Annotated in this window: 221 protein-coding genes and 1 tRNA gene (2 of these 222 only partly in view); 94 read left to right on the top strand and 128 right to left on the bottom strand. The window is 62.7% G+C overall.

Annotation, left to right across the window (positions count from 1 at the left end; genetic code table 11):
- A protein-coding gene (locus tag ACRTG1_RS09115) for a glutamate synthase subunit beta (RefSeq protein ID WP_206553722.1) crosses the window boundary here: on the top strand, positions 1–275 show its end. It extends 1180 nt beyond the left edge of the window; 275 of the gene's 1455 nt are visible here — the last part of the coding sequence; its start codon lies beyond the left edge, outside the window; the stop codon is at positions 273–275.
- Between the two features lie 343 nt (positions 276–618).
- On the opposite strand, the gene ACRTG1_RS09110 is transcribed toward ACRTG1_RS09115, so the two are convergent.
- Together ACRTG1_RS09110 and ACRTG1_RS09105 are read right to left on the bottom strand one after the other, a co-directional pair.
- Complete coding sequence (locus tag ACRTG1_RS09110) at positions 619–1863, bottom strand: SGNH/GDSL hydrolase family protein (protein ID WP_432516121.1); 1245 nt, start codon at positions 1861–1863, stop codon at positions 619–621.
- A gap of 36 nt (positions 1864–1899) precedes the next feature.
- Positions 1900–3126: a lytic murein transglycosylase gene (locus ACRTG1_RS09105; RefSeq protein ID WP_113152931.1), complete on the bottom strand. Its 1227-nt coding sequence runs from the start codon at positions 3124–3126 to the stop codon at positions 1900–1902.
- A gap of 198 nt (positions 3127–3324) precedes the next feature.
- Here ACRTG1_RS09105 and galU point away from each other — a divergent pair, with 198 nt between their 5' ends.
- Entirely contained in the window at positions 3325–4197 is an 873-nt protein-coding gene (galU, locus tag ACRTG1_RS09100; protein WP_432516120.1) for a UTP--glucose-1-phosphate uridylyltransferase GalU, read from the top strand.
- A gap of 110 nt (positions 4198–4307) precedes the next feature.
- Here galU and ACRTG1_RS09095 read toward each other — a convergent pair whose 3' ends face one another.
- On the bottom strand, positions 4308–5915 hold the full coding sequence (locus tag ACRTG1_RS09095) for an outer membrane beta-barrel protein (RefSeq protein WP_432516119.1): 1608 nt from the start codon (positions 5913–5915) through the stop codon (positions 4308–4310).
- A 194-nt stretch (positions 5916–6109) separates the two neighbouring features.
- On the opposite strand from ACRTG1_RS09095, the gene ACRTG1_RS09090 reads away from it, so the two are divergent.
- Both ACRTG1_RS09090 and ACRTG1_RS09085 read left to right on the top strand, forming a co-directional pair.
- Entirely contained in the window at positions 6110–7087 is a 978-nt protein-coding gene (locus ACRTG1_RS09090) for a KpsF/GutQ family sugar-phosphate isomerase (protein WP_222474019.1), read from the top strand.
- A 278-nt stretch (positions 7088–7365) separates the two neighbouring features.
- A complete protein-coding gene (locus ACRTG1_RS09085; RefSeq protein WP_206544183.1) occupies positions 7366–7995 on the top strand; it encodes a LysE family translocator in 630 nt (209 codons plus the stop codon).
- Positions 7996–8097: 102 nt separating this feature from the next.
- On the opposite strand, the gene ACRTG1_RS09080 is transcribed toward ACRTG1_RS09085, so the two are convergent.
- The 4 genes from ACRTG1_RS09080 to ACRTG1_RS09065 all read right to left on the bottom strand — a co-directional run bounded on the left by ACRTG1_RS09080 (position 8098) and on the right by ACRTG1_RS09065 (position 13177).
- Entirely contained in the window at positions 8098–8559 is a 462-nt protein-coding gene (locus tag ACRTG1_RS09080) for an NfeD family protein (protein WP_206544182.1), read from the bottom strand.
- A gap of 4 nt (positions 8560–8563) precedes the next feature.
- Positions 8564–9523 carry an SPFH domain-containing protein gene (locus ACRTG1_RS09075; RefSeq protein WP_113152925.1) on the bottom strand — a complete coding sequence of 320 codons (960 nt, stop codon included), beginning with the start codon at positions 9521–9523 and terminating at the stop codon, positions 8564–8566.
- A 201-nt stretch (positions 9524–9724) separates the two neighbouring features.
- Entirely contained in the window at positions 9725–10789 is a 1065-nt protein-coding gene (gene hemH / locus ACRTG1_RS09070) for a ferrochelatase (RefSeq protein WP_113152924.1), read from the bottom strand.
- Positions 10790–10915: 126 nt separating this feature from the next.
- Entirely contained in the window at positions 10916–13177 is a 2262-nt protein-coding gene (locus tag ACRTG1_RS09065; RefSeq protein WP_432516118.1) for a 5'-nucleotidase C-terminal domain-containing protein, read from the bottom strand.
- A gap of 205 nt (positions 13178–13382) precedes the next feature.
- Here ACRTG1_RS09065 and ACRTG1_RS09060 point away from each other — a divergent pair, with 205 nt between their 5' ends.
- Positions 13383–13892 (top strand): OsmC family protein, encoded by a 510-nt coding sequence (locus ACRTG1_RS09060; protein WP_113156002.1) that lies wholly within the window; start codon positions 13383–13385, stop codon positions 13890–13892.
- Here ACRTG1_RS09060 and modC read toward each other — a convergent pair.
- From modC to ACRTG1_RS09035, 5 genes are all read right to left on the bottom strand, one after another.
- On the bottom strand, positions 13867–14988 hold the full coding sequence (gene modC / locus ACRTG1_RS09055) for a molybdenum ABC transporter ATP-binding protein (RefSeq protein ID WP_432516117.1): 1122 nt from the start codon (positions 14986–14988) through the stop codon (positions 13867–13869). The genes ACRTG1_RS09060 and modC overlap by 26 nt on opposite strands.
- Positions 14985–15668: a molybdate ABC transporter permease subunit gene (gene modB, locus ACRTG1_RS09050; RefSeq protein ID WP_432516116.1), complete on the bottom strand. Its 684-nt coding sequence runs from the start codon at positions 15666–15668 to the stop codon at positions 14985–14987. Before modB ends, modC begins: the two co-directional genes overlap by 4 nt.
- A 9-nt stretch (positions 15669–15677) precedes the next feature.
- A complete protein-coding gene (modA, locus tag ACRTG1_RS09045; protein ID WP_432516115.1) occupies positions 15678–16415 on the bottom strand; it encodes a molybdate ABC transporter substrate-binding protein in 738 nt (245 codons plus the stop codon).
- Between the two features lie 1042 nt (positions 16416–17457).
- Entirely contained in the window at positions 17458–18153 is a 696-nt protein-coding gene (locus tag ACRTG1_RS09040; RefSeq protein WP_432516114.1) for a tellurite resistance TerB family protein, read from the bottom strand.
- A 119-nt stretch (positions 18154–18272) separates the two neighbouring features.
- Positions 18273–19010, bottom strand: coding sequence for an HD domain-containing protein (locus ACRTG1_RS09035; RefSeq protein WP_432516113.1), 738 nt, complete (start codon positions 19008–19010; stop codon positions 18273–18275).
- A gap of 107 nt (positions 19011–19117) precedes the next feature.
- On the opposite strand from ACRTG1_RS09035, the gene ACRTG1_RS09030 reads away from it, so the two are divergent.
- Together ACRTG1_RS09030 and ACRTG1_RS09025 are read left to right on the top strand one after the other, a co-directional pair.
- On the top strand, positions 19118–19699 hold the full coding sequence (locus ACRTG1_RS09030; RefSeq protein WP_432516112.1) for a TetR/AcrR family transcriptional regulator: 582 nt from the start codon (positions 19118–19120) through the stop codon (positions 19697–19699).
- 72 nt (positions 19700–19771) lie between these two features.
- The gene (locus tag ACRTG1_RS09025) at positions 19772–20629 is read left to right on the top strand and encodes an alpha/beta fold hydrolase (protein ID WP_432516111.1); all 858 of its coding nucleotides are present in this window, start codon (positions 19772–19774) and stop codon (positions 20627–20629) included.
- A gap of 97 nt (positions 20630–20726) precedes the next feature.
- On the opposite strand, the gene ACRTG1_RS09020 is transcribed toward ACRTG1_RS09025, so the two are convergent.
- Positions 20727–21677 (bottom strand): rhodanese-related sulfurtransferase, encoded by a 951-nt coding sequence (locus ACRTG1_RS09020; protein WP_420505836.1) that lies wholly within the window; start codon positions 21675–21677, stop codon positions 20727–20729.
- Positions 21678–21840: 163 nt separating this feature from the next.
- Between ACRTG1_RS09020 and ACRTG1_RS09015 the strand changes: the two genes are divergently transcribed.
- Complete coding sequence (locus ACRTG1_RS09015; RefSeq protein WP_432516110.1) at positions 21841–22728, top strand: N-acetylmuramidase domain-containing protein; 888 nt, start codon at positions 21841–21843, stop codon at positions 22726–22728.
- A gap of 131 nt (positions 22729–22859) precedes the next feature.
- On the top strand, positions 22860–23498 hold the full coding sequence (locus ACRTG1_RS09010; protein ID WP_206544334.1) for a 2-dehydro-3-deoxy-phosphogluconate aldolase: 639 nt from the start codon (positions 22860–22862) through the stop codon (positions 23496–23498).
- Positions 23499–23574: 76 nt separating this feature from the next.
- On the opposite strand, the gene ACRTG1_RS09005 is transcribed toward ACRTG1_RS09010, so the two are convergent.
- Both ACRTG1_RS09005 and ACRTG1_RS09000 read right to left on the bottom strand, forming a co-directional pair.
- Positions 23575–25296 (bottom strand): DUF882 domain-containing protein, encoded by a 1722-nt coding sequence (locus ACRTG1_RS09005; RefSeq protein WP_206544172.1) that lies wholly within the window; start codon positions 25294–25296, stop codon positions 23575–23577.
- A gap of 280 nt (positions 25297–25576) precedes the next feature.
- Positions 25577–27091 carry a sigma-54-dependent transcriptional regulator gene (locus tag ACRTG1_RS09000; protein WP_432516109.1) on the bottom strand — a complete coding sequence of 505 codons (1515 nt, stop codon included), beginning with the start codon at positions 27089–27091 and terminating at the stop codon, positions 25577–25579.
- Positions 27092–27249: 158 nt separating this feature from the next.
- Between ACRTG1_RS09000 and ACRTG1_RS08995 the strand changes: the two genes are divergently transcribed.
- From ACRTG1_RS08995 to ACRTG1_RS08940, 12 genes are all read left to right on the top strand, one after another.
- Positions 27250–29109 (top strand): M3 family oligoendopeptidase, encoded by a 1860-nt coding sequence (locus ACRTG1_RS08995; RefSeq protein ID WP_113152914.1) that lies wholly within the window; start codon positions 27250–27252, stop codon positions 29107–29109.
- A gap of 19 nt (positions 29110–29128) precedes the next feature.
- Complete coding sequence (locus tag ACRTG1_RS08990; protein WP_432516108.1) at positions 29129–30283, top strand: aminodeoxychorismate synthase component I; 1155 nt, start codon at positions 29129–29131, stop codon at positions 30281–30283.
- 43 nt (positions 30284–30326) lie between these two features.
- A complete protein-coding gene (locus tag ACRTG1_RS08985; RefSeq protein WP_206544169.1) occupies positions 30327–30611 on the top strand; it encodes a YciI family protein in 285 nt (94 codons plus the stop codon).
- 94 nt (positions 30612–30705) lie between these two features.
- The gene (locus tag ACRTG1_RS08980) at positions 30706–32151 is read left to right on the top strand and encodes a homospermidine synthase (RefSeq protein ID WP_206544168.1); all 1446 of its coding nucleotides are present in this window, start codon (positions 30706–30708) and stop codon (positions 32149–32151) included.
- A 143-nt stretch (positions 32152–32294) separates the two neighbouring features.
- Positions 32295–32678, top strand: coding sequence for a hypothetical protein (locus tag ACRTG1_RS08975; RefSeq protein WP_113152910.1), 384 nt, complete (start codon positions 32295–32297; stop codon positions 32676–32678).
- 31 nt (positions 32679–32709) lie between these two features.
- Positions 32710–33390: a zinc metallopeptidase gene (locus ACRTG1_RS08970; RefSeq protein WP_432516107.1), complete on the top strand. Its 681-nt coding sequence runs from the start codon at positions 32710–32712 to the stop codon at positions 33388–33390.
- A gap of 28 nt (positions 33391–33418) precedes the next feature.
- A complete protein-coding gene (locus tag ACRTG1_RS08965) occupies positions 33419–34672 on the top strand; it encodes a phenylacetate--CoA ligase family protein (RefSeq protein ID WP_432516106.1) in 1254 nt (417 codons plus the stop codon).
- 226 nt (positions 34673–34898) lie between these two features.
- Positions 34899–35894 carry a DctP family TRAP transporter solute-binding subunit gene (locus ACRTG1_RS08960; protein WP_206547800.1) on the top strand — a complete coding sequence of 332 codons (996 nt, stop codon included), beginning with the start codon at positions 34899–34901 and terminating at the stop codon, positions 35892–35894.
- Positions 35895–35995: 101 nt separating this feature from the next.
- Positions 35996–36691, top strand: a complete 696-nt coding sequence (locus ACRTG1_RS08955) for a TRAP transporter small permease (protein ID WP_206544165.1) — start codon at positions 35996–35998, stop codon at positions 36689–36691.
- A gap of 5 nt (positions 36692–36696) precedes the next feature.
- Positions 36697–38316, top strand: coding sequence for a TRAP transporter large permease (locus tag ACRTG1_RS08950; protein WP_206544164.1), 1620 nt, complete (start codon positions 36697–36699; stop codon positions 38314–38316).
- A 261-nt stretch (positions 38317–38577) separates the two neighbouring features.
- Positions 38578–39252, top strand: a complete 675-nt coding sequence (locus ACRTG1_RS08945; RefSeq protein ID WP_432516105.1) for a GNAT family N-acetyltransferase — start codon at positions 38578–38580, stop codon at positions 39250–39252.
- A gap of 140 nt (positions 39253–39392) precedes the next feature.
- Positions 39393–39596 carry a hypothetical protein gene (locus ACRTG1_RS08940; RefSeq protein WP_432516208.1) on the top strand — a complete coding sequence of 68 codons (204 nt, stop codon included), beginning with the start codon at positions 39393–39395 and terminating at the stop codon, positions 39594–39596.
- A gap of 30 nt (positions 39597–39626) precedes the next feature.
- Here ACRTG1_RS08940 and ACRTG1_RS08935 read toward each other — a convergent pair whose 3' ends face one another.
- From ACRTG1_RS08935 to ACRTG1_RS08920, 4 genes are all read right to left on the bottom strand, one after another.
- A complete protein-coding gene (locus ACRTG1_RS08935; protein ID WP_432516104.1) occupies positions 39627–40706 on the bottom strand; it encodes a nickel/cobalt transporter in 1080 nt (359 codons plus the stop codon).
- A 3-nt stretch (positions 40707–40709) separates the two neighbouring features.
- Complete coding sequence (locus ACRTG1_RS08930; RefSeq protein ID WP_432516103.1) at positions 40710–41354, bottom strand: DUF1007 family protein; 645 nt, start codon at positions 41352–41354, stop codon at positions 40710–40712.
- A gap of 89 nt (positions 41355–41443) precedes the next feature.
- The gene (locus ACRTG1_RS08925) at positions 41444–42346 is read right to left on the bottom strand and encodes a LysR family transcriptional regulator (protein ID WP_113152903.1); all 903 of its coding nucleotides are present in this window, start codon (positions 42344–42346) and stop codon (positions 41444–41446) included.
- 11 nt (positions 42347–42357) lie between these two features.
- Entirely contained in the window at positions 42358–43545 is a 1188-nt protein-coding gene (locus ACRTG1_RS08920; RefSeq protein WP_113152902.1) for an amidase, read from the bottom strand.
- Positions 43546–44088: 543 nt separating this feature from the next.
- Between ACRTG1_RS08920 and odc2 the strand changes: the two genes are divergently transcribed.
- Positions 44089–45222 carry an ornithine/lysine decarboxylase gene (gene odc2, locus ACRTG1_RS08915; RefSeq protein ID WP_432516102.1) on the top strand — a complete coding sequence of 378 codons (1134 nt, stop codon included), beginning with the start codon at positions 44089–44091 and terminating at the stop codon, positions 45220–45222.
- A gap of 128 nt (positions 45223–45350) precedes the next feature.
- Positions 45351–45926, top strand: a complete 576-nt coding sequence (locus tag ACRTG1_RS08910) for a GNAT family N-acetyltransferase (protein WP_432516101.1) — start codon at positions 45351–45353, stop codon at positions 45924–45926.
- Between the two features lie 136 nt (positions 45927–46062).
- Here ACRTG1_RS08910 and ACRTG1_RS08905 read toward each other — a convergent pair whose 3' ends face one another.
- From ACRTG1_RS08905 to ACRTG1_RS08720, 38 genes are all read right to left on the bottom strand, one after another.
- Entirely contained in the window at positions 46063–46344 is a 282-nt protein-coding gene (locus ACRTG1_RS08905; protein ID WP_113152899.1) for an SCP2 sterol-binding domain-containing protein, read from the bottom strand.
- Positions 46345–46469: 125 nt separating this feature from the next.
- A complete protein-coding gene (locus ACRTG1_RS08900) occupies positions 46470–47003 on the bottom strand; it encodes a MarR family winged helix-turn-helix transcriptional regulator (RefSeq protein WP_113152898.1) in 534 nt (177 codons plus the stop codon).
- Positions 47004–47459: 456 nt separating this feature from the next.
- Complete coding sequence (locus tag ACRTG1_RS08895; protein ID WP_206553701.1) at positions 47460–47978, bottom strand: hypothetical protein; 519 nt, start codon at positions 47976–47978, stop codon at positions 47460–47462.
- Positions 47975–48388, bottom strand: coding sequence for a hypothetical protein (locus tag ACRTG1_RS08890; RefSeq protein WP_432516100.1), 414 nt, complete (start codon positions 48386–48388; stop codon positions 47975–47977). The genes ACRTG1_RS08895 and ACRTG1_RS08890 overlap by 4 nt, the downstream gene beginning before the upstream one ends.
- A gap of 22 nt (positions 48389–48410) precedes the next feature.
- A complete protein-coding gene (locus ACRTG1_RS08885) occupies positions 48411–48956 on the bottom strand; it encodes a rod-binding protein (protein ID WP_222473995.1) in 546 nt (181 codons plus the stop codon).
- Positions 48957–49016: 60 nt separating this feature from the next.
- Positions 49017–49406, bottom strand: coding sequence for a hypothetical protein (locus ACRTG1_RS08880; RefSeq protein WP_206553699.1), 390 nt, complete (start codon positions 49404–49406; stop codon positions 49017–49019).
- A gap of 2 nt (positions 49407–49408) precedes the next feature.
- Positions 49409–50155: a flagellar biosynthetic protein FliR gene (fliR, locus tag ACRTG1_RS08875; protein WP_113152894.1), complete on the bottom strand. Its 747-nt coding sequence runs from the start codon at positions 50153–50155 to the stop codon at positions 49409–49411.
- Between the two features lie 72 nt (positions 50156–50227).
- Entirely contained in the window at positions 50228–52315 is a 2088-nt protein-coding gene (gene flhA / locus ACRTG1_RS08870) for a flagellar biosynthesis protein FlhA (RefSeq protein ID WP_113152893.1), read from the bottom strand.
- 114 nt (positions 52316–52429) lie between these two features.
- Positions 52430–52696 (bottom strand): flagellar biosynthesis protein FliQ, encoded by a 267-nt coding sequence (fliQ, locus tag ACRTG1_RS08865; RefSeq protein ID WP_007008607.1) that lies wholly within the window; start codon positions 52694–52696, stop codon positions 52430–52432.
- Positions 52697–52699: 3 nt separating this feature from the next.
- A complete protein-coding gene (gene flgD / locus ACRTG1_RS08860; RefSeq protein WP_206544156.1) occupies positions 52700–53104 on the bottom strand; it encodes a flagellar hook assembly protein FlgD in 405 nt (134 codons plus the stop codon).
- A gap of 3 nt (positions 53105–53107) precedes the next feature.
- Positions 53108–53545 carry a flagellar biosynthesis repressor FlbT gene (gene flbT, locus ACRTG1_RS08855; RefSeq protein WP_113152891.1) on the bottom strand — a complete coding sequence of 146 codons (438 nt, stop codon included), beginning with the start codon at positions 53543–53545 and terminating at the stop codon, positions 53108–53110.
- Positions 53542–53892, bottom strand: a complete 351-nt coding sequence (flaF, locus tag ACRTG1_RS08850; RefSeq protein ID WP_113152890.1) for a flagellar biosynthesis regulator FlaF — start codon at positions 53890–53892, stop codon at positions 53542–53544. Before flaF ends, flbT begins: the two co-directional genes overlap by 4 nt.
- 32 nt (positions 53893–53924) lie before the next feature.
- The gene (locus ACRTG1_RS08845; RefSeq protein ID WP_206544154.1) at positions 53925–54974 is read right to left on the bottom strand and encodes a flagellar hook-associated family protein; all 1050 of its coding nucleotides are present in this window, start codon (positions 54972–54974) and stop codon (positions 53925–53927) included.
- Between the two features lie 11 nt (positions 54975–54985).
- The gene (gene flgK / locus ACRTG1_RS08840) at positions 54986–56446 is read right to left on the bottom strand and encodes a flagellar hook-associated protein FlgK (protein ID WP_432516099.1); all 1461 of its coding nucleotides are present in this window, start codon (positions 56444–56446) and stop codon (positions 54986–54988) included.
- A gap of 37 nt (positions 56447–56483) precedes the next feature.
- Positions 56484–57740 (bottom strand): flagellar hook protein FlgE, encoded by a 1257-nt coding sequence (locus tag ACRTG1_RS08835; RefSeq protein ID WP_206544152.1) that lies wholly within the window; start codon positions 57738–57740, stop codon positions 56484–56486.
- A 99-nt stretch (positions 57741–57839) separates the two neighbouring features.
- Positions 57840–58514: a response regulator transcription factor gene (locus ACRTG1_RS08830; protein WP_113152886.1), complete on the bottom strand. Its 675-nt coding sequence runs from the start codon at positions 58512–58514 to the stop codon at positions 57840–57842.
- Between the two features lie 139 nt (positions 58515–58653).
- Positions 58654–59208 (bottom strand): transglycosylase SLT domain-containing protein, encoded by a 555-nt coding sequence (locus ACRTG1_RS08825; protein ID WP_432516098.1) that lies wholly within the window; start codon positions 59206–59208, stop codon positions 58654–58656.
- Positions 59180–60469, bottom strand: a complete 1290-nt coding sequence (locus ACRTG1_RS08820) for a flagellar hook-length control protein FliK (RefSeq protein WP_297564928.1) — start codon at positions 60467–60469, stop codon at positions 59180–59182. The genes ACRTG1_RS08825 and ACRTG1_RS08820 overlap by 29 nt, the downstream gene beginning before the upstream one ends.
- Positions 60466–61809, bottom strand: coding sequence for a chemotaxis protein (locus ACRTG1_RS08815; RefSeq protein WP_206547789.1), 1344 nt, complete (start codon positions 61807–61809; stop codon positions 60466–60468). Before ACRTG1_RS08815 ends, ACRTG1_RS08820 begins: the two co-directional genes overlap by 4 nt.
- Positions 61806–63140, bottom strand: coding sequence for a MotB family protein (locus ACRTG1_RS08810; RefSeq protein ID WP_206547788.1), 1335 nt, complete (start codon positions 63138–63140; stop codon positions 61806–61808). Before ACRTG1_RS08810 ends, ACRTG1_RS08815 begins: the two co-directional genes overlap by 4 nt.
- On the bottom strand, positions 63137–63793 hold the full coding sequence (locus ACRTG1_RS08805) for a hypothetical protein (protein ID WP_432516097.1): 657 nt from the start codon (positions 63791–63793) through the stop codon (positions 63137–63139). The genes ACRTG1_RS08810 and ACRTG1_RS08805 overlap by 4 nt, the downstream gene beginning before the upstream one ends.
- Complete coding sequence (gene fliF, locus ACRTG1_RS08800; protein WP_113152880.1) at positions 63793–65433, bottom strand: flagellar basal-body MS-ring/collar protein FliF; 1641 nt, start codon at positions 65431–65433, stop codon at positions 63793–63795. Before fliF ends, ACRTG1_RS08805 begins: the two co-directional genes overlap by 1 nt.
- 119 nt (positions 65434–65552) lie before the next feature.
- Complete coding sequence (locus ACRTG1_RS08795; protein ID WP_206544147.1) at positions 65553–66422, bottom strand: flagellin; 870 nt, start codon at positions 66420–66422, stop codon at positions 65553–65555.
- 204 nt (positions 66423–66626) lie between these two features.
- A complete protein-coding gene (locus ACRTG1_RS08790; RefSeq protein ID WP_206544146.1) occupies positions 66627–67496 on the bottom strand; it encodes a flagellin in 870 nt (289 codons plus the stop codon).
- 238 nt (positions 67497–67734) lie between these two features.
- A complete protein-coding gene (fliP, locus tag ACRTG1_RS08785; protein ID WP_206553691.1) occupies positions 67735–68472 on the bottom strand; it encodes a flagellar type III secretion system pore protein FliP in 738 nt (245 codons plus the stop codon).
- On the bottom strand, positions 68469–68969 hold the full coding sequence (locus ACRTG1_RS08780; RefSeq protein WP_113152876.1) for a flagellar basal body-associated FliL family protein: 501 nt from the start codon (positions 68967–68969) through the stop codon (positions 68469–68471). The genes fliP and ACRTG1_RS08780 overlap by 4 nt, the downstream gene beginning before the upstream one ends.
- A 24-nt stretch (positions 68970–68993) precedes the next feature.
- Positions 68994–69698 carry a flagellar basal body L-ring protein FlgH gene (gene flgH / locus ACRTG1_RS08775; RefSeq protein ID WP_113152875.1) on the bottom strand — a complete coding sequence of 235 codons (705 nt, stop codon included), beginning with the start codon at positions 69696–69698 and terminating at the stop codon, positions 68994–68996.
- Entirely contained in the window at positions 69695–70189 is a 495-nt protein-coding gene (locus ACRTG1_RS08770; RefSeq protein WP_246747192.1) for a MotE family protein, read from the bottom strand. The genes flgH and ACRTG1_RS08770 overlap by 4 nt, the downstream gene beginning before the upstream one ends.
- Positions 70190–70216: 27 nt before the next feature.
- The gene (locus ACRTG1_RS08765) at positions 70217–71293 is read right to left on the bottom strand and encodes a flagellar basal body P-ring protein FlgI (RefSeq protein ID WP_244974854.1); all 1077 of its coding nucleotides are present in this window, start codon (positions 71291–71293) and stop codon (positions 70217–70219) included.
- 23 nt (positions 71294–71316) lie between these two features.
- On the bottom strand, positions 71317–71784 hold the full coding sequence (gene flgA, locus ACRTG1_RS08760; protein ID WP_113152872.1) for a flagellar basal body P-ring formation chaperone FlgA: 468 nt from the start codon (positions 71782–71784) through the stop codon (positions 71317–71319).
- A 6-nt stretch (positions 71785–71790) separates the two neighbouring features.
- Positions 71791–72579, bottom strand: a complete 789-nt coding sequence (flgG, locus tag ACRTG1_RS08755; protein ID WP_113152871.1) for a flagellar basal-body rod protein FlgG — start codon at positions 72577–72579, stop codon at positions 71791–71793.
- Positions 72580–72591: 12 nt separating this feature from the next.
- On the bottom strand, positions 72592–72900 hold the full coding sequence (locus ACRTG1_RS08750; RefSeq protein ID WP_206544144.1) for a flagellar hook-basal body complex protein FliE: 309 nt from the start codon (positions 72898–72900) through the stop codon (positions 72592–72594).
- A complete protein-coding gene (gene flgC / locus ACRTG1_RS08745) occupies positions 72897–73316 on the bottom strand; it encodes a flagellar basal body rod protein FlgC (protein ID WP_113152869.1) in 420 nt (139 codons plus the stop codon). Before flgC ends, ACRTG1_RS08750 begins: the two co-directional genes overlap by 4 nt.
- 3 nt (positions 73317–73319) lie before the next feature.
- The gene (flgB, locus tag ACRTG1_RS08740) at positions 73320–73697 is read right to left on the bottom strand and encodes a flagellar basal body rod protein FlgB (protein WP_113152868.1); all 378 of its coding nucleotides are present in this window, start codon (positions 73695–73697) and stop codon (positions 73320–73322) included.
- A gap of 67 nt (positions 73698–73764) precedes the next feature.
- Complete coding sequence (locus ACRTG1_RS08735) at positions 73765–74430, bottom strand: hypothetical protein (RefSeq protein ID WP_206994820.1); 666 nt, start codon at positions 74428–74430, stop codon at positions 73765–73767.
- Complete coding sequence (fliI, locus tag ACRTG1_RS08730) at positions 74427–75812, bottom strand: flagellar protein export ATPase FliI (protein ID WP_245447652.1); 1386 nt, start codon at positions 75810–75812, stop codon at positions 74427–74429. Before fliI ends, ACRTG1_RS08735 begins: the two co-directional genes overlap by 4 nt.
- A gap of 8 nt (positions 75813–75820) precedes the next feature.
- Entirely contained in the window at positions 75821–76537 is a 717-nt protein-coding gene (gene flgF, locus ACRTG1_RS08725) for a flagellar basal-body rod protein FlgF (RefSeq protein WP_432516096.1), read from the bottom strand.
- An 8-nt stretch (positions 76538–76545) separates the two neighbouring features.
- Entirely contained in the window at positions 76546–77670 is a 1125-nt protein-coding gene (locus ACRTG1_RS08720; protein ID WP_206553686.1) for a DUF1217 domain-containing protein, read from the bottom strand.
- 144 nt (positions 77671–77814) lie between these two features.
- On the opposite strand from ACRTG1_RS08720, the gene motA reads away from it, so the two are divergent.
- The 6 genes from motA (at position 77815) to ACRTG1_RS08690 (ending at position 82733) form a co-directional block, all read left to right on the top strand.
- Positions 77815–78693, top strand: a complete 879-nt coding sequence (gene motA / locus ACRTG1_RS08715) for a flagellar motor stator protein MotA (RefSeq protein ID WP_113152863.1) — start codon at positions 77815–77817, stop codon at positions 78691–78693.
- A gap of 31 nt (positions 78694–78724) precedes the next feature.
- A complete protein-coding gene (locus ACRTG1_RS08710) occupies positions 78725–79663 on the top strand; it encodes a FliM/FliN family flagellar motor switch protein (protein ID WP_206553685.1) in 939 nt (312 codons plus the stop codon).
- Positions 79664–79688: 25 nt separating this feature from the next.
- A complete protein-coding gene (gene fliN, locus ACRTG1_RS08705) occupies positions 79689–80075 on the top strand; it encodes a flagellar motor switch protein FliN (protein ID WP_222473998.1) in 387 nt (128 codons plus the stop codon).
- Positions 80076–80107: 32 nt separating this feature from the next.
- Complete coding sequence (locus ACRTG1_RS08700) at positions 80108–81118, top strand: FliG C-terminal domain-containing protein (RefSeq protein WP_113152860.1); 1011 nt, start codon at positions 80108–80110, stop codon at positions 81116–81118.
- 87 nt (positions 81119–81205) lie between these two features.
- Positions 81206–82276, top strand: coding sequence for a flagellar biosynthesis protein FlhB (flhB, locus tag ACRTG1_RS08695; RefSeq protein ID WP_206544139.1), 1071 nt, complete (start codon positions 81206–81208; stop codon positions 82274–82276).
- Between the two features lie 16 nt (positions 82277–82292).
- On the top strand, positions 82293–82733 hold the full coding sequence (locus ACRTG1_RS08690) for a hypothetical protein (protein WP_113152858.1): 441 nt from the start codon (positions 82293–82295) through the stop codon (positions 82731–82733).
- Positions 82734–82739: 6 nt separating this feature from the next.
- Here ACRTG1_RS08690 and ACRTG1_RS08685 read toward each other — a convergent pair whose 3' ends face one another.
- From ACRTG1_RS08685 to ACRTG1_RS08650, 8 genes are all read right to left on the bottom strand, one after another.
- Entirely contained in the window at positions 82740–83393 is a 654-nt protein-coding gene (locus ACRTG1_RS08685; RefSeq protein ID WP_297564899.1) for a response regulator transcription factor, read from the bottom strand.
- Between the two features lie 12 nt (positions 83394–83405).
- Positions 83406–84098, bottom strand: coding sequence for a helix-turn-helix transcriptional regulator (locus tag ACRTG1_RS08680; protein WP_113152856.1), 693 nt, complete (start codon positions 84096–84098; stop codon positions 83406–83408).
- 260 nt (positions 84099–84358) lie between these two features.
- Entirely contained in the window at positions 84359–85447 is a 1089-nt protein-coding gene (locus ACRTG1_RS08675; protein WP_206553683.1) for an ABC transporter ATP-binding protein, read from the bottom strand.
- Positions 85444–87132, bottom strand: a complete 1689-nt coding sequence (locus ACRTG1_RS08670) for an alpha-amylase family glycosyl hydrolase (protein ID WP_432516095.1) — start codon at positions 87130–87132, stop codon at positions 85444–85446. Before ACRTG1_RS08670 ends, ACRTG1_RS08675 begins: the two co-directional genes overlap by 4 nt.
- 8 nt (positions 87133–87140) lie before the next feature.
- The gene (locus ACRTG1_RS08665) at positions 87141–88277 is read right to left on the bottom strand and encodes a carbohydrate ABC transporter permease (RefSeq protein WP_113152853.1); all 1137 of its coding nucleotides are present in this window, start codon (positions 88275–88277) and stop codon (positions 87141–87143) included.
- Positions 88274–89236 carry a carbohydrate ABC transporter permease gene (locus tag ACRTG1_RS08660; RefSeq protein WP_206544332.1) on the bottom strand — a complete coding sequence of 321 codons (963 nt, stop codon included), beginning with the start codon at positions 89234–89236 and terminating at the stop codon, positions 88274–88276. Before ACRTG1_RS08660 ends, ACRTG1_RS08665 begins: the two co-directional genes overlap by 4 nt.
- A gap of 282 nt (positions 89237–89518) precedes the next feature.
- Positions 89519–90874 carry an ABC transporter substrate-binding protein gene (locus tag ACRTG1_RS08655; RefSeq protein ID WP_432516094.1) on the bottom strand — a complete coding sequence of 452 codons (1356 nt, stop codon included), beginning with the start codon at positions 90872–90874 and terminating at the stop codon, positions 89519–89521.
- A gap of 79 nt (positions 90875–90953) precedes the next feature.
- Positions 90954–91178, bottom strand: a complete 225-nt coding sequence (locus ACRTG1_RS08650) for a hypothetical protein (protein ID WP_432516093.1) — start codon at positions 91176–91178, stop codon at positions 90954–90956.
- Between ACRTG1_RS08650 and ACRTG1_RS08645 the strand changes: the two genes are divergently transcribed.
- The gene (locus tag ACRTG1_RS08645; protein ID WP_224924561.1) at positions 91159–92217 is read left to right on the top strand and encodes a LacI family DNA-binding transcriptional regulator; all 1059 of its coding nucleotides are present in this window, start codon (positions 91159–91161) and stop codon (positions 92215–92217) included. The genes ACRTG1_RS08650 and ACRTG1_RS08645 overlap by 20 nt on opposite strands.
- A gap of 56 nt (positions 92218–92273) precedes the next feature.
- Complete coding sequence (locus ACRTG1_RS08640; RefSeq protein WP_432516092.1) at positions 92274–93629, top strand: GH1 family beta-glucosidase; 1356 nt, start codon at positions 92274–92276, stop codon at positions 93627–93629.
- A 17-nt stretch (positions 93630–93646) separates the two neighbouring features.
- On the opposite strand, the gene ACRTG1_RS08635 is transcribed toward ACRTG1_RS08640, so the two are convergent.
- Complete coding sequence (locus ACRTG1_RS08635) at positions 93647–94429, bottom strand: SDR family oxidoreductase (RefSeq protein WP_206547775.1); 783 nt, start codon at positions 94427–94429, stop codon at positions 93647–93649.
- 365 nt (positions 94430–94794) lie between these two features.
- Here ACRTG1_RS08635 and ACRTG1_RS08630 point away from each other — a divergent pair, with 365 nt between their 5' ends.
- From ACRTG1_RS08630 to ACRTG1_RS08605, 6 genes are all read left to right on the top strand, one after another.
- The gene (locus ACRTG1_RS08630) at positions 94795–96333 is read left to right on the top strand and encodes a glucan biosynthesis protein (RefSeq protein WP_236042149.1); all 1539 of its coding nucleotides are present in this window, start codon (positions 94795–94797) and stop codon (positions 96331–96333) included.
- Complete coding sequence (locus ACRTG1_RS08625) at positions 96317–96472, top strand: hypothetical protein (RefSeq protein ID WP_162742196.1); 156 nt, start codon at positions 96317–96319, stop codon at positions 96470–96472. Before ACRTG1_RS08630 ends, ACRTG1_RS08625 begins: the two co-directional genes overlap by 17 nt.
- 69 nt (positions 96473–96541) lie before the next feature.
- Positions 96542–98338, top strand: a complete 1797-nt coding sequence (gene mdoH / locus ACRTG1_RS08620; protein WP_283799882.1) for a glucans biosynthesis glucosyltransferase MdoH — start codon at positions 96542–96544, stop codon at positions 98336–98338.
- A gap of 9 nt (positions 98339–98347) precedes the next feature.
- Positions 98348–99526, top strand: coding sequence for an OpgC family protein (locus ACRTG1_RS08615; protein ID WP_206547773.1), 1179 nt, complete (start codon positions 98348–98350; stop codon positions 99524–99526).
- 116 nt (positions 99527–99642) lie between these two features.
- On the top strand, positions 99643–100188 hold the full coding sequence (locus ACRTG1_RS08610; RefSeq protein WP_113152844.1) for a hypothetical protein: 546 nt from the start codon (positions 99643–99645) through the stop codon (positions 100186–100188).
- A gap of 91 nt (positions 100189–100279) precedes the next feature.
- On the top strand, positions 100280–100960 hold the full coding sequence (locus tag ACRTG1_RS08605; RefSeq protein ID WP_432516091.1) for an SH3 domain-containing protein: 681 nt from the start codon (positions 100280–100282) through the stop codon (positions 100958–100960).
- A gap of 67 nt (positions 100961–101027) precedes the next feature.
- Here the strand turns inward: ACRTG1_RS08605 and ACRTG1_RS08600 are convergent, their stop codons facing one another.
- From ACRTG1_RS08600 to ACRTG1_RS08550, 11 genes are all read right to left on the bottom strand, one after another.
- Positions 101028–103025, bottom strand: a complete 1998-nt coding sequence (locus tag ACRTG1_RS08600; RefSeq protein WP_432516090.1) for an alpha/beta fold hydrolase — start codon at positions 103023–103025, stop codon at positions 101028–101030.
- Between the two features lie 393 nt (positions 103026–103418).
- Positions 103419–104015 carry a dihydroxyacetone kinase subunit L gene (locus tag ACRTG1_RS08595; protein ID WP_206544127.1) on the bottom strand — a complete coding sequence of 199 codons (597 nt, stop codon included), beginning with the start codon at positions 104013–104015 and terminating at the stop codon, positions 103419–103421.
- 12 nt (positions 104016–104027) lie between these two features.
- Positions 104028–105023 (bottom strand): dihydroxyacetone kinase subunit DhaK, encoded by a 996-nt coding sequence (locus ACRTG1_RS08590; RefSeq protein ID WP_432516089.1) that lies wholly within the window; start codon positions 105021–105023, stop codon positions 104028–104030.
- Between the two features lie 25 nt (positions 105024–105048).
- The gene (locus tag ACRTG1_RS08585; protein ID WP_210344023.1) at positions 105049–106065 is read right to left on the bottom strand and encodes an ABC transporter permease; all 1017 of its coding nucleotides are present in this window, start codon (positions 106063–106065) and stop codon (positions 105049–105051) included.
- Positions 106062–107576, bottom strand: a complete 1515-nt coding sequence (locus tag ACRTG1_RS08580) for a sugar ABC transporter ATP-binding protein (RefSeq protein WP_206547767.1) — start codon at positions 107574–107576, stop codon at positions 106062–106064. Before ACRTG1_RS08580 ends, ACRTG1_RS08585 begins: the two co-directional genes overlap by 4 nt.
- A 152-nt stretch (positions 107577–107728) precedes the next feature.
- Positions 107729–108727, bottom strand: coding sequence for an autoinducer 2 ABC transporter substrate-binding protein (locus tag ACRTG1_RS08575; protein WP_206544124.1), 999 nt, complete (start codon positions 108725–108727; stop codon positions 107729–107731).
- 56 nt (positions 108728–108783) lie between these two features.
- A complete protein-coding gene (locus ACRTG1_RS08570) occupies positions 108784–110298 on the bottom strand; it encodes an FGGY-family carbohydrate kinase (RefSeq protein WP_432516088.1) in 1515 nt (504 codons plus the stop codon).
- Complete coding sequence (locus tag ACRTG1_RS08565; RefSeq protein WP_432516087.1) at positions 110298–111398, bottom strand: M42 family metallopeptidase; 1101 nt, start codon at positions 111396–111398, stop codon at positions 110298–110300. The genes ACRTG1_RS08570 and ACRTG1_RS08565 overlap by 1 nt, the downstream gene beginning before the upstream one ends.
- Complete coding sequence (locus tag ACRTG1_RS08560) at positions 111395–112378, bottom strand: ABC transporter permease (protein ID WP_113152835.1); 984 nt, start codon at positions 112376–112378, stop codon at positions 111395–111397. Before ACRTG1_RS08560 ends, ACRTG1_RS08565 begins: the two co-directional genes overlap by 4 nt.
- A 25-nt stretch (positions 112379–112403) precedes the next feature.
- On the bottom strand, positions 112404–113213 hold the full coding sequence (locus tag ACRTG1_RS08555; RefSeq protein WP_113152834.1) for a BtpA/SgcQ family protein: 810 nt from the start codon (positions 113211–113213) through the stop codon (positions 112404–112406).
- Between the two features lie 35 nt (positions 113214–113248).
- A complete protein-coding gene (locus ACRTG1_RS08550; RefSeq protein ID WP_206544121.1) occupies positions 113249–114022 on the bottom strand; it encodes a DeoR/GlpR family DNA-binding transcription regulator in 774 nt (257 codons plus the stop codon).
- Positions 114023–114271: 249 nt separating this feature from the next.
- Here ACRTG1_RS08550 and ACRTG1_RS08545 point away from each other — a divergent pair, with 249 nt between their 5' ends.
- A complete protein-coding gene (locus ACRTG1_RS08545) occupies positions 114272–114958 on the top strand; it encodes an outer membrane protein (protein WP_432516086.1) in 687 nt (228 codons plus the stop codon).
- Positions 114959–115057: 99 nt separating this feature from the next.
- The gene (locus tag ACRTG1_RS08540; RefSeq protein ID WP_432516085.1) at positions 115058–115840 is read left to right on the top strand and encodes a GGDEF domain-containing protein; all 783 of its coding nucleotides are present in this window, start codon (positions 115058–115060) and stop codon (positions 115838–115840) included.
- A gap of 17 nt (positions 115841–115857) precedes the next feature.
- Here ACRTG1_RS08540 and ACRTG1_RS08535 read toward each other — a convergent pair whose 3' ends face one another.
- A complete protein-coding gene (locus ACRTG1_RS08535) occupies positions 115858–118629 on the bottom strand; it encodes an AAA family ATPase (protein ID WP_432516084.1) in 2772 nt (923 codons plus the stop codon).
- Positions 118630–118853: 224 nt separating this feature from the next.
- Here ACRTG1_RS08535 and ACRTG1_RS08530 point away from each other — a divergent pair, with 224 nt between their 5' ends.
- Entirely contained in the window at positions 118854–120122 is a 1269-nt protein-coding gene (locus ACRTG1_RS08530) for a serine hydrolase domain-containing protein (protein WP_432516083.1), read from the top strand.
- Between the two features lie 93 nt (positions 120123–120215).
- Positions 120216–121817 carry a ShlB/FhaC/HecB family hemolysin secretion/activation protein gene (locus ACRTG1_RS08525; protein ID WP_432516082.1) on the top strand — a complete coding sequence of 534 codons (1602 nt, stop codon included), beginning with the start codon at positions 120216–120218 and terminating at the stop codon, positions 121815–121817.
- Positions 121818–121857: 40 nt separating this feature from the next.
- Here ACRTG1_RS08525 and ACRTG1_RS08520 read toward each other — a convergent pair whose 3' ends face one another.
- Both ACRTG1_RS08520 and ACRTG1_RS08515 read right to left on the bottom strand, forming a co-directional pair.
- Positions 121858–122037 carry a hypothetical protein gene (locus tag ACRTG1_RS08520; protein WP_206544115.1) on the bottom strand — a complete coding sequence of 60 codons (180 nt, stop codon included), beginning with the start codon at positions 122035–122037 and terminating at the stop codon, positions 121858–121860.
- 73 nt (positions 122038–122110) lie between these two features.
- Positions 122111–123034, bottom strand: coding sequence for a carbon-nitrogen hydrolase family protein (locus ACRTG1_RS08515; RefSeq protein ID WP_206994840.1), 924 nt, complete (start codon positions 123032–123034; stop codon positions 122111–122113).
- Positions 123035–123117: 83 nt separating this feature from the next.
- On the opposite strand from ACRTG1_RS08515, the gene ACRTG1_RS08510 reads away from it, so the two are divergent.
- From ACRTG1_RS08510 to ACRTG1_RS08500, 3 genes are all read left to right on the top strand, one after another.
- Entirely contained in the window at positions 123118–124035 is a 918-nt protein-coding gene (locus ACRTG1_RS08510; protein ID WP_432516081.1) for a LysR family transcriptional regulator, read from the top strand.
- A 162-nt stretch (positions 124036–124197) separates the two neighbouring features.
- The gene (locus tag ACRTG1_RS08505; protein WP_206544112.1) at positions 124198–124902 is read left to right on the top strand and encodes a GntR family transcriptional regulator; all 705 of its coding nucleotides are present in this window, start codon (positions 124198–124200) and stop codon (positions 124900–124902) included.
- Positions 124903–125114: 212 nt separating this feature from the next.
- Positions 125115–126077 carry a dihydrodipicolinate synthase family protein gene (locus ACRTG1_RS08500; protein ID WP_113155991.1) on the top strand — a complete coding sequence of 321 codons (963 nt, stop codon included), beginning with the start codon at positions 125115–125117 and terminating at the stop codon, positions 126075–126077.
- An 85-nt stretch (positions 126078–126162) separates the two neighbouring features.
- Here the strand turns inward: ACRTG1_RS08500 and ACRTG1_RS08495 are convergent, their stop codons facing one another.
- Complete coding sequence (locus ACRTG1_RS08495) at positions 126163–127191, bottom strand: Ldh family oxidoreductase (protein WP_432516080.1); 1029 nt, start codon at positions 127189–127191, stop codon at positions 126163–126165.
- A 150-nt stretch (positions 127192–127341) separates the two neighbouring features.
- Here ACRTG1_RS08495 and ACRTG1_RS08490 point away from each other — a divergent pair, with 150 nt between their 5' ends.
- From ACRTG1_RS08490 to ACRTG1_RS08435, 12 genes are all read left to right on the top strand, one after another.
- The gene (locus ACRTG1_RS08490; protein WP_432516079.1) at positions 127342–128859 is read left to right on the top strand and encodes an aldehyde dehydrogenase (NADP(+)); all 1518 of its coding nucleotides are present in this window, start codon (positions 127342–127344) and stop codon (positions 128857–128859) included.
- A gap of 250 nt (positions 128860–129109) precedes the next feature.
- The gene (gene dctP / locus ACRTG1_RS08485; RefSeq protein WP_222474002.1) at positions 129110–130171 is read left to right on the top strand and encodes a TRAP transporter substrate-binding protein DctP; all 1062 of its coding nucleotides are present in this window, start codon (positions 129110–129112) and stop codon (positions 130169–130171) included.
- Positions 130172–130187: 16 nt separating this feature from the next.
- Positions 130188–130709 carry a TRAP transporter small permease subunit gene (locus ACRTG1_RS08480; RefSeq protein ID WP_113152820.1) on the top strand — a complete coding sequence of 174 codons (522 nt, stop codon included), beginning with the start codon at positions 130188–130190 and terminating at the stop codon, positions 130707–130709.
- Position 130710: 1 nt separating this feature from the next.
- Positions 130711–132024: a TRAP transporter large permease gene (locus ACRTG1_RS08475; protein WP_113152819.1), complete on the top strand. Its 1314-nt coding sequence runs from the start codon at positions 130711–130713 to the stop codon at positions 132022–132024.
- 132 nt (positions 132025–132156) lie between these two features.
- Positions 132157–132966, top strand: a complete 810-nt coding sequence (locus tag ACRTG1_RS08470) for a transporter substrate-binding domain-containing protein (protein WP_113152818.1) — start codon at positions 132157–132159, stop codon at positions 132964–132966.
- Positions 132967–133024: 58 nt separating this feature from the next.
- On the top strand, positions 133025–133690 hold the full coding sequence (locus tag ACRTG1_RS08465; protein WP_206544109.1) for an amino acid ABC transporter permease: 666 nt from the start codon (positions 133025–133027) through the stop codon (positions 133688–133690).
- Between the two features lie 12 nt (positions 133691–133702).
- Positions 133703–134356 carry an amino acid ABC transporter permease gene (locus tag ACRTG1_RS08460; protein ID WP_113152816.1) on the top strand — a complete coding sequence of 218 codons (654 nt, stop codon included), beginning with the start codon at positions 133703–133705 and terminating at the stop codon, positions 134354–134356.
- Positions 134349–135071: an amino acid ABC transporter ATP-binding protein gene (locus tag ACRTG1_RS08455; RefSeq protein ID WP_113152815.1), complete on the top strand. Its 723-nt coding sequence runs from the start codon at positions 134349–134351 to the stop codon at positions 135069–135071. Before ACRTG1_RS08460 ends, ACRTG1_RS08455 begins: the two co-directional genes overlap by 8 nt.
- Positions 135072–136301, top strand: a complete 1230-nt coding sequence (locus tag ACRTG1_RS08450; protein WP_432516078.1) for an NAD(P)/FAD-dependent oxidoreductase — start codon at positions 135072–135074, stop codon at positions 136299–136301.
- 2 nt (positions 136302–136303) lie between these two features.
- Positions 136304–137305 (top strand): 4-hydroxyproline epimerase, encoded by a 1002-nt coding sequence (locus tag ACRTG1_RS08445; protein WP_432516077.1) that lies wholly within the window; start codon positions 136304–136306, stop codon positions 137303–137305.
- A 13-nt stretch (positions 137306–137318) separates the two neighbouring features.
- Positions 137319–138995, top strand: a complete 1677-nt coding sequence (locus ACRTG1_RS08440) for an aconitase X (protein ID WP_432516076.1) — start codon at positions 137319–137321, stop codon at positions 138993–138995.
- Positions 138996–139020: 25 nt separating this feature from the next.
- Positions 139021–140049, top strand: a complete 1029-nt coding sequence (locus ACRTG1_RS08435; RefSeq protein ID WP_206544105.1) for a trans-3-hydroxy-L-proline dehydratase — start codon at positions 139021–139023, stop codon at positions 140047–140049.
- Positions 140050–140300: 251 nt separating this feature from the next.
- Here ACRTG1_RS08435 and ACRTG1_RS08430 read toward each other — a convergent pair.
- Positions 140301–140377 (bottom strand) — tRNA-Met (locus ACRTG1_RS08430).
- Between the two features lie 230 nt (positions 140378–140607).
- Between ACRTG1_RS08430 and ACRTG1_RS08425 the strand changes: the two genes are divergently transcribed.
- Entirely contained in the window at positions 140608–141561 is a 954-nt protein-coding gene (locus ACRTG1_RS08425; RefSeq protein ID WP_206544073.1) for a Gfo/Idh/MocA family protein, read from the top strand.
- A gap of 122 nt (positions 141562–141683) precedes the next feature.
- On the opposite strand, the gene mnmA is transcribed toward ACRTG1_RS08425, so the two are convergent.
- Positions 141684–142868, bottom strand: coding sequence for a tRNA 2-thiouridine(34) synthase MnmA (gene mnmA / locus ACRTG1_RS08420; protein ID WP_206548285.1), 1185 nt, complete (start codon positions 142866–142868; stop codon positions 141684–141686).
- A 287-nt stretch (positions 142869–143155) separates the two neighbouring features.
- Between mnmA and ACRTG1_RS08415 the strand changes: the two genes are divergently transcribed.
- Entirely contained in the window at positions 143156–143431 is a 276-nt protein-coding gene (locus ACRTG1_RS08415) for a DUF1153 domain-containing protein (RefSeq protein ID WP_113155879.1), read from the top strand.
- A gap of 199 nt (positions 143432–143630) precedes the next feature.
- Here the strand turns inward: ACRTG1_RS08415 and ACRTG1_RS08410 are convergent, their stop codons facing one another.
- Positions 143631–143996 carry a flagellar export protein FliJ gene (locus tag ACRTG1_RS08410; protein ID WP_206548284.1) on the bottom strand — a complete coding sequence of 122 codons (366 nt, stop codon included), beginning with the start codon at positions 143994–143996 and terminating at the stop codon, positions 143631–143633.
- A gap of 442 nt (positions 143997–144438) precedes the next feature.
- Here ACRTG1_RS08410 and ctrA point away from each other — a divergent pair, with 442 nt between their 5' ends.
- Positions 144439–145134 (top strand): response regulator transcription factor CtrA, encoded by a 696-nt coding sequence (gene ctrA / locus ACRTG1_RS08405; RefSeq protein ID WP_113155877.1) that lies wholly within the window; start codon positions 144439–144441, stop codon positions 145132–145134.
- Between the two features lie 155 nt (positions 145135–145289).
- On the opposite strand, the gene ACRTG1_RS08400 is transcribed toward ctrA, so the two are convergent.
- Together ACRTG1_RS08400 and chpT are read right to left on the bottom strand one after the other, a co-directional pair.
- Positions 145290–145658, bottom strand: coding sequence for a response regulator (locus ACRTG1_RS08400; protein WP_204360832.1), 369 nt, complete (start codon positions 145656–145658; stop codon positions 145290–145292).
- Positions 145659–145761: 103 nt separating this feature from the next.
- Positions 145762–146394 carry a histidine phosphotransferase ChpT gene (gene chpT, locus ACRTG1_RS08395; protein WP_113156398.1) on the bottom strand — a complete coding sequence of 211 codons (633 nt, stop codon included), beginning with the start codon at positions 146392–146394 and terminating at the stop codon, positions 145762–145764.
- A gap of 470 nt (positions 146395–146864) precedes the next feature.
- On the opposite strand from chpT, the gene ACRTG1_RS08390 reads away from it, so the two are divergent.
- Complete coding sequence (locus ACRTG1_RS08390; RefSeq protein WP_113155875.1) at positions 146865–147455, top strand: DUF1134 domain-containing protein; 591 nt, start codon at positions 146865–146867, stop codon at positions 147453–147455.
- A 182-nt stretch (positions 147456–147637) separates the two neighbouring features.
- Positions 147638–148918: a hypothetical protein gene (locus ACRTG1_RS08385; protein WP_206994046.1), complete on the top strand. Its 1281-nt coding sequence runs from the start codon at positions 147638–147640 to the stop codon at positions 148916–148918.
- A gap of 17 nt (positions 148919–148935) precedes the next feature.
- Here ACRTG1_RS08385 and ACRTG1_RS08380 read toward each other — a convergent pair whose 3' ends face one another.
- The 6 genes from ACRTG1_RS08380 to ACRTG1_RS08355 all read right to left on the bottom strand — a co-directional run bounded on the left by ACRTG1_RS08380 (position 148936) and on the right by ACRTG1_RS08355 (position 154717).
- Positions 148936–149736 carry a TrmH family RNA methyltransferase gene (locus ACRTG1_RS08380; RefSeq protein ID WP_432516075.1) on the bottom strand — a complete coding sequence of 267 codons (801 nt, stop codon included), beginning with the start codon at positions 149734–149736 and terminating at the stop codon, positions 148936–148938.
- On the bottom strand, positions 149733–150503 hold the full coding sequence (locus tag ACRTG1_RS08375) for a HugZ family protein (protein WP_432516074.1): 771 nt from the start codon (positions 150501–150503) through the stop codon (positions 149733–149735). The genes ACRTG1_RS08380 and ACRTG1_RS08375 overlap by 4 nt, the downstream gene beginning before the upstream one ends.
- 82 nt (positions 150504–150585) lie before the next feature.
- Complete coding sequence (locus ACRTG1_RS08370; protein ID WP_432516073.1) at positions 150586–151347, bottom strand: SDR family NAD(P)-dependent oxidoreductase; 762 nt, start codon at positions 151345–151347, stop codon at positions 150586–150588.
- 237 nt (positions 151348–151584) lie between these two features.
- Entirely contained in the window at positions 151585–152772 is a 1188-nt protein-coding gene (gene choV / locus ACRTG1_RS08365; protein WP_206544067.1) for a choline ABC transporter ATP-binding protein, read from the bottom strand.
- Complete coding sequence (gene choW / locus ACRTG1_RS08360) at positions 152769–153623, bottom strand: choline ABC transporter permease subunit (protein ID WP_113155869.1); 855 nt, start codon at positions 153621–153623, stop codon at positions 152769–152771. Before choW ends, choV begins: the two co-directional genes overlap by 4 nt.
- 146 nt (positions 153624–153769) lie before the next feature.
- On the bottom strand, positions 153770–154717 hold the full coding sequence (locus tag ACRTG1_RS08355; RefSeq protein ID WP_113155868.1) for a choline ABC transporter substrate-binding protein: 948 nt from the start codon (positions 154715–154717) through the stop codon (positions 153770–153772).
- A gap of 228 nt (positions 154718–154945) precedes the next feature.
- Here ACRTG1_RS08355 and ACRTG1_RS08350 point away from each other — a divergent pair, with 228 nt between their 5' ends.
- On the top strand, positions 154946–155566 hold the full coding sequence (locus tag ACRTG1_RS08350) for a thymidine kinase (protein ID WP_206544066.1): 621 nt from the start codon (positions 154946–154948) through the stop codon (positions 155564–155566).
- Positions 155567–155575: 9 nt separating this feature from the next.
- Here the strand turns inward: ACRTG1_RS08350 and ACRTG1_RS08345 are convergent, their stop codons facing one another.
- Positions 155576–156586 (bottom strand): YeiH family protein, encoded by a 1011-nt coding sequence (locus tag ACRTG1_RS08345; RefSeq protein ID WP_297564065.1) that lies wholly within the window; start codon positions 156584–156586, stop codon positions 155576–155578.
- Positions 156587–156687: 101 nt separating this feature from the next.
- Between ACRTG1_RS08345 and ACRTG1_RS08340 the strand changes: the two genes are divergently transcribed.
- The 8 genes from ACRTG1_RS08340 to soxR all read left to right on the top strand — a co-directional run bounded on the left by ACRTG1_RS08340 (position 156688) and on the right by soxR (position 167168).
- A complete protein-coding gene (locus tag ACRTG1_RS08340) occupies positions 156688–157620 on the top strand; it encodes a LysR substrate-binding domain-containing protein (protein WP_297564064.1) in 933 nt (310 codons plus the stop codon).
- Positions 157621–157640: 20 nt separating this feature from the next.
- Entirely contained in the window at positions 157641–158729 is a 1089-nt protein-coding gene (locus ACRTG1_RS08335; protein ID WP_206548276.1) for a hypothetical protein, read from the top strand.
- A gap of 179 nt (positions 158730–158908) precedes the next feature.
- Positions 158909–160057 carry a hypothetical protein gene (locus tag ACRTG1_RS08330; RefSeq protein ID WP_113155864.1) on the top strand — a complete coding sequence of 383 codons (1149 nt, stop codon included), beginning with the start codon at positions 158909–158911 and terminating at the stop codon, positions 160055–160057.
- 8 nt (positions 160058–160065) lie between these two features.
- Positions 160066–161970 (top strand): AAA family ATPase, encoded by a 1905-nt coding sequence (locus tag ACRTG1_RS08325; RefSeq protein WP_432516072.1) that lies wholly within the window; start codon positions 160066–160068, stop codon positions 161968–161970.
- Positions 161967–163250, top strand: a complete 1284-nt coding sequence (locus ACRTG1_RS08320) for a DUF6638 family protein (RefSeq protein ID WP_206554665.1) — start codon at positions 161967–161969, stop codon at positions 163248–163250. The genes ACRTG1_RS08325 and ACRTG1_RS08320 overlap by 4 nt, the downstream gene beginning before the upstream one ends.
- Before the next feature lie 22 nt (positions 163251–163272).
- Positions 163273–164397, top strand: a complete 1125-nt coding sequence (locus tag ACRTG1_RS08315) for a DUF2333 family protein (protein WP_206544059.1) — start codon at positions 163273–163275, stop codon at positions 164395–164397.
- A gap of 192 nt (positions 164398–164589) precedes the next feature.
- On the top strand, positions 164590–166278 hold the full coding sequence (locus ACRTG1_RS08310; protein WP_317090068.1) for a formate--tetrahydrofolate ligase: 1689 nt from the start codon (positions 164590–164592) through the stop codon (positions 166276–166278).
- 326 nt (positions 166279–166604) lie between these two features.
- Positions 166605–167168: a redox-sensitive transcriptional activator SoxR gene (gene soxR / locus ACRTG1_RS08305; RefSeq protein WP_432516071.1), complete on the top strand. Its 564-nt coding sequence runs from the start codon at positions 166605–166607 to the stop codon at positions 167166–167168.
- A 40-nt stretch (positions 167169–167208) separates the two neighbouring features.
- On the opposite strand, the gene ACRTG1_RS08300 is transcribed toward soxR, so the two are convergent.
- From ACRTG1_RS08300 to ACRTG1_RS08280, 5 genes are all read right to left on the bottom strand, one after another.
- Positions 167209–167487 (bottom strand): TipAS antibiotic-recognition domain-containing protein, encoded by a 279-nt coding sequence (locus ACRTG1_RS08300; protein WP_432516070.1) that lies wholly within the window; start codon positions 167485–167487, stop codon positions 167209–167211.
- Positions 167488–167495: 8 nt separating this feature from the next.
- A complete protein-coding gene (locus ACRTG1_RS08295; RefSeq protein WP_432516069.1) occupies positions 167496–167732 on the bottom strand; it encodes a MerR family transcriptional regulator in 237 nt (78 codons plus the stop codon).
- 99 nt (positions 167733–167831) lie between these two features.
- Positions 167832–168362 carry a nucleoside-diphosphate kinase gene (locus tag ACRTG1_RS08290; protein ID WP_206544056.1) on the bottom strand — a complete coding sequence of 177 codons (531 nt, stop codon included), beginning with the start codon at positions 168360–168362 and terminating at the stop codon, positions 167832–167834.
- Between the two features lie 227 nt (positions 168363–168589).
- Positions 168590–168997 carry a nucleoside diphosphate kinase regulator gene (gene rnk, locus ACRTG1_RS08285; protein WP_113155855.1) on the bottom strand — a complete coding sequence of 136 codons (408 nt, stop codon included), beginning with the start codon at positions 168995–168997 and terminating at the stop codon, positions 168590–168592.
- A 313-nt stretch (positions 168998–169310) separates the two neighbouring features.
- Positions 169311–170447: a site-2 protease family protein gene (locus tag ACRTG1_RS08280; protein ID WP_113155854.1), complete on the bottom strand. Its 1137-nt coding sequence runs from the start codon at positions 170445–170447 to the stop codon at positions 169311–169313.
- A 143-nt stretch (positions 170448–170590) separates the two neighbouring features.
- Between ACRTG1_RS08280 and ACRTG1_RS08275 the strand changes: the two genes are divergently transcribed.
- From ACRTG1_RS08275 to ACRTG1_RS08260, 4 genes are all read left to right on the top strand, one after another.
- Entirely contained in the window at positions 170591–171358 is a 768-nt protein-coding gene (locus ACRTG1_RS08275) for a phosphatase PAP2 family protein (protein ID WP_432516207.1), read from the top strand.
- A 152-nt stretch (positions 171359–171510) separates the two neighbouring features.
- Complete coding sequence (locus tag ACRTG1_RS08270; RefSeq protein ID WP_432516068.1) at positions 171511–173700, top strand: anthranilate synthase; 2190 nt, start codon at positions 171511–171513, stop codon at positions 173698–173700.
- Between the two features lie 70 nt (positions 173701–173770).
- A complete protein-coding gene (locus ACRTG1_RS08265; protein ID WP_113155852.1) occupies positions 173771–174652 on the top strand; it encodes a cation diffusion facilitator family transporter in 882 nt (293 codons plus the stop codon).
- Positions 174653–174761: 109 nt separating this feature from the next.
- Positions 174762–175853 carry an AbrB family transcriptional regulator gene (locus ACRTG1_RS08260; protein WP_432516067.1) on the top strand — a complete coding sequence of 364 codons (1092 nt, stop codon included), beginning with the start codon at positions 174762–174764 and terminating at the stop codon, positions 175851–175853.
- Positions 175854–175865: 12 nt separating this feature from the next.
- Here ACRTG1_RS08260 and ACRTG1_RS08255 read toward each other — a convergent pair whose 3' ends face one another.
- Together ACRTG1_RS08255 and ACRTG1_RS08250 are read right to left on the bottom strand one after the other, a co-directional pair.
- The gene (locus ACRTG1_RS08255; protein ID WP_432516066.1) at positions 175866–177170 is read right to left on the bottom strand and encodes a serine hydrolase domain-containing protein; all 1305 of its coding nucleotides are present in this window, start codon (positions 177168–177170) and stop codon (positions 175866–175868) included.
- Positions 177167–177835, bottom strand: coding sequence for a DUF899 domain-containing protein (locus ACRTG1_RS08250; RefSeq protein ID WP_432516065.1), 669 nt, complete (start codon positions 177833–177835; stop codon positions 177167–177169). The genes ACRTG1_RS08255 and ACRTG1_RS08250 overlap by 4 nt, the downstream gene beginning before the upstream one ends.
- A gap of 228 nt (positions 177836–178063) precedes the next feature.
- Between ACRTG1_RS08250 and ACRTG1_RS08245 the strand changes: the two genes are divergently transcribed.
- From ACRTG1_RS08245 to ACRTG1_RS08230, 4 genes are all read left to right on the top strand, one after another.
- Complete coding sequence (locus ACRTG1_RS08245; protein ID WP_206544050.1) at positions 178064–178618, top strand: winged helix-turn-helix transcriptional regulator; 555 nt, start codon at positions 178064–178066, stop codon at positions 178616–178618.
- Between the two features lie 247 nt (positions 178619–178865).
- A complete protein-coding gene (gene leuA, locus ACRTG1_RS08240; RefSeq protein ID WP_432516064.1) occupies positions 178866–180605 on the top strand; it encodes a 2-isopropylmalate synthase in 1740 nt (579 codons plus the stop codon).
- Positions 180602–181390, top strand: coding sequence for an alpha/beta fold hydrolase (locus ACRTG1_RS08235; RefSeq protein ID WP_432516063.1), 789 nt, complete (start codon positions 180602–180604; stop codon positions 181388–181390). The genes leuA and ACRTG1_RS08235 overlap by 4 nt, the downstream gene beginning before the upstream one ends.
- Before the next feature lie 144 nt (positions 181391–181534).
- Positions 181535–182146, top strand: coding sequence for a hypothetical protein (locus ACRTG1_RS08230; RefSeq protein ID WP_432516062.1), 612 nt, complete (start codon positions 181535–181537; stop codon positions 182144–182146).
- 24 nt (positions 182147–182170) lie between these two features.
- On the opposite strand, the gene ACRTG1_RS08225 is transcribed toward ACRTG1_RS08230, so the two are convergent.
- Complete coding sequence (locus ACRTG1_RS08225; protein ID WP_224873384.1) at positions 182171–182326, bottom strand: hypothetical protein; 156 nt, start codon at positions 182324–182326, stop codon at positions 182171–182173.
- Here ACRTG1_RS08225 and ACRTG1_RS08220 point away from each other — a divergent pair.
- Positions 182255–182434 carry a DUF3955 domain-containing protein gene (locus ACRTG1_RS08220; protein WP_224873383.1) on the top strand — a complete coding sequence of 60 codons (180 nt, stop codon included), beginning with the start codon at positions 182255–182257 and terminating at the stop codon, positions 182432–182434. The genes ACRTG1_RS08225 and ACRTG1_RS08220 overlap by 72 nt on opposite strands.
- Before the next feature lie 3 nt (positions 182435–182437).
- Here the strand turns inward: ACRTG1_RS08220 and ACRTG1_RS08215 are convergent, their stop codons facing one another.
- Complete coding sequence (locus tag ACRTG1_RS08215) at positions 182438–183358, bottom strand: metallophosphoesterase family protein (RefSeq protein ID WP_113155843.1); 921 nt, start codon at positions 183356–183358, stop codon at positions 182438–182440.
- Between the two features lie 119 nt (positions 183359–183477).
- On the opposite strand from ACRTG1_RS08215, the gene ACRTG1_RS08210 reads away from it, so the two are divergent.
- Entirely contained in the window at positions 183478–183963 is a 486-nt protein-coding gene (locus ACRTG1_RS08210; protein ID WP_206544047.1) for an NUDIX domain-containing protein, read from the top strand.
- Positions 183964–184180: 217 nt separating this feature from the next.
- Here ACRTG1_RS08210 and ACRTG1_RS08205 read toward each other — a convergent pair whose 3' ends face one another.
- The gene (locus tag ACRTG1_RS08205; RefSeq protein WP_317090044.1) at positions 184181–185170 is read right to left on the bottom strand and encodes a glutathione S-transferase family protein; all 990 of its coding nucleotides are present in this window, start codon (positions 185168–185170) and stop codon (positions 184181–184183) included.
- Positions 185171–185446: 276 nt separating this feature from the next.
- Here ACRTG1_RS08205 and ACRTG1_RS08200 point away from each other — a divergent pair, with 276 nt between their 5' ends.
- Positions 185447–185956: a GNAT family N-acetyltransferase gene (locus ACRTG1_RS08200; protein ID WP_206994065.1), complete on the top strand. Its 510-nt coding sequence runs from the start codon at positions 185447–185449 to the stop codon at positions 185954–185956.
- A gap of 161 nt (positions 185957–186117) precedes the next feature.
- On the opposite strand, the gene ACRTG1_RS08195 is transcribed toward ACRTG1_RS08200, so the two are convergent.
- The 4 genes from ACRTG1_RS08195 to ACRTG1_RS08180 are packed head-to-tail and all read right to left on the bottom strand — an operon-like array spanning position 186118 to position 192955.
- Entirely contained in the window at positions 186118–188178 is a 2061-nt protein-coding gene (locus ACRTG1_RS08195; RefSeq protein WP_432516061.1) for a hypothetical protein, read from the bottom strand.
- Position 188179: 1 nt separating this feature from the next.
- On the bottom strand, positions 188180–190990 hold the full coding sequence (locus ACRTG1_RS08190) for a DUF4159 domain-containing protein (protein WP_432516060.1): 2811 nt from the start codon (positions 190988–190990) through the stop codon (positions 188180–188182).
- Complete coding sequence (locus tag ACRTG1_RS08185; protein ID WP_297560489.1) at positions 190987–191904, bottom strand: DUF58 domain-containing protein; 918 nt, start codon at positions 191902–191904, stop codon at positions 190987–190989. Before ACRTG1_RS08185 ends, ACRTG1_RS08190 begins: the two co-directional genes overlap by 4 nt.
- Positions 191905–191932: 28 nt before the next feature.
- Positions 191933–192955, bottom strand: coding sequence for an AAA family ATPase (locus ACRTG1_RS08180; RefSeq protein WP_113155836.1), 1023 nt, complete (start codon positions 192953–192955; stop codon positions 191933–191935).
- Positions 192956–193116: 161 nt separating this feature from the next.
- On the opposite strand from ACRTG1_RS08180, the gene ACRTG1_RS08175 reads away from it, so the two are divergent.
- Genes ACRTG1_RS08175 through ACRTG1_RS08165 form a run of 3 tightly spaced genes read left to right on the top strand, consistent with a single transcriptional unit; the run spans position 193117 to position 195649 of the window.
- Complete coding sequence (locus ACRTG1_RS08175) at positions 193117–193746, top strand: DUF1285 domain-containing protein (protein ID WP_432516205.1); 630 nt, start codon at positions 193117–193119, stop codon at positions 193744–193746.
- A complete protein-coding gene (locus ACRTG1_RS08170; RefSeq protein ID WP_113155835.1) occupies positions 193743–194381 on the top strand; it encodes a CoA pyrophosphatase in 639 nt (212 codons plus the stop codon). The genes ACRTG1_RS08175 and ACRTG1_RS08170 overlap by 4 nt, the downstream gene beginning before the upstream one ends.
- Entirely contained in the window at positions 194381–195649 is a 1269-nt protein-coding gene (locus ACRTG1_RS08165; RefSeq protein WP_432516059.1) for a CCA tRNA nucleotidyltransferase, read from the top strand. Before ACRTG1_RS08170 ends, ACRTG1_RS08165 begins: the two co-directional genes overlap by 1 nt.
- Before the next feature lie 40 nt (positions 195650–195689).
- Here the strand turns inward: ACRTG1_RS08165 and ACRTG1_RS08160 are convergent, their stop codons facing one another.
- The 7 genes from ACRTG1_RS08160 to ACRTG1_RS08130 all read right to left on the bottom strand — a co-directional run bounded on the left by ACRTG1_RS08160 (position 195690) and on the right by ACRTG1_RS08130 (position 201977).
- Positions 195690–195875, bottom strand: coding sequence for a DUF1059 domain-containing protein (locus ACRTG1_RS08160; protein WP_113155833.1), 186 nt, complete (start codon positions 195873–195875; stop codon positions 195690–195692).
- 125 nt (positions 195876–196000) lie between these two features.
- Entirely contained in the window at positions 196001–196891 is an 891-nt protein-coding gene (locus ACRTG1_RS08155) for a LysR substrate-binding domain-containing protein (protein ID WP_432516058.1), read from the bottom strand.
- 9 nt (positions 196892–196900) lie between these two features.
- Positions 196901–197170 carry a hypothetical protein gene (locus ACRTG1_RS08150; RefSeq protein WP_297564050.1) on the bottom strand — a complete coding sequence of 90 codons (270 nt, stop codon included), beginning with the start codon at positions 197168–197170 and terminating at the stop codon, positions 196901–196903.
- 58 nt (positions 197171–197228) lie between these two features.
- Positions 197229–199115, bottom strand: coding sequence for an ABC transporter ATP-binding protein (locus ACRTG1_RS08145; protein WP_432516057.1), 1887 nt, complete (start codon positions 199113–199115; stop codon positions 197229–197231).
- Positions 199112–200959, bottom strand: coding sequence for an ABC transporter ATP-binding protein (locus tag ACRTG1_RS08140; protein WP_432516056.1), 1848 nt, complete (start codon positions 200957–200959; stop codon positions 199112–199114). The genes ACRTG1_RS08145 and ACRTG1_RS08140 overlap by 4 nt, the downstream gene beginning before the upstream one ends.
- A gap of 125 nt (positions 200960–201084) precedes the next feature.
- Complete coding sequence (locus tag ACRTG1_RS08135; RefSeq protein WP_432516055.1) at positions 201085–201630, bottom strand: hypothetical protein; 546 nt, start codon at positions 201628–201630, stop codon at positions 201085–201087.
- Between the two features lie 89 nt (positions 201631–201719).
- The gene (locus tag ACRTG1_RS08130) at positions 201720–201977 is read right to left on the bottom strand and encodes a hypothetical protein (protein ID WP_432516054.1); all 258 of its coding nucleotides are present in this window, start codon (positions 201975–201977) and stop codon (positions 201720–201722) included.
- Between the two features lie 297 nt (positions 201978–202274).
- On the opposite strand from ACRTG1_RS08130, the gene ACRTG1_RS08125 reads away from it, so the two are divergent.
- A complete protein-coding gene (locus ACRTG1_RS08125) occupies positions 202275–202721 on the top strand; it encodes a tRNA (cytidine(34)-2'-O)-methyltransferase (protein ID WP_206544035.1) in 447 nt (148 codons plus the stop codon).
- Positions 202722–202901: 180 nt separating this feature from the next.
- Here ACRTG1_RS08125 and ACRTG1_RS08120 read toward each other — a convergent pair whose 3' ends face one another.
- Positions 202902–203159, bottom strand: coding sequence for a hypothetical protein (locus ACRTG1_RS08120; RefSeq protein WP_113155827.1), 258 nt, complete (start codon positions 203157–203159; stop codon positions 202902–202904).
- A gap of 119 nt (positions 203160–203278) precedes the next feature.
- On the opposite strand from ACRTG1_RS08120, the gene hemF reads away from it, so the two are divergent.
- Positions 203279–204193, top strand: a complete 915-nt coding sequence (hemF, locus tag ACRTG1_RS08115) for an oxygen-dependent coproporphyrinogen oxidase (RefSeq protein ID WP_206544320.1) — start codon at positions 203279–203281, stop codon at positions 204191–204193.
- A gap of 104 nt (positions 204194–204297) precedes the next feature.
- Here hemF and ACRTG1_RS08110 read toward each other — a convergent pair whose 3' ends face one another.
- A complete protein-coding gene (locus tag ACRTG1_RS08110) occupies positions 204298–204930 on the bottom strand; it encodes a LysE family translocator (RefSeq protein ID WP_206548253.1) in 633 nt (210 codons plus the stop codon).
- Positions 204931–205025: 95 nt separating this feature from the next.
- Between ACRTG1_RS08110 and ACRTG1_RS08105 the strand changes: the two genes are divergently transcribed.
- The 7 genes from ACRTG1_RS08105 (at position 205026) to ACRTG1_RS08075 (ending at position 212023) form a co-directional block, all read left to right on the top strand.
- Positions 205026–205343, top strand: a complete 318-nt coding sequence (locus ACRTG1_RS08105; RefSeq protein WP_206544033.1) for a DUF6665 family protein — start codon at positions 205026–205028, stop codon at positions 205341–205343.
- A 118-nt stretch (positions 205344–205461) separates the two neighbouring features.
- Positions 205462–206217 carry a class I SAM-dependent methyltransferase gene (locus ACRTG1_RS08100; protein ID WP_432516053.1) on the top strand — a complete coding sequence of 252 codons (756 nt, stop codon included), beginning with the start codon at positions 205462–205464 and terminating at the stop codon, positions 206215–206217.
- Positions 206218–206484: 267 nt separating this feature from the next.
- On the top strand, positions 206485–207048 hold the full coding sequence (petA, locus tag ACRTG1_RS08095; protein ID WP_113155823.1) for a ubiquinol-cytochrome c reductase iron-sulfur subunit: 564 nt from the start codon (positions 206485–206487) through the stop codon (positions 207046–207048).
- A 23-nt stretch (positions 207049–207071) separates the two neighbouring features.
- Positions 207072–208358, top strand: a complete 1287-nt coding sequence (locus tag ACRTG1_RS08090; RefSeq protein ID WP_113155822.1) for a cytochrome b — start codon at positions 207072–207074, stop codon at positions 208356–208358.
- Between the two features lie 29 nt (positions 208359–208387).
- Positions 208388–209212: a cytochrome c1 gene (locus ACRTG1_RS08085; protein ID WP_206544031.1), complete on the top strand. Its 825-nt coding sequence runs from the start codon at positions 208388–208390 to the stop codon at positions 209210–209212.
- A 186-nt stretch (positions 209213–209398) separates the two neighbouring features.
- The gene (locus ACRTG1_RS08080; protein WP_113155821.1) at positions 209399–209950 is read left to right on the top strand and encodes an adenine phosphoribosyltransferase; all 552 of its coding nucleotides are present in this window, start codon (positions 209399–209401) and stop codon (positions 209948–209950) included.
- A gap of 84 nt (positions 209951–210034) precedes the next feature.
- Complete coding sequence (locus ACRTG1_RS08075) at positions 210035–212023, top strand: S8 family peptidase (protein WP_432516052.1); 1989 nt, start codon at positions 210035–210037, stop codon at positions 212021–212023.
- Here ACRTG1_RS08075 and ACRTG1_RS08070 read toward each other — a convergent pair.
- The 7 genes from ACRTG1_RS08070 to ACRTG1_RS08040 all read right to left on the bottom strand — a co-directional run bounded on the left by ACRTG1_RS08070 (position 212013) and on the right by ACRTG1_RS08040 (position 217248).
- Complete coding sequence (locus ACRTG1_RS08070) at positions 212013–212492, bottom strand: MaoC family dehydratase (protein WP_206548249.1); 480 nt, start codon at positions 212490–212492, stop codon at positions 212013–212015. The genes ACRTG1_RS08075 and ACRTG1_RS08070 overlap by 11 nt on opposite strands.
- Positions 212489–212956, bottom strand: a complete 468-nt coding sequence (locus ACRTG1_RS08065) for a MaoC family dehydratase (protein ID WP_113156391.1) — start codon at positions 212954–212956, stop codon at positions 212489–212491. Before ACRTG1_RS08065 ends, ACRTG1_RS08070 begins: the two co-directional genes overlap by 4 nt.
- A 64-nt stretch (positions 212957–213020) precedes the next feature.
- Positions 213021–213992, bottom strand: a complete 972-nt coding sequence (gene corA / locus ACRTG1_RS08060; RefSeq protein WP_113155818.1) for a magnesium/cobalt transporter CorA — start codon at positions 213990–213992, stop codon at positions 213021–213023.
- Positions 213993–214130: 138 nt separating this feature from the next.
- The gene (gene ychF / locus ACRTG1_RS08055; RefSeq protein WP_113155817.1) at positions 214131–215234 is read right to left on the bottom strand and encodes a redox-regulated ATPase YchF; all 1104 of its coding nucleotides are present in this window, start codon (positions 215232–215234) and stop codon (positions 214131–214133) included.
- Positions 215235–215237: 3 nt separating this feature from the next.
- Positions 215238–215957: an aminoacyl-tRNA hydrolase gene (pth, locus tag ACRTG1_RS08050; protein WP_113155816.1), complete on the bottom strand. Its 720-nt coding sequence runs from the start codon at positions 215955–215957 to the stop codon at positions 215238–215240.
- Between the two features lie 24 nt (positions 215958–215981).
- Positions 215982–216620: a 50S ribosomal protein L25/general stress protein Ctc gene (locus ACRTG1_RS08045; RefSeq protein ID WP_206544027.1), complete on the bottom strand. Its 639-nt coding sequence runs from the start codon at positions 216618–216620 to the stop codon at positions 215982–215984.
- 205 nt (positions 216621–216825) lie between these two features.
- Positions 216826–217248 (bottom strand): winged helix-turn-helix transcriptional regulator, encoded by a 423-nt coding sequence (locus ACRTG1_RS08040; protein ID WP_283799509.1) that lies wholly within the window; start codon positions 217246–217248, stop codon positions 216826–216828.
- A gap of 100 nt (positions 217249–217348) precedes the next feature.
- Here ACRTG1_RS08040 and ACRTG1_RS08035 point away from each other — a divergent pair, with 100 nt between their 5' ends.
- The gene (locus ACRTG1_RS08035; protein WP_206548246.1) at positions 217349–217909 is read left to right on the top strand and encodes an NADPH-dependent FMN reductase; all 561 of its coding nucleotides are present in this window, start codon (positions 217349–217351) and stop codon (positions 217907–217909) included.
- A 70-nt stretch (positions 217910–217979) separates the two neighbouring features.
- Here the strand turns inward: ACRTG1_RS08035 and ACRTG1_RS08030 are convergent, their stop codons facing one another.
- The 5 genes from ACRTG1_RS08030 to ACRTG1_RS08010 all read right to left on the bottom strand — a co-directional run.
- Entirely contained in the window at positions 217980–218912 is a 933-nt protein-coding gene (locus ACRTG1_RS08030) for a ribose-phosphate pyrophosphokinase (RefSeq protein ID WP_206544024.1), read from the bottom strand.
- Positions 218913–219130: 218 nt separating this feature from the next.
- Positions 219131–219769, bottom strand: coding sequence for a hypothetical protein (locus ACRTG1_RS08025; protein WP_432516051.1), 639 nt, complete (start codon positions 219767–219769; stop codon positions 219131–219133).
- Positions 219770–219776: 7 nt separating this feature from the next.
- Positions 219777–220928, bottom strand: a complete 1152-nt coding sequence (locus ACRTG1_RS08020) for a M24 family metallopeptidase (protein ID WP_297564041.1) — start codon at positions 220926–220928, stop codon at positions 219777–219779.
- Positions 220928–221722 carry a peptidoglycan editing factor PgeF gene (pgeF, locus tag ACRTG1_RS08015; RefSeq protein ID WP_432516050.1) on the bottom strand — a complete coding sequence of 265 codons (795 nt, stop codon included), beginning with the start codon at positions 221720–221722 and terminating at the stop codon, positions 220928–220930. Before pgeF ends, ACRTG1_RS08020 begins: the two co-directional genes overlap by 1 nt.
- A 58-nt stretch (positions 221723–221780) precedes the next feature.
- Positions 221781–222576: the 3' portion of a class I SAM-dependent methyltransferase gene (locus ACRTG1_RS08010; RefSeq protein WP_206994080.1), read on the bottom strand. It continues 293 nt past the right edge of the window; only the last 796 of its 1089 coding nucleotides appear in the window; its start codon lies off the right edge, out of view; its stop codon occupies positions 221781–221783.

The raw sequence follows: 222576 nt of genomic DNA, 5'->3' as shown, positions 1-222576 counted from the left end.
CAGATCTCGCCTTCATCGCCATCGGCTTTTCCGGCCCGCTGGAAACAGGCGTTCTGTCCGAGTTTGGCGACCGGCTGAAAACCGATATCGACCGCCGCAACTCTGTGAACGTCAATGCTGACGACCGTGAGTATCGCACCACCATCGACCGTCTGTTTGCAGCGGGCGATGCGCGGCGTGGTCAGTCTCTGGTGGTCTGGGCGATCCGCGAGGGGCGTCAGGCCGCCCACGCGATTGACACGTTCCTCATGGGCAGTTCTGTCCTGCCGCGCTAGGGCGCCGTGCGTCCATTTAGACGCACAAAGGACGCTCCAGGTGGATGACGGCTTCCTTCTCCCCGCTAGAGGGGAGCCAGATGGATGACGGCCCCCTTCTCCCCGCTAGCGGGGAGAAGGTCCCGGCAGGGGGATGAGGGGCTGACGCGGCGCAAGAAAATCTCGCCATATTGTGGGGTTGGCAGAACCTGGCGCTCGCCCCTCATCCTCACCTTCTCCCCGCGCACGGGGAGAAGGGGGCCTCGAAGTCGGTGCCCCATCGCGTCATTCCACGCATTATGCGGGCGTCAGGTGATCCCGCCTGCCTGCAGTGATCTGCGAGCCCGAAGAGGTCTGGATGAAATCAGGGCGTCGCCGTGGCTTCTGGCTGCTGCGGCGTTTTCTTTTCTGCCACTGGTGCGACCGGACGTAACGAGAAATTGTCGGCGCGGCCGGGCTGACTTGATGTGGCGCTGTCGATGTCCGCTTCGTCACTGCGCTCCTGTCGCCCGATTGGTTCCACCACCGCGCCCATCAGCTCCAGCCCGCCATCGAGCGCCGGGTCAGACAGCGAGATCGGCACGGTCCGGTCGACAGGCGTGGGCTCTTCGGGGAATAGCACCAGGTTTGGAAGGTTCTCGATCCCGACCTCGCCGATATCGGGCGAAATGGCTTCGCCGAGCAGCTTGTTCAGCGGTTTCTCCACATAGAACGCCACCTTGCGCTTGCCGGAACGCGTGAGATTGATGCCGTCGCTGCCGCGCAGCCGCACCGGCTGCCCGTTCATGTCCGGCCCGGTAAAGATGAAGGCTCCATTCTCATCCACGAAACCGTCCCAGATGTCGACGAATGTGCCGTCAATGCTTTCGACTGTGGTCTTGTAGATGTCGTTGAAGGCCAGCATGTCGGACGACATGGTCGATGATTTGAAGGCCGGTAAGCCGCTCCACACGAGCGGGATCTGCTTTTCTTCGATGGAGGCTGCGAAGGTTTTGACGCGGTCGGTGTATTCGGCGAGCCAGGGCTCCGACCGCGGGGCCTCGCGCTGACCGTCGATGCGCAGTTGCTGCCGGTCGTTGGAGCCGATCATCACGACCACGACGGTCGGGGAAACCTCTTCCAGAATGCCCGAAATCTCGGCATTCCAGTCATAATAGTCGTCGCGCACAAAGCCGGACGAACCGTTGCTGCGATTGATCACGCGCACACCGGGGGATTCTGCATATGCGTCGCTCAGGCCCTCGGCGAGCCCTCCGGCCATGAAGTCGCCAACGACCAGCACCGTGCGTGCATTCTCAAGCTTCTCCACTTCCGGCGGCGGTGGAGGCGTCGTTGGCTGGCGGGGTGCGGCGCGTGTTGTCGAGCGGCTGGGGCTTCGCGTGGCCGGCTGGTTGCGGCGCTGGCTGGGTTGCCGCACCGCAGGGCGCTCGGGCTCGCGTTGGCGCGCCCGCCCGCCGAACAGGAAATCCAGAAGGCCGCGACTTCTCTCCTGGGCCCCGGCAGGCGAGGGCGTGGAGAGGATAACGGGCAGGGCGAGGCTTAACGAGATGATGGCAATGACGAAGCGTTTGTCGCCTTCTCGTCCTGCCTCTGCCCTGTCCGTTTTCATGTCCTGTTTCCCCTGTCTCCGGTCAATTGTCTCCGGTCAGTTCCCGCGCAGGCGGCGGAGCACTTCCTTGCCCGGATGACCGTCTTCCTGCATTCCGTTGCGGGACTGGAAGGCGCGGATCGCGGCGCGCGAGCCGGAGCCGATCTTGCCATCGATGGGGCCGTCATAATAGCCAAGCGCACCAAGGCGGCGCTGCAGCTCTTCCGTCTCGTTGTAGCTGAGACGTTCGAAGGGACGATTCCAGTCACGCACGAGGCCGCCATAGCCGGCGATTTCGTCGGCAAGAAGGCCCACGGCAAGTGCGTATTTGTCCGAATTGTTGTAGCGCTTGATGACCTGGAAATTCTTGGTCACGAGGAAGGCGGGGCCTGCGCGACCGTCCGGGACCTTCAGCTCGGCGCTGTCGTTCGGACGCGGGAAAGGCTTGCCATTGGCGCGCACGACGCCAATGGAAGCCCAGCGGGCAAGCGACATGTTGCCGCCCGGGAACTTGCGTCCGCCTGGCAGCGCAGCCGTTTCATAGCCCCAGGTTTCGCCGGTGCGCCAGCCATTGCGGCGCAGCAGGTTTGCTGCGGTGGCAAGGGCGTCCGGGATCGAGGTCCAGATGTCGCGGCGGCCATTGCCGTCCATGTCGACCGCATAGGCCTGATAGCTGGTGGGGATGAACTGCGTGTGGCCCATCGCGCCGGCCCAGGAGCCGGTCAGGTGGCCAACATCAATGTCGCCGCTCTGCAGGATCTTGAGCGCGGCGATGAGCTGCTGACGGGCAAATTTGGCGCGGCGCTTGTCGGCATAGGCGAGCGTGGCCAGCGAACGCGGCACGCTGCGCATGACGCGTTCGTTCTTCAGCACTTCGCCATAGTTCGATTCGATCGACCAGATGGCGAGCAGCACATAGCGGCTGACGCCGTACTGGCTTTCGATGCGGTCGAGCCAGGGTTTCCACTGGCGGGCGAGCTGCTGACCGCGCTGGATGGCGTCGGCCTGAACGCGGTTGTCGAAATATTCCCACGCCTCGGCGCGGAATTCGGGCTGGTAGCGGGCTTTCTCCAGCACCTCCGGATCGGGGGCGGTGATGCCGCGAAAGGCGCGGTCATAGGTGGCGCCGGAAACGCCGTTCTTGATCGCAACAGCACGAAACTGCTGGACCCAGCGCTGGAAGCCGGCATCGGCGCTGGCCGGCTGGAGGGTTACGGTAAATGCGAGCACGAAAGAAGCGATCAACGTCGCGACGAGGTTTCGTGGGGGCAAGCGGAACAACATCACGATCTCCGTTACAGGTAGTCCAGCCTTTCCATGGCAGGTCCCGGTTAGAAAAACGTTTACCATGCTGTTAATGTCCGTGATCGGGTTCTCCGGAACTTGTCACGATATACGCGCATTCATTCAGGAAACATCAATCCGGCGTTGCTAAGGCAGCGCCAAACGCCTTCATTTCAACCTTTCGGGGATAGATTTCTGATGACGAAACTTCGCAAAGCGGTATTTCCTGTCGCTGGTCTGGGAACGCGTTTTCTTCCGGCCACCAAGGCAATCCCCAAGGAAATGCTGACTGTCGTCGATAAGCCCGTGATCCAGTATGTCGTCGATGAGGCCCGCGAAGCCGGCATTGAGCACTTCATTTTCGTGACCGGGCGCAACAAGGCGGTCATTGAAGATCACTTCGACATTCAGGTCGAATTGTACGACACACTGGAGCGGCGCGGCAAGAACGAGGTTCTCGACCGCCTGCACAGCATGCAGCCGCTGCCCGGCCAGACCAGCTTCACCCGTCAGCAGGAGCCGCTGGGCCTTGGCCACGCCGTCTGGTGTGCGCGCGAACTGGTGGGCAATGAGCCCTTCGCGCTTCTTCTGCCCGACATGATCATGCAGTCGCCCAGGGGCTGCCTGTCGCAGATGGTGGAACTCTTTGAAAAGACGGACGGAAACGTTGTCTCCGTCGAAGAGTGCGAGCCCTCGCAGACCCACAAATACGGCATCGTCGGTCGCGGCGATACGGTTGCCGGCGGGTTCGAAATCAACGCCATGGTGGAGAAGCCGGAGCCCGAGGATGCGCCGTCGAACTTCTACATTAATGGCCGTTACATCCTGCGACCGGAGATCTTTGACCTTCTCGCCGAGCAGGAACGCGGCGCGGGTGGCGAGATCCAGTTGACCGACGCCATGCTGAAACTTCTGAAGAATCAGCCCTTCCACGGTTTCCCCTTCACGGGCCGCACATTTGACTGCGGTTCGCCGGAAGGTTTCGTGGAAGCGAACCTCGCTTTCGCGCTGGAACGCCCCGATCTGCGCGAGCATGTGCTGCGCGTCGTGGAGGCCTCCGGCCGCGTCTGACGCAATTTTGAAAAACGCCGTCATTTTCTCCGAAATGGCGGCGTTTTGTCTTTTTTGCGGAAATTCCGCACCGAATTCCTAAAAACTGATTTTCCAGGCCGCGCAGCGGTCTAGCGCTGCATGCGCACGCCCAGGAACACGCTGCTTGCGTCATACTCCCGGCTGGGGACGCTGCTGGTGCGTTTCTCGTAACGCGCCCGACCGGTGAGACCGAGTGTGCGGTTGAGCCACCAGGTCATGCCGGCTTCGCCGTTCATGGTCAGGTCGTGCCCGCCATTTTCATAGTCGCGCCAGGAAAGTCCGGCGGCGGCTTCGGCCGTCAGATTGGCGCGGATCTGGCGTTCCACCCGAAGAGTTCCCGAGTGAAGAATCGAGCCGCTGTCACCGGGATCGGTGGTGCCTTCAATCGTGGTCGAGGCGTCGAGGCGCACATCGGTGCCGCGCTGCGGCGACCAGTTGAGCGCGGCGGCAAGCGCAAGGCCTGAAACCGTGTTAAGGCGGTCGTCGTCGATGTCTTCTGCGACCCAGCCTATGGAGGCTTCGCCCGACAGTTTTTCCTCAATGTCGACCATGACGCCGGCGCGGGCTGCGAAGCGTGTGGCCGAACGCTCATAGCCGGCGCTGTCTCTCTCTTCATCGTAGAAGCGACGACCGACCTCGCCTTCGATGAAGGGGGCAAGGGCGGGCGAGATGGCATAGCCGGTGCGCAGGCGCAGCGTGGCCAGCGTCGAGTTGCGCTCTTTCTGCGAAAGCGTGCTGCCATCGATGAGCGTGGCGTCGCCATAATGCTCGCGCGTCAGCGAGCCGGTGGCGCTCAGTCGCAGCTTGCCGAGATCCTTGGAGAGCCCGAGGCTGCCGTCGATGATGTGCCGGATTGGCCGGTCTTCGACCCCGACGATGACGACGGGGGAGGAGGCGGATTCCGGGCTGACCGTGTAACCGAGGCTTGCAAGCGCCGTATAGTCGCCCGCCAGATCGAAACGCAGCGCGCCATCGATGCCGCCTTCGATGTCCGAGACCGCTTCGCCCGAAACGGATTTGCGGTAGATGCCGTAAGCGTCGATGGTGGCTGCGTGGCGCGACCAGTCGGACACGGCGTTGAGCCTGAGCGTGGTCTCCGAGATCGCCGCCTCGCCGCTGCCGGGGCTGGAATCGGCATTCGTGGTCCAGGTTACGCCCTGTTCGAGCGTGGGGGTGACGGTGAACGTGCCGACGCGCAGGCCGAGCGGTGCATAGGGATTTTCTTCCGAAGCCTGAAAATTGCTCTCGATGGCGCCGACGCGGGGGTTGAGGGCATCCGTGCTGTCAGCCCGGTCGACGCCGTCAGTCTCGTCCAGATCGCCTTCGGGAATGCCATTGGTGACGACACCGTCAAGCGGCGTCTGGCTGGCCTGCGCGGGAACGTTGCGCGCCTCGCGGGCGCGCTCGCGCGCGATGGCGGTCGATGGTGTGCGGCTGGAACGGCTGTTGCTGGTTTCGGCTGGCGCTTCCGCAGAAGCCGGATCGCCCGAGGGGCTCGGCGTTACGGGTTCATAGCGCGGGGCGGGCAGGCCCGTTTCCGCACCAGCGCCACTCTGTATGGAAGAGGTGATGTCTGTTTCGGAAACGAGCCCGCGCAGACCACTGACTTCCTGCGCCGTAGCGACGCCGTAGACACATGCTGAAAGACTGAGACCCAGCGCAGTGGATCTGCGCCATATGCGCGTATTCCAACCCACTCTGAAACCGGGAGAAGACATTCAGATCCAGACTATAAAGACGCGCCACAATTGTACTTACCCAGCAGTAAATCATCGTGGTTAACAAAACCTTGTGTGCGGACGTCTACGACTGGGGCGGGCACAATGGACAAACTGAATGGACAGCGCGGCATCAAGGCGGTAATGGCAATGCCATGCTGAAAAACTCTTCCATGAACCTGGACCAGCAAAGCGTTATCGCTTCTGCTGTTCGCACGCTTGAAACCGAACGCGCCGGACTTAAAGAACTGGCCGAAGCCCTCGACAACGGGCTTGCCGAACCCTTTGCCGAAGCGGTGCGCACCGTTGCCGGGATCAGGGGCCGCCTGATCGTTACCGGCGTGGGCAAGAGCGGGCATATCGGTTCCAAGATTGCCGCAACCATGGCTTCCACGGGAACGCCGGCATTCTTCGTGCATCCCGCCGAAGCCAATCATGGCGATCTCGGCATGATCGGCAGCGACGATGTCATCCTTGCCATGTCGTGGTCCGGCGAGACGACCGAGCTGCATGGCATCATCGCCTATGCGCGTCGCTTCGCCATTCCGATCATCGCAATCACCGCCGGCAAGGCTTCGGCGCTGGCGAAGGAAGCAACGGTGGTGCTCGGTCTGCCCCGGGCTCCCGAAGCCTGCCCGCATGGGCTCGCTCCCACCACCTCGACCGTGCTGCAGCTGGTGATCGGTGATGCGCTGGCCGTGGCGCTTCTGGAGGCGCGCGGCTTTACGGCTGACCATTTCCGCACTTTCCATCCCGGCGGGCAGCTGGGCGCAAAGCTGACGCAGGTGCGCCAGATCATGCATTCGGGCGCGGAGCTTCCGCTGGCGAAAAGCGGTGCGCTGATGCGCGAGGCCATTCTGGAAATGACCCAGAAGGGCTTTGGCTGCGTCGGCATCACCGACGGCGATGGCGCACTGATCGGCATCATCACCGACGGCGATCTGCGCCGCCACATCGACAGCGAGCTTCTGGCGATGACGGTGGATCAGGTGATGACCCGCGATCCGAAGACGATTGGGCCGGAAACGCTGGCCGAAAGCGCGCTGCAGATCGTCAATTCCTCGTCGATCACCACGCTGATGGTGGTGGAGGGCGGCAAGCCCTGCGGCGTGGTGCATCTGCACGACCTGCTGCGGATTGGCGCTGCCTGAATCTGACAGGCTGTAATTCAGGACCATGTGAAGTTGACAGGCGCCCCGTTTCAAACGGGGCGTTTTTCGTTTGGCTGCAGGGTTTGCAGGACGTATCGGTTCGCTCGCTTAGTGGCTGTGTGCCGCCAGCGGGGATGATGCCAAGGGGTACAATTCTGCAATTGGGGGCGAACCCATCGCGTGTCATATTGGCCGAATGAGACCGGCTTCGCTCAAGCGCCCACTGGTCTGACCACTCTGGCCAGCTCCCTTTGGCCTCACAATGTGAAGGAGTTCCGATGCTTGCAGAACACGTTCAGCATCTTCTGGTCGTCTTCGCCGCTTATCTCGTTGTGATTGCCAGCCCTGGCCCCAGCACCATGGCGATAATGGGCGTTGCCATGAAGCAGGGCCGCGAAAGTGCAGTCCTTCTGGCGCTTGGGGTGGTGACGGGAAGCATGTTCTGGGCCGTTTTGGCCGCGACCGGTGTTGCGACGGTGCTGACCGCCTATGCTGAAGCGGTCTTTTTCATCAAGGTCGCCGGTGGTCTCTATCTTCTTTTTCTGGCCTGGAAGTCCGCGAGGTCGGCACTGACGGCCAAGGCTGGACAGTTGAAGCCAATGGCGCCGGCAAGGAAAGTGGTGTTCTATCGCAGAGGGGTGCTTTTGCACCTGTCCAACCCCAAAGCCGTTCTTGGCTGGGTTGCGATCATGGCGCTTGGGCTAAGGCCGGATGCACCGTCATACACTCTGCTCACGATCATCGTGGGATGCGCCATTCTGGGCCTGACGGTGAATGTTGGCTACGCGTTACTTTTCTCCACCGGCGTTCTGGGGCGGGCCTACCAGAAGTTCAGCAAGTGGATCGAAGGCGTGTTGGCTCTGGTCTTTGGCTATGCCGGTCTCAGGCTGCTCCTCTCCCGATCATGATGGCCGGAGCGCTGCCTGTTCTGAAACAGGCGGTGGCAGAGGCGTTCTTGATGGCAGATAAAAAAAGTCCCGGACGCCATAGGCTCCGGGGCTTTTTGTGGTTCAGACTGCCTCGACGCGCAATGTGGAGCCGTCCACCGCTGCGATCTTCACGCGCGTGCCAGCCGGGAGGTCCGGGCCGGCGACACGCCATACCGTGTCATCGAGCCGGACGCGGCCGAAGCCGTTTTCGATGGCCTGTTCGAGCGTTGCCGTGCGGCCGACAAGCTGCTCGGTGCGGCGGTTGAGGAGCGGCTGGTCCGTCTCCTCGTTTCTGCGCGAATCCATGAAGCGCTTGCCGCCATAGGCCGAGAGCAGGGACAGCGCCAGGAAGACGAGAACCTGCACGTGCCAGGTCCACATCGCCGCATCCCATAACTGGAGCGACAGCGTTCCGGTCAGGATTGCGGCGATGCCGATCCACAGAAGGAAAACGCCGGGCGCCAGGATTTCCGCCGCCAGCAGCACAAAGCCAAGCAGCATCCAGTTCCAGGGGCCGAGTTCAGCGACGACATGCTCGATCATGAGGCTATTCCTGTGCGGGACCCGTACGCGGCGGGCGGGCTGAGGAAGCCCGGTTCTTCGGGGCGGGGGCCGTGTTTCCGTCGCTGAAGACTTCGCGGGCGATGGCGCCGATGCCGCCGAGAGAGCCGATCAGCGAGGAGGCTTCGAGCGGCATCAGAACGACCTTGTTGTTGTTGGACGAACCGATGGTCGCCAGCGCGTCGGTGTATTTCTGGGCCACGAAGTAGTTCACCGCATGCACGTCGCCGGCGGCGATGGCATCGGACACGACCTGCGTTGCCCGGGCCTCGGCCTCGGCGGCGCGCTCGCGGGCCTCGGCATCGCGGAAGGCGGCTTCCTTGCGGCCTTCGGCTTCGAGGATTTCGGCCTGCTTCAGGCCTTCTGCCTCGAGGATCTGCGCGCGCTTGTTGCGCTCGGCCATCATCTGGCGGGCCATCGATTCCACCAGATTGGCCGGCGGGTTGATGTCCTTGATCTCGACGCGGGTCATCTTGATGCCCCACGGGCTTGCGGCGTCATCGACAATGCGCAGAAGTTTTTCGTTGATCGCGTCGCGGTTGGACAGGAGCTCATCGAGATCCATCGAGCCCATGACGGAGCGTATGTTCGTCATGGTCAGGTTGAGGATGGCGTTTTCCAGTCCGGACACCTGATAGGCGGCCTCGGCGGCGGTGAGCACCTGATAGAAGGCGACGCCATCGACGGCGACGATGGCGTTGTCGCGGGTGATGACTTCCTGTGTGGGGACGTCGAGCACCTGCTCCATCATGTTCATCTTCGCGCCAACGCGGTCGATGAACGGGACAATGATGTTGAGGCCGGGGGTGAGGGTTTTCGTGTAGCGACCGAACCGCTCCACCGTGAAGTTGAAGCCCTGCGGCACCGTCTTGATGCCTGCAAAAAGCAGCAGGACAACGAGGACCACCAGGACGGGGATGAGTATGTCAAAACCGGAGAAGGGCATTATCGGCTCCTGAAACCGCCCCGGAGGGGCTTGTATTGAATCGCGTGGCGCACTGTAAGGTTGTAACCCGCTTTGTGAAGACCTTAACCGCAGGCAAAACCATAACCCAACGGCTCAAATTGTCGGGCATGCATGCTCTGCGGGCGGAATACGCCGCGCATATGTTGCGCCAAATGTGACGCGTGGATGGCGAGGCCGGGTTTATACCCAGCCTGCCAGCTCGCGCCGCACCAGCGTTTCAATGACAGCCATGCCTTCTTCGGTGTCGTTGAGGCAGGGGATGTGCGTGAAGTTCGTGCCGCCGGCCTCGTGGAAGATTTCTCCGGCCTCGCCGGCGATTTCTTCCAGCGTCTCCAGACAGTCGGACACGAAGCCGGGATTGAAGACGGCGATGGATTTTACGCCTTCCTTCGCGAGCTTCTCGACCGTCTTGTCGGTGTAGGGCTGGAGCCATTCTTCGGGGCCGAAGCGGGACTGAAAGCAGGTCATCAGCTTCTTCTCGTCCCAGCCGAGGCGCTCGCGCAGAAGGCGCGAGGTTTTCTGGCAATGGCAGTGATAGGGATCGCCGCGCTGGAAATAGCTCTGCGGGATGCCGTGATAGGAGGCGATGACGACTTCCGGTTCGAAGTCGAGGCTTGCCAGATGCGTTTCGATGGAGCGGGCCAGCGCTTCGATATAGACTGGCTCGTCCTGATAGGAGGGCACGGTGCGGATGGCCGGCTGAAAGCGCATCTTCATGAGCGCTTCGAAGAACTTGTCGTTCACCGTCGCCGTGGTGGTGGCGGAGTATTGCGGGTAGAGCGGGAACATGACGATGCGGTCGCAGCCGCGTTCCATCATGCTCTTCGTGACCGTCTCGATTGAGGGCTGGCCGTAGCGCATGGCCCAGTCGACGACGACATGCTCATGCTCCGACAGGGCCCCGGCGAGCTTTTCACCCTGGGCGCGGGTGAAGGTGCGCAGGGGCGATTCGTTACGCTCGTGGTTCCAGATTTCCGCGTAGGCCGCGCCGGACTTCTTGGGCCGCGTGTTGAGCACGATGCCATGAAGGATCGGATACCAGATGGCTCTTGGCCATTCGATGACGCGGCGATCCGACAGGAATTCCTTCAGATAGCGCCGCATGGGGGCGTAATCCGTGCCGTCAGGCGTGCCGAGATTGACGAGGAGGACGCCAACCTTGCCGATGCGCACCGGCGGGTGATCTGCGGGCAGGGGGCCGACCGCCTTTGCGGCGGAACGGTCGATAGTGGTGGGGAGATTCATGCTTTGGCTCCGATCATGCAGGGGAAGCTAGCGAAGCCGGGCGGGTTTTCAATGCAGCGCGTGGCCGCAGGGGCGAAAAAATGAAAAAGCCCCGCCAATTGGCGGGGCTTTCAGGGGTTTTAGGGGTCAGTTGGCCGCAGGCAGGGTGATGACCATGCCCACTTTGAGCCGGCCGGGATCCATCTGCGGGTTTGCATCGGCAATGTCGCGCCATTTGGTGGCGTCGCCATACTGCGCGCGGGCGATCTCCCACAGCGTGTCGCCGCGGGCGATGGTGTAGGTGTTCTTGTCACCATCCATCATCTTTTCCGCGTCTTCCGCAGTCTTGCTGGCCATCTCCCCGGTGGCTTCGGCTGCGTTTTCGGCAACCTCTTCGACCTTGTCGGCTGCGCCTTCGGTTGCAGAGGCCGCATCATCGGCGGTCTTCTCCATGGCTTCGCCGGCGTCGTCCGCCATCTTCTTCGCGCTTTCGGTTGCGCTCTCGGCGGCTTCTGCGGCCTTGTCGGCTGCCGTTTTGGCCATGGAGGCTGCATCATCGGCCGCTTTTTCGACGGCGTTGCCTGCGTCTTCCGTGGCCTTTTCTGTGCCCTCGGTCATCTTCTTCATGGCAGCGTCGGCTTCACCGGCGGCCTTCTCCGCCATCTCCTTTGCGCCTGCGACAGCGCCTTCGACGGCTTCCTTTGCCTTCTCGGCAACGCCCTCAGCCATGGTCTTGGCGTCGTCGGCGGCCTTTTCCATCGTCTCGTCGGCCTTGTCCATCGTCGATGCGGCGACCTTGGTGATGCGGCCATCCAGAGACGGTTTGTAGGGGCTGTTGGCGGCCAGATAATCGGCGAGAACCTGCTCGAGGCCGGGACCGTAGTCATAGGCGTTCTGGGCGTTCAAGGCGAAGAGCTTGTAGCCGTCACCGCCATTGCGCGTGAAGTTGTTGGAGGCGACCGTGTAGGTGGCGTCCGGGTCGATTGCGGTCCAGCCGTCGCCATCCTTCACTTCGACGGACTGGATGCGGCCTTCGCCGGGGGCGACGGACGGGTCGAAGCTGAAGCGAAGGCCGGAGACCTGCGGGAAACGCCCGGCGCCGTCCTCGATCTGGCTCACGCCGCTTTCAAGCGAGGCAACGACATCTTCGCCTTTGATCTGGAAGGTGGCGAGCGTGTTCTGGAACGGCAGCACGCCCAGCACCTCGCCCATGGTGACTTCGCCGCCATCGATGGAGGCGCGCAGCCCGCCGCCATTGGTGATGGCGAACTGGACACCCTGATCGGCGGTGCGCGCGACCATGGCGTCGGTCACGAGATTGCCCATCTCGCACTCACCGGCGCGGCAGGTCTCGCGGCTGCCATCCACCGGGGCTGCCGTTTCGGCGACGATCTTGTTCTTCAGCTCCTCAATGGGGCCGCCCAGCTCCAGCACGCGGGCGACGACCGCCTCGTCCTTGTCTACGGAAGCATCGATCAGCTTGACGTCGCCGGTGGCGGCGGTGACCACGCCGTCATCGTTGAAGGTGAGCTTGAGTTCGCCGAGATATTTGGAATAGGAGCCGGCCTGCACGACGGGCACCTGATGGCCGTCGGGATTGTCGACCATGGTCGGGTAGGGGCCTTCGGCGCCCTCGATGGCGTTGGAGAGCAGCGTGTTGGAATGGCCACCGACAACCACGTCGACGCCGGGGATCTTCGCGATGGCTTCGAGGTCGCGCGGGTAGCCCACATGGGTGAGTGCGATGACCTTGTTTGCGCCCTCGGCGGTGGCGGCTTCAACGGCAGCGGTGATGCCGGCCACATCCTCGATGATGGAGACGTTCTCGCCGGGCGAGGAAAGCTCGGCCGTGTCATTGGCGACCGCGCCGACGATGGCGATTGTCTCGCCGCCCACATCGAGCAGGAGATATTCTTTCACCCGGTCGCCCAGTGCGGAAGCTTCCTTGGCCTTGACGTTGGAGCCGAGCACGGGGAACTCGACCTTGTCGAGGAAGGTCGCCAGACCGTCTTCGCCGTCGTCGAACTCATGGTTGCCGACGACCATGGCGTCGGTCTTCATGAGGTTCAGGAACTCGGCTTCGGCCGCGCCCTTGTAGGTGGTGTAGAAGAGCGATCCCTGGAAATTGTCGCCGGCGTTGAGCAGCAGGACGTTTTCACCGTCCAGCGCCTGACGCGCTTCGGCCACGGCGGTGACGAGGCGGGCAGCGCCGCCGAAGCACTTGCCCTCGGCATCGTCTTCAGCCGAGCAGGTGGAATCGTATTTGTTGATTGGCTCGATGCGGCTGTGCCAGTCGTTCATATGGAGAATGTTGAGCGTGTAATCGGCAAACGCCGCGCCTGCGCTCAGGGCCAGTGCCGATGCGGTCAGCGAGGCAATGGCAAGACGCTTGGATATGGTAGTTCGCATAGTGACTTCTCCCGAATGGCAATTCGCGGTCTCTAGCGCCGCATTGTGACGTCCCGTTGAAGACGGACCCGGCGGCATGTTTCCACCGGCTTGAAGGTGATGCAAGTGAAACTTGGGTGGCAAACCGTAAGTTCGCGGGCTCGTGCTTATGGTGCTATTCTGGGGTTTGATGGCGAGCCCGGTGGGCTCGAAGGAGGTGTATGCCATGGACGCTGCAGAACTGCGCGCCATTCAGGCGCCGATCAAGGACCGCTATCGCGGTGAGCCGGGCGCAGCCCTCATCACGCTTCACGCCAGGGGCGCGCTCGACGATCAGAACATTGCCTGCAAGGTGGAGACCGGCCGCGCGATCGCCATTGCCGGACTGCATCCGGCGACGGGCGGAACGGGGCTGGAACTGTGCTCCGGCGACATGCTTCTGGAGGCGCTGGTCGCCTGCGCGGGCGTGACGCTGAAGGCCGTGGCCACGGCGCTGGAGATACCGCTCCGGGCGGGCGTGGTTTCAGCCGAGGGCGATCTCGACTTTCGCGGCACGCTGGGCGTGGTGAAGGATACGCCGGTGGGTTTTGCGGAAATCCGGCTGTCCTTCGATCTCGACACGGATGCATCGCAGGAGCAGCTCGATCAGCTGTTGAAGCTCACCGAGCGCTACTGCGTGGTCTACCAGACGATTGCGAATGGCCCTTCGCTCAGCGTGGCGATGACGCGGATGTGAGCCCGCCGCGCGGGCTTTCGATGCGCGCCATCTCGACGGAAACGGCCTTGAGCAGGGCGTGGACCCGGCTGCCCGGCTGAAGGCCGAGTGCATCCGCCGACTTCGCCGTGATGCGGGCCAGAAGCTGCTGCCCGCCAAAGCCGAGCGCAACGGTGGCGAACGCGCCGTCACGGCGAATCTCCTCGACAATTGCGGGAAGCTGGTTGCGGATCGACAGCCCGTCATGGGGCGCATTGGCGATGGCGACATCGCCCGCCCGCACGCGCAATCGCACCGTCATGCCGGGTGCAAACCCGTTTCCGGTCAGCTCGATGCGGTCGTCATCAAGCGCGATGACGGCGGTGTGGTAAGCGGGGTCAACATCCGTGATGCGGCCTTCAAGGATGACGCCGGCCTCGTCGGGATCGCCGCCGGCGGCAAGGCCGAGGCGGGCGAGGATGGCGGCGGCGGGGCCGCTGTCGGAAACGCGTCCGTTTTCGATCAGCACCACCGTGTCGGCCAGGCGCGCGACCTCCGAAGTTTCGTGGCTCACATAGAGGATGGGAATGCCGGCCTCGGTGCGGATCGCTTCCAGATAGGGCAGGATCTCGTTGCGCCGCGCCTTGTCGAGTGAGGAGAGCGGCTCGTCCATGAGAAGCAGCGCGGGGTCGGCAAGCAGCGCCCGGCCAATGGCGACGCGCTGGCGCTCGCCGCCTGAAAGCGTGGCGGGTGCAGCGTCGAGCCGGTCTTCAAGGCCAAGCAGGGCCACCACTTCATCGAAGGCGCGGGATGCCGGACGGCGACCTGCCCAGCGGGCATAGGTGAGGTTTCTGCGCACCGAGAGATGCGGGAAGAGGCGCGCATCCTGAAAGACGAAGCCGATGCCGCGTTTTTCCGGCGGGAGGTTCGTGCCGGTGGCCGAATCGAACAGCGTGCGCCCGCCAGCCACGATGCGTCCCGACTGCGGCCGTGCCGTGCCGGCGATCATCTTGAGCAGGGTCGATTTGCCCGCGCCGGATGGCCCGAACAGCGCGGTGACGCCTGCGCCGGCCTGGAAGGCGGTTTTGATCTCGAAGCTGCCGGCGCGGCCCCTGATGTCTACGTGTAGAGTGCTCATGCGCGTCCTCCGGCGGTGAGCCTGCGGGCCAGATATTCGGACGCGACTATGGCGGCGAGCGCCAGGGCGACGGCGATTGCGATCAGGCGAAGGGCGGCGGCATCGCCCGATGGCGATTGCAGCAGCGCATAGATGGCGAGCGACAGGGTCTGTGTTTCGCCGGGAATGTTTGAGACGAAGGTGATCGTCGCCCCGAACTCGCCAAGCGCCTTGGCGAAGCCGAGAACGGCGCCTGCTATGACGCCCGGAAGGGCGAGCGGCAGGGTGACGGTGAAGAATACGGTGAGACGCGATGCGCCGAGCGTGCGCGCGGCCTCGCCAAAGCCCTGATCCATGGCTTCCAGCGACAGGCGGATGGGCCGCACGAGGAGCGGAAACGCCATGACGCCGGCGGCGAGCGCCGCGCCCGTCCAGCGGAAGGCGAAGCTGATGCCGAACAGGTTTTCAAAGAGCTGGCCAAGCGGCCCTTTGGAGCCGAACAGGATCAACAGGCCGTAGCCGGTGACGACCGGCGGCAGCACGAGCGGCAGGGTGACCAGCGCCTGAACGACGCCCTTTCCGGGGAACTGCTTGCGGGCCAGAAGCCAGGCCAGCGCAAAGGCCGGAACGAGCGCGCAGAGGATGGCGGTAAACGCCACCCTCGCGGACAGGAGTATGATCGAAAGTTCGGTCTCGCCCATGTCGGCAGTCTATTCCGTAGCTTCGGAAAAACCGAGATCGGTGAAGATCGCGCGGCCGGCCTCGCTTTTCAGGAAGGCGAGGAAGGCTTCGGCGCTTTCGGCTCCATCCTTCGTGGCGGCGGCGGGGTAGAGGATCGGCGCATGGCTGTCTGCCGGGAAGACATAGGCCCGCACCAGATCGCCGGCGGCTTTCTGGTCCGATCCGTAGACGATGGCCGCTTTGACCTCGCCACGGCTGGCGAGCTCCAGCGCCACGCGGACGTTTTCACCGAACACGGCGTTCTTCTCGACGTCTTTCCAGAGATCGAGGTTTTCGAGCGCCGTGCGGGCATATTTGCCGGCGGGCACATGGCTCGGATCGCCCATGGCGAAGCGCTCGTCAAGCAGGGCGTCGGGGCTGTCGACTGGCTCCGTTCTCTCTGCGGCTGCGATGACGAGATTGTTGCCGGCGATGATGGTCTCGCTATCGGCGCGGACCAGATCGCGCTCGACCAGATACGCCATCCAGTCGGTGTTTGCGGAGATGTAGACATCCGCCGGCGCACCGGCCTCGATCTGGCGGGCGAGAACGGAGCTGGAGGCAAAGGAGACGACCACTTCGTCGCCACCGGCTGCCTGATATTCGCCTGCGGCGCGCTCAATGGCGTCCTTCATGCTGGCAGCGGCGAAGACGGTGAGTTTTTCGGCGGTGGCCGCCGTGGAAAGAGAAGCGAGGAGGGCGAGGCTCACAAGAGCACGTTTGAACATGGAACCACCATAGGTCATTGGCGCGGACGGGTGCCGCGCGCCGGTCAACGGGAATGCATGGTGGTCAGGTCTGGACATTCGCGCCCCGAATGCCGCCCGAACCTTGGGACAGAGGCAGCCATCACGCGCTGCCCGGTTTGGATATTAGGAGGGCGGTGACGGCGGGGTCAAGGGAGGATGGGGCAAAGCTCTGGGGGTGGTGTGGTGGCGCGCCTGGTGACGGGGTGTGTGTTTCGCGAATGCCGGTGCTGGCCCCTCATCCTCACCTTCTCCCCGCATGCGGGGAGAAGGGGGCCTCGACGCCGGGGCCGGGTCGTTTGGCGGCGTGCGGCCTTTGGGCTTTAGGCGGGGCGGTTGCGCAGCTTCCTTCTCCCCGTTTGCGGGGAGAAGGTCCCGGCAGGGGGATGTGGGGCGTGCGGCAATGTTTGTGGTTTTGTGCTGACTGGGCCGTGGGGGCTGCGGCGATGTCGGTGCCCGCCCCTCATCCTCACCTTCTCCCCGCATGCGGGGAGAAGGGGGCCTCGACGCCGGGGCCGGGTCGTTTGGCGGTGTGCGGCCTTTGGGCTTTAGGCGGGGCCGTTGCGCAGCTTCCTTCTCCCCGTTTGCGGGGAGAAGGTCCCGGCAGGGGGATGAGGGGCGTGCGGCAATGTTTGTGGATTGGCGTTGGTTTGGCCGTGGGGGCTGCGGCGATGTCGGTGCCCGCCCCTCATCCTCACCTTCTCCCCGCTTGCGGGGAGAAGGGGGCATTGACGCCGGGGCCGGGTCGTTTGGCGGTGTGTGGCCTTTGGGCTTTAGGCGGGGCGGTTGCGCAGCTTCCTTCTCCCCGCAAGCGGGGAGAAGGTCCCGGCAGGGGGATGAGGGGCGGGCGGCAATGTTTGTGGTTTTGTGCTGACTGGGCCGTGGGGGCTGCGGCGATGCCGGTGCTTGCCCCTCATCCTCACCTTCTCCCCGCAGGCGGGGAGAAGGGGGCATTGACGTTGAGGTCGGCTTTTCGTCCGGGTGGCCATGACTGGAAGATCATGACCGGACAGTCGGGAAACGGTCAGGCCGTTGCTTCGGAGACGGTTGCCTCGATGTGGTCGACAAGCGGGTCGGGCAGGCGCAGGCGGCCGGCAAGCATGTCGAGATAGCCGCGCTCGGCGCGGGTCTTCGGTTCGATGGTGAGGCGCGAAGCCGTGTAAAGCTCGATCTTCTGGGCGTCGGTCTGTGCGGCCTCGACCAGCGCATCGAGATCGACCGGGCGCTCCAGCTCGCGCATGAGGAAGGCTTCCTCCTCGCTGTCGATGCCGGAAAGCTTGAGCTTGTCGGCGATCTTGGCGCGCTCGCCTTCATCGATATGACCGTCGGCGCGGGCGGCGGCGATCATGGCGCGCACCAGCGCCAGCGCGAATTCGCCCTCGCCCTGCGGGGCCTGGGCCGGGTTGAGGCTGGTGTCTTCCGGCGGCGGCAGAAGCTCGCCTTCTTTCGCGGCCTCGGTCGGCTCCTTGCCGGACTGATAGTTCTGATAGGCCTTGTAGGCGATGCCGGCCACGGCGGCGATGCCGCCGAGCTTGAGCGCGCTGCCGGTGACGGAACGCCCCGTGCTGGTGCCCAAAAGGACAGCCGCGATGGCGCCGGTTGCAAGCGGATTGTCCTTGGCGAGCTGAACCGCCTGGCCCGCCTTGTCGCGCACGGTTCCCTGCGTTCCGGGCACCTGTGAGCCCAGAAGGTCGTTCAGCAGCTTCTTTGGATCAAACATCCGCATCTCCTCGTTTCGCGCCTGTCGCGCCGTAGCGTTGGCGGAAAGGTAGGAACGCATTTGCGGCATTGCAATGTTGCAGGGCGCTGCAACCGGCATGGGACGACGAAAGTCCAATGTCATCCGAACGGCTCGGCAGGAGCCTTGCCGCCCGACAGCCCGGTCATGATGGCGGGGCGGGTGCCCTTTCTGTGTTCGGCGGTTTCGAACCGGAGGGCTTCGATCACGCCGTCGCGCGGGAAACGCTCCAGGACCTTTGCGAGCGAGGCAGGTGCGATGCGGTGGCGGCCAGCGCCGAAAAGATCGCAGACCGCGCCGCGCGACACCAGATGCGCCTCCGCGCCATGGGCGCGGGCGGACACCCATCCGTTGAGATGGAGCGCGATGGCGTCGCCGACCTTCTGGCCGATCTCGCCGCCATGTCCTTTCGCGCACAGATGATCACGCGCCCGCTCGCCGCCGCTGAGCGCAAAACAGCGCGTGCAGAGTGACGGCTCGTGGCGCTCGGTCAGGCCGATATCGTGCAGGATTGCGGCGGCGAAGAACAGGGCGGGATCGTGGTCGAGGCGCTCATGGGCCGCGATCAACGCGCCGAACAGATAGGTGCGCCAGCTATGGAAAAGCAGCGCATCGCGATGGGTCTCCGTGGCGAGCTGAAGCGCATCTTCGACCAGCGCGGTCTGCGACGGCATCAGCGCGTCGAGCGAGACCGGAGCCGGGGTGAGAAGGCCGAGGCGGTGGCGCACCGTGTCGAGTGCCTGCTGCACCTGCACAAAGGCGAGATTGCCGATGAGGCGGATTTTTTCGCCGCCGCTCAGTGTTCCATCCGTTCCGTGGCCCCAGGCGAGTGTGCCCATGGCTGCATTTCCGGGATGTTTGGATTGGGTCATTGTGATATGCCTTGATATTTGTACTGTTTCGCATAAAAATGCACGGAGATGAATTTTATGCAAGATGGTACAAAATGATTGCACGCCGAGGACGTCCGCCTGCCTATGACCGCGAAGCGGCGCTGATTGCCATTGCAGAAGCGTTTCGCCTGCGCGGCTATGCCGCTGCCTCGCTGGACGAGATCGCGCGGGCGGCGGGGATGAACCGGCCCAGCCTTTTCGCCGCGTTCGGCAACAAGAAGGCCATGTATCTGGCCGCCCTTGAAGATTACCGGCGGCGGATGGAACGGGCGGTCTCGCCGGCGCTTGGGCGCGAGGGGCCTCTGGGCGATGCGCTGACGGGGTTCTTCGACGCGGCGGTCGGCTTTTATGGCGAGGGTGCTGCGCCGGGCTGTCTGGTTCTGTGCACGGCGACGGCGGAAGCACCGGCCGATGAGGAGATCGCAGCCGTGCTGGCGGACACGATCAGCGGGATCGAGGCGCAGCTTACGGCGCGGATTGCGCGGGAAGAGGCTGACGGTGAAGTGGCGGGGCTTGCGCAGTTGATGGTGTCGGTTCTGATCGGCATTGCCGTTCAGGCCCGTGCGGGTGTTGACGAGACGGCGCTGAAGCGCTTTGCGCGCGCCGGCGTGGCTGCGGCATTGCGTCAGTCCTGATGATCGAACTTTGACATCTCGCGCATCGGGTGGCACTGGCACCAGCCCGATTTTTAAAAGCAAGGCATTCACGTGACCGACGTCGTTTCCCGCACCCTGACCCTTTCCGATGGACGCAGCCTCGGCTGGCATGAATGGGGTGCGCCCGCAGGCCGCGTCGTGATTTTCTGCTCCGGCGCCGGCATGGCAGGAGCGATCCCCTTTGGCGGTGCAGCGGCAGAGCGGCTTGGCTTGCGCATTGTCGCGGTGGACCGGGCAGGGCTCGGCGCGTCTGACGCGGACCCGGAAAAGAGCTTTCAGCGCTGGAGCGCGGATGTGGCGGCGCTGCTGGCGAATCTGGAGGAAGACGGCGGGTTTGCCATTGGCTTTTCACAGGGCGCGCCGTTTGCGCTGGCGCTGGCGGATGCCGGCGTGGTGAAGGCGGTGGCGCTGGTGTCAGGTCAGGATGAACTGTCTGCGTCGGCGGTGCTGGCGCAATTGCCCGAGCCTGTCGCCGACATGGTGCAGCTTGCCAGGGACGATCCGGCGCGTCTGGAGGCGGACATTGCCGCCTTCGCGACGGCCGACTGGCTGTGGCAGATGATCGAGACGATGAGCGGGCCGCAGGACCGCGCCTATTATGCGGGCGAGGCGTTTGCGCCGCTCTATCGCGCAGCGCTGGCGGACGGGTTTCGGCAGGGGGCGGCGGGGTATGCCCGCGACACGCGGCTTGCCATGGAGCCCTGGCCGTTCCGGGTCGAGGAGATTGCCTGCCCGGTGGCGCTGTGGTTCGGCCTTGCCGATACGAGCCCGGTGCATTCGCCGGACTTCGGCGCGACGCTGGATGGCCGTTTCGTCAACAGCACGCTGCACCGGCTTGAAGGCGAGGGCAGCGCCATTCTGTGGAGCCATGCGGACGCGATACTCGAGGATCTGGCCGCAGCGGTCTAGAGCAACCCGCTTTTCCAGGAAGCGCGAAAACGCTCTAAATCATTGGTTTTGCGCAATTCCGGACGGAAAACCGGTTCCCGCTTTTCCTGGAATTGCTCTAGACCTTGTGCTTCTCTGACGGCGCGCCGATGGGGAAGCTCTCGCCGCGCTTTTCGGCCAGTTCCACCTGGCGCTGGCGCTCGGCATAGCGGGCGCGGTCTGCTTCGCTGCGGGTTTCGGCGCAATGCGGGCAGGAAACGCCTTCCTGAAACAGCGGGGATGCGCGCTCCTCCGGCGTCAGCGGATGCCGGCAGGCGCGGCAAAGCGTGGCGTCGCCCTCTTCGAGACCGTGGCGCACTGAGACGCGTTCGTCGAACACGAAGCACTCGCCTTCCCACAGGCTTTCTTCGGCCGGAACCTCTTCCAGATATTTCAGGATGCCGCCCTTGAGGTGATAGACATCATCGACGCCGATCAGCTTCATATAGGCGGTGGCCTTTTCGCAGCGTATGCCGCCGGTGCAGAACATCGCGACCTTGCGGCCCTTGAGGCGATTGAGGTTGCGCTCGGCCCAGGCGGGGAAGTCGCGGAAGGTTTCCGTTTCCGGATCCTCGGCGCGCGAGAACGTGCCGATGGCGGTTTCGTAGGCATTGCGGGTGTCGACGACCAGTGTGTCGGGATCGGCGATCAGCGCGTTCCAGTCGGCAGGCTCCACATAGGCGCCGACCTGATTGACGGGATCGACCTCGGGCACGCCCATGGTGACGATCTCCTTCTTCAGCCGCACCTTCATGCGGTGGAAGGGCATTTCGGAGGCCGTGCTGTATTTGACCTCGATGCCCTTGAGGGCGGGGATCGTTTCCAGATGGGTGATCAGCGCGTCGATGGCTTCGGGCGCGCCGGCAACGGTGCCGTTGATGCCCTCGGCGGCCAGAAGAAGCGTGCCGCGAATGCCGTTCTTCTCGCAGAAGGCGGCAAGCTGCGGACGCAGCGCCTCATAATCCGGCAGGGCGGCGAAACGATAAAGAGCGGCGACGCGGAACGTCTGGTCTGGCGAGGATGAAATCATGCGCGGTCTCCTACGCTTCTCCTTTTCAGCTTGCAAGAAAAAGCCGCGTTTTCCTCGGTTTGAGGGGGCGGATCCGGGTTTGCGCGGGTTTTCCTGAAGCGGGTTTTCTCCCCGGCTGCGGGGGCGGGGCGATAATTCCCGAAAACGGAGAGGGACGAGCGCGATGTTTTCGGACACGGAGATCGGTGAAATCAGGGATGCGGCGCTGGCGGCGGGGCTGGAGCCAGCGCTGCTTCTGGCGGTGGCGCAGGTGGAAAGCGGCGGGCAGGTATCGGCGATGGTGCGCGGCAGGGCGGAGCCGCCGATCCGGTTTGAGGGGCATTATTTCGACCGTCGGCTTTCCGGTGCGAAGCAGGCGGCGGCGCGGGCGGCGGGACTGGCTTCGCCCGAGGCGGGTGCGATTGCCAATCCACGCAGTCAGGCGGCGCGCTGGGCGCTTTTGAAGGAGGCAGCGCGCATCGACCGCAAGGCGGCGTATGAGTCGGTGTCGTGGGGCGTGGGGCAGGTGATGGGCGCGCACTGGAGTTGGCTCGGCTTTGCCGATGTGGAGGCGTTGGTGGCCGAGGCGCGTGACGGCCTTGCCGGGCAGATGCGTCTGATGCTGCGTTACATCGAAAAGGCCGGGCTGAAGGAGCCGCTTGCCGCGCATGACTGGGCGCGGTTCGCGCATGGCTATAACGGGCCGGGCTACCGGCGAAACCGCTATGACCGGAAGCTGGCGCAGGCCTATCGCCTCCATGCCGGGGAGCGTGTCGAAGGAAGGCAGGCTGCTGAAGGTCTGCTGAAAATGGGTGCGCGGGGAGAGGCGGTGGAAAGCGTGCAGACCATGCTTTCGGCGCAGGGCTATCCGGTGGCGGCGGATGGCGTTTTCGGGAAGCGCACCGAGGAGGCGCTGAAGCGGTTTCAGGCGGAGGCGGGTATCAGGGTGGATGGCATCGCGGGGCCGGTGACGCGTGCGGCGCTTCGTCGGAGCCTGCCGCTCACCGGGCTTTTCACGCGCGCAAAAGCGTTTGTTTTGCGCCTCTGGCGCGATTTGCCACGGGCGTTTTGAGCGTTGCGGCTTGCCAGTTTCGGAAGAAAAGTGTTCATGGGCGGCGAAATCGATGTATTGAACCGTTTTAAAAGTGCGGTTTCGCACGAAACGGACAGGCCTTGAGGAGAGGTGTGCACATGAACGCTGCCATGCAGAAGAAGAACGACGTATTGCTGGCGATCCTTGAAGGGCAGCCGGTCATTCCGGTTCTGAAGATCGACCGTCTGGCAGATGCCGTGCCGCTGGCCCGCGCGCTGGTGAAGGGCGGGCTTCCCGCCATCGAGATCACGCTGCGCACGCCGGACGCCATCGATGCGATCCGTCTCGTCTGCGAGGAAGTGCCGGAGGCGATTGTCGGTGCGGGCACGATCCTGACCTCGAAGGACTTCTCCTATGCAGTGGCGGCGGGCGCGCGGTTCATCGTGAGCCCCGGCATCACGCAGGAGCTGCTTGATGCGGCCTCCATGTCCGAGGTGCCTTTCCTGCCGGGCGCGGCGACGCCGAGCGAGGTGATGGCCGCGCGTGAGGAAGGCTACAGCCTGTTGAAGTTCTTCCCGGCCGAACAGGCAGGCGGTGCGCCCTTCCTGAAGGCGCTTTCGTCCCCGCTGGCTTCCATCCGCTTCTGCCCGACGGGCGGCGTGTCGCCGAAGAATGTGGGTGACTATCTTTCGCTGCCCAACGTGATCTGCGTGGGCGGTTCCTGGGTTGCGCCCGACAAGGCGATCGACGCAGGCGACTGGGACGCCATCGAAGCGCTGGCGCGTGAGGCAAGTGGCCTCAAGAACTGAATGCCTTTTCGCGAAAACCAACGCACAAAAAAAGCGGGGCCTGGCCCCGCTTTTTTTTATGTCTGTTTTCGGTTCGTCAGTTGGTGCGGAACCGGGCCATGGAAATGAAGTTCACGGCCTTGCCGGTGAAGCGCGTGGCGTCGGCGACGGTCACGTCCTGCTGGAACCCGGTCGTGTAGACGGTTTCAGGCGACCGGACGAACTCGCTGTCGAATGCCGGCGGCTGTGTCGGCTTTACGGCTTCGTTCAGCATGGAGTTGCGGCTGAGTGCGCGGATCGGCGCTTCGCCGGTTGCCGCAACGACGACGGGCTGTGCGCCCGGTGCGATGTCGTTGGGGCCGGGCTTGGCCGATTTGCGCGTGCTGCGCGAACGGATTTCCGGGCGCGGGGCAGCCTGCTGGTCCGCACGGGCCAGAAGCGCCTGACGCGGCGATGCGGAGACCGGCTGGCCACGTTCAGGCTGTGCCGGAGCCGCGGCAACCGTGACGGCAGCCTGCTCATCTACCTTGAGCGCAAAGTCGCTCTCGGGCGCGGTGACTGCAGCGGGCTGCGGACGTGGCTGAGGCTGTGCGGCGAGGGTAAACTCGTCGGACGGCGCAAGAGCCTGAGCCGGACGGCTGGAGGGCAGCGGCATGTAGGCTGCCGTGGTGATCGGTTCTTCTTCCTGCGCGGCATCGGCCAGCACGCCGGCAATGGCGTCGGAGGCCTGGGGTTCTGCAGCGGCGATCTGTGCAAGCGCTTCCTGCGTCGAGGTTTCAGGCGCGTATTCCGGACGCTGCGTGGGCGTCGGAATGTTCGCTGCGACCAGAACGGCAGTGCCTGCATCCTGCGGCGTTGCCTCCTCAATGGTCGGCGCTTCCTCAACCGGCTTTACCTCGAAGGGCAGGGGTTGCTGGCCAACTTCGGCGGCAGGGCGCGGTGCGGCGCGCGGCGTGGGAACGCTGCGCTGCGGCAGGGCGGCAAGGATCGTGCCCGGCGTTTCGGGCTGCGGCTCAGGTGCGGCTGCCGGGGCAGGCGCGCGGCGGGCTGCCGGCTGACGCGCAGCAACCGTTGTGGTTTCTGCGTTATCCTCTTCCTCGTCGGCGCCGCCGCCGAACAGCGTGGCGAGAAGACCGCGTCCACCGCCGCTATTGCTCTTGCTGCCGGTGTCGCGGGCGACCTGAATGGTGCTGCCCTTGCGCTTGCGCGCTTCATAGGAGGCGAGCGCCTGCTTGTAGCCGGGGAGCGGTTTGCCGTCGGTCGGCACGTGGATCGTGTTGCCGCTCGGGAACACAGCGAGAAGCTCCTTGCGGCTCATGCGCGGCCAGTGGCGCACGCCGCCGACATCGATATGGATGAAGGGCGAGCCGGAACGCGGGTAATAGCCGACGCCGCCGGCCTGAAACTTCAGGGCGGAATTGCGCAGGGTGGAGAGCTTCACGCCGGGAATGTAGAAGTCGATCGCCTTGCCGAGCATGTGCTGGCTCTTTTTCGCGACGCCGCTGGAGCGGCTGCGGAGCATGGCGTTGGTCTGCGGCGAACGATAGGCGGACACGACATGGATGTAATCGCGGGCACCGGCGGCGCGGTAGGTCTCCCAAAGCAGGTCGAGAACCTGCGGATCCATGTTGGTTGGTTCGTTGCGACGCCAGTCGCGCAGGAAACGGTTCACCTGCTTCAGGCCGCTCTGGATGTAGCGTCCGTTGCGCTTGTAGGTGATTTCCGCGCGCTCCTTGGTATGGATGAAGTAGAGCTTCAGCGTGCGCGTTTCAGCGTGCGCGGCAGGCGCTGCTGCCAAAAGCGCGCTGGCTGCGAGCATCAATCCGGCGAGGAACCTCACGCGTGCGAGTGAAGCCAAGCGCCATACAGGTGCGTGAACGTCGTTCTGTCTCAAGGTCCGTGGCCTTACAGGCTGGTGTTTGTCCCCCGAGCCTTTGGCCCGGAACTCTATCTTCCCACCTTACGAGTATTCGATTTAATGGTTAATTCCATCTTATTAAAGTAGGAATGCGCAAAGACGATGGCGATATCGTGGCGAAGCGTGACGACGCGCCGCAGGGTAAACGCCAGGTTAATGCGTGGACTGTGCTCTATTGGCCTCAGTCTTCATTCGGGCGTGTGCGCCCGGTCGGATCGATCCCGAGATCCTTGAGCTTGCGGTATAATGTCGAGCGACCAATGCCGAGACGGCGCGCTACTTCGCTCATCTGGCCGCCATAATGTTCGATGGCGAGCCGGATCATGTCGTTCTCGATCTCTTCCAGCGGACGGATCTCATTGTGACCGTCCAGCGCCTTGATGAAACCCTTCTGAACCCGCTCTGCCGGCGTTGCTGCTGTCCCGCCCGTTGTCTCTTGGCGGTGCTCGGGTGCCAGCGCTTCCTGTGCGGGTGAGGCGGTGACAGCCTCGAACTGCGCCTCATAGGGGTCGATCCCTTCCACCTGCGCACGGATCTGTGGGAAGTCGGCGACATCGAGGACGCCGGTCTCGCAAAGCACCACGGCGCGGAAGACCGCGTTTTCGAGCTGGCGGATATTGCCGGGCCAGTCATAGCGTTCCAGAAGCGCAAGGGCCGGGCGCGCAATGCCGGTGACGCGGCTTGCCGCACTGTCTGCAAAGCGGGCGATGAAGGCCTGCACGAGAAGCGGTATGTCTTCCTTGCGGTCGCGCAGCGGCGGAACCATGATCGGGAAGACGTTGAGGCGGTAGAAGAGGTCTTCGCGGAAGCGGCCCTCCTTCACGCGCTCGATAAGGTTCTGATTGGTGGCCGAGACGAGGCGGATGTCCACCTTGCGCGTGCCGCGTCCGCCGACCGGATCGATCTCGCCTTCCTGCACCGCGCGCAGAAGCTTGACCTGAACGTCGAGCGGCAGATCGCCGATCTCATCGAGAAACAGGGTGCCGGTGTCGGCCTCGGCAAATTTGCCGGCACGCTTTTCGGTTGCGCCGGTGAACGCGCCCTTGTCGTGACCGAACAGGATGCTCTCCACCAGCGTGTCGGGGATCGCGCCACAATTGACGGTGACGAAAGGTTTGCGGCGGCGGGCGCTTGCTGCCTGAATGGCGCGGGCGATCAGCTCCTTGCCTACGCCGGATTCACCTTCGATGAGAACCGGGATGTCGCTCGCGGCGGCCTTCTCTCCCAGCTTCATGACGCGCGCCATGGAGGGGCTGTTGGTGACGAGGGCTTCGAAAGAGGCGGTTTCGGCGGGCTTCTGGCTCCTGCGCTGGCGCGTCTCCATCGCGCGGACCTTGAGCGCATTGCCGATGGCGGCGCCAAGGCGCGCAGGGGCAACGGGCTTGACGATGAAGTCGAACGCGCCGGCGCGCATGGCTTCGACAGCCGTGTCGATGCTGCCGCGCGATGTCTGGACGATGACGGGAATGTCTGTTCCGTCGCCATTGAGGTGTTCGAGCATTTCAAGCCCGCCCATCTCCGGCATCATGAGATCGAGAACGATGGTGCGCGGCGTCTGTTCGGTGCGCTCCAGAACGCCAAGCGCTTCGCGTCCGTTCTCGGCAAGCAGCGCCGTGTGCCCGAGTTTCTCCACCGCAGCCTGAAGGAGGCGGCGCTGGACCGGGTCATCATCGACTATGAGAACGGCTTCCGACATGTCGCATTTATGCAATGGCGTTAGAGTATCGAGCGCGCTCTCCGCGCACGGGCTGGATCAAAATGGCATAGGCTTCTAAACAAGGGTTCAAGAATCCCGGTGAACGAAACCTTTCGTCGTCGCGGAGAAATGACCGAATTCGGCAGAACGAGGATTACATGGCCAAGTACACTGGCAGGGTCGCGCGCCCTGCGGCAACGGATGCGGCAATTGTGGCTGACAGGGCCGCTTCGGAATTCGGCAAGCTGCCAGAATGGGATCTGACGGATCTTTATCCCGCAATCGAGTCGCCTGAGCTGAAGCGCGATCTGGACCGCGCAGCGGCAGAGGCTGCCGGTTTTGAGAGGGCCTGGAAGGGCAAGCTCGCCGACGAGGTGGCCAAGGGCGCGGAGAGCCGGCTGGGCGAGGCCGTGGAGGCCTATGAGGGGCTTGAGGAACTCATGGGGCGCATCGTGTCCTATGCGGGGCTTCTCTATGCCGGCGACACCTCCGACCCGAAGCGCGCAAAGCTTTATGGCGACGTGCAGGAGAAGCTGACCGATGCGAGCGCGCATCTGATCTTCTTCACGCTGGAGCTCAACAAGATTGACGATGCGGCCATTGAGGCAGCGCTTGAGGCGGATGCCCGGCTGGCTCATTACCGGCCCTGGGTGCTCGATATTCGCCGCGACAAGCCCTATGAGCTGGAAGACCGGATCGAGCAGCTTTTCCATGAAAAGTCGGTCACCGGGCGCGGTGCCTGGAACCGTCTCTTTGACGAGACGCTGACGGGGCTTCGCTTCACGGTCGATGGCGAGGAACTGGCGCTGGAGCAGACGCTCAACCTGTTGCAGGACGCCGATGGCGAGAAGCGCCGCAGGGCCGCCGAAGCGCTGGCGGAGACGTTTGGCAAAAACCTGCGCACCTTCACGCTGATCACCAACACGCTCGCCAAGGACAAGGAAATCTCCGACCGCTGGCGCGGTTTCGAGGACATTGCCGACTCCCGCCACCTGGCAAACCGCGTTGAACGCCCGGTTGTCGACGCGCTGGCCGAAGCCGTGCGCACGGCCTATCCGAAACTGTCGCACCGCTATTACGCCATGAAGGCGAAATGGCTGGGCATGGAGGTTCTGAACCACTGGGACCGCAATGCGCCGCTGCCGGAAACCCCGCAGGCGGTGATCGGCTGGGAGGAAGCGCAGAAGACCGTGCTCGACGCCTATGCGGCGTTCGATCCGCGCATGGCGGAGATCGCCGGGCGCTTCTTCGACCGCAACTGGATCGATGCGCCGGTGCGTCCGGGCAAGTCGCCGGGGGCGTTTGCCCATCCGACCGTGCCTTCCGCGCATCCCTATCTGCTCCTGAACTATCTGGGCAAGCCGCGCGATGTGATGACGCTGGCGCATGAGATGGGCCATGGCATCCATCAGGTGCTGGCGGCAAAGCAGGGCGCGCTGATGGCGCCGACGCCGCTGACGCTGGCCGAGACGGCCTCCGTGTTCGGCGAGATGCTGACCTTCCGTTCGCTGCTTGACCGGACCACCGAAAAGCGCGAGCGCAAGGCGATGCTGGCGCAGAAGGTGGAGGACATGCTGAACACGGTTGTCCGCCAGATCGCCTTCTACGAGTTCGAGCGCAAGGTGCACTCCAGGCGGCGCAGCGATGGCGAGCTGACCTCCGAGCAGATCGGCGAGCTGTGGCTTGAGGCGCAGAACGAGTGCCTTGGCTCTTCGGTGAAGCTGCGCGAGGGATACGAGACCTTCTGGGCCTATGTCCCGCACTTCATCCATTCGCCTTTCTACGTCTATGCTTATGCGTTCGGCGATTGCCTGGTGAACTCGCTCTTTGCGGTTTACCAGCAGGCGCCGGAGGGCTTTCAGGAGAAGTATTTCGCCATGCTCGAGGCAGGCGGCACGAAGCATCATTCCGAGCTTCTTGCGCCGTTCGGCCTCGATGCGAGCGATCCGGACTTCTGGAGCAAGGGGCTGTCGGTCATCGAGGGGCTGATCGACGAGCTCGAGACGCTCGACGGCTGATCCGGGCGCGTTCGACCCGATGCTGACGGACCTTCGGGGGCAGGCTCTTTTTCGAGACGACATGGCCGGGCGGGAGCTTTTCTTCTCCCGCCCGCGCGATGTTCTGATCGCGTGGGACGCCCGGTCATTTGACGACATGCTCGCCCGTGCCGAGAAGGCGCGGAGCGACGGGTTCTGGCTTGCCGGATACATGGCCTACGAGGCCGGCTATCTGCTGGAGCCGAAGCTGAAGCCGCTCCTGCCGGAAGGGCTACAGCAAGCAGGGCGGCGGGGGCCGCTTTTGTGTTTCGGCGTGTTTGACGCGCCGGAAGAACGCGCGGTGCGGCCCGTGCTTGATGTGCGCGATGCGGCGCTTGGCGATGCGGAGCCGCTCTGGACCTTCGGGGATTACGCTCCGCGTTTTGAGCGGCTGCATGCGCATCTGCGCGCAGGCGACTGCTATCAGGCGAACCTGACCTTTCCGGTCCATGCGCGCTGGGAGGGGGAACCGGCGGCGCTGTTCGATGCGCTCGGCGCGCGCCAGCCCGTGCGTTATGCGGCGCTTTTGGATCTTGGCTGGCCGGTCATCGTTTCGCGCTCGCCGGAACTGTTTTTTCAGGTTTCGCGCGATGGCTGGATCGAGACCATGCCGATGAAGGGAACCGCGCCGCGTGGCGAGACGCCGGACGAGGATGCGGCGCTGAAGGATTTTCTGCGCAACGATCCGAAGAACCAGGCCGAAAACCGGATGATCGTCGACCTGCTGCGCAACGACATTTCGCGCATCAGCGAGGTGGGTACGCTGGACGTGCCGGAGCTGTTCCATGTGGAGACCTATCAGACGGTGCACCAGATGGTGAGCCGGGTTCGGGCGCGGCTGACGCCGGGGACGGGGCTGCGCGAGATCTTTTCGGCGCTTTTTCCCTGCGGCTCGGTGACGGGCGCGCCCAAGATACGCGCGATGGAAATCCTGCATGCGCTGGAGGCGGGGCCGCGCGAGGCCTATTGCGGCTCGGTCGGCTGGGTCGCGCCCGATGGCACGATGCGGTTCAACGTGGCGATCCGCACGGTTTCGCTCTTTGAAGACGGGTCTGCGATCTACAATGTGGGCGGCGGGGTCGTGTTCGATTCCACTGCCCGGGGTGAATATGAGGAAGCGCTAGTGAAGGCGCGCTTCGCGAAAATCGAGAATTAGAGCGGTTCCCGCTTTTCCTGGAATTGTTATTGGAGATCAGGGCATGTTCATTGTTTCGCTGCGCTATGTGGTTCCGGTCGAAGAGGTCGAGCCGCATATGGCCGGTCATATGGCGTGGCTGGACCGCTGCTATGCCGACGGCATTTTCATTGCCTCCGGGCGCAAGGTGCCGCGCACCGGCGGGGTGATCCTGGCGCGGGGCGAGCGTGCGGCGCTGGAAGCGTGTCTTGCGGAAGATCCCTTCGCGGTGCACGGGGTTGCCGAATTCGAGATCATCGAATGCGCCATCTCGCGCACGGTCGACAGGCTGGATGCTCTTAAGGAATAACAAAGCCTGTCTGAACCAGAACCGTTTTTGCTCTTTATTATGACAGGCTTATATGTTTTGGAAATTCAGACATTCTGTTTCGGAGAGGCGCGCAATGGCTGCTAACGACTGGCCCATCCATGGTGAAATCACCGGACCGATCGTGATGATCGGGTTCGGTTCTATCGGGCGCGGCACGCTGCCGCTGATCGAGCGCCATTTCAAATTCGACAAGACGCGCATGGTGGTGATCGACCCGGTCGATACCGACCGCAAGCTGCTGGACGACCGCGGCATCCGCTACGTGCAGGCGCATGTCACCAAAGACAATTACAAGGAGCTGCTCAAGCCGCTTCTGACCGAGGGCGAAGGGCAGGGCTTTTGCGTCAATCTCTCGGTGGACACGTCCTCGCTCGACCTTATGAAGCTCTGTCGCAAGCTCGGCGTGCTCTATGTCGATACGGTGGTCGAGCCGTGGCTTGGCTTCTATTTCGACGACAAGGCCGACAATGCCTCGCGCACCAATTATGCGCTGCGTGAGACGGTGCGGCGGGAAAAGGCCAAGAACCCGGGCGGAACCACGGCCGTTTCCACCTGCGGGGCCAATCCGGGCATGGTTTCGTGGTTCGTGAAGCAGGGGCTGGTGAACCTTGCCGGCGATCTTGGGCTAAAATTCGAGGAGCCCGCATTCGATGACCGCGAGGGCTGGGCGAAGCTCATGAAGAAATGCGGTGTGAAGGGCATCCACATCGCCGAGCGCGACACCCAGCGCGCGAAGAACCCGAAGCCCATGAACGTGTTCTGGAACACCTGGTCGGTGGAGGGTTTCGTGGCCGAGGGGCTGCAGCCGGCGGAACTGGGTTGGGGCACGCATGAGAAGTGGACGCCGAAAAACGCGCGCAAGCAGAAGAAGGGCAACAAGGCGGCCATCTTTCTGGAGCAGCCGGGCGCGAACACGCGGGTGCGCAGCTGGTGCCCGACGCCCGGCCCGCAATACGGTTTTCTCGTCACGCACAATGAATCCATCTCCATCGCGGATTTCTTCACCGTGCGCGACAAGAAGGGCAAGCTGGTCTACCGCCCGACCTGCAATTACGCCTATCACCCCTGCAACGACGCCGTGCTTTCGTTACACGAGATGTTCGGTGCGGAAGGCAAGGCGCAGCCCGAGCAGCATGTGCTGGATGAGAACGAGCTGGTCGACGGCATGGACGAGCTGGGCGTGCTGCTCTACGGCCATGACAAGAATGCCTACTGGTTCGGCTCGCAGCTGACGCTGGAAGAGGCCCGCAAGCTCGCGCCCTACCAGAACGCGACGGGACTGCAGGTTACCTCCGCCGTGCTCGCAGGCATGGTGTGGGCGCTGGAGAACCCGGAAGCCGGCATCGTCGAGGCGGACGAGGTGGATTACCGCCGCTGCCTCGAAGTGCAGCTGCCTTATCTCGGGCCGGTGAAGGGCTATTACACCGACTGGACGCCGCTTGAGGGAAGGCCGGGCCTCTTCCCTGAAGATCTGGACGAATCCGACCCGTGGCAGTTCCGCAACATTCTCGTGCGCTGAGCGTCAGGCGGCGCGCTGCGCTTGCAATGCCGGCAAAATCGGGCAATTGAAACGGGTATAGTTCGGTCCCTGCCGGGGGCCGGGCCTGATGAAAAGACGGTGCGCGACCGGCAGGAGCCGGTTGGCGACAGGAGGCCAAGGCTATGAGAACACGTAATATTTTGACGCTTGGAGCGGTGGCGGCTGCACTGGCGGTGGCTGGTTGTCAGACCGATATGGGCAGCGGCGGCGGCCCGCGCATGGCGCGGCAGACCGGCGTCGAAGGGCAGTGGATGGGCACGGACGGTGTGGCCGTTTCGACCCTGCAGGGCGGACGCTTCAGCTCCCGCTCGATCCAGACCGGTGAAGTGCTGACCGAGGGGTCGTACTCGCACCGTGGCGGGCAGACCATCGAGCTTTCCTTCTATTCGCTGAAGAGCCAGCAGCAGACGGCAGCCACATGCCTTCTGGCCTCTAGCGACCGGATGAACTGCACGCTGGCCAACGGAACGAACTTCGTTCTCAACCGCGCATCCGGCGTTTCCTGAACCTTGAAGGGGCGGGGACGAGCCGCGACACATGCTGTTTGCCGTCCTCGCCCTTCTTCTGCTTGCCGTGATCGTGTTGCCGCAATTCTGGGTGCGGCACACGCTGGCAAAGCACGGGGATGACCGACCGGACATTCCCGGAAACGGCGGGGAGCTTGCCCGCCATCTGCTCGACCGTTTCTCGCTGCCGGATGTTCCCGTCGAAACCAGTGACCGGGGCGACCATTACGACCCGCAGGCGCGGGCGGTCCGTCTTTCCGAAAATGTATATTCCGGGCGTTCGCTGACGGCGGTGGCCGTTGCCGCGCATGAGGTTTCGCACGCGGTTCAGCACGCAAATGGCGAACGCTCCTTCAGGGCGTGGCAGGGGCTTGCGCGCTTTGCCATGGTGACGGACAAGGCGGCGGGCATCTTCTTCATCGCTGCGCCTTTTCTCGCCATTCTGGCCCGCACGCCCATGGCGCTGGTGGCGCTTCTCGCGGTCGGGGTAGGGCTCCTTTCGGTGCGCGTTCTGGTGACGCTCGCCACGCTGCCGGTAGAGCTGGACGCCAGTTTCGGCAAGGCGCTGCCGGTTCTGGAGAAGGGGGCCTATGTCTCAGAGACGGATATGCCGGCCGTGCGCTCGGTGCTGAAGGCGGCGGCGCTGACCTATCTGGCGGCGGCACTCATTACCTTGGTCGATCTTGCCCGCTGGGTGCGATTGTTGCGATAACATGGCCTGAACCCATGGGGGAGGAGCCATGTCACCGCATTTCGATGCGCTGGAAATCCGCGATCCGGCGGAGCGCGAGCATGATTTGTTTTCACGCCTGCCGCGCTTTCTGAGCGACGCCGTTGGCAAAGCTGAAGGCCTTGCGGACTGGCTCTCCGGCCATGATCTCTCAAAAATCGTGGATCGGCAGGCTCTTGCCAGCCTGCCTGTGCTGCGCAAGCCGGAGCTTCTGGAACGACAGAAGCAGAACCCGCCTTTTGGCGGGTTTGTCGACCCGGATGCGCTGGAGGGTGCGCGGGTGTTCATGTCGCCGGGGCCGATCTGGGAGATTCAGGGAGCCGGGGCCGATCCCTGGCAGGCGGCCCGCGCCTTCTTTGCCGCCGGTGTGCGGCCGGGTGCGCGCGTGCACAACGCCTTTGCCTATCACATGACGCCGGGCGGCTTCGTGCTCGACACGGGCGCGCGGGCGCTGGGCTGTGCGGTGTTTCCCGCCGGCACCGGCAACACCGACATGCAGGTGGAGGCGGCAGAGGCGTTTCGGCCCGACGTCTATGCGGGAACGCCTGACTTTCTGCAGATCATGCTGGAGCGCGCGGACAGGGATGGCAGGAACCTCTCATCCATCCGCATCGGCCTTGTTTCCGGTGGTGCGCTGTTTCCCTCAATGCGGGAAGCCTATCGCGCGCGCGGCATTTCGGTGCTGCAATGCTATGCGACGGCGGAGTTCGGGGTGATCGCATATGAAACCTCCGGGCAGGACGGTGCGCCGCTGCCGGGCATGGTCTTGAACGAGAATCTGATCGTGGAGATCGTGCGGCCGGGCACTGACGATCCGGTGTCGGAAGGCGAGGTCGGGGAGGTGGTGGTCACATCGCTCAATCCTGCCTATCCGCTTGTGCGGCTGGGCACTGGCGATCTCTCGGCAATCATGCCGGGGGAAAGCCCCTGCGGGCGCACAAACATGCGCATCCGGGGCTGGATGGGGCGCGCCGACCAGCGCACCAAGGTCAAGGGCATGTTCATCGACCCGAAGCAGATCGCGGAGCTGATCCGCCGGCATGGCGCGGTTGAACGGGCGCGGCTGGTGGTGACGCGCGATGGCGCAAGCGATGCGATGGCCCTGCATGTGGAGGCGCATGCGGGCGCTGAGCCGGACGCAGCCGCCATTGAGGCGACGCTGCGCGAGGTGACCAAGGTTGGCGGACAGGTGCATCTGGCGGAGCCCGGAAGCCTGCCGCGCGACGGCAAGGTTATCGCCGACGAACGCGACTACTCAGACTAAAGCATAAGAGCGAAACCCATTGAGGGCTCCTCCTCTCGCTTGATTTCAGGGCACCCGTATCACAGGATACAATTATAGCGGTGCTCGGATGGCGTGTGCCTTTCGTGCAATGCCCAAGAACAAGGTAGCACCCAAGAACTAGAATGAGGCGGCCGGAAAAGGCCGCATTGGATGACCCGTCGCGTATGACGCGCATGACGGGGCGTGCACAGTGGAGGAGACACTCATGCGATTTCTGATTGGCGCCGTGTCGGCGCTTGCCCTGACCGCTTTAGCCACGCAGGCCCAGGCCCAGTGTGACGATGGCGAAATGGTCATCAAGTTCAGCCATGTGGTTGCCGACAAGGGCCACCCCAAGGGCGATGCAGCGACGCTTCTTGCCGAGCGCGTGAATGAGGAGATGAACGGAACCGCCTGTATGGAAGTGTTCCCGAACTCGACGCTTTACGACGATGACAAGGTGATGGAAGCCCTGCTTCTGGGCGATGTGCAGCTCGCTGCCCCCTCGCTTGCGAAATTCGAGGCCTACACGCTGAAATACCGCCTGTTTGACCTTCCGTTCCTGTTCCCCACACTGGATGCGGTGAACAGCTTCATCGGCTCCGAGGAAGGGCACGGGCTTTTGAAGGTTATGGAAGACGAGGGCTATGAGGGGCTTGGCTTCTGGTCTTCGGGCCTCAAGCAGTTTTCGGCTGGCAAGCCGCTGATCGAGCCGCAGGACGCGGCGGGGCTGAAGTTCCGTGTGCAGACCTCCGACGTGGCCGTCGCCATGATCGAGGCCATGGGTGCATCGGCGCAGAAGCTCGCCTTCAAGGAAGTCTATGGCGCGTTGCAGACGGGCGTTGTGGACGGCCAGGAAAACAGCTGGTGCAACATCTACACCCAAAAATTCTTCGAGGTGCAGGACGGCATCTCCCAGACCAACCACCAGCTCCTTGCCTATCTTCTCGTAACCTCGACCGAATGGCTTGAGAGTCTCGATCCGGCGGTGCGCGATCAGTTCGTGGCCATCGTGGAAGAGGTGACCACGACGGCGAACAACAATGTTGCCGAGCAGGAAGCGACCTGCCGCCAGAACATTCTGGATGCAGGCGGCACGATCCGCGAGCTCACGCCCGAGCAGCGCGCCGTATGGGTTGAGACCATGAAGCCGGTATGGACGCAGTTCGAAGGCGACATCGGCGCGGAGCTGATCGAGTCTGCTGCTTCCAGCGGCTCCTGATCCCATAACCAATCCCGGCGCGGCGTTTCCCCTCGCCGCGCCTTGCAGGGCCGTCCGCTTTCAGCGGGCGGTCTTGTGGCAGGTGTTTTCGGGAGGAAAACATGGCGCTCTTGTGGCCGGCGCTCGGACTCGTCGCCCTCGTGATTGTGCTGTTCGTGCTGGAACGGCGTTATCCCGATGCGGTGGGGCGGTTTGAGGAAAACATTCTCGCCATTCTTCTGGCAGCCATCACATTCGTTTCGTTCACGCAGGTGATCGCGCGTTACGGCTTCAACAGTGGCTGGGGCGGTGCGCTGGAATTCACGCGCATCCTGTTTGCCTGGATGATCCTTTTCGGCATGAGCTATGGCGTGAAGAACGGCATCCATCTGGGGGTCGATGCCTTTATCCGCATGATGCCGTCGCGGCTCTTCAAGCTGGCGGCGATCTTCGGGGCGGTGTGTGTCTTCCTCTATGCCTTCATCCTGCTCTATGCGGGCTGGATGACGCTGGTCGGCGCGGATGTCTCCACCAACTGGCGGCAGACCGGGGCCATCGGCTACTGGAAATTCATGTTCGACCGGGGCACCGGCCTCGATGATCTGCGCTATCCCCTGTGGATGCAGGAGGCCTTTGGGCTGCAGGACCGTGTGCAGCGCTGGGTGGCCTATCTGATGCTGCCGGTCGGGCTTGCGCTGCTCGCTTTCCGCGCGTTGCAGGGCGTGGTGAGCATTGCCCGTGGCGAGCGCGATCTGATCATTGCCGGCCATGAGGCCGAGGATCTGGTCGCCGAAAACAAAGACGCGTTGAAGGAGTAGCGGCGATGGAACCAGCCATTCTGTTCATCCTCGTCCTGTTCCTTCTGTTCATGGGCGTTCCCGTGGCGGTGGCGCTCGGCCTTTCGTCACTGATCATCATCGCGTTCTTTTCCAGCGATTCCATATCGTCGGTGGCGCTGCAGCTGTTCACCGCGTCGCAGAACTACACGCTGCTTGCCATTCCGTTCTTCATTCTGGCGTCCGCCTTCATGTCGACGGGCGGTGTGGCGCGGCGCATCATCCGCTTCGCCATCGCCTCGGTCGGTCATTTCCGTGGCGGTCTGGCCATGGCGTCGGTTCTGGCCTGCATGATGTTTGCGGCCCTTTCCGGCTCGTCGCCGGCAACGGTGGTGGCCATTGGCACCATCGCCATCGCGGGCATGCGGCAGGTCGGATACACCAAGGAGTTTGCGGCCGGCATCATCGCCAATGCGGGCACGCTCGGCATTCTCATTCCGCCGTCCATCGTGATGGTCGTCTATTCGGCGGCGACGGATGTTTCGGTTGGCCGCATGTTCCTGGCCGGTGTGGTGCCGGGGCTGGTGGCGGGCCTGATGCTGATGATCGCCATCTATGTGATGGCGCGGGTGCGCAACCTGCCGGCGGAAGACTGGAAGGGCTTTGGCGAGATCATTGCGGGCGGCAAGGAAGCCGGCTGGGGCCTGTTCCTGATCATCATCATTCTGGGTGGCATTTATGGCGGCGTCTTCACGCCGACCGAGGCGGCGGCCGTCGCCGCAGTCTATTCCTTCCTGGTGGCGGTCTTTGTCTACCGTGACATGGGGCCGATGAAGGGCGAGCAATGGGTGCGCGATGAGGATGGCGTCAATGCGCGCATCGGGTTCTCCGCGACCGTCTATGCGCTGGCCTTCTTCTTCGTCTGGATGATCCTGACCTTCTTCCTGACGGCGGACTGGGAGGGCGTCACGCTTCAGGGGCGCACGCTGACGGGCATCGTGCTGTCGCTGGTGGCGATGGTCGCCTATGCGCTGTGGCGCGGCAAGCAGGCCGGTTCCCGCGGCCTTGCGGGGCTTCTGGTGGCCAGCCTGCCGATCTGGCGGCGCAATCTGGGGCTGATGGGGCGCAATTTCCTGCGCGCCTTCTTCAACGAGGAAACGCGCAAGGTGACGGTGGACGCCGCGCGCACGACGGTGATGCTGATGTTCATCATCGTCAACGCGCTGCTGTTCGCCCATGTGCTGACCGCCGAGCGCATTCCGCAGGCGATCACCGCCCTGATGGTCGATGCGGGCTTCACCTGGTTCACCTTCCTGATTGCCGTGAACCTGCTCCTGCTTCTGGGTGGCCAGTTCATGGAGCCGTCGGGGCTTCTTCTGATCGTTGCGCCGGTGGTGTTTCCCATTGCCATGGAGCTTGGGGTCGATCCGGTGCATCTCGGCATCATCATGGTGGTGAACATGGAGATCGGCATGATCACGCCGCCGATCGGGCTCAATCTGTTCGTGACGAGTGGTATCACCGGCATGAGTCTGATCCAGGTGGTGCGGGCGGCAGCGCCCTTCGTGCTGGTGCTGTTCGTCTTCCTGATCCTCGTCACCTATGTACCGTTTATGTCAACATGGTTGCCCTATAGCCTTATGGGGCCTGAGATCGTGACGCGATAATCGGGATTTGAGGGATTGCGTTAAGTAAACGTTAACGATTTCGCGCTTAGGATTCTGGATGTCGGATCGGCTTTCCTCCTCCCAAGCACGGTTCGAAGCGGGGCGGCCGACCAGTGGCCGCTCCGCCCGTTTTCCACCCTGATATTTCCTCTTCCAAGGTGCTCTTGGTGTTTCTGGCGCAGCCTACGTCTGGAGCTGGGTCTGTTCTGTGCAGGGCGGGCGTGCTTTTCAGGAGAAAAGGCGCTTTTGGAGGAAACCGACATGCAGACCGATCTCTCCGGCTGGGCAGCAAGGCCGCGTCCCGGGCGCGCCGCTCTGGAGGGGCGCACCGTGCGGCTGGAGGCGCTTGATCCGGCGCGCCATGGCGACGGGCTCTACGCGGTTTCGACCGTACCCGACGCCGGTGAGCGGTTTCGCTGGCTGGGCGATTATCCGCCGCTGAGCCGTGAGGCGTTTCAGGAATGGCTGGAACAGGCGGCTGCCAGCGCCGATCCATTTTTCCATGTGGTGATCGATCAGGAGACGGGCGCGGTTGGCGGGCGACAGGCGCTGATGCGCATCGATCCGGCCAATGGCGTGATCGAGGTGGGCAACATCTATTGGGGGCCGGGGATTTCACGAACGGTGCGGGCGACCGAAGCGCTCTATCTGGTGGCGCGCCATGTGTTTGAGGATCTGGGCTACCGGCGCTTCGAGTGGAAGTGCAACAACGCCAACGAACCCTCGCGGCGGGCGGCTGAGCGCTTTGGCTTCACCCATGAGGGGCTGTTTCGGCAGCATATGGTGGTCAAGGGTGAGAACCGTGACACGGCGTGGTTTTCCATGCTCGACAGCGAGTGGCCGGCCCTAAAAAGTGCATTTGACGGATGGCTTGATCCGGCCAATTTCGATAAGGAAGGCCGACAGAAGAAGCGGCTGGAAGCGTTCCGGGACTGATCCGGGGCGGATTGATTGCAGGCGCTTTTGTTGTGGCAACGTGCAGGCGGGCGGGAATGCCCGGGGCTGCATCAATGATTGCGATGGTCCTTTGTGCGTCGGAATGGACGCGGGACGATCTGGAAGACGGACGGGATCACTTGTCGGAAAATCGCAAGGCGGCGATCGCGGCCGCGCTCATCCTCATCGGTTTTGGCATCGTGGCGTATCTGATGCCACGCATCATGCTGGCCATTGGCGAGTATTCGCCCTGGGCGGCGGGCACTTTCGCGGCGCTGTTCGTACTCGCGTTTTTCGGCGTGTTCTGGCTTCGCGCGCGCGCCCAGAAGAAGAAGCGGGACTGACCCCGCTCCCTTTTCGTCAGACAGGAAATCTCAGGCGGTGAGGCTCGCTGCCAGAAGCGTGAGCCCCAGGAGCATGACCATGGCTGCGCCGCCGATCTCGATCACATTGTGAACGCGATTGCTGGCGCGGTCGCTGCCCGACAGCGCGATTGCCCAGTTCTTGGCCGTGACCGCGAGTGTCGCGAGAATAGAAACGGTGATGGCCGTGCCTATGGACATGGCGATGACCGAGAGCATGCCGCCGAGCCACAGGCTGTTCAGGAATGCGAAGGTGAGCACGATGAGCGCGCCCGAGCAGGGACGAATGCCGACTGCGGCAATGGCCGTGCTTGCGGTTTTCCAGTCGAACCGCTCGCCTGAAAGCAGGGCGGGATCGGGTGCGTGCGAATGGCCGCAGGAGGGGCAGACTTCGCCCGGACCATGAGCGTGCCCGTGGTCATGATCATGTGCGTGATCGTGATGATGCGCGTGGCCGCAGGTGGAATGATCGTGGTGGTCATGCGCGTGGTTGCCGGCATGGGCGGCAGACAGGCTGTGCATGGCCTGCGGCGCGGGCTCTGGCGCCGGGCTTCTGCGCATCATGCCCGAGAGCTTGCGCCACAGGAGCCATGCGCCGAACACGGCGATCAGGCCGAAACTGACGGTTTCCAGAAAGCGGGCGGCGTCTGTCATGGAGATGGAGGTGCCGCGCAGCGCGAGGAAGACGATGCTCATGAGGACAATGGCGGTGAGCCCCTGCAGGAGCGCGGAGGCGAAGGAGAGAACCACGCCGCGCCGAAGCGCCACTTCATTGGCCAGCATGTAGGACGAGATGACGGCTTTGCCGTGGCCGGGGCCGGCGGCGTGAAAGACGCCATAGGCAAATGACAGGCCGATCAGGATCCAGAGATTGCTGCCATCGTCCCGCATCGCTTTCAGCGCGCCGGTGAGCGTGCGGTAGAACGCCTGCTGCTGGGTGTTGATCCATTGCAGCGTGCCGGCGAAGGGGCCTGTCGGCGTGATTGCCGGCTCTGCCGCGCCGATGCCGAGCGAGCTTTGCGCGAGGGCCGCGCCCGTGGCCAGAATGGTCAGCGCGGCGGCTGCGATGACAACACGGCGGGATGGAAGCATGGGTCAGCTGTCCTTGTTGCAGGCGATCTCCAGCCGGGTCGCAAAAATCTTGCTCATGTCGTTGCCCGTCGGATCTTCGAAGAAGGCCTCGGTCAGCGTCTGCTGGTTCTGGGCGAGCGCTTCATCGGGATCGGGGCGGACGACGCTCTGCGTGCAACCGGCCGGCAGATTGTTGACGGTCATGTAGCTGTCTTCGATGAAGTCGATGGCTGTGTAGAAGGTGGGGTCGTAGACACCGAGCGAAATCTTGCCGTCGAGGGCGAGCGGCGCTTCGGGCTTCGATTCAAACAGGATGATGAGCTGGTTGTCGACGAAATCGGCAATGAGCCGGTCCGGCGCTTCCATCGCGACATCCTTGCCGTCCCTGGTGACGAGCTGGAAATAGTTGAAGTCGCCAAGCGAGGCGTGAACGACGCCTGCCACCTCGTCCAGCTCTTCCTGGCTGAGCGCGAGGTCCTGGTTCTTGTCGAACTCGACCAGCACGGTGCTGGAGAACAGATCATCGAAACGCCACACATGGTGCAGCGATGCGATGTTGCCCTGATCGTCGACATTCACGTCGAGACGCGCTTCGGCAAAGACGTGCGGATGCGCGAATACGGGAGCCGCGCAGGCGATGGCCAAAAGCGCGATGCCGGTTCTCAGCATGGTTTTTTTGCAAGTCGGCATTTGAAATGTCTGCTCCCGTCTCGTTTGTGCTGTGTTTTACACGAACCCGGCGGAAATTAGACCAATTGTTAGCGCGTGGGATAATTTTCCTTCAGCCAGCGCGCCAGATAGTCGACGAAAGCGCGCACCTTTGCCGGAAGGTATCGGCGATGCGGGTAGATGGCGTAGATGCCCGCGCCATTGGCGGCATTGTCCTGAAGCAGGGGCACGAGACGGCCGGCCTCGACCTCGGGATCGGCGATGAAGTCCGGCAGGACGGCGAAACCCAGCCCGGAGATCGCGGCAGCGCGCGCGGTCATCGGGCTGTTGACCTCGATGCGCCCGGTGACGGGGATGTTGACGATTTCGCCATCTTCGTCGCGGAAGGGCCAGTTCTGGCGATAGCGGCTGTTGGTGTCGACGATGCAGGGCAGGTGGGTCAGATCCTGCGGGCTCTTGGGCTCGCCATGGGTGGCGATCAACTCCGGGGAAGCGCAGAGCACGACGCGGAAGGGGGCGAGGCGCTTTGCGATGAGCGAGGAATCGGAGAGCTTCGTGATCCGGATCGCAAGGTCGAAACCTTCTTCCACGAGATCGACGAACCGGTCATCCAGATTGATCTCCAGCGTGATGTCGGGATGCGCCTTGGCGAAATCGATCAGCGACTGGCCGACCGGCGCGTCGGCGAAGGTGCGCGGGGCGGAAAGCCGGACGCGGCCACGGACGTCACCGGAGGAATCGCGCACGGATTCAGCCAGGTCTTCCACATCGCGCAGCAGCTCCACGGCGCGCGCGTAATAGGTGTGGCCGGCTTCCGTCAGCGACAATTGCCTTGTGGTGCGGTTCAGAAGCAGCGCGCCCAGTTCGTCTTCGAGCTCACGCACATATTTCGAGAGCAGGGCCTTCGACTTGCCGACCTTGCGGGCGGCTGCGGAGAAGCCTTCCGCTTCGACCACGTCGACAAAGGCGCGCATGCGGCTGAGGGTGTCCAAGGGCGTATCCTTCAGGTTCCGGAGAGAATGTCTGCGGCCATGCGAATGAGCTGCCGGTCGCTGCCGGCTGGCCCGAGAAGCGAGATGCCGAAGGGGGCATCATGCACGTGACCGAGGGGGAGGGTGATCTGGGGCCAGCCAAGCAGGCCGGCAATGGAGGTGAGGCTGAGCGCAAGACCGCGGAAACGGTCCAGCTCCTCCTCGGTCGCACCTTTGAGCGGGGCGACCGTTGGCTGGGTGGGCATGACCAGCACCATGTCGTCTTCGAAGAGCGCTGCGAAATCCTGCTGGAAGCGGTGGCGTTCGGCGCGGGCCCCGGCAACGGTTTCGGCGCTGATCCGGCTGCCGAATTCGAACCGGTCCTTCACGCCGGGCCCAAGCTGGGGTTTTTCCCTGCGGATGAAATCCCCATGGGACTGCCAGGCCTCGTAAGCCTGAATGGTGCGGAAGCAGGAGAAGAGCGCATCGACCGTTCCGGGAAGGGCGAGAAACGCCGCTTCGCGCTCGAAATGACGACCTGTTGCGTGGAGCATGCTTGTGTAGGCGGCGCGCTCCTGCTCGCCGAACAGAAGCGCTTCGAGTTCCGCGATCCGGACCGGCTTGGTCAGGCGTGTCCGGTGCGTGTCCTCACCGAGCAGGACATCGCCCACACGGGCATAGAGCGAGGCGTCGCGCGCAAACCAGCCGAACGTATCGAAGGAGGGGGCAAGCGGCATCGAACCCTCAAGTGAAATGCGCCCATGGGTGGTGCGCAGGCCGATCAGGCCGCAATAGGAAGCGGGCGCGCGGATGGAGCCATTGGTGTCCGAACCGGCGGCGATGTCGGCAAGCCCGCCGGCCACGGCCGCAGCCGAGCCGGAAGAGGAGCCGCCGGTAAAGCGCTGCGGGGCGGCGCGATTGACCGGAGCCGGGAAGTGGGCGTTGAGCCCGATCATGGAGAAGGTGAGCTCGTCGGTCTGGGTCTTGCCGATGAACTGCGCGCCGGCGTCGAGCAGGCGCTGGATGGCGGGCGCGGTGCCCGTCGCTTCGGGAAAGGCTTTGGCGCGATCCGGATTGCCGCCGCCGGTCGGGTAGCCTTCCACGTCGAAGATGTCCTTGACGCCGAGTGTCAGCCCGTTGAGCGGGCCTTCGCCGGAGGCTGGAAGGGGGATGTTCGGGTAGTCGAGGAAAGCATTCAGCGTGTCGCGGGTCGTTGTCATTGTTTTTCCTCGCTGGGTCCTGCGGCAACAGGTTGGCATTCAGGAACTTTTTTTCAAGCACACAAAAATTTTCGTTGATTGTGACAGGCGTTGCCCCTATATCCGCGCTGCCCAAAGTCGCACGTGCCTGTGGGTGTCCGCCGGACCTCGAAAATGGCGAGGAAACCGGTACGGTACCTGGACCTAACCGCTCCAGTCGATCTTACGGCCAACCGATAGATCGAGGACATCTTGAAGCAACGACGGTGCGGGCCTTTCTGGTGTCTGCCGGCTGTCCAAAAGCCGGGGTTACTGAAGAGGCACACCTTCATTGCCGGCAGTGCGGTTGGGGTCTCCCATCCAAAGCTGAGGCAGACAAAGCGCATATTCGCCGCAAGGCGGGAATGCATCGATACGCGTTACGCATGACCTGGTTCCGGTGCTCTCCACCTGCCGGCCCCAGTGTGTGCACGCCGCGTCCTTTGTCCACCGCGGATGCCTGACGGCATTTGCAGTTTCGAAGCTTCGGTAATGCGGCCAGCAGGGCCGCAATTGGAGAGACTGATGGCCACTCAGCGCATTCTTGACTTCCTCGCCACCCGCCGTCCCGATGGTCCCTGCCTGGTCGTCGACCTCGACGTCGTGCATGACAATTACTGCGCCTTTGAAAAGGCGCTGCCCGATTCCAGGATCTATTACGCCGTGAAGGCCAATCCGGCCCCGGAGATCCTGCGCCTGCTCGCCCAGCTGGGCTCGAGCTTCGACACCGCTTCGGTGGCCGAAATCGAGATGGCGCTGAACGCCGGTGCGACGCCCGACCGCATCTCCTACGGCAACACGATCAAGAAGGAGCGCGACATTGCGCGCGCCTATGAGCTTGGCATTCGCCTGTTCGCGGTGGACTGCGAGGAAGAGGTGGACAAGATTGCGCGCGTCGCACCGGGCTCGCGCGTGTTCTGCCGCGTGCTGACGGACGGCGCTGGCGCTGAATGGCCGCTGTCGCGCAAGTTCGGCTGCGTGCCGGCCATGGCCGTGGACGTTCTGCGCCATGCCCGCACGCTTGGCCTCGACCCCTATGGCGTTTCCTTCCATGTCGGCTCGCAGCAGACCGATCTCGATGCATGGGACCGCGCGCTGGAAGACGCCCGTGGCGTGTTCGGCGCGCTGGCTGACGAAGGCATCGTGCTGCGCATGGTCAATATGGGCGGTGGCTTCCCGACCCGTTACCTGCGCGACGTTCCGGCCGCACAGGCCTATGGCCAGGCGATCTTCTCGGCGCTGCGCAGGCATTTCGGCAACCGCATTCCCGAGACCATCATCGAGCCGGGCCGCGGCATGGTCGGCAATGCCGGCGTCATCAAGTCGGAAGTCGTGCTGATCTCCAAGAAGGCCGACAACGACAATGTGCGCTGGGTCTATCTGGACATCGGCAAGTTCGGCGGTCTGGCCGAGACGATGGACGAGGCCATCCGCTACCCGCTGGTGACGCCGCATGACGGCGGTGAGACCGCGCCCTGCGTTCTGGCCGGCCCGACCTGCGATTCCGCTGACGTGATGTATGAGAAGACGCCCTATCCGCTGCCGCTGTCGCTGACCATTGGCGATGAAGTGCTGATCGAAGGCACGGGCGCTTACACCACGACCTATGCTTCGGTGGCCTTCAACGGGTTCGAGCCGCTCCGATCCTACGTCATCTGACGCATCGGACATCCGGCCCGCGCAGGAACGCGCGGGCTTCTCATTCCACACTGCCTCCAGATCGCCCTGCGCCCATTCGGACGCGCAGGGGCGATTTGTGCGATCGACAGAACATCGAGGACAGGGCCATGACACAGGCTGTTGTCGGTGGGGCGCTTGCGCCTGCCTTTTCCATTCTTTGCGAAACAGCGCATGACGAGATCGAGCGCGAGGCGCTGCTCGACCGCGTCATGGGACCGAAACGCAGGCTGAAATCGTCCGAGGCGCTGCGCCGTGACCGGGTGCCGGCCGAGGGGCTGGCATTTGTTGCGCGCGATGCGGATGGTTTCATGATCGGGTCGGTGCGTCTCTGGGACGTGCGTCTCGGCGAGGGCGGTCCTGCCGCGCTGTTGCTCGGGCCGCTTGCTGTCGAAACGGCGCTTGCCGGGCGCGGAGTGGGCGCGGCCCTGATGCGCCATGCGCTGGCCGAGGCCAGGCGGCTGGAGCACGCAGCCGTTCTGCTGGTGGGAGACGCCGCCTATTATGAGCGCTTCGGGTTTTCGGCCAGTTTGACGGGTGCGCTTGCCATGCCCGGACCCTATGAGGCGGAACGCTTTCAGGCGCTCGAGTTCAGGCCCGGCGTGCTTGCCGGTGCTTCCGGGACGCTTGAGGCGAGTGGCCGCCTGATCGCCGCGCGCGCCGGGGCGCATGGGCGGGTTGTCTAGGGTTCTGATCCTGGGGATAAGACCTGCGTGCCATTCCGAAATGAAAAAGGGCGGAGCGCTTTCCTGACAAAAGCGATCCGCCCTGATGCGTTATGGTTCCTGCAATGGTGCAGGAGACCTGCTGTTCAGCTGTCGTTTAGAGCACCTGGCTGAGCTGCATGGCGACGGACATGTCTCCGGCCACCTTGAGTTTTCCCTGCATGAAAGCGGCTGTCGGGTCGAGATCGCCCGCGATCATGGCCTCGAGGTCTTCCTTGGCGAGGCTGATGACACAATCGGCATCACCGTTCTCGGTGGAGACGCTGTTTCCGTCGATGACGATGACACCGTCATCGCCGCAATCGAATTTCACCGAGCTGCCAAAGCCCGAATCTGCGACACGTGCTTTCACCTTCTCGGCAATTGCGTCCATCCCCATGCGTATTCTCCCTGTAACCCGGATGCGCTTTCTTGTTTCGATGGCTTCACCCGCTCTGAGAGCGTGCGGCCTGACATGGCGACACTAGTCATTTGTTGACGTTTACGTCAACGTTTTTCTGGCGTTCACCGGCGCGGTAGCGGGGTTCTTTTCTTGGGAGCCAGCAGGCGGTCGAGCAGGGCTATGAGGGCGTTGCGGTTGTCCTCTCCGCCCAGTTTGTCGATGATCCGCTTCTCATGCTGTGCCCAGAGCTTCGAGATTTCGGTGATGAAATCCGCGCCCTTCTCGGTGAGGTGCAGAGAGTGGGAGCGGCGGTCTATGTCGCCCTTCCGGCGTTCGGCAAGGCCACGGTTTTCCAGACAGTCCATCAATGCGACGAAATTGGCGCGCTTGATGCCGAGCTGTTCTGCAACTTCGGTCTGCTTCTGGCCGGGGTTTGCGGCGATCAGGGAAAGCACCGCAAACTCGGTTGGACGCAACTTCACCGAAGCGAACGACTTCTGAAAATCCTGGAAGACTGCAAGCTGCGCACGACGCAGCTTGTATCCGATGGCCGTTGCCAGGGGCGGTAAACACGTACCGTTGGTGTCGGTGTCAAAAGCTTCGATATATTCCTTATCCGTGGTCGGCGGCGAAATATCGACCGTGGTGTGCGTCATCGTCACTATAAATCTCCAAAATATACTCTTTCGGCCCGCGCGAAGGGCGGCAACGAAACAGCGCTCTGCACCCCGGACGAAAAATGACCGGGATAATCGCAGTAGCAAAAGACTGTTTGCATATGTTCGCTGTATAAGGCAACGCCTTATATCTGCATTAAACAAATCGATTTTGGACAGGAATGAGGCGTTCGGAAACAAAAGTTCACGAATTAGGCTAATTTCGCAAAAAATGGCCGTCCTGCGATAGCTTTTATTCTTTATAATATTTCAAGTTTTAAAATTATAATCTCTATTTTCGGCGCGCTGAGTCTTGAAGATTTTGGCAGCGATCCATCGGCTTTGCCTGATCTCAGACAAGCAAAAAGCCCTGAAAACCATGGCGATTTTCAGGGCCTGGGATCTTTGGCTCGCAGAAGGTGTTTCAGGAGCAGGACGAGAGTGTCAGCTCTGACCCTAGTGGCTGGATTTTGATGCCGGAGCGCTGCTCTCTGAATCCGGACCGAGCCGGCTCCGTGCTCCCTGATTGCGGATTTCCGCTTTCGACAGATAGTCGGCCTGCTCGATAAACACTTCATGGACGAGTTCGTCGCCGACCCGGGCATTGATGCTCTCGATCAGCCCGTCGCGAAAGGCGTTTACGTTAAAACCGTCTTCGCTTGCGTAATCGATGGTGGGGTTGGCGTAGAGATGGGAGTAGATCTCGTCCACCAGCATGGCGTCCATGGGAATGCTGAGCGCCTTGATCTTCTTGGAATCCACCGAATAGGACAGGCGCGCGAGGAAATAGCCATCCACCGCGCCGTTCTTCACGACCGGCACCGAGATCACGTCGGTGCTCACATAGTCGAGGCCGCCGAAGAAGGCGGGCGGCGGCTCGGCGCTGTTCTTGGCCTGTGAGAACTGGAACGAATAAAGCATCGTTCCCACCGTGACGGCGCAGATCCACAGGGCTGCAAGGACGAACTTGATCATGCGGGTGAGGCCTGCCCGAATTCGCGTTCGGAATAGGTGCCGTCGGTCTGGGCGCGTTCGATGGCTTCCTGCAGGAGGTCGGCCACATCGTTGACGGCGCTCATATGGGCGCGAATGGTCTCTTCATTGACGGCGAGCTTGTCGCGCAGGCGCTCCAGCGCATCGCGGTGTGCGTTGACGAGGCCTGCTTCATTTGCGCCTTTCAGGGCGCGGGTGAGTTCGTAGAGATGACGGCTCTTGCGCGCATTGGACGCCTTGATGTCGAAGCCGGGATTGTTGCGGATCGCGTCCGTCTCGGCGTCGATGGTTTCCTCGATGCGGCGCATGATTGCCAAGGCGCTCGCGCCTCCATGCTGGTTCATGGCCAGGGCGGCTTTCTCGGAATTGGCTGCGGAGGTCATATCATACATGGGTTCGTTCCGTTTCTGAGCTTCAGCTCTCTTTTTCGTCACGTGCGGCAGCGGCTGGGTTTACCCCGAGTGTCCTTGCTGCATGCCGTTCGATTTCCTCGACCATGGCGGTGGACATGAGAGCCCGCCTGCCTGCCTCTTCCTGCTCGGGTGTCTGCGAGACAGCGCCCACTGGAACCCGTTCTTCGTTTTCGACCGTGTAGTCGCGCAGCACATTGCGCGCGATGCCCAGCCCGCCCTGCTCGGCGAGGGACTCGCTAAGCTGTTGCGCGAGCATGGAGCGCCACATTTCGCCGGCCAGCCCCTCGCCGTAAACGGAGGAGGTCTCTTCCGGCAGGAGCGACTGCATGAAGTTCTGAAGCACCATGGCCTCGAACTTCTTCTCCACATCGGAAGGTGCGCTGGCGTCGGTTCTGGTTGCGCCGACGGGTCTTGCGTCGAACACTGCCTGGAAGCTGGCCGTCGCGCCCGACTTTGCCTGCAACCGCTCCTTCGCGGCGGCGGCTTTGGCCGGATCTGCGGCGCGCGCCACATTCAAAACAATGTCGCCGGGAGGCGATATCGCCAAGGCGTCCTCCATCGCTCGTGTCTGTAACCGGCATATTCCCAGATCAAGCTTGTGGGAGGCTTAAGCCTCGTTTGACCTGCGGCGCTCGATGAATTCGAGACGTTCCTTGTCGGCGGCGCTGCGCTCTTCGAGGTCGGTGGCTTCGCGATAGGCGCGCGCCAGCGCGTTGCCGCGCGCATCCGCCTGCATGATGTTGCCGACCTCTTGTCGGGCGCGTGCGGCGCTGGCCTGCCTGCGCTCCATCGCACTGGCCACCCGGCGGTGATAGAGTTCCGGAAAGAGGTTGGTCATGTCCGTGCCGGTGTCGAGCGTGTCGGTGATGGCCTTTGCTTCTTCCTCGGCGGCAATCGCTTGCGCCAGATGGGTCGCGTGCTGGGCCTGATGGTAGTCCTTCAGGCGCTGCATCACGTGAACCAGTTTCTGGAGGCGTTTTTGTCGTGGCGTCGCCATGGCTAGCGCCCCTCGAAAATCGGGAAGAAGCCCTCGGCAAACAGGCCGAGCAGCGAGGGAATGGCGAAATAAAGCAGGATCAGGCCGCCCGCGATCACGAAGGGCAGGGAGATGAAGTAGATCGGGATCTGCGGCGTGAGCTTGTTGATGAAGCCGATGCCCAGATTGACCAGAATGGCGTAGGCGAGAAACGGGCTGCCAAGCCGGATCATCACGTAGAAGGCGTCGGAGAGCGTGTCGGTGATGTCGGTCAGGGCCGACTGCGGATCGAACAGGCTTTCGATCGGCGCGAGCTGATAGGACACGACGAGCGCGCGGATGATCTCGTGGTGGAAGTCCAGAACGAAAAGCAGCATCAGCGCCGACAGCGAGATGAGCGCGGTAAGCGGCGGCTGCGGTTCGGCTTCTTCGATTGCGGTGCCGCCGGCAGCCATGCCGAAACCGGCAAACATCGCCATGGATGTGCCGATGAACTGTAGCGACAGGACATAAAGCCGGGCGATGAGCCCGATCAGCGCGCCGATGGCGAGTTCCGAAGCGATGAGCAGGAAAAGTGGTCCGGGCTCACTCGACACATGCGGCGTGATGAGGTCCCACAGATGCGCGAGCATGGCAAGCGTGGCGGCAACGGCCACGAACAGCCGCACCTGCATGGGAACGCGCACGCTGGAAAGGCCCGGCATGAACAGGAAACAGCCGCCGATGCGGCAGAACGCCAGAAAGGCTGCAAGGAGCGGCGTTTCAAGCATCGCGTCAGCCCGTGGCAGGAATGACCCGGCGGTGGATGCCGGGTCTGCATGAAGGAAGGGGCGGACGCCGCATCAGGAGATGGAGCCCAGAACGCTGAGCTCGACGCCCTTGGCCATTTCCACATGGCTGAGCACCGGCAGGGTGGGGAACAGGCGCTCGGTGATCATGCGCACATAGGGACGGGCTTCCGGCGCGGTGACGAGAACGAAGCGCTCGCCGGCGTCCAGATGCTTGCGGATTGCCTTGCTCGCATCCTGGCCGAACTCTTCGAGCTGGCGCGGGTCGATGTCGAATTCGCGGATCTCGCCCTTGGCGTCGCGCTTGAGCGCCTGGTGGAAGGCCAGATCCCAGCGGCCGCCGAGCCGCAGCACCTTGAGCGTGTTGCCTTCCGTCAGATCGCCGCAGATCTGCTGCGCCATGCGGATGCGCACATGCTCGACGATCTGCTCGGTGCGGCGGATATGGGGGGCGATTTCGGCAATGGCCTCGATGATGAGGTGCAGGTTGCGGATCGAGACGCGCTCGGCAAGGAGCAGTTTCAGCACTGCCTGCAGACCCGGATAGGTGATGTGCGAAGAGCAGATCTCGTCGGCAAGCTTCCGGTATTCCGGATCAAGCCGCTCGATCAGCGCCTTCATGTCCTTGTAGGAAAGAAGCTGCGGCAGGTTGTTGCGGATCACTTCGCTCAGATGGGTGAGTAACACCGACATGTTGTCGGCGAACGCATAGCGCTCGCGCTTCAGATCGTCGGCGAACATCTCCGGCACGGAGAAGGCGCGCATGCCGAAGGCGGGTTCCTTGACCTCTTCGCCGGGCATGTCCGGCATCCGGTTGTTGCCGACCAGCACGAGCAACTCGCCCACACGCATCTGATATTCGGTCACCACGGTGCCGTGGATCTTGATGCGGTAGCTCTTTGGCGGGATCGTATAATCATCCGTCAGGCGCACTTCGGGGACCACGAAGCCGTATTGCGCAGCGAATTTCTTGCGCATCTTGCCCATGCGGTAGGCGAGTTCCTGATGCGAGGCGAGAAGCCGCGTGGAGAGCTGCTTGCCGATGAGAAGTTCGATCTCCGCGGTCTTGAGCGAGGATTTGACGGAGTTGCGCTCTTCTTCTTCCTGCGAGAGCTGCTCCTGACGCTGGGCCTCGTCGGCGCTTTCCTGACGCTGACGCGCGCGGCGCGGCAGCGTGTAGCCGATGGCGGCCATGATGACGGCAAGCGTGATGAAGGGAAGGAACGGCAGGCCGGGCACCAGACCGAGAACGGTGAGCAGCATGGCGGCGACGAACAGCGCGCGGGGATAGGCGCTGAGCTGGCCGAACACGGCCTGATCGGCAGAGCCGCGCGTGCCGCCCTTGGAAACGAGCAGGCCGGCGGCAAGCGAAACGATCAGCGCAGGGATCTGCGAGACGAGACCGTCACCCACTGAAAGCTTGGTGAAGACGTCGGCTGCCTCGCCGATGCTCATGTCGTGGCGCGCATAGCCGATGGCGATGCCGCCGACGATGTTGATGGCGGTGATGATGAGGCCGGCAATGGCGTCGCCGCGCACGAATTTCGATGCACCGTCCATGGCGCCGAAGAAGGAGCTTTCCTCTTCGAGTTCGGCGCGTCGGCGCTGGGCTTCCTTGTCGTCGATGGTGCCGGCGGAGAGGTCGGCGTCGATGGACATCTGCTTGCCGGGAATGGCGTCCAGCGTGAAGCGTGCGCCCACCTCTGCGATACGGGTCGAGCCCTTGGTGATGACGACGAAGTTCACCACGACAAGGATCATGAAGACGATGAGGCCGATCACGAAATCGCCGCTCATCACCATGCGCGAGAAGCCGCCGATGACATAGCCGGCTGCGTTTGCGCCCTCGTGGCCTTCCGACAGGATAACGCGGGTTGTCGCGATGTTGAGCGACAGGCGCAGCATGGTTGCGATGAGCAGGATCGTGGGGAAGGACGAGAAGTCCAGCGGCCGCTGGATCCACAGCGCCACCATGAGGATGAGAACCGAAAGAGCGATGGAGAATGCCAGGCCGACGTCGATCAGGAATGGCGGAATGGGCAGGAAGAGCACCGCCAGAATGATGACGACGCCGATTGCGAAGCCGATGTCGCGGCCGTGCTTTCGGGTCTCTGCGCCTGTGATTGCTTCGCTTAACGCCATGCCGGTCTTCCCACTCGATGGAAGGCGTTCGCACGCCTTTGCGCCGAAGCTAGCGTCTCAAGCTTGCGCGAAAGAGGAGCGTGGGAGGATTGCCGGCTGTAATTAAGGCTGGGTCTAGAACCCGCCCTCGATGCGCTGGAAGATGACGTTGCTGAAGCCGGAGATCTGCGAGGCGACGAAAGGTGCGGAAAACGCCACCGCAACGAGGATCGCAACGATCTTGGGCACGAAGGTAAGGGTGATTTCCTGCACCTGTGTCAGGGCCTGCACAAGCGCAATGCCGACGCCGACCACCATGGCGACGATGACCGCGGGGCTGGATGCCACCAGAACGGTCCAGATCGCATACTGGACGATATCGAGGGCGTCGGCTTCGTTCATGGCCTAGCGTATCACAACGCCGGGGCCGACGGGGATCTTGTCGCCGCTTTCCAGCACGGCCATCACGCCATCGCTGTAGAGGCGCACTTCGGCAACCGTTCCGGTGATCTCGCCATCGGCGGAGGTGACTTCGCGGCCGACCAGGCTGCCGGCCTGCGCCAGCGCCGAGGCCTGAAGGATCTGGTCGAGCTTGGCATTGGCCTGCACCGACTGCTCCACCTGCGAGAAGCTGGCGAGCTGGGCCACATAGTCGGTGGATTCCATCGGGCTCGTGGGATCCTGGTTCTTCATCTCGGCCACGAGAAGGCGCAGAAACGACTGGTAGTCGACGGTCTGCGGCGCGTTGGCCTGCCGGGCGGCGCCGGCCTTCTGGGCCTGCTGTGCGCCCGAAGTCGCTTCGACGTTCATGACTTACTCCCCTGCCATTGCAGCCAGCCTGTTGTCCCCGGTGGGCGCGGCAGGCTGTGCGATGATCTCGTCTTCGATTGGATAGAGCGCGCGGATTTCCTTCAGGGCGTCATAGACCTGCCCGTTGGAAACGAGTTCCTCGACATGCTTGAGGCCGGCGCGAATGCGTTCATTGGTGAAGCTGTCGAGCAGGCGCGGCAGAAGCTGATTGAAGAGCCGGCGCGCATCATCGGCGTTTTCCGGCGTGATCAGCATGATCTGCACCGTGAAATAGACCTGGCGCAGCGGCGTGCGCGCATCCTCTGCCTGCAAAACGTGGTTCTCGAGCAGGAACTGGACATTGTTCAGGAATTCGAGCGTCACCTTGCGGTCGGTCTTGATGACCGCGCCGTTGACGTAGATCTTCTCATTCGCCTTCAGGGATATTTTCAGTGTGCTCATTGCTGGATGCCGTCGCGAATGATCTGCGACACCTCTATGAGGCCGTCCAGGTTCTGGGAACGCCCCTGACGGACTTCTTCACCTTCGCGCAGAAGCCATAAGCCGATGGAGATGAGATTGGCTCTCAACTCATTGGGCAGTTCGTTGTCCGGGCTGCCGAGATCGTCGATGAAGGCGGTCCAGACGCGCATCATGAAGTGAATGGCCTCGACAGCCTCCTGCGAGTTCAGGCCCTTCTCGCGCGCCCTCTGAAGAAGCTCGATCGATCGGCTCAGAACCTGCTCCTCCCTGTCCCGGGCGTCGGCAAGCGAGTCTGTCTGAACTTCGCTGTAGGAAAACTGGTACATGTGCTTCCCGTTCGTTTGGTTCCGGCTGTCGGTTAACGCAGATAGTTGAGCAGGCTGAGCTGCTGCAGGCGGGCGGTCAGTGCATAGGATGCGTCAAGCTGCGCGCGCAGGTCGTTGACCCGTGTCGCGGCTTCATAAGGGTCGATGCCCTCGCTGTCCTTGATGAGTGTCTTGAAGAGATCCACCTGCGCGGAAACCCGCGCGCTGGCGTCTGACACGCGGTTCTCCACGACGCCGGCATGCGCCTGCGCATTGGCGATGTCGGCAATGGCCTCGCCGACCATGGTGAGTGATCTTTCGTAGAGTACGTTGCGGGCTTCTTCGCCAAGCGGTCCGTTGAGGAGGTCCGAGATGGTGGCCGCTGCCATGGCGAGCTTGCGGATGCCGTTCTCATTGGCCGTCAGCGAGGTCTCGGCCGTCTCGTTCATGGCGATGCGGCTCGTGATCTTCTGGTTCGATGCGCTGGACCAGTTGGTTTCCCAGCCCGCGCCGGTGAACTGCGGCTCCACATAATTGGTGATGAAGTCGTCCATGTCGGCCGCGCTGATGGTGGCGGCTGCCGGATCGTCGCGCGTGAAGCCGAACTTGGCCATGAAGGCGGCGTCGAAGGTGGTCTTTGCCGGCGAGCCTGCATCGTGGAAATCGGTCAGCGGTTTCACGTCGGTGTTGATGCCCGCGAACAGATATTCGCCGTTCAGATTGGTGTTGAGCACGCCGGTCAGCGTTTTGAGAACACGCTCCGCCTCGGCCTGCGAAACGGCGACCTGATCGATGTCGGATTTTGCTGCGGTCAGCGAGGCGAGCAGGCTCTGGCCCATGTCGCCGATCTGCGACATGGCGTTCTGCGTTGCCGAAAGCCGGTTGGCGGCGAGCGCGTTTGCGTCGATCAGGCCTTTCAGCCGGTCGATGTTGCGGTCCATGGAGAGATTGCGGCCGGCATGCGCGCCAAGGGCGATGCCAACATCGGAGTGACGGCCGGTCTGCGACTCCTTCAGGCTCTCGGCCAGCTCCGACTGCATGCGCATCGTCTGATAGCGCAGCGTCTGCGACATGGCGAGCGATGAGATGAAGGAGGTTTTCATGTGCTCTCTCTCTACCGGGTGGCCTGCATCAGGGTTTTGAGCATTTCGTCGATCACCGAGATGAGACGTGCGGACGCTTCATAGGCGTTTTCCAGGTCCAGCAGCAGCGCCATCTCGTTGTCGACATTGACGCCGGTTGCATTGGATAAGGCCGTCGCCGAGCGCACGGCGAGCACCTGTTTGCCTTCAGCTCCGCTCGCCGCCTGCTTGCGGGTGGCTTCCAGCCAGCTCACGGAATCGAACGAGAAGGCCGTGACGCTGCGGGTCGTATCGAGCCCGGCCAGCGGGTCGAAGGTCATCGGCTCGTCAAGCCGCTGGGAATAGCTGAGGAGCAGATCCGAATAGGATGCAGCACCCGTGGTGTTGTGCAGATAGACCGCGCCATTCGCGCCGCCGTCGCGCAAGAGCGACGGGTCGCCGCCGGCATTCTTGTCGAAGGCGGCATTGACGCGGATTGCGCCCGCCAGGCCGTCGATCAGTGTGCCAGCCGGCGGAATGCCGGGGCCGCCTGCCCAGTTGAAGAGACCGGCCATGTCCGGCTGTATGCCGCTCGGATCGGTTTCGGCGAAGGCGGTGATGAGGCCGCGCGCGACTTCGTCGAGCTGGCGCTGCATCTGAAGGGCGGTCTGGTCGCGCAGCTGCAGGGCTGCCGCGATTGAGCCCTTGGCGTCGGTGTTGCCGCCGCTGCCCGGCACCAGCGGAACACCGTCCACATAGACCGCATTGCCGGTCGTGCCGGGGCCATAGGCCGTGTTCGGTGTGAAGGTGACGGGACGCGGGACCGTCTCGAACATCGTCGCGCCGTCTGCGGTGACGATGACCATGTCGTTGGCCGCACGCGTGGTGGTGGAAATCGCCACATATTCGGAGATTTTCTTCAGGAGCGCGTCGCGGCGGTCCAGCGCGTCGGAGATGTCGCGGCCCGCGCGGGTGCCGTTGACGATCTCGGTGTTGACCGTTTCGAACTCGCCCAGAAGGTAATTGAGGTCATCGACCGCCGTGACGATGTCGCGGTCGGCGTCGGCGCGGAATGTCTGGACGCCATTGGCGCCGTCATTCAGCGAGCGCACGACCTGATGCGCGGACTGTACCGCGCTTTCGGCGAGCGTGGCGTTGGAAGGCGTTGCCGCGTAGAGCTGCATCGCCTCCTGCAATTTGCTGATGGCGGTGGCCGGCGCATTGGCGTCGTCCACGCCATTGACCGTCAGGCGCATCGTGTCGAGCCCGCCGGACATGGCTTTCTGCCCCTGCCATGCGGAGATGGCAAAGAGGTTCTGCCGGAACAGGACCTCGTCGGCTGCCCGCCGGATCTGGGCGATGCGCGCGCCGGGGACCATGCTGGTCAACAGCGCGCTGCGATGTGCGTAATCGGGGTTGCTGGCTTCTGAAACGTTGCGTGAGACGACGGAAGTCCGGCGCGAGGTGTTGAAGAGCGCGGTCTGTGCGATGCTAAGTGCGGATGTCAGTGACATTTATATTCTTCCACTTCCCCGTTCCAGAAATCGACGCTTATCGCTTCAGGTTGACCAGCAGTTCCATCAGCTCCGAGCCGGTCTGGAACGACTTGGAGTTGGCGGTGTAGTTGCGCTGCGCCTCGATCATGTCGGTAAGCTCCTGGGCGATGTCGACATTGGAGCTTTCGACCGCGCCGGCGACGACCTTGCCGAGATTGCCCGAACCGGAGAAGCCGAGCTGTACGCCGCCCGAATCCGCGCTTTCGGAGAACACGTTTCCGGTGATCACGTTGAGCTGGTCGGGGCTCTGCACATTGGCGAGCGGGATGCGGTAGAGAGCGCGCATGGAGCCGTCGGCATACTGCGCGAAGATGGTGCCGTCCTCGGCGATCTCCACGCTGTCGATGGCGTAAGGCGCGCTGCCGTCGACTTCGCCGGTCACCGAGAAACCGGTGTCGAGCTGGGTCATGTCGGACAGGTCGATGGTCAGCGCATCGCCGCCGGGCACCGTCAGCGAAATGTCTGTCGGGCTGCCGCCGGCCAGCTTGCCGTTTGTCGGATCGAAGGTGAGCGTGGTCGTTGCAAGCGGCGGATTGGCGTAGGGGAACGACGTGTTGGGCGCTGCATCCGCCCGGTCGTAGACCGTCATCTCCCAGGTGTCGGGGCCGGTCTTGGTCATGTAGACGTCGAGCAGCTGCTTGCCGCCGAGATTGTCATAGGCGACCAGCGAGCTCTTGTGGGTGTACTGCGCCGTCGCGGCGTTGGCGGAGGGGAGATCGGCTGCTGCAACCGCAGTCGAGCTTGCCGGCAGGTTGGCTGCGAGCTTGCCGTTGCGCGAGGGCGTTGCGACGAGTTCCGACTGGGCGATGGTGACTGCTTCAAGGCCGGCATAGCCGTTTGCGGTGACTGCGGGCGTGCCGTTGGCGTAGCTGTAGCCCATGAGCTTGTAGCCGGCGGCGTTGACCAGTTCGCCCTGGGCATTTGGAACGAAGGAGCCGGCGCGGGTCAGGAAGGGCTGTCCGTTGGTGCCCTGAACGACGAAGAAGCCGCCGCCCTCAATGGCGAGGTCGGTGCCCGACGTCGTGTACTGAAGCGGACCGGACTTGGAAATCTCATAGCGGATCGACGTGGTGACGCCGCCCGAATTGTAGGACCCGCCGGACGATGGCAGGACGAGCGAGGAGAATTCAGCCTTCGCGCGCTTGTACCCATTGGTGCTGGAATTGGCGATGTTGTCGGCAACGGTGGACAACCGGTTGGATTGTGCCGCCATGCCGGAAACGCCGGTACGCATCATGCCGTAAAGGCCCATCGGAAGTCTCCTCGTAGTCTACGCCGATTGCAATCACGGTAGGGGATGTGACTTGCGTGAAACTGGTGGTGGCGCGTTTTGAGGAAGAAAACTGGCGGATTATCCGTCCGCCAGCCTGTAACCGAGGTACCGCTTGGAATCGATGGGATCGAAGCCGAGCTTCTGGCGCAGTTTCTTGCGCAGCTTGCTGATGTGGCTTTCCACGACGTTCTCTTCGACGTCTTCGTCGAAAATGCCGTAGATGGCGTTGAAGATCTGGGTCTTGGTCACGCGGCGTGTCGGGTTGCCGGCCAGATATTCCAGAATGCGGCGCTCGCGGCGCGGCAGGGGAAGAGGCTCGCCGGACACTTCCGGGTCGCGCCCGTCGAAATAGATGCGCATGGCGCCGATTTCGGTGAAGGTTGCCGTATCCTGCTGGGCGCGGCGGCGAATGGCCGTGATGCGCGCCAGGATTTCGCGGATGTGAACGGGCTTGCGCACGACATCATCGACGCCCCATTCGAACATGCGCAGCGTGTCATCGAGCGAATTGCGCTCGCTGAGCGCGATCAGCGGTGCTGCCGAACGTTCGCGGATGCGCTGGGCGCGGATGTCGCCTTCGTCGCACTGACCGAGAAGAAAGGCGCTGACGGCCTTCAACTCATCATCTGCAACGGTTTCGACCCATTCTCCGAATTCCTGCGGCGCGAAACCCGCGCTCGCCACCCCTTCTCGATTGAAAAGTGAGTGGTAACCTTCCGTCACCAGCTCACGCTCGTCTATCACCACAATCACCGGCCCGCCCTCCGAATCAACTAATGTGTCAAGTGGTAACTGGTCGGGCGAATCGCGCACAACTATGAATTCTCAGGAGTCAATAATGGGGAGTCCGGAGAGCGGTCCGGCTTCCGGTATCGCTGTTCAGTAGATTCAATTATGGGTTGCAGAAACTGCGTGCCTCTGGCGTCCACGCTCCGAAGCCGGTCGCGACCATGTTTGTGATGACGCGGCAGACATAGCGTTTCTGTGCCGGGTCGTTATTCGGCCCGGCATGATAGCGGGCCACCGCCATTGACCAGGAACCGTGACGCTTCTTCAGCTGAACCAGAAAACGGGCGGCGTAATCGACATTCTGGCGGGGGTCGAGCATGGCGTTCAGATTCCTGAATTGATCGCCATGGTAGTGGTGGTTGATCTGCATGCAGCCCAGATCGATCAGCTTTCTGCCTTTCCTGCGCGCCTTCTCGAAGGTGCGGATCGCCTCACTGGTGCTACGGGCGAACACGGCCTTGCCTTCGATGTTGAGCGCGTGGGGCTGGAGGCTGCCCTTCACGCCGGTCTCGGTGAGGCCGACGGCGTAAAGAATGCCAGGCGGAACATGGTAGCGTTCGGCTGCGCGCAGGATTTCGCTTTCGCAGGCATTGGTCGCGGCCTGAGCGCCTGCGGTGAGAGCTGCGAGGCTAAATATAAAGGCCGTTATTCGCCGCATCGCCGCCATCCTGCGTCTGCCGTCCCTCACGGCCCGATTGTTCGCGTGAGGAGCGTTCGCCATTGCCTCCGCGCGAAAGGTCGCCATCGTTTTGACCGTTCATCGACTGGAACCCGCCATCGCGCGTGTTGCCGCCGGTGGCAGTGTTGCTCTGGCCTCCGGGTGCGGATTGCTGGACGGTCACGCGGTCGATGTCATAGCCGAGCGAGCGCAGCGCCTTGACGATGCTCTCGCTATCGGTGCTGAGGCGATGGCGGGCTTCCGCGTTCTCCACCTGCAGGTCGACGGTCAGCTGATCGGCGACAATGCGCAGGCGCGCCGTGACAAGGCCAAGCTCTGCCGGCTGAAGCTGGATCTTCAGGGTCTGGACCATGCGGCCGGCTTCACCCTGTTGCGTGGTTTGCAGATGTGCGGCTTCACCGGCTGCGGCGCGCTGGGTGGCTGCAGCCTGTTCGCTGCTCGCTGCCGGTGCAGGCGCGCGCTGGATCGACACAACGCGGATTTCGGGCTGGGGCTGCTGCTGCGGGCCATCGCGCAACAGCGTCTCGCCGCCGCCGCGCGTCTGGTTTTCGCCTCTGCCGGTCTGGACCGGCTGTTCTTCCGGCGTCCGGGAAACGGCCTTTTCGCCAAGTGCGGCATTGGCTCTGGCCGTTGCGCTGGCTGCCTCGGGCAGGGCGCGGGCGGGCTGGTTTAATGCGGATGCAGGAGCGGAGCGCTCGCGCGCACGGTCGCCTGCCTGTGGCGCGGGCTGCGAAGCGCCTGCCTGCGAAGCGCCTGCCGTCTGTGCTGCTGCTGCGGCATTTGCGGGCAGTTCGGGCTGCGCCGGGGTCGTTCCGCTTTTGCCGGCGGTGTTCGCCTGCTCCCCGGTGGTTTCTGCATCGGCATTCGCCGGGATGGCGGCATGGTCTGCTTTGGCTGGTGTGGCGGCTGCCGGCGGCGCGGCAGGCGTTTCGGTCGCCTGAGCCGGATTTGCCGGAAGGGCAGGGTCGGTAAGGGCAGGGTCGGCCGCGCTGGCGTCGCCCTCTGCAGTCTCGGTTTCCTGCGTGTCCATCTGGTGGGGCAGGGTCCAGCGGATGGGACGCCATGCGCTGTCTTCGCCCGGCGTTTCCTCACCGGGCGCGGATTTGGTTTTCTTGGCCGCGCTTTCCTGAAGGGCTTCTTCAAACCCGGCTTCGTCAGCAGCGCCATTGGCGCGCTTGTTCGGTGCTGAATCGAGTGCCTGTGCGGCAGCGGGCAGTCCGCGACTGATGGCAGCGTTCATTGACCGGTTTCCTTCTCAAGCAGCGCGTCGATGTCATCGAGCTTGCTGCGCATTTCCAGCATGTAGGCGTCGGCGGCTTCGTTGATCGGGTCGCCCGGGAATGCGGCCTCCACAGGCTCCTGCGGCGCGCTCTCCGGCTGCGTCTCCACGAGGTCCGGGATGAGATCGGCGTCGGGAATGATATCCGGCAGAAGCGGGTCGTTCTGCGGCTCCGGTTGTACGGCGACGGGCGCCGCGGCAGGTGTGACGACGGGCACGGCGGCAGGTGCTGGGGTGGGTGCCGGCTCTTCGGACACGGCCGAGGTGTGGCGGGGCTCATCGAGAACCGCCTTGGCGATGGTTTTGGCCGCGTCTAGCAATTCACGGTCGGGGGCCGAGAGGCGTTCTGCATCCAGACCATTCAGCGCGGCGAGCACCTCGTCCACATTGTCGGAGGTAACCGACGCCATGTTTGCGTATAGAATGGCGCGGGGATCGCTCTCACCCTCAGTCGTCTGGCTGTAGGACATGGCCTTCATGGCGGCGAAGGAGAGAAGCCGGTCGTAGCCCTCGATGGCGCTCTTGCGGGCGAGGCGCAGATAGACGATGCGCGCCTGCTCGTCGGACATCTGTGCGGTGACTTCATCGACCATGGTCGGATCCACCGTGTCGTGCAGCTCCACCACGGCGGCCACGAACGTGTCGACGAACTGGGTCGCATAGGGCGAGCGCAGATAGCGCCGGACATATTGCTCGGACGCGCGCGAGAGGCGCTCGGTATCGTTGAGTGCTGCGGCCAGCGGAATGCTGCGGCGCAGGGCTGCTTCCTCGATGAGCGTGCCGGGGCTTAACAGCCTCGCCTGATCCAGCATCTTCACGGCGAACAGGGGATTGTCACGCGCCGTGACCGTTGCGCTGACAAGCGCGACCGACGGACCGACTTCCGGCGGCAGCGTTTTTGGATCGAGCGTCTGCAATGTGGCGCGGGCCGAGGCATAATCGCCAAGCGCGTAGTGCACGATGGCCTGACCGAGTTCGGCCTTCTTGCCCTCAAGCGTGAGCCTGGAGAAAAGCAGTTCGAGCGTCTTCGGATTGCCGCCGCTCAGACCGTAGATAAGCAGCGCCTGGAGGTTTCGCTCGTCTTCGAAATCTTCAGGCGTGGCGTTTCTCATGCGGCCGTCGATGATGCCCAGAAGCTTCTGCTGCATGGGGAGTGCTGCGTGATCGCCATCGGCGATGCGGTCCTGCACGCGCTGGAGCGAACGCACCATCTGATAGGGCTGCATGGCCGCTGCCTGGGCGCTGTTGTCGAGAAACATGCCCGCCACCAGGACAGCGGCCAGTTTCGCAATCACTCTCATTGCGGCACTTCCAGCAGGATTTCGATGCGGCGATTGGCGGCCGCATAGGGGTCTTCGGGCACTTTCAGCTTGCGGTCGGCAAAGCCGGCGACCTGTTCGATGCGCTGCTCGTCGAGACCGCCGCGAACCAGCATGTAATAGGCTGCCTGTGCGCGGGCGCTGGAAAGACGCCAGTTGTCGTAGGTCTCGCTGCGGAAGGGACGCCCATCCGTGTGGCCGCGCACGCTGACATTGCCCGACTGATCGGAGAGGGTCTGGCCGATCTTGTCCATGGCGAGCACGAGATCGCGTTGCGGCACGGCGGAGCCGACCGGGAACATGCCGTTTTCCAGATCGTCGGTGATGGAGACGAGCACACCTTCATCGGTGGCGACGACCGAGATGGAGCCTTCCAGAGGGCTGCCGGCAAACTGCTGTGCAAGCTGCTCGCGGATCTGGTCGGCGAGCTTCTGGCCGCGCTCGCCTGGCGTTTCCTCAGGGGCAGCGGTTTCAGCCTCGGCGGTCGCGTCTGCCTGTTGCGCGACGGGCGGCACGGCCTCGACCGGTTCGGCCTCTGCCTTTTCTTCCGGCTTGAGGGGCTGGACGTCTGGAACGGGCGTCAGGGCGATGGCGTTGCCGTCGCCCTCCTTCGGCGCTTCGCGGGCGACGGTTGGAGGCGCATTCTTGCCATTCGTGGGCAGATCGACATCGCTGCCGGCTGCGTTTTCGCGCACATCGTCGGGATCGCCCTGAACGCCGATGCCGGGGCGGGCAACCTGCTGCGACCAGAAATCGGGTGCAAACGGGTCGCGGTAGGATTCACCACCCGACGCGCCCGATGACGGGCCTGCATTCTGCGCGCCGCCTTCGCCCTTGGTCGACACGTTCTGCATGGTGTCGGTGTTCGACGCGATCTCGGCCAGAACGGCATAGGGATCGGAGAAAAGGTTTTCGTCGGAGAGTTCGCGCGTGTCGGAGGTTCCGACGGCGCTTTCAAAGCTCATCGGGCCGGAGGTCTGGTCGTGATCCTGCGAGGGTGCGCCGGGCGCATCGACCTCGACATCCTCCGGTGCGGGATCAGCCGGATCGCCGTCCAGACTTTCCAGACCCTTGCTGTTGGTGCTCTGGTCGATCAGCTTTACGGGATTGAAATAGCTGGCAAGCGCGGTCTTGGTGTCGTCATCCGTAGCGTTGATGAGCCACATGACCAGGAAGAAGCACATCATGGCGGTCATGAAATCCGCAAAAGCGATCTTCCATGCACCGCCATGATGGCCCTCGTCCTCGCCGCCGCCGCCACGGCGAACGATGATGATCTCGGATGCCCGATCCTCGTTCTCGGCCAAACTCATGAGATCAATCCTGCCAGTGTTTCCGACCACTCGGTGAGCCGCGTTTCAAACAGCTCTTCATCGATTGTGACGCTTATGTCGAAGCCCGGCGCTTCGGCGAAATCCACGTGGCTGGCCTTTTCGCCGAGCCCGGTTTTCAGCGCCTCCCAGAGGGCCGGCGAGCCGCTGACGCGAATGCGCAGGGCCTCACGATCATCGATGGCGCTGCGCACGACCCGCTCCAGTTCGGTGATGGAGCGTTTTTGCAGATCCTCGGTGAGGACTGATCCAAGCATGCGCGCGGTTGCCTGCGTGGCGAGCTCGACCACCTGATTTTCCAGAACGGTGAAGTGCTGGGTGATGGTCTGGCCGGCGGCCTCGCCAAGCTGGGCGCGCAGTGCGTCCATCTCGTCGGCATGGCGCTGGCGTTCCTGCTCCATGGCCTCGGCATGTTCACGTGAAAGACGCTCCGCCAGTGCAATCTGTGCGGCCGCGATGAGTTCGTCCGTCTGGGTCTGGAGCGGGCGGACGGGCTCTGCCGCTGCCACCGGCTGCTCGTCCGGCTGGGAGAGCGGGTTGAAACCGTGATCCGCCGCATGGTCGCCGGGAGAAGGCGGCGGCGTTGGCGCGCCGAAATCCGGCAGAACGTCGAACAGCGAGAGGGCGGGGGGCATCAGCTCGCCTCCGCCTCAACGCGCGCCCACTTGCGCAGGATGTGCGCGGTGCGCTCCTCATTGAGGTCGACCATGCGGGCCAGACGCTCCTGCGGTGCGGGACGGATCTTCAGGCGATGGGTGCCATATGTGTCGTCTTCCTCGAACTCGGTCTCGGAGTAGCCGCCATCGGTGAGGCGGGCCTGCTCTTCTTCCGGGTTGGGCAGCGAACGCTGCATCTCTTCATCGGCAGGCCCCTGCGCGATTGCCGGGCGCATCAGGTTTGCGCCGAGCGGCTTCAGGCCGAACCAGGTGACGAGGAAGGCGACCAGAATGAAGGCGGCTGCATTGATGAGCGTGCCGGTGTGCTGGCCGACGGCGTCGATGATGCCGGGTTCGGCGACCGGTACGCCATCCAGACCATCGATGAACTCGACGGAGGAAACGTTGATCACGTCGCCGCGCGTTTCGTTGAAGCCGGTGGCCGAAGCGACGACTTTCTGGATGTCGGCGATGCGCGCATTGATCTGGTCAGGGGTCGCGTTCGGCCCGAGAATGTCCATGATGCGTGCCTGATTGACCACGACGGCGATGGACATCTTGTCGACGCTGTAGCCGTTGCTGGTGGTGGCGATGCGCTTGGTGTTCAGCTCGTAATTGGTCGTTTCCTCGCGGCGCTCGCTCTCCTCGGACGATTTCGGTCCGGCACTTGCGGCGGCCTCGTCTTCGGGCAGGTTCTGGGCGACGGAGGTGGGCTGGATTGCTGTTTCGCGGTTGGCGCTGTCGCTGGAGCGCACCACCTGAACCGAGCGCTCGACGCGGGAATCGGGATCGAAGATGACTTCTTCGATCTGGCGCGCGTCCGTGTTGACGTCGGCCTTCACGCTGGCGCGGAAATTGTCCGGTCCGAGATACGGAGAGAGTGCGCGGCGGATGTTCTGTTCGATCTGGTTTTCCACGGTGCGTTCAACGCCGATGGAGCGCTGTGCGGTGCTGTTTGACAGATCGTCGCCGGAAGCGAGCAGCGTGCCGGTGGAATCGAGAATGGTTACCTTTTCCGCGTCGAGCCCCGGCACGGCGGCGGCCACCAGATAGCGGATCGAGGAGGCGGCGTTGGTGGCGTCGAGGCTGGAGGCGCGGATGACGACGGATGCGGAGGGCTGGCGCTCTTCGGTGCGGAACGTGCCGCGCTCCTGCATGACGATGTGGACGCGGGCGGCCTTGATGCCGGTCAGCGACTGGATGGTGCGGGCGATTTCTCCCTCCAGCGCGCGCACCCGCGTGACCTGCTGCATGAAGGTGGTCAGGCCAAGCGAGCCGACATTGTCAAAAAGTTCGTAACCGGCATTGGTGCTGCTCGGCAGGCCTTTTTCGGCGAGGAGCATGCGCGCCTGCGCGGTCTTGCCGGCGGGAACCAGAACAGCGGTTCCGTCCGAGACCACGTCGAAGCCGATACCGGCTTCGCCAAGCACCAGACCGATCTGGTTCACGTCGGACCGGTCGAGCCCGACATAGAGCGTTTCGTATGCGGGTTTGTTGAGATAGGCCGCGCCCGCGACAACGACGGCCATGACCAGCGCCAGCATGCCGCCCAGAAGGGCGAGCCGGCGGGGGCCGAGGCTTTTCAGGTTAGCGACAACGGTCTGAATCTGCTCAGGCAACGCCCAATGCTCCCATACGAATTCTGAAGGGAGAGTAGACGCCGAAGCTTGTGCGAAAATGAAATGGGGCCGTTTCGCGGCCCCATTGGAAAGAATACCGGGATGTGCGGTGCGGTGTCTTACTTGAACAGCGCGAGAATGCTCTGGGCGTTCTGGTTGGCGATCGACAGGGCCTGAATGCCTAGCTGCTGCTGAACCTGAAGGGCCTGCAGGCGCGTGGATTCCTCGTTCATGTCGGCATCGACAAGCTGTCCGACGCCGCGCTCGATGGAATCCATCAGGTTGGAGACGAAGTCTTTCTGCAGGTCGAGACGGGTCTTCGCCGCGCCGAGATCGGCTGCGGCATTGGACATTGCCGATAGGGCGGTTTCGATATCGGTCAGATAACCGTCAATCTGGGCGTCCGTGCCGTTGGCGACGATGTCGATCAGCATGATGTCGTCAGCCAGACCGCCGGCGGCGCCGCCGGCAGCGAACAGCTTGACGCTGCCGATGTCGATCTTGATGGTGCCAACGGTGACAGCGCCTGCGGAGGAGCGGTTGTAGGCGGAAACCACTTCCATATCGCCGGTGTCGTCGGTCGCCAGAATGTTGGTGCCGGCATAGCTTGCGCCCGTGGCGGCGCTCTTGATGTGGTCAAGCAGGATGCTGATTTCGGCCTGGATCTTGCCCTGGTTCTCGGCGCTTGCGCCGCGTGCGGTGACCAGCTTCGACTTGATGGCGTCGACGGCTTCCAGCACGTTGTTCATGGCGGTGTAAGAGGTGTCGACCTTGCCTGCGCCCAGACCGAGTGCGTCCTGCACGGCGGATAACGCCTTGTTGTCGGAGCGCATGGTCGTTGCAATCGACCAGTAGGCGGCGTTGTCGCTTGCCTCGGCGACGCGATAACCGGTGGAGATGCGGCCCTGAACCACGTCCATGGACTTGTTGGTCATTTTCAGGCTCTGCAATGCAACCATTGCAGATGTGTTGGTCATGATGCTGGCCACGTGATCACCCCTTTGTTCAGCCGCCCCCGATCAGCGCCATGCGATGACGCCGGGTATGGTTAACAATAGGTAGGCACACATGGTTAACAGGCTGTTAACGCAGGTTAACTGTTATGGATGAGGCCAATAAAAAACGGGCCGTTCTTGCGAACGGCCCGCGGGTCTTGTGAAAGATACCGGTGCCTGAGCACCGGGATCAATCCATTAGCGGAACAGCGAAAGGATGTTCTGCGAGTTGGAGTTGGCGATCGACAGCGCCTGAATGCCCAGCTGCTGCTGAACCTGCAGGGCCGACAGACGGGCCGACTCTTCGTTCATGTCTGCATCGACCAGCTGGCCAACACCGCGCTCGATGGCGTCGGAGAGTTTGCCAACGAAGTCTTTCTGCAGATCGACGCGCGACTTGGCTGCGCCGAGCTCTGCTGCCTGGTCGGCGAGGGCGGCAAGAGCCGTCTCGACGGTGCCAAGAGCCGTGTCGACTGCCGCGTCGGCAACCTGGCCGCCGGAAGCGTCGAACAGAGCGGTTGCAACAACGTTTGCTGCAGTACCGGCGGTGCCGGCTGCATCGAGCACCAGAACTTCGGCGCCCGTCAGCGTGACTTCGTCGATGGAGACGGTCGTGCCGGTGCGGTTGTAGGAAGCGACGATGTTAACATCGGCGTTGTCCTGGATGATGTTGGAGCCGGCATAGTTGGAGTTGCCGACGACCGACGTGATGTGCTCCTGAAGCGAATTGATTTCGCCCTGGATCTTCTGCTGGTCTTCCTGCGAAGCGCCGCGTGCCGTGACAAGCTTCTGCTTGATCTTGTCGACGGTGTCGATGACTTCGTTGATGCCCGTGTAAGCCGTGTCGACTTTACCGGCGCCGAGACCCAGAGCATCCTGAACGCTGGACAGGGCCTTGTTGTCGGACTTCATCGAAGTCGCGATCGACCAGTAAGCTGCGTTGTCGGCAGCTTCACCAACGCGCAGGCCCGTCGAAATGCGGGACTGGGTGGTGGCCATGTTCTTGGAGATGGTGTTGAGGGTCTGCAGCGCGGTCATTGCCGACGCATTGGTCATAAGACTAGACATGGGATAAACGCCCCTGAAATACAAAATAAACGAGGGACATACCGGGCTGACCGGTTTGACGGAGTGGCATCATGCCCTTGATCCCGTTGCAGGATCTGTCCGCCATGCACGAGCATTTATGGCGGCGATTTCCTACCAAAAGGATAACCGGGAAAGTTAATTTGGAAGAGTCTGGAAAATTTTTGTCGGCTCTTCAGGCAGGGCGGATCACGCCGCCCCGCACTTCTGGATCAAAGCCCTAAACAAATGACCGGACGAGACTGCCCACGAGCAGGTTCCACCCGTCTATCAGGACGAAGAAAAGTATCTTGAACGGTAGCGATACGACGGTCGGTGGCAGCATCATCATGCCCATCGACATGGTGATGGTTGCGACGATCAGATCGATGACCAGGAATGGCAGCACGATCAGGAAGCCGATCTCGAAGCCGCGCCGGATTTCAGAGATCATGAAGGCAGGCACCAGCACACGCAGATCGGCGCTTTCGACCGTGACGTCGATGTCGGCATTGCCGCGTTCTGCGGCGAGGTCGGCAAAGAGGGCGAAATCCTTCTCGCGCACATTGTTGACCATGAAGCCACGGAACGGCTCCGTGATGCGCTGCACCGCGTCCTGTTCGCTGATCTCGTTGTTCATCAACGGCCGGATGCCGTCCGCCCAGGCCCGGTCGAATGTGGGGGCCATCACGTAGAAGGTCATGAACAGCGAAAGGCTGATCAGGATCAGGTTGGCCGGTGTGGTCGGCAGGCCCATGCCGGCGCGCAGGATCGAGAAGGCAATCACAAAGCGGGTGAAGCTTGTGACCATGATCAGGATGCCGGGCGCGACGGAGAGAACCGTCAACAGGCCGAAAAGCTGGATGATCGTGCCGATGGTCGATCCGTCCGCGCCGGTCAGCGCGCCAAGATCGATGGACTGCGCCGCCGCTGCGGAGGGCGCAAGCACGGCGGCAAGGGTCAGGAATAAACGTTTCATTCGAACAACAGCGCCCTGAAGAGGATCTGCTTGACGGCGCCGTCGCTGCGAACTCTGGCGCGTTCTTCCAGATCGGAGCGCAGATGCTGGAAGCCGCTGGCCGTTTCCACCTGGCGCAGCTTGATCGTGCGCAGATAGGCAAAGAGATCCTGATGGACGGCCTCGGCAATAACCGGGTCGGGCTCACCCTCGAAGACCAGCGCCATTTCCGCGCGCACCCAGATTTCGCTGGGCTCGGCGAGATTGGTGGTGATTGGCTCGATCGTGTAGACGCCAACTGGACCGGGAACGGCAGCCTGTTCGCTGCCGGCATTGCCGTGCGCTGCGTCTTCACTTTCCGCCGTGCCGCTTTCCTCGACGGCGGTCCTGCTTTCCAGATAGCTGCCGGCGAACCAGGCAGCGCCACCGGCAAGCGCCGACATGACCAGCAGGATGGCCAGCTGGACGACGAGGGATGGTCCCTTGCTTTCCGGTGGTTGTTGTTCGAGCAGCGCCATGCGTGTTGAGGCTCCAGCGGCGGGTTAGAAGGGAAGCACCTGATCAAGGAACTGCTGGCCGTAGGGCGGCTGCTGAACCTCGCTGATCCGTCCGCGCCCGCCATAGGAGATGCGCGCTTCGGCGATGCGTTCGTAAGAGATCATGTTCTGCGGGTTGATGTCGCTCGGCCGCACGATGCCCTCAATGGTGAGGATGCGCAGTTCCGCGTTGACGCGCACTTCCTGCGTGCCGCGGATGCGCAGATTGCCGTTGGACAGAACCTGCGTGACGACGGCTGCAACGAGCAGGCGGATGTTTTCCGAGCGCTCCGTCTGGCCGCCGCCGGTGGTGGAGGTGCCCGAACCAATCTGCCCTTCGGCTGCTGCTGAAGAACCGGCACCGCCCACCGAATAGGAGCCGGACAGGCCAAGGCTGCGCGAGGCGTCGCGGGAGCGCTCCGACTCGTTCTTGAAACGCGCCTTGTCGTTGATCGAGATTTCGACCGTCAGGATGTCGCCCACATTGAGCGCGCGGGCATCGGTGAAGAGCCGGCTCTGCTTGTCGTCCCACAGCGAATAGCGGGTGAGGGCCGGGGCCGGGCGTTTTGGATAATTGTAGGCGGCCATGACTTCCGGGTCGATGGTCGCGCCGACCTGGGTCATGGCCGGTTCCTTGCCGATTTCCTTCATCGACTGCGAGCAGCCGGCGACCAGCGCCAGCGGCAGAATCAGTAGGGGCCGGAACGTCATGACGGGTCCTCCGGCCGCGCGGCGCTGGCGATGATGGTCGTCAGCGTCGCTGCGGACTTGCTGTTCATTTCATTGAGGATGATGCCGGCCGTGCGTGGCTCGAGCTTCATCAGGATGGCGGCGGCGAGTTCGACGCGCACTTCCGCCAGTCGTTCTGCGGCGGCGTCGGGCCGCATGGACGAATAGATCTCGACAATGCCTGCCTCGGCCTGCGCCAGAAAGATGTTGCGGCGCTGGAGCCAGCCTTCGTAGTCGGCCCGCTTCTGCTCAAGAGCCGCGATGCGTTCGTCTACTTCGCCCTTGAGCTTTTCCAGCTCCATGGCCTGAAGGGCGTAACGGCGATCGCGCGCCGCATCGGCGATGTTGGCGCAGAAGCGTTCCACTTCGGCGGGCTTCATGGCGGCGGGATTTTCTGCTGCCAGCGCGTGCAGCGGTGCAAGCTGCGCGGCAAGGAGAACGCCGGCGAAAGCGCCCGTTGCGAATTTCTTCAATGGGTTCCTGCGAGACATGCGGCGCACCTATTGCAGCACGAGTTCGGCCTGCAACGCGCCGGCGGACTTGATGCCCTGAAGAATGGCGATGATGCCATCGGGCTTCACGCCCAGCCGGTTGAGGCCGGAAACGAGGGTTTGCAGGTTGGGGCCGTCCAGCACCGCCACTCTGGCGTCCGGCTGGGTGGCTTCGATTTCGGTGAACGGCTCGACAGCCGTCTGCCCGCGCGAGAAGGGTTCGGGCTGAACTACGCGCGGCGTTTCTGTGATGCGCACGGTGAGCGCGCCATGGCTGATGGCGACGCGGGAGATGCGCACATCATTGCCGATGACCACGGTGCCGCTGCGCTCATCCACCACGACGCGGGCCGGTCCGTCGGATTCGACCATCAGGTTTTCGATCTCGGCGTAGAAACGGGCGTAGGAAACGCCCTTGGGCCGGCGAATGCGGATGGTGCGCGCGTCTTCTTCCTTGGCGAGTTGCGCGCCGAAACGCGGGCCGGTGTAGGAGTTGATGGCGTCGGCAACACGCACGGCGGTCGAGAAATCAGCATTGCGCAGCTGAAGCACCAGCGTTGCGCTGTCGGACATGGAGGCCTCGACCTTGCGCTCGATGATTGCGCCGCTGGGCACGCGTCCGGATGTGGGCACGCCCTGGGTCAGCGTTTCGGCCTGGCCCTGCGCATTGAAGCCGGAAACGATGACGGAGCCCTGCGCCACGGCGTAGATCTCGCCATCGGCAGCGCGCAGCGGCGTCATGACCAGCGTGCCGCCGGCAAGCGATGTGGCGTCGCCCAGCGAAGAGACGTTGACGTCGATGCGTGCGCCCGACTGAACGAAGGGCGGCAGGTTTGCCGTGATGATGACGGCGGCGACGTTCTTGGCGCGCGAGCGCACGCCTTCGGACGCGATGCCGAGATTTTCGAGCATGGCGCGCATGGACTGTTCGGTGAAGGGCGAGTTGCGCAGGCTGTCGCCGCTGCCCTGAAGGCCGATCACCAGACCGTAGCCGACAAGCTGGTTGTCGCGCGCGGCCTGCAAGACGGCGATGTCCTTGATGCGCGAAGCCGCGCCGGCCGGGAGGGCCAGCGTGACACTCATCATCACTGCGAAAAGGAGACGGGAAATCATATGGCGCCGACCTCGACGGTTCCGTCAGCGAGGACCACACCGGTGAAGGTGCGGCCGCTTTCGATATTGCGCAGGCGGATCATGTCACCGGCTGCCCCGTGCTCAAGCGGCACGGCGCGCAGCGAGATGGAGAGCGCGCCTTCATTGAAGGTGACGGTGACGGGGCTGCCCGTTTCCACCAGATAGGCCTCACGGACATAGCTGATGGGAATGAGCCGGCCCGGCAGCAGGGTGCGCCGGGCGACCTTGCCGTCAATGTCTTCCAGCATGCGGGCAACGGCGGTGTTGCCGCGCGGCGGGCGGCGCAGCATCACCTCGTTGAGCGCATCGACGGAGATCGTCTCGCCGGGATAGATGACGCGGGTGGACACAACCGCCTGCTCCTGCGCCACAGCCGAAAGGCCCGTGGCGAAGAGGCTTGCCAGTGCGAGGAAAAGCGCGGGGATGGGGTTGTGCCGTATCATGCGAACCTACCGGATCGACTGGGTGACAGTTGCGGCCATTTCGTCGGCCGCGCGGATGACCTTGGAGTTCATCTCATAGGCGCGCTGCGCGGAGATCAGCTCGGTGATTTCCTTCACCGGGTCCACGTTGGAGCCTTCGAGATAGCCCTGTTCGATGACGGCGAAGCCCGGATCGCCCGGCACGCCCTGAATGGCCTCGCCGGAAGCCGGCGTCTCACGGAAGAGATTGTCGCCGATCGGATCGAGACCCGCTTCATTGGCGAAATTGGCGAGCGTGAGCTGACCGAGATCCTGAAGGTCGGCCTGTCCGTCGAGACGGGCGAAGACCTGGCCGGTCTTGTTGATCACGATCTCGATGGCGTCCTCCGGCACGATGATGGCCGGATTGACGTTGTAGCCCTGCGTGGTCACGAGCTGGCCGGTGGCATTGGTGTTGAAGGAGCCGGCGCGAGTGTAGAGCGGCTCGCCATCGGTGCCTTCGATCTCGAACCAGCCCTTGCCGACCAGCGCCACGTCGAGCTTGTTGCCCGTGTTGTTCATCGGGCCCTGAATGTGGAGGTTGCGCACGGCTGCGGCCTTCACGCCAAGACCGACATTCGCGCCTTCCGGCACGATGGCCTGATTGGCGCGGCTCGGCACGCCCTGCATGCGCTCGGTCTGGTAAAGCAGATCCGAGAACTCGGCGCGGGCGCGCTTGAAGCCCGTCGTGTTGATGTTGGCGATGTTGTTCGCGATGACTTCGAGGTTGAGCTGCTGGGCGCTCATGCCGGTTGCGGCGATCGAAAGGGCTTTCATGGATCAGGCTCCTCAGATGGCCATGCGGCTGATGTCGAGATAGGCGGTGACGAGCTTGTCGCGCACGGCGATGGAGGCCTGCAGCGCCTGTTCGGCGCTCATCACGGCATCCACCACTTCGCGGGTGTCGGCCTCGCCCTGCAGGGCCTTGAGCGAAACGCCTTCGGCATGGTTGAGCTTGGCAACCGTGCTGGCCGCCGCCTCGCCGAGCATGGCGGAGAAAGCCTCGCCGGTTTCGGATGCGGGCATCTGGCGGGTGGGCTGAAGGCCCGTGGTCTCGGTCAGGGTCGAAGGGGCAATGCTGCCGACTGGAGGGATCATGACTGGCTCCGCATCAAATCAATGGTCATGGAAATGAGTTCGCGCGCCTGCTTGATCACCTGCAGGTTCGCTTCGTAACCGCGATTGGCCTCGCGCATGTCGGCCATTTCGATCAGCACGTTCACATTCGGCATCTTCACGTAGCCGCGCTCGTCCGCCGCCTCATGGCCGGGGTCGAACTGCAACGTGAAATCGGACGGGTCGCGGGCGACCGAGCCGACCTCGACGACGCTGCCGCCGATATTGCGGTCGAGTTCCGCGACGAAGCTTATCGTCTTGCGGCGATAGGGATCGCCCCCGGGGACGTCGCTGGTGGACTTGGCGTTCGCCAGGTTTTCCGAAACCACCTGCATGCGTTCGGACTGCGCCTGCAGGCCGGATGCGGCGACTTTCAGGGAAGCGGAAAGCGGATCCAAGATTTACCCCCTCGACGTGGTCATGAGCATGCGGTGAAACGCCTTGACGATGGCAGTGTTGAGCTCGAACGAGCGGCGCACCTCGCCGGCATTGGACAGCTCGTCTTCCATGTTCACCGTGTTTTCCGATGGCAGGACTGCCGGGTCATCCTTGCTGGTCACGGAAAAGGAGGCATTCGTTGCGCCAAACTGCAGATGGTTCGGATTGGTGTTCCGGAGCGCCACCCGCGTGCCGTTCAGAACGTTTTCGAACGGCTCCACTTCCAGCGCCTTGTAGCCGGCCGTGTTGATGTTGGCGACGTTGCTGGCCACCGTCGTCTGACGCACGGACAGCCATTTGGCCTGCTGTGTGGCGAGGTCGAACAGATTGACGGGCTGCATCTGGCAAGTCTCTCGGTCTATGCGAACATGTCTTCCGGCACTTTAGGCAGCCAGTCTTGTGCGGGCCTTACGTGCCGTTGCCGGCGTCGGCGGAAAGCGTGATGACGAGTTCGCGTGAGGTGATCACTTCCCAGTGGCCATTCTTCCACTGGATACGGGAGATGCGGCTGCCATCGGGCAGGCGCGAACCGCGCTGGAGCATCCAGTAGCCATCTTCGTCTTCGATCATGGCGCGGCCGCCGACCACGTGAACCAGGCGAAAGCCCGGCTCGTCTCCGGGGAAGGGCTGATCCTCGAGCACCGCCGCCGGTCCACGGTCCACGGTGCCGGTGGCGGTGTAATCCACCTGCGGCAACGGGATCATGTTGGTGGGCAGACGCGCGCCGATGAGCGCGGGCAGGGCGTCGCGCGATGGGCCTTCCGGCGTGGGACGTCCGGCAAAGGTCATCGGGCGCACGCCGAACTGTTCCTGATTGAAGAAGATGTACCAGGGGAACATGGCGCAGACGGCGGCGAGGCCGATCCCGCCCAGCATGATCATCCAGTCGCTGCGGCTGCTGCTCGGCGTGTGCAGCATGCCGGGCTTTGGTATGCGCCGGGGCAGGAAACCGGACCTGCGCCGTGGCGCTGCCTTTGCCGCCTGCGGGGGATCGGGCATGGGGTCTGCTGCGGTCGGGTTGGGCTCCGTTCGCCGCCCGTCCGGAAGTTCGAGACTTGCCAGTCTGATTGTCATTGTACCGGCTCCCCGGCTTTCAGTTTCATCGCCAGATCCGTGAAGGGATCGGCGGAGCGTTGATCGTTCGGCGACTGCGTGAGGGCGTCGTAGATGAGCGGGATCTGCCGCACGGCCTGATCGAGCTCGGGGTCATGACCGGGCTGATAAGCGCCGAGCAGGCGGATGTCGCGTGTGTCCTCGAAGCGGGCGATCATGGCGCGCAGCCGCGTGACGAGGCGCTTTTCGTCCGGGGTCCAGGCCCGGTCCGCAAGACGCGAGATCGAGGCCAGCGGATTGACGGGTGGAAAGCGCCCCTGTTCGGCAATCGCGCGGTCGAGCACCACGTGACCGTCGAGAATGCCGCGCACTGCATCGGCCACCGGGTCATTGTGATCGTCGCCATCGACCAGCACCGACAGGATGGCGGTGATGGAGCCGCTTCCCGTCTCGCCGGGGCCGGCGCGTTCCAGAAGGCGGGGGAGTTCGGTGAAGACCGAGGCCGGGTAGCCGCGCGCGACCGGCGGTTCGCCGGCTCCGATGGAGACCTCGCGCAGGGCGTGGGCAAAGCGCGTGATGGAATCCACGATGAGCAGAACCCGGTCGCCACGGTCGCGGAAATATTCGGCGATGCTCATGGCCGTGTCCGGCGCACGGCGGCGCATCATGGCGCTTTCGTCGCTGGTGGCGACCACCGCCACGGATTTCGCCATGCCCTGCGGGCCAATCGTGTCTTCGAGGAACTCGCGCACTTCGCGGCCACGCTCGCCAACGAGCGCGATCACCACCGTGTCGAATGCGTCGGCATTCGCCAGCATGGAAAGAAGCGTCGATTTGCCGACGCCGGAACCGGCGAAGACACCAAGCCGCTGCCCGTGGCAGAGCGGTGTGAAAATGTCGATCACGCGCACGCCGGTGCGGAAACCTTCCGAAACCCGCTGGCGCTGCATGGCGGGCGGTGTGACGGGGGCCTGGCCCGTGGTGACCGGTCCGCCGGCGGGCGCAGGGCCGCCATCTGCGGGGCGTCCGAGCGCATCCACCACGCGGCCACGCCATGAGGGGCCGGGGGCGAGGCTGAGCGGTCCGCGATTGAAGACCGCTTCGCCGAGCCCGACTTCACCGGCCCGTTCATAAGGCGCAACCACCACGCCGTCGCGGGCAATCCGCACGACTTCGCCCGCACCCGCAGCGCCGCCATTGCGGCCGCGACGCGACACGAGATCGCCAAGCCTTGCCGTTTCCGACAGGCCGCGCACGCTGTAATGGCTGGGTGAGACCTCGCTCACCCGGCCGCCATGGCTGACGAGAAAACGCGCATCGCCTGCAATCCGCCGATAGGCTTCTTCCAGGGCGGTCAGCACGGTTTCCCGTGGCGGCGTTGCGGAGGAGGGCAGTTCTGTCACGGTGATGCTCACCCACCCAGAAGCTTGATGGCGTCCTTGAGCGCGGTGTCGCTATCGCTCATGAGCGCCGACACGTGCTCGAAGGTGCGCTGCACTTCGATGAGGTTCATCATCTGCTGCACGGGATTGACGTTGGCTTCTTCCACAAAGCCCTGCGCCACGCCGACGCCGGGCTGATCGACAACGGGCTGTGCGTCATCGGCAACGAAGCCGGAATTGCCGAAGCGGGCGTAGTTTTGCGAGGGGGCGAACTCATAGAGGCCGATGGCGCCGACAAGCTGGCCATTCTGGCGCAGTGTGCCATCGGCGCTGGCTTCCGGCGGGCCGGCCAGCGGATCGAGCAGCAGCGGCGCGCCGCCGGCATCAAGCACCGGGTGCCCGTCGAGGCTGACCAGTTCGCCCGTCTCACGCATGGTGAAGCGGCCATCGCGCGTGACCACGGTTCCCGCCGGTGTTTCGAGCCCAAACCAGGCTTCCCCCTGTACCGCGAAATCGAACGGGTTCTTGGTTTCGCGCAGGCCCCCTTGATGGGTGTCGATGTTGGGGGAGCCGGGTGCGGCGAAAGAGACGGAATCCGGCCCGTCGCCGCTCACCAGATCCCGGAAATTCACCGATGTGCCGCGAAAGCCCACCGTGCCGGCATTGGCCACATTGTCGGCCAGTGTTCCAAAGCGCTTTTCCAGTGCGACCTGAGAAGAAAGAGCGACGTAAAGTCCGGTCTGCATCTGGTCTGCTACCTCTTTAACTGCGCAATGGTGAAAAGCATGTCGGTGGAAATGCCGAACTCCGCCGGCTGGCTGAACAGCGCGGCGATGGAGGTCTGCTGCGAGCCGGAGGGGTTTTCCAGCTCCCACATGGTGGTGAAGCGCTTCAGGAAATCCTCAAGCTTGTCGGGATCCTTGAAGTCCGCGATCTCGACGCGCTCCTTGATCATCTCGACCTGCTTGTCGATGTCGGCCTGCGCCAGCGCAGGGGGAAAGCCGAGCGCGGTGCGCACCACCTGCGCGATGGCCTTGTCGGCCAGCAATTCGTAGTAGGAGCGGAATTCGGGGGCCTTGCGCTGGAAATAGAGCGCAAGCCGCACGCCCTCGTTTTCCTTGCCGGCATCCTCTTCGAGCGTCTGGCGCATATAGCGCTCGACGGCCAGATTGTTGGCGATGTTGTAGGTCGTCGCGTCCTCGCCATAGCGGGCGAAGTTGAACGCTTCGGCCAGCGCCCTGTAGCGTTTGTCTTCGGTCTGGTTGGCCGGGCTTTGCGGGTCGTCGATCCCGCCTTCGAGCACCGAGCGCAGGAAGCGGAGGTCGATCACCTCCTCGACATCGAAGCCATGCGCCATGAGCGCGAAGGTCAGCATCTCCTGATCGCCCATCAGATCGTCGACCGATTTGATGTCGGGGATCTTCGCCAGATAGTTGTTGAGGCTGGCGATCAGCGTCGGGTCGTTTGGCGGGACGCCATTCTTGATGGCGCGCGTGAGATATTTGTCGACGGTGCCCTTCTGGGCCGGATTGTAATTCGTGGTGTCGGGGCCGCCAGCGGCAAAATTATAGGTGCGGGCGAACTCGATATAGCGCTTGTCGGTCAGCTTGTTGGCGAAGCTTTCCGGGTCGCTGATGCCTTCTTCAAGCACCTTCACCATGAAAGCCTTGGCATAGGCCATGTCTTCCAGACCGTGCGCCTTCATGGCGTAGCGGAACAGGCGGTCATCATTGACGAATTCCTCGATGGAGGTCACCCGGCCGATGTTCTGCTGATAATATTCCGTTTCGCGCTGCACCATTGGCTGGGACTGGACGCGCTCCAGCGAGCGCGACAAGTCGCGGTTGATCAGGTTGTAGCTCGTGAACGTGTTGATCAAGGCGCACCCTCCGCCATCTTCGGTTGCGCCAAATTAGTCTGCGTATCTTGCGCGAGGCTTTCCGCACGCCGTTCCGGGATTCAAGCCTCACGCAAGCCACGGCGGGTACACAGGAGAAAAGGCCTGTAAAAGATGGCGGTATAGATGGGTATTCTTGTCGGACTCGTGGTAACGCTCGGCTGCGTGATTGGCGGCTACATGGCGATGGGCGGCCATGTGGACGTGCTTCTCCAGCCCTGGGAGGTCGTGATCATCTGCGGCGCGGCTTTCGGAACGTTTCTGGTCGCCAATCCGATGTCGACGGTCAAGGACGCCGGCAAAGCCTGTGTCGAAGCCCTGAAGGGCTCGGTTCCCAAGGAAAAGGACTATCTGGAGACGCTGGGCGTTCTTCACAGCCTGATGCGGGAACTGCGCACCAAGTCGCGCAGCGAAGTGGAAGCGCATATCGACAATCCCGAGGAATCGGCGATCTTCCAGTCCTACCCGACGGTGCTGGCGAACAAGGATCTGACCAGCTTCATCTGCGATTACTGCCGCATCATCATCATCGGCAATGCCCGTCCGTTCGAGATCGAGGCGCTGATGGATGAGGAAATCCAGACCATCCGCCGCGACAAGCTGAAATCCTACAATGCGCTCGTTGCGGTGGCCGAGGGCCTGCCGGCGCTGGGCATCGTTGCGGCGGTGCTGGGCGTTATCAAGGCCATGGGCGCCATCAACGAGTCGCCTGAAATTCTGGGTGGCCTGGTTGGCGCGGCGCTCGTCGGCACCTTCCTCGGCATTTTCATGTCCTATGCGGTGGTCGGTCCGATCGCCACCAAGATCAAGATCGTGCGTGAGAAGAAGAACCGGCTTTACGTGATCGTGAAGCAGACGCTGCTTGCCTACATGAACGGCTCGCTGCCGCAGGTGGCGCTGGAGTTCGGCCGCAAGACCATTTCGGCCCATGACCGGCCGACCATCGATGCGGTGGAGCAGAGCACGATGAATACCGGCGGGGCCGGTGACAAGCAGGCCGCGTGATGCGCGATCGTCAACGGAGCAACAACCGACCATGGCGCTGACCGAAGATCCAGAACTGATGCGTGCGCTCGTCGTGGAGCGTCTGGTGGGAGCCACCGGCGATCCGCGCCGCGTGTCGGAAGCAGCGCGCTCCTGTGCGACCCGCGCCCTGACGCGCGTGATGGACGCTCTGGAAGAAAAACTCCCCGCAGCGGTGAAGGTTGAGCTGATCGATGTGGAGATCGTTCGACTGGCGGAATTGAAGCCGAAGGAAGATTGCTGCGACGCGCTCGCGGTCATCGCCGGCGAAGTTTCGGGCGATGCGCTGACCATGCGTCTTGACCCGACGGCCATCTCCATTCTCGTGGGGACGATGTTTGGCGGCAATCCGGAACTGCCGGCTGTTCCGCTGCAGCGCCCGCCATCGGCGATTGAGCGCGATGTGGCGGCGCTGACATTTGATATTTTCGCCAAGGCTCTCAATGGCAAGGGCGCTCGCTCGCTTGGCCTGCGCCTTTTGCTGCCGACCGTTCAATCGGGAGCGGATTTCCGCCGTTTCGTCGTTCGCGACGGGCCGGGCGTGCGGATGCGCTTCGCTATCGGCGGTGAGGAAAGCGGCGGCGTTCTTACGGCCTGGATGCCCCAGCGCCTGCTTCTGGAAGCGCGGGAGCTGGAAGGCAGCGACCAGCGCCAGCAGAATGCGAAGGCGGCCGACTGGCACAATCGTTTCAGCGATGAAGTGATGCGCTCCAATGTGCGCATTCGCGCGACCATCCCGCTGATGCGCATGGCGCTCGGCGAGCTTGCCTCGCTGCACGAAGGCCAGGTCATTGAGTTCGGTGACGGCGCGCAGCCCGAGGCGCGGCTGGCGGTGCGCGACAAGACGGTGTTCACCTGTGATTTCGGCAAGGCCGGACATCACTACACGGTGCGGATCAAACAACCCTTCGATGCCCGCAAGGACGTCGTCGAAGGTCTTCTGGCGCAATGATGCGCCGGGAACGCGGTGAAGGAGAATGACTATGACCAATGCCGAGCCTGAGCCGCAGGAAAACGGCGAGGAAGAGCTCAACAAGGCCATTGAGGAGCTGAAGGACGTTCTCCACGAGGAAACGTCGGGCACCAGCGGCGAAGCCGGGTCTTTTGCGAGCAATCCCGAACTGGTGATGAGCATTCCGGTTGAGGTGCAGATCGTTCTGGGCAGTGCGGAAATGCCTGTTTCCCAGCTGATGGCGCTCAAGAAGGGATCGACGGTTTCGCTGAACCGTCGTGTCGGCGAGCCGGTGGAGATCGTGGTGAACGGCCGGCGCATCGCGCGCGGCGAGATCACGCTGGTCGAGGATGATCCTTCGCGCTTTGGCGTGAAGCTTACGGAAATTGCCGGCAGGGCTTCTGCCCAGTAAACTGGATTGCGAAGAGAAAGGTCGGATTGGTCATGACGGAAGCTCTGGCTCTGACACAGGCGCAGAAAGCGGCCACCATTCTGGTGGCTATGGGCAAGCCCGCAGCGGGCCGCCTGCTCAAATTCTTCAAGCAGGATGAGCTCAAGGCGCTGATGGAAGGCGCACGCCTTTTGCGGACCATTCCGCAGGCGGAGCTGGAAAAGGTGGTCGGCGAATTCGAGGCCGAGTTTACCGAAGGCGCCGGCCTGCTGGATTCTGCCGACAGCATTGACACCATTCTGACCGAGACGCTTTCCGAGGAGGAGATGAACCTCCTCATGGGACGCAACGACCCGAAGGCCGGCGAGGCCGAGGAAATCTGGGCCGAGCTGGAAAAGCTGAAATCCGAAGAGCTGATCGAACTGGTTTCGAGCGAGCATCCGCAGGTGATCGCCGCCATTCTGAGCGGTATTTCGCCGGCGATTGCGGCCAAGGTTCTGGTGAGCCTGGAAAAGGCGCTGCGCACCGCCGTTGTGGCGCGCATGGCGGCCACCGGCGACATGCCGGCTGCGGCCAAGAAGCTGATCGAGAACCGCATGGCCGATCTGCTGCGCGACATGCGCGCCGGCAAGGATTCCACCGTGGGTCTGGCGCGCGTGGCTTCGCTGCTCAACGAACTCGACAAGGAACAGGCCGACGAGGTCATCCACGAGCTGGAGCGCAGCGGCACGAGCGATGTGAAAGCCATCCGTTCGCAGCTCTTCAGCTTCGAGGAGATCGTTCTTCTCGACCAGAAGGCGCGCGTCGCCCTGTTCGACGGTCTTTCGAGCGATCTTGTCACGACCGCGCTGCGCAATGCTTCGCCCGATGCGGTGGAGGCGGTTCTTTCCGCTCTTGGCCAGCGCACGCGGCGCATGATCGAGGCGGAACTCAGTGTCGGTTCCGAGGATGTGCCGGAGACGGAGATCCATCAGGCCCGCAAGCGCATTTCCGCGATGGCGGTTCAGCTGTCGCAGCAGGGCAGTTTCGAACTGCCCGGAATGCAGCAGCAGGCCGCCGCCTGACGCTTTTCGCAAGGCCTGTCCGGGTCGCGCCTGACAAGGCGTTCCGGGCGGCCGGTCTGGTCTGAATGCGTTTGAGCGAAGGGTCTGATGGCGGAAGGCGCTGACAAGGAAAGCAAAACAGAAGAGGCCACGGAGAAGAAAATCCGTGACTCCGTCGAGAAGGGACAATTGCCTTTCTCGAAGGAGGTGCCTGTTTTTGCATCTTTTCTGGCGATACTCACTTTCACGATCTTCTTCGCCCAGGACAGCGCGGTGCGGCTGAGCAGCTTCCTGTCGACCTTCCTTGAACGGGCCGATGGCTGGGCGCTCGAAACCCGCTCGGATGCGATGGCGATCTATCAGCTGGTGTTCTTCGAGATCGCCAAGGTGGTCGGCGTCGTGATGCTGCTTCTGGTGGCCGCCGGCATTTCAGCTTCGGTGTTGCAAAACACGCCCCGTTTCGTGCTCGACCGCATCAAGCCGAAGGTCTCGCGCATCTCGCTCAAGGAAGGCTGGAGCCGCATCTTCGGCGTCAAGGGCATGGTCGAATTCGCCAAATCCCTTGGCAAGATCCTTGTGGCGGGCGGGTTCCTGATATTTGCGATGCGTGAGGCGGAGACCCGCCTGCTTGCCGGGATGATCACCAATCCGGTCGAGTTCAGCACGGTCATCCGCGACATTGCTGTGGAAAGCCTCGTGGTTGTCACGCTCGTGGTGGCGGTGATCGCGGTGGCCGATCTGTTCTGGTCCCGCCATCAGTGGCGTGTCGACCTGCGCATGACCAAGCAGGAAGTGAAGGATGAGCACAAGCAGGTGGAGGGCGATCCGATCGTCAAGGCACGCCTGCGCTCACTCGCCCGCGACCGCGCACGCCAGCGCATGATGTCGGCCGTGCCGCAGGCCACGCTTGTGATCGCCAACCCGACGCACTTTGCAATTGCCCTTCGATATCGCCGTGACGAGGACGCAGCGCCCGTCGTGGTTGCGAAGGGGCAGGACCTCATTGCGCTGAAAATCAGGGAGATAGCGACGAATCATAACATCCCCGTCTTCGAAGAGCCACTGCTCGCCCGATCCATGTACAAACAAGTTTCGGTTGATAGTTTGATTCCATCACAGTTCTACAAGGCTGTCGCGGAGCTGATCCGCCGCATCTACAGAACTGGCGATAAACCGTAGTCAGCAGGATTATATTATGGATAAGCAGCCGCATTCGCCTGCTCGCGAAATCATAGTCGCCAATGCCATTCGCGCGGTGGCGAACGAATTGCGTCTTGTCGATGTTGCCGACTACATCGCGTTCATCAGGCTTGAGAGCCTGGCGAGTGTTGCGGATATCGTGGAGTCCGCTGCCGAACTCTATTTCATGCCGGGCACATTACGGTTGGGCCATGGCTGCGATGCGCGTGTTTCGTGGAGCGGAAGCCCGCAAATTTCGCTCGATCTGGAACTGCGCCCGGGTGGCGTGACCGTCTATTTCACGCTCGAACTGAGCGACGACAATGCGGCTGTCGAGGTCAATTACGTGGCCTTTGATGATCCGGCCGAAGACCCGGAAGTGAATTCGCGCTACCTGGCCGATGCGCTGCAGGCTTCGCGGATCGTGCGTAGCGAGCGACCGCTGATCAACGGTTAGCCTTCTTCAGTCGATAAGCCCGTTGCGGAGCGCCTTGGCGACCGCGTGGACGCGGTTGACCGCATCCAGCTTCTGCGTGGTGTTTGCGAGATACTGGTTTGCAGTGTGCACCGACAGGCCGAGGCGCTTGGCGATTTCTTCGCTGGTCAGCCCGTTGGCGGTGAGTTTCAGGCATTGCAGCTCGCGTTTGGAGATCGCTGCGCCTTCGCTGTCCTCGGGGAGCGGGTCCTGCTCCGTGATCTGTGCAAAAAGCGCATTGCACCGGCTGTGCAGGTCGAGCAGCGCGTCGCGCTCGATCTGGATGTTCTGACCGATCATGATGACCGCGCCAAGGTGTCTCTGCTCTGTGGTGAGCGGCAGGACAAGCCCACTGGCCTCATGCGCAGGCGGGATTTCCTCGCTGTGCATGCCGGTGTCGTCACCGGGCATGGCGATGCCCCAGTGAAAGGGGTGAAAGGCCTCGGCGATTTTCTTGCAGAAACGCTTTGGTAATCGACCGGCGAGTTCCTGCGCTTCATCATCTGTCTGCGGGCTTCTACCGGTGAGGGCGGGTGACAGTCGCTGTCTTGTGAGGCCCTTGACCGTATAGAGATGGAACCGGTCGGCACCGGTGCTTTCGGTGAGCTTTTGCAGCTCCTGTGCGATGTCCGAAAGCGTCATTGATCTGCCGTTCTAGATTAGCCCGTTGCGAATGGCCGTTGCGATGGCCATGGCTCGGTTTTTTGCTGCCAGCTTGTGAATCGCATGGGCGACGTAGCTGTTTACCGTGTTGGAAGACACGTTGAGGATGAGAGAGACCTCATCCGCGGTCTTGCCTTCGGAGACCCAGTAAAGGCACTCGCGCTCGCGTTCCGATAAGGGTTCGCCGAGCGCATTGGTCTTTGTTCTGAAGCCTGAAAGGTGGTGGCACAGATTGATGTGCATGCGCCGCAGGTCTGCCGGATCGAGAGCGCCTGGCCGATCCCCGGAAATCAGCGCGATGTAGCGCTTCTTTCCCGCTGGCAATTTGAGGAGGAAGATCTCCTGATGATCATGAAGGCTCAGATTGGCAATGTCTTCGCAGGAGAGAAGGGCGGCAAGTGCAGCCGGGTGCCAGGGGCGTGAGGTGAGGCCGGGAAAGGTGGAAGCAGAGCTTTCGATAAGCCGGGATATGGCCGTCATCCCGACATCTTCGATTGTGTCGAAGCTCCAGTTGGAAACGAGGATCCGGGCCATGCCGGTGGAACTGTCGGGTGCTGCTTCAGCGATCAGGTAGGAGGTGTTGCCACTGTTGGGGCAATAGCTGCGGGCAAGGCTGGCGAGGTCGCGCCGCGATATGGCCCTCAAGGGCCGGACGGATTGCTTTTCGCGTGTATCAGTTGCCATTCGCTCTCATCGCAAATCCCCACCGGCGGGAAGCCGGTATTGTTGGTTTTGCGGATACGCAATACGAGGCCCGCAACGTCCCCCGCCCAGCGTCGAAATCGGTGTCCGTACAACCGGCATGACCGTATAAATACGCTTTGAAACGGGCAGCGCTCTCGGGCCAGAACAGCTTTGTCATTCAGTGGCCCCCCAGTCACCTCGTTAATCGTTAGGTAAGGTTTCGATTCGGGTCAAGAAAAGCTCAAACCGGTTGAAATGCTTCAAATGTAGAACAGAGAACGCCCCTCTTCAGTGAAAAGATGCATCTTTTCTGCGGATGCGGTGAGGCGAAGGCGCTCGCCCCTGGCATGTTTCTGGACGCCGGCGATCTTCACGACGACCGGTTCATCCACATCTTTCACATTTACGTAAACATTCGTGACCTCGCCGAGCCGTTCGACAAAGTGCACTTCGCCTTCGAAGAGAAAGTCATCTCCATCTGCAACCCGCAGATCTTCCGGCCTTACGCCGAAATGGGCCGACGCGCCTGCCAGACTTTCGGGAGAAGGGATGGGAACGGCGACCTGCCTGCCGGAAAGGGAAATCACGGTTTGCCCGCCGGTCTTTTCGATGCGGGCCGGCTGGATGTTCATGGCGGGCGAGCCGATGAACCGGGCGACGAAAAGATTGGCCGGTTTTTCGTAAAGCTCGATGGGCGCGCCGACCTGCTCGATATGTCCCGCCGACAGGACGACGATGCGGTCTGCAAGTGTCATGGCCTCCACCTGATCGTGGGTGACGTAGACCATGGTGGTGTCGGGCATTGAGCTTTTGAGCTTGGCGATCTCGATGCGGGTGGCGACACGAAGCGCTGCATCCAGATTGGAGAGCGGTTCGTCGAACAGGAACACTTTCGGATTGCGCACGATGGCGCGGCCGATGGCGACGCGCTGTCGCTGACCGCCTGAAAGCGCCTTGGGCAGGCGATCAAGATATGGTGTCAGCTGCAGGATCTCGGCCGCTTCCTGTACGCGCTTGTCGATCTCTTCCTTCGGGGCCTTGGCGATCTTCATGCCGAACGCCATGTTGTCGTAGACCGTCATGTGCGGGTAGAGCGCATAGGACTGGAACACCATGGCGATGCCGCGCTGCGACGGTGGGATGTCGTTCACGCGCGCGCCGCCGATGAACATCTCGCCACCGGTGATGCTTTCAAGCCCGGCGATCATGCGCAGGAGCGTGGACTTGCCGCAGCCCGAAGGGCCGACGAAGACGATGAACTCGCCTTCCTCTATGTCCAGGTCGATACCGTGGATGACCCTAGTATTGCCGTAGCTCTTCTGGATGTTCTTGAGCGAGAGATCCGTCATGTCTCCATCCCCTTGCTGCCGAACCAGCTTGCATAGGCCGGCAGCGTGACGATGCCGTCCTCCACCGTTCCGGCTGCGCCGGAATCGGCCATGGTCGCATAATCCTGGACATCGAGCGTCAGCGTGACCGGCCCGTCGCTCATGTTCACCGCCACCAGAATGGCGTGGCCGGCCATGGAGCGCTCGAAGACAAGCACCTCCTCAGTGCCTTCCCGGAAGGTGATTCCGCCCTTGGCGAAAACGGGATGGCGGGCGCGGAAGGCAAGTGCATTGCGATAGTGCGACAGGAGCGTGTCCGGCCCCTCCTGCGCCGAGACGGCCAGATGGAGGTGCTCCGGCGGCACGGGCAGCCACGGCTTTGCGCCGGAGAAGCCGCCATTGACCTGCGTTTCCGACCAGACCATCGGGGTGCGGCATCCATCGCGCCCCTTGAAGGTCGGCCAGAACTGGATGCCATAGGGGTCCTGCAGGTCTTTCAGGTCGAGTACGGCTTCGGTGAGGCCCAGCTCCTCGCCCTGATAGAGGCAGACGGAACCGCGCAGCGACAGAAGCAGCGTCGTGGTCATCTTCAGGAAGGCGTCGCGGTCGTGGACCTGATCGGCCCAGCGCGAGGCATGGCGCACCACGTCATGATTGGAGAAGCTCCAGCACGACCAGCCATCGGGCGCCTTGTCGCCGAATGCCTCGATGACGCGCCGGACACGGCCCGGCGTGAGCGGTTCCTGCGACAGGAAGTCGAAGGAATAGCACATGTGAACCTTGTCGCCGCCGCTCGTATATTCGGCGACAATGTCGAGGCCGCGCTGTGCATCACCCACTTCGCCGACAGCCGTGGTGCCGGGATATTCATCGAGCAGCGCACGGAAGCGTTTCAGGAATTCCAGGTTCTCGGGCTGGTTCTTGTCGTAAAGGTGGTTCTGGAAGTTGTAGGGATTGACCGCAGGCGCGATGGAGGCGTTGCGCTGGTCCTGCTCGAGCGGCGGATTGTCTTCCAGACCGGCCGAGTGGACATAGAAATTGATCGTGTCGAGACGGAAACCGTCGACGCCGCGTTCCAGCCAGAAGCGCACCGTTTCAAGCAGCGCGTCCTGAACATCGGGATTGTGGAAGTTCAGGTCCGGCTGGCTGGCCAGGAAATTGTGCAGATAATACTGGCAGCGGCTCGTGTCCCATTCCCATGCGGAGCCGCCGAAGATCGACAGCCAGTTGTTGGGCGGGCTGCCATCGGGTTTCGGATCGGCCCAGACATACCAGTCGGCGCGTGGATTGGTGCCGTTCTGCCGGCTTTCCACGAACCAGGGATGCTGTGCGGAAGAATGCGAGATCACCTGATCGATCATCACCTTGAGACCGAGCCGGTGGGCCTCGGTGATCATGGCGTCGAAATCGGCCAGCGAACCAAACATCGGATCGACCTGGGTGTAGTCGGAGACATCATAACCGAAGTCGAGCATGGGCGACTTGAAGAAGGGTGACAGCCAGATCGCATCAACCCCAAGCGCAGCGATGTAGGGCAGACGCTGGGTGATCCCTTTGAGGTCGCCGATCCCGTCGCCGTTGGAATCCTGAAAGGAGCGCGGATAGATCTGGTAGATGACCGCGCCGCGCCACCAGTCGGCGTCTTCGGCGTGGCGGCTTACGGCTCCGGGAGCATGTTCCAAGGGAGCATCGTGAAGGACATTCATGGGAGCGGTCAGCCTCCTTTGACGGACCCGGCCAGAAGGCCGCGGACCAGGTAACGTTGCAATGCGAAGAAAACGAGAATGGGCACCACGATGGCCACGAAGGCCGATGCGGTGAGGATTTCCCAATTGCCGCCACGCGAACCGAGCAGTTCGCGCAGCCGGCCGGTCAGCACCAGCTGTTCTTCATTGTTTCCAAGGAAGACGGTGGCGACGAGCAGGTCGTTCCAGACCCAGAGGAACTGGAAGATGGCGAAAGAGGCGAGTGCGGGAAACGACAGCGGCAGAATGATCTTGCGGAAGATCTCGAAATCCGACGCGCCATCGACGCGCGCGCTTTCGATGATCTCGCGCGGCAGGCCGGCCATGTAGTTGCGCAGGAGATAGATGGCGAGCGGCAGGCCGAACCCCGTATGTGCGAGCCAGATGCCGATGAACGACTTGCCGATGCCGATCGTGTTGTAGAAGCGCAGAAGCGGGATCAGCGACATTTGTAGCGGGACGACGAGCAGGCCGACAATGGCGGCAAGCAGAAGCGCGCGGCCCGGAAACTCCATCCATGCGAGTGCGTAGGCCGCATAGGCCGCAATCAGGATCGGGATGACGGTCGCCGGAATGGTCACGGTCATCGTGTTGATGAAGCTCTTGCCGAGCCCTTCGGAGAACAGGACGTTTTTGTAATTTTCCGTGGTGAAGCGCGGCGGCTCGACCGAGCTCACGAAGATGCGCTGGCCGCGGCCGGGTTCGGGCTGTTCGGCATAGGTGATGGTGTAGTCGCCACTGGCCTCGACGGTGAGCATGCCACCGTCGCGCAATTCAGCGCTCTCGCCGACGGCGAAGGCTGAAGGCGCGCGCGATGATATGCCGAAGCCGACGGCCTTGCCGCTGCCATCCTCGAACACATTGCCGGTGAGCACGTAGCGGCCGTCTTCCAGCGTGGCGTTTTCCGGCGGGGCTGCGCGTGCGACCACGTTGCGTTCGGACGCGGTGAGGGCGGTCCACCAGCCGCTCACGGCGAGCTGGTCCTTGTCGCGAAGCGATGAGACGAGAATGCCGAAGGTCGGCAGGGTCCACAGCGCCACGAGCAGGAGGACGGATATGTTGACAACCCATGAGAGGGCAGGGCGCGAGCCGACGGGCGTGCTCATTTCATGTCCTTCCGTGCTTCGCGGATGTTCCAGATCATGATCGGCGTGACCATGGCCATGATGACCAGCGCGATGGTCGAGGCGCGGCCGAAATCGAGCCCGCGGAACATCCAGTCGAACATGTAATTGGCGAGCACCTGGCTGCCCCACTGGCCGTTGGTCATGGCCAGCACGATGTCGAACACTTTGAGAACCAGAATGGTGATGGTGGTCCAGACCACGGCGATGGTGCCCCAGATCTGCGGCACCTTGATCTTGTAGAAAATCTGGAAGGGCGAGGCGCCGTCGATGATGGCCGCCTCGATGGTCTCTTCCGGGATGCCGCGCAGCGCGGCCGAGAGGATGACCATGGCAAAGCCGGTCTGGATCCAGATCAGGATGACCATCAGGAAGAAATTGTTCCAGAAGGGGATGGTGATCCACGCCTGTGGCTCGCCACCGAAGAAGGTGACGACGGCGTTGAGGATGCCGATCTGTTCGGAGCCTTCGGCGCGGTAATCATAGATGAATTTCCAGATCACGCTCGCGCCGACGAAGGAGATCGCCATGGGCATAAAGATGAGGCTCTTGGCGACATTGCCCCAGCCGATGCGGTCGGTGAGGGCGGCGGCGATGAGGCCGAAGAAGGTGGCGGCGGCGGGCACGACGATGAGCCAGAGAATGTTGTTGCGCATGCTCTCGCGGAAGGCTGCGTCCTTGGCGAGCCAGGCGTAATTGGCTCCGCCGACCCAGGTTTCGCCGCTCGGCCCGTGGAACGACAGGAAGATCGAGTTGATGACCGGATAGACCAGATAAATGCCGAGAATGACGATGGCCGGCCCCAGAAAGAGCCAGGGGCGGATGCCGTTGGCGGCGTTGATGTTGTCCGCGACGCGGCTGCCGCGTGGCGGATAGATCAGGTCGAGGAGCCGGTTGGAACCCCAGAAATAGCCGAAGCAGGCGGCCACGCCGAGCACCATGACAAGCACTGCCTGGACGAGCTTGATGTCGGGCAGGACCGTGTTGAGCGCGGTGAAGACGGCGACGGCGCAGAGCACCGCAAAGATGATGCCGGCAATCATGATGCCAAGCGCAATCACCATATTGAAAAGGAAGCGGCCGAGGCCCGATGGACGGGACCGCGGGGCGGCTTCGGTCGAGGAGATGGCCATGTCAGCCTCCTGGGCGCATGCCGGCTGTGCCGGTGCTCCCACCCCGCATGCTCAATGGCGGCGGGGTGGGGCGGTGTTGCATGCGCAGTCCTACTTGATGGCGTCCCATTCCTTCTGGATCTCGCCGGCGACCTCTTCGGCGGACTGGCCGCCGACATAATCGATCATGCCGGTCCAGAAAGCGCCTGCGCCGATCTTGCCAGGCATCAGGTCGGAGCCGTCAAAGCGGAATGTGGTCGCATTGGTCAGGATTTCGCCCTGCTTGCGCAGCGCATCATTGGCGTAGGCCTCCGGGTTCACGCCCTTGTGCGGGGTGAGGAAGCCGGCCTGCGCCATCCAGATTTCATGCGCGATGGGCGTCTTCAGGAATTCGATGAAGGCGCGCGCCACATCCGAATCCTTCGTGATGGCGAACACGGTGCCAGCACCCAGAACCGGGGTGCCGAGATCCTTTTCCGCATAGGCCGGCAGGTAGAAAAAGTCTGCGTCGCGGCCAAGCTGCGTGCCCTCGGGGAAGAAGGAGGGGATGAAGGACGCCTGCCGGTGCATGTAGCATTTCGGCGGGACGGCGAAGAGGCCTTTGGGGCTGTCGCGGAAGTCGGTGGAGGCCACGGCGCCGGCGCCGCCATCCACATAGTCGTCATTGCGCGCGAACGCGCCGAATTCCTCGATGGTCGCCACGACGCGTTCATCGTTGAACGGGATTTCATTGGTCACCCACTGGTCGTAGACCTCGGGCGACTGGGTGCGCAGCATCAGGTCTTCCACCCAGTCGGTGGCCGGCCAGCCGGTTGCGCCGCCCGAACCGAGACCGATGCACCAGGGCGTTTCGCCATCGGCGACGATCTGGTCGGAAAGCGCCTTCAGTTCTTCCATGGTCTGCGGCACTTCATAGCCCGCATCCTCAAAGTTTTCCGGCACGTACCAGACCAGCGATTTGACATCTGCCTTGTAGGGGAAGGCGAAGAAGGCCTTCGCCCCGTCCTTGCCGGCATAGGTGCCGAGATCCACCCAGGACTGGCCGGCAGCATAGTTTTCCTTCATCCAGCCGGCAGTTTCGTTGCCGAGCGGCACGAGCAGGCCCTTGGAGGCGAGGTCGCCTGCGAGGCCCGGCTGCGGGAAGACTGCGACATTCGGTGCGCTGCCGGCCTGCGTGTCGATGACGATCTGCTGCTCGAAGGAGTCGGAGCCTGAGTAATTGACCTTTGCGCCGGTCGCTTCCTCGAAATAGGCGGTGACGGATTCGATCAGATCCTTGTCGGAGCTGAGCCAGGGGCCGAACAGGCTCATCTCCTGGCCGGAGAGATCGTGCGCGGCCTTGAAGTCTTCGAAACTCTGCCAGTTGAAACGGGCATCCTCGCCCGGGGCGAATTTGAGATCGGCGGCATGGGCGACGCTGCCGGACAGTGCCAGGGCAAGCGCGCCAATAAGCATGGACGTCTTCATGGTTCCTCCAATTGCGGCCGGAGCCGCTCCTCCTCAGGTCTTTGCGGGTCCGGCGCATTGCTAACGTTTTAAACGAAATTCAAAGCGCTTTGGATGATGTCAGCATCAATCCGGGAAGCCTTTGAGTCAAGAGCGCCTTGCTGTCAGCGCGAAGATTCATGAAGAAAATTGGTTTCATCGCCGTATTGATATGAAAACGACCAATTGTCCGCCTGAAGGGCTTGATCTCCCCAAAACGCTGTGACACCAATTTTTTTAAAGCGCTTTGAAGGAAAGGAACCGCCTTGGCTACCCGCAAAGCCATGAACCTGAAGATGCTGTCCGAGGCGCTTGGCCTGTCGCAGACCACCGTTTCGCGCGCGCTCAACGGCTTTCCGGAAGTGGCGGAGAAAACGCGCGCCCGCGTGGTCGAGGCGGCGGAGCGGCTGAACTATCGCCCGAGCCCCAGCGCGGCAAGTCTGGCGACCGGCAAGTCACGCATGATCGGGCATGTGGTGAGCCTTTCCGAACACATCATGATCAATCCGCATTTCGCCGATTTCATCGCCGGGGCGGGCGAAATCTATGCGCAGAGCGGCTACGACATTCTCCTTCGGCTCGCGCCGCTGGAAGAGCAGGAGCGCATCTATCTGAACCTTGCCGAAGACCAGCGTGTGGATGGCGTGGTGGTTCATGGGCCGCTGACCGGCGACAGCCGCATCGGCATTCTGAATGCATTGGGAATGCCTTTCGTGGTTCATGGGCGCTGCGATGAGGAGGGGGCGGATTATTGCTGGATGGACGTCAACAACCGGCGGGCTTTTCATCGTGCGGCGAAGTTTCTGCTGGATCTGGGACATGAGCGCATCGCGCTGATCAACGGTCTTGAGACGATGAACTTTGCCGAGCGGCGCAGGCAGGGCTATGAGGCCGCGCTGGCAGAGGCCGGTGTCGCGCTCGACGAACGCCTGCTTCACAGCGCCGATATGGTCGAGCCCTATGGCTATCAGGCAACGCGGGCGCTGATGGAACTGGATGAGCCGCCGACGGCCATTTTGGTGGCGAGTGTTCTGCCGGCCATGGGCGTAACGCGCGCGCTGGTCGATCTTGGCCTGCGGGCTGGCGAAGACGTTTCCGTGATCGCCTTTGATGACTGCCTGTCCTTTCTTCAGTCGGGCTACAAGGGCAGCGCGCCGGACATTCCCTATTTCACGGCGGTTCGTTCCTCCATCCGGGAGGCGGGAAAACGGGTGGCGCAGTTACTTCTTGAGCGCATTGAGACCCCGGACGGGCCGCCTCTGAGCGAGCTCTGGGAGGCCGACTTCGTGATCGGCCAGACGACCGCGCCGCCACGCCGCCGCTAAAGGGCGGAAACGGCATTTTCAGAAAGAACGGGTCCAGAAAGAACGGGGAGAGGCTGATGCCCGCCAACGGAATGGAAGCCATGGAGCTTGAATTCTCACGCGACGATTTCCCCGGGGATTTCGTCTTTGGCACGGCCACTTCGAGCTATCAGATCGAGGGCAGCCGGTTTGGCGGTTGCGGAACCTCGCACTGGGACACGTTTGCGGCAACGCCCGGCAACACGGTGCGCGGCGAGGATGGGGCCACGGCCTGCGACCACTATCACCGCTGGGAAAGCGATCTCGATCTGGTGCGTGACGCCGGGTTCGACTGCTATCGCTTTTCGATCTCCTGGTCGCGTGTGCTACCGGATGGAAGGGGAGACGCCAATCCAGAGGGGCTCGATTTCTACGACCGCCTTGTCGATGGCATGCTGGAGCGCGGGCTGAAACCCTTCGCCACGCTCTATCACTGGGATCTGCCGGCGCCGCTTGCCGATCTGGGCGGCTGGCGCAACCGCGATATTGCCGGCTGGTTCGCCGATTATACGGAACTGGTGATGAAGCGCATTGGAGACCGGGTGGCGACGGCGGCGACCATCAACGAGCCCTGGTGCGTGGCCTGGCTCAGCCATTTCATGGGGGCACATGCGCCGGGGCTGCGCGACATTCGCGCCGCCGCCCGCGCCATGCACCACGTGCTTCTGGCGCATGGGCGGGCGACGCAGGCGATGCGCGCGCTCGGCATGGACAATCTTGGGCTGGTCACCAATTTCGAATACGCCGCTCCCGCCGATGACAGCGAGGCGGCGCGGAAGGCCGCCCGTCTTTACGACGGCATTTACAATCGCTGGTTCCTTGGCGGCGTGTTTGACGAGGCCTATCCCGAGGATGTTTTGGAAGGGCTCGGGCCTCACATGCCGCAGGGTTTTGAGAAGGATTTTGGCGTGATCGGCACGCCGGTCGACTGGTTGGGCATCAATTATTACACGCGCAAGCTGATCGCCCCGGACGGTTCAGGCCGGTTTCCGGCGCTGATAGAGGTCGAGGGGCCGCTGCCCAAAACGTTCATGGACTGGGAGATCTATCCCGACGGCCTGCACCATTTCATCACATGGGCGCATGAGAACTACACGAAGGGTCTGCCGATTTATGTGACGGAAAACGGCATGGCCGCGCCGGACCGGCTGTCGGCCGGGCGGGTCGATGATCCCGCGCGCATCGATTTTCTGAACCGGCATCTCGCAGCTGTGCGGCGCGCCATGGATGAGGGCGCGCCGGTGAAGGGCTATATCGTCTGGTCGCTTCTGGACAATTACGAATGGGCGCTCGGCTATGAAAAGCGTTTCGGGCTTGTCCATGTGGACTTTGAAACGCTTCAGCGCACGCCCAAGGCATCATGGTATGCTCTTGGGCGTGCGCTGAAGCGCTAGGTCCTGACTCGAGGCGATCAGACTGAACGGGTCGCGCCGCCGTCGATGCGGACCTTGGTGCCCGTGACATAGGACGCGCGTTCGGAAGCGAGGAAAACGGCCATGTTGGCGAATTCTTCGGGATCACCGTAACGCCCCATGGGAATCGTGTCGGCGGCAGCAGCCGAAACCTCTTCCACCGGCTTGCCGGAGCGGTTCGCGGCGGCGGTGTCCAGTTCGACCACGCGCTGCGTGTGAATGCGGCCTGGCATGAGAACATTCACCGTCACGCCGTCGCGCGCAATTTCGGTGGCGAGCGTCTTGGACCAGCCGACAATGGCCGAGCGGATGCCGTTCGAAAGCGCCAGCATCGGAATCGGCTGTTCCACACCCGAAGAGGTGACGGTGAGAATACGGCCCCATTTGCGCTCGCGCATTGGTGGCAGAAGACGCCCGGTCAGGTGGAAGACATTGGCCGCCATGGTCTCGAAATTGGAGATCCAGTCGCTGCGACCGGCATCGACAGCCGATGACGGGGGCGGGCCACCGGTGTTGTTCACAAGAATATCGACGCCGCCCTCGGCCAGAAGCCTGTCGGCGAGCTCATCGATGGCGGCAAGGTCTGAAATGTCGAGCGCGCAGGCTTCCACCGTGCCTGCGCCATCAGGCAGTTTGCCGGCCCAGGCCTCGATCTTGTCCTTGCTGCGCGCGGCGGCGATCACGGTTGCGCCTTCACGCGCCAGCCCTTCCGCGATGGCCGCGCCGAGGCCGCGACTTGCGCCGAGCACCAGCGCGCGCTTGTTGTTAAGTCCTAGATCCATTGACAAATTCCCCGGATTTCTGCGCCGCGGTTCGCCCTGACATGCCTGGGGTGCAGCGGCTTTTGGTGGGTTCTCTCACCCTGGGTGAGGTGGGGGATTGGGCACGATTCAGATGAGGATTGCAAGTCGGTATGGGACGCTGTAAAGCGATCCGCCGCTTGGCGCTGTCCCTTCAAATTTTGGTAACGCGCAGTCTTGGAATGTTATGTGCCCTGCCGAAACTAAACCGCAATTGATGCGTTGAAAGCGCGTGGTTTGTGCCGCGGCTTCACCCTGAGACTTTCTGCATACGAGTTCCATATATGGACCGACGATCCTTTCTTGTTTCCTGCCTGTCAGCCTCGCTGTTGGGCGCCTCCAGCTTGATGACAATCGCAACCTCTGCGCGCGCCGAAGACGTTGCCGCGCAAGGCGGCGGGGTGAAGAGCGGGGCGCAGCCCTTCTCCTTCGATGCGCTGACGGAGGCCATGAAGAACAAGGCTTCCCAACCTTTTGCAAAGGCCGATTTCGAACTGCCGCAGCAGATCGCCGAACTGACCTATGATCAGCACCGTGCGATTCGGTTCCGCCCCGATCACGCATTGTGGCAGGGCGAGGCCCCATTTGAGCTTCAGGCCTTCCATATGGGCTGGCTCTTCAAGGAGCCGGTGCGCCTTTACGCCGTCGAGGGTGAGACGGCTGAACCGATCCTCTTCACCGGCCGCGATTTCGAGTATCGCAAACCGCTCGACCCGACCGCTTTTGAAGATCTGGTGATGGAAGGCGAGGCGGGTTTCCGTCTGCACTACCCGCTCAATGCACCGGATGTGATGGACGAACTCGTCTCCTTCCTTGGCGCGAGCTATTTCCGCGCGCTCGGCCGCGACACGCTTTATGGCCTGTCGGCGCGTGGCCTCGCCATTGATACGGCGACCGCCAATGGCGAAGAGTTCCCGCGTTTCACCGATTTCTACATCGAGAAGCCGAATCGCCGCAGCAAGGAAGTGACCGTCTACGCGGCGATGGACAGCGAGAGTGTGACCGGCGCATACCGCTTCGTCATTTCGCCCGGCCGCAATACGGTGATGAATGTGACGGCGCGTCTTTTTGCGCGCAGGGATATCGGTCGTCTGGGCGTTGCGCCGATGACCTCCATGTTCCTGTTCGCCGAGAACAATGACAGCGCGTTCGACGATTATCGCGGTCAGGTGCATGACAGCGACGGGTTGAAGATCGTGCGTCAGGATGGCGATGAGCTCTGGCGCAATCTGAACAACCCGTCCGAGCTGGCGACATCCTTTTTCACCGAGGACAGCCCGCAGGCATTCGGCCTGTTCCAGCGCGACCGCGATTTCGCGAACTTCCAGGACGCCGGTGCGCACTATGAGGAGCGGCCTTCGCTTCTGGTCGAGCCGCTGGAATCGTGGGGACGCGGCAATGTCACACTGGTCGAGATCCCGACGGATCTCGAGGTGAACGACAACATTGTCGCTTTCTGGGTTCCCGAAAAGGCGGTGAAGGCCGGCGATGAGCTGGAATTCAACTACCGCCTGACCTGGGGCGCGATCGAAGAGCCGACCAACCGTTTTGCGCGCGTCATGGCGCTGCGCGGCGGCGAGGGCGGTGTCTCCGGCGTGAAGAACGAGGAAGGGCTGCGCAAGTTCGTTGTCGACTTTGACGGTGAGGTTTTGCGGAACCTTCCGGGTGACTCGAACATTGAAGCCGTTGTGAATGTCAGCCGTGGCGAGATCGCCCATTCCACCGTCTCCCGCATCGGGAGCAACGGTATGTGGCGGCTGGTGATTGACCTGAAGCCAAACGGCTCCGGGCCAGTGGAGATGAATGGTCATCTCAAGCTGGATGACAAACGGCTTTCGGAAATTTGGAGCTATCAGTGGAGAGAGACAGATGACGCACGTTCTTGAGACGGATAGCAGGCACGTGACGCTCGCACGCCATGCACTGCCGGCAGCCCCCATGGCCATGCCCGATCAGGTGCTGGAGCGCCGCCGCGCCCGTCCGGCGCTTTTCTCGATGCTTCTGAAACGCTTCGCCTGGAAGTGACCCGACATGCCGCGCATCCGCGCGGCATCGGTCCGGCCCTGCAATGATGCCGGCAATTATGAGTGAGTGATGGTCAGCGTAAGACGCGTTTTATCGATCCTGTTCTGCCTGCTTATGGCTGGCCTCGTCTCCTCGCTTGCCGTCGGCTATTTTTCCGCTGACGGCATCCAGTGGATCGACGCGGTCAGGATCGTGCTTCTGGCGGCCAGCACTGGCTGGCTCGCATGGGGCGCTGCCTATGCGTTCAACGGTCTTCTGAGCCTGCCGCTGAAGCGTGAGGACAAGACCTTTGAACTTGTGCCGACCAGCGCCCGCACGGCGGTTCTGGTCCCGGTCTACAATGAAGATCCGGTCAAGACCTTCTCGCATGTGGCGGCGATGATCGGCAGCCTGCATGCACTGGGCGTGGCGGGCCGTTTTGACTTCGCCATCCTGTCGGATACGCGCGACCCCGAAGTGGCGGAAAAGGAAGAGCGCTGGTTCCAGCGGCTGCAACTCGAATGCGGCGCGCATACCGACATCTTCTATCGCCGGCGTGAGCAGAACACCGGCAAGAAGGCCGGCAATGTCGCCGATTTCATCCGCACATCCGGCGCGCTCTACGAGTACATGATCGTGCTCGATGCCGACAGCCTGATGGAAGGCGTGACCATGGCCGAGATGGTGCGGCGCATGGATGACGATCCACGGCTTGGCCTGCTGCAGACCCTGCCGAAGATCGTGCACGCACGCTCCTTCTTCGGTCGCGCCATGCAGTTTTCGACCGGCTATTATTCCCCGATCTACACGCGCGGCCTGGCCGCGTTGCAGGGCACGGCCGGTCCTTTCTGGGGCCACAATGCGATTGTGCGCACCCGCGCCTTTGCCCAGAGCTGCGGTCTGCCGGAGCTTTCGGGCCGTCCGCCCTTTGGCGGGCATATTCTGAGCCACGATTATGTCGAGGCCGCGCTTTTGACCCGCAATGGCTGGACCGTGCGTGTCGATCCCGATCTGACGGGCTCCTACGAGGAAGGGCCGGACAATGTGGTGGACTTCGCCAAGCGCGACCGCCGCTGGTGCCAGGGTAATCTCCAGCATGGCCGCGTGATGGTGGCCCCGGGCCTGAAGCCGTGGAGCCGGTTCGTCTTCGTGCAGAACATCATGGCCTATGTGGCGTCGCCGCTCTGGGCGCTGTTCATCATCGCCTCCATTGCAGCCCCCACGCTGAAGGGCGTGCCGGACTATTTCCCGGAGCCCGGCCTCTCCGCGGTCTTTCCGCGCGTGGAGCAGGGGCTGGCGCTGACGCTTCTGGTCGGTGTGTTCGGCCTTCTGATCGGGCCCAAGCTTCTGATCGTGGCGCGCGGGGCGATCAGCGGTGTGAACGAGACTTTTGGCGGCACCGGCCGCGCGCTCCTGAACACTTTGACCGAAATCCTTTCGACGAGCCTGCTCGCACCGATCATGCTCATGTATCAGTGCCGCGCCGTGCTTGAGGTTTTCTTCGGCATGGATGGTGGCTGGCCGGCAACGGACCGCGAGGCAGGGTCCGTCAGCCTTTCGGAAGCCTGGTCTGCGAGCTGGTGGATCAGCGCGACGGGTCTGGTGACGCTGGGCCTTGCTTTCCAGTTTGCGCCTGAATATGTCGGCTGGCTGCTTCTTGTGGCAGGGCCACAGGTGTTTGCGCCGATCCTCATTCATGTGAGTTCGCGAAGCGCGCTGGGCACGGCCGAGGCGGGGCTGTTTGAAACCGCCGATGACCGCAACCCGTCTCCCGTCGTGCTGCGGCAGGAGGCCATTCTCGCGCATTGGCGCGGCGCCGAGGCGTCGGCGCCGGCATTCCGGCCGGTCCCTGAGCCGGCATTTGAAGCCGCCGACGCGGAGCGGTAAGGCCCAGCCATGAACGCACCCTTCGTTCCCGCAAGCGTTGGCCGAGACCAGCGCCTTGACGTGTTTCGCGGTCTCGCGCTGATCACGATCTTCATCAACCATGTGCCGGGCAATCTTTATGAGAACCTGACGTCGCGCAATTTCGGCTTTTCCGATGCGGCCGAGGCGTTCGTTCTCATGTCCGGGATTGCGGTTGGTCTTGCCTATTCGCGCGGTTTCCGCAGCGGTCCGTTCTTTGAGGCCTGCATGAAAGTGTGGCGGCGGGCCGGTGTGCTCTACGTCACGCACATCGTGACCTCGGTCATCGCCATCGGCATTGTGGCGGCCGGCGCGCTATATCTCGGCGTGTATGAGATGCTGACCCGTATCAATTTCGGCCCGCTGCTCGCAAAGCCGCTGGAGACCATGGTCGGGCTGCCGCTTCTCGGGCACCAGCTTGGCTATTTCAACATTCTGCCGCTCTATGCCGTGCTGCTGGTGATCTCGCCGCTCTACATCATGATTGGCCTGCGCAGTCCGCTGGCGCTGATTGGTGTTGCGGTGGGCGTGTGGCTGTTGGCGGGAACCTTCCGGCTCAACCTGCCCAACTACCCCAATCCCGGCGGCTGGTTCTTCAACCCTGTCGCCTGGCAGCTGATCTATGCCGTGGGCATTGCCGGCGGGCTCTCCATGATGGAAGGGCGCAAGCTGGTGCCTTACCGCGCATGGCTGTTCTGGCTCTGCACGGCCTTCCTCGTATTCTCCTGCATCTGGGTGTCGCTCAGGGCAGGGGCGCTGCCGGGCCGCAAGATGCTGCCTTTCTTCATTGCCGGTTTCGACAAGACCTTCCTGTCGCTCCCGCGTCTTCTGCATGCGCTGGCGCTGGCCTATGTGCTGACCAATGTCGCCTGGGTTTTGCGCATCTTCCAGTGGCCGGTCTTCCGCCCCGTTGAGCTGATGGGCAAGAACGGGCTTGCCGTTTTCGCCACCGGTTCGGTTCTGGCAATCGTGCTTCAGGTGCTGAAGCTGCGCTATGAGCCCGATTTTGCGTCGGACGCTGCCCTGCTGGGCATTGGCATCGCCATCCAGTATGGCGTGGCGTGGTTCCTGTCGCAGCAGAAAGAAGCAAAGAAGGGCAGGAAGCGGGCCGCTGAAAACAGGTTCATGCCGGGCTCGCAGGAAAAGGAACGCCTCCGCGAAAGCGTGTGAACCCAGGTATTCCCGCAGCAAGAAGCGGTGTTCCGTACCACTAATTACGCGGTCGCAGACGTTTTGCCGGCATTTTATACTCTCGGCAGGCGAGGGAAATTTGCGAGGGTATTTCCATGATGAAGCGACTTTTTGCATGCCTGTTCGTTGTCGGGCTCGCGGGGTGCCAGTCCGACACCCAGACATCACAACCCATGACGACCATGCCGCCTGCGGGCGGCGGGGCCGGTGTTTCCGATCTCGTTGGCGCACGGGGCGCTGGCGGTGAAACGCAGCTCATGGCGCGCGGTTACACGCTTTCCAGAACGCAGGGACTGACCGCCTATTGGTGGAACGCGGCCAGCGGAAACTGTGTACGGGTGGTGACCAGCGATGGACGCTATCAGAGCGTCGATCCGGTTGGTCCGGCCGAATGCGGGCAGGCTTCGATGGCTGCGTCTGCACCGGCTGGCGGGCCGCCGGCAGACATTGCAGATCTGGTCGGCGCGCGGGGCGCTGGCGGTGAGACCCAGCTCATGGCGCGTGGCTACACGCTGGCCAGAACCCAGGGACTGACGGCCTATTGGTGGAAGGCGTCCACGGGCACATGCGCCCGGGTTGTCACGGCCGATGGCCGCTATCAGACGGTGGCGGCGGCCAGCGCCGCCGATTGCAGGGCCTGAAGCGACAGGGTTCGGTTGAGCAGCGGGGACCTGGCCGGTACCCTGAGGATCGGGTGACACGGTTTCTGTGCGCCGATAAAGGAGATCTGCAATGCGCATTCTGGGTTTTGTTCTTCTGGTTGCGGCGTTTGCCTGGTCGCCGGCGTCCGCGCAGGACCTCCGTGAGGTCCGGGTGCAGTTCGAGGCGGGTCGCTCCGGCACAACGATCAATGGCCGGATCAAGGGATATGAGATTGTCGATTACGTTCTGGGCGCAAGACGCGGCCAGCGCATTGCCATTGATCTCGGCACCGACAATCTGGCGAATTACTTCAACCTGCTGCCGGCTGGCAGCGAGACGGCCATTCACACGGGATCGGTCGCCGGGAACGAATATACCGGCGTCCTGCCGGCCGATGGCGATTATCGCATCCGCGTCTACATGATGCGCAGTGCGGCCCGCCGCGATGAAGTGGCCAATTACCGGCTTTCCGTCGACATCGAAGCCGATGGTGCGGGACGCAGCGCCAATCCCGATTTTGCAGACGGTCTGAGCGGTGGTCCCGATTACTGGGCGGTGTCCGGTGTTGCGCGCAACGATCTCCTGAATGTGCGGACCGCGCCCGGCACGAAGTCCGCAGTGATCGGCCAGTTGGCCAATGGCGACCGGGTGCGCAATCTCGGCTGCCGCATGGTGGCCAAGTCCCGCTGGTGCCGCATCGGACTTGGCGGCGACCAGAGCATGACTGGCTGGGTCAATGGACGCTATCTGGTTGAAGCGGCCGGGCCTTAGCGCGGTTCATTCCCTTGTTCTGCGCATAAACGCCCTGTGAAGCGCCGGTGAATGAGATGCTGGCGCCTCACGGGTCCTGCGCTTGCGAAGCTTCTTCTACCCAGGGAGCAATGTAGAATGCCGGTCTGGCGCTTTCCGCACAGCTATTGTCGAGCTTGCGGCTCGGGTCGTTGATGAAAGCCACCCCCATATCCACCACGCAGGGCTGATAGACCACCGCGCCATGCCCGGCTTCGGGAATGATGAAGGACTGGCTGTTGCTCAGCGTCTCGGTGGCCAGCTGCGCCCAGCTTGCCGCGGTCTGCACATCCCATGTCGAGCCGATTGAGAGGGTTGGAATGTCGCTGACGACCGGGTCGTGAAACCCCTCACGCGGCTGCGGTTCGAAGAGTTCGCACACCGTGTAGAAATCCTGGGCCATCCTGTCCCAGCCTGATCGGATGATGCGCCCGTACTCAAGCCCGTCCGTTACCTCCCTGTAGCGCTCGAGGCTGTTGTAGGGCCGGTCTTCCTGGCAGGCGTAGATCCACAGGTGCGAGCTGCCGAGAATGTCCTTCTCCAGACGTGCTGTCGCGGCCCTGATGGCGTCGAAGGCCTTCTGCACCTCGCTATCCGACATTGCCGTGACCAGCGCCTGAAGTCGTTGCTGCGCCGCGCCATCGAAATACTGGCTGACAAAATTGCGCAGAAGATCCTTCGAGGGCGTTGCGTTCTGCATGGCGGCATAGTCGATCACCGCGGCCCGCAGGCGTTCCGGGTTGGTGGTAAGCGGGCCGATCGCCTTTGACATCTCTTCATCGAAGAGGGCTGCCAGAGGACCGAAGGTGCGGTCGCGCAACAATGCGTCCTTGAGTTCCTGTATGGTCAGGTCGAGCGCGCTGTCGCTTGCTTTCAGCGCTTCCGCTTCGGCCAGCACGATGTTTACGAGACGCTCTTCTGCATCTGTCAGTTTCTTTGCCGCATTGCGGGCGTCTGTGGCGCCGGGCAGGGGAAAGCTCAGCTCTTTTTCGACAAGCATGGCCACCGTCGGCATCTCTTCGCCGCGCGCCATCTCATAGATCGCTGCGGGTATATAGGCCGTGTAGCTGCCCTGTCCGTACTGCCCGTTGCGCTTGCTGAGCAGGACGGAAACGATCTGCGGCGGCATGGTCGCGCCCTGAATCCGGACCTTGCCGGCAAGAGCGTTGTCATAGGCTTCGTTGAGCTTCTGCCCGAGGTCCGGATAAGCCCGGTTGCAGGCTTCGTCTGCCTTGCATTCCGCCAGGAAGGCGAGAATAGCCTCATGCTCCGGCACCGCAAGCGTGTCATAGAGATGGATTGCGGGCGGTGCGACGCCATCGATGATGACCGAGCGCAGTCCTTCCGGTGCGCTGCGCATGACTTCCAGTGAGAGTTTCGTGCCGTATGATATGCCGTAGAGATTGTAGGTTTCATATCCGAGCGTTTTCACCACCGCACGCACGTCGAGCGCATTCTGATAGGTGTTGAAGTTCTCAAGTCCGACGCCTGCTTCCTGCAGTTCCCGCACACAGTCCGCCACCAGTTTCGACGGCCGCACCGTATCCTCCTCGGTTTCGGTGGAGGTGATTGTCTCCTTGGCAATGTCGATCACATTGATGGTGAGTGCGTCATAGCAGGTGGTGGAACGCGCCGAGAGACCGGCGGCGCGTTGATCGAAGATCACGATGTCCCGCGTGTCACGCCAGGGATCGAATATCTCCGCGAATTTCCGTAGTCCGCCAAGCACCCCCGCTCCGGGACCGCCATGCAGATGCACGACGGGATCGGGGGCGGGATAGGAGGAATTGGAGCGCAGAACCGTAAAGACCAGATCGAGCGTTCCCGCTTCGGGCTGCGCGTGATCCTCCGGAACCGTCACCGTGCCACAGACGATGGTTTTGCCTTCGATCTCCGTTCTTCCAAGGGGGCGCGGGCATGGCGCAAGCGCGACCGGATAGGCCTTCTGTGCGCCACCTTCCATGATCGTGCGGAAATGCATGTCATCTGCTTCTCCGCTGGAGAGCGCGATGATCAGGGCGATAATCTGGTCGTACGACGTCGACATGCTAGCCTCCCATTTCTGCTGGCGCGTTATGCATTGCGGCTGAATGCGTGTTGTGCGTCCACACCTTGTTCGCGGGCATGCAGATCTGGCGAACCTGCCCGAAGTGCCGGTTATTGCTCATGGGGAAGGGGCGGTTATGGGCGAACAAAAGCACCATCGCCTTGATGGTAAATCGCCATGTCCGCTTAACAAAGCACATGCGCCCCTCAATGATCTGGTCTGTGGAATGAACCAGTCAGGAGGGGCAGTATGCCTGAATGGCGAAACCCGAGCCAGCACCACTATCGGATAGGGTGTTGCGGAAGCAGGCAGTTTTGCCTGTCGCCGGGAAACCGGCGGTGATGCGCACCGCCGGCATGTAGCTAGAGCGTTCCCGCTTTTCCTGGAATTGCTTTAGCCGTGTTTCAGCCCTTCGACGATGCGCAGAAAGGCCAGTTGGCCGGGGTCGGCCAGTCCGATGCTCTTCTCGCCGAACATACGGGCGCGGCCGAGCCTGTTGGGCTGGTTGCGGAACTGTTCAACGGCGTCGCCGGCGGCGGTGATGGCCGTGTCGACCATGGTTTCCGGCGCTGCGCCTTCGAGCGCCTCTGCGATGGCGTCGAGGCTGTCGAGCACCGTCTTGTCGCCGAGATTGCCTTTGCCGCGCGCCATCATGGCGTCGCGGGCGGCGGCGACGAGGCCCGGAATGTCGTCCGGCGCAATTTCCGTCTTTCCCTTCTCCAGCTTCGCGGCAGCCATGAAACCGGTGGCCAGCAGCGTTCCATAGGAGGATGACGAGACGCGCTGGAAGGCCTTGGCGACTGCAAAAAGCGCCATGCCCACATCGTCGGGAAGCTCGGTTTCTGCGGCTTCGGCAAACCCCTTGGATACGGTAATGCCGAGATCGCCGTCACCGAGTGCGCCGTCGGCGCTGCACAGCTCCTCGCTGGCAGTCGCGGTGTGAGCGGCAATGCCGCTCAACGCTTTCGCGATGGCTGAACTGTCGATCATCGCGTCCTCTCCCTATACGCGCCAGAAGGCGCAGTCTGCCGGGGCTTTGAGCAGGGTTTCAAGCTCTTCGTCCAGCTTGATGACCGTTATGGTCGCGCCCGTCATCTCCATGGAGGTCGCGTAGCGGCCAACCAGCGGCATCACGATCTCGACACCGAGCGCATCAAGCTTTTGCTTTGCGTGGCGGTAGAGAATGTAGAGCTCTTCGGCGGGCGTTGCGCCGAGCGAGTTCACGAGAATGGAAATACGGTCGCCCTTTGCCAGAGGCTGGTCGGCCATGAGGCGCTCCAGCATCTCTTCTGCAATCTCGTCGGCGGGCTTGATCGCGTCGCGCCAGATGCCGGGCTCGCCATGGATGCCCATGCCCATTTCCATTTCCGCTTCACCGATCTCGAAGGTCGGCTTGCCTGCCTGCGGGATGGTGCAGGGCGTCAGCGCCATGCCGATGGAGCGGCAGGCATCAGCGGTTTTCCGGGCGATGCGGGTGACTTCATCCAGGTCGTCGCCGCGCTCGGCGGCAGCGCCAGCGATCTTGAAGGCATAGACCATGCCGGCCACGCCGCGCCGCTTCTCGGCCTCCTCCTTAGGGGCCGAAACCACATCGTCCGTCAAAAGCACGGTGGTGGTGCGGATGTCGTGTTCCATCTCGGCCATTTCGCCGGCCATGTCGAAATTCATGACATCGCCGCCGTAATTGCCATAGAGGCGCAGCACGCCCGCGCCGCCATCGGCCAGCCGGATCGCTTCGGCCATCTGCTCGGCGGAGGGGCTGGCAAACACGTCGCCAATGGCGCAGGCATCGAGCAGGCCGGTGCCCACATATCCGGTGAAGATCGGGAGATGGCCGGAGCCGCCGCCCGTCACGATGCCGACCTTGCCCTTCTTCGCGCCCGCTGCCCGCGCAATCACGCGGCGCACCGGCTGCGCATAGGTTTCAGGATGGGCAGCGATCATGCCTTCGAGCATTTCATCGACATAGTCTGCGGGGTTGTTCAGGATCTTTTTCATGCCTTGTCCTCCCAGGGGATTGCGTTCAGGCTTCCAGCGGGCGCGCCATGCGCTGGCGGTGTTTTGCGAGACGGTCGAAGACGATGGGCAGGCCGGTGCCCACGATGATCAGACAGCCGATGACGAATTTCTGCCAGTAGGATGGAACCCCGGCCATCAGCAGCGTGGTGTTGATCATGGTGATCACGAACACGCCGAGAAGCGTGCCGAGCACGGTGCCGTGTCCGCCGGTGATGCGCGCGCCGCCCAGAACCACGGCGGCGATGACGTTCAGCTCCATGCCGACGAGATCGAACGGGTTGGCCATGCGCGAGAGCGTCACATGCGTCATGCCGGCAAGACCGGCAATCGCGCCGGCGATCACATAGATCAGCACCTTGACCCGCTTGATGCGGATGCCGATGCGCTGGGCTGCTTCTTCCGAACCACCGATTGCGTAGACCTTCCGCCCGAACAGGGTGAAGTTCATGATGATGGCGAGCGCAATGGTGACCGCCACGAGCACAAGGAAGGAGGCGGGAAGCGACACCATCTGGCCGACCGCGTTCTCGATGCGGATGAGGATGGTGCGGGAGAAATTGATCACTTCGCGCGGCACCGAGGTGATGTAGGTGGTGCCAAGGAAGGTGAGCAGCGCGCCGCGGAAGAAGGAAAGCGTGCCGAGCGTGACGATCAGCGTGTTGAGCCCCAGCCCGCCGATGAGCAGGCCGTTGACGAGCCCGAGCCCCGCGCCAATGGCGGCGGCGATGACGAAATAGGCGATGATCGGCAGGTCGAGATCGATGCCCAGCACGATCTTCATGGTCGCATACATGGCGAAGGCGCCGATGGCGGTGTGCGAGACATCGATGCCGCCGGAGGCCAGGACCATCATCACGCCCATCGCGAAAATACCGGTCACCAGCCCGTTGCGGGCAAGGTCGATCAGTGTCGAGGGCGTGAAGAAGGCCGGATTCAGCAGGCCGAGAACGACTGCGAAAAGCACCGCGACGAGGAACACGATGCCCTGCGGGGTTGCAAAGATGCGGGCAAGCGCGTTCATGTCCGGTCCTCCCTGATGACTTCGTTGTAGAGTGTGTCTTCGTCCACCGTCGCGGCGTCGAAGCCTGCGGTGATGCGCCCGCGCACCATCACCAGAATGCGGTCGGACAAAGCGATGGCCTCGGCGATGTCGTCGGTGACGACCATGACCGCCGTGCCGCTGCGGCTGAGCGAAACGAGCAGTTCGTGGATCTCGCGTTTGGACCCCACATCGACGCCGACCGTAGGCCCGTTGAGAATGAGAAGCCGGGGATCGATCTCCATCCAGCGCGCCAGCACGACGCGCTGCTGATTGCCGCCCGAAAGCGTCGCCACGGCGGGTGTTACGTCAGGCGTCTTGATCCGGAGATTCTTCACCGCGTCGCGTGCCCGCTGCAACAGGCTTGCGGCGCTGACGATGCCGAAATGGGTCGACTTTTCCAGGCTGGAGACGGTGATGTTGTCGCGGATCGACTGGTTGAGGAAGAGACCTTCCGTCAGCCGGTCTTCCGGCACATAGGCGATGCCCCGCTCGATGGCGTCGTGCTGGCTTTTGAAGGTGACGGTCTCGCCATCGATCTCGATGCGCCCGGCATCCGGCTTCATGTAGCCGAACAGGGTCTGGGCGAGTTCGGTTCGGCCGGAGCCGAGAAGGCCGACCACGGAGACGATCTCGCCCGGACGCAGCTCCAGATCGACATCGACGAAATTGCCGCGACGGCCGAGGCCGCTGGCGGCGAGGAACGGGCGCTGGACCGCGCCTTCTTCACGCGGGAGCCGCTGACTGTCCACGGAACGGCCGGTCATGGCCTCGACCAGGCGCTCGGTATCGAATTCGCCGATGGGGCCTTCCACCACCACGGAGCCATCGCGCAGCACGGTGACCGTGTCGCAGACGGCGAAAACCTCTTCGATCTTGTGGCTGACGAACAGGAAGGAAACGCCTTCCTTCTTCAGTGCGCCGACGATCTCGAGAAGATGGGCGACCTCGCTGCGGGTCAGCGCGGTGGTCGGCTCATCCATGACGATGATGCGCGCCCTGTTGGCCAGCGCGCGGGCGATGGCGACGAGCTGTTTGGACGCGACGGGGAGGAGTTCGACCGGCGTGTCGGGGTCGATCTCCACCTGCATGCGCTTCAGCGTGTCGATGGCCAGCCTGCGGCGTGCGCTGCGTTTGTGCAGCACGTCTGCGGAGGTAACCGAGGTCAGGAAGCCGATGTTCTCCCAGACGCTCAGATTGGGAAACAGTGAAAAGTCCTGATAGATGACCGAAAGGCCGGCGGTGATGGCGCCCATCGGGTCGTTGCCCAACTGGCGGCCGTTCAGCGAAACCTGGCCTGCGTCCGCGCTCACCACGCCTGACAGGATCTTGATAAGTGTCGATTTGCCCGAGCCGTTCTCGCCGGCCAGACAGCGCACCTCACCGGTGCTCAGTTCGAGATTGACGTCTTCGAGCACGCGCACCGGCCCGTAGGCCTTGCGGATGTCCCGCATCTGCAGGATGGGCGTGCTTCCGCTCGCTTCGTCGTTCATGGGAAATCTCTGTTGTTCAGGCAAGGCCGCCGGGCGGACAAGGCCCGGCGGCGGTTGGATCGAGAGGCGCGCAGACGGCTGCCGGTCCTGATGCCAGGACCGCAGGCGGGCTCCATGCGTCTCTCGTTTCCGGTCACGTCAACACGCTACGATCAGAAATCGTATTCGCTCATGTTGTCCGTGGTGACATCGACCCAGGCCTGGCCGTAGAGCACCTTGCCGTCGAGCTTGATGGCGTTGTAGCCCTCGACGCCGAGGTCCATGCCATCGGTGATCTCTTCACCTGCGATGGCCATGGAAGCGACCTTGTTCATGGCGATGCCTGCCTTCGCGGGATCCCAGAAGGAGATCATCTCGATGGCGCCGGTCTCCAGATAGGGGCCGGCGACCGAAACGAGGCTGGTGCCGACGATCTTGACCTTGCCGTCGAGACCGGCTTCTTCAACGGCCAGAGCCGCACCCACGACATCTTCGCCTGCCGAGCCCTGAATGCCCTTCAGGTTCGGATAGGTGCGCAGAAGCTCCTTGGTCTTCTGGTAGGCGGTCTGCTGCTGCTCGTTGCTCTCCAGCTTGTCGGTGACAAGCGTCATGTTCGGGTATTTTTCTTTCTGGTACTCGATGGCGGCGTCGACCCATTCATTGTGGGTCTTGGCGGTCAGATGGCCGACGAACACGGCATATTCGCCTTCGCCGCCCATGGCCTGTGCGAGCGCTTCCATCAGGTGACGGCCATAGGCCGCATTGTCGAAGGCTTCCACGTCATAGGTGATGTTCTGGAGGCTGGACGCCTCGTGGCCGATGACCTTGATGCCGGCGTCGAGCGCCTTGCCGAGAACCGGTTCCAGAGCCTCCGGCGAATTCGGCACGACGGTGATGGCGTCGACCTTCTTGGCGATCAGGTCTTCGATCATCTGCACCTGTAGCGCCGCGTCGGCGGAAGCCGGTCCAACCTGCGTTGCATCGTGGCCGGTTTCCGCAGCGTATTCATTGACGCCGTCTTCCATGCGGTTGAACCAGGCGATGCCCGAAAGCTTCACCACCGTCACGATGGAGTGCTTGGCATCCTGCGCGTGCGTAACGGCGCCGGCCCCGACGATCAGCGCGGCGCCGAGCGCCACGCCGGCGGTCAGTTTCCTCAAATTCAAAGCCATGTTTTCCTCCTCTTGATACACTTCCAGTGCGCCCCGTCGGCCGGGATGGCCGTCAGTCAGGCTTCATCGGACGTCCGCTGTTCCGCTCCCCTCATCAGATCGCTGTTGCGGGCGTACAATTCCTTGAATGTGCGATAGCGCGCGTCATAGACGGCGCGGTTCTCCTCCTGCGGCGCGATGCGCCGCTCCATCGGGTTCCAGCGCCGGATGTCGTCGCGCCCGGCCGCTCCCACGGCGACGGCTGCGAGAAATGCGTTGCCGAAGGCTGCGCCGACCGTGTTGGCCGCCACCTCCTGTGTCTTGCCGCTCGCATCCGAGATGGCCTGCGACCAGACGGCGTTCTTGGTGCCGCCGCCGACGGCGGCGATGCGCTCGATCGCTGCGCCGGCACCCTCATAGGTCTCGATCACCGACGTCACGCCATAGGCGATGCCCTCGAGGAAACCGCGATAGATGTCTGCCCGCGTGTGGGTGAGGTCGAGGCCGAAAATGACGCCGCGCGCATGGGGGTCGTGGATCGGCGTGCGTTCGCCGGAGAAATAGGGCAGGACCACGATGCCATTTGCGCCGACCGGGGCGCCCTGCGCCTCTTCGGCGAGCAGCCGCAGCGCCTCCTCGGCATCCAGCTCGCGGGCGAACTGCTCCTGAAACCAGCGGGTGAGCGTGCCGCTGGTGGAGGTGCCGGACATGCAGGCGTGCTGTCCCTCGAAAAGCCATGGTGCATACCACAGCCGCCCATCCTCCACGCGGTGATCCGTAACGAGGATGATGAACATGGTCGAGCCATACATCATCATCATTTCGCCGGTTCCCAGAACACCGACGCTGACGGCCTCCGCTGCCGCATCGATGGTGCCTGCCGTAACCGGCGTGCCGGGCGCAAGCCCGGTTTCCTTCGCCGCCTGTTCCGTGACATGGCCCGCAATCTCGGTGCTCCAGAGAAGCTCCGGGAGACGCCCGGGCGCGATGATGCGGTCGGCGTAACGGTCGCTCCACCGGTTGGCGTGGATGTCGTAGAGCGGGCTTGAGGAAGACGCGGAATAATGATCGATGACGAAGCGTCCCGTCAGCCGGTGCACCAGGAAGGATGAGGAGTTCATCACCTTGTGGGTGCGGGCATAAAGCTCGGGCCGGTTCTTCTTCAGCCACAGGATCTTGGGGCCGACCGACTGGGAGGTGAGGGTGTTGCCGCATTCGGCAAGCAGCGTCTCCTCGCCGATCTCCGCGGTCAGTTCCTCGATCTCCTCGGAAGCGCGGGTGTCGACGCCATAGAGCACGGCGTTCATCAGCGGCTTGCCGTCTTCATCGACCGGCAGCATGCAGGGGCCGATGCCGCTTGCCGCCACCGCCTTGATGTCGCCGGGGGCGATGCCGGTGGTGGCGATCAGTTCTTTGCTTATGGCGCAGAACTCGCCCCACCAGTCTTTCTCGGCGTCATGTTCGGCCCAGCCGGGCTGCGGCACGATCATGTCGTGCCGTCGCTTTGCCGTGGCCAGAATGCGTCCCTGACCGTCGGCCAGAACGCCCTTTGTTTCGAAGGTTCCGATGTCGATGCCGAGGTAGCAATCCATCAGGTGTAGTCATCCCGGTTGAGGCTGAAACCGGCGTCGACCCGGCGGATCGCGGCGATCAGCAGTTTCGTGAGGGCTTCCAGATCGCGCAGGTCGCACATTTCGAGCGAGGTGTGCGTGTAGCGGCAGGGGAAGCACATATCGATACAGGCGACGCCCTCATTGACGAGCTGCACATAGGAGGAATCGGTCAGTGCACCCGTGTGGGCCGTGCGCTGGAGATTGATTCCCTCGGATGAAGCCGTGTCGGAGAAGAGCTTTGGCAGGGCAGGGTGCGGGATCGTGCCGTTCAGCGTGCCGCGCCCGTGGAACGAGTAGAGGCTCATCGCCGGGCCGTTGCCGAGCGCGACTTCACCGCGCTGGGTCATGTCGGGTGTGTCGGCGTTGAGCGCCAGATCGAGCTGGATGGCAATGTCGGGGTTGATCGCGCGGGCCGCGACCATTGCGCCCTGAAGATTGAACTCCTCCAGCACGGCGAAGACGAAATGCACCGTTGGGCGCGGGCCTTCAGCGGCGAGTGCGCGGGCGACCTCGACGATGACGGCACAGCCGGCCCGGTCATCGACCGAAGTGCCGATCAGGCGGTTTTCATTGAGTTCAATGACGTGCGGGTCATAGACCACCGGCGTGCCGATCTCGATGCCCAGCGCCTTGACGCCCCCGGCGTCTTCCGCGCCCACATCGATGAACACTTCCTGATAGGGCGTGACCTTGTATTTCTCTTCCGGCGGCGTGGCGTGATGGCTCTTGTTGGCAATGACGCCCTGCACATCGCGGCCCTCGCCGACGCAGAACAGAACGGCCTGCGCGGGCAGGGCCTTTTCCGGGATGCCGCCCAGCCGCTCGATGCGCACCAGACCGTTATCCTCGATCTTGCGCACCATGAAGCCGAGCTGGTCGGTGTGGGCGAACAGCATGACGGAGGGCGCACCTTCGTCACCTTCCAGTGTGGCGATCAGATTGCCGAGGCGATCCGTGCGCATGGAAAGCGGCAGATCGGCGAGCTCTTTCTCGATGCGGCGGCGCACGCGGTCTTCATGCCCGGACAGGCCCGGTGTCAGCATCAGGGTTTTGAGCAGGGAGCGGAGACGCTCTTTCATGATTGGTGAGCCTTTCGTTTGAAGAACGCCTTCACATCGAAGGAACCGAAAGCCGCGCGATAGGACATGACCGCAATGAGCAGGCCGCCGAAGAAGAGGTCGCGGGAGAAGGCGCTGAAGGAGAGAATGTTGAGCCCGCTGGAGATGAACTGCAGGCAGATCACGGCCAGAGCCACGCCGGTGACGGTGCCGAAGCCGCCGGCCGGGCTGACGCCGGCAAGGATGTTGATGAGGATGACGAGCAGCAGATAGGAGCTGCCATAGTCGGCATTGGCCGAGTTGACGCGCGCCAGAACCACCAGACCGGCAAGTGCGGCGATAAAGCCGGCGATTGCGTAGATCTGGATGATCAGCTTCTTGCCGGGCACACCGGCGAAATCGGCGGCGACCGGGTTTGCGCCAAACAGGCGCAGCCGCATGCCCACCGGCGTGCGGCGCAGAAGGAAGGCAAGGCCCGAGGCGACCAGTGCAAACAGCACAAGCGGAAGCGGGAGCACGCCGCCGATCGTCCAGTTGCCGAACGCCGTGTACCAGTCGGGAAGACCGGTGATGGCCGGGCCGCGCGTGATGATGATGCCGATGCCGGCGAAGAGCTGCATGCTGCCGAGCGTCGCGAGGATGGGCGGCAGCCGCAGATAGGCGATGAGAAAGCCGTTGAACGCGCCGCAGACGAGCCCCACGGCGAGACCGGCGGGGATGGCGAGCCATGCCACTTCCGGTCCGGCTTTCATGGTCACTGCGGCCACGATGGAGGCCAGATTGGCGATGGCGACGACCGAAAGGTCGATGCCACCGGAAATCATCGTCGGCAGGACTGCAAGGGACAGAAGCCCGAATTCGGGGAACTGGAAGCCCATGGATTTGAGGTTTGACGATGACAGGAATGTCGGACTGGCGATTGCAAGCGCAACGAATATCAGCGCCGTCAATATTCCCAGGCTCTTTAAGTGTGAGCCTGTGGTGTCCTGTCTTGCGTCCATGGTCTTCCTCCCCAGGTCCCGATGGTTAGCCGCCGCGGGCGGCTTTTACGATCTGCATGAACTCCCTGGCCCGCTCCGGATCGACCGGGTTCCAGGTGTTGCCGTCGACCTTGAGCGACGAGCCCACGATGCAGCCATCGGCGATCTTGAGAATGTCGGCCACGGTGTTGTGGCGAACGCCCGTATTGGCCAGAACCGGTGTGTCGGTGACCTTTTCCTTGACCGATTTGAGATCGGTCATCTCGGCGGCCTCGCCGGTGATGGCGCCCGAAACGAGCACGGCGTCGGGAATGGAGGAGAAGACGGCAGAGCGGGCGCGGTCGGCCAGCGGGCGCTTGTCCATGGAATCGGCGAACTCGGCCGACACGTTGTAGAGCATCACCAGATCGTCACGGCCAAGGCGGTTGCGGTAGCGCAGCGCCTCGCCGGCATTCGGCGTCCACGGGCCCATGTCGGAGGCATAGGTGCCGGTGAAGATTTCGCGGACGAAGGAAGCGCCGGTTGCCGTTGCGAGCGCCACGGTGCTCATCGGATCCCACAGAACGTTGACGCCGAAAGGCTTCTTGATCTCGCTGCGCAGCTGGCCGATCACATAGGCCATGGCGGCGGTGGAGGCGATGTCGACCTTGAGCTCATAGGGGCGGTCGTTCTCATTGCCGAACATCACCGCATCGACATCGGCTTCCTGCAGGGCGGTGAGATCCTTGCGCGCTGCGGCGACAATGCCGTCAATGCCCGCATCCGCATCATAGAGCGGTGAGCCGGGCATCGGCAGAAGATGCACCATCGAGATGATGGGTTTCCTGTCGCCGAAGAGCTGCTTGAACTTTGACATTCCGTGCCTTTCTTTCTTGTTGTCGGCCGCCCCCCTCAGGCGAGCGTTATGGCCGGTATCAGCTTCCGATAGGGCGCAATCAGATCCTCCGCGTCCCTGTCGGTGATGAGTTCGTCGATGGCGTCGAGCCCGCAGACTTCTGCGAACACGCGTTTGCCGAATTTGCTGTGATCGGTGATGACCACGGTGCGCTTGGCGCGTGACATGGCGAGCCGCTTGGTCTCGGCCTCGTCGAAGGTTGCCGTCGTCACGCCGCCTTCATCGATGGCGTCGGCGGCGATGAAGCAGATGTCGGCCTGAATGGTGGCGAGCGCGGTCTTCGCCCAGTTGCCGACCAGGCTGAAATAGCCATTTCTCACACGCCCACCGACGATGTGGACCTCGGTTGGCCCGACGGCGGCTGCCTCGGCGACTTTTATGTCCATCGTCACCACGGTGATGCGCCTTCCCGCCAATGCGTGAGCGGTGGCCAGCGCCGTGGTGCCGGAATCGAGCAGCGCCACCTGACCGTCTTCAATGCTGGCGGCGGCCTTCTGGCCGATACGCTGCTTGAGTGTCTGATGGTGGCGCACCTTCTCCAGGAAGAGCGGTTCGGTGTCGCCCTCGCCAATGCCGCGCGCGACCACGCCGCCATGGGTTCTGGCAACGATGCCGGCCTGCTCCAGGACCGTAAGGTCACGGCGAACCGTCGGCAGTGAAATCTTGAGGAGTTTGGCAAGCTCGGCCGTGCCCACGCGCTTGCGCTCGACGATCACGTCGATCATCTGCTGCTGGCGTTCCTGCGGAAAACGGTGGCGCGTACTTGTCAATTTATCCTCCCTGGAATGATCGATAATGATCGTTTGGGTATGAGTCAATAATTATCGATCATATCCACAGGCGCGAAGCCTGACGAGCGGTTCCTGCGCAGCGCTCCCTTTTGCCGCACCGCGTGGGTGTGAAATCGCGCGCCGGGCCGGAGCAGAGAGGGAGAGGCGACGCTATTTAATTTGCCGTGCAACTAAATTTTCATTTTTTGCGCATGCACTTGCTCGTCGTGAATGCACGCGCAGAGAGGCATGACAATGCGCACGGTATGTCTCGTTTCGGCGGTTCTTTTTCTGTCGCTTTCAAGGGCGCTGTCCGCCGAACCCGACGCGGCGTTTTTTTCAACGGCGTCTGGCTGGAATGGCTTTTATGCCGGGGTGCAGGTGGGAAATTTGCGCGGCGCTCTGCATCAGGCCTATGCGGTCGGTGACCATTCCCGGGCGGATGTCAGCGCATTCTTTGCGGGCCTCCATGCGGGTTATCAGCGACAGGTCACCCGCAATGTCGTTGCCGGCGTTGAGCTGGATGGGGCATGGCCGCGTGCCGAAGGCAGGAGCCATTTCTACACGCGGGGCGGATTTCAGATTTCGCCGGGTTACGTCGCGCGTTCCCGGCTCGACTGGACAGCGGCGCTGCGCGGACGGCTCGGTTATGTGGTGGATCGGCGCATGCCCTATCTTGCGGCTGGTCCGGCAATCGCTGACGTGCGCTTTGTGGGAATGCATGGCAACGGTGTGTTCGATCCGGGTGGACGGAAAATCCATGTCGGCTGGACGCTGGGTGGCGGCGTCGACTTTGCCGTGGGAAACAGGCTCATTCTGAAAAGTGAGTATCGCTACAGCGATTTTGGTCGCCGTGTTTTCAACGATGGCGCAAACCCCTCGCGCATCGGGCTGAAAACGCACGGTCTGCGTCTGGGCGCGTCCTACAGGTTCTGATGCAGGGAAGCGTGCTGGAAGCATGGCCCATGGCTTGTCCTGTGGGCAGTCTGCGTTCTTAACCGGCTCGCAACACATGCGCTGATAATCGCCGCGGGCATGAAGCTCGTATTGTTCAAAGCGGCAGTCGCCACCTTTATGTCCATCATCGCCTCGCTGGTGATCTGCTGGGCTGTGCTCAGCCTGGCTGGCGGCGGGATCAATTGGTTTCCGGTGATCATGAGCATTCTGTGTCCGCTTTTGATTGCATTTCCCACGTGCACCTACACATTCTACCAGAACCACCGGATCGCGCTTGCGCATGCGCAGCTGGAAGCGGCGCACACAGAGCTTGCCGATGTATATGACGAACTGGCCATTGCCGCGCGCACGGACGGGATGACGAGATTGCTGAACCGCAGCTCGTTTGTCACCGATCTGGATGAGATCGGTCAGCGCGGGGCAGGCGGGGTTCTGCTGGTCATTGATGCGGATGACTTCAAGAACATCAATGACACGCACGGTCATCTGGTCGGCGATCAGGCGCTTTGCGCCATTGCCAGCGTTATCCGAAACGTGGTTGGCGAGACCGGGCTTGCGGCGCGCATCGGTGGCGAGGAATTCGGTGTGTTTGTTGAAGCCGCTTCGTTTGATGACGGGGTGCAGCTTGCTGAGAAGGTGCGCGCCGATGTCGAACGGCTGGGGCTGCGCACGCCGTCTGACATGGTCGTGCCGCTAAGCGTGAGCATCGGTGTGGCCTTTGCGGAAAGCAGGGCTGACTTCTCGGTGCTCATGACGATTGCGGACAGCCAGCTCTACCGGGCAAAGCGCAGCGGGCGCAATCGGATCTGCGTGCCCGATTTTCTTGGTCCGGGCGACGGTCTGCGCGCTGCCTGCGCGTAATCCCGCATCAACGCTGGCTAGGCTTTCAGGCTGATTTCCGCCAGTTGCGCCAAAGTCTGCTTCTCAAACGCGATTGCGCCCTGCCGGCGGGCAATGTTGAGCGCTCTTTCGAGGGCGCGTTGCGCGTTCTTGGGCCGTCCTGTCTGCTGCGCCAGCTTCGCCCAGAGGCGGTGAAGCTCGGCTTCATACCAGCACTCGCCGGTGGAGCGAACGAGGCGCAGGGCGCGGCGGAGCGTGTTGAGCGCGTCGGAGATCCTGCCGTCGTGGAGTAGAACTTCGGCGAATAGCCCCAGACCATAGGGCAGGGTCAGGCGCGCGTTCATCGCCTCATAGGCGGTGAGGCCATTGCGCAGCTGCTCCTCGCCTGCGGGGTCTCCGAGCATTGCGCGCGCCCATCCAGCCAGCATGTTTCCCGGAGGAATCCAGTAGGGAATGTCGGCGCGCCGGCAGGTCTCGATCATGCGCTGCGCGCGCTCCAGCGTGAGCGCCGCATCGCCACGCTCGCGGGCGATGATCGCGCCTGCCCAGAACATCTGGGCCTGTCCGAACGGTTGATCGAGCGCTTCGGCTTCGCGCATGCCCGCCGTCAAATGTGCGTCGGCCTCTGCATCATTTCCGAGAATTTGCTGAACGCAGGCGGCGTATTGCCGGCAGACAATGTCTGCGTTCTCGCCAAGCAGCGTGTCGCCGGCTTCCTCTTCGGCACCCTCATGCAGGGACAATGCGGCATCGATCTCAGGCAGGCTGGCCGCAAGGGATCCAGTGAAGAACGCGGTCTGACCAATGGCGTTGTGCGTTGCCATGGCTATCTGCACGGGGACGTTTGCTGAAAGGTTGCGAAGACCGAGGGCGATCTCTTCGGCCTTGCCGAATTCCGCGCGCGAGAGATGGTAGTTCCACATGCCGGCCAGAACCGGGGCGATTTCGGCAGGGTCGCCCACCTCAAGGGCGAGCGTGCTGGCCCGTTTGTAGACGGCCCTGAGTTCTTCGCGCGTAAAACCCTCGGAGACGATCAGCGCCGCGCCCAGGCCGAGAAGTGTCCTGAGTTCGGCTGCGCTCTGGCTTCTGTCGGCATCCGGACAGCGTTCGTGAAGCGCAAGCGCCTGACGAAGCTGCGTGGCGGCGTCATGGGCTGCGCCGCGATCAAGCGCGCGTATGCCGGAGAGCCCCCGATACCGGGCTGCCTTCAGCCAGTCTGCCGCGCGCTCGAAATGGTCTGCAAGCGTTGTCGCCACTTCGGTAGTGTCGGATGCAAAGATGGTCTCGAGCCGGTCGCCGATGCGCTGGTGCAGGCCCTGCCGGATGGCGGCGGGGATGCCGTCATAGATCGCTTCATGATAAAGCGCATGCCGGAAGGCATAGCGCGTGGCGAGCGTGCCATCGGGCTGTTGGCTCACGCCGGCCTGTTCAATGAAGCGCCGATTGCGGGCAAGGTTCTCCAGCCTGTGTTCGACGTCTTCCCGTGCTTCCCGCGTGTCGGCCATGGCAGCGGCAGAGAAACGTGGTCCGGCGACGCTTGCAGCTTCCAGAAGCTGGCGCTCGGCCGGTGTGAGGCGGCCAATTTCTGCTGAAATCACGTCACGCACGCCGGGGGCGATTGCCAGAACGAGTTCTTTCTCGAGGCGGTTCAACTGCCAGCGTCCGGCCGCCTGACCGATATCGCCATTCCGCAGCCATTGCTCCGTGCCCGCTTCGACGAGGATGGCGTGACCTTCCGTGCGGTGGGCCAGAGCGGCAGCGAGCGAGGGCGGAAATGCGTTGCCGGGAAAGCGCTGCGCCAGATAGTCATGCACGGCTTCTGCGCCAAGTCCCTCCAGAGCCAGCGTCTGGATGCCCGGTTGCCGGTTCAGGTGGCTGAGTGTCGTGGCGAGTTCGTCCGCAGTATCCACCTCATCGAAACGATAGGTGACGAGCACCATCAGGCGCGCGGGTGTGCGCTGCAGCCCCCAGGCGCAGAGCCAGGCGAGTGTGCTCTGGTCGGACCAGTGCAGATCCTCCAGAACCAGTATGCCCGGCTGTTCGCGGGTGATCCGCTCCATGAGAAGCGTGAATTCGCGCGGCATCGGGTCCGGACGGTCGGGGCCGAATTTCTGGCCGGGGTCGAACGTTGCCGGGTCGTGGCCGTGATCGGCTCCGGGCAGATGCCCCAGCCAGGTGGGGGCCGTTTCACGCAGGAGGCGCGGCAGGTTTGCGACGGGGCGGGCATTGACGATCTGCGAGAGGATTTCGAGCAATGGGCCGTAGGGCTCGCGGGCGCCCGGATGTGGCAGGCACTGGCCATGCGCGATCCACATGGCCGGGGCTGCGCCGGTCAGGGTGGCCAGAAAACTGTCGACGAGGCGCGTCTTGCCGGAACCGCTCTCTCCGGCGATCAGCGCGATGGCGCGATTGCCGCGGCGGGCGGCGGTCAGGCTTTTGGTGAGTGCTTCCAGTTCTCGTTCGCGCCCCACGCACAGGGGGCGTTCGCTGGAGGGGGAAGGTGTGTTCGCGCCGGGAATGTCGATTTGCCCGGAGAGCCTGTAGCCGTAGCGACCAACCGTCTCGATGAAGCGGGGGGCGGTGGCGCTGTCGCCCAGAAGGCGGCGCAACTCCCGGATGCACTGTTTCGGGCCGGCATCGCTGCCGTGCCGGTTTCCCCATATCAGACGGCGCAACTCGTCCTGACTGACCGTCTCGCCCTGCCGCTCGATGAGCGCAAGAAGAACGGCCAGGGTCTTCGGGCGCAATGGCAGGGTTTCGCCCTCCCGCCGCAGCGCGCCGCCAGCGATGTCGAGTTCGACCTGTGTCAATAAGTTGCCTGTCTTCTGGCGCTGGTCATGCTCGCTCTTCAGAAGCGAATCCGCGCATCGCCGATTTCACGTGTCCGAGGATGGTTTTATACCAAAATTGAACCGTTTCATCACTTTGTTTGCCGGCGAGCCCGCGTCATACCGAAACCCGATTCAGACTGGTGGAGCCGAGCCCCTCTGGCAAGACGGACGGGGCCGTTTCGCACATCAAGGGGCAGAGCAACATGACGAAATCCGGCATCTCCAAAAAGATCACGGGGCGTGCAACGCTGCTCGCGGCAACGGCAGGTGCAGCGCTGTGCGTGTCCGCAGGGGCCGCGGCGGCGCAGGCCTGTGTCGCCGATCCGGCTGCCGTCATCGCTGCAGCGCCTACCGCCGCAATGACGCACACGCCGCTGCCGGACGCAGTTGCCGAAAAGCTTGATGCGGCGGTTCGCGATGCGCTGGGCAAAGCCGCAGCGCCGGGCTTCATCGTTGGCGTGCGCACGCCTGAGGGGCACTGGAGCGGGGCCTGGGGCGTGGCCGATCCCGCAACCGGTGCGCCGATGGAAGTGGGCATGCACACCCGCATCGGTTCGATCACCAAGACCTTCACCGGCACGCTGTTGATGCAGCTCGTGGAAGCGGGAAAGCTCTCCCTCGACGATAAGATCGAGACCTATGTGCCGGGCGTTCCGAATGGCGACAAGATCACGCTTCGTCATCTGGCCAACATGACCAGTGGCGTTTCCAGCTACACGCGGGCCGAGCCTTTTCTGGAGGTTTTCCTTGAGCATCCGCAGGTGGTCTACAAGCCCGGGCAGCTTCTGGCTTTCGCCATTCCCGATTCGCCGGTGTTCGAGCCGGGCGAGGCCTTCGACTACTCCAACACCAACACGGTTCTTCTGGGCATGGTCATCGAACAGGTGACCGGGATGCCCATCGCCGATGCCCTGAAGACGATGGTGTTCGACAAGCTGGGTCTGAAGAATACGGTCTGGCCGGGCGACAGCACGGAGATCCCTGAACCCTTCCCGCAGGGCTTTACCCTGCAGGGCAATGCGGCGACGCCGGAGAACCCTTCCAACGCGACGCACTGGAACCCGTCCTGGGGCTGGACCGCTGGTGAAATGATCTCGAACCTCGACGATCTCCTCACTTATGGGCGCGCCTTGGGCACGGGGCAGGGGCTTTTGGGAGAAGAGGCGCAGGAGGTTCGTCTGCGCTCGTTCCCCGAACCCATGGGCTACGGCATCGGCATGGGCTGCACGGGCGGCTGGGTTGGCCATACCGGTGAGCTTCCGGGCTACAACACGACGCTCTTCTATAATACGGCGCATGACATCACGGTCGTCGTTCAGGGCAACAGCGACATCCGCTCGGGCGATTGCGCGGATGAAGATGTGCTGCCGGACAACCCGACCGATGTGAGCTGCTCGTCGCCTGCCTCCCGCATTTTTGATGCGGTCTCGGTGGCGCTGGGACATCCCTTCTCCATGACCCCCGCCGAATAATTGGAAGCGTTGAACGAAATGCAGGCGATGTCTTCAGTGCGTGGCAGGAGCCGTCACGCATTTCTTGCGGCTTTACTCCTGTCTGCTGCGCTGATGCCGCAGACGGCTTTCGCCCAGTCAACGCCGGTTGAACGCACGGTTGCCGGCCAAACGGTCATTCTGCAGCGTTTCACCCCGCCTCAGGCGCTGGGCACGGTGGACATCAGGGTTGAAGATCAGCGCAAACGCGTTTCCGATGCCGATGCGGAAGGCGTGCGCATTCAACTTCGCTCGGTCAGTGTTGATGGCGCGCGCAGTCTGCCGCTGGAAGCGCTGGCTCCAATCTGGCAGGACCAGCTTGGCAAGACCATCACCATGGCCGAGCTTTACCGGATTGCCGATGCGGTGGATGCGGCCTATCTCGCCGCTGGCTATTACTCCATGACCGTCGTACCGGTGCAGGATTTCGCCTCCGGGCGCGTACGCCTGCAGGTCTATGAAGGTTATGTGCAGCGCGTGGAGATCACGAGCGATCTGCCCGGGATCGAGCAGCGTCTGGCGCCTTATATCGATCGTATTCTCGCCATGCAGCCGATCCGCGTGAAAGAGGCGGAGCGGGTTCTCCTTCTGATGAGTGATCTGGGCGGGCTGGAGATCGAGGGCACGTTCGTACGCCCTGAAACACCGAGCGCCGGTGGTCTCCTGAAGCTCAAGGTCGGCTTTTCGCCACGCTCCGGTGTCATTTCTCTTGATAATTATGGGTCGAGCAGCGTCGGGCCGCTGGAACTGCTCGCCAGTGCGGAGTTCAACGATCTGTTCGGTCGTTTTGAAACGACGAGTCTTCTGGGGCTCACCATTCCCGACAATCCGCAGGAAATGGTCTTTCTTCAGCTCGCACAGGACATGCCGATAGGCCATGATGGCCTGAAGGCAGGCTACAGCCTTGCCTATATCGGTCAGAAACCGGGTGGTGACCTCAGTGCGCAGGATATCCGCATCGCATCGGTGATCGGCACGGGCTATCTTTCTTTCCCATTCCTGCGAAGCCTGCAGCAGAGCCTTGTCGGGCGGGCCGAGGTCGTCATTCACAACGATCATGTGGATGTGATGGGGATGCCGGTCTCGCGCAGCCGTGTGCGCCGGGCAGGGTTTTCCCTGACCTATGACCGCGTTCTGGGTGAAGGTTCGCTCTCCGCCGAGGCCGGGATCAATTTCGGTGTGGTTTCCGATCTCGATCTTGGCGATGTGCCGGGGAGTTATCACTATCTGCGCGGCTCGATGGATTATTCCCGCCCGCTGGGTGAGCATTTCAGCTTTCGTGTTCGCGCTGCCGGCCAGTATTCACCAACGGCATTGCCGGCCTCCGTCCAATTCGCGCTGGGCGGGCAGGCCTACGGGCGTGCCTTCGATGCAGGCGCCCTGATGGGCGACAGTGTGGCTGCGGCGGCGGTGGAGCTTGGCCACCGGGTGGATACGGGGCTCTCGGCGCTGCCGTTCCTGTCCTTCACGGCTTTTGCCGATTACGCTTCGGCGTGGAACCACGGGACGGGCGATGTGCTCGTGCAGCAGGGACTGGGCTCTTATGGTCTCACCATGGGCGGCGTGCTGAATGAGAGCCTGTTGTTTGAAGTGGGCGCAGCACTGCCCTGGACCAGGCCGGAGGCGCAGGAAGATCCGGGCGCGCGGCTGTTCTTCCGGATGGGCAAGGCATTTTGATGAGGCAGGCGTTCGCCGCGCGTGGCCGGCGACGCCACTTCTACACGAACACGAGCGCAATCGATCCCAGAACCACCACGCCGACGGCTATCGCGGCGGCGAGTGCTCTGGAGCTTCGGTCTTCGGATGGCTCCGCAATGATTGAATGAAACCCGATCCCCACCAGCGTGGCGAGGAGAGCGGCAGCCACGATCACGCCGTAGAATTCGAAACTGGCCATCTGCTCCTCTCATCCCGGCGCTGGTGTATGAGCCGGCAGCGGTTGCGGGTGTCGGCTCTTTCGACCCATCAGGTCAACCGGTAAACCGCACCGTCGCCTTTGGCCGTTCATCCACGTTGAGGCTGAAGACATCCGGTCTTGCGTAATGGCCGACCACGTCGAAATCGTAGCGTGCGCGGACAAGCTCGGCGCGGTCGATTTCGGCCGTTACCAGCCCCTCGCGCCCCGTGAGCGGGCCAGCCAGAACATCGCCCAGAGGGCCGACGATCACGCTTCCGCCATTGATCAACGGGCGCGCATCGTCCCAGTCTTCGACGGTTACGCCCAGCTCTTTCGGGGATGGCTGATACTGGCAGGCGCTGACAAGGAAGCAACGCCCTTCATGGGCGATGTGGCGCATTGAAGCCTGCCAGACATCGCGTTCGTCCACGGTCGGCGCGCACCAGATCTCGATCCCTTTGGCGTAAAGGGCTGTCCGCAGAAGCGGCATGTGGTTTTCCCAGCAGATCGCCGCGCCGATGCGTCCGGCGCCAGTGTCGATGACCGGCATGGTGGACCCGTCACCCTGACCCCAGATCAGTCTTTCGGTTCCCGTCGGCATCAGCTTGCGGTGCTTTGCGACCAGCCCTTCTTCGGGGGTGAAGAACAGGGCCGTGCAGTAAAGCGTGTTGCCGCCACGCTCGATGACGCCGACAACCAGATTTGCCCCGGTGCGGGCTGAGAGGCCGGCCAGTTCTTCCGTCTCCGGGCCGGGCAGCTCGATGGCATTTTCGTAATAGGCGGCAAAGGCCTCGCGCCCCTGCGGAAGCCGGTAGCCAAGCCGGGTGCCGAATGTCTCTCCCTTTGGATATCCGCCAAGCACGGCTTCCGGCATGACGACAAGGTTTGCGCCGGTGCTGCGGATCTCCTGTTCATGGCTCAGGATCGCTGACAGCGTCTCAGCCTTTCCGGCTGGTGATGAGCCGATCTGCAACGCGGAAATGATGGATTTGGTCATGAGCGGCGAGCCTCCATATTAATGGGGCCTGACCCTAGGTTCCTGACGTAATATAAATCAAGATCGAGTCGGAACTAACCATCATGAATGAAATTCATATTCTGGATGTGGACCTGAACCTGCTGAAGGTTTTCGAGGCGATCTACGAGGAAGGCAGCGCGAGCAGGGCGGCTCTACGGCTCGGACTCACCCAGTCTGCCGTGAGTGCCGCGGTTTCCCGTTTGCGAACGGTCTATCAGGACCGGCTGTTTGAGCGCGGGGGCGGGGGCATGGTGCCCACCGCGCGGGCGCATGAACTGAGCGTAACGGTGCGCGAGGCGCTGAACCTGTGTCGGAAGACCCTGCTCGCCACGGACGAAGGCAGCCGGTCCTTCAGCGACCGCACCATATCCATTGGCCTCTCGGATGATCTGGAGATCGCCATTGGCCGAGCGCTGGCAGACAGACTGCGGGTCGATGCGCCGGGGCTTCGCCTGCTGCTGCGGCAGACAAACAGCTATCAGGCGACGGATATGCTCGCCGGCCGGACGGTGGATCTTGTGCTGGCGGCGGGCGGGTTTACATCGCGTTCCATTGGACGCCAGACGGTCATGACCGGTGGATATTCCTGTGTTGCCCAAAAACGCCCCGGCGGCGGGGCGGGAGAACTGGATCTGGAGGCGTTTTTGCGCCGCGATCACCTGCTGATTTCGTCGGGCGGCTATGTCGGGATCGTCGATGATGCATTGTTCGCCCTTGGGCTGCGGCGACGCGTGGAGGTCTCGACGACGCATTTTGCCGCCGTGCCGTTTCTTCTCAGCGGAGAAAACGCAATCGCGACGATGCCGACCCACGCGGCGCGGGCCGTTGCGGAGCTGGCTGGTCTGGAAGTCCTGTCCTGCCCACTGGAGCTTCCGGCCTATGGCATCGAACTGGGATGGCGGCCAGACGTGCTGCGCGATCCGGCGGTGCTCGTGGTGCGTGACGCCATCGTTTCCGTGTTTGAGGAACTGGCGCTTTGAACGCGCCCGCCAGCCGATCTTCCCGGATCTGCGGTTTTACTGTCACGGATCGCAGGCGGCATGTGTTGCCAGCCACAAACTGACTTTATGGCCTCAACTGAACTTGACGATTAATCCATCTGCCATCTAACAGTATTTTTCTTGTGCACACGAGGAGCGAAAATGTCTGATAGCGCCACGCGCAAAACTACTGAACGCAAGCGCGGTTCCGGCGTACAGTTTGTCTACGACGTATTGCGGGACGAAATTCTGGATCTGGCGCTGGCTCCTGGAAGCCCCATCGACGAGATCCAGCTGGCCAAGCGCCTGTCGATGTCGCGCACGCCGATCCGCGAGGCCCTCGTGCGTCTGGCCGGTGACGGGCTGGTGACCACGCTTCCGAACCGCTCCACCGTCGTCGCCAATATCGACTTTCTCAACCTGCACACATTCTTTGACGCCATCACGCTGATGTATCGCGTGACCACGCGGCTGGCGGCGCTGCACTACCAGCCCGAAGACCTGGTCACGATCCGCGCCCGCCAGGCGGAGTTCGCCAAGGCGGTGGAAGATCAGGATGCGCTGGCGATGATCGCCACCAATCGTGAATTTCACGCAGCCATCGCTGCAGCCGGGCGCAACCCTTATTATGAGAGCCTGTTCCTGCGCCTGCTTGACGAGGGACGGCGACTTCTGCGGCTCTATTACTCGTCTTTCAACGACCGGCTGCCGCAGCGCTATGTCATCGAACACGAGGACATGATCGCCGCAATCGAAGCCCGCGACGTGGAAACGGCCGACAAGCTGGCAAGCGAGCATGCCGATCAGATCGTTGCGCAGATCCGCAACATGATCGCCCGGGATCATCGTCAGCAAATCGCGCTTTAGGCCAATGTCGGCGTCCTTTGTCCGGGACGCTGGCCTGTCAAATGCATGTCTGTTTTCCCTGCGCCTCAATGTCTGGGGCAGGGAAAGCACATTGCCTAAAATTTGTGTCGACAAAAAAAATACAAGTGATATTTTCCTCGTGATCCAATCTGGAATCAGGTGCGGACGGATGTCGTGCGCCGCGCGAAACCATGCATTCGAAGGAGACGAGCATGAGCAACGATATTTTCACGGGCTGCATTCCCGCGCTGATGACCCCGTGCAAGGACGACCGGACGCCGGATTTCGACGCGCTGGTGCGCAAGGGCAAAGAGCTGATCGCGGCAGGCATGCGCGGCGTTGTCTATTGCGGGTCCATGGGTGACTGGCCGCTTCTGACGGATGAGGAGCGCATGGAGGGCGTGGCGCGTCTGGTCGAGGCTGGCGTTCCCGTGATTGTCGGCACCGGTGCGGTCAACACCGCCAAGGCAGTGGAGCATGCGGCGCATGCGGCCAAGGTGGGTGCTCATGGTCTGATGGTCATCCCGCGTGTCCTGTCGCGCGGCAATTCGCCCGCAGCACAGCGCAACCACTTCAAGGCCATTCTCGCGGCTGCGCCCGACCTGCCGGCGGTGATCTACAACAGCCCGTATTATGGCTTCGCCACCCGTGCCGACCTGTTCTTCGCGCTGCGCGCCGAGCATCCCAATCTGGTTGGCTTCAAGGAATTCGGTGGCGCTGCCGATCTGCGTTACGCGGCCGAGAACATCACCAGCGGTGACGAGACGATCAAGCTCATGATCGGCGTCGACACGACTGTCGTTCATGGTTTCGTCAATTGCGGCGCCAGCGGCGCGATCACCGGCATCGGCAATGTGCTGCCGAAGGAAGTGCTGCATCTGGTTGCGCTCAGCCAGGCTGCCGCTGCCGGCGACGCCGATGCGCGCCAGCGGGCCGCCGAGCTGGATGCGGCGCTGGCTGTTCTCTCTTCCTTTGACGAGGGGCCGGATCTTGTCCTCTACTACAAGCACATGATGGTGCTGAACGGCGACAAGGAATACACCCTGCATTTCAACGAGACGGACGAGCTCTCCGACAGCCAGCGCGGCTATGCCGAGGCGCAGTATCGCCTGTTCCGCGAATGGTATGCGGAGTGGAGCAAGCTGCCCGGCGCGGTGACCAAATACGCCGCCTGAGGCCTGTGACGACAAATAAAGCCCTCCCGGCTGGTTCCGGGAGGGCTTTTTCATTTTCGATGGAATGAAGGCTGCCCCTAAGGGGTTAGACCGCGTCCAGCCCCTGTTCGCGTAGCCGCTCCAGCAGCGCCATCTCGTCTGCACTGAGGCGAATGCCTTCCGCGCGGGCCTTTGCCCTGGCCGCGAAACGGCGCTGCGATGGCAGGCGTGCGCCCTGTCCGGCAAACGCTTCGAACAGCACCTCGGCGCGCGCCATCGGGTCGCCTGCGCGTCCCTGTGCGAAGCGGGCGGGATCTAAGGCGAGGATCAGTTCGCCATGGGCGGGCGCGAGTGTGGTGGTGCCCAGCGCTTCCAGCGCCTCGGGGCTGGTCAGGTCGCCGATCATCACGCCGGCCAGCAGCTCGACCATGGTTGAGATGGCCGAACCCTTGTGTCCGCCGAAGGGCAGCATCGCACCGGCAAGTGCTGCTTCCGGGTCGGTGGTCGGGTTGCCGTCCGGATCGATGGCCCAGCCCTCGGGCAGGGTTTTGCCGGCGCGTCGATGCAGCTCGATCTCACCGCGCGCGGCGACGCTGGTGGCGAAGTCGAACACATAGGGATCGCTGTCGCGGCGCGGCCAGCCGAAGGCAAACGGGTTGGTTCCCAGAAGCGGGGCGCTGCCGCCGGCGGGTGCGACGCTGGCATAGCTCGGGCACATGGCCATGGCGGCAAGGCCCTGTTCGGCCAGTGCCTCGACCTCCGGCCAGAGGGCCGCAAAATGCGTGCAGTCGTTGATGACGAGCGCGGCCAGCCCCATCGTGCGGGCTTTCTCCGCCAGCACCGGCGCGCCAAGCTCGAACGCGGCATTGGCGAAGCCGCCGCGCGCATCAACGCGAACAATCGCGGTCCCGTCGCTGGTCAGCGCCGGCTCGGCATCCGGCACGACCTTGCCGGCCTTGATGGTGCGCAGGCAGCCCTCGATGCGATAGACGCCATGCGATTTGCAGGCGTCGCGCTCACCCGCCACGATCACGCGCGTAACCGCTCCCGCATGAAGCGGTGACAGTCCTCCCTTGCGCAGGATCTCCTCGACGAGCTGTTCCAGTTCGCCGATGGCCAGCGTTGTTTCCGTCATAAAATGTCCTTTCCTCCGGTTGCTGGGTTGCAATCCTGTATACATATTGTATGCAGAAAGAGGCGGATGCAAGCCATGCAGCAGCAAAGACCTGCGGCTTTCCGACACCCTCGCGATGGACTGAAACCCACAGCAAGAAGGAGGGGACACATGCCCTTCAAACCTCACGGCAAACACCTGATTGCAGGTGAATGGATCGCTGGCAGCGACACGTTCGAATCATCGCCTGCGCACGGTCCCGGCCATCACTATTCGGTGGGCACCGTCGATCTCGTGGATCGCGCGGTTCAGGCTGCCGAGCAGGCGTTCGAGACCTATTCGGCGACCTCGCGCGAACAGCGCGCCGTCTTCCTCGAGACCATCGCTGACGAGATCGATGCGCGTGGCGCAGACATCACCGAAATCGGAACGCAGGAGACGGGCCTGCCCGCCGGTCGGCTCGAAGGAGAGCGCGGACGCACGGTCGGCCAGCTTCGCCTGTTCGCCGATCACATCCGCAAGGGTGACTATCTGGACCGCCGGCATGATGCGGCTCTTCCCGATCGCCAGCCCGCTCCGCGCCCGGAACTGGTGATGGTGCAGCGCCCGATCGGGCCGGTCGCGGTGTTCGGCGCATCGAACTTCCCGCTCGCCTTCTCGACCGCCGGTGGCGACACGGCCGCCGCGCTGGCCGCCGGCTGCCCGGTCGTGGTGAAGGGCCATTCGGCGCATCCCGGCACCGGCGAGATCGTCGCCGAGGCGATCCTTGCGGCAGTTGAAAAATGCGGCATGCCCGCCGGCGTCTTTTCGCTCATCCAGGGCGGCGACCGCAAGGTTGGCGCCGCGCTCGTGCAGCACCCGCTGATCAAGGCAGTTGGCTTCACCGGCAGCCTTGCCGGCGGACGCGCCCTGTTCGATCTGTGCGCCGCGCGGCCCGAGCCGATCCCCTTCTTTGGCGAGCTTGGTTCGGTCAATCCGATGTTCGTTATGCCGGAGGCGCTTCAGGCGCGCGGCGAGGAAATCGGACGCGGCTGGGCCGGGTCGCTGACCATGGGGGCAGGGCAGTTCTGCACCAATCCCGGCATCGCTCTTGTCATTGATGGTGAAGCTGCCGACCGTTTCATCGCGGCCGCCGCCGATGGGCTGAAACAGATCGACGCGCAGGTGATGCTGACGGACGGCATCGCGCAGGCCTTCTGCTCTGGCCGTGATCAGATTGCGCAAAGCAGCGCCGCGCGCCCGGTCATGGTGACCGAGGCCGAGGGGCGCAGCGCCTCGCCGGCTCTCTACGAGACCACGGCGGCGGAGTTCCTCGAGAACCCGATGCTGCATCACGAAGTGTTCGGCCCGCTCGGCCTCGTCGTGCGTGCGGCTTCGGCTGAGGAGTTCGAGGCCATCGCGCGCGGTCTTGAGGGGCAGCTCACGGCGACGCTGCATATCGACGAAGCCGACATCGAGGCTGCGCAGGCGCTGCGTCCGATCCTTGAACGCAAGGCCGGTCGCCTGCTGGTGAATGGCTTCCCGACCGGTGTGGAAGTTTCCGACACGATGGTGCATGGCGGGCCTTATCCGGCCAGCACCAATTTCGGAGCGACCAGTGTCGGCACGCTGTCGATCCGGCGTTTCCTGCGGCCGGTCTGCTACCAGAACATGCCTGAGGCGCTGCTGCCGGAAGACGCGCGCGGCTGACCGCACTGCGGTTCAGGGAGCTTGGCGCCAATCGTCCTTGAAGGGGCGCGGTGTGCATCATGGATGCGCGCCGCGCCTTTTCTTTTTTGGGTTCAACCGGTTCCGCCGGCTTTCGGAACAGGGGGCGCGCGCCTTCAAAAATTTAATTATTTTTTTTGTCGACATGGAGAATTGAGTTTGTATAAATTTTGAGTGCATCCATAGCCGGCTTTGGTTGGATGCCACCAAGAACGTCAAAGGAGGAGTTGATATGTTTCTTGATCTCAAAGGTTTGGCCTTTGCCGGAGCAGTGGCGCTGGCCGCCACGGCCGCACAGGCGCAGGAAGTGACCTGGCGCGTGCCGACCTCGGTGCCCGAAGGTTCTCCCTTCTATGTGAATTTCCTTGAGCGCTTTGCCGACAATGTCGACCGCCTGACGGATGGCGCTGTCGAGATCCAGCCCTTCGGCGCGGGCATTCTCGTTCCGGCGCTTCAGGTCTATGACGGTGTGAAGGACGGCATTGTCGAGGCCGGCCACTCCACGCCGAGCTATCTCGTCAACCAGAACCCGGTGAATGCGATCTTCGCAGGTTTTCCGGGCGGCATGGGCCCCGAAGCCTATTCCACCTGGATCTTCGAAGGCGGTGGCCGTGAGAAGCTTTCCGAACTGCGCGCCGAAGAAGGTCTGAAGTCGCTGGTCGTCGGTATTGGTTCTTCCGAGATCATGGCGCACGCCAACAAGCCGATCAAAGGCGCTGCCGACCTCAAGGGCCTGAAATACCGTACATCCGGTCCCTGGGCCGAGGTGATGCGCGACTATTTCGGTGCGGTTCCGACCGTCGTGCCGCCGGGTGAAATCTACACGCTTCTGGAGCGCAAGGGCGTCGACGCCATTGAGTGGGGCCCGCCCTCGGGCAATCTGCCGGAAGGGTTCCATGAGGCCGCGCCGTATATCGTCGTGCCGGGCGTGCATCAGCCGACCTTCCTGTGGGAAGTGGTCGTCAAGCAGGAGACCTGGGACGCACTCGACGATGCCCTCAAGGCAAAGATCGAAGCTGCATCCGAGCTGACCACGATGCAGTCGCTGATCCATTTCTATGATCAGGACATGAAGGCGATGGAGACGCTTCGCTCCAGCAAGGCCGAGGTGATCGAGCTGGAACCTGCCTTCCAGCAGGAACTCTCCGATGCCGGGCGCGACTGGATCCGCAAGACCGCCGAAGCGCAGAAGGCCGACGGCAAGCCGCTCATGGCCGAGATCCTCGACGAGTACTTCGCCTATGAGAATCGCTGGGCGGAGCAGAGCGGTTATCTGATCCGCAACGGCAACTAGACGCGGGGAGGCGATCATGAAGAGCTTCCTGCTCTCCGTCGCAGACCGGATTTCCCTCGGGTTGAACTACATCGCGCAGGCGATGGTGCTGATCCTGATCGCCTCCATGCTTTATGAGGTGGTGGCGCGCTATGTGTTTGGCGCGCCGACGCTCTGGGCCTTCGATATCGCTTACATGAGCACGGGCGTGCTCTTCGTTCTCGGAGCGGCGCAGGCGCTGCGCGAAGACGCCCATGTGCGCATCGACTTCCTGTCGTCGCGCATGCCGGTGCGGGTGCGTGGCGCTATCGACGGTTTTGCCTTTCTTGCGGTTCTCTGCCCGGTCTTCACATGGCTGGCGCTGATCGCCGGCCAGCGTGCGCTGCGCGCCTGGCAGACCGGAGAGGTGGAGCATGTCAGCCCGTGGGCCCCGCTGATGTGGCCATTCTACAGCGCTCTGGCGATCGGCCTTGCCGCGCTGGCGCTGCAACTTGTCGCCGAGGGGCTGCGGGCGTTGACCGCACCGCGTAGCGACGACAGTTTCAAGATCGAGACCTGACATGCTGATTGCAGGACTTATGTTTCCGGCGCTGTTCGCGCTGATCCTGTTGGGCTTGCCCATCGCCTTTTCCCTGATCGTCGTGGCAGTCGGGGCAGGGCTTGCGGCCTTCGGCGAGGTGGCTTTCAACCAGCTTTACGGCTCGTTCTATTCCGCCTCGACGAATTTTATCCTGTCGGCGATCCCGATGTTCATTCTCATGGGCGCGCTGCTGGAGCGTTCGGGCATTGCCGAACGCCTGTTCCGTGTCATGAACCTGTGGCTTGCCCGCCTGCCGGGTGGACTGGCGCTGGCGACCGTCGCCATGGGCGCGATCTTTGCTGCTGCCGCCGGCGTTGTCGGCGCGGTCGAGGTGATGATCGGCATGATGGCGATCCCGGCAATGCAACGGGCGCGCTACGGCAACTCGCTGATCGCAGGCACGATCTGCGCCGGCGGCTCGCTGGGGACGATGATCCCGCCCTCCGTCATTGCCGTGATGTACGCTTCGCTCGCGCAGATGTCGGTGGGCAAGCTGCTCGCCGGCATGATGGTGCCCGGACTTTTGATGGTGGTCCTGTTCCTGGGCTACATCTTCATCCATGGCCTCATCAATCCGCCGCAGCCAGAGCCCGGTGATCCGGAAGAGGAAACGGTCGCGCTCGGAGAAAAGCTGTGGCTGACGGTCACGGTCATGCTGCCGGTGGTGCTTTTGATCCTTGCCGTTCTGGGATCGATCCTGGCCGGCATCGCGTCGCCGACCGAGGCAGCCGCAGTGGGTGCTGCCGGCGCATTGGCCCTTTGTGTTCTCAATGGGCGTTTCTCCGTGCCGATGCTGCGCGACGCGCTTGCGATCACGGTGCGGATTTCGGCGATGATCCTGCTGATCGTTGCAGCCGGCACGATGTTCATGGGAGCGTTCGCGGCCAATGGCGGCGCTCGGCTGATCCGCGAGTTCATCGACAGCGCCGGGCTTGGCCCGACAGGAATGATCATCTTCTTCCTGCTGGTGGTCTTCGTCCTTGGCTTCGTTCTGGACTGGACCGCGAACGTGCTGATCTGCGTGCCGCTTTTCACGCCCTTCATCCGTGCGGCCGGCATTGATCCGGTGTGGTTTGCGACGCTGGTGCTGATCGTGATCCAGACAGGGTATCTGACGCCACCCATGGCATCGTCGATCTTCTACCTGAAATCGATCGCGCCGCCGGGCATGACCTATGGCCAGATGTGCCGTGGCGTTCTGCCCTTTATCGCCCTGCAGGTTCTGACCCTGCTGCTGGTCGCTTCCTTCCCCGCGCTCGCCACATGGCTTCCCGACAGGATCGTGGGATTCTGACAAACAATGGAAAATTTTTTCTGTCGGCAATAAATATGCAAATTGTATTTTTGTAGGTTTTGTGATTGCCTGCACTGGTTTCAGCCGCGCTGCGTGCCGGCCGGCTGAAACTCAAAAACCTGGGAGAGAGACATGAACTTCAAGATTATCGCTGGCGGCCTGATGGCTGCCGCCATGGTTGCCGGCCCGGCAAAGGCCGACAAGCTGGACGACATCATCGCCTCCGGCACGCTGCGCTGTGCGGTGGTGCTGGACTTCCCGCCCATGGGCTCGCGCGATGAGAACAACGAGCCGATTGGCTTCGACGTCGACTATTGCAACGACCTTGCCAAGGCGCTGGGCGTCGAGGCCGAGATCGTCGAAACCCCGTTCCCCGACCGCATTCCCGCACTCGTTTCGGGCCGTGCGGATGTGGGTGTCGCCTCGACGTCCGACACGCTTGAGCGCGCCAAGACGGCGGGCTTCACCATTCCCTACTTCGCCTTTACCAATGTTGTCCTGACCCGCGATGGCACCGAGATCGACGGTTATGAATCGCTCAAGGGCCGCACCGTCGGATCGGTTGCCGGCACCTATGAGGCCATCGCGCTGGAAGAGGACATCAAGAAGTGGGGTGAGGGCGGCAGCTTCCGTCCCTACCAGTCGCAGGCCGATGTGTTCCTCGCGCTGTCGCAGGGCCAGATCGACGCCACTGTCGTGACCTCCACGGTTGCCTCCTCCATCGTGGAGAGCGGCCGCTATGAGGGCCTGACCATTGGCGGCGACGCGCCTTACCTGCCCGACTATGTGTCGCTGATCACGCTGCGCAGCGAATACGGCCTGCTGAACTATCTCGACCTGTTCATCAACCAGCAGGTGCGCACGGGCCGTTACGCGGAACTCTACGACAAGTGGGTCGGCAGCGAAGCACCGGACCTGACGGTCAACAAGGTCTACCGCTGATCCGGGAAGGGGGGCTTTGCGCCCCCCCGCCCAATACGGACACAAAGCGGAGCGCAGGATGTTCGATTACACCTTTCAATGGCGGCAGGCCTTTCGTGCCCTGCCGCAGATGCTGGACGGTGCGCTTGTAACGATGCAGATCGCGGTTCTGTCGATGGTGATCGGCATAACCATCGCGGTGCTTCTGGCGGTGGCGCGCAACTCCGGTTCAAAATGGCTGCAATGGCCGGCCATGGCCTGGGTTGAGGTGGCGCGCAACACGCCCGCCCTGTTTCAGATCTACATGGCGCATTTCGGCCTCGGTTCCTTCGGTATCTATCTCAGCCCCTTCGTCGCGCTTCTGGCCGGCATCACCTTCAACAATGCCGGATATCTGTGCGAGACCTTTCGCGGCGCGCTGCGGGCGATCCCCGACACGCAGGTGCGCGCGGGCCGCTCGCTCGGCATGGGGCAGGCCAAGGCGTTTCGCCTGATCGTGATGCCGCAGATGTTTCGCATCGCGTTTCTGCCGACCACCAACCAGATGGTCTGGGCGATCCTCATGACCTCGCTCGGTGTGACCGTCGGCATGAGCACCGATCTGACCGGTGTGACGCAGGATCTCAACGCACGCACCTTCCGCACCTTCGAGCTCTTCGCTCTGGCGGCCGTGCTTTACTACTGCATCGCCAAGGCCGTGATGTTCGCAGCGCGGCTCGTCGCCTGGCGCCTGTTCCGGTATTGAGGAGGATAGGCGATGTTTGAAACCTCTCTGAGCTTCAACGACATTCTGTTCCTGATCAGGGGCGCAGGCGTAACGCTGTCTATCACCATTCTGGCGGTGGTCGGGGGCACGCTTCTGGGTCTGCTGTTCGGTGTCCTTCGAAGCCATGTAAGCCCGTGGCTCACACTGCCGCTGGTCTTCGTGCTCGACATTTTCCGCTCGGTCCCGCTGCTTATCCAGCTGATCCTCGCAAACGCCTTTCAGGCCATTGCGGGCCTGCAGCTCTCGCCCTTCGTCACCTCCTGCGTGGTGCTGGCGCTCTACACCTCGGCCTATTGCACCGAGATCGTGCGTGGCGCGATTGATGCAGTGCCGGTGGTGACGCGCCGGGCGGCGCGTTCGCTGGGGCTGAGCTGGGGACAGGACATGACGCAGATCGTCTTTCCGATGGCGCTGCGCGTGGCCCTGCCAAGCTGGATCGGTCTCACCCTGGGGGTGATGAAGGACAGCGCCCTGGTTCTGTGGCTCGGCATCATCGAATTGCTGCGCGCCAGCCAGATCCTCGTAACGCGCCTGCAGGAGCCCATGTTCATCCTGCTCATTACCGGCGCGATCTATTTCGCCCTGAGTTTTCCCATCGCCCGCCTGGGAGGCCGGCTGGAGAAAAGGTGGCAAGAGAATGATTGAGATTGAAAACGTTCACAAATCCTTCGGCGCGCTGGAGGTTCTGAAAGGCATCAACCTGACCGTCGACAAGGGCGAGGTGGTGTCGGTGATTGGCGGTTCCGGTTCCGGCAAGTCGACGCTTCTGACCTGCATCAACGGGCTGGAGCCCATCGACAGCGGGCGCATCCTCGTTGACGGCACGGAGGTGCACGCCAAGACAACGGACCTGAACCTCTTACGCCGCAAGATCGGCATCGTGTTCCAGCAGTTCAACGCGTTCCCGCATCTCACGGTTCTGGAAAACGTCACGCTCGCGCCGCGCAAGGTGAAGGGCATGTCGCGCCGCGATGCCGAGGAGATCGCCGTTCAGCAGTTGAGCCATGTCGGCCTCGCCGACAAGCTGAAGGTCTATCCCAACCGGCTCTCGGGCGGGCAGCAGCAGCGCATGGCAATCGCCCGTGCGCTGGCCATGTCGCCCGACTACATGCTGTTTGACGAAGTGACCTCCGCACTCGACCCCCAGCTTGTGGGTGAAGTGCTGGACACGCTGAAAATGTTGGCAGACGATGGCATGACCATGATCTGTGTGACCCACGAGATGAGCTTTGCTCGCGACGTGTCGAACCGGGTCGCGTTCTTCCACAAGGGCGTCATGGCCGAGATCGGCCCGCCCGAGCAGATTTTTGGTGATGCGCAGCATGAAGAGACACGCAATTTCCTTTCGAGTGTACGCTGAATGAGCCGGCCTGAGGTTGTCGTCGTCGGGGCCGGGGTCATCGGCCTTTCGGTTGCACTGGCGGCGCAGGCGCGCGGCCTGAAGGTTCAGGTGATCGACCGTGAAGGGCCGGCGGCGGGTGCGTCCGCCGGCAATGCCGGGGCGTTCGCCTTTCCCGACATCCTGCCTCTGGCCTCACCGAGGATCATTCGCCAGGCCCCGAAATGGCTGCTCGATCCGCTCGGGCCGCTGAGCATCCGGCCGGGATATGCGCTGCGCATCGCGCCCTGGATGCTGCGTTTCTGGCGGGCAAGCTGGCCGGCGCAGGTGCGCGCCTCCATCGTCGCGCAGACGGCGATGATGCGCCGCTCGCAGGAAACGCTCGATCCTTTCCTTGAGCGGGCTGGCCTGACCGGCATGCTGCGTCGCGAGGGGCAGTTGCAGGTCTATGAAGGCGCGCGCGAGTTTCGCGCTTCGCTGTCCGGCTGGCAGGCGCGCGAGGCCGCGGGCATTGCTTTCCGTCATCTTGAGGGCGACGAGATCGCCGAATATCAGCCGGGGCTCTCGCCGCACTTCACCCACGCCACCTTCACGCCGGGCTGGGCGACCATCGACGATCCGAAGGATTACACGCTGGCGCTGGCCGAGCGGTTTCGCGCCGATGGCGGCGAGATCGAGATTGCCCAAGCGCAGGCATTGATACCGGGCGGCGTGCGCACCACCGCCGGCGACCGGATGGGTCTTGTCGTTCTGGCAGCCGGCGCATTCTCGCATCGCCTGGCGCGCACCGCCGGGGTGCGCATCCCGCTGGAGACGGAACGCGGCTACAACACCACCTTTCCCGGCGGCGGGTTCAACCTGCGCATGCATATCACCTTCGGCGGACATGGCTTCGTGATTTCGCGCCTGCGCTCGGGCCTGCGCGTCGGTGGCGCGGTGGAGCTTGGCGGGCTCGACCTGCCGCCAAACTATGCGCGCGCCGAAGCGATGCTGAAAAAGGCGTCCGCGTTCCTGCCGGGTCTGGACATTTCCGGCGGCAGGCAGTGGATGGGCTTCCGGCCCTCACTGCCCGACACGCTGCCGGCCATCGGCCCGCTGCCGGGCCGTCCGGATGTGATCTGCGCTTTCGGTCACGGTCATCTGGGGCTGACCCAGTCGACCGGCACGGCCGATATCGTGGCCGATCTTTTGACGGGGCAGGAGCCCGGCATCGACATTGCGCCATTCTCGCCGGCGCGTTTTACGAGGTAGACATGACCCAGTACACTTTTCCCTGCATCGACGGCCACACCTGCGGCAATCCGGTTCGTCTGGTGACAGGGGGCGCGCCGATGCTGCGTGGCGCGACCATGCTGGAAAAACGTGCGCATTTCCTGGCCGAATATGACTGGATCCGCACCGGCCTGATGTTCGAGCCGCGCGGGCATGACCAGATGTCCGGCGCGATCCTCTATCCGCCGACACGCGAGGATTGCGACGTGGCGGTTCTCTTCATCGAGACGTCGGGCTGCCTGCCCATGTGCGGTCACGGCACCATTGGCACGGTCACCATCGCGCTGGAGAATGGCCTGATCCGCCCGCAGACGCCGGGCGAATTGCGGCTGGAAACGCCGGCCGGCCGCGTTGATGTCACCTATCGCGAGGAAGGCCGCTTCATCGAGGAAGTGCGGCTGACCAATGTGCCCGCCTTCCTTTATGCCGAAGGGCTTTCCGCCGAGGTGGAAGGGCTTGGCGAGATCGTCGTTGACGTTGCCTATGGCGGCAATTTCTACGCCATTGTCGAGCCGCAGAAGAATTTTCGCGACATGGCCGACTTCACTGCCTCAGAGCTGATCGGCCTGAGCCCGAAACTGCGTGCGGCGCTCAATGCGAAATATGAGTTCGTTCACCCCGAGCATCCGGCGATCAACGGTCTGAGCCACATTCTGTGGACTGGCGCGCCGCGCGATCCCGAGGCCCATGCGCGCAATGCGGTCTTTTATGGCGACAAGGCCATCGACCGTTCGCCCTGTGGCACCGGCACGTCGGCCCGCATGGCGCAGCTCGCCGCGAAGGGCAAGCTCAGGCCCGGCGATGATTTCGTGCATGAAAGCATCATCGGTTCGCTGTTTCGCGGTCGTGTCGAGCGGGCGACGCAGGTGGCCGATCGCGCGGCAATCGTGCCGTCGATTGCCGGCTGGGCGCGGGTGACCGGCTTCAATACGCTCTTCATCGATGATCGCGACCCGTTCGCGCACGGCTTTGTTGTTACCTGATCGGCGCGAACCAATGGGAAAGCTCATTCTGTCTGCCGTGGCCGAGGGGCCGGTGCTCGCCTTCTCCGAGGGCCTGAGCTTCTGGGGCGGCGTCGATCCGGCCACTGGCCGGGTGATCGACGCGCATCATCCGCTGTGTGGCGAGACCATCGCGGGAAAAGTGGTGCTCATGCCGACGAGCCGTGGCTCGTGCACCGGCAGCGGCGTGCTGCTGGAACTCGCGCTCAATGGCCACGCGCCGGCAGCGCTGGTCTTCCGCGAGGCGGAGGACATTCTGACGCTTGGCGCGTTGATTGCCGCGCGCATGTTCGACAGGCCGCTTTCCGTGGTGCGGCTGGGGCCGGCGGACTACGACGCCCTTGCCGCCGCACCATTTGCGCGGATCGACGCAGATCGCATTGAGGCCGGCGCGCTGTCGGTGCCGTTGAAACCTCTCGACGGCGCCGATCTTGTGTTGGGCGACGACGACCGGGAGATGCTCTCCGGCGGGCAGGGCGCTGCAGCACAGTTGGCCATGGAGATGATCTGCACCATGGCGGCGAGCCAGGGCGCGGAAGGGCTGGTGGATGTCACGCGCGGCCATATCGATGGCTGCATCTATGCCAGCCCCGCAAATCTGCGATTTGCCGAGGCGATGGTGAAGCTTGGCGCGCGGGTGCGCATTCCCACCACGATGAACGCGATTTCCGTCGATTTCGCAAACTGGCGCGCGCAGGGCGTTTCGCCCGATTTCGGACAGCCGGCGGCGCGTCTGGCGCAGGCCTATGTCGACATGGGCGCACGCCCCAGCTTCACCTGCGCGCCCTATCTTCTGCCGGAAGCGCCGGGTGAGGGCGAGGCCATCGCCTGGGCCGAATCCAACGCGGTGATCTACGCCAACAGTGTTCTGGGCGCGCGCACCGTCAAACATCCCGATTTTCTCGATCTGTGCATTGCGCTGACCGGTCGCGCCCCGCTTTCCGGCGTTTATCTCGACGATAACCGCGCTCCGCGCCGCGTGATCCATGTGGATCTGCCCCATGGATATGACGATGCGCTCTGGCCCTTGCTTGGCTGGCTGGCCGGACGGCTTTCGCCGGACCGCATTCCACTCCTCACGGGGCTGGAGAGCACCAACCCGTCCGAAGACGATTTGAAGGCGCTGTGCGCCGCGTTCGGCACGACCTCGGCCGCACCCATGCTGCATGTGGCTGGCGTCACGCCTGAGGCGGACGGACCTGTGGCGGCGGATGCCGACAGCGCGCGTATCGGCTCCGCCGATCTGGCCGGTGCGTGGCAGACCTTCAATGCCGGCGGCGAGCAGGTCGATCTGGTGGCCTTTGGCAGTCCGCATTTTTCGTTCGCCGAGTGCGCGGCGCTGGCGCAGCTTCTCGATGGCCATGTCTGCCACGTCGACACGGCGGCGATTGTCACGCTGGGGCGTGATGCGCTGGCGCAGGCCAGAGAGGCGGGTGTCATCGCCCGGCTTGAAGCCTCGGGCGTGCAGGTGGTGGCGGATCTGTGCTGGTGTTCGATCTCCGAGCCGGTTTTCCCGCCGAAGGCCCGCACGCTGATGACCAATTCCGGCAAATACGCCCATTACGCACCCGGCCTTTCCGGGCGCAGTGTCCGGTTCGGCTCTCTGCGCGACTGCGCAGAAGCTGCGGTGAGTGGTCGGGCGCGCACGGCGCTTCCCGACTGGCTCGCCTGACACTTTATGCAAAGGAGACGATGAGATGCGCAGCAGCAAGACGGTTCACGTCATTTCCGCCCATGCCGAGGGCGAGGTGGGTGACGTGATCGTGGGCGGCGTCACGCCCCCGCCGGGCGACACGCTGTGGGAACAGAGCCGGTGGATCGCGCGGGACGAGACGCTGCGCAATTTCGTTCTGAACGAGCCGCGGGGAGGCGTCTTTCGCCATGTGAACCTGCTTGTGCCGCCGAAAGACCCGCGCGCCGACGCTGCCTTCATCATCATGGAGCCGGAAGACACGCCGCCCATGTCCGGCTCGAACTCAATCTGCGTCTCCACGGTGCTGCTTGATGGCGGCATTCTGCCGATGACCGAGCCGGTCACCGAGCTGGTGCTTGAAGCGCCGGGTGGTCTGGTGCGGGTGCGGGCCGAGTGCGCCAATGGCAAGGCGCAGCGCATTTTCGTGCAGAACCTGCCGAGCTTTGCCGCGCGGCTTGATGCGCCGCTGGAAGTGGAAGGCCTTGGCACGCTCAGCGTGGACACGGCCTATGGCGGCGACAGTTTCGTTTTCGTGGATGCGCAGGCGCTTGGCTTCTCGCTGAAGCCGGATGAGGCGCATGATCTGGCGCGGCTTGGCGTGAAAATCACCGCCGCCGCCAATGAGGCGCTGGGGTTCCATCATCCGGAAAACCCGGACTGGCGGCATATTTCGTTCTGCCTTTTCGCCGGCCCTGTCGAGCGCGATGCGGACGGTCTGCGCGCAGGTGCTGCGGTGGCGATCCGCCCCGGCAAGATCGACCGCTCGCCCACCGGCACTGCGCTCAGCGCCCGCATGGCGGTTTTGGCGGCGCGTGGGCAAATGGGGCCACAGGACCGGCTGACGGCTGTTTCGCTGATCGGCTCGACCTTTACCGGCCGCATTCTCGGCGAGACCCGTGTGGGCGACGTGCCAGCCATCCTGCCGGAAATTTCCGGGCGTGGCTGGGTCACGGGCATTCACCAGCACATGCTGGACCCCGACGACCCCTGGCCCGGCGGCTACCGCCTCTCCGACACCTGGGGCGCACGATAGGCCAGCCCTCAGACGCCCGCGACATCGTTGCGGGCGTTTCTATATGCGCGCAGAGTGTCCGTTATGGCGCTTTCCGCCCGGATGCGGGCAGGAGAATCTGGACGTCGCGCAGGACAAGATGACGCGCGCAGAACGGCACAAACGACGGGAAACCGTTCTATCCAAGTGATTGGATTTTTTAGCCTGAAGGAGAATGGTAGCGGAGGACCGCTACAGCTTGTAACCCCTATCACTTTTGTTGTGGGGTATGGTGGTAGCGGAGGAGGGATTCGAACCCCCGACACAAGGATTATGATTCCTCTGCTCTAACCGACTGAGCTACTCCGCCAACCGAGGACAAAAACAGCTGCGTCGGCTGCGAGTCCGTTGCCTCAAGAAGACGCGCGGATATAAGGTGGCTGTGTCTGCCCTGTCAAGCGGGGTTCTTCGTTTCTTGGGGGAATTTGTCGTGGCTGTCGAATTCCCTTAAGAAAGGGCCGGGTTTTCCCTGGCAGGGTTGAGTCGCGGGTGCGGCGTCTGTATGTGTTTTCAGCGCCAAAATCTCGGGCGAAGGATTTGATGAAACCGCGTATTGCAGTACTCGGATGTGGCTATTGGGGCTCAAACCACATTCGCACGCTTAAGTCTCTTGGAGTGCTGGCAGCCGTCTCCGACGCCAATGAGGCGCGGGCCGAGGGCTTTGCCAGTGAGCATGATTGCGTCGCAATCTCCCCGGAGGCGCTCTTCGAGCACGACGATATCGATGCAATCGTTCTGGCCCTGCCGCCGCAGTACCACGCCGAATATGCCATCCGCGCCATGCAGGCCGGCAAGGACGTTCTTGTGGAAAAGCCGATCGCGCTGACCGTCGATGACGCCAAGCGCGCGGTCGCCGTTGCGCGCGAGACCGGGCGCATCATCATGGTGGGGCATGTGCTGCGCTTCCACCCGGCTTTCGAGAAGCTCAAGGAGCTGATCGACAAGGGCGATCTCGGCGAAATCCGCTATATTCATTCGCATCGTCTCGGCCTTGGCAAGTTTCACACCGAGAATGACGCCCTGTGGGATCTGGCGCCGCACGATCTCTCGATGATTCTCGCGCTGACCGGCGTTGCGCCGGAAGAGGTGCGCGGCGAGGGCGCGGCGCTGCTCGACCACCTGAGCGACTTCGCGCATCTGCACATGCGCTTTCCCGGCGGTCTGCGCAGCCATTTGTTCACCTCGCGCCTCAACCCCTATCGCGAACGCCGCCTGACGGTGGTTGGCGACAAGGCGATGGCCGTGTTCGACGATGTCGAGCCATGGGGGCGCAAGCTTGCCGTCTATCGGCATGCGGTCTGGCATGACAGCGGTCACTGGGCGTTCACGACCAATGAACCGACCTATGTGGACGTGGAAGAGGGAATGCCGCTCACGCGTGAGCTGCAGCATTTCATCGACTGTATTGAGACCCGCAAGGAGCCTCGCACCACCGGTGAAGAGGCAATCGAGGTTCTGCGCATTCTCACGGCAGGCTCCGTCACCCACGGCTGACGGGCGCTGCCTTTCATTTTCAGGCGCAATCGTGATTCATCACGCGCCCATGCGGGCGCGTGTGCGCTGCTGATTTCAGAAAAATGCAGGCTGGTTTGGCGTGAAGTGCGGCGCAGGGCGCTCTACGCGCCCTGACCAGCCATGGTCGAGAGGCGCGTGAGCTGCGCTTCGGCTTCGGTGCCGCGCTCGGAGCGCTCGATGAAGCCGCCGCCATAGACGCGGGCCTCATTGCCGTCGTCCGAGTAGAGCACGCAGGCCTGGCCCGGTGCGACGCCGGCCTCACCTTCCGTCAGTTCGACCCAGGTGACACCGTCTTCATGGTGAAGCACCGCAGGGCGGGGCGGCCGCGTGGAGCGAACCTTCGCAAACACTTCCATGCCGCCCCTGGGGAGCTCGCCAAGCGGTCCGTCGCCCAGCCAGTTCACCTGGCGCAGGAAAACCTTGTGCGTCTCGAGCGCCTCGCGCGGGCCGACGATCACGCGCGCATTCTCCGCGTCCAGATGCACCACATAGAGCGGCTCGCCGGTCGCGACGCCGATGCCGCGGCGCTGGCCGATCGTGTAATGCATCACGCCGTCATGGCGGCCGAGCCTGCGCCCGTCCAGATGCACGATCTCGCCCGGTGTGGCGGCTTCCGGCTTCAGCTTGCTGATGATGTCGGAATATTTGCCGCGTGGCACGAAGCAGATGTCCTGGCTGTCCTGCTTGGTGGCGACGCTCAGGCCCATCTCTTCGGCGATGGCGCGAACCTCGGGCTTGGAGAGACCGCCCAGCGGGAAGCGCAGATAGTCGATCTGCTCCTGCGTGGTGGCGAACAGGAAGTAGCTCTGATCGCGCTCGGCATCCACGGGGCGCGTGAGCGCGCGGTGAGCGCCATTGGCGCGGCTGCGGATATAGTGGCCGGTGGCCAGCGCATCCGCGCCGAGTTCGCGGGCCGTTTCCAGAAGGTCGGCGAACTTGACCGTCTGGTTGCACGAGACGCAGGGGATCGGTGTTTCACCGGCCACATAGCTCTGCGCAAACGGATCGATCACGGCCTCGCGGAAGCGCTGCTCGTAATTCAGCACGTAATGCGGGATGCCAAGCGTCTCGGAAACGCGGCGCGCATCGTCGATGTCCTGACCCGCGCAGCATGATCCGGGGCGGTGAGCCGCCTCGCCATGATCGTAAAGCTGAAGGGTGACGCCAACCACGTCGTAGCCTTGTTTCGCAAGAATGCCGGCAACAACGGAGGAGTCTACGCCGCCCGACATCGCCACCACGATTCGGCAGTCCTGCGGGCGTCCGGGCAGGTCGAGGCTGTTCATTCGCTAGGTCTTCTTTGTCTTTATCGTGGCCGATTACATGCCAATGCGGCGAATATAGGTCAAGGATCGGGCCACCGCCACCCTGATAGGTTAACGCCCCTTTTGCCTGCAAACCCCAGCTTTTCCAAGGGGTCCGGAGCGTTTCCGGCGCAATTTGAAACAAATCTCAGGCAAATCCCTAACGCGGGATTCATGTCCGTTACCGTATGCTTACCATGTGCTTAGGCAAATTTTAAAGCCGGCGCACTAGCTTGTGAAACGGGTCTTGAGTTCAGGTAGAGAGTACTATGACCGAAATGGTTCGACCACGCGTAAAATATGTCATCGGCCCGGATGGCAGCCCGCTGACTGTTGCGGACTTGCCTCCGAGCAATACGCGCAGGTGGGTTATCCGTCGCAAGGCGGAAGTGGTTGCCGCAGTACGCGGCGGGCTTTTGAGCCTTGAGGAAGCTTGTCAGCGCTATCGTCTGACGGTGGAGGAGTTCCTCTCATGGCAGGCTTCTATCGAGGATCATGGCCTTGCAGGTCTGCGCACGACGCGGATCCAGCAATACAGGCATTGATCGGCTTTCGGAGCGCTTCTCTTCGCTAGAAGGGGCGGGCCGACTTCCAGTCAAAACCGTAAAAAGGGCCGGCGCTCGTCGCCGGCCTTTTTGCGTTCCGGGTTTCAGTCTGTGGATTCCTGAACGCTGAACGCAAAAAAGCGGCAGGGGATAACCCTGCCGCCTCGTGCAGAATGCGGTGTGGCGTGAGCGTAAAGGTCTAGCCGGTCATCGCGCGCGAGGGCGCGGCATCCGGGCGGGTGCGGTTTTCAAGCGCTTCGGCCTTGGCGAGCTCGGCTTCAGCCTCGTTCAGCTCTGCTTCGGCGCTCTTGCGCTGCTCGACCAGTTCGGCCTGGGAGGTGCGCAGATTGTCGCGGCGCAGGCGAGCGGCCTTTGCGAAGGTCGGGTAGGCGAAGTGATTGAGGTCGGTAATGCCCGCCTTCGTTTCTTCGGAGACGATCTGCGCTTCCAGTTCCGCCGCCATGCGGTCGAATTCTGCGATCATCGTATCCAGCTGCGCCATCCGGCGCCGCTTCTCATTAACCTGAAACTGCTTCAGACGGACGAGATTTTCACGCGGCTTCATGCTCGTTACTCCCACAATACGCACACACCAGCGCCTCGCGGCGGCTGTCCGTCCCTTTTACGCCGGGTCGGAATACAAATGCTAAACGCACTTAGGAAACAAAATCCTAAGATTTAGCTTTCCCGGTAACCATTCGTTTACGGGCATTGTTAATCATATGGGTGATGGCTTAAGGCGCGGTAAAGATTGTGCGTGAGGAGCCGTAATTTGATTGCTTGGAGAGTCGGTTAGCGTAAATTTCTAATGCAATTTGCGTTGTCCAGGAGCGGAAATTTCACCATTGGAATCAAACCGGTGCCTTCAAAAGCTAAAAGGGGATTCTGGCGCTTGCCAGAACGAATTAGATTTTGTTAACCATTAACTGGCAGCCTCCGATTCAGGCAATCATTGCTTCGGTGCCGGGTGCCTGCCAGGCCGGGTCGGCGGCGAGAAGGGGATAAAGATGCGCGTTCTGCTGATTGAAGACGACAGTGCCACGGCACAGAGCATTGAGTTGATGCTCAAGTCTGAGAGCTTCAATGTCTATACGACGGACCTCGGTGAAGAGGGCGTCGATCTCGGCAAGCTCTATGACTACGATATTATTCTGCTCGACCTTAATCTGCCGGACATGTCCGGTTATGAGGTCCTGCGGACGTTGCGCCTTTCCAAGGTCAAGACGCCTATTCTCATTCTGTCCGGCATGGCCGGCATTGAGGACAAGGTGCGCGGCCTGGGCTTCGGCGCGGACGATTACATGACCAAGCCGTTCCACAAGGACGAGCTGGTTGCGCGTATTCACGCAATTGTGCGTCGCTCCAAGGGGCATGCGCAGTCGGTCATCACCACGGGCGATCTCATCGTCAATCTCGACGCCAAGACGGTCGAGGTTGGTGGTCAGCGCGTTCACCTGACCGGCAAGGAATACCAGATGCTGGAGCTGCTTTCGCTCCGCAAGGGAACGACGCTCACCAAGGAAATGTTCCTGAACCACCTCTATGGTGGCATGGATGAGCCGGAACTGAAGATCATCGACGTGTTCATCTGCAAGCTTCGCAAGAAGCTGGATGCAGCGTCCGGCGGGCAGAACTTCATCGAGACGGTCTGGGGCCGTGGCTATGTGCTGCGTGAACCCGAGGAAGTCCGCGAAAGCGCCTGATCCGCTTCAAATCCCCTTGGAACGCGCAAAACCCGGCCGCGAGGCCGGGTTTTTCTTGTTGCGTACTCGTTTTCGGAAATTCCGGGCAGGGGCGTCGCCCGCAGGGAGCCAGGACATGCCTCGCAAGAACATGCCTCATCTGCCGGAGGGCGCTCTCAGGCGGCCGACTGGAATTCGCGGAACTGCTCCAGAAGCTGGGTCCGGGTGAAGGGCTTGAGCATGTAGCCCTTTGCGCCGGCGCGCTTGGCGCGCATGATCGCGCCCAGATCGAGCTCGGCAAGGCACAGAAGGATGTAGGGCTTGAATTCAGCTGGCAGCGCCATCAGCTGTCTGACCAGTTCGCTGGAAGCCATGTCCGGCAGTGAGCTGTCGACAATGATGATGTCGGCCATGTCGTGTGCAGAAAGATTGATCGCTTCCTGGCCGGTCGCGGCTTCGGTCACCATCATGTCCGCACTCGTCAGAATGCGCTTGGCGACTTTCCGGATCACACTGGAATCGTCAACGATCAGGCAGCGAGCCATTTTCATGTCCTTTCATGCAAAGCCGGTGCCGCTGATTAGACGACAGAAAGGACTATGGCCCGCTGCAGGTAAAGCTGCGGCAAAGAGGTATGGTTAATCTTCTCTATTTCGCCGCAGAGAGAATGATCTCATCCGCCGTGGCGCGAATGTTCACGTTCATGCCGGTCTCTTTGGCCAGAAGCAGCGTGTAATAGAACTGCACGCTGTGGGCGTCGACGGGCTCGTCCGGCTTCGATCCCGAGTGCAGTTCGAGGAACTTCGGCGGGACGCGCAGCATCGGGCCTTCGGCCTTGATCACGAAATGCGCATTGGTGTCGGTGTCTTCCAGATAGACCCGCAGCCTGCCGCCGCGCGGGATCGCCGCATTGGCGACCAGAAGCAGGTTGAGCAGCAGCTTGACCTGGTTCTTGGGCAGAAGGGCGCGCACGCCGTGCCATTCGAGTTCGGGCTTTTCATTGTTGATGAAGGCAGCCGCGACCGTCTGGGCGTCGCCCGTGTCGATCTGCATGCCGGCCGAACCGGCTGCGCCGAAAGCGATGCGGGCGAACTGGAGACGCGCCGATGCGTTGACCGCGCTTGCGCGGATCAGGTTCATCGCGTCTTCGTCAGCACCGCCTTCATCCAGTAATTCGAGGCCATTGTTGATGGCGCCCACCGGAGAAATGATGTCGTGGCAAACGCGGCTGCACAGAAGAGCTGCCAGATCGGGGGCGCTCAGCGAGAAAAGTTCGGACACGGGCATCTGTCCTCCAGACGTTGTTGCCAATCGGGCCTTTTCCGTCTGCTTTCGCCACGGGGCTGGCCGGTCTCTGCTCCAGAGCATCGGTCCGAAAAGTGGAAACCGGTTTTCGGGCTATTCCGATGCTTCGTTAATGGTTCGGACTGTCCTTTGTGCGCCCGAACGGCCGCACGGCAATCCATTGGTTCTGACTTTGCGCAGGCTCCAGTCCCTGACCGAATCAGATCATGAAACGCACGATTTCTGGTTACACAGGCCCGTTAAAACCGGCAACAGTTTGGCTCTGATCGCAAACAGATCCGGCTGCCGTGGCTGGTTTTTCGGGGTCTGAAGAACCTTTGCCAAGCATCTTTGATGTGAGGTTAACAATTAGAAAAGATTCGGAGCCTAGTTTTAAGCAGTTGTGGCTCTGTGCGGGGCGATGACGGGGCGGTCTCTGACAGCCACTCATTGATGGAGAATGAACAATGCCTGCAAGGCTTTTTGACTGGACGCGGCTCATCCAGGCCGCGTTGATTGTTTGTGCGGTCGGCCTTGGCGCCTTGTCTTTGACGACGAACGCGGCGCGCGCCAACAATACCTACTCGGCAGGAGAGATCGTTGAGGCCGGTCACGGCTTCTTCGGCGCGACGACCGGCGGTCTTGCCGCCGTGGTCGAGCGGATCTTTTCCAATTACGGCCTGCCGAACGGCTATGTTCTCGGCGAAGAAGGGTCTGGCGCTTTCATCGGCGGCCTCACCTATGGCGAGGGCATGCTCTACACCAAGAATGCCGGTGACCATAAGGTCTTCTGGCAGGGGCCTTCCATCGGCTGGGACTATGGCGGCCAGGGATCGCGCGTGATGATCCTGGTCTACAATCTCAACTCGGTGAACGATCTTTACCGTCGTTTCGGCGGCGTTGCGGGCTCGGCCTATCTGGTTGCGGGTCTCGGTTTCAACGCGCTGACCAACGACAATATGGTTCTGGTTCCGATCCGTACCGGTGTCGGCGCGCGTCTGGGCGTCAATCTCGGCTATCTGAAGCTGACCCCGCGTCCGACCTGGAATCCCTTCTGATCCAGACCAGACGTCAGACCATTCGGGAGCGGCGCCGCGCAGATGCGATGCGCCGCTCTTTCCGTCTTTGGGCCGTGCAGGCGCGCCTATCAGCTTGACGTGGACGCCTTTTTGCGTGACCCAAGGAACCGGCTGCAAGCGGCAAATCGCTGTGGCTTTCACGACGACATGGGTTTCATGCGGTGATCAAGACCATACTGCTCCTTCTTCTGGGCTTCTTCATAGCGGGGTTTGTGGCTCTTCTGCTGGCGCCGATCCTCTGGCGTCGTGCTGTGCGTCTCACGACCAAGCGCATTGAAGCCAGCATGCCGCTTTCGGCCAATGAGCTGGAGGCGGAGAAGGACAGGCTGCGCGCAAGCCACGCCATGGCTGCGCGCCGGCTCGAGATGAACATCGAAAATCTCAACCACAAGACGTCCGCGCAACTGGTCGAACTCTCCCGCATGAGTGAAGAGGCGCGCCGCCTTTCCGAAGAGCGGGCTGCCCAGGAACGGCTGATCGCCCGGCTGAAGGGGGAGGTTGAGCGGCAGGCCAAGGCGCTTGATGAGAAGGCCGAAGCGATTGCCTCGCTGGAAGCAAGGCTCGATGAGACGCTTGCCGAGCTCGAGACGCGCAGTGCGGGGCTGCTTCAGCTCAACGACACCTATGAGGAAGAGCGGCTGCTTGCCAGCAGCCGGCAGATCGAACTCGTTGCGCGCGAAACCGAGCTGCGCAAGGTCGAGGGCGATCTGGCCTTGCTTCGCCGGGAACGCAAGGAAGCGATCCGCGAAGCGCGCGACGCGGAGACGGCGCGCGATCAGGCCGAGGCCGGGCTCAAGGTGGCCGAGAAGCGCAACGCCGATCTGCAGAAGAAGCTCGAGGGCCAGATGCGGGTTCTCTACGAGCTTGAGGAAAAGCTGGAGCGCCGCGAGGGTGAAATCGCGCGGCTGCGTCAGGACATTACGAACGCCAGCACGGAAAGCCTCTCCACGCAGGCCGCCCGGCGGCTTCGCGAAGCAGAAGAAGAGCGCGACCGGCTCGCGCGTGAACTGGCCGACAAATCGCTGCAGCTTGGAACGGTTCTGAGCGAAGGCGGCGTGCGCAGAAGCGCGCCGGCGCAAGACTTCCGGGCGCAAGGCTTCCCAGCGCAAGACTTTAATGACGAGCGAGAGACATTGCAGACACGCATTTCGCGCCTCATGCAGGAAAACAAGAAACTTCGCGCAGACCTTTCAGCCCAAAAGGCGAAGACCGCTGGCGGCGCGAAGCAGAAGGCTCCAGCCGATACCGCGCGCGCAGACGATGCGCTGCGCGAGCAGATCCACAGCCTCGCAGCCGAGGTTGTGAGCCTCACGGCGGCGCTGGAAGGCACGGACACGCCGATTACCAGGCTGCTTGAAAAGGCGGAGCCCGAAGGCGCGGAGGGTCGCCCGCTCAGCCTTGCCGAGCGGGTGCGTGCGCTGCGCGCGCAGACGAAGGGCTAAATCGCCAAACGCCGCGTTCAGCCGCGCCAGAGCCGGTGCAGCGCGATGGCCGACGCCGCAGCCACATTGAGGCTGTCGAAATCATCCGCCATGGAAATCCGTGCGGTCGGCAGCCGGTCCATCACATCCTGTGAAAGCCCGTGCCCCTCGCTGCCCAGAAGCAGCGCGTGTCGCGGTGTGCGCTCCACATCGGCAATGTCGATCCCGCCACGCGGGCTGAGCGCAAGAATGGAGAAGCCACGGCTCTCCAGTGCTCCGGCAAGGGCGTCGGGATCGCTGATCCGCGCGAACGGCACTTTGAGCGTTGCACCGACCGAAACCCGGATGGCCTTGCGATAGAGCGGATCGCAGCAATCGTCGGTCAGCAGGATTGCGGCTGCGCCAAATGACGCCGCGTTGCGGAAGATCGAGCCCATATTGTCATGATTGGAGATACCGGAGAGTGCCACGACCAGCGCCTGCGCCGGCAGCGTGTCGAGCAGCTCGTTGCCGGTCGTCTCCGGTTTTTTGCCAATGGCCAGAATGCCGCGATGGATTTCAAATCCGGCGATCTGGTCCATCACCGCGCCGCTGGCCACATAGACGGGCACGTCTTCCGGGATGTGTTCGATCAGATCGGCGAGGCCGTCGACCCGGTTTCCCCGCAAAAAGACGCTTTCTGCCGAAAAGCGGCTGGTGGAGAAGAGTACGTTCAGCACCACGCGGCCTTCGGCCACGAAGCGGCCCTGCCGGCCCACCAGATCGCGCTCGCGAATATCCCGATAGGCCGCAATGCGCGGATCGTCAGCCTCTTCGATGCGGATCAGCGTGCGTTTCATGCGGCCAGCGCGGCGCGCGCTTCCCTGGCCATCTCAACGAGGGCGGGGCGCATCTGTGCGGCGTCGCTCAACGGTTCTGCGAAAAAGACGCGGCGCGTATCGTCGCCAAGCGCCAGGTCCACGCCGTCGGGGTCGATGCCGGTGAGCTGCCATTTTCCGGCCTGCGCGCGGGCGAAATGCCGGGCATAGTTTTCCACCGCATCGGCATGGTCGCTGTTCATATGCGCGATCGCGCCAGCCTCTGCCGCGGCCAGTCCCGTAAGGGCCGGGCTGTCGCTCAGAAGGTCGCTTCGGGTGAGCCTGTAGGCGCGGGCAAAGCCGCCATTGAGGAGCGCGGTTTCAGGCTCCAGCCGATAGATCGCGAAGTCGGGGAAATCGACATAGAGTTTCGCCTTGGGATGGCGCGCCAGATAGCGGCGCTTGGCAAGCGCGTGGGCGTCGCTGTCGCGCTCCAGCCTCTGCGCTGTGGCCTTTACGGTGAGGCGCGGATGGGCAAGGGGATCGCCCTTGCCGGGCTCGCCGATGAGCAGCGAGCAGCGCGGATCGGCTTCAAGCCCCCTTGTATGGGCGGAGAGGCCGGAGACCAGAATGAGCGGCGCGCCATCAAGATCGGTGGCGGTGGCGACGCGCGTTGCAAACGGAGCGCCGTCTTCCGGATCGACCGTGGCGAGCGCGCCGTAACGCGACACCCTTAACAGCGTGCGCCCGAGGCGGATCGCGTCTGCATCGGTTTCAAGGATAACGTCTTTTATCTTTTCGTCGCTCATTGCCGCCTCGTCTGTTTTAATATGCTTCTTTCGCTCAAGAAATAGGCGGCTTCAAGTCCCCGGCGGGGATATCCGGACCTGCCTATCGCGGCGCCATGCGGATTGCGCCATCGAGCCGGATCGTCTCGCCATTCAGCATCTGGTTTTCCACGATGTGGCAGGCGAGCGCCGCATATTCCGACGGTTCGCCAAGACGCGGCGGGAAGGGCACCTGCTGGCCAAGCGAGGCCTGTGCGTCTTCCGGCAGCCCGGCCATCATCGGCGTCTTGAAGATGCCCGGCGCAATGGTGCAGACGCGAATGCCCGAGCGCGACAGATCACGCGCGATCGGCAGCGTCATGCCCACCACGCCGCCCTTGGAGGCGGAATAGGCAACCTGGCCGACCTGCCCGTCAAAGGCGGCGACCGAGGCCGTGTTGACGATCACGCCGCGCTCGCCACCGTCGAGCGGTTCCAGCTCCTGCGCCTGTGCGGCAAACAGCCGGATCATGTTGAACGTGCCGAGAAGGTTGATTTCGATCACCCGGCGGTAGAGGTCGAGCGGGTGCGGACCATCCTTGCCGACGGTCTTCATCGCAATGGCGATGCCGGCGCAATTGACGAGGATGCGTGGGGCCCCGAGCTTTTCGGTCGCGATGCGGAGCGCTTCCTGAACGTCCTCCTCGCTCCTCACGTCACATTTGACGGCGATGCCCTGAAGGTCGGCGGCAACGTCTTCCGCCCGCTCCATGCCGATATCGGCGATGGCCACCCTGGCCCCCCTGGCGGCAAGTGCGCGTGCGGTGGCTTCGCCAAGTCCCGAGCCGCCGCCCGAAACGAGTGCAACAACGCCGGATGGATTCATGAAAAGACCTCCCTTTGATTTGGGGAGGCAGAGTAGAGCATCGGACCGAAAAGTGGAAACCGGTTTTCGGGTTATTCCGATGCTCCATCAATAGGTTAGATCGTCCTTTGTGCGTCCGGATGGACGCACGGCGATCTAGACCGGTTCACGGGCGCTGGAAACGCCGAACTGGTTTCAGTTCGTTCGTCCGGGATCAAACGCCCCGCCCTTCATTCGGGCGAGGCGTTTTCATGCGGATCAGCGCCGGATGATGGAGCCCAGAACGTCGCGGATACCGATGGCGCCGACGAAGCGGGAGGCATCGTCGAACAGCGCTACGGGCGCAGTCTGCGATTGCTGCATGGCGCGCATCACCGTTTTCAGTGATGTGCCGGCCGTCGCCCAGAAGACCTTTGGCCTGTCTTCCGGCAGATCCTCGATATTGTCGCAGGAAACCCAGATGGCCGGCTTCTTGTTGCGCTCGGCATCGATGACCAGCATGTTTTCATCGAACTTGAAGCGGGTGGTGCGGCGGCGGTCTAGCCAGAGCCAGCCTTCGCCGGCGGGCTCCAGGTCGCGCACATCGCGCATCACGTTCCAAGCGGTCAGCACCGAGAGCGGGTTCACATTGGAGATGAACTCGCGCACATAATCGTTCTCCGGGGCCAGAATGATGTCTTCCGGCGCGCCGGTCTGAACGATCCTGCCGCCTTCCATGATGGAGATGCGGTTGCCGATCTTTAGCGCTTCCTCAAGGTCGTGGCTCACGAACAGAATGGTCTTCTTGAGCCGTTCCTGCAGTTCGATCAGCTCATCCTGAAGCTTGGTGCGGATCAGCGGATCGAGTGCGGAGAACGGCTCATCCATCAGCAGGATGGGCGCTTCCGTCGCGAAGGCGCGGGCAAGGCCCACACGCTGCTGCATGCCGCCCGAAAGCTCATGGGCATATTTGTCGGCCCATTCGGTCAGGTGAACCAGTTCGAGCTGCGCCATGACGCGCTCCTTGCGTTCGGCGGCGGGCACGCCGGCAAGCTCAAGGCCGAAGCCGACATTCTCCGCCACCGTGCGCCACGGCAGGAGTGCGAATTGCTGAAAGACCATCGCCACGCATTCGCGGCGGATCTTGCGCAGTTCGGCCTGCGAGCAGTTGACCACATCGGCCTGCCACTCGCCGTCATGCACGATGACATTGCCGCGCGCCACCGTGTTCAGCCGGTTGACCGCACGCAGAAGCGTGGATTTGCCGGAGCCTGAAAGTCCCATGAGAACGGAGATCTCGCCGCGCTCCACGGTGAGGTCACAGCCCGCGCAGCCAAGCACCGCGCCCGTTTCGGCAAGGATTTCCTCACGGTTCCTGCCCGCATCCACCAGCGGCAGGGCGTCGGCCTTCTGTTTGTCGGTGCCGAACAGGATGTCGACATTCTGGAATTCGACGGCCACGCTCATTTGTCGCTCCTGCGTTCGATCCGCGCGATGCGGTCGAGAATGATCGCCAGCACGACGATGGCGAGACCGGCTTCAAGGCCGAGTGGAATGTTGACCGAGTTGAGCGCGCGCACCACCGGCTTGCCGAGGCCGTCAGCGCCGATCAGGGCGGCAATCACCACCATGGAAAGCGACAGCATGATGCACTGCGTCAGCCCCGCCATGATGGAGGGCAGGGCAGCCGGCAGCTCCACCTTCCACAGAAGCTGGCGCTTGGTTGCGCCAAAGGCCTGGCCCGCTTCGAGCATGGGCTGTGGAACGGAGGTGATGCCCAGATAGGTGAGACGGATCGGTGCGGGTGATGCGAAAATGACGGTCACGATGAGACCGGGGGCCGCGCCGAGGCCAAACAGGATGAGCACCGGGATCAGGTAGACGAAGGTTGGCAGCGTCTGCATCAGGTCGAGGACCGGACGCAGGAACTGGTAGACGCGCGCATTGTGCGCGGCCCAGATGCCGACCGGCACGCCGATGGCCATGGACACGGCGGCAGCGGCCACAACGAGCACAAGCGTTTCGACCGTTTCTTCCCAGAGCCCCTGATTGATGATGAAGGCAAGACCGAGCGCCACGGCAAGCGCGAGCTTCCACGAGCGCTGAAGACCGTAGGCAAGGGCGGCTATGGCCAGCACCAGCCCGATGGGCGGGATGGCGAGCAGGAGGTCGACCATGCCGTCGAGGATGTCGGCCAGCACCTCTGCAAGGGTGTCGAACAGCCAGGCAAAATTGGTGGTCAGGAAATCGAAAAAGTCACGGCCCCACCGGCCGATGGGAATTTTCCAGTCTGCGATCCATTCTGAAACAGGGTCCATGAGCCCGGGGAGTTCCTTTCTGCGGATTTCTTCTTCTTGCGTGTGCAGGTGCCGGGTGAAGAACCGGCAGTCTCCGTTCCCGGTCGGGAAGGAGGAGAAGCCGGCGCGAAGCTGCACTCATGCGGGGCTGCGCGCCGGCTGTCGGACTACATGTCCAGATGCGCCTTCACGGCGTCGAGACCGGTCTCGCCGCTGAAGGTGGTCACACCCTCAAGCCACGGGCCGAGCGCGTCCGGATTGGCTTTCAGCCATTCTGCGGCGGCCTTCTGCGGCTCCTGATTGTCATCGAGGATCTTGCCCATGATCTCGTTCTCCATCTGGAGCGAGAAGACCATGTTCTTCAGAAGCTTGCCGAGGTTCGGGCACTCTTCGGAAAGGCCGGCGCGGGTGTTGGTGTGCACGGTTGCGCCACCGTAATTTGGGCCAAACACGTCGTCGCCGCCTTCAAGATAGGTCATCTCGACATTGGCGTTCATCGGGTGCGGTTCCCAGCCGAGGAAGACGATGGGCTTCTTGGAGCCGACGGCGCGGCGGACCTGCGAGAGCATGCCGGCTTCGGAGCTTTCCACGAGCTCGAAATCCTTCAGGCCGAACGTGTCGTTCTCGATCATGTCGAGGATCAGGCGGTTGCCGTCATTGCCGGGCTCGATGCCGTAGATCTCGCCATCCAGTTCGTCTGCGAACTTGGCGATGTCGGCGAAGCTCTTGAGGCCCGCATCATAGGTGTATTTCGGAACGGCCAGCGTGTATTTCGCGCCTTCCAGATTGGTGACCAGCGTTTCCACCGTGCCGTCTTCGCGGTAGGGCGCGATATCGGCTTCCATGGTCGGCATCCAGTTGCCGAGGAACACATCGACGTCGTTGTTCTTCAGCGAGGCATAGGTCACCGGCACCGAAAGCACCTGGGTTTCGGGCTCATAGCCGAGGCCTTCCAGCACCACGGACGCGGTTGCGGTGGTTGCGGTGATGTCGGTCCAGCCGACGTCGGAGAATGTGATGGCCTTGCAGGAATCGGCTTCTGCGGCGAACGCTGCGCCCGAGAACAGGCTTGCGGCGAGCCCGAGTACCAGTGTCTTCTTGCGGCTGGGTAACATGACAGCTCTCCTTTTATGATTGTTGTCCGGCAAAGGGCGGGTCTTAACCGGCTTTGCCAATTTATTCAAAGGCAACCACCAATTCGGGGGCGCTGCAAGTGCAAACGAGTGTCTGTTTGCGCCATGCAACGTGCCGTTGGCGACGGTATTCCGGTGGAAGAAAAACAATGCGGCGTTTTCTAAAGAGCGCTGGTGGTGTTTAAGAGCGCGAAAGATACAGGCAGCGCGATGGCAAAGCTCTATTTTCACTATGCGACGATGAACGCCGGCAAGTCGACCATGCTCTTGCAGGCGTCCTACAATTATCGTGAGCGCGGCATGAGCGCGATGTTGTTTGTGGCCGGTCATTATCGCAAGGAAGACGGCGGCTATATCTCTTCACGCATCGGGCTTGAAAGCGATGCCGAGATGTTCCGCGACGGAGACGATCTCTACGCCCGCGTTGCAGAGCATCACGGCCACACGAATGTTCACTGCGTCTTTGTCGATGAAGCGCAGTTCCTCGAGGAAGAGCAGGTCTGGCAGCTTGCCCGCGTCGCCGACAGGCTGGGCATCCCGGTCATGTGCTACGGGCTGAGGACCGATTTCCAGGGCAATCTCTTCACTGGATCGCAGGCGCTTCTGGCGCTGGCGGATGAATTGCGCGAGGTGCGCACGATCTGCCGCTGTGGCCGCAAGGCCACCATGGTGGTGCGGCTGGGGCCGGACGGCAAGGTTGCCAGGAAGGGCGCACAGGTCGCCATCGGCAAGGATGTCTATGTCTCGCTTTGCAGAAAGCACTGGGAAGAAGAGATGGGCCGCTGGAAGGCGGAAGATCTCGTGGGCTTTGCCGGCAGCGCCGCCGGGTAGAGCGCCCCGTCAGGCGACGCCCAGAAACCGGATCAGCGCATAGCTGACAATGCCCAGAACGGTGAGCGACAGAAGCGCTGCGACGATCACCCGGCCGCCGCTTTTCATCACGCTGCGAATATCCACCGTCAGGCCGAGCGCTGCCATGGCTACCACGGTCAGAAGCCCGGATGCCTCGTGCATGGGAGCAAGTGCGGCGGCGGGGATGAGCTCAGCCGAGCGCAGCGCCATCATGGCCAGAAAGCCGATGATGAACCACGGCACCATTTGCAGGAAGGTGAGTTTCGCGCCGGTCTTGCGGCCATGGGCAAGGCCGAGAAGAAAGATGACCGGCCCGAGCATGAGCACGCGCACCAGCTTGACCAGTGTTCCCACCTGAATGCCGATGGCCCCGGCTGGCGCAGCTGCCGCAAGAACCTGCGGCACCGCATAGACGGTGAGACCCGCAAACACGCCGGACTGCACCGGGCTCATGCCGATGGCGACATAGAGGACCGGCAGGAGCAGCACGACAAGAATGCTCAGGAATGCCGTGAAGGAAAGGGACGCCGCGACTTCCGAGGCTTCGGCGCGGATCACGGGTGCTGCTGCGGCGATGGCCGAGTTGCCGCAGATGGAATTGCCGCAGGCGACCAGCGTCGAAAGGCCGGGTGAGAGGCCCAGTGCGCGGCTGATCGCATAGCCCGCAAGGAGCGACAGCGCGACAACGCCGACGATGCCGCCCACCAGTCCGAGACCGGCTTCCCCCAGCGTGCCGATGCTGATCGATGCGCCGAGAAGAACGATCGCCACTTCCAGAACCGCCTTGGCGCAGAAGTCTATGCCGGGCCGGAAGGCGGGGCTTAATCGGGCAAGGGAACTGATGGCCGCGCCGAACAGGATGGCGAGCACAAGCCCTTCAAGCCACGCCTCGCCGAACCACGCCTGTTCCGCCCATGCGGCCGCCAGCGCCAGCCCCGCGACGAGCACGGAGAGAAGAAGGCCCGGCAAAAGCCGGAGTGGGTGGCGAAGTGCGGACATGAATGCGACCTGATGCAATGACGCATTCTTGGTCGCATGGCGCTTTATCGACTTCTATCGAATAGTTTGCCATATATCGTTCGGGAAAACCGAATGATGCCATGACCTTCGAACAATTGCTGATCTTTGTAGCCGTCGCCGAGCGGGAGCACCTGACCCAGGCAGCCGCCGCCGTGGGGCGCACGCCTTCCGCCGTCAGCGCCTCCATCAAGGCGCTCGAAAGCTATTACGGCGTGGAGCTTTTTCACCGGGTTGGCCGCCGCATCGAGCTGACCCGTGTCGGCAGGGTGTTTCTGGGCGAGGCGCAGGCGACGCTTGCGCGTGTGCGTTCGGCGGAAACCATGCTGTCCGAGCTTGGCGGGCTTCGCCGCGGCACGCTCAACGTTCATGCCAGCCAGACCGTTGCGAGCTATTGGCTGCCCCCGGTGCTGATGCGCTTTCACAAGCTCTATCCGGGCATTTCCCTGAAGCTGACCGTCGGCAACACGCGCATGGTGGCCGATGCGATGCTGGAGGGGGTGGCCGAGGTCGGGCTGGTGGAGGGCAGGGTGGACGAACCGGCCCTTTCCGTCCGGCGGGTGGACCGCGACGTGCTGGCGATTGTCGTTGCGCCAGACCATGTCTGGGCGTCGGGCGCCGCCCTGCAACCTGCCGATCTCGTGACGGGGGCGGCGTGGATCATGCGCGAGGAGGGATCTGGCACGCGCACGGCGTTTGAAAGCACGCTCGTGGAGATGGGCATCGACCCGGCCGCGCTCGATCTGGTGATGGATTTTCCTTCCAATGAGGCGGTTCTCTCGGCCGTGCGCGAAGGCGGGTGCGCGGCTGCCGTTTCCATGGCCGCTGCCGGGCCGCTGGTGGAGCGCGGCCTGCTGAAACTGGCCAATATCGACCTCGGCGCGCGTGATTTCAGCCTGTTGCGACACAGGGAAAGACGCCAGAGCGGGGCTGCCACGGCGCTGGAGGAATTGTGTGTTGAGGCCGGCAACGTCTTTCAATCGTCAATCGACACACATATATTTCCGCAACCCTGACATTTGCGGAGCGCACCAGCATGGCCACCTTGCAGAATTTCGACACCGAGATCGCCAAGACCCGCGAGGTGGTTGATGACATGCGCTCCAGGATCGAGCAGTCGGGAACCGTTCTCGACAAGCTCGCGCGCACCGACGAAAAGATCGGCCAGGCCGATTTCGACATCGAGAACGCTCGCATTCAGGATGTGCTTTCGCAGCAGAAGGTGATGGAGGCGAACATCGCCGACCTGATCATCGGGCTCGAGGACGCCACCAATGTGTTCGGCTCCGAATTCGAAAGCATGAAGAGCTATACCGGCTGGGAGAACTTCATCGGCATCTTCTCCAAGCAGAAGAAGCAGCGCATGCGCACCGAGCGCGTGCGCAACATGTCGCTGTCGGGCAATTTGCAGGAACTGCTTGCCAAGTCGGACACGATCACCGGCATTCTGCAGGACCAGAAGCAGGTTCTTCAGGACCGCTACAAAACGTCCGAGACAAGCCTTGGGCAGGTGATCGAGCGCCGCAAATCCACCATGACCAATCTGGAAACGACGCAGAAGCGCATCGAGGAGCTGAACCCGATGCTGCTCGACATCGAGAACCGCATTGCCGCTTCCACGAACCAGAAGGATCGTACGGAGCTTGAGGGCGAGCGCTCGAAGCTTGCCACCGAATACAATGAGGCGCAGGCGAAAGAGCAGGAACTGCTCGCCGAGAGCCAGACGCTCGAGCGCTACACATCCATGTTCCAGACCTTCGTGGATTCGCTCAACAACCAGATCGCTGCCCAATCGACGCTGATCAACAAGCTGACCATCGACACCGAGCAGCGCATCGTTCTCTACAAGGCGCTTGAAGATTCGCTGAAGACCGCCGCCCAGCAGGATGTGGCTCACCGCATCAACACGCTTGGGTCGCAGGTCGACAACACGGCCGAGGAAACCATGGCCGGCATCGGCGCCGCCGCGCAGCGCCACATTGGCGATCTGCTTGAGCTGCACGAAAAGAACATGGTCACCACCGCCGACATTCAGCGCCGCAAGAAGCTCGCCGACGATGCCTTCGCCCGCCGCTTCGAAGACGTCATGAAGAAGCACGACGCGGCCAATTACGTCCGGGCGTGACGACATACAGTGCGCGGACCTTCAATGCGGAGCCTCGCCCCTCACCCTTACCCTCTCCCCGCTCGCGGGGAGAGGGGGACGTTTACATGGCGACCCTCTTCCTTCTCGTCGCATGAGGGGAGAAGGTTCAGGCAGGCGGATGAGGGGCGTGCGCCAAGGTCCCAGAACAGGTCTTTTGCATGAACACCGCTCCTGACGCCGCAGCGCGTTATTTCGATGCCATTGCGTCCGCGCTCGAAGGGCTTGGCGTCTATTTCGGCGACCGCACGGCCTCGCCGTTCCAGTCGCACGGCCTCGTGGCCGAAGTGGTCGCGCCCTATATCGGCCGGCTGGAGCGGTCCTTTGACTGCTGGCGCAACCGGCTCGGTTTCATGGAAAAGTTCCGCATCCAGCGGGCCGAAAGCGGATATCCGGTGTTTCAGAGCGTTCTGGAACTGGAGAACGACCGGCGGCAGGCGGAACAGCGGCTTGCCGGCATTTCCGGTCCGGACGAGCTGCGCGCCGAAATGGTCGATTTCATCCTGCGTCACCGCGCGTTCCCTGCGGATCTCCAGCAGTCCATGGCCGAGCGCCTCTATCTGGAGGAGGTGAAGGAGGGAAAGATCTTCTCGCCCTTCATTTTGCCGGAAACCGTGCGCGTTTCGGTGAATCCGAAGACAAAACGGCCCTATTATCTGGTGCATTGGGGCGCTTTTGACGGAAATTCGAGCCTGCCCATGGTCTACATGGCGGCGGTCGAGGATTCCTCGCCCGGCATGCTCAAGGCGCTGGTTTCCGACGAAGGAAAGCTCAGGGAGGACGTCGATATCGGGTTTCCGGTCGGCGGTCTGCTCAACCCGGAGCTTGCGCATCAATTTGACGATTTCGCGGAAAAGAACTCCGCCTATTCCCTGTCGCCGGCCACGATTGCCGGAAATCTCGACAAGGATTTCGACCATCTCCACCCCAAGCAATTGCGCCGGGTGGTGCTCGGGCCGTTCTACACGGCGGGTATCACGGAGAATAACTCCACCGTGTCTGACGTGCTCGGCAGGGTGCGCCGGCGCGAAAACGCGTGGCTTCTCACCTGGACGGTGCAGGAAGTCTATTCCAAGACCGAGCGCCCGGCCCGCAAGGGGCTGTGGTCCAGCCAGCCGGCGCGTGAGGAGTTCTTCATCGACACGGATGATCTGGACGCCGCCCGCATGGGCGTGAGCGCCTATGAGCAGCACGCGCTCGTGCCGCATGAGGCCTATCAGGCGCTCTATGCCGCAGGCGAAGCACAGAAGATTTTCGATGGCTACGACGTGCACGTCATTTCAGGCGGGCGGGTCATCACCGACGTATAGGACATTCCATGGACACCGGCCTGACGACCATCGACGAGAAAGACATTGAGAAGCACCGGGCGACGGCGCAGAGCCTTGTGACGCGCTTCGTGGTGCTTCAGGCCGATGGCGGCCGCTCCGGCACCGGGCTTGCCGGCACCGGGCGGCGTTTCGTTTCGACCGTTTCCACCGGCGCGCTGCGCAGGACGCGTGAGGTGGAGCTGGCGAAAACCATCGCCGCCATCCGTCAGGGCGATCCGATGCTCTCCATTGCGCAGCACACGCTCCTTTTCCGCGCCCGGCGCGGGGCGGCAGTGGCGCTTGCGGTGGCCGACGTCTTTGCGCGGTCAACCGAGCTTGAAAGCCTTCAGGAGCGCAACGCCCGCAGCCCGCTTGAGGGCGATGCGGCGCAGACCTATCACGCGCTTTTGCAGGCTTCGGCCTATGTCGCGGCCTTCACGCTCTCCTCCTATCTCCTGCAGATGCTCGACGCCGACAGCGAGCCGGTAAATGACACGGATGAGCCGGACTTTCAGTTCGACACGCCGCAGGATGCGCTAAAGAGCGTTCTTGCCGCGCTTGATGGGGCGATCACGGGTGCTGCCGACGACACGGCGATGACGGCGCGCGCCCGCGCGCTTGCCCGCGTCGCAATCGAGGGGCTGTTGCAGCGGCGCAGCCGTTTCACCGGTCTCGGCGCGTTTGAAGACACGCATATGCGGCTTGAGGCCGACGATTTTACGCTGGACGGGTTCGACATTGCGCCGGGAAGCCGGCGCAAGCCGCTTGTCATGACGTTCAAGAAGCCCAACGAGATCATCGGCAACCACATCGCCAAATATCAGGCCATGAAGCTCGCCAAGATGCTGATGGCGTATGATTTCGACCGCCAGCTCAACCCCTTCGTGGAGCTGGGGGGCTTTCTGTTCACCTTCATCGGCGATGGCGCACCGGGCACCGGCAAGACCATCCTCATCCAGATGACCGCCGGGCTGTTGAACGACTACTGCCAGGTGGCGGGTGTGCCGTTCCACTACGAGAATTTCGGCGTCGACCAGATTTCCTCCTATCAGGGCAAGTCGGGCCAGAACTGCAAGCAGTTCGTGGAAAATGTGCTGAGCCCGCGCGCCATCGGCTTCGGCACCATTGACGACATCGACCAGGTGGCGGCCAAGCGCTCCGACGACCGGGCGTCTGCCGGTCAACAGGAGGTGACGGGCGTTCTGATGGAGAGTTTTGCGGGCGCGGGCACCGTGGTGCGCGGCAACTGCTCCTTTGGCATGTTCTCCAACTATCCGGAGAATGTGGACGACGCGTTGCGGCAGCGCGCTGGCGCGCGCTGGCTTGTCGACGGGCCGCAGACTTTTGAGGATTATGTCGACATCTTCGTGCTTCTGGCAGGCAAGAACCATTCGATCCCGCTTGGCGAGCACGCGCTTTACGCCACGCAGGAGATCAAGCGCGCGGTCGAGACTGCCTATGAGGCACATTCCAGACCGCAGGAAGACGGGCTTGCGAAGGTCTATGAGCGCTTCCTGAACGATCGCGGCGAGCCGAAGACGCTGACGGATATTGGCGCCTATCTGCATGAGATCAAGCTGGCGGAGCCGCGCTTCACCGGCCGCGCCATCAAGAACATCACCGACGCCATCAAGATGCGCGCCATGGACATCGAGCTTCCCGACGAATGGTTCGAGACGCCGGACGCCTTCATGCGCCGGGGCTATGACGACAAGAAAGCGATGATCGCCGAGCTGCGCCGGCCATTCACGATGGACATGGTGATGCAGGAGATCAATCGCTACGCGGATTCGGAGTTCCGCTATTCGGACCGCTCCGACGATGCGGCGGTTTCCACCATCGTCCGCGACCAGCGCCTGCGCGAACGCGCGCTGCGCGAGATCGAGGACATGAAGGCGAGGGGTGTGTGGTGAACCTCCTGCGCGACAACGAGCTAATCTTTGGCCGCCTGCTCAGGATCGAAGAGCCGCATCTGATTGCGCGTTACAACAAGGCGCTGGATGCCTTTGGTGTGCCGCAGACGAAGCTTGCTTCCTTCGAGATCGATCGCACCGGCTTCTCGCCGCAGATCGCCGAGGAACTGGAGGATATCCAGTATCTCGATCCCAATGGCGTCAATCGGCGCTTCATCATTCTGACACCGGCGCAGATCGAATTGCCGGTGGTTCACACGGCCTTCTCCAACACCTCGCAGCTCGTCTACGAGTTCATGATGGCCAATGCGCGCGCCATCAACGCCATCACGATCAAGGATGTGGTCTATGGCGAGATCGAGGAGCAGGTGAACCAGGTGCGCGACATAGAGGATCTGCTCTCCATCGTGCAGGTGGAATTCAAGGTTCTCTCGGCGGAGGACCTGCTCGGCAAGGCGGCGGAACTGGGGCGGCTGGCCGACCGGGTGAAGCACGAGCCGGATGCCTGGCGTGACGATGCGCTGCTCAACCGCATGGTGGCGCTTGCACGCGAGACCGGTGACATTCGCGAAAACAGCCTCGTGCCGGAACAGGTGGTGTTCCGGCATGACGCCTACTGGACCAGCCATTTCGGCGGCGTCTACATCTTCATTGACCGCGACACGACAACGGTGATCGCCGATCCGGCAACGCCGGGCTTTCGCCGCTCGCGGCCATGGCAGGTGAGCTATCTGTCGAAGGACGACCCGGCGCGCATCTTCCGCTTTCTAGCGGAGACGGGCCGCATTCAGTTGCCGCGCGCCTCGTGGATCGAACGGTCGAACTATCTTGCCCATCGCGGCGAGATGGTGCTGCTTGATCTGGTGCGCCGTGAAAACCCGGATACGGATTTTGCGCGCGTCGACCCGGTCTGGCTGCAGACCTGGACACACCGCAATGCCGGGCTGGTGGCGGGTGAGGGGAGCATTCCCTTCCTCAATGCCGCCGTGCGTGAGATCAGCCAGACGGGCAGGCTCAAGATCGAGGAAATCCCGCCGCGCCTGCGCTTTCTCGTTACGCGGGCCGATCCTGAACATCCGGATGCATGGCTCACCAACAGGCTGATCTCCGACTTCGTGCCGTCCGATTTCATCGCCCGCTATGTTTTCAACAAACAGGGTTTCTACAAGGATTACGAGCGCTATTCCGACGCCTGGCGCGAATATGTTGTGGCGCAGCTCAAAACCGCTTATCTCAGGGATAAACCGGCGCTGAGAAAGCGCCTCTATGGCCTGGATTAAAAACGCCTGAGGGAGGCGCTTCGTGCTCGATCCGATCGTCGAATTTTTCACCCGTGTGTTTCACTGGATCGGCCGGGGCATCGGGCTCGTGATCGCCTGGATCCTGTGGCCGTTCATGGCGGTCGGGCGCTGGTACACGCGCCGCGGCTGGATCGTGCGCGGCTCGGTCGGCCTCGTTGTTCTCGTGATCGTGGGCTTCTACGGATACTTCTTCTGGCAGACGCAGGTCTGGACCGGCTTCAATCCGGACTATGTGGAAGAGTACAAGCTGGAAGAGCGCAGCGTTTCCGCTGGCGAGCAGACCGCGGCCACACAGGGCGGCGAGACGCGCACCTGCGGACGCTCGGCCATTGTCGACGTGACGGCGGATCTGACCGATTTCAACGTCAATGAGAATGCATGGATTTCCTCCATGCTGCTCTACAAGCTCGGCTTTTTCTTCGCGCTCGACTGGGATGACACGCCCTTCTTCGACAACAAGGCGTCGTTCCAGCGCGGCATCAACCAGGCGGCCCGCCGCAGCGCCATCGAACTGGTGGATGCGCTTGGGCGTGTGCGCGGCACGTCGCAGATCGACCGTGATCTGCAGAATGCGCGCGGTGCGCTGACCTTCGATGAGGAAACCTGGTATTTCGGCCTGAGCCCGTTTGGTCCCAAGACGCCGACGCCCAGCTTCTACCGGTCCGCCATCCGCGACCTGCGCAAGTTCAACGACCGGCTTGAAAGCTGCGAGGCGGTTTTTGACGCCCGCGCCGACAATCTGATCCAGTTTCTCGACCGCATCGCCAGCGATCTGGGGTCGACCTCGGACCTGCTGCGCCAGCGTTCGGAGAACTACAATTCGGGCTGGTTCGACACGCGTGCGGATGACCGCTTCTGGTTCGCCTATGGCCAGCTCTATGCCTATTACGGCCTCCTGACGGCAGCGGGCGCGGACTTCGAGGACGTTATCAAGCAGCGTTCGCTCGGCTCGCTGTGGGATACGACGGAAGAGCAGTTCCGCGCGGCGCTCAACGTGCAGCCCTTCATCATTTCCAATGGGCGTGAGGATGGGTGGATCATGCCCACGCATCTGGCCACGATGGGCTTCTACATCCTGCGGGTGCGCTCCAACCTGGTTGAACTGCGCCTCGTTCTCGACCGCTAATCCGGTTCGCCACTGTGTGGCAGGCGCGGCTTTTCGCGCGCCTGTCGTTTCACCACCACCATCGAATGCAGCCTGTCGCATTTCACGCATTGTGCGCCTCTTTTGCGACGGTGGACGTTTTCAATTCGCGGCTTTATGCCAATCGGCAAACGTTGCGGACCATCGGGAGAGGGAATCATCGTCATGGCCGAAATGAAATCCGGCGCCGAAGTGAAATCCGACATCGAAATCGCCCGGGCGGCGAAGAAAAAGCCGATCCAGGAGATCGGTGCGCGGCTGGACATTCCCTCCGAGCATCTTCTGCCCTACGGCCATGACAAGGCGAAGGTTTCGGCCGAGTTCATTGCAGAGACCCGCAACAACACGGATGGCAAGCTGATCCTTGTCACGGCGATCAATCCGACGCCGGCTGGCGAAGGCAAGACCACGACGACGGTGGGGCTTGGCGATGGACTGAACCGCATCGGCAAGAAAGCGGCCATCTGCATTCGCGAAGCCTCGCTCGGCCCCTGCTTCGGCGTGAAGGGCGGGGCCGCCGGCGGCGGCTATGCCCAGGTGGTGCCGATGGAGGACATGAACCTTCATTTCACCGGTGATTTTCACGCCATCACCTCGGCTCACAACCTGCTCTCGGCGCTGATCGACAACCACATCTACTGGGGCAATGCCGAAGAGATCGACACGCGCCGTGTGACCTGGCGGCGTGTGATGGACATGAACGACCGGGCGCTGCGTGAGATCGTCTGCTCGCTGGGCGGCGTGGCAAACGGCTTTCCGCGCGAGGCGGGCTTCGACATCACCGTGGCCTCCGAGGTCATGGCTATTCTGTGCCTTGCGACCGATCTGAAGGATCTGGAAAAGCGTCTGGGTGACATCATCGTCGGCTACCGCCGCGACAAGAGCCCGGTCTTTGCGCGCGACATCAAGGCCGATGGCGCGATGACGGTGCTGTTAAAGGACGCGCTGCAGCCCAATCTGGTGCAGACGCTGGAGAATAATCCCGCCTTCGTTCATGGCGGCCCCTTCGCCAACATTGCCCATGGCTGCAACTCGGTAATGGCGACCACGACGGCGCTCAAGATCGCCGACTATGTGGTCACCGAGGCCGGGTTTGGCGCGGATCTGGGTGCGGAGAAGTTCTTCGATATCAAGTGCCGCAAGGCGGGCCTTAAGCCGGCTGCTGCCGTCATCGTTGCGACCGTGCGGGCGCTCAAGATGAATGGCGGTGTGAAGAAGGAAGATCTGGGCGCGGAGAATGTCGAGGCGGTGAAGGCCGGTTGCGCCAATCTCGGACGCCATATCGAGAATGTGAAGCAGTTCGGCGTGCCGGCCATTGTCGCCATCAACCATTTCCACACCGATACGGATGCCGAGATCGAGGCGGTGAAGGCCTATGTGGCCGAGCAGGGCGAAGAGGCCATTCTGTGCCGGCACTGGGCGGAAGGCTCCGCCGGCATCGAGGAGCTGGCGCACAAGGTGGTGGCGCTGGCCGAGAGCGGCGTCTCGCAGTTTGCCCCGCTTTATGCCGACGAGATCTCGCTGTTCGAGAAGATCGAAACGGTGGTGAAGCGCATCTATCGCGGGTCCGAGGCGGTTGCCGACAAATCCGTGCGGAACCAGCTCAAGCAGTGGGAGGAGCAGGGCTATGGCCATCTTCCCGTCTGCATGGCGAAAACGCAGTATTCCTTCTCCACCGACCCAAATCTGCGTGGCGCGCCCACGGGGCATGTGGTGCCGGTCCGCGAGGTGCGGCTTTCCGCGGGCGCCGGTTTCGTGGTGGCGATCTGCGGTGAGATCATGACCATGCCGGGCCTGCCCAAAGTGCCGTCATCCGAGCATATTTTCCTCAACGATGACGGGCAGATCGAAGGACTTTCCTGATAAGTTGAGTCGGAAAGCAGGAGGCGGGCCGCAAGCCCGCCTTTTTGTTGGCCGGTACTGGCGTGGTGCTTTCGCCGATGGGGCGCGAGCGGCAGGGTGTGTTGGTGGTGCTCGGGGGGCGCAGGCTGGTGCGCGCTGGCCCGGCTCATCGCAGGGAGATGCCGGATTGTCCGCTGCATCTGATGCCGGGCCTGCGCCCCCGGACCTGCGACCCCGGATTTGCGCCCCCGGATTTGCCATGCCGCACCGGCAATAACGCGTTTCCTAAAAAGCTTTGTGCCGTATAAAAATTAAGTTCAATTGAGCTTGAGTTTGGAAGCCGGCCTGTGAGAGCTTCTTGGCTGGTGCTGGTGCTGGTGCTGGTGCTGGTGCTGGTGCTGGTGCTGGTGCTGGTGCTGGTGCTGGAGTTGGAGTTGGAGTTGGAGCTGGAGCTGGAGGAAACCGTCTTGGCATCGATGCTCACCATTAATCAGGTATCGCGGCGCAGTGGCGTCGCGGCTTCCGCGCTGCGCTATTATGAAGAGCGGGGGCTGATTGTCTCCGAACGCGCAGGCTCCGGGCACCGGCGCTATCAGCGCGCTGTGCTGCGCCGTGTGGCGTTCATCGTCTTTGCGCAGCGGGTGGGGCTCTCGCTCGATGAGATCCGCGCCGAGCTCGACAAGCTGCCCACCGATCATGTGCCCAAGGGCGATGACTGGGCGCGTCTTTCAGAAAGCTGGACTGAACGCATTGACGAGCGCATTGCAGAGATGGAGCGTCTGAAGCGCGGGCTCACCGAATGCATCTCCTGCGGCTGCCTCTCGCTGGAGACATGCGCGCTGACGAACCCGGCCGACCGGGCAAGCCGCGCCGGGCCGGGGCCGCGATACTGGGTGGGAAGCAGGGGATAGGTCCTGCGTTTGGAGCATCTCCGCTTTTCGGAGACTGGCTTTAGGCTTCCGGCATGCGCCTTGTGCCGGCGCGCATGGCCGCAGGGAGCCATCTGGAAAAGCCCTTGCCCGGCGTCTGATCGCGCCGGGCGAAGTCGGAGTGGCTCTCGTAGATATCGGCAAGACCTGCATAGGCGGTCAGCGTGGAGGGCCTGTTCCACATGTCTGAAACCCACGCCCGCTGCCCCTTGAGCGCGGTGTAGAGAGCGCGTGCCTCGGGAACCGTGCTGGCCTGCATTGCCTTGACGAGGCTGGCTTTGATCCCGGCCAGATCCCGCATACGTGTTGCTATCTGCCGGTCATCGATCTTGCTTCCCGACGAATCCCTTGCAGCGCCGTCAGGCCATCGAATTGGGGAACGTCGAGAATGGCGCCGATCTTATCGAGCGGCAGTCCACGCGCGCGGTAGAGGAGGATGTGCTGCGGGCGCAGCAGCTCCTCCTCACCGTAATGGCGATAGCGGTTTTCGCCGACGCGTGCGGGGATAAGAAGGCCGATCTCGTCATAATGGTGAAGCGCCCGCACCGAGATGCCGGCAAGCCTCGCCAGTTCACTGACGGTTCATTCTCTCATCACACGCGCCTCCGCAGGACAGGAGGGACAATCCCTCACGCTGCGTGAGGGTCAAGCGGCGCTCGGACCGGGATCGTCATCACCGCCCGGTGCGATGAATGTGGGTTGCGCCATCGCCGGTGCTTCTGCGCTGTGAACGAGCCGCAGGGCAGGCCGTGGTTGCGATGAAGCGCCCATCTTTCGCCGTGCGGACTCGGGCTGATAGACCACCTCTTCCAGCGTGATGCGGTCGGGCGTGTCCGCGCCTTCGTGGGGCAGGACGAGCGTATCGCCCGCTGAAAGGCCGAGTAGGGCCAGACCGCGCAGGGTGGTGAGGGGCAGCGTCAGGCCGACAAAGCCCTGCAGCTCCTCGTGGCTGATGATGCGGGACTGCGGTGCTTCGTCGTTGATGCGGTAGCGCACGCGGCTGTTGAGCGTGGTCACATTCGCCGGCACGTCTTCGCGAAAGATGACCGTTGCTCCGTCAAGCTTGGCGCGCAGAAGCGTGGCATAGGCTTCGCTGAACCTGTGCCTGCGCTCCTGCAGGAATTCGAGGATGGTGAAATCCTTGGTGGTGAGGATGCAACCCTGTCTGGTCCACATGGCGATCTCCAACGCGGTTCCCGCGCTTCGTGACGGGAGACCGCGAACAAACAAACCCGCGCGGCCCTCTCAGTGGCTGCGCAGACTGAATATCGGTCGAGCGGCCCCCCTGCGCCGAAAGGCTGTGGCGCAGGGGCTAGGCTCCCGTCAGGAGATGTCCCGTGAAGAAACGGTGATGTGGACCAGTCATTTTTCCAACCAGGGGGCACCAACTCGGGGCTGGTGGCTCAGGCGGTTTTTTCTTCCTGCGTCACGCGCACCACCGTCAGCTTGTGGGTCTGGCCGGTGCGTGCGGACCAGTTGATCGACTGGCCTTCCTTGAGGCCGATAAGCGCAGTGCCCACCGGCGTGGTGATGGAAATGCGGCCCTTCTCGATGTCGGCATCGCCGGGATAGACCAGCGTCACGGTCTTCTCGGGGCCTTCGTCGGCTGTGTAGACGACGGTGGAACCCATGCGCACGACGGTGGCGGCGAGCGATCCGTCGCGCACGACGCGCGCCCGGTCGAGTTCGGCCATCATGGTTTCCGACACCTCGGGATTGCGATCTTCCAGCGCTTCGGCGAGGCCGGTGAGGCGATCATAGTCGGTCTGGGAAATCGTGATGCTCGGCTTGCGCCCTGTCTTCTGCTGCATTGGCTTGTCCATGCGAATAGTGCGGTCACGCAACTCCTGTGCGTGCCGGTCAGGCTTCGACTGTAGTTCGAATTTTTAAGTGATGCGCCCTGAGTTTCGTTCCGCCGTTCAAACTCGATCTATCGATCGGAAGACGGAAACGCGCCCCTCGGTTCGGAGGCGCACAGCACCGAACCGGGGGTCAATATCCCGCAATGGGACATACCCGGAAAAGAACGGAGATGTGCTTTCGGTTCGTGCTCATGCGTTAAACGTGGTGCGCAGACGGGGCGATGTCAAGGCAGTTTCGGTAAATGCATCATGCGGTGACATGTTATGCCCGGTCTTGCATGTTGCGCCTGTTTCGCTTCCGCAGGGCGGCAAAGCGAAAGCCCTCGGGCATTGCCGCGCGCACCATGATCATTTCGCCGATGGTTTCATGGGTGATGAGGCCTGCAAGCCTTTCATGACTGTCCAGAACGGCCACGGCGGGAGCCTGTGTTTCCTGCATCAGGCGCACGCCCTCGGTCAGGCTCTGCTGTTTGTGGATGGTGGGAAGGCCGGCCCGCATGGCGCTTGCGGCTGGGGCGTCCGGCCCCGCATCCCGCAGCACGCGGATCATGTCGTTACGGGTGATCAGCCCTTCCAGATGGCCCTGTGCATCCACCACGGGGAACTCGTTCTGTGTGGTGGCGAGCAGAAGGTCGATGGCTTCGCCGATGCTGGCCGAACGGCTCAGCGTGGCGAATTTCGTGACCATCACGTCGCCCGCCAGAACGCTGTTGGCCACGCTCTTGATCTGGGCGTTCTGGGCCTCTGCCGAGGCCGCCAGATAGACGAAGATGGCGATAAAGATGAGGAGCGGGTTGTAGAGCAGCCCCAGAAAACCGAACAGGAAGGCAAGGCCCTGTCCGATATTGGCGGCGATCTGTGTCGCTTTGGCCCAACTCAGCCGTGTTGCCAGAAGCGCGCGCAGCACGCGACCGCCATCCATGGGGAAGGCGGGAATGAGGTTGAACAGGACGAGAAAAATGTTCACGCCGGCCAGCCTTACGAGAAAATCGGCGCGCGGATCTTCCACCTGAAGCATCTGCTCGATGCCGGCTGTGCCGCCAAGCGCAAAGATGATGAGCGCGGCAATGACCACATTCACCATCGGGCCGGCGATGGCGATCACGAGTTCCTGTCTTGGCTCTTCCGGCATGCGCTCCAGCCGCGCCAGCCCGCCAATGGGCAGAAGCGTGATGTCCGGTGTCTTGATGCCGTAATGGCGCGCGGCAAGCGCATGGCCGAATTCATGAAGCACCACGCAGGCGAACACCGCGACGATGAAGGCAACGCCTTCCCATGCGGCTGCCGTTCCGCCGATCTGGTAGTGCATGAACCAGATCCAGACCAGTAGCAGGAAGAAGGTGACATGCACCCTGAGCACCGTGCCACCGATTTTTCCGATGTTGAAAGACCAGCCCATGAACGTCGCTCCAGTTGGCAACAACCGTATATATCTTATTTAGGTGACAATCATCGTGTTGGCATCGGGCATCGTGTTGGCATCCGGCATCATGTTGGCATCGGTGCATTGCACGATCATCTGATTGAGAGAGTTGAGTGGGTATGACGGTTGAGACGGAAGGCTTCCTTCAGCGGGTTTCGCGCAGGCGCAGGGCATTGGCCCCGGCGCTGCTCCTTCTGGTTCTGACGGTCGGTACCTTTGCTTTTTTCGCCATCGCCGATGAAGTGGCCGAGGGCGAGATAAAGGCGTTCGATGAGCGGGTGCTGCTCTCCATGCGCAATCCCGCAGATCCGGGCGATCCAATCGGGCCGCCATGGCTTGAGGAGACCGCGTTGGAGATCACCGCCATCGGCGGGTACCCGGTCATCATCATTTCGCTTCTGGTGGTGACGGGGCTTCTGGTGGTGACGCGGCGCTATGGGGCGGCGTTCTACGCCCTCTTTTCCGTGGGCTCTGGCGCGCTCGTCTCCTACCTCCTCAAGCATTATTACGAGCGGCCGCGCCCCGACATCGTGGAGCATCTGGACGTGATCCACACGGCAAGTTTTCCAAGCGGTCACGCCACCGTCACCACGGTTGCCTATCTGACGCTTGCGGCCCTCGTCATCCGCTTCTTCCCCGACTGGCGCGTCAGGCTCTATGTGCTGGCGGTTGCGGTGTTCGTTTCGTTCATCGTCGGGGTCAGCCGTGTCTATCTTGGCGTTCACTGGCCAAGCGACGTTGCGGCGGGTTGGGCGCTTGGTGCTGCCTGGGCGAGTTTCACCTGGCTCTGCCTCAGCCTGCTGGCGGTTTATCGCGGCAAAAGGCTTGCGAATGGCGCGGGAAACCAGTTGCGCGAGAGCCCGGCGGACGCTAAGGAAAAGCCATGATAACGATTTCTTGCGCAAATCTCTGGTGGTGGGCTCGCTAACAGCGGCCAGCCGTGCAGTGTGCGCGTAAAGAAAGACCATGGCCGCAGGTGAAAACCGGGCGGCCATTTTTGTCTGCGCTTCCCGGCGATGCCTGAAAAAGGGAGCATATGATGAGCCTGGAAGTTCTGGAAAATGGCGCCGAGCGTTTTGCGACGGCGGGTGGCGTCACCATCACGCGAAGCCGTGTGGAGACCGCCTATGCGGGCGCCATCGATGCCTATATCGATGCGCTGGACGAGCGCCGTGGCGCAGTCTTTTCCTCGAATTACGAATATCCGGGCCGCTACACGCGCTGGGACACGGCCATCATCGACCCGCCGCTGGTGATCTCCGCGCGCGGCCGCGCGATGAAGATCGAGGCGCTGAACGCGCGCGGCAAGGCGCTGCTGCCGATCATCGTCGATGCGGTTGCCGCACTGGATCCGGTGACGGTGCGCGAGCGTGACGAGACGCGCATTGCCCTGACGGTGGCCGAGCCTGACCGCGTGTTTTCCGAGGAAGAGCGTTCGCGCGCGCCGACGGTTTTCACCGTCCTGCGGGCGATTACCGCACTCTTCCATTCCGATCAGGATTCCAATCTCGGCTTATATGGCGCGTTCGGCTATGACCTCGCCTTCCAGTTCGACCCGATCAAGCAGACCCTGAACCGGCCGGAGAGCCAGCGCGATCTGGTGCTTTACCTGCCGGACGAAATTCTCGTGGTCGACCATCATGCGGCAAAAGCCTGGCATGATCGCTACGACTATGCGGGCGAAGGGTTTTCGACGGAAGGTCTGCCGCGTGAGGGCGCGCGCGAGACATTCAAACCAGCAGCGGAAGCGCCACCGCGTGGCGATCACACGCCCGGCGAATATGCGCGTCTTGTCGAGAAGGCCAAGCATAGCTTTCATCGCGGCGACCTTTTCGAGGTGGTGCCCGGCCAGATGTTCATGGAGCGCGTCGAGCGCCCTCCTTCAGAGATTTCGCGCCGGCTGAAGCAGATCAATCCGTCGCCCTATTCGTTCTTCATCAATCTGGGGGAGCAGGAGTTTCTGATCGGCGCATCGCCGGAGATGTTCGTTCGGGTCAATGGCCGGCGCGTCGAAACCTGCCCGATCTCCGGCACCATCAAGCGTGGCGATGACGCCATCGCCGATGCCGAACAGATCATCAAACTTCTGAACTCCAAGAAGGACGAGTCCGAACTGACCATGTGTTCGGATGTCGACCGCAACGACAAGAGCCGTGTCTGCGAGCCGGGTTCGGTGCGTGTCATCGGTCGCCGTCAGATCGAGATGTATTCGCGCCTCATTCACACGGTCGATCACATTGAGGGCCGGCTGCGTGAGGGCATGGATGCGTTCGATGCGTTCTTGAGCCATGCCTGGGCCGTGACCGTGACCGGCGCGCCGAAACTGTGGGCGATGCGCTTCATCGAGGAAAACGAGAAGAGCCCGCGCGCCTGGTATGGCGGGGCCATCGGCATGGTGCATTTCAATGGCGACATGAACACCGGCCTGACGCTGCGCACCATCCGCATCAAGGACGGTGTGGCGGAAGTGCGGGCGGGGGCCACGCTTCTGTTCGATTCCGATCCGCAGGAGGAAGAGGCCGAAACGGAACTCAAGGCGTCGGCCATGCTGTCGGCGATCCGCGATGCCGGGAAGACCAATATGGAAAACGAGATGCGCACGACCGCCCGTGTCGGTGAGGGCGTGAAGATCCTGCTTGCCGATCACGAGGATTCCTTCGTGCATACGCTCGCCAACTATTTCCGCCAGACGGGCGCGGACGTGGTGACGGTGCGCTCGCCCGTTGCCGATGATGTGTTCGACCGGGTGGAGCCGGATCTGGTCGTGCTCTCGCCGGGGCCGGGACGTCCGGAGGACTTCAACTGCAGCGCCACCATTGCCAAATGCCGTGCGCGCGAACTGCCGGTCTTTGGCGTCTGTCTTGGCCTGCAGGCACTGGTGGAAGCCTATGGCGGCGAGCTGCGACAGCTTGCCGAGCCGATGCATGGCAAGCCTTCGCGCATCCGCGTCAGCGGCAACAGCCTGGTCTTCTCGGGCCTGCCTGCGGAAGTGACAGTCGGGCGTTATCACTCGATCTTTGCCGATCCGGCGCGTCTGCCCGCCAGCTTCACCATCACGGCCGAAACGGATGACGGTGTCGTGATGGGCATCGAACATGAGGATGAGCCGGTTGCAGCCGTGCAATTCCATCCCGAATCGATCATGACGCTCGGACAGAATGCCGGCATGCGCATGATCGAGAATGTGGTGGCGCATCTGCCGCGAAAGGCGCGGGTGAAAGCAGCCTGACACATTCGGCATGTAATGCCCTGTGAAGGTCCTGCCCGGTCGGGCAGGACATCGATTGAAAGGAACCACCATGCCGTCCAACGGTGATCTTCAGCGTATTGCCCTGTGGTCCATCGTGGTGGCGTTCGGCATTTTCGGGCTGAAACTGTCGGCGTGGTGGCTGACCGATTCCGTGGCGCTGTTTTCCGACGCGATGGAATCGGTGGTCAATGTGGTGGCCTCCTTCGTCGCCTGGTATGCGCTGCGCATCGCGCACCGGCCCGCAGACGACAATCACCCCTTCGGGCACCACAAGGCGGAGTATTTCTCCGCCGTTCTCGAAGGCGTTCTGATCGTTGTTGCAGCGCTTCTGATCATCCACGAGGCATGGACCGCACTGTTTGCGCCGCGTGCGCTGGAAGCGCCGGTGGCCGGCCTTCTGGTGAATGCGCTGGCAGCGGTGGGCAACGGTCTCTGGGCGTGGCTCCTCATTTCGACCGGGCGCAAGGCCCGTTCGCCGGCCATGGTTGCCGATGGCAAGCATCTGTGGACGGACGTTGTCACCTCGGCGGGTGTCATCTTCGGTCTGGTTCTGGCGGTGGTGACCGGGTGGCTGTGGCTCGATCCGGTGATGGCGCTGATCGTTGCAGTCAACATTCTGTGGCACGGCTGGCATCTGGTGGGGGATTCCGTGCAGGGGCTCATGGATGTGTCTGTCGAGCCCGAGGAACTGGCCGAAATTCACCGGGTCGTTGAAGAAAACAGTGTCGGTGCGCTTGAATTTCATGACCTGAAAACCCGCGAGGCAGGCCGCGCCCGCTTCATCGAGTTCCATCTCGTCGTGCCGTCCGACATGACGGTTGAAGTCGCGCACCACATTTGTGACCGCATCGAGGGCGCGCTTGAAAAATCGCAGCCGGGCGCTGAAGTCACCATCCATGTGGAGCCCGCGCACAAGGCGAAATTCGCCTGATCCCGAAAGGGTAAATGGGGCGGCCATCCGCGTGTCCGCGTCTGGCTCATTTCCCTGAGCCCGGCAATCCTGTATGCCGTGATGGCAAGAATTCAGGACGCATGGTTTGATGGACACCGCACCGCAGGCAACTTTCGAGGGCCCTCTTACCCGGCTGTCGCCTGCTCTGCAGTGGCTCTTTCTGGTGTGCCTCACGGCGGTGTTTGCCGGCGTGATGCTCTATGGAACCATGCCGGCGGCGCTGCTCATCGGGCCGATGCTGGCGGCGGTGACAACGGGGGCGCTTGGCGCGGGCATTCGCGTTCCGGGGCTGGTTTTCGCCGCCGCGCAGACGCTGGTCGGGCTTCTGATCGGTGGTTCGCTGGAGCCGGCCATTCTCGCTTCCTTCGTTGATATCTGGCCGATCCTTCTGATCGCCGTCGTGGCCACGGTGGGGGCGAGCAGCTTTCTGGGTTTCATCGTCAGCCGCTGGAAGATCCTGCCCGGCACCACGGCGGTCTGGGGCTCCGCGCCCGGTGCGGCCACGGCGATGGTGCTGATGGCTGGCGCGTTTGGCGCGGATGCGCGGCTTGTGGCCTTCATGCAGTATCTCCGGGTGATTTTCGTCACCGTGGCCGCCGCCGTCATCGCCAGACTGTGGGTGGACACGTCGGGCGTTGAGGTTCCCGCGACCGTCTGGTTCCCATCCATCGACTTCAATGCTTTTGCCATCACGCTGGCAACCGCCATGGTGGGCGGGGCGTTCGGGCGATTGGTGCGCCTGCCTGCGCCGTTCTTTCTCGGTGGCATGCTGGCCGGTGCCGTTGTGCATCTGGGCGGCGGGCTGACGCTGGAGCTTCCGCCATGGCTGATGGGCGGCGCTTACATGATGGTCGGCTGGACCATCGGCCTGAAATTCGACCGGGCGCTTCTGCGCACCGCCTTCAAGGCGCTGCCGCAGGTGGTGATATCGATCGTGGCGCTGATGGCCTTCTGCGGCGCGCTCGCCTGGTTCCTGCATGTGGAATGGGGCATCGACCCGCTGACCGCCTATCTGGCGACGAGCCCCGGTGGCATGGATTCGGTCGCCATCATCGCGGCTGCCGCCTCCCAGAACGTCAATCTGTCCTTCATCATGGCTGTGCAGATGGCGCGTTTTCTCTTTGTGCTTCTGGCCGGTCCGCCCATCAGCCGCATGGTGGCGCGCTGGGCCGGTGGTTAGGGCACCGCACCGTCAGGCAGCAATGGCCAGATGGGCCTGTGTCCAGAAATCCATATAGGTCCGGGGTGGCTCGGGCGATGTCATCATGTTCTGGCTCAAGAACACGCCCACCAGCCGGTTCTGCGGATCGGTATAGGCGGTGGTGCCGAACCCGCCATTCCAGCCGAAACTGCCCGGTGTGAGCCAGGGACGTGTTCTCCTTAGGCCGACGGACATGCCAAGCCCCCATCCTGCGCCGCCTTCATCCATGAACATCGTCGCGTGCGGGGCCGTCTTTTGCCCGGGCGTCAGTTGATCGCGCGTCATTTCGGCCACCGTCTCGGCCTTAAGATAGCGTCTGCCGTCCAGCGTCCCGCCATGAAGCATCATGCGGCAGAAGGCGGCGTAATCATCCACCGTCGTCACCAGACCGCCTGCGCCGGAATCCATGGGCGGCGGATTGGTGAAGTCCACGCCCTGTTCCGGCCCGAAGACGATAAGCTCCGCTCCTCCAATGGTAAAATCCGGGCCATACTGGTTCGGCAGCCGGTCCTGCTTTTCTGCGGGGACATGAAAACCGGTGTCCTTCATGCCAAGCGGATCGAGCAGGCGCTCGCGCATGACAGCGCCGAGCCGCTGCCCCGTTGCGCGCTCGATCAGGATGCCGGCCACATCGAGCCCGTTGTTGTAGAAGAAATCCTCGCCGGGGTGCGCTGCCAGCGGCAGGGCTCCCAGCTTCTCCATGTAGTCGTCGGACGACATTTTCGGCAGCACCCAACTCGGCGCGATGCCGGCTTCGCGCATGGCTTTCTGGATCGGATATGCGTCCGGAAACACCATGATCGCGCCAAGCCCGAAGGTCATGGTCAGGAGCTGGCGCAGCGTCACGGGGCCGTTTGCGGGAACCGTGTCATCCAGTGGTCCATCAAGGCGTTTCAGAACCCGGCGGTCGGCGAGTTCCGGCAAGAGGTTATCGACGGGACCATCGAGCGTCAGCACGCCATCCTCCACCAGCATCATCGCCAGCGCCGCCGTGACCGGCTTCGTGATCGAGGCAACGCGGAAGATCGTGTCGCGGGCCATGGGTGCGCCTTTGCCGTTCAGCGCAAACGTGCCGGCAGTGCCGACATGATCCACACCATCGTGATGGATCAGCCATGTCGCGCCGGCCATGCGGCCTTCGGCGACATGCGCTTCCATGGTGTCTTTCAGCGTTTCCAGTGCCTTTGGGGATAGCGTGTTCATGGCGGTCGCCCTGTTGCTGATGGCGGAAGAAAAGGCCAGTGCCGCACCACCGGTCATCAGCCGGCGGCGGGAAAGCGAGGGGGCTTCGGTCATCCCGTCGTCTCCGCATCATATTCGTCGTGCAGCCGCCACCATTGATAGGGTGCCGTCTGGGAGATGCCTTCGGGCGCGTCTTCCCAGCTTTCCTGACGTCCGAGGGGTGTGAGGTCGAGAAATGTCCAGTTGCTGCCCAGCGCCTCGACACCGCGCCCGCTGGTGAAATAGGTGTGAAACACCGTGTCGCCTTCGTGGATGAAGACGTTGAGGCCGAAGCCGCCGGTAACGCCGAAATCCTCGTTGAAGGTGCTGTCTTCCACGGAATACCAGCGCTGCGGCCAGCCCATGCGCCTGCGAAAGGCTTCGATCTCGCCAACTGGAGCGCTGGAGACCAGCGCCAGTGTCGTGTCACGGGCGTTCAAATGGGCGGCGTGGCCGAGATTGTCGACGAACATGCAGCAGCCGGCGCATGGCGAAGGATCAGCCGGCCTGAGCATGTGGTGATAGACGATCAGCTGGCGGCGTCCCTCGAACAGATCTTTGAGCGTCAGCGTGCCTTCCGGGCTTTTGAAGGCATAGTCCTTATCAACACGGACCCATGGCAGGCGACGCCGCTCGGCAGCCAGGGCATCATGGGCGCGGGTGAGCGCCTTTTCCTTTTCAAGCAGCGCCGCGCGTGCTTTCTGCCAGTCTTCCCGGGATGCGATTTCTGGGGCGGTCATTGTGGTTTCCTCCTCGCTTCCTTGCATGTTCGAGCGCGGTATCGCGCTCGCGGTCAGGGATAAGACGCAGACGGGTTCCTCCGATCCGACATGCGGTGGCAGAAAATCCGGGGCGATTTTCCTCCGGGCTGCCATTCCCTGTCGATGTTCAAAGACTGATTAAGTTTTGCAACTGGTTGCGAATGAGTCAACCCGGTGGCATCTTGCAATCAGATTCTGGAGGGCAGATTGAACGAGACCCGGAAGACCGCCGCACCGCATCGCTCGGGCTGCCCCATCAACCTCACGCTTGAGGTGCTGGGTGACAAATGGAGCCTGATCGTGGTGCGCGACATGATGTTCGGCGACCGCCGTCATTTCCGCGAACTGCTCACCGGTTCGGAGGAGGGGATTGCCTCCAACATTCTCGCCGACAGGCTGCGCAGGCTTCTGGCGGAGGGCCTTGTCTCGAAGGCGGATGATCCGAGCCACAAGCAGAAGTCGATTTACAGCCTGACCGAGAAGGGCATCGAACTGGTTCCGGTCTTCGCCATGATTGGCGCGTGGGGCAGCAAATGGCTGCCGGTGAGCGAGGAGCTGTCGATCCGCGCGAAGCTTTTGGCGGAAGGCGGGCCATCGCTTTGGGATGCGTTCATGGAGGAATTGCGCGAAATGCATCTGGGCTTGGCTTCCGCGCAAAATGCCGGCGAACCGGGGGTGCGCATGCGTTTGCAGGCGGCTTATGAAGAGGTGCTGGCGCGCAAGGCGTCCACCGCACTTGCAAGCCGCGCCGGCGTCGTTTAATGAAGCTCCCATGATCACGCGTCAGACAGATACCTTGTCCAGTCGCGCCGCTTTCGTCGGCGAGACCGTTCGCGCGCTATTTTCCAGCCTCCTTCTTCTTGGCCTTATCGGCGATCGCCGGGTCCGTTGAAGGAGCGCCCGGCGATCGATGTCGCCGCCTGGCATCAGCTCTTTCTCCAAAACCGCGATTTGTTGTTGACAGGCCCGCCGTGCCGAGCGCACGCAACCGGTGCCGGGAGAAAATGGAATGGACGCGCATACAATGACTGACATGGCAGAAAACCGAGTACAGGATGAAGCAACCGCACAGGGCCGCAAGGGCATGGCGGATGCTTCGATAAAATATCAGCCCTATCCGCAGATCGACCTCGCAGACCGCACCTGGCCCTCCAGGCGCATTGAAAAGGCTCCGATCTGGTGCTCCGTCGATCTGCGTGACGGCAATCAGGCCCTGGTCGACCCGATGGGGCATGACCGCAAGGCGCGCATGTTCAAGCTGCTGGTGGACATGGGCTTCAAGGAAATCGAGGTGGGCTTTCCATCCGCCTCGCAGACCGATTTCGACTTCGCCCGCTGGTGCATCGAGGAAGCCGGCGTGCCGGACGATGTTTCGCTGCAGGTGCTGGTGCAGTGCCGTCCCGAACTGATCACGCGCACCTTCGAGGCGTTGCAGGGCGCGAAGCACCCGATTGTCCATTTCTACAACTCCACCAGTGAGTTGCAGCGCCGTGTCGTGTTCGGCAAGGATGTTGCCGGCATCAAGCAGATCGCCACGGACGCCGCCAAGATGGTCATGGACATGGCCGCCAAGGCCGGCGGTGGATACCGCTTCCAGTATTCGCCGGAGAGCTTTACGGGCACCGAGCTGGATGTGGCTCTGGAGATCTGTAACGCTGTCATCGAGATCATTGATCCGACGCCCGACAACAAGCTGATCGTCAATCTGCCGTCGACCGTCGAAATGTCGACGCCGAACATCTATGCTGACCAGATCGAATGGATGTGCCGCAATCTCGACCGGCGCGACAGCCTGCTGATTTCGCTGCACCCGCACAATGACCGTGGCACGGGCATTGCCGCCACGGAGCTGGGCCTGATGGCCGGCGCGGATCGCGTCGAGGGCACGCTGTTCGGCAATGGCGAGCGCACCGGCAATGTGGATGTCGTGACGCTGGCGCTGAACATGTACACGCAGGGCGTCGATCCCGAGCTGGACTGCACGGACATCAACCGCATGAAGGATGTCTACGAATACTGCAACCAGCTGGTCATTCCCGAACGTCACCCCTATGTCGGCGAGTTGGTCTACACCGCCTTCTCCGGCTCACATCAGGACGCGATCAACAAGGGCATGAAGGCCATCAAGACGGCCAACAAGCCGCTGTGGGAAGTGCCTTACCTGCCCATCGATCCGCAGGATGTTGGCCGCTCCTACGAGGCGATCATCCGCATCAACTCGCAGTCGGGCAAGGGTGGCATCGCCTATGTTCTGCAGGCCGATTACGGCCTGAACCTGCCGCGCAATCTGCAGGTCGAGTTCCGTGGCGACATTCAGGACATCACCGACCGTGAAGGCAAGGAACTGCCGGTCAAGCAGATCTATGAGCGCTTCATGGAGCTCTATGTCGACCAGCCGGACGCGCGCATCAAGTTTGTCGATCACCAGACCTTCCCGGACACTTCGGTCAAGGGACAGCGCATTGTCGAGGCGACGATCACCGATGGCGGCAAGGAAACCGTGATCAAGGGCGTGGGCACCGGCCCGGTCGATGGTTTCATTGACGCGCTCTCCAAGCATCTGGGCGTGGACATGTCGGTCATCGACTATTCCGAGCATTCCATGCAGCAGGGCTCCAATGCGGCGGCCATCTGCTACATGGAAGTCCAGCATCCGGGCGGCAAACTGTTTGGCGTGGGCGTGAACACCAACATCGTCGCGGCGTCGCTCGAAGCGGTGGTTTCGGCGGCCAACCGGATCATCGGTTGACGGGCGCGCTTTACGCTGACGATACGGGCGAGGGCGAATGCGCCCTCGTTCTGCTGCATGGCTTTGCCGGCAGCCACCGGGTCTGGGAGGGCGTGCGCAAGGCGTTGCCCAAGGTGCTGCCCAACGCGCTTCCCAAGGGCCTTCGCATTATCGCTTATGATCTGCCGGGCCATGCCCGTTCGCTTGGCCTGCCGGGCGCAGGCAGGGCCAAGTCCGTGGCGCAAACGGTTGTCGACGATCTCGCTGCGCGCGGCATTGCCCGATATCACCTGGCCGGACACTCCTTCGGCGGTGCGGTTGCAGTGCTCGCCGCTCATCTTGCGCCCCGGTCCGTCGCCTCGCTGGCGCTGATTGCACCGGGTGGCTTTGGTTCCGGGATTGCCGGCGATCTGATGGCGGCGCGCGCCCATGCACGCACTGACGATGAAATCACCGCTGCCGTTCAGGCAATGTTCGGAGCGCAGGCGCAGGTTGAGAGCGGCGTCGTGGACGCTGCGGTTGAACTCAATTCTGTTCCGGGGCAACGCGAGAAGCTCATCGAGATCAGTTCTCTCATCGTGCGCAATGGGGAGCAGGGAGCCTTCCCGCGCGCCATGCTGGAGGCGCTTGCCATGCCCGTTCACGTGGCGTGGGGTTCGCGCGATGCGGTGCTGCCGCCGCATCAGGCCGACGGGTTGCCGGGGAGCTTCATCGTGCATCGGTTGCCGGGGCTTGGCCACATGCTGCCCGAGGAGGCTCCGGCCGAGATTGCGCGCATCATCGCTGAAAGCACTGGCGCAGTCTGATCAGGATATTCGGCTTTCCCCTCGTGTTTTTCTTAAACTCGTCTTGTTTACGCCGCTTTCAGGAGCGGAACAAAACGTGATGATTTTCTGTTTTAGCCATGTTAACGATGGGTTAACGCTTCCTTGTCGTCAGGAGTACCGCCCATGAGTGAGGCTGGTCAGTCCGCAGTTTCGGTTACCAATGTGCGCCGGCTTTCCGATGCAATGCGCGAGATGAAGAATGCGGCTGCCGACAGGGCGGATGTGGTCGTGGAGATGCGTGAGGCGAGCCGCACGCGGCTTGAGCTTCTGGCGCAGGAACTCCAGCCCGTTTTCGACGATGTTCCGGCGGACGATCCGACCTTCGATTTCGCCATCTCTTCCGGTGAGCAGCCCCGGTTGTGGATCGATGCTGTTGCCCATGTGGCGATGGGCCGTGACCGCCGCACCTATCGGTTTGTCCGCGATACACGTCTTGGCCGCGTGGTGCTTGCCGAAAGCGCGGAGATCGCTCCCGTCGCCAATCAGGTAACGCGCTACATTGCCGAGCGGCTCGTGGAGCGTCAGCGGGCCGTGGAAGGTGATGTGGAGCCGCTGCCGCGCGGCGATACAAAGGAGCAGGAAACTGTTGCTCCCACGCCCTACAGGAGCGCCTGGAGCAGCTTTTTCAGCGGGGTCGCCTTCGTCATCCTGGGCGGCATTGTCGGTGTCGCCACGGTTGTTGTCGCCATGTGGGACCGCTTCCCCGAACTGGATGCGCTCCTCTCCCGCTTCTGAGGAAAAATCAAAGTCTCGCCCGCTTTATGTGGTTTCCTGCGTGATGAAGGGACCTGTTTGCGAGCGATTTTGATGAAGTTTCTGTTCTTTTGCGCCGTTTTTCTGGTTGTGGCCGGTGGCGCTTGTCTGTTTGCAGCCAATTGGATTGGCAGCAGTGTTGATGCCGAAGGTTTTCTGCATGAGCCGTTTGCGCTGATTGCGCTCGGTTCCCTGTCCGTGGCCCTTGGCGCGGCGAGCGGCACATTCGGCCTTGGCATTGCTGCATGGCGGTGCGTGCGCGCCTCCTGATCCTCAGCCGGCCTGCACGTCTCCGGTAAGGAGCGCGCCCGAAACCTCGCCTATCGTGCCATTGCCATCGGTCACGCCGCGGCGGGAAAAGCGGATCTCCCACGCGCCCGGCTTTCCGTCGATTTCGAAGAGATTGTAGTGACCGGGCGGTTTGGCGCTGCCATGGGACTGGCCGGCTGCAGCGACGCCGACGACCGGCACGGAAGCTCCGCTTGGCCCGTCGATGCGGTGGACGGTCGGCTTGTGTGTGTGGCCGTGCAGAATGAGTTCCGCGCCATGCTTGCGGATCAGTTTCTGGAACCGGCCGATGCCGTAAAGGCGCTTGCTCGCATTGGTCGCGCCACGCACGGGGGGATGATGGATCATCACGACCCGGAACAGCCCGGCCTCCCGGGTGGCGTCGAGCATCTTCGCCAGCCGCTTGGCCTGCGCTTTCGAGAAATGGCCCGACGCCATGAAGGGCGCGGTTGCGCGGGCCGAGGAAACGCCGATGATGGCGACCTGGTCGCGTACCCGCAGATAGGGGAACGCGTCTTTGCCTTTTGGGGGTGTCCCGTCGTCGCCGGTCATGTAGGCGGCCCAGGCGCGGCAGCAGCGCGCAAGCGCGCCCGGCACATAGGCGTCATGATTGCCCGGCACCACCGAGACCCTGTCCGCAGGTCCGAGGCTCTCCAGCCAGAGCCGCGCCATCTCGATTTCCTTGTCGAGCGCGAGGTTGACCAGATCGCCCGTAAGCGCAATGTGGTCGGGCGCGGCTTCGAGCATGTCGTCGGTGATGCGGTCGATCAGGCCGTGGTCGAGATTGAGCCTTCGGTTGCGCCGCCAGTTGATGTAGCCGGTGATGCGCTTGGAAGCGAGCTCACGATAGGTAACAGCGGGGAGAGGCCCCAGATGGATGTCGGAAAAATGCGCAAGGCGAAACATGTTTCGTGTGTAGAACACGCAAACCGCGCTGACCAGCCCGCCAGAGCACCGGAGCGAAAAGTGTCATCCGGTTTTCGGTCTGGCCGCTTCTCTGTCGAAGGCCGATCCGGGGGCAACCGATGAACGCACCCGCTTCACCGCCCCGAAAGGCGGCGCTCAGCGCCCGTCTTTTTCATTTCTGGCTGCGGTTGAGCAGGCCCATGACGCTGGGCATGCGCGGTGTGGTCTATGACGCGGAAAACCATGCGGTCTTCCTCGTGCGGCACACCTATGTGAAGGGCTGGCACTTTCCCGGTGGCGGTGTGGAGCCGGGCGAGAGCACCGAGGCGGCGCTTTCGCGCGAGCTTGTCGAGGAAGGCAATATCGAGATCCTCGAACGGCCGGTTCTGCGGTCGTTTCATTTCAACCGCATGGCCAGCAATCGTGACCATGTGGCGGTCTATCTCATCACCGGCTTTCGTCAGACGCATCCGCATGTGCCTGACCGTGAGATTGCCGAGGCGCGTTTCTTCCCGCTGGACGCGCTGCCGGATGGCACCAGCGACGGCACCCGCCGCCGCATCGCGGAGATTTTCGACAACGCACCCGTTTCCGACGAGTGGTAGCGCGGCGGTGCTGATTTCCGTCCTTCTCCCCGCATGCGGGGAGAAGGTGCCGGCAGGCGGATGAGGGGCGGGCGCTGCCACGAACAATGTTCCCGCTTTCACTCAGTGCCATGTGCTGGTCGCCACCGCAGGCACTCGCCCCTCATCCTCACCTTCTCCCCGCAAGCGGGGAGAAGGGGGCTTTGACCGTTGCGCCCTTTCCTTAGAGAATGGAGGCCTAGGCGGCCTTTGCCCATTCACCGCGATTGTGCGGTGCGTCCAGATTGAGCTCCGGTCCGAGCGGCACCACGCCGGTCGGATTGATGGTCTTGTGGCTGCCGTAGTAGTGGGCCTTGATGTGCAGCATGTCGACGGTCTCGGCCACGCCCGGCACCTGATAGAGTTCGCGCAGATAGTTCGACAGGTTCGGATAGTCGTCGATCCGGCGCAGGTTGCATTTGAAGTGACCGACATAGACGGGGTCGAACCGCACCAGCGTGGTGAACAGCCGCCAGTCGGCTTCCGTCAGCTGTGAGCCGGTGAGGTAGCGCTGGCGTGAGAGGCGGTCCTCCACCTGATCCAGCGTATCGAAGAGCGCTTTGAACGCCTCTTCATAGGCGGCCTGCGTGGTGGCGAAACCGGCCTTGTAAACACCATTGTTGATGTTGTCGTAGACAAGATCATTGGTGGCGTCGATCTCGGCGCGCAGGTCCTGCGGATAGAAATCCAGCGAGGCGTCGCCCCACTCATCGAACGCTTCGTTCAGCATGCGGATGATCTCCGCCGACTCGTTGGAGACGATGGTTTCCGTCTTCTTGTCCCACAGCACCGGCACGGTGACGCGGCCGGAATAATCCGGGTCGGCCTTGGTGTAGATCTGGTGCATGAAGTCGAAACCGTAGAGGTCGTCGCCCGTCGCACCGTCTTCCCTGAGGAAGGTCCAGCCATTTTCACCCATGAAGTGATGGACGACCGAAACGGAGATCACGTCTTCCAGCTTCTTCAGCTTGCGGAAGATGAGCGTGCGGTGCGCCCACGGGCAGGCGAGCGATACGTAGAGGTGGTAGCGCCCGGGCTCGGCCCTGAAGCCGCGCTCGCGGCCTTCAGCCGGTGCGCCGTCCTTCGTGACGAAATCCCTGAACTGCGATTTGGACCGCTCGAAGCGGCCGCCGGTCTTGGAAGTGTCGTACCACTGATCGCGCCAGACACCGTCAACGAGCAAACCCATTCTCGAAACTCCTTTGTTCCAGCCGCATGTAGGTTATTGCCGGGGTGAACCCAACCGTTCTGGTTGTAAACACTGCGTCAACAATTTTGGTTCCGCGGTAAAGTTCCAGTGGACGAGGCAGGGAATTGCTGGTAGCGGGAAAACCATTCAGCGAGGAAAACGCACGACATGATCCTGTTTCTGGTGGAGCGACGACGAAAGGACTAAAGGCCCCTGGCATGGGGCGGGCGGGCCTATGGCCGCTTCCACCTTTCGAGACCACCGGACTAGACGATCATGGCTTCTGCCGAAATTCATTACCTGCCGGAACAGCCGGCCCACGACGCTGAAATCGAACTCATCAACGAAGAAGCCTTCGGCCCCGGCCGCTTCACCCGCGCGGCCTACAAGATCCGCGAAGGCGGCCTGCATGATCGTGCGCTCTCTTTTGTCGCCATTCATCAGGATGTGGTGATCGCCTCGGTGAGGATGACGTGGATCGCCGCCGGCGAGGGCAGGGCGCTTCTGCTCGGGCCGCTGGCCGTGCGGCCTGCCTTCAAGAGCATCGGCATCGGCCGCAAGCTGGTGCACATCGCCATCGAGGCCGCGCGTGAGGCCGGAGCGGGCGCTGTCGTGCTCGTGGGAGATGCGCCTTACTACGGGCCGCTGGGGTTTGAGAAAATCCCCTATGGCCAGATCGAGATGCCGCGCCCGGTTGATCCAAACCGGCTTCTGGCGGTGGAATTGCAGGAAGGCGCGGTCGCCCGCCTTCAGGGTGATGTCACCCACGCGGCGCTGGCGCGATAGCGCAGTCCAGAAAAACTGCGGAAAACCGCTCCGCCCCCGTGGTTCGACAGGCTCACCATGAGGGCTCGGGTGGTGCCTGCGGTTCAAGCTGATGCCCCCGCTGCACAACCACAGCCCTCATGGTGAGCCTGTCGAACCACGGGGGCGGGAAGCCGCTTCCCTCAGCGTCCCTCGCGATACCACATGGCACCGAAGGCGAAGAGCAGCAGGGCGAGCGCCAGAAGGCCGGTGAAGACGGGCACCCGGCGCACGGCCTTCAGCACGCTGTCATCCGTTGTTCTGAACCCGATCCAGTCATTGCCCGAAGCGGTGCCGGTACGGCGGACGGGAACGATGTTGGGCAGATTGCCATCGGCAATGCGGCGCACCGAGCCACCCGTTGCATCCGCTGCCGGGGTGAGCCTCTCCAGCGTCGAAACCATGTCGCCGAATTCCGGTGCGTTGACCGGGCCGACATGGGCGAGCGTCGTCAGCTCGCCATTGGCGATGCTGTAGATGCCGATCTCGTTGGTTTCCAGACTGGTGGAGAAGCGGCCGGGGCCAGCCGGGCCAAGCTCTGCGGAAAGCAGATTGCCGGACGGCGTGGTGATTTCGGCGGGCGGCGCGCCCTCTTCCATCGTCTGGCGGGTGATTTCGAGCCGCATGCCGCGACCTGCCGCTGAAAGGCGCTCCTCTTCCAGCTCCGGTTCCTTCATCAGCCAATGGGCGATGCGCCGATAAAGCGCCACATGCGGGCCGCCGCCTTCGAACCCGCGTGCCCACAGCCAGCCCTGATCGGACAGGAACATGCCGACGCGGCCTTCGCCCTTGCGGTTGAGGATGAGAAGCGGCTGGTCGTTCGCGCCCTGCATCACCACCTGACCGTCGGGCCGGTCGATGCCGATCAGACGGAACCAGCGGCTCCATTCCGGCGGTTCGGATGCAGAGCCCTCAAGGCCACGCGTGACCGGATGGCGTTCGCCGGTTTCGGTCAGGCGGGGGTAAAACCCCTGTTCGAGCACGTCGCCGGTTGGCAGACCCGGCAGAGCGGAGATGAGCGGGGTGCGCGCGATGGACTGGTTGCCGGCGAATTCCGGTCCGGCTGCAATCAGAAGCGCGCCGCCATTCTCCACATATTCGGCGATGTAGTCGTAATAGAGGATCGGCAGAACGTCGCGGTGCTGGTAGCGGTCGAAGATGATGAGATCGAAATCGTCGATCTTCTCCACAAAGAGCTCGCGGGTGGGAAAAGCGATCAGCGACAGTTCGTTGATGGGCGTCCCGTCCTGCTTCTCCGGCGGACGCAGAATGGTGAAATGAACCAGATCCACAGAGGCGTCGGATTTCAGAAGGTTGCGCCAGGTGCGTTCGCCAGAATGCGGCTCGCCCGAAACCAGCAGAACCCGCAGGTTCTCGCGGATGCCATCGACCAGCGCGACCGCACGGTTGTTCACGTCGGTCAGCTCGCCCTCAACGGGGTCGATGGCCAGTTCGATGATGTTGCGCCCGGCGCTCGGCACGTCGATCTCGAGCCGTGTTTCGCGGCCGATCAGGGCGTCTTCGATGAACAGTTCCTCGCCATTGATGATGACGCGCACTTCCACCGGTCCGCGCTGCTCGTCCGTGGCGATCACCCGGTAGGTCATCTCCAGCGGCTTGCCGACAATGCCGAAGCGCGGCGCGCGTTCGAAACGGATGCGGCGGTCCATTTCGTCCGCTTCGCCGGTGATCAGACCATGAACCGGCGCGCCAAGGGCTGCCGCATTTTCGGGAATGTCGTGCACCTGCCCGTCGGTGATCAGCACCGCCCCGCCGACGCGGGAAGGCGGCACGTCGCGCAGCGCGCCGTCCAGCGCCTCGAAGAGATGTGTCTGTGCGTTTTCCGTGGCGGAAGACGCGCGGCCCGTGCGCACCACGCGGGTCTCGAATTCCTTGAAACGCGCCAGCCGTGCTTCCAGTTCGGCAGCGGCCTGGTCGGTCATCTCGCTGCGACCGTCGATGGTGGTCTGGCTTTGGCTTTCGTCCACCACCACGGCCACGACGCTCTTGAGCGGTTCGCGTTCCTCATCGAGAAGGACGGGATTGGCAAGCGCTGCACCCAGGGCGGCAAGGGCTGCAAGCCGCAGCCACGCCCCGCGCTGCCGTGTCCACAGACCGGCAAGCGCCAGAAGCGCGACGGGCGCGAGTAGGGCGGCCAGTACTGGCCAGGAGAAGAAGGGTTCGAAACTGAGCGACCAGTTCATGCTACTGCCCCAGTCGTTCAAGCAGGACCGGCACATGCACCTGGTCCGATTTGTAGTTGCCGGTGAGCATGTACATCATGATGTTCACGCCCGCGCGGTAGGCATAAAGGCGCTGCAGCGGATCGTTGGGCACGGTCGGCAGAAGCGGCTCGCCATTGGCGTCGAGCGCCCAGGCTCCGGCCAGATCGTTTCCGGTGATCATGATCGGCGTCACCCCGTCGCCCACCCGCACCGGGCGGTCGGTGCGTGAGGGGGCGTTGAACGAGGCTTCCACCCAGAGGGGGCTTCCGCGATAGCGGCCCGGAAACTCAGGCAGGATGAAGAAGGCCTTGGTCAGCACGTGATCTTCCGGCACCGGTTCCAGCGGCGGAACGTTGAGACCGGAAAGGATGTCGCGCAGGCGCTGCGTTGCTGGCGTCACCGCATCCGAGCCAAAGCCGGTGGAATACTGGTCGCGCGTGTCGAACAGCACCGTGCCGCCCGACTGCATGTAGGCGTCGATGCGGGCTATTGCTTCTTCGCCGGGCATCGGTGCGTCGGGATCGATGGGCCAGTAGATGAGCGGGTAGAAGGAGAGCTCGTCGGTTGCGATGTCGACGCCTGCCGGCTCTCCGGGTTCGAGCGCGGTCTTGGCGGCGAGGAAGGTGGAAAGCCCCTGAAGGCCTGCGCGGCTCGTGGCGTCGAGCGAGGAAAGCCCGGTCAGCACATAGGCAATGCGTGTCTGCGAGATGGCGGCGATGGCGTCGGCCTCGCCGGTGCGCTCGTCCTGCGCGCGGGCTGTATCCGGCGACATGATTGCAAGCGCCAGTCCCATGGCGAGCATGGCGGCCGCGCCCCTGGCCAGTTGCGGTTTGCGGCGCAGTCGTCCGCCAAGCCACAGAACGGCCAGCGTATCGAGCGCAAGCAGTGCGAGGGCGGCGGCAAAGAGCGGCCCCTTCAGCGGCTGCTGCTCATCGAAGCCATAGCTGATCGCGGTCATCGGGGCAGGGGCCTCCGGGCGGGTGATCGGGGTGAGTTCTGCATCGGGTGCGAGCAGATTGTGCGCCACGACGCCTTCTTCGCTGCCATAGAGACCGGGCGGGTTCTTGAGCGTGACGGCGGTTGCGCCTGCGGCAAGCGGCTCGGCATCGCCCGATGGAGGGACGAGGCGTCCGTCGGCGGAAATCATGCGGTAGGGGGCAAGTGCCCGTCCGCCTTCGGCGCCCGGCTCATTGAGGGTGCCCTGATTGCGCGAGAACTGGACGATCCGGCGCAACATTTCCACGAAACTGCCGGAAATCGGCAGGTTCGACCATGTGGCCTCCGGCGTGACGTGAAAGAGCACGATCTGCCCTTCGCCGCGCGCAATGCCGGTTACCAGCGGTGTGCCGTCGGCCAGATTGGCCCAGCTGCGTTCCACGATGTCGGGCGAAGGTTCGGCGAGAACCTGCCGGTTCACCGTCACGTCGCGGGGCGGGGCGAGATCGGAGAAGGGGCCATTGGGCGGGAACTCCGCCACGGGCTGCGGCTCGGTCCAGGAGAGCGCGCCGCCCAGCGAGCGTTCCCCCAGCCTCAGCCGCACCGGCAGCAGGTCTTCGTCATTCTCGGCTGCGGCGAGCCTTGGGCCGGCAAAACGCACCAGCGTGCCGCCGGCGTTGACCCAGTCGATCAGCGCCTGACGGGGTGATGCGGGAAGCGTGCCCACATCGGCCATGACGATCACGGCCGGGTTCTGCTCCAGAAGCTCCGGCAGCGCTTCCGTCAGTTCCGCGCTTGAGGGTTGCAACAGGTCGGCAAAGGGCGAGAGCGCGCGCTCGATATAGTAGAGCGGCGAAAGGAGCGGCTGCGCCTGATCCGCCTCACTCTGGGAGATCAGGCCGATCCGCCGGCGCTTGCTGTTTTCATCGAGAACCCGAAGGGCGGCGGCCTGGTTTTCACCCTCAAGCCCCACGGAAACGAAATCGTTGCGCAGCTCAAACGGCAGGCGCATCGCGCCCACGGCGCGGGTTTCGCCGACGCCGAACGTGATCGTGGTTTCGGCGATGCGCCGGCCCCTGTCGTCGCTCGCAAAGGCGACCGCCTGACGTGGCCCGGTGTCGCCTGCAGCGCGTGTCGCCGTTACTTCGAAGGCTTCCGCCGTGTTCTGCGCATCCGTTGCTGCGAGAAGGCCGAGCCGCTCGGGCGATGCCCAGAGAACTTCGCCCGGTGCGCTGGCGAACAGTTCGCCGAACGCCGCCTCATCGCCCGTCGCCGCGAGCCCGTCGGAGAGCACCGCAATGGCCGCACCCGGAAAGTCTTCCAGCGCGCCTGCCACCCGGCCATAGATTACAGGCCGGTTGCCCGGCACGGGGCGGGGCTGCGCGGCGTTCAGCCTTTCAAGCGCGGTGTCGGCGTCGAACGGGCCGATTTCCTGGTTCTGTTCTTCAGCCGTCAGCGCCAGAACAACCGGTTGTTCATTGGCGCGGGCGTCTTCGATCAGGCGTGCTGCGGTGGCCACGCGTTCATCCCAGTCGGGCGCGGAAGCCCAGCCATTGTCGAGCACGATGGCGAGCGCCGCAGCGTCGCCGGCCGCCTTCTCGCGCGGGTTTAACACCGGATCGGCCAGCGCCAGGATCACCAGTGCGGCAAGCAGCAGCCTGAGCAGGGTCAGCCACCACGGGCTCTTGTGGGGCGTCTCCTCGCGCTTTGCCACGCGGGCCAGAATTTTCAGGGGCGGAAAGGTTTCGGTCTGCGGGCGTGGCGGGGTGAGACGTAAGAGCCACCAGATCACCGGCAGGGCGATCAGGCCCCAGAGCAGAAACGGTTGTGCGAAAGAGAGGGAAAGCCAGTTCAAAGCCCGCCCTCCATGCCGAAGCCTGCGTCAACGCTCATGGCGTTGTGGACCGTTACGAGCGCCTGTGCGGCTGGCCGGTCCGTGTGGTGCACGGTATAGCTCCAGCCAAGCCGCTTGCACCAGCCGGCAAGTTCTTCGCGCCGCGCGAGATAAAGCCGGCGATAATCGTCGGCCAGCGTTTCGGCGCGGCCTGCCGTCAGCTTGTCGCCTGTTTCCGGGTCGGCAAACTCGGTGCGGCCGGAATAGGGGAAGCTTTCCTCCGCCGGGTCGGCAATCTCGATCAGATGGGCGCGTGCGCCACGGCCCGCCAGCTGGTCGAGCCAGGCGATGGTTTCTTCCACCGGATCGAGGAAATCACTCGCCAGCACCACATCTGAGAAGCGGCGCACCTGCAAGAGGTCTGGTCGCGCGGGAAGGCTCGGGGCATGCATGAGCTGCGTCGCCAGCCGCTCCGCGCCGTTGCGGGCGGAAAACGGGTCGGTGACGCCCGGCCAGGCAATGCGTTCGCCACTGCGTGACAGAAGCTCGGCCAGCGCAAGGGTGAGGACCAGCGCGCGCGATTCCTTGGCGGTTGGCGCAAGCGAGGATTTGAAGAGCATGGACGGCGACGGGTCGGCCCAGAGCCACACCGTGTGGGCAGCCTCCCACTCGCGGTCGCGGACATAAAGATGATCGTCGCGCGCCGAACGCCGCCAGTCGATGCGCGAGATGGCCTCGCCATCCACATAGGGCCGGAACTGCCAGAAATTCTCGCCGATGCCGCGCTTGCGGCGGCCATGCCAGCCGGCGATCACATTGTTGGCCACGCGCCGGGCGTCCACCAGCAGGTCAGGCATCAGCGCGGCCCGCGCGCGAGCGCGAACCAGCGCATCGTTCGATGCAACCGGTGTGGAAACTTCGCCGATCTTTGCCATCAAGATCCTATCTGGGGCAGGCCGCCCATTAGTCGAGCGTTTTCACGAGACGCCGGATCACGTCGCGCACGGTCATGCCTTCTGCACGGGCCGCGAAAGTGAGCGCCATGCGGTGCTGGAGAACGGGTTCGGCGAGTGCGCGCACATCGTCCACCGAGGGCGCGAGCCGTCCGTCATAAAGCGCGCGGGCGCGGGCGCACAGGGTCAGCGCCTGGCTGGCGCGCGGGCCGGGGCCCCAAGCCACATGGCGGTCGGTGTCGGGATTGCCAACGCCCGGCCTTGCCGTGCGCACGAGCTGCAGAATGGCGTCGACCACGCTTTCGGGCACCGGCATGCGGCGGATCAGCATCTGGATCTCCTTGAGCCGCTCGGCGGTGAGCACATTGGCGGCTTCCGCTTCGCCCACACCGGTGGTTTCCAGAAGGATGCGCCGCTCGGCTTCGAGTTCGGGATAGAGAATGTCCACCTGCATCAGAAAGCGGTCGAGCTGCGCTTCCGGCAGCGGATAGGTGCCTTCCTGCTCCAGCGGGTTCTGCGTCGCGAGCACATGGAAGGGCGCGGGCAGGTCGTGCCGGTGGCCGGCCACGGTCACGTGATATTCCTGCATCGACTGGAGAAGGGCCGACTGGGTGCGCGGGCTGGCGCGGTTGATCTCGTCGGCCATCAAAAGCTGCGAGAAGATCGGACCGGGGAGAAATCGGAAGGAGCGCTTGCCCTTCTCATCCTGTTCCATCACTTCCGAGCCCAGAATGTCGGAGGGCATGAGGTCCGGCGTGAACTGGATGCGTCGGGCGTCGAGGCCGAGCACGACGCCGAGCGTTTCCACCAGCTTGGTCTTGGCCAGCCCCGGAACGCCGACGAGAAGCGCATGGCCGCCGGCCAGCAGCGCCACCAGCGTGCGCTCCACCACCGCTTCCTGGCCGAAGATCACCTGTCCGACGCCATCGCGCACCCGGGCGATGTCCGCAAGCGCGCGTTCGGCCTCGGCGATCATCTCCTTGTCGCTCATGGGCTTTTCGCCGGGGACTTCGTTCTTGGAAACAATGCTCATGCCGTCTCGATCCTTGTTGAGGCCCGCGGGTATAGTGCGGGGCGGGAGGAACGGACCAGGCCGGCACGTGTCTGAAGCGATTCGTACCGTCACGTCCCTTTGGGAAATTTAAAACACTGAACAAGGCTGACAAGCGAAACAACAGTGACTATTTCGTGACCATGGACGATGAAACGACTAAGAGCACATCAAGTCTCGCTGAAGCTGGCGACGCCGTCAGTCTTGAGGCAATGATAGCGCGCGCGGCCCGCTCCGGAAAAGGCGCGCCGCCCGTCGAGCGCTGGAACCCCGCCTTTTGTGGCGATCTCGACATGGAGATCAAAGCCGATGGCACCTGGTTCTACATGGGAACGCCGATTGGCCGCCCGGCGCTGGTACAGCTTTTCTCCTCCGTTCTGCGCAAGGATGAGGACGGCAAAACCTATCTCGTAACTCCGGTGGAAAAAGTCGGCATCCGCGTCGAGGATGCGCCTTTCCTCGCCGTGGAGATGGTCGTGACCGGCGCGGGCGAAGACCAGGCGCTCACTTTCCGCACCAATGTCGGCGATGTGGTCGAGGCCGGGCCAGAGCATGAACTGCGCTTCGTGGACCAGCCCGAGACCGGCGGGCTAAAACCCTATCTCCATGTGCGCGGGCGTCTCGAGGCGCTGGTGGCCCGTTCTGTCATGTATGATCTGGTGGAGGCGGGCGAGGAGATCGAGATCGACGGGCAGCTCATGTTTGCCATCCGCTCGCGCGGTTCGGTTTTTCCCGTGATGCCCGTCGCCGAACTGCATAGACTTTCGCAATGACCATGACGACCGCGCCCAAAAGCCTGTTCTCGGCAGAGGAATTCCGCCGCCGCGCTGCAAGACAGCAGGGACCGGCAGGGGCGGAAGACTATGGCGATCACAGCCTGAACCCGGACCTGCGCGAAATGATCGTCCGGCCCGGCCTGCGCGATGCGGCGGTGCTCATTCCGGTTGTCGATCACGCCGATGGCGCGTCGGTCATCCTGACCCAGCGCACGCTGGCGCTGCGCAACCATTCCGGCCAGATCGCCTTTCCCGGCGGCCGCATCGACCCGGAGGACGTGTCGCCCGAGGCTGCGGCGCTCCGCGAGGCGGATGAGGAAATCGGCCTTCGGCCCCGCATCGTGGATGTGGTCGGACGCATGCCCGATTACTCGACCGGCAGCGGTTATCGCATCGCGCCGGTGCTTGGTATCGTCCGTCCGGGCTTCCGGTTGCACCTCAATCCCGACGAAGTGGATGCCGCCTTTGAGGTGCCGCTTGCCTTTCTCATGGATCCCGCCAACCATCGGCGCGAAAGCCGTTTGTGGCAGGAGAAGGAACGGTTCTATTACACCATGCCATTCGGCGAGCGCTTCATCTGGGGCGTGACCGCCGGCATTATCCGCACCCTTTACGAAAGACTTTATGCTTGATGGACAAGCGACTGATTTCAGAATCGCAATGGCTGGCCGACGAAAAGCTTCAGAAACTGCTCGCAGCCCTTTCCACCGAGGGCGATGAGGCGCGCGTCGTCGGCGGCGCGGTGCGCAACACGCTGCTTGGCCAGCCTGTCACCGACATCGATATCGCCACCACCACGACGCCGGATGAGACCGTGCGCCGCGCGCGCAAGGCAGGTTTCCGCACCGCGCCGACGGGCATCGATCACGGCACCGTGACGGTGATCGCCGATGGTCACGCCTATGAGGTGACGACGCTGCGCGCCGACGTGGAAACCGATGGCCGCCGCGCCAGCGTCACCTTCGGGCGCGACTGGCAGAACGATGCCGAGCGCCGCGACTTCACGATCAACGCGCTCTATGCCCGCGCCGATGGCGACATCATCGATCTGGTCGGCGGGCTTGCGGATCTCGACAGCCGCACCCTGCGCTTCATCGGCGATGCGGACACCCGCATCACCGAGGATTATCTGCGCATTCTGCGTTTCTTCCGCTTTTTCGCCTGGTATGGCGCTGGCCGTCCGGATGCCGCCGGGCTGAAGGCCTGCACGCGTCACCGCGACGGGCTGGAGCGTCTTTCCGCCGAGCGTGTCTGGGCGGAGCTCAAGAAGCTTCTGTCCGCGCCCGATCCCTCGCGTGCGCTTCTGTGGATGCGCCAGACCGGTGTGCTGACGAAGATCCTGCCGGAATCGGAGAAATGGGGCATCGACACGATCGGCCCGCTGATGGAGGCGGAGCGTACGCTTGGCTGGGAGCCGGAGCCGCTTCTGCGACTTGCTGCGATCATTCCGCCCCATGAGCCGCGCATATCGGAACTGGGCAAGCGGCTGCGCCTTTCCAACGCGGAAAAGGCGACGCTGATGGGCTGGGCGAGGGCACCCGTTCCGCAGCCTGATCTCGATGAGGCCGGATTCAGAAAAATTGCCTACCGGTCTGATGAAAAAGGTCTTTTGTGGCGGCTGAAGCTGGCGCTTGTGAGCGCACGGGCGCGCGCTGCCGAGGATGACAAGGCGCTGATGGAGGCTGCCGGCTTCACCCGTCTGATGAAGCTCGCCGCCGCATGGCAGAAGCCGGTGCTTCCGGTCGATGGCGGCGATCTGGCAAAGCTCGGGCTGGAAAAGGGGCGCGCGGTCGGTGAAGTCCTGTCGCGGCTTCAGGACGAGTGGATCGAGTCTGATTTCTCGTTGAAGCGCGACGCGCTGCTTGAGCGCGCCGCAGATATGATTTCGACCGCAGGCTGACCCTTTTCGGGGCCCGCAGTCTTTCGGGGCAGTGCGCGGCTCAGGCCGCGTTCTTGGCCTGTCCGATGCGTGAGCGGATGGCTTCCACCATGCTCTCGCGGATCACCGTTTCACCATGGGCATCGCGCATATGTTCGGCTGCGCGGCGGATCACCTCCGCTTCTTCCTCATGGCGTGTGTGCCAGTCGCAGCCTGGAACGAGCGAGCCGCAATGAAATTCCTTCATGAGACTGTCCTCCTGTTCTCGGTTGATGCGTGCCTTAAACTATAACACGGAATGCGGCGAGAGGTTGCTGAGGGAAACAAACTTGATTGGCATTGAGCTAGCCCACAGCGTCATCCGCCGTGCCGTCAGACTTCAAGCATTTCCTCGATCTCGCCGCGCAGCCATGCCTTGAATTCGCGCACCTTTGCCGGTTCCTGCCGGTTCTCCGAGGTGATCAGCCAATAGCTGTAGCGTGTTCTGGCGCGCTGTTGAAACGGCGCGACCAGACGCCCGCATTGAAGCGCATCATAAGCGAGTGTGTGCCAGGCAAGCATGACGCCCTGTCCGGCGATGGCTGCATCAAGGCAGAGCGCGGCGTCGGTGAAACTGTCGCCCTCAACGAGGTCGCGCTGGTCAAGACCAAGCGGTTTCAGCCACACATCCCATGCAATGTTCGAGTTGGCGTCGCGGATGATCGGCGCTGTGAGTATGTCTTCAGGCGTCTCGAGCGCGTCGGCCAGCGCCGGGGCGCAGACCGGAAACACTTCCTGCGGCAGGAGATATTCGCTCTTCACGCCCGGCCAGTCGCCTTCGCCCACACGGATCGCCAGATCGATGTCGCTGCTGTCGGGATTGATGAGGTCGGTCGAGGCCTCCAGCCGCAGCTTGGTTTCCGGATGCGCTCTCGTATAGCGCGCCAGCCGCGGCACGAGCCATTTGGATGCGAAGACGGGCGCGACAGAGATGGTCAGGACCGAATCCGTGTCGTGACGCGTCATCGCCACCGCCGCATCAAGTGTCTGGAAGCCGAGGCTCAGCCGGTCGATGAACTGCTGGCCGAGCCCGGTTGGCCGGATGCCGCGTCCCGTCCGCTCGAAGATTGCCGCGCCGAGCTGCGCTTCGGTCTTGATGATCTGCTGGCTGACGGCTCCCACCGAAACGCCCAGTTCATCGGCAGCCGCACTGAGTGAGCCGCACCGACCCGCCGCTTCGACGGCGCGCAATCCGTTCAGGTGAACGCGTGGCAGGTGTTTCATATAGTTTTTCTAAAACAAAGCGCAGGCAATCTCCATTGAAAATAATGCCAAACGCCGGGATTTTGGCTCTCGTAGAGAAATCTCACAGATGGAGAAGGCGCCATGTTTCAGTTTTTCTGGATAATGGTTCAAACCTTCAGGGACAATCACCGGCGAGCGGTGCAGGATGCCTGGGATGACAATTGGTGGCGTGATCCGCTGGCGCATCCGGCTCTTCGCGGCATGTCGGAGCGCGAGCTGGCGGATTTGCCGCTGCGTCGCTCCAGTTTTGAAGACCATGAGGAAGAAGAGCCGATGGCCGCACCAGCAGTGCAGCCACCGGCATTCGTGTCCAGGCTTACTCAGCAGCCATCCGTTCGCCCAGAAAGCCACCCGACTGGCGTTTCCACAGCTGGGCGTAAAGCCCGTCCTGTTCCACCAGCGCGTCGTGCGAGCCCTCTTCGACAACGCGGCCCCGGTCCAGCACGATGATCCTGTCGAGAGCGGCAATGGTGGAGAGCCGGTGCGCCACGGCGATAACCGTCTTGTTCTCCATCAGCCGCTCAAGATTTTCCTGAATCACCGCTTCGATTTCCGAATCCAGCGCCGATGTTGCCTCATCGAGGATGAGGATCGGCGCATTCTTCAGCATCATCCGGGCGATGGCGATGCGCTGGCGCTGGCCGCCGGAGAGCTTTACGCCCCGCTCGCCCACCACCGCGTCATAGCCGGTCCGGCCTTTCGGGTCGGTCACATCGAGGATGAACTCATGCGCCGAGGCGCGCTTTGCCGCCGCGATGATTTCCTCTTCGGTGACGTCGCCCCGCCCATAGGCGATGTTGTCGCGGATCGAGCGGTGCATCAGCATCGGCTCCTGGCTCACCACGCCGAACTGCGCGCGCAGCGAGGCCTGCGTTACCTGCGTGATGTCCTGACCATCGAGCAGGATGCGCCCGTGCTCGGCCTCGAAAAGCCGCAGCATCAGGCTGACAATGGTGGTCTTGCCGGCGCCCGAAGGCCCGACCAGCGCCACGCGCTCGCCCGGCTTGATGTGCAGGTTCAGCCCCTCGATGATGCCGCTTTCCTTGCCGTAATTGAACGTCACGTCGTCAAAGCGGATGTCGCCTTCGGCGCGCGGCATGACCTTTGCGCCTTCGGCGTCGCGGATGGACGGTTCCACCGAAACGACGGTGGTTGAGTCCTGCACGGTCGCGTAGTTGCGGATCAGCCCGTTGATGTTGAACATCATCCAGCCCGACATCTGGTTCAGCCGGAAGACGAGGCCCATGGCCGCCGCGATCTCGCCTGTGGTGATGGCGCTGTCGAGCCAGCGCGACACCGCCAGCACGAAGATTGCCGCCATCATGAAGCCGTTGACGATGGCCACAGTCACCCGCACACGGGTGATGGCGCGCGTCAGCTTCTGCACCGCGCTCAGGAAATGCGCCATGCCCTCGCGCACATAGGAATGCTCGCGCTGGCCGCTGTCGAACAGCTTCACCGCCAGAATGTTGGTGAAGGCGTCGACCATGCGTCCGTTGAGGATCGAGCGCTGGTCCGCCGTGCGCCGGCCTGCCCGCCGCAGGGGCGGCAGCAGGAAGCGCGCGATGGCCATGTAGGTTGCGAGCCAGAGCAGGATGACCACGCCCATCCACGGGTCGAGCACCGTCAGAATGGAGAGCGCCAGCACCACGAAGGTGAGGAAGCTCCACATGGTCTGCAGGACGTTGATGATGAAGTCGCCCGTGGCTTCACCGCCCTGAAGGATCTTTGTGGCGATCCGGCCGGCGAAGTCGTTCTGGTAGAACTCATAGGGCTGTTCGATCACCCGCCGGAACGACTGCCAGCGCACACGCTGGTAGAAGGCAGGCGCGATGACCTGCTCTTCCAGCACCGTGTTGACGATGATGACCACGGCGCGGATCACCAGAAGCAGGGCCAGAAAACCGGCCAGCTTCGTCCAGTGGTCGGCGATGAGCGTTGCCGGCGAGGAGGAATCCAGCAGGTCGATCAGCCAGCCAAGCGCCCAGTAAAGCCCCGCATCGACGGCCCCCATCAGGCCGCCGGCGATCAGCAGCAGGATGAACGGCCATTTGGCCTGCCGGGCGAAGAAGAGAATGAACTCATGCGCCTTGACCGGCAGGACCGCCCGCGGCGTGTCGCCGAAGGGGTCTATGACCTCTTCGAGACTGCGCCACAGGCTGTCGGTTTGGTGGGGCTCCGTCTTTTTGCTGTCTTCCTTCATTCCGCAGCCTCGTTTGCTTCGAGATCGAGAAACCCGCCGGACTGGCGCTGCCAGAAGCTTGCATAGAGCCCGCCGGCGGTAACCAGATCGTCATGCGTGCCTTCCTCGACGATCCGGCCCTTGTCCATCACCACCAGGCGGTCCATGGCGGCGATGGTGGAGAGCCGGTGGGCGATGGCGATCACCGTCTTGCCCTGCATCAGGCGGTAGAGGTTTTCCTGGATCGCCGCCTCGACTTCGGAATCGAGTGCGGAGGTCGCCTCGTCGAGGATGAGGATCGGCGCATCCTTGAGCATGACGCGGGCAATGGCAATGCGCTGGCGCTGGCCACCTGACAGTTTGACGCCCCGTTCGCCCACATGGGCGTCAAAGCCCACGCGGCCCTTCGGGTCCGTCAGTCCGCCGATGAAGCTCATCGCCTCGGCGCGCCGGGCCGCTTCAAGCATCATCTCTTCGGTCGCGTCGGGGCGGCCATAGAGGATGTTGTCGCGTACCGAACGGTGCAGCAGGGACGTGTCCTGCGTGACCATGCCGATCGCGGCGCGCAGCGTGTCCTGCGACACGTCGGCGATGTCCTGGCCATCGATGACGATGCGCCCGCGCTCCAGATCGTAGAAGCGTAAGAGCAGGTTCACGAGCGTCGACTTGCCCGCGCCCGAACGGCCCACGAGGCCGACCTTCTCGCCGGGCTTCACGGTTAGCGACAGCTCTTCGATGACGCCTCCCTTCTTGCCGTAGTGGAAGCCGATCCCGTCGAAATCGATCTTACCTTCCGGCACTGCAAGGGCCTTTGCGTCCGGCTTGTCATCGACCAGCCGGGGCATGGAGATCGAGCTGATGCCGTCCTGCACGGTGCCGACATTCTCGAACAGCGCCGTCAGCTCCCACATGATCCACTGCGACATGCCCCACAGGCGAAGCACGAGGCCGAGCACCACGGCCACGGCGCCGACGCTTACCGCACCGGCCACCCACAGGGTGACGGAGAGATACCCGACCACGACGAGGCACAGGGCGTTGAGCAGGTAGAGCAGGCCGTAGAGACCGGTGATGTTACGGAACTGCTCATGCACCGTGTCGAGGAAGCCGCCCATGCCCTCGCGGGCGTAAGACGCTTCGCGTCGGCCATGCGAGAAGAGTTTTACCGTCTGAATGTTGGTGTAGCTGTCGACCACGCGGCCGGTCATCACCGAGCGGGCGTCTGCCTGTCGCTGCGCGATCTTGCCGAGCCTGGGCACGTAATGGCGCATGAGCAGGATGTACCCCACCAGCCAGCCCACCAGCGGTGCTGCCAGCTTCCAGTCGGCCGAGGCCGCGAGAACCAGCATGCCGGTGAAGTACACCGTCACATAGTTCATCACGTCGGTCATCTTGATCACGCATTCGCGCACGGCAAGCGCCGTCTGCATCAGCTTGGTGGCGATGCGGCCGGCAAACTCGTCTTGATAGAAGCTCATCGACTGTTTGAGCAGATAGCGATGCACCTGCCAGCGGATGCGCATGGGATAGTTGCCCATCAGAACCTGATGGGTGACCAGGCCATAAAGGAACACCACCGCCGGCAGGACGATGCCGACGATTGCAGCCATGCCGATCAGCTTTGCGCCTTCCTCATCCAGAAAGGTCGCGCGGTCCTTTTCGGCCAGCCAGTCGACGATGTTGCCGAGGAAGGAGAACATCCAGACCTCTGCAATGGCGATGATCATCATCAGGACCGCCGAAATGGCGATATAGGGCCATGCCCCTTTGGTGAAGTGCAGGCAGAAGGCGAAGAAGGTGCGCGGCGGCTCCTGCGGTTCTTCGGCGGGGAAGGGCTCAAGTCGTCGTTCGAACCATTGATACATTGTCTTTGGCGTCTTTCATTCTCGTGCCCGCAAACGCGACGCGTTGAGTCGCGTTTGCGGTGTAATCGTCTGTTTTCGTGCTCTTTTCCGCGGGCGGCGGCTGGCGGAAAAGCAAATGCGTTCGGCTAGATGTGGCCCTTGCGCGGCACGGATGCCGCAGGCCGGTTTGCGCGTTTATTGCCTGGCTCCTTCATGGAGCCGGTATTCAGGATGGTCGGAGGCGTGCCGCCGCTTTGGTCGTGCGGTTTTGTGCGCGGTGGCTGCGCCTGGGTTCCGAGAGCGGCCTTGAAGGCTCCTGAAAGAGACGTGGCAGGAGCGCTGTCATGTCCGCGTAAAAACGCGGCGGCGGCCGGGTCGGTGCCTGAAATCTTATTGTCTTGAGACGCGGTGCGTCCGTTTGGAAAGCGTGCAGTCATGATGCAAATCCCATGTGTCAACCGGAAGAAACGGTCGGCGGATTCGCTCGTGAACTGCTTTGGTAATCTTAGAAAAGCTGAAGAACGAAAGCCGCCGTCAGGCCTGGTATGGCGCCGCGATGTACGGGCGTAGACCAGCGAAGGAGGTAAGCATCTTGTTGTCCATTGCCGCCTCCAGCGGTTTTCGTTGATGGGATGCACCTTATAACCGTGTTGTCCGGGCTTGACCAGAGGATGCGTTTTCTCTGCTGCCATCTGCGGTTGTGTCGGCGCATGCGTGATCGTGCCCGCTCCGCAGGCGTGCGAAGCGGGAAATGAGGGGGGCGAAGAGGGGTAGGCGCTCCTCATCGCAACAGCCGTTTCAGTTTAGCGATGAGGCCGATACGCGCTGCCGGCGCGACCTGTCCGAGGTCGATATCCGGCAATTGGCCGCGATGCGGCCGTTGCGTCCGGTCCTCATGGATGAGGGGCGTTTTCACACCAAGGGTCAGCGCCCACGCTTCAAGCCTGCGGTCCTGCAGGGTAGGGCGTGTGGGGTCCAGTTGTGGAACGAAAAAATCGTCATTGCGGCCGTTTGGCCGCCGGGGGAAGCGGTTGTGCATCGCGAACGTCCTTGGGGAGCGGGAGGAAATCCCGACGGACTGCGATGGGTAGCTGCCTTGAAATGGTGCAGGAGCGTGCCGGACCGAGTCCGCCGTCAGGCCTTGTGGCCACCGGCGAGGAGCCAGATCATGTGATGTCGTCGCATTGTCATGCCTTTCTCCTTCGGTTCGCGTTGACAATGGCGGGCTTATACCCACAGTTGCAGCGACCCGCCACCCGTAATTACGCCTTTCGGTCGACACGTCCTCAGCTGTGTCCGGAAGGCAACACTCAGCCATGTCGAGAGACACAGCCGCATGCGTATCGCGCTTTACCAGCCAGACATTCCCGGAAATACCGGCGCCATTCTCCGTCTCGCCGCCTGCCTCGGCTTCACGGTCGATCTGATCGAGCCTGCCGGCTTTGATCTCTCCGACCGGAATCTGAAGCGCGCGGGGATGGATTATCTTGAGCGCGCCGCGCTCGCCCGCCATCCGTCCTGGGAAACGTTCGAGCTCTGGCGCAAGCGCGAGGGCCGGCGTCTTATCCTGTTCACCACCCGGGCCGAGGCGGGTTACACGGACTTTTCCTATGCCGATGGTGACATTCTTCTGTTCGGTCGGGAATCTTCCGGAGCGCCGGAAGCCGTCCACGCCGCCGCCGATGCGCGGCTGACCATTCCCATGAAAGAGGGCGCGCGCAGCCTCAACCTTGCGATGACGGCCGCGATGGCCGCCGGCGAGGCGCTCAGGCAGCTGCGATAGGTCATCATCCTGGGGTGTTTCACGCTGCATCGGGCTCTTTCCTTGGCTTCGGAAAGAGCTGCCTACAGGTTCAAGCCGACTTTAAGTCAACAGCCGCGAGGCGCGCATATGCTGTTCAGAAACGCAGTCTGAAACAGGCCGTCACGTATATCTGAAATCTTGGATGGAAGACGCGGGAGGTCAGTCGGCGCTTGGTAATCGGCGCATCGTGAACTCGATCATGTCGCCGGGGCGTTCACACCAGCTTTCGATCTCTGTCCAGTAAGCCTGCTTGGGCCAGCGCTCCAGCCATTCGCGCGCTTTGTCGCGGGCCTGCGCGCGCGGCAGTGCAAAACTCTCCCGTAGAAATCCGTCGCGTGGCAGACGACCCGTCCTTGCGCGATGTTTGTCGAGGCTGCGTTTCAGCCCTTCCAGGGGTGGTTTTGCGGGCACACGCACGAAAGAACTCCTTGACCCGATTGATAAGAAGCTTAGGCAACGCTGTTGAAAAATGCGAGTCATTTGTGGGGCTGTCCGTTTCCTGCGGCGTTGCGTAGGATCGGGCGAAAGGAATGATGATGGAAAGACCAGAACTCCCTACCGGATTGCCGGACGATATCGAAGAAAAAAAAGCAGCCGCGCGCGCCTGGTTCGAGGAACTGCGCGACAAGCTGTGTTCAGCCTTCGAAAATCTTGAAGATGAGCTGACCGGGCCTTTGTCCACGCGCACGCCGGGCCGCTTCGAGCGTACGCCCTGGGAGCGCGACGGCGGTGAAGGCGGCGGGGGCGTCATGTCGATGATGCATGGCCGCGTTTTCGAGAAGGTCGGTATCCATGTCTCGACGGTTCATGGCGAGTTCTCTCCCGAGTTCCGCAAGCAGATACCGGGCGCGGAGCAGGATCCCCGCTTCTGGGCCTCGGGCATTTCGCTGATCGCCCATCCCCAGAACCCCCATGTGCCGGCCGTTCACATGAACACCCGCATGGTGGTGACCACCAGCCAGTGGTTTGGCGGCGGCGCAGATCTGACCCCGGTGCTTGACCGTCGTCGTTCGCAGGAAGACCCCGACACCGTGGCCTTTCACAAGGCCATGCGGTTCGTGTGTGAACGTCATGCCGGGATTGTCGACTACGAGAAATACAAGGCCTGGTGCGACGAGTATTTCTACCTGCCGCATCGCAAGGAGCCACGCGGCGTGGGCGGCATCTTCTATGACTGGCTCAAGACGCCGGACGAGAAGGGCGGCTGGCAGGCCGACTTTGATTTTACCCGCGATGTTGGACGCGCCTTTGCCGTCGCCTATCCGCATCTGGTGCGCAAGAACTTCAACACCAACTGGACCGAGGCCGACCGCGAAGAGCAGCTCGTGCGCCGGGGCCGTTATGTCGAGTTCAACCTGCTTTATGACCGCGGCACGATCTTCGGACTGAAGACCGGCGGCAATGTGAACTCCATCCTGTCCAGCATGCCGCCAGAGGTGAAGTGGCCCTAGCCGTAGCTGGCCGCTCAGTCATGCGATGCGGGCTGGCGTGATCTTTCGCTAAGAATATGCGGGCGGGTGGGGTTCCTTGACGGGAGCCGGCCCGCCCGTTTTCTTCAGGGGCGCATGGTGGCGAGTTTCAGCCCGAACCCGACGAACACCGTTCCGGTCACGGCTTTCAGCCAGCGCTGCATGCTGGCGCTGCCGCCAAGCGACTTCATGCTCGAGAACAGGAGCACGAGCGCCGAGAACCAGAGCACGTTCAGCAGCGAATGGATCGCCACCAGCGCAAACGCCCAGGACGTTGCATCCGCGCTTGCCGGAATGAACTGCGGAAACGCAGCGAGATAGAACATTGAAACCTTGGGGTTCAGCGCGTTGGTCAGGAACCCTTCGAGCCCCGCCTTGGCGAGCGTGCGCCGCCTCTTGGCCGGGGTGATGGAGTGCGGTGCCGCAAGACCGCGCCATGCCTGCCAGAGGGCCTTGACCCCGATATAGCAGAGATAGGCCGCGCCCAGCATTTTTACGATGAAGAAGAGCTGGGCCGACTGCACCAGAATGATCGATATGCCCAGAATGGAAAGAAGGCCGTGCACATAGAACGCGGCGAAGAAGCCCGCGACATTGGCAAAGCCCGCCGCCTTGCCGGAAGTCGGCACGGTTTTGGCGATCAGCACCCCGTTGGGGCCGGGTGACACGACGAGAAGCGCTGCTACGAGAGTGAAGGTTCCAAGCTCAAGCAGTGTCATCAAGGTCACCTTGTCGGTTCATGCGGGACTGGGTGTGATGCTATATAGAAGGCAGTCTTTCGTTTTGTCCATCAACGGTGGAGCCGCGCTGCCCCATGCTGAAGATGCCCAGTTCCATCACCGGCCTCGTGTCTCACCCCTTGAGTGGCGATACGGTTTTGCAGCACGAGATTGCCGCAGAGCAGGCGTCGTCTCTGGGGCATGCAGGCCGGCGGGTCGAGAAGGCGCTGGCGCGGCTTTCCGAAGCGGATGAGAGTGATGCGGAGGCGCGCGACCGCCTGCTTCACGCCGCTGCTGATGCGGTTCATGGCTATTTCATTCAGCGCGAGCTGTGCGGAATGCGCAGGCATGACGATGTCATCAAGGACATGGCCATCCCGGGCAGGGTTCTGGCCCGATTGGGCGCGACCTGACAACCAGGCGGCATCCGCTCTCTGGTCTTGCGAATCCCGTATTCTGGCCCGCTTGCCGTTGCCGCGTTGCGATGGCAGTCCCGGTTTGCAAACAGATGCAGGCAGAAGAGATTACGCAATGGAAAACCGGTACGGCACGCTGGCCTCCTGGGTCTATCACCTCGACAAGCCCATAGGCCGCTCCTTCGGCGATATCGGGTTTTATCGTGATCGTCTGGCAGGCTGCAGCGGTCCCGTCCTTGAGCCTGCGGCTGGCAATGGCCGGGTGCTGATTCCGCTTCTTGAAGCTGGCTTCGATATTCGTGGTTTCGACGCGTCGGACGAGATGGTCGCCCATTGCCGGGCGGAGTGCGCGAAGAGGGGGCTGTCGGCGCCGGTCGATATCCAGCGCTTCGAGACGTTCTCCTACCCTGAGCGATTTGAGGCCATCATCATTCCCGCCGGCTCTTTCCAGCTTGTCACGGAGCCGGAGGCAGCGCTTGGCGTCCTTCGGCGATTCCATGACGCTCTTTGTGCGGGCGGACGCCTGCTGCTTGATCTCGATCCGCTTGCTTCACTCGCCGATACGTCCCGCACCGCGCGTCACTGGCGCGACGGGGACAGTCTTCTGACACTGTCGGAGCAGCGTGTGGAAACCTGCTTCCAGCGCCAGACCATGCTTTCCCACCTGCGTTACGAGCAGTGGCGCGATGATGTTCTTGTGGCGAGTGAGCTGCAGCTCTTCCATCTGCGCCTATGGGGCGTTCTGGAGATGGAACTCGCCCTGAAAGCCGCGGGTTTCAAGGAAATTCGCGTCCATGGCGACTATTGCGCCGATGAGGAGCCGGGGCCTGAGGCAGCCAGCTTCACCTTCGAGGCGGTCGCCGGCGCGTGATCTGGACGGCAGGTGCCAGGATGGTGGGAGGCGCGTTCGTTGAAAAATAAGAGTTTTTCACTCATCTTTATTCGCTGTGTTTTACCCGCGACAATCTGCCATCTAAAGCCGCCCCCGTCTGGACAAGTTCCTGCGTGGCGCATAGAAACCATCGAAAAATGCCGGGGGTAGAACCGGGCAGCTTTGCCATGCGTGGTAAAATGCCCGTGTTTGAGGTGCAATGAGGCTTCCCGACCGGCCGAACTGAGGTGAAAGGATCGCAGTCCCGTGAGCGCTACCGATTCGACCGAACATACAAGGCGTGACTTTCTTTATGTCGCCACAGGCGTTGCCGGTGCCGTTGGCATCGCCGGCGTCGCATGGCCGTTCATCGACCAGATGCGGCCAGATGCGTCCACCCGGGCGCTGGCGTCTATTCAGGTAGACGTGTCCGGCGTTGAGCCCGGCATGTCCCTGACCGTGAAATGGCGCGGCCGGCCTGTGTTCATCCGCAACCGGACTGAGAAGGAAATTGAGGAAGCCAAGGCTGTTGCTCTGGCCGACCTCAAGGACCCGATCGCACGCAATGCCAACATTGCTGCCGATGCACCGGCGACGGACATCGACCGCTCGGCGGGCGAGGGCAAGGAAAACTGGCTGGTAATGGTTGGCGTCTGCACCCATCTGGGCTGCGTGCCGCTCGGCCAGGCCGGTGATTTCGGCGGCTGGTTCTGCCCGTGCCATGGTTCGCACTACGACACCGCTGGCCGCATCCGCAAAGGTCCGGCTCCAGAAAACCTGGCGGTTCCGACTTTTGAATTCGTGTCCGACACCGTCATCCAGGTCGGCTAAGGCTTGGCGAGAGGGGATTTTCAATGAGCGCTGGACATTCGACCTATACGCCCAAGACCGGCCTCGGCCGCTGGATGGATGCGCGTTTGCCGCTTCCGCGTCTGGTCTATGATTCTTTCGTGGCCTATCCGGTGCCACGCAACCTCAACTATGCATACACCTTCGGCGGCATCCTTTCGCTGATGCTGGTGGCGCAGATCGTGACCGGCATCGTGCTGGCCATGCATTATGCGGCCAACACCGAAGTCGCCTTTGTTTCCGTCGAGAAGATCATGCGCGACGTCAACTCCGGTTGGCTGCTGCGCTACCTGCACTCCAACGGCGCGTCGATGTTCTTCATCGCCGTCTATGTGCACATCTTCCGCGGCCTCTACTACGGTTCCTACAAGGCGCCGCGCGAGATGCTGTGGATCCTCGGCTGCATCATCTACCTGCTGATGATGGCGACCGCCTTCATGGGCTACGTGCTTCCGTGGGGCCAGATGAGCTTCTGGGGCGCAACGGTCATCACCGGCTTCTTCACCGCCATTCCATTGGTGGGTGAGTGGATCCAGCAGCTGCTTCTGGGTGGCTTCGCCGTCGACAACCCGACGCTGAACCGCTTCTTCTCGCTGCACTACCTGCTGCCCTTCATGATCGCCGGCGTTGTCGTCCTGCACGTGTGGGCGCTGCATGTGACCGGTCAGACCAACCCGACCGGCATCGAAGTGAAGCAGAAGACCGACACCGTGGCCTTCACGCCCTATGCGACCGTCAAGGACGCGTTCGCCATGGTCGTGTTCATGCTGCTGTTCGCCTACTTCGTCTTCTACATTCCGAACTACATGGGTCACCCCGACAACTACATCGAGGCTGACGCTCTGAAGACCCCGGCGCACATCGTTCCCGAATGGTACTTCCTGCCGTTCTACGCGATCCTGCGTGCGATCACCTTCAACATCGGACCGATCGACTCCAAGCTGGGCGGCGTTCTGGCCATGTTCGGCGCCATCGCGGTTCTGTTTGTCGTGCCCTGGCTCGACACCTCGAAGGTTCGTTCGGCTGTCTACCGTCCGTGGTTCAAGCTCTTCTTCTGGCTCTTCGTCGTGAACGCCGTCTTCCTCGGCTGGCTCGGCTCGCGTCCGGCAGAAGGCATCTACGTGGCGATGGCACAGGGTGCGACGCTGTACTACTTCGCCTTCTTCATCGTGATCATGCCGGTTCTCGGTCTGGTCGAGACGCCCCGCCGTCTGCCCAATTCCATCACGGAAGCGGTGCTTGAGAAGAAGTCCTCCGCCGGCGCGCCGGCCACCGAACAGGCAAAGGGCTGAGCGAGAGAATGCGCAAAGGGATTTTCGAAATGAAGAACGTCCTCAACGGATTGGCCGCGCTCGGTCTCGGTCTGGCTGTCGCTACGGCAGCCGACGCCGCCGAGTTCCCGATCAAGAAGCCGGTCGAGCAGGACTGGTCGTTTGCCGGCCCGTTCGGCACCTACGACAAGGGCCAGCTGCAGCGCGGCTTCAAGGTCTACCGCGAGGTCTGCGCGGCGTGTCACTCGATGAATCTTGTGGCGTTCCGCAACCTCACCGATCTCGGCTACTCCGACGCCCAGGTGCGTGCGATTGCAGCCGAGTATGAGGTCGAGGACGGTCCGGATGATGCCGGTGACATGTACATGCGCCCGGCAAAGCCGTCGGACCGCTTCCCGGCTCCGTTCGCCAACCCGCAGCAGGCTGCCGCCTCCAACAGCGGTGCAGTCCCCCCGGACTTCTCGCTGATTGCCAAGGCGCGAGCTGTCGAGCGTGGTTTCCCGACCTTCGTCTTCGACATCTTCACCCAGTATGCCGAGGCAGGCCCGGATTACATCCACGCCCTGCTGACCGGTTACAGTGACGATACCGAGGGACACGAAGTTCCGGCTGGCACCTACTACAACCCGTACTTCCTCTCCTCGGCTTCGCTGGCCATGGCGCCGCCGCTCTCCGAGGGCATGGTGACCTATGATGACGGTGCGCCCGAGACGGTCGATCAGTATGCGCGCGATATCTCCGCGTTCCTGATGTGGGCAGCCGAGCCGCACATGGAAGCACGCAAGTCCACGGGCTTCGTGGTCATGATCTTCCTTCTGCTCTTCGGCGGTCTGGTCTATCTGACCAAGCGCAAGATCTGGTCCGACGCACACTGACGCGCCGTCCACATAAAGAGATTTGAAAGGGCGCCGCCGGCGCCCTTTTCTTTTGCGCGATGATGCAGTTTACAGTCAGGTGAAAACGCCTGATCTCGCGCAGACAGGGCAACAGCAGACCATCTGCCGTTTCATCGTTCTGTGTGAAAGGTGAAGCGGACAATCAGGCGAAACAGGGCAGGGCACATGGCAGCTTCGCAGACACTTCAGGAAACCCTTCTTTCCGCAATCCGCACGATCCCGGACTATCCGAAACCCGGCGTGATGTTCCGCGACATCACCACGCTTCTGGGCAATGCACGCGCCTTCCGCCGTGCGGTGGATGAGCTGGTGCACCCCTATGCCGGCACCAAGATCGACAAGATCGCGGGTATCGAGGCGCGTGGCTTCATTCTGGGCGGCGCCATGGCGCACCAGCTGTCGTCGGGCTTTGTTCCGATCCGCAAGAAGGGAAAGCTGCCGCACGACACCGTGCGCGTGGCCTACAGCCTTGAATACGGCATCGACGAGATGGAGATGCACAAGGACGCGGTGAAGCCGGGCGAGAAGGTTCTTCTGGTCGATGACCTGATCGCCACCGGTGGCACCGCCGAAGGCGCGGTGAAGCTTCTGACCCAGATGGGTGCGGAAATCGTCGCAGCCTGCTTCGTGATCGATCTGCCGGACCTGGGCGGCCGCGCCAAGCTCGAAGCGCTTGGGGTCGATGTCCACACCCTGATCGCCTTCGAAGGCGATTGAATACTGTTGTTCCTTGAAGTTTTTCAGTATACCCTCGTAAGGAGTTGTTTTTATTTAATTATATTATAATTTAGATATATATAGATGAGATTGTCTTTTTTGTTGGTGCTCTTCGCTATTGGCGGAGAGCTCTCCACTGCGTGTTTGGCGCAGGAGGGGGCCGTCATTCATTTTCCTGTCGGCTCGACGGGAGACGCGGAAACCGATGCTCAGTGGGGGCTTGCCCGGATCAATGCCCACCTGGCTCACAGGGCCGGGTTCACGGGCGGGGGCATCCTGGTCGGCTTGCTCGACAGCGGAGCCGACGCTTCTCATCCAGAGCTTTTCGGGCGGGTTTCATCGAAGTCGTTTGATCTTCGTGGCCTCATGTATGGCAGCAGTGACCGTGTTGGACACGGCACGATGGTGGGGAGTGTTCTGGTCGGGAACAGGGACGGAAACGGTATGCATGGAGTGGCCTATGACGCCACGCTCATGTCCGTTCAGTTGTCGCAGTCCGACCCTCTCGATCTCACATTCGCTTTCTCCTTCATGTATGCGGTGGAGATGGGGGTCGACCTCATCAATGCTTCGTTTGGGCTGCAGACCTACGTGCCTCTGTACCCCGACGATGATCCCGGGGTTCTCAGCCCTCTGCGTTACACTCTGTTTGCGGTGCATGAAGCTGCCGGTGCGGGGATCCTGACAGTTTGGGCGGCGGGCAATCATGGCCGTGAATCTGTTGCGCTTCTTCCGAGCCTCCCGCTTGTCTTTCCTGAACTGGAAAGCACCACGCTTGCCGTCACCGCAGTCAATACGGATGGGCGGCTCGCCTATTACGCCAACAAATGCGGCTTCGCCGCCCGTTGGTGTCTGGCCGCGCCTGGCGGAGAGGCCGGTGCATCAAATGGCATCTATGCGGCCCGGACAGGGGGAGGTTATCTCTCCGGCATGGGCACTTCGCTGGCTGCACCGCATGTCACCGGCGGGCTCGCAATCGCGCGTCAGATGTTTCCGCAGGCTGATACGCGCGACATACGCAAGCTGATCCTTCGCACCGCGCTCGATATCGGTGATCCGGGCGTTGATCCGGTTTTCGGCTGGGGCCTACTGGACCTGGGCAATCTGACGGAAACCATTTCCCCGGCCGGGCGCAGTATCTTTGCCGCTGCTTCCCGCAGCAGGCACATGGCGATGGCGCAGGCGGCACGCGCGCCTTTTGAGACTATGCGGCGACGCGCGCCGCTAAACGACCGGCTCTGGATGAGTGGCAGTTTCCTGCATTCCAGAACTTCCGTCTCACCCGGTTTTCCAGAGGCGCGAGCGAGCATCAGGACGCTCTACACGGGTGTCGATCTGATCGATCAGGTCAATGTTACCGCCGGCATTGGCGTTGGCTACGCTGAGGTGGACACCAGTGAGCGTGCCACTGCCAACACCGCGCATGCGAAAGGCGTGCATGGTTTCGCCTATGGGACCTGGGATATTGGCGACTGGCGCCTGCGGGCCAGCGCGGGCGTCAGCCGTTTCTGCCAGACCTACACGCGGCGCACCATCCCGGGGCTTGCCGGCACGGTGACCGCGCTGGGCCAACCGGTGGCGCAGTCACACAATGTCGCCCATGGTGGTTTCGGAACGATGGAGACCGGTTATCGGCGGGCTTTCGGTTGGGGGGACGCAACGCTCTTTGCGCATTTGTCGGGGATCACCCAGCGCTTTGGACCGGCACATGAAACGGGGCTGGAACTGCTCGGTCAGACTGTGAGCGCCGGCCGCATCACCACGGTTGAAACCGGCCCGGGCATCCGCCTGTCCGGCAGGTTCGGTCTGGCGGACTGGGAGGTCGAGCCGGGACTGGAGCTCGCTTACGCGCGTGTTCTCAAGCCGGGCGCTTTCGCGGTCGATACCACGCTTCTCGGCCGTGTGCTGGAAGCGCGGGCCGAAGGGGTGGGGCGTGACAGGCTTGATATCGCGGCGAAGCTGGATCTGCATTTGCCGGAAACCGGTGCGTCCGCCAGAATTGGCTATGCCGGCGCGTTTTACGGGGCCGGCAATCAACACCAGGTTTCGCTCGGCCTGTCGGTCAGCTATTGACTGCGGCCTTCATCAGAACGCCGTTGTCGAACTGCATCACCGTTTCGCCGTCGCCATTGCAGGCGGCGGCCATCAGCGTCACCAGATGCCAGCCGGGGCGTGAGGCGAGCGGACGATGCGCCGTTGCCGTGCGCGTGAAGGTGATCGTGTCGCCTTCAAAGACGGGCTTTAGCCATTTCAGGTTGGAGAAGCCGGGGGAGGGGCCGAATTCGGGTTTTTCGCCGGGGCCGTCCCATGCGCCATGGGCGTCGCGTTCAATGCCTTCGAGATTGTAGCGCATCCACATGGAGCAGGTGTGCCAGCCAGAGGCGCACAGCCGCCCGAACACGCTGTCGCGTGCGGCTTCCGGGTCCGTGTGGAAAGGCTGCGGATCATAGGCGCGGGCGAAGGCGATGATCTCCTCGGCGCTGAATGTGTGCGTGCCCAGCGTCACGGTTTCGCCAAGCCGCAGGAAACGGTCGATACTCATGCTGCCGCTCCCGTCGCACGCATCCTGAACATGATCGGGTTCTCCATCTCCATCACCGTCTCCCCGCGCTGGTTGGTCACCAGATGGCGAAACGTCACCAGGCCGATGCCCGGGCGCGATTTGAGCGGACGGCGCTCCAGCACCGTTGTCTGGCCGCTGAGCGTATCTCCGGCGATGACGGGGCGCTTCCAGCGCGCGTCGGTGATGCCGGGCGAGCCCTGAGACGTGGAATCGACCAGAAACGCGTCATAGAGCATCCGCATGAACATGGCGCAGCTGTGCCAGCCGGAGGCCGCCAGACCGCCCAGTATGCTGGCCTTGCCGGCTTCTTCGTCCAGATGCATGGGTTGCGCGTCGAACTGTCTTGCAAACGCGATGATCTCTTCTGCGCTCACGGTCTTCTCGCCGAACGGGATTGTCAGTCCCGGCTCAAGATCCTCGAACGCCCACTTCTTGTCTGTCATGATTGCTTCCTGTTCAGGCTTGAACCTTATGGCCGCAAGCGCGGCCTTCTTCAAGGACCTGGCCCTAGAGCCAGCCGCGCCCCTTGAAATACCAGAAGGGAAGCACTGCCGAGAGGACCATCACGACAAGGGCCAGAGGGTAGCCATAGGTCCATTGCAGCTCCGGCATGAACTCGAAGTTCATGCCGTAGATCGATGCGACGAGGGTGGGCGGCAGGAACACCACCGCCACCACCGAGAAGATCTTGATGATGGCGCTCTGTTCGATGCTGATCATGCCAAGCGTGGCGTCGAGCAGGAAGTTGATCTTGTGGGAGAGGCTGGAAGCATGAACGGAAAGCGCTTCAACATCGCGCGACAGCGTCTTGATATGGGCGCGCAGCTCCTTGCTGTTCTTTGCCGATACGGCGCTGAAAAAGGTGGCAAGACGCTGCATCGTGAGCAGGCTTTCCTGCAGGTTGGCGAGCAGGTCTTCCTTGCCGCCGATCCTGCGCAGAATGATCTGAAAACTGCGGTCGCGGCTGGACGCTTTCTTTTCCGACGGATGGAAAATACCCTTGGAGAGTTCCTGGACTTCGCGGCCGGCGCGTTCGAGAATGTCCGCGAGCCGTTCCACCACGGCGTCGAGCAGGTTGATCAGAACCGCCTCGCCGGTGGCGCAGCCAAGGGCGCTCTTCTCCGCCCGTTGCGGAAATGTCTGGAACGCGCGGGGCTCGTGAAAGCGTACGGTGACCAGCGGCTTGCCCGGCGACAGGATGAACGTCACCGGCCCCATCTCGGGCTGATCCTTCTCGCTCTGTGCGGGCAGGGTGGTGGTCATGAAGTGCGCGCCGTCTTCGCTGTAGAGGCGGCTGGAGACCTCGATCTCCTCCATGTCCTTGCGGTTTGGCACGTCGATGCCGAGCCAGTCCTCGACGGTTTTTTCTTCTTCGTCGGTTGGGGCGAGCAGGTCTAACCAGACGATCTTTTCACGCTCGGCGTCTGCAAATTCGACAGGCTTAAGGCGTTGGTTCTCAAAAATAAAAGTCTTAATCACATCTACTCTCCTGCAAAATCCCGGGGCGAGCATTTCCGGCTATTGTGACGCCGTCAAGACATGATGCCGGGATGTGCAGAAGACAGGGGGTGCAGCCTGTCGGCGACACCCCCGTTTTTCATCGTGGTCCGTGGTGCCTCAGGTGTTGAACTTGAACAGCATCACGTCGCCATCAACCACGACATATTCCTTGCCCTCGTCGCGCGCCTTGCCGGCGTCACGGGCGGCGACTTCACCGCCAAGGGTCACGAAATCATCATAGCCGATGGTCTGGGCGCGGATGAAGCCGCGCTCGAAATCGGTGTGGATCACACCGGCAGCCTGCGGGGCCTTGGCACCCTTGTGCACGGTCCAGGCGCGGGTTTCCTTCGGGCCGGACGTGAAGAAGGTGATCAGGTCGAGAAGTTCGTAGCCGGCCCGGATGAGGCGGTCGAGGCCCGGCTCTTCCAGTCCCATGGCGTCCAGATACTCGACGGCTTCTTCATCGGAAAGCTGGGCGACTTCGGCCTCGATGGCGGCGGAGATGACGACGGTGCCGGCACCCTGCGCAGCAGCCATCTCTTCCACGCGCTTGGTCTGGGCGTTGCCCTCGGCTGCGTCGCCTTCCGCCACGTTGCACACATAGAGAACGGGCTTGGAGGTGAGAAGGTTCAGGCTGCGCAGGATCTTCAGATCTTCGGCTGCAATGCCGTCGAGCAGCACGCGCACCGGCTTGCCGTCCTGCAGCAGTGCAAGCGACTGCTCCATCATCGGCAGAAGCGTCTGGGCTTCCTTGTCCTTGCCGGTGGCGCGCTTCTGCATCTGCTGCGTGCGGCGCTCAAGGCTCTCCAGGTCGGCAAGCATCAGCTCGGTCTCGACCGTCTCCGCATCGGCGACCGGGTCGATCCGGCCTTCCACATGGGTGATGTCGTCATCCTCGAAGCAGCGCAGCACATGAACGATGGCGTCCACTTCGCGAATGTTGGCGAGGAACTGGTTGCCGAGCCCTTCACCCTTGGACGCGCCACGCACCAGGCCGGCGATGTCGACAAAGGAAATGCGGGTCGGGATGACCTCCTTGGAGCCGGTCACGGCGGAGATCTTCTTCAGGCGCGGGTCGGGCACCGCCACCTCGCCCGTATTGGGCTCGATGGTGCAGAAGGGGTAGTTGGCGGCCTGTGCGGCTGCCGTCTTGGTGAGCGCGTTGAAGAGCGTCGATTTGCCAACATTGGGCAGACCGACGATGCCGCATTTGAAACCCATTTCCTATTCCTTCTGGCCGAGGAGTTTCTTCAGCATGGCCGCCATGGGGCCATTTTCCGGTATTGAGGCCGATGGCCCCTGTTGCCGCGCCTGGCGAATGTGGCTCTGCTTCCGGGCGGGCTTCTTTTCCTGTTTGGCGGCCGGCTCAGCGCCGGACCCTTTCACCGCGAGGCTGACGCGGTTCATGAAACCCGACTCGTCACCCTCGGCCAGCATGGCGATGTTGTCCGCCACCGTGTCGAGAAGCGGTTCGAGCCAGGCCTGGTCCGCCTTGGCGAAATCACCCAGAACATGCGCATTCACACGCGCCTTGTCGCCGGGATGGCCAATGCCGATGCGCACGCGGCGATAATCCTTGCCGCAATGGGCGTCGATGGACTTGATGCCGTTGTGTCCGCCCGAGCCGCCGCCGGTCTTCAGGCGCAGCTTGCCGGGGGCAAGGTCCAGCTCGTCATAAAAGACGATCAGGTCTTCAAGACCGACCTTGTAGAACCGCATGGCTTCGCCGATCGCCTGGCCAGATAGGTTCATGAAGGTCTGCGGTTTGATCAGCAGCACCTTCTCGCCGCCGATGCGCCCTTCGGCCACCAGCGCGTTGAATTTCTTTGACCATGACGAAAAATTATGGCGGCGCGCAATCGCGTCCGCCGCCATAAAACCGACATTGTGCCGGTGCCGTTCGTATTGCTGGCCGGGATTGCCGAGCCCTGCAATAAGCAGCATGAGATCTTGCAGGAAAGGGGAGGATTACTCCTCGCCCTCGCCCTCCTTCTCTTCCGAACCGGCTTCTTCGCCCTCGGCAGCTTCTTCCGACTTGAGGCCGGCCGGTGCTGCGACGGTTGCGATGGTGAAGTCGCGGTCGGTGATGGTGGGTTCCACGCCTTCCGGCAGCTTGACTGCGGAGATATGCGCGGAATCGCCGATATCCATGCCAGCCAGATCAACCTCGATGTACTCGGGGATCGCCGTAGCCGGGCAGGTGAACTCGACTTCGTGACGAACGACGTTGAGAACGCCGCCGCGCTTGATGCCGGGTGCGGTTTCTTCATTGATGAAGTGAACCGGCACGTTGACGGTCACGACGGTGCCCTTGCCGATGCGCAGGAAGTCCACATGCATCAGGAAGTCGCGGACGGGATCAAGCTGGTAATCCTTCGGGAGGACCTTGATCTTCTTGCCGTCGACGTCGATCGTCGCGATCGTGGTGAGGAAGCCACCGGCGTGGATCTTCATGAACACTTCCTTGTAGGGAAGCGTGATGGAGATGGGGGCATCCTTGTCGCCGTAGATCACGGCGGGAATCTTTCCGTTGCGCCGAATAGCCCGGGCGGACCCCTTACCGACCCGTTCGCGCGCCTCGGCCTTCAGCTCATAGCTCTGGCTCATGGCCTGTCCTTTCATGTTGTGGAGCGCTTTCAGGCGAACCTGAAAACGTGAAAGCTGTCCGAAACGGAACCGGACGGCGCTACAAGCGCTGCCTGAAGACCGAATTGTATCGGGCGAACTTCCATCCGCGGTGCCTCCAAGGGTGTCTACGCGGACGGCGGGTCTATAGCCGATGGAGGGGGCGTGCGCAAGGGCGCAACGCCTTTTACGGCACGGCGGCGGGCTGTATCGGCTGTGTTTCCTGCCGACCCGGCTTCTCACCGCCCGTACGCGCATCATACGCAGCGCGTGCGGCCTCCATCCGGCCCGCATTGTCGAGTGCGAACTGTTGCAGCACGGAAAGCGGTTCGGCGAGTTCGTGACCGAACGGGGTGAGTCGGTATTCCACGCTGGGCGGCACCGTCGGATATTCGATGCGCTCCACGAAACCGTCACGCACCAGCGCGCGCAGCGATGCGGTCAGCACCTTCTGGGAGATGCCGTCCACGCGCCGTTTCAGCTCGTTGAAGCGTAGCGGTTCCCCGCGCAGGCGTCCGATGATGAGCGATGTCCACTTGTCGCCGATGAGGGACAGGATTTCGCTGATCGGGCGGCAGCTCTCGGATATGTGCCCATGACGCGGTTTCATAAAGGTGCCTTCTTGCAACGGGTTTCCTGCTGTCAGATATAGGCCTGGTTACCAAAGGATACCACCGGGATTTTGACCCCGGCCGGACAGAGGAATGAAAATGAAGAAAGTTTTGGTTCTCGTCGGCTCCAATCGCAGGGAGTCGATCAATCTCAAATTCGCGCAGGCGCTTGAGAAGCTTGCGGAGGGTCGGCTCGAATTCGAGTATTTCGACCTGTCCACGCTGCCGATGTACAATGATGACGACGCTGCGGATTATCCTGCGGCTGCTCAGCACCTCAAGGATCGAATCGGCGCAAATGATGGTCTTCTGATCGTCACGCCGGAGCACAACCGTTCCATTCCCGCCATTCTGAAGAATGCCATCGACTGGGGTTCGCGTCCCTGGGGCATGAACAGCTGGACCGGTCGGCCGACCGCCGTTGTGGGCGCCAGCCCGGGCGCAATGGGCGCCATCGCCGCGCAGATCCACCTGCGCTCCATTCTGGTAAGCCTTGGCGCAACGCTGATGACCAGCCCCGAGGTCTATCTGCAGATGAAGCCCGACCTCATCGACGGGAACAACGACATCACCAATGAGGACACCAGGGCCTTCCTGGCCGGGTTTGTCGACAGGTTCTCTGCGTGGGTCGGCGCTGATGCGGAGCGCGCCGCCGCCTGACTTCATCAGGCAAGAGGCATAAAAAAAGCCGGCCACAGGGGCCGGCTTTTTTTGTGTCGATAGCATTGGTTCAGTCGAACAGGCTCGAAACCGATTCTTCCGATGCCGTGCGCGAGATCGCCTCGCCGATCAGGTCGGCAATGGTGATCGTGCGAATGTTTGGTGCTGCTTCCACCGCAGAGCTCGGCTGAATGGAGTCGGTGATGACCAGCTCCTTGAGCCGCGACCCGCTGATGCGCGCTGCTGCGCCGCCCGAAAGCACACCATGGGTGATGTAGGCGGTGACGCTGGTTGCGCCATTGTTGAGCAGTGCGTCGGCCGCGTTGCACAGCGTGCCGCCCGAGTCGACGATATCGTCGATCAGCAGGCAGTCCTTGCCGCTCACATCGCCGATCACGTTCATGACTTCAGACTCACCCGGCCGGTCGCGGCGCTTGTCCACAATGGCAAGCGGCGCATCGATGCGCTTTGCCAGCGAGCGCGCCCGCACCACGCCGCCCACGTCCGGCGAAACCACCATGACGTTGGAGAGCGTGTAGTTGGCCTTCACGTCGCGCGCCATCACGGGCACGGCGAAAAGGTTGTCGGTGGGGATGTCGAAGAAGCCCTGGATCTGGCCTGCATGCAGGTCCAGCGTCAGAACGCGGTCAGCGCCTGCCTGGGTGATCAGGTTCGAGACCAGCTTTGCCGAGATCGGCGTACGGCCCGATGTGCGCCGGTCCTGCCTTGCATAGCCGAAATAGGGCAGCACCGCAGTGATGCGGCGGGCCGAAGAACGGCGGAAGGCATCGATCATGATGAGAAGTTCCATCAGGTGATCGTTGGCCGGATATGCGGTCGACTGCAGGACGAAGACGTCCTCGCCGCGCACATTTTCCTGGATTTCGACGAAAATTTCCTGGTCCGCGAAACGTTTGACCGTCGCTTTGCCAAGAGAAATGTTGAGATAGCGGGAGACGGCCTCTGCCAAAACCCGGTTGGAATTGCCCGCAAAGAGCTTCATGGAATGTCCTCGGAGAACGCCTTGACGCTTGCCCGCGCTTTTAACGGGGTGAGACTGCATTGCAAAGGGAATGACGGAAAAAAACGCATTTTAAGGCAGAACTGTGTGGAAATGTCCCACCTGCTGTTCTTCGCGTCTGTTATCCGGTTTTCTTCCCGAACCAGTTTTTGTCGGCTATCGAGTTGCAAAGGCAGTTTAGGCCCCTCGGGGGCCTGCGGCTAGCCCTGCCGCTGCGCAAGCCAGGCGGTGAGCTGGCTCATCGTGGAGTCTGCCACAGCTTCCATCGTCGTGCTGGTAACGGAAGACCAGCCATCGCCGCTGCCGCCGGGAGCTGCCTGCTGGCCCTGAATGCGGTGGAGCCGGTTGCCGGACGGATCGAGCACATCCCAGACATAGATCACCGTGGTCTTGCCGCCATCGGCGATCGCCGAGAAATAGCCTTTCATCACCATCGGTGCGCTGGTGCCCTGCGGCACGATTGCTATGCCGCTCTGGCGGGCCCGCGCTTCCAGACGGCGTGAGAGCGCCGGTACGGCCTGCGCGGTCGCGCCGACAACCGGGGCGAACTGGATCCGCTGGTTGCCCGTGACGGCCTGAATGGGTGCTGCGGCAGCCTGTGTGGCGGGCTCGGACGTGGCTGCGAGCGCAGTCGCCAAAGGCGCTTCCTGTGGTGTCGCCGCCTGCTGCGTAGCCGCGCCGGGAACGGATGCGTCCGGCGTCGGCCCCGAATTCATGTCGAGCACGGAGCCCGTGTTGCAGCCGGTAAGGCTTGCAGCACCCAAAAGGGCAAGACCCGTTATGATGCGCTTTGCGTGAATGCGACGGTCCCCCGGATACTCTTGGTTGTGCATCGTCATATTGCCTCTACCGGGTGATCAGGTCCAGCCCGTAGCGCGAAAGCGGCTCGGGGGCTTCATCCGTTGTCAGGTAGGTGCGGCCAAGGCACATGGCGTTGCCGGATTCCGAATCCATGATGATCATGTGCGCGAACAGCGTCATGCCGGGCGCGATGGGTTCGCTGTTGCCGGCATAGAACATCTGCGGATCCATCCAGGAAGGCGCAAAGCGGGCACCAAGGGAATAGCCGCAGGCATTCAGCCTATGCTTGGTCAGGCCATGGGCCTCCATCACGCGGGCGTGCGCGTCAAACACGTCACCGAATGTGTTGCCCGGCATCATCGCCTTCTGCACGGCGGTCAGCGCATCGCGCGCGGCGTCGAACAGTTCCTGATGGCGCTTGGAGACCTTGCCGGTCAGCACGGTCTGCATCATCGCCGCGTGGTAATGGTGATAGACGCCGGCCCATTCGAGTGTGAGCTGGTCGTTCTTGTTGAGCTTGCGGCGGCCAGCCTTGTAGCGGCACAGAAGCGCATCTTCGCCCGAACCGATGATGAACTCATTGGCCGGGTAGTCGCCGCCACCGGCCAGAACCGCGCCCTGCATGGCGGCGAGAATGGCGGCCTCGTCGCCTCCCTGCTTGATCAGGGGGAGGGCGGCGTCCAGCGCCTCGTCACCGAGTTTGGCGGCCCGCTTCACCTTTTTGATCTCGGCCTCGCTCTTGAAGAGCCTGAGGCGGCTCACGAGGTCGGAAGCGTCTTCGATCTTGCCGAAGGTCTGGAGCTGCTCGTCCAGCAGGCGCGTGTTGCGACCGGTCAGGCCATGTGTGTCATACTCCACGCCGATGCGCGCGCCCAGAAGATCGAGATCATTGAGGAGATTGCGCAGGTCGGCGGCCGGGTTGGCGTCGTGCCGGTCGGTCCACAGAACGATGTTCTCGATGGTGGAGGTGTGCCGCGCCTGCCGCAGATCGGCCGAACGCGTAAGAAGCACCATCGAGCCATCGGCCTTCACCACAAGGCACTGGAAGAAGCAGAAGCCGAACGTGTCGTATCCGGTCAGCCAGTACATGCTCTCCTGAGCGAAAAGCAGCATCGCATCGAGCTTGCGCTCGGCCATTTCGATGACGAGGCGATCGCGTCGGGAATCGAATTCTGCCTGTTCAAAATGAAGCGCCATCAAATGTCCTCCAAGACGATCGCTGAAATCTGGCGTCCGTAATCGACTTCACCGCGATGCGTGGCGCGGCGATAGGAATAGAAATGCTCTTCTTCTTCATAGGTGCAGCGGCCAAGCTGTGCGGCGTTCACGCCCGCCGCCGTCAGCCGCGCCACCGTGTAGCCGTTGAGGTCGAACAGCGCGTGGCCCGGCTTGTCCGACGCGCGAAACCAGATCTGATTGGCCGGATTGTGGTTCACGAACCGCTCGACGAACTCCGGCCCCACTTCATAATTTGCCTGACTGATGGAGGGGCCGAGCACGGCGGTGATGTTCTCCCGCTCCGCGCCAAGCAGCTCCATCGCCGCAATCGTGTTTTCCAGAATGCCGGTCAGCGCGCCTTTCCAGCCGGCATGGGCGGCGGCGATGACCCGCGCCGTGTCGTCGGCAAACAGGATCGGCCCGCAATCGGCGGCCAGCGCGCCAAGCGCAAGGCCCGGCCGGTTTGTCACCAGCGCATCGGCCTGCGGGCGTTCGGAACCGAATGCCCCGTCGACGATGATCGCATGCGGCGAGTGAACCTGATGGACTGTCAGGAGATTGTCGGGCGCAACGCCCAGCCATTCGGCCACGCGGCGGCGGTTTTCCGTCACCGTTTCGCGCTCGTCGCTGGACCCGTAGCCGACATTCAGCCCGTCATAAAGTCCGGTCGAGACGCCGCCTGCACGGGTGAAGAACCCGTGCGCCACGCCATTTTTCCCGGCGCGGTCCAAAAGCGGCGACCGCAGGGGCTCCGGTCTCGTATTCTCGTGCATGCGCCGCCTTCTCAGATAGTCTCAAGCGGGCGGATCGTGAGGCAGGGGCGAAACCAAGTCAATGCGGCGAAACGAATGGTGGAACCGTCACTGTGGATGACGTTACGGCCAGAACCTTGAACAGCGTGCCCATTTGCTCAGGCCCGGCCAGTCGCTCCACGGCGTTGCGGATTGCCTGCTGTTCCGTGCCGTTCTTGTCGGCGCCCAGTCGCCCGGCGCGCTCCAGAATGCCAAGCCCGATGAGGAAGTCGCCCTGATCCATCAGCGCTGCGGCAAGCCCTTCGTCCCGTGCAGCGCGTGCAAGGGCGGAAAAATCCACATGCGCGGTCAGGTCAGCCTTGCCCTGGTCCTTCAGGATATTCGTGTAGGCATGGCTGCGCATGGCCTGAAGCGTGTCGCCCGGTGCGGGTTTGGCATAGCCGTAATCGATGAAGAGGGCCGCGCCGCCCTCAGTGCGAATGCGTTCCGCCATGCGTGTCATCAGCGCGTTGCGTGCCGGTGCGAGCTCGACAATGGCTCCAGGGGGCGCTTCTTTTGCACCGGGCGGCAGAAGCGTCTCATCGGCTGCGCCTGCGCCGGCCATGAATGAAAGCCGGTCATTGGCGTCGAGGCCGACCGTGCGTTCGCGCCAGCCCGAATCGGTCTTTACGTATTGGCGCACCGGAATGGCGTCGAAAAGCTCATTGCCGATGATGAAGAGCGGGCCGTCCGACAGCGCGTCGATATCGGTGATCCACCGGGGAGACGCGCCGGATGCCGCGAGCGTCTTGCGCTGCACCTCGCTCAGCCTTGGGCTCGCTTCGATCATGTAGAGGCGCATCTGCCGGCTGAACGCCGGGTCGATCTTTGCCCAG

This window comes from Nitratireductor sp. PBL-C9 (genome assembly GCF_050877045.1).
Lineage (GTDB): Bacteria > Pseudomonadota > Alphaproteobacteria > Rhizobiales > Rhizobiaceae > Nitratireductor > Nitratireductor aquimarinus.
The sequence above is the reverse complement of the archived record's forward strand: the minus strand, read 5'-3'. Positions and strand labels throughout refer to the sequence as shown.

What these genes read in the sequence shown, in the direction of transcription:
- ACRTG1_RS08340 (WP_297564064.1), top strand. Translation starts at nt 156,688, where the DNA reads ATGACCTTCGAACAATTGCTGATCTTTGTAGCCGTCGCCGAGCGGGAG.
- ACRTG1_RS08825 (WP_432516098.1), bottom strand. Translation starts at nt 59,208, where the DNA reads ATGCGGCGAATAACGGCCTTTATATTTAGCCTCGCAGCTCTCACCGCA.
- ACRTG1_RS08900 (WP_113152898.1), bottom strand. Translation starts at nt 47,003, where the DNA reads ATGACGCACACCACGGTCGATATTTCGCCGCCGACCACGGATAAGGAA.
- ACRTG1_RS08300 (WP_432516070.1), bottom strand. Translation starts at nt 167,487, where the DNA reads ATGCGGGATCTGGCCGGGATCAAAGCCAGCCTCGTCAAGGCAATGCAG.
- ACRTG1_RS08185 (WP_297560489.1), bottom strand. Translation starts at nt 191,904, where the DNA reads ATGGCAAAGATCGGCGAAGTTTCCACACCGGTTGCATCGAACGATGCG.
- ACRTG1_RS08650 (WP_432516093.1), bottom strand. Translation starts at nt 91,178, where the DNA reads ATGGCTTTGCGGGTAGCCAAGGCGGTTCCTTTCCTTCAAAGCGCTTTA.
- ACRTG1_RS08635 (WP_206547775.1), bottom strand. Translation starts at nt 94,429, where the DNA reads ATGGATCTAGGACTTAACAACAAGCGCGCGCTGGTGCTCGGCGCAAGT.
- ACRTG1_RS08250 (WP_432516065.1), bottom strand. Translation starts at nt 177,835, where the DNA reads ATGACCGCCCCAGAAATCGCATCCCGGGAAGACTGGCAGAAAGCACGC.
- flgB (WP_113152868.1), bottom strand. Translation starts at nt 73,697, where the DNA reads ATGCAGCCCGTCAATCTGTTCGACCTCGCCACACAGCAGGCCAAATGG.
- ACRTG1_RS08955 (WP_206544165.1), top strand. Translation starts at nt 35,996, where the DNA reads ATGGCGCTCTTGTGGCCGGCGCTCGGACTCGTCGCCCTCGTGATTGTG.
- ACRTG1_RS08975 (WP_113152910.1), top strand. Translation starts at nt 32,295, where the DNA reads ATGAGAACACGTAATATTTTGACGCTTGGAGCGGTGGCGGCTGCACTG.
- flaF (WP_113152890.1), bottom strand. Translation starts at nt 53,892, where the DNA reads ATGTACCAGTTTTCCTACAGCGAAGTTCAGACAGACTCGCTTGCCGAC.
- ACRTG1_RS08275 (WP_432516207.1), top strand. Translation starts at nt 170,591, where the DNA reads ATGACGGTTGAGACGGAAGGCTTCCTTCAGCGGGTTTCGCGCAGGCGC.
- ACRTG1_RS09035 (WP_432516113.1), bottom strand. Translation starts at nt 19,010, where the DNA reads ATGGGCACACTCGCCTGGGGCCACGGAACGGATGGAACACTGAGCGGC.
- ACRTG1_RS08690 (WP_113152858.1), top strand. Translation starts at nt 82,293, where the DNA reads ATGGATAAGCAGCCGCATTCGCCTGCTCGCGAAATCATAGTCGCCAAT.
- ACRTG1_RS08990 (WP_432516108.1), top strand. Translation starts at nt 29,129, where the DNA reads ATGCTGACGGACCTTCGGGGGCAGGCTCTTTTTCGAGACGACATGGCC.
- ACRTG1_RS08805 (WP_432516097.1), bottom strand. Translation starts at nt 63,793, where the DNA reads ATGCCCCCCGCCCTCTCGCTGTTCGACGTTCTGCCGGATTTCGGCGCG.
- ACRTG1_RS08670 (WP_432516095.1), bottom strand. Translation starts at nt 87,132, where the DNA reads ATGAATGTCCTTCACGATGCTCCCTTGGAACATGCTCCCGGAGCCGTA.
- ACRTG1_RS08835 (WP_206544152.1), bottom strand. Translation starts at nt 57,740, where the DNA reads ATGGGCCTTTACGGCATGATGCGTACCGGCGTTTCCGGCATGGCGGCA.
- ACRTG1_RS09090 (WP_222474019.1), top strand. Translation starts at nt 6,110, where the DNA reads ATGAACCTGGACCAGCAAAGCGTTATCGCTTCTGCTGTTCGCACGCTT.
- ACRTG1_RS08375 (WP_432516074.1), bottom strand. Translation starts at nt 150,503, where the DNA reads ATGAGCGACGAAAAGATAAAAGACGTTATCCTTGAAACCGATGCAGAC.
- ACRTG1_RS08815 (WP_206547789.1), bottom strand. Translation starts at nt 61,809, where the DNA reads ATGAGAGTGATTGCGAAACTGGCCGCTGTCCTGGTGGCGGGCATGTTT.
- ACRTG1_RS09080 (WP_206544182.1), bottom strand. Translation starts at nt 8,559, where the DNA reads ATGATCGAGCATGTCGTCGCTGAACTCGGCCCCTGGAACTGGATGCTG.
- ACRTG1_RS08390 (WP_113155875.1), top strand. Translation starts at nt 146,865, where the DNA reads ATGCCTGCAAGGCTTTTTGACTGGACGCGGCTCATCCAGGCCGCGTTG.
- ACRTG1_RS08455 (WP_113152815.1), top strand. Translation starts at nt 134,349, where the DNA reads ATGATTGAGATTGAAAACGTTCACAAATCCTTCGGCGCGCTGGAGGTT.
- ACRTG1_RS08980 (WP_206544168.1), top strand. Translation starts at nt 30,706, where the DNA reads ATGGCTGCTAACGACTGGCCCATCCATGGTGAAATCACCGGACCGATC.
- ACRTG1_RS08595 (WP_206544127.1), bottom strand. Translation starts at nt 104,015, where the DNA reads ATGATCGACAGTTCAGCCATCGCGAAAGCGTTGAGCGGCATTGCCGCT.
- ACRTG1_RS08325 (WP_432516072.1), top strand. Translation starts at nt 160,066, where the DNA reads ATGGACACCGGCCTGACGACCATCGACGAGAAAGACATTGAGAAGCAC.
- ACRTG1_RS08210 (WP_206544047.1), top strand. Translation starts at nt 183,478, where the DNA reads ATGAACGCACCCGCTTCACCGCCCCGAAAGGCGGCGCTCAGCGCCCGT.
- ACRTG1_RS08135 (WP_432516055.1), bottom strand. Translation starts at nt 201,630, where the DNA reads ATGGCAGCAGAGAAAACGCATCCTCTGGTCAAGCCCGGACAACACGGT.
- ACRTG1_RS08685 (WP_297564899.1), bottom strand. Translation starts at nt 83,393, where the DNA reads ATGACGCTTTCGGACATCGCACAGGAGCTGCAAAAGCTCACCGAAAGC.
- ACRTG1_RS08950 (WP_206544164.1), top strand. Translation starts at nt 36,697, where the DNA reads ATGGAACCAGCCATTCTGTTCATCCTCGTCCTGTTCCTTCTGTTCATG.
- ACRTG1_RS08905 (WP_113152899.1), bottom strand. Translation starts at nt 46,344, where the DNA reads ATGGGGATGGACGCAATTGCCGAGAAGGTGAAAGCACGTGTCGCAGAT.
- ACRTG1_RS08180 (WP_113155836.1), bottom strand. Translation starts at nt 192,955, where the DNA reads ATGAGCATTGTTTCCAAGAACGAAGTCCCCGGCGAAAAGCCCATGAGC.
- ACRTG1_RS08105 (WP_206544033.1), top strand. Translation starts at nt 205,026, where the DNA reads ATGCTGAAGATGCCCAGTTCCATCACCGGCCTCGTGTCTCACCCCTTG.
- ACRTG1_RS08080 (WP_113155821.1), top strand. Translation starts at nt 209,399, where the DNA reads ATGGCAGCTTCGCAGACACTTCAGGAAACCCTTCTTTCCGCAATCCGC.
- ACRTG1_RS08310 (WP_317090068.1), top strand. Translation starts at nt 164,590, where the DNA reads ATGAAATCCGGCGCCGAAGTGAAATCCGACATCGAAATCGCCCGGGCG.
- ACRTG1_RS08070 (WP_206548249.1), bottom strand. Translation starts at nt 212,492, where the DNA reads ATGAGTATCGACCGTTTCCTGCGGCTTGGCGAAACCGTGACGCTGGGC.
- ACRTG1_RS08675 (WP_206553683.1), bottom strand. Translation starts at nt 85,447, where the DNA reads ATGACGGATCTCTCGCTCAAGAACATCCAGAAGAGCTACGGCAATACT.
- ACRTG1_RS08615 (WP_206547773.1), top strand. Translation starts at nt 98,348, where the DNA reads ATGAACGCACCCTTCGTTCCCGCAAGCGTTGGCCGAGACCAGCGCCTT.
- ACRTG1_RS08655 (WP_432516094.1), bottom strand. Translation starts at nt 90,874, where the DNA reads ATGAAGACGTCCATGCTTATTGGCGCGCTTGCCCTGGCACTGTCCGGC.
- flbT (WP_113152891.1), bottom strand. Translation starts at nt 53,545, where the DNA reads ATGAGCACACTGAAAATATCCCTGAAGGCGAATGAGAAGATCTACGTC.
- ACRTG1_RS08500 (WP_113155991.1), top strand. Translation starts at nt 125,115, where the DNA reads ATGAGCAACGATATTTTCACGGGCTGCATTCCCGCGCTGATGACCCCG.
- ACRTG1_RS08020 (WP_297564041.1), bottom strand. Translation starts at nt 220,928, where the DNA reads ATGGCGCTTCATTTTGAACAGGCAGAATTCGATTCCCGACGCGATCGC.
- ACRTG1_RS08480 (WP_113152820.1), top strand. Translation starts at nt 130,188, where the DNA reads ATGAAGAGCTTCCTGCTCTCCGTCGCAGACCGGATTTCCCTCGGGTTG.
- flhB (WP_206544139.1), top strand. Translation starts at nt 81,206, where the DNA reads ATGGCGGAAGGCGCTGACAAGGAAAGCAAAACAGAAGAGGCCACGGAG.
- ACRTG1_RS08585 (WP_210344023.1), bottom strand. Translation starts at nt 106,065, where the DNA reads ATGAACGCGCTTGCCCGCATCTTTGCAACCCCGCAGGGCATCGTGTTC.
- ACRTG1_RS08555 (WP_113152834.1), bottom strand. Translation starts at nt 113,213, where the DNA reads ATGTCAAAGTTCAAGCAGCTCTTCGGCGACAGGAAACCCATCATCTCG.
- ACRTG1_RS09010 (WP_206544334.1), top strand. Translation starts at nt 22,860, where the DNA reads ATGCAGAAGAAGAACGACGTATTGCTGGCGATCCTTGAAGGGCAGCCG.
- ACRTG1_RS08260 (WP_432516067.1), top strand. Translation starts at nt 174,762, where the DNA reads ATGGACACCGCACCGCAGGCAACTTTCGAGGGCCCTCTTACCCGGCTG.
- hemH (WP_113152924.1), bottom strand. Translation starts at nt 10,789, where the DNA reads ATGAATCTCCCCACCACTATCGACCGTTCCGCCGCAAAGGCGGTCGGC.
- ACRTG1_RS08025 (WP_432516051.1), bottom strand. Translation starts at nt 219,769, where the DNA reads ATGACGATGCACAACCAAGAGTATCCGGGGGACCGTCGCATTCACGCA.
- ACRTG1_RS08145 (WP_432516057.1), bottom strand. Translation starts at nt 199,115, where the DNA reads ATGAAGGAAGACAGCAAAAAGACGGAGCCCCACCAAACCGACAGCCTG.
- ACRTG1_RS08270 (WP_432516068.1), top strand. Translation starts at nt 171,511, where the DNA reads ATGAGCCTGGAAGTTCTGGAAAATGGCGCCGAGCGTTTTGCGACGGCG.
- ACRTG1_RS08985 (WP_206544169.1), top strand. Translation starts at nt 30,327, where the DNA reads ATGTTCATTGTTTCGCTGCGCTATGTGGTTCCGGTCGAAGAGGTCGAG.
- fliP (WP_206553691.1), bottom strand. Translation starts at nt 68,472, where the DNA reads ATGAAACGTTTATTCCTGACCCTTGCCGCCGTGCTTGCGCCCTCCGCA.
- ACRTG1_RS08665 (WP_113152853.1), bottom strand. Translation starts at nt 88,277, where the DNA reads ATGAGCACGCCCGTCGGCTCGCGCCCTGCCCTCTCATGGGTTGTCAAC.
- ACRTG1_RS08335 (WP_206548276.1), top strand. Translation starts at nt 157,641, where the DNA reads ATGGCCACCTTGCAGAATTTCGACACCGAGATCGCCAAGACCCGCGAG.
- ACRTG1_RS09000 (WP_432516109.1), bottom strand. Translation starts at nt 27,091, where the DNA reads ATGTCGGAAGCCGTTCTCATAGTCGATGATGACCCGGTCCAGCGCCGC.
- ACRTG1_RS08440 (WP_432516076.1), top strand. Translation starts at nt 137,319, where the DNA reads ATGGGAAAGCTCATTCTGTCTGCCGTGGCCGAGGGGCCGGTGCTCGCC.
- ACRTG1_RS08515 (WP_206994840.1), bottom strand. Translation starts at nt 123,034, where the DNA reads ATGACCAAATCCATCATTTCCGCGTTGCAGATCGGCTCATCACCAGCC.
- ACRTG1_RS08280 (WP_113155854.1), bottom strand. Translation starts at nt 170,447, where the DNA reads ATGGGCTGGTCTTTCAACATCGGAAAAATCGGTGGCACGGTGCTCAGG.
- ACRTG1_RS08140 (WP_432516056.1), bottom strand. Translation starts at nt 200,959, where the DNA reads ATGTATCAATGGTTCGAACGACGACTTGAGCCCTTCCCCGCCGAAGAA.
- fliQ (WP_007008607.1), bottom strand. Translation starts at nt 52,696, where the DNA reads ATGAACGAAGCCGACGCCCTCGATATCGTCCAGTATGCGATCTGGACC.
- ACRTG1_RS08575 (WP_206544124.1), bottom strand. Translation starts at nt 108,727, where the DNA reads ATGGCTTTGAATTTGAGGAAACTGACCGCCGGCGTGGCGCTCGGCGCC.
- ACRTG1_RS08640 (WP_432516092.1), top strand. Translation starts at nt 92,274, where the DNA reads ATGCCCGCCAACGGAATGGAAGCCATGGAGCTTGAATTCTCACGCGAC.
- ACRTG1_RS08380 (WP_432516075.1), bottom strand. Translation starts at nt 149,736, where the DNA reads ATGAAACGCACGCTGATCCGCATCGAAGAGGCTGACGATCCGCGCATT.
- flgD (WP_206544156.1), bottom strand. Translation starts at nt 53,104, where the DNA reads ATGAACGTCGAAGCGACTTCGGGCGCACAGCAGGCCCAGAAGGCCGGC.
- modC (WP_432516117.1), bottom strand. Translation starts at nt 14,988, where the DNA reads ATGAGCACTCTACACGTAGACATCAGGGGCCGCGCCGGCAGCTTCGAG.
- galU (WP_432516120.1), top strand. Translation starts at nt 3,325, where the DNA reads ATGACGAAACTTCGCAAAGCGGTATTTCCTGTCGCTGGTCTGGGAACG.
- ACRTG1_RS08520 (WP_206544115.1), bottom strand. Translation starts at nt 122,037, where the DNA reads ATGGCCAGTTTCGAATTCTACGGCGTGATCGTGGCTGCCGCTCTCCTC.
- mdoH (WP_283799882.1), top strand. Translation starts at nt 96,542, where the DNA reads ATGGTCAGCGTAAGACGCGTTTTATCGATCCTGTTCTGCCTGCTTATG.
- ACRTG1_RS08160 (WP_113155833.1), bottom strand. Translation starts at nt 195,875, where the DNA reads ATGAAGGAATTTCATTGCGGCTCGCTCGTTCCAGGCTGCGACTGGCAC.
- ACRTG1_RS09105 (WP_113152931.1), bottom strand. Translation starts at nt 3,126, where the DNA reads ATGTTGTTCCGCTTGCCCCCACGAAACCTCGTCGCGACGTTGATCGCT.
- ACRTG1_RS09005 (WP_206544172.1), bottom strand. Translation starts at nt 25,296, where the DNA reads ATGCTCGCAGCCAGCGCGCTTTTGGCAGCAGCGCCTGCCGCGCACGCT.
- ACRTG1_RS08125 (WP_206544035.1), top strand. Translation starts at nt 202,275, where the DNA reads ATGCGTATCGCGCTTTACCAGCCAGACATTCCCGGAAATACCGGCGCC.
- ACRTG1_RS08600 (WP_432516090.1), bottom strand. Translation starts at nt 103,025, where the DNA reads ATGTCGACGTCGTACGACCAGATTATCGCCCTGATCATCGCGCTCTCC.
- ACRTG1_RS08410 (WP_206548284.1), bottom strand. Translation starts at nt 143,996, where the DNA reads ATGAAGCCGCGTGAAAATCTCGTCCGTCTGAAGCAGTTTCAGGTTAAT.
- ctrA (WP_113155877.1), top strand. Translation starts at nt 144,439, where the DNA reads ATGCGCGTTCTGCTGATTGAAGACGACAGTGCCACGGCACAGAGCATT.
- ACRTG1_RS08205 (WP_317090044.1), bottom strand. Translation starts at nt 185,170, where the DNA reads ATGGGTTTGCTCGTTGACGGTGTCTGGCGCGATCAGTGGTACGACACT.
- ACRTG1_RS08610 (WP_113152844.1), top strand. Translation starts at nt 99,643, where the DNA reads ATGATGAAGCGACTTTTTGCATGCCTGTTCGTTGTCGGGCTCGCGGGG.
- ACRTG1_RS08435 (WP_206544105.1), top strand. Translation starts at nt 139,021, where the DNA reads ATGCGCAGCAGCAAGACGGTTCACGTCATTTCCGCCCATGCCGAGGGC.
- flgF (WP_432516096.1), bottom strand. Translation starts at nt 76,537, where the DNA reads ATGCAGACCGGACTTTACGTCGCTCTTTCTTCTCAGGTCGCACTGGAA.
- hemF (WP_206544320.1), top strand. Translation starts at nt 203,279, where the DNA reads ATGGAAAGACCAGAACTCCCTACCGGATTGCCGGACGATATCGAAGAA.
- ACRTG1_RS08110 (WP_206548253.1), bottom strand. Translation starts at nt 204,930, where the DNA reads ATGACACTGCTTGAGCTTGGAACCTTCACTCTCGTAGCAGCGCTTCTC.
- ACRTG1_RS08230 (WP_432516062.1), top strand. Translation starts at nt 181,535, where the DNA reads ATGAGTGAGGCTGGTCAGTCCGCAGTTTCGGTTACCAATGTGCGCCGG.
- ACRTG1_RS08790 (WP_206544146.1), bottom strand. Translation starts at nt 67,496, where the DNA reads ATGTCTAGTCTTATGACCAATGCGTCGGCAATGACCGCGCTGCAGACC.
- pgeF (WP_432516050.1), bottom strand. Translation starts at nt 221,722, where the DNA reads ATGCACGAGAATACGAGACCGGAGCCCCTGCGGTCGCCGCTTTTGGAC.
- ACRTG1_RS08580 (WP_206547767.1), bottom strand. Translation starts at nt 107,576, where the DNA reads ATGAACGACGAAGCGAGCGGAAGCACGCCCATCCTGCAGATGCGGGAC.
- ACRTG1_RS08970 (WP_432516107.1), top strand. Translation starts at nt 32,710, where the DNA reads ATGCTGTTTGCCGTCCTCGCCCTTCTTCTGCTTGCCGTGATCGTGTTG.
- ACRTG1_RS08545 (WP_432516086.1), top strand. Translation starts at nt 114,272, where the DNA reads ATGACAATGCGCACGGTATGTCTCGTTTCGGCGGTTCTTTTTCTGTCG.
- ACRTG1_RS08565 (WP_432516087.1), bottom strand. Translation starts at nt 111,398, where the DNA reads ATGAAAGAGCGTCTCCGCTCCCTGCTCAAAACCCTGATGCTGACACCG.
- ACRTG1_RS08490 (WP_432516079.1), top strand. Translation starts at nt 127,342, where the DNA reads ATGCCCTTCAAACCTCACGGCAAACACCTGATTGCAGGTGAATGGATC.
- ACRTG1_RS08700 (WP_113152860.1), top strand. Translation starts at nt 80,108, where the DNA reads ATGACGGAAGCTCTGGCTCTGACACAGGCGCAGAAAGCGGCCACCATT.
- ACRTG1_RS08445 (WP_432516077.1), top strand. Translation starts at nt 136,304, where the DNA reads ATGACCCAGTACACTTTTCCCTGCATCGACGGCCACACCTGCGGCAAT.
- ACRTG1_RS09060 (WP_113156002.1), top strand. Translation starts at nt 13,383, where the DNA reads ATGGACGCTGCAGAACTGCGCGCCATTCAGGCGCCGATCAAGGACCGC.
- ACRTG1_RS08330 (WP_113155864.1), top strand. Translation starts at nt 158,909, where the DNA reads ATGAACACCGCTCCTGACGCCGCAGCGCGTTATTTCGATGCCATTGCG.
- ACRTG1_RS09075 (WP_113152925.1), bottom strand. Translation starts at nt 9,523, where the DNA reads ATGCCCTTCTCCGGTTTTGACATACTCATCCCCGTCCTGGTGGTCCTC.
- ACRTG1_RS08735 (WP_206994820.1), bottom strand. Translation starts at nt 74,430, where the DNA reads ATGACAATCAGACTGGCAAGTCTCGAACTTCCGGACGGGCGGCGAACG.
- ACRTG1_RS08780 (WP_113152876.1), bottom strand. Translation starts at nt 68,969, where the DNA reads ATGGCGCTGCTCGAACAACAACCACCGGAAAGCAAGGGACCATCCCTC.
- ACRTG1_RS08890 (WP_432516100.1), bottom strand. Translation starts at nt 48,388, where the DNA reads ATGTATGATATGACCTCCGCAGCCAATTCCGAGAAAGCCGCCCTGGCC.
- ACRTG1_RS08935 (WP_432516104.1), bottom strand. Translation starts at nt 40,706, where the DNA reads ATGCTTCCATCCCGCCGTGTTGTCATCGCAGCCGCCGCGCTGACCATT.
- ACRTG1_RS08195 (WP_432516061.1), bottom strand. Translation starts at nt 188,178, where the DNA reads ATGAACTGGTCGCTCAGTTTCGAACCCTTCTTCTCCTGGCCAGTACTG.
- ychF (WP_113155817.1), bottom strand. Translation starts at nt 215,234, where the DNA reads ATGGGTTTCAAATGCGGCATCGTCGGTCTGCCCAATGTTGGCAAATCG.
- ACRTG1_RS08510 (WP_432516081.1), top strand. Translation starts at nt 123,118, where the DNA reads ATGAATGAAATTCATATTCTGGATGTGGACCTGAACCTGCTGAAGGTT.
- ACRTG1_RS09020 (WP_420505836.1), bottom strand. Translation starts at nt 21,677, where the DNA reads ATGATTTCATCCTCGCCAGACCAGACGTTCCGCGTCGCCGCTCTTTAT.
- ACRTG1_RS08165 (WP_432516059.1), top strand. Translation starts at nt 194,381, where the DNA reads ATGGACAAGCGACTGATTTCAGAATCGCAATGGCTGGCCGACGAAAAG.
- ACRTG1_RS08215 (WP_113155843.1), bottom strand. Translation starts at nt 183,358, where the DNA reads ATGTTTCGCCTTGCGCATTTTTCCGACATCCATCTGGGGCCTCTCCCC.
- ACRTG1_RS08605 (WP_432516091.1), top strand. Translation starts at nt 100,280, where the DNA reads ATGCGCATTCTGGGTTTTGTTCTTCTGGTTGCGGCGTTTGCCTGGTCG.
- ACRTG1_RS08170 (WP_113155835.1), top strand. Translation starts at nt 193,743, where the DNA reads ATGACCATGACGACCGCGCCCAAAAGCCTGTTCTCGGCAGAGGAATTC.
- ACRTG1_RS08995 (WP_113152914.1), top strand. Translation starts at nt 27,250, where the DNA reads ATGGCCAAGTACACTGGCAGGGTCGCGCGCCCTGCGGCAACGGATGCG.
- modB (WP_432516116.1), bottom strand. Translation starts at nt 15,668, where the DNA reads ATGGGCGAGACCGAACTTTCGATCATACTCCTGTCCGCGAGGGTGGCG.
- ACRTG1_RS08930 (WP_432516103.1), bottom strand. Translation starts at nt 41,354, where the DNA reads ATGCTGAGAACCGGCATCGCGCTTTTGGCCATCGCCTGCGCGGCTCCC.
- pth (WP_113155816.1), bottom strand. Translation starts at nt 215,957, where the DNA reads ATGCTGCTTATTGCAGGGCTCGGCAATCCCGGCCAGCAATACGAACGG.
- ACRTG1_RS08920 (WP_113152902.1), bottom strand. Translation starts at nt 43,545, where the DNA reads ATGACAACGACCCGCGACACGCTGAATGCTTTCCTCGACTACCCGAAC.
- ACRTG1_RS08075 (WP_432516052.1), top strand. Translation starts at nt 210,035, where the DNA reads ATGAGATTGTCTTTTTTGTTGGTGCTCTTCGCTATTGGCGGAGAGCTC.
- mnmA (WP_206548285.1), bottom strand. Translation starts at nt 142,868, where the DNA reads ATGAACAGCCTCGACCTGCCCGGACGCCCGCAGGACTGCCGAATCGTG.
- choV (WP_206544067.1), bottom strand. Translation starts at nt 152,772, where the DNA reads ATGAGCGTGGCCGTCGAATTCCAGAATGTCGACATCCTGTTCGGCACC.
- ACRTG1_RS08030 (WP_206544024.1), bottom strand. Translation starts at nt 218,912, where the DNA reads ATGAAGCTCTTTGCGGGCAATTCCAACCGGGTTTTGGCAGAGGCCGTC.
- ACRTG1_RS08505 (WP_206544112.1), top strand. Translation starts at nt 124,198, where the DNA reads ATGTCTGATAGCGCCACGCGCAAAACTACTGAACGCAAGCGCGGTTCC.
- rnk (WP_113155855.1), bottom strand. Translation starts at nt 168,997, where the DNA reads ATGCAGCAGAAGACAGGGCGCAAGCCGAGCATCACGATTTCCCAGACC.
- ACRTG1_RS08495 (WP_432516080.1), bottom strand. Translation starts at nt 127,191, where the DNA reads ATGACGGAAACAACGCTGGCCATCGGCGAACTGGAACAGCTCGTCGAG.
- ACRTG1_RS08355 (WP_113155868.1), bottom strand. Translation starts at nt 154,717, where the DNA reads ATGTTACCCAGCCGCAAGAAGACACTGGTACTCGGGCTCGCCGCAAGC.
- ACRTG1_RS08960 (WP_206547800.1), top strand. Translation starts at nt 34,899, where the DNA reads ATGCGATTTCTGATTGGCGCCGTGTCGGCGCTTGCCCTGACCGCTTTA.
- dctP (WP_222474002.1), top strand. Translation starts at nt 129,110, where the DNA reads ATGTTTCTTGATCTCAAAGGTTTGGCCTTTGCCGGAGCAGTGGCGCTG.
- ACRTG1_RS08660 (WP_206544332.1), bottom strand. Translation starts at nt 89,236, where the DNA reads ATGGTGCTCGGCGTGGCCGCCTGCTTCGGCTATTTCTGGGGTTCCAAC.
- ACRTG1_RS08045 (WP_206544027.1), bottom strand. Translation starts at nt 216,620, where the DNA reads ATGAGCCAGAGCTATGAGCTGAAGGCCGAGGCGCGCGAACGGGTCGGT.
- ACRTG1_RS08680 (WP_113152856.1), bottom strand. Translation starts at nt 84,098, where the DNA reads ATGGCAACTGATACACGCGAAAAGCAATCCGTCCGGCCCTTGAGGGCC.
- ACRTG1_RS08540 (WP_432516085.1), top strand. Translation starts at nt 115,058, where the DNA reads ATGAAGCTCGTATTGTTCAAAGCGGCAGTCGCCACCTTTATGTCCATC.
- ACRTG1_RS08370 (WP_432516073.1), bottom strand. Translation starts at nt 151,347, where the DNA reads ATGAATCCATCCGGCGTTGTTGCACTCGTTTCGGGCGGCGGCTCGGGA.
- odc2 (WP_432516102.1), top strand. Translation starts at nt 44,089, where the DNA reads ATGGCCACTCAGCGCATTCTTGACTTCCTCGCCACCCGCCGTCCCGAT.
- ACRTG1_RS08450 (WP_432516078.1), top strand. Translation starts at nt 135,072, where the DNA reads ATGAGCCGGCCTGAGGTTGTCGTCGTCGGGGCCGGGGTCATCGGCCTT.
- ACRTG1_RS08100 (WP_432516053.1), top strand. Translation starts at nt 205,462, where the DNA reads ATGGAAAACCGGTACGGCACGCTGGCCTCCTGGGTCTATCACCTCGAC.
- ACRTG1_RS08460 (WP_113152816.1), top strand. Translation starts at nt 133,703, where the DNA reads ATGTTTGAAACCTCTCTGAGCTTCAACGACATTCTGTTCCTGATCAGG.
- ACRTG1_RS08570 (WP_432516088.1), bottom strand. Translation starts at nt 110,298, where the DNA reads ATGGATTGCTACCTCGGCATCGACATCGGAACCTTCGAAACAAAGGGC.
- ACRTG1_RS08035 (WP_206548246.1), top strand. Translation starts at nt 217,349, where the DNA reads ATGAAGAAAGTTTTGGTTCTCGTCGGCTCCAATCGCAGGGAGTCGATC.
- leuA (WP_432516064.1), top strand. Translation starts at nt 178,866, where the DNA reads ATGGACGCGCATACAATGACTGACATGGCAGAAAACCGAGTACAGGAT.
- ACRTG1_RS08090 (WP_113155822.1), top strand. Translation starts at nt 207,072, where the DNA reads ATGAGCGCTGGACATTCGACCTATACGCCCAAGACCGGCCTCGGCCGC.
- modA (WP_432516115.1), bottom strand. Translation starts at nt 16,415, where the DNA reads ATGTTCAAACGTGCTCTTGTGAGCCTCGCCCTCCTCGCTTCTCTTTCC.
- ACRTG1_RS08155 (WP_432516058.1), bottom strand. Translation starts at nt 196,891, where the DNA reads ATGAAACACCTGCCACGCGTTCACCTGAACGGATTGCGCGCCGTCGAA.
- ACRTG1_RS08895 (WP_206553701.1), bottom strand. Translation starts at nt 47,978, where the DNA reads ATGATCAAGTTCGTCCTTGCAGCCCTGTGGATCTGCGCCGTCACGGTG.
- ACRTG1_RS09040 (WP_432516114.1), bottom strand. Translation starts at nt 18,153, where the DNA reads ATGTTTGATCCAAAGAAGCTGCTGAACGACCTTCTGGGCTCACAGGTG.
- ACRTG1_RS08175 (WP_432516205.1), top strand. Translation starts at nt 193,117, where the DNA reads ATGGACGATGAAACGACTAAGAGCACATCAAGTCTCGCTGAAGCTGGC.
- ACRTG1_RS08350 (WP_206544066.1), top strand. Translation starts at nt 154,946, where the DNA reads ATGGCAAAGCTCTATTTTCACTATGCGACGATGAACGCCGGCAAGTCG.
- flhA (WP_113152893.1), bottom strand. Translation starts at nt 52,315, where the DNA reads ATGGCGTTAAGCGAAGCAATCACAGGCGCAGAGACCCGAAAGCACGGC.
- ACRTG1_RS08415 (WP_113155879.1), top strand. Translation starts at nt 143,156, where the DNA reads ATGACCGAAATGGTTCGACCACGCGTAAAATATGTCATCGGCCCGGAT.
- fliR (WP_113152894.1), bottom strand. Translation starts at nt 50,155, where the DNA reads ATGCTTGAAACGCCGCTCCTTGCAGCCTTTCTGGCGTTCTGCCGCATC.
- choW (WP_113155869.1), bottom strand. Translation starts at nt 153,623, where the DNA reads ATGGACCCTGTTTCAGAATGGATCGCAGACTGGAAAATTCCCATCGGC.
- ACRTG1_RS08040 (WP_283799509.1), bottom strand. Translation starts at nt 217,248, where the DNA reads ATGAAACCGCGTCATGGGCACATATCCGAGAGCTGCCGCCCGATCAGC.
- fliN (WP_222473998.1), top strand. Translation starts at nt 79,689, where the DNA reads ATGACTATGACCAATGCCGAGCCTGAGCCGCAGGAAAACGGCGAGGAA.
- ACRTG1_RS09015 (WP_432516110.1), top strand. Translation starts at nt 21,841, where the DNA reads ATGTTTTCGGACACGGAGATCGGTGAAATCAGGGATGCGGCGCTGGCG.
- ACRTG1_RS08400 (WP_204360832.1), bottom strand. Translation starts at nt 145,658, where the DNA reads ATGGCTCGCTGCCTGATCGTTGACGATTCCAGTGTGATCCGGAAAGTC.
- ACRTG1_RS08590 (WP_432516089.1), bottom strand. Translation starts at nt 105,023, where the DNA reads ATGAAAAAGATCCTGAACAACCCCGCAGACTATGTCGATGAAATGCTC.
- ACRTG1_RS09030 (WP_432516112.1), top strand. Translation starts at nt 19,118, where the DNA reads ATGATTGCACGCCGAGGACGTCCGCCTGCCTATGACCGCGAAGCGGCG.
- ACRTG1_RS09085 (WP_206544183.1), top strand. Translation starts at nt 7,366, where the DNA reads ATGCTTGCAGAACACGTTCAGCATCTTCTGGTCGTCTTCGCCGCTTAT.
- ACRTG1_RS08820 (WP_297564928.1), bottom strand. Translation starts at nt 60,469, where the DNA reads ATGAACGCTGCCATCAGTCGCGGACTGCCCGCTGCCGCACAGGCACTC.
- ACRTG1_RS08465 (WP_206544109.1), top strand. Translation starts at nt 133,025, where the DNA reads ATGTTCGATTACACCTTTCAATGGCGGCAGGCCTTTCGTGCCCTGCCG.
- ACRTG1_RS08810 (WP_206547788.1), bottom strand. Translation starts at nt 63,140, where the DNA reads ATGAGTTTGGCCGAGAACGAGGATCGGGCATCCGAGATCATCATCGTT.
- flgA (WP_113152872.1), bottom strand. Translation starts at nt 71,784, where the DNA reads ATGATACGGCACAACCCCATCCCCGCGCTTTTCCTCGCACTGGCAAGC.
- ACRTG1_RS08150 (WP_297564050.1), bottom strand. Translation starts at nt 197,170, where the DNA reads ATGGTCTTCAAAACTGGAGCGACGCAGCGGCAAATCCGCCAGCTCGCG.
- motA (WP_113152863.1), top strand. Translation starts at nt 77,815, where the DNA reads ATGGGTATTCTTGTCGGACTCGTGGTAACGCTCGGCTGCGTGATTGGC.
- ACRTG1_RS08710 (WP_206553685.1), top strand. Translation starts at nt 78,725, where the DNA reads ATGGCGCTGACCGAAGATCCAGAACTGATGCGTGCGCTCGTCGTGGAG.
- ACRTG1_RS08530 (WP_432516083.1), top strand. Translation starts at nt 118,854, where the DNA reads ATGACGAAATCCGGCATCTCCAAAAAGATCACGGGGCGTGCAACGCTG.
- ACRTG1_RS08525 (WP_432516082.1), top strand. Translation starts at nt 120,216, where the DNA reads ATGCCGCAGACGGCTTTCGCCCAGTCAACGCCGGTTGAACGCACGGTT.
- ACRTG1_RS08560 (WP_113152835.1), bottom strand. Translation starts at nt 112,378, where the DNA reads ATGGACGCAAGACAGGACACCACAGGCTCACACTTAAAGAGCCTGGGA.
- ACRTG1_RS08625 (WP_162742196.1), top strand. Translation starts at nt 96,317, where the DNA reads ATGACGCACGTTCTTGAGACGGATAGCAGGCACGTGACGCTCGCACGC.
- ACRTG1_RS08845 (WP_206544154.1), bottom strand. Translation starts at nt 54,974, where the DNA reads ATGAAAACCTCCTTCATCTCATCGCTCGCCATGTCGCAGACGCTGCGC.
- flgK (WP_432516099.1), bottom strand. Translation starts at nt 56,446, where the DNA reads ATGTCACTGACATCCGCACTTAGCATCGCACAGACCGCGCTCTTCAAC.
- ACRTG1_RS08065 (WP_113156391.1), bottom strand. Translation starts at nt 212,956, where the DNA reads ATGACAGACAAGAAGTGGGCGTTCGAGGATCTTGAGCCGGGACTGACA.
- ACRTG1_RS08630 (WP_236042149.1), top strand. Translation starts at nt 94,795, where the DNA reads ATGACAATCGCAACCTCTGCGCGCGCCGAAGACGTTGCCGCGCAAGGC.
- ACRTG1_RS08750 (WP_206544144.1), bottom strand. Translation starts at nt 72,900, where the DNA reads ATGATCCCTCCAGTCGGCAGCATTGCCCCTTCGACCCTGACCGAGACC.
- ACRTG1_RS09110 (WP_432516121.1), bottom strand. Translation starts at nt 1,863, where the DNA reads ATGAAAACGGACAGGGCAGAGGCAGGACGAGAAGGCGACAAACGCTTC.
- ACRTG1_RS08290 (WP_206544056.1), bottom strand. Translation starts at nt 168,362, where the DNA reads ATGTGGACCAGACAGGGTTGCATCCTCACCACCAAGGATTTCACCATC.
- ACRTG1_RS08085 (WP_206544031.1), top strand. Translation starts at nt 208,388, where the DNA reads ATGAAGAACGTCCTCAACGGATTGGCCGCGCTCGGTCTCGGTCTGGCT.
- ACRTG1_RS08475 (WP_113152819.1), top strand. Translation starts at nt 130,711, where the DNA reads ATGCTGATTGCAGGACTTATGTTTCCGGCGCTGTTCGCGCTGATCCTG.
- ACRTG1_RS08910 (WP_432516101.1), top strand. Translation starts at nt 45,351, where the DNA reads ATGACACAGGCTGTTGTCGGTGGGGCGCTTGCGCCTGCCTTTTCCATT.
- ACRTG1_RS08765 (WP_244974854.1), bottom strand. Translation starts at nt 71,293, where the DNA reads ATGATGAGTGTCACGCTGGCCCTCCCGGCCGGCGCGGCTTCGCGCATC.
- ACRTG1_RS08225 (WP_224873384.1), bottom strand. Translation starts at nt 182,326, where the DNA reads ATGCAGAAAACCTTCGGCATCAACACTGCTGCCAATCCAATTGGCTGC.
- ACRTG1_RS08945 (WP_432516105.1), top strand. Translation starts at nt 38,578, where the DNA reads ATGCAGACCGATCTCTCCGGCTGGGCAGCAAGGCCGCGTCCCGGGCGC.
- ACRTG1_RS08880 (WP_206553699.1), bottom strand. Translation starts at nt 49,406, where the DNA reads ATGGCGACGCCACGACAAAAACGCCTCCAGAAACTGGTTCACGTGATG.
- flgG (WP_113152871.1), bottom strand. Translation starts at nt 72,579, where the DNA reads ATGAAAGCCCTTTCGATCGCCGCAACCGGCATGAGCGCCCAGCAGCTC.
- ACRTG1_RS08265 (WP_113155852.1), top strand. Translation starts at nt 173,771, where the DNA reads ATGCCGTCCAACGGTGATCTTCAGCGTATTGCCCTGTGGTCCATCGTG.
- ACRTG1_RS08345 (WP_297564065.1), bottom strand. Translation starts at nt 156,586, where the DNA reads ATGTCCGCACTTCGCCACCCACTCCGGCTTTTGCCGGGCCTTCTTCTC.
- flgH (WP_113152875.1), bottom strand. Translation starts at nt 69,698, where the DNA reads ATGACGTTCCGGCCCCTACTGATTCTGCCGCTGGCGCTGGTCGCCGGC.
- ACRTG1_RS09065 (WP_432516118.1), bottom strand. Translation starts at nt 13,177, where the DNA reads ATGCGAACTACCATATCCAAGCGTCTTGCCATTGCCTCGCTGACCGCA.
- ACRTG1_RS08130 (WP_432516054.1), bottom strand. Translation starts at nt 201,977, where the DNA reads ATGCACAACCGCTTCCCCCGGCGGCCAAACGGCCGCAATGACGATTTT.
- ACRTG1_RS08200 (WP_206994065.1), top strand. Translation starts at nt 185,447, where the DNA reads ATGGCTTCTGCCGAAATTCATTACCTGCCGGAACAGCCGGCCCACGAC.
- ACRTG1_RS08965 (WP_432516106.1), top strand. Translation starts at nt 33,419, where the DNA reads ATGTCACCGCATTTCGATGCGCTGGAAATCCGCGATCCGGCGGAGCGC.
- ACRTG1_RS08255 (WP_432516066.1), bottom strand. Translation starts at nt 177,170, where the DNA reads ATGACCGAAGCCCCCTCGCTTTCCCGCCGCCGGCTGATGACCGGTGGT.
- ACRTG1_RS08470 (WP_113152818.1), top strand. Translation starts at nt 132,157, where the DNA reads ATGAACTTCAAGATTATCGCTGGCGGCCTGATGGCTGCCGCCATGGTT.
- ACRTG1_RS08425 (WP_206544073.1), top strand. Translation starts at nt 140,608, where the DNA reads ATGAAACCGCGTATTGCAGTACTCGGATGTGGCTATTGGGGCTCAAAC.